The organism is Geomonas diazotrophica (genome assembly GCF_019063885.1).
In the GTDB taxonomy this organism is placed as follows: Bacteria; Desulfobacterota; Desulfuromonadia; order Geobacterales; family Geobacteraceae; genus Geomonas; species Geomonas diazotrophica.
Genome location: NZ_CP077684.1, coordinates 3,748,906 through 3,972,987 on the forward strand (window position 1 = coordinate 3,748,906; position 224,082 = coordinate 3,972,987).

228 protein-coding genes, 2 tRNA genes and 4 riboswitches (1 of these 234 only partly in view) are annotated in these 224,082 nt (G+C 61.7%); of the genes, 82 read left to right on the forward strand and 148 right to left on the reverse strand.

Annotated features, from left to right (window positions below):
- Window positions 1–310: 310 nt before the first annotated feature.
- The 13 genes from KP003_RS16430 to alr form a co-directional block, all read right to left on the reverse strand.
- On the reverse strand, window positions 311–1,492 hold the full coding sequence (locus tag KP003_RS16430) for a glycosyltransferase family 4 protein (protein WP_216497649.1): 1,182 nt from the start codon (window positions 1,490–1,492) through the stop codon (window positions 311–313).
- The gene (locus tag KP003_RS16435; RefSeq protein WP_216789229.1) at window positions 1,485–2,429 is read right to left on the reverse strand and encodes a glycosyltransferase family 2 protein; all 945 of its coding nucleotides are present in this window, start codon (window positions 2,427–2,429) and stop codon (window positions 1,485–1,487) included. Before KP003_RS16435 ends, KP003_RS16430 begins: the two co-directional genes overlap by 8 nt.
- A 196-nt stretch (window positions 2,430–2,625) precedes the next feature.
- Window positions 2,626–3,624, reverse strand: coding sequence for a glycosyltransferase family 2 protein (locus tag KP003_RS16440; RefSeq protein WP_217299916.1), 999 nt, complete (start codon window positions 3,622–3,624; stop codon window positions 2,626–2,628).
- Window positions 3,625–3,691: 67 nt separating this feature from the next.
- Complete coding sequence (locus KP003_RS16445; RefSeq protein WP_216497646.1) at window positions 3,692–4,660, reverse strand: cytochrome c3 family protein; 969 nt, start codon at window positions 4,658–4,660, stop codon at window positions 3,692–3,694.
- 50 nt (window positions 4,661–4,710) lie between these two features.
- A complete protein-coding gene (gene ccsB / locus KP003_RS16450; protein WP_216497645.1) occupies window positions 4,711–5,559 on the reverse strand; it encodes a c-type cytochrome biogenesis protein CcsB in 849 nt (282 codons plus the stop codon).
- A gap of 68 nt (window positions 5,560–5,627) precedes the next feature.
- Window positions 5,628–6,989 carry a cytochrome c biogenesis protein ResB gene (resB, locus tag KP003_RS16455; RefSeq protein WP_216789233.1) on the reverse strand — a complete coding sequence of 454 codons (1,362 nt, stop codon included), beginning with the start codon at window positions 6,987–6,989 and terminating at the stop codon, window positions 5,628–5,630.
- A gap of 167 nt (window positions 6,990–7,156) precedes the next feature.
- A complete protein-coding gene (locus KP003_RS16460; RefSeq protein ID WP_216497643.1) occupies window positions 7,157–7,426 on the reverse strand; it encodes a cytochrome c3 family protein in 270 nt (89 codons plus the stop codon).
- Window positions 7,427–7,518: 92 nt separating this feature from the next.
- Window positions 7,519–8,025: a 5-(carboxyamino)imidazole ribonucleotide mutase gene (gene purE / locus KP003_RS16465; RefSeq protein ID WP_216497642.1), complete on the reverse strand. Its 507-nt coding sequence runs from the start codon at window positions 8,023–8,025 to the stop codon at window positions 7,519–7,521.
- A 26-nt stretch (window positions 8,026–8,051) separates the two neighbouring features.
- Entirely contained in the window at window positions 8,052–9,323 is a 1,272-nt protein-coding gene (purD, locus tag KP003_RS16470) for a phosphoribosylamine--glycine ligase (protein WP_217299917.1), read from the reverse strand.
- Window positions 9,324–9,439: 116 nt separating this feature from the next.
- Window positions 9,440–11,002: a bifunctional phosphoribosylaminoimidazolecarboxamide formyltransferase/IMP cyclohydrolase gene (gene purH, locus KP003_RS16475; RefSeq protein WP_217299918.1), complete on the reverse strand. Its 1,563-nt coding sequence runs from the start codon at window positions 11,000–11,002 to the stop codon at window positions 9,440–9,442.
- A gap of 122 nt (window positions 11,003–11,124) precedes the next feature.
- A complete protein-coding gene (locus KP003_RS16480; RefSeq protein ID WP_216497639.1) occupies window positions 11,125–12,378 on the reverse strand; it encodes an ASKHA domain-containing protein in 1,254 nt (417 codons plus the stop codon).
- Complete coding sequence (selD, locus tag KP003_RS16485; RefSeq protein ID WP_216497638.1) at window positions 12,365–13,396, reverse strand: selenide, water dikinase SelD; 1,032 nt, start codon at window positions 13,394–13,396, stop codon at window positions 12,365–12,367. The genes KP003_RS16480 and selD overlap by 14 nt, the downstream gene beginning before the upstream one ends.
- 135 nt (window positions 13,397–13,531) lie before the next feature.
- Window positions 13,532–14,671: an alanine racemase gene (alr, locus tag KP003_RS16490; RefSeq protein WP_217299919.1), complete on the reverse strand. Its 1,140-nt coding sequence runs from the start codon at window positions 14,669–14,671 to the stop codon at window positions 13,532–13,534.
- A 151-nt stretch (window positions 14,672–14,822) separates the two neighbouring features.
- Window positions 14,823–14,924, forward strand: a riboswitch (TPP riboswitch).
- Window positions 14,925–15,113: 189 nt separating this feature from the next.
- Between alr and thiD the strand changes: the two genes are divergently transcribed.
- Window positions 15,114–16,568 carry a bifunctional hydroxymethylpyrimidine kinase/phosphomethylpyrimidine kinase gene (gene thiD, locus KP003_RS16495; protein ID WP_216789237.1) on the forward strand — a complete coding sequence of 485 codons (1,455 nt, stop codon included), beginning with the start codon at window positions 15,114–15,116 and terminating at the stop codon, window positions 16,566–16,568.
- A gap of 135 nt (window positions 16,569–16,703) precedes the next feature.
- On the forward strand, window positions 16,704–18,014 hold the full coding sequence (thiC, locus tag KP003_RS16500; protein WP_199390632.1) for a phosphomethylpyrimidine synthase ThiC: 1,311 nt from the start codon (window positions 16,704–16,706) through the stop codon (window positions 18,012–18,014).
- A 30-nt stretch (window positions 18,015–18,044) separates the two neighbouring features.
- Here the strand turns inward: thiC and KP003_RS16505 are convergent, their stop codons facing one another.
- The 4 genes from KP003_RS16505 to KP003_RS16520 all read right to left on the reverse strand — a co-directional run bounded on the left by KP003_RS16505 (window position 18,045) and on the right by KP003_RS16520 (window position 19,865).
- The gene (locus tag KP003_RS16505) at window positions 18,045–18,332 is read right to left on the reverse strand and encodes a hypothetical protein (protein WP_217299920.1); all 288 of its coding nucleotides are present in this window, start codon (window positions 18,330–18,332) and stop codon (window positions 18,045–18,047) included.
- The gene (locus KP003_RS16510) at window positions 18,322–18,753 is read right to left on the reverse strand and encodes a response regulator (RefSeq protein ID WP_217299921.1); all 432 of its coding nucleotides are present in this window, start codon (window positions 18,751–18,753) and stop codon (window positions 18,322–18,324) included. Before KP003_RS16510 ends, KP003_RS16505 begins: the two co-directional genes overlap by 11 nt.
- A 186-nt stretch (window positions 18,754–18,939) precedes the next feature.
- Entirely contained in the window at window positions 18,940–19,329 is a 390-nt protein-coding gene (locus tag KP003_RS16515) for a PDZ domain-containing protein (protein WP_216497634.1), read from the reverse strand.
- A 5-nt stretch (window positions 19,330–19,334) separates the two neighbouring features.
- Entirely contained in the window at window positions 19,335–19,865 is a 531-nt protein-coding gene (locus KP003_RS16520) for a Spy/CpxP family protein refolding chaperone (protein WP_216789241.1), read from the reverse strand.
- A 334-nt stretch (window positions 19,866–20,199) separates the two neighbouring features.
- Here KP003_RS16520 and KP003_RS16525 point away from each other — a divergent pair, with 334 nt between their 5' ends.
- Window positions 20,200–20,913, forward strand: a complete 714-nt coding sequence (locus KP003_RS16525) for a response regulator (protein ID WP_216497632.1) — start codon at window positions 20,200–20,202, stop codon at window positions 20,911–20,913.
- A 102-nt stretch (window positions 20,914–21,015) separates the two neighbouring features.
- Window positions 21,016–22,386: an ATP-binding protein gene (locus KP003_RS16530; protein ID WP_217299922.1), complete on the forward strand. Its 1,371-nt coding sequence runs from the start codon at window positions 21,016–21,018 to the stop codon at window positions 22,384–22,386.
- A 193-nt stretch (window positions 22,387–22,579) separates the two neighbouring features.
- On the opposite strand, the gene KP003_RS16535 is transcribed toward KP003_RS16530, so the two are convergent.
- A complete protein-coding gene (locus KP003_RS16535) occupies window positions 22,580–23,980 on the reverse strand; it encodes a heavy metal sensor histidine kinase (RefSeq protein ID WP_239027565.1) in 1,401 nt (466 codons plus the stop codon).
- Between the two features lie 46 nt (window positions 23,981–24,026).
- Window positions 24,027–24,704, reverse strand: a complete 678-nt coding sequence (locus KP003_RS16540; RefSeq protein WP_217299924.1) for a response regulator — start codon at window positions 24,702–24,704, stop codon at window positions 24,027–24,029.
- A gap of 321 nt (window positions 24,705–25,025) precedes the next feature.
- Here KP003_RS16540 and KP003_RS16545 point away from each other — a divergent pair.
- A tRNA-Thr gene (locus KP003_RS16545) sits at window positions 25,026–25,101 on the forward strand.
- A 69-nt stretch (window positions 25,102–25,170) separates the two neighbouring features.
- On the opposite strand, the gene KP003_RS16550 is transcribed toward KP003_RS16545, so the two are convergent.
- The 60 genes from KP003_RS16550 to KP003_RS16840 form a co-directional block, all read right to left on the reverse strand.
- A complete protein-coding gene (locus KP003_RS16550; protein ID WP_217299925.1) occupies window positions 25,171–25,341 on the reverse strand; it encodes a hypothetical protein in 171 nt (56 codons plus the stop codon).
- Window positions 25,326–25,727, reverse strand: a complete 402-nt coding sequence (locus KP003_RS16555; protein ID WP_217299926.1) for a hypothetical protein — start codon at window positions 25,725–25,727, stop codon at window positions 25,326–25,328. Before KP003_RS16555 ends, KP003_RS16550 begins: the two co-directional genes overlap by 16 nt.
- A 305-nt stretch (window positions 25,728–26,032) precedes the next feature.
- Window positions 26,033–26,752, reverse strand: a complete 720-nt coding sequence (locus tag KP003_RS16560) for a glycosyl hydrolase 108 family protein (RefSeq protein ID WP_217299927.1) — start codon at window positions 26,750–26,752, stop codon at window positions 26,033–26,035.
- On the reverse strand, window positions 26,749–26,883 hold the full coding sequence (locus KP003_RS21525) for a hypothetical protein (RefSeq protein ID WP_275423210.1): 135 nt from the start codon (window positions 26,881–26,883) through the stop codon (window positions 26,749–26,751). Before KP003_RS21525 ends, KP003_RS16560 begins: the two co-directional genes overlap by 4 nt.
- The gene (locus tag KP003_RS16565) at window positions 26,883–27,191 is read right to left on the reverse strand and encodes a phage fiber-tail adaptor protein (RefSeq protein WP_217299928.1); all 309 of its coding nucleotides are present in this window, start codon (window positions 27,189–27,191) and stop codon (window positions 26,883–26,885) included. The genes KP003_RS21525 and KP003_RS16565 overlap by 1 nt, the downstream gene beginning before the upstream one ends.
- Window positions 27,188–28,216 (reverse strand): hypothetical protein, encoded by a 1,029-nt coding sequence (locus tag KP003_RS16570; RefSeq protein ID WP_217299929.1) that lies wholly within the window; start codon window positions 28,214–28,216, stop codon window positions 27,188–27,190. The genes KP003_RS16565 and KP003_RS16570 overlap by 4 nt, the downstream gene beginning before the upstream one ends.
- Window positions 28,213–29,301 (reverse strand): hypothetical protein, encoded by a 1,089-nt coding sequence (locus KP003_RS16575; RefSeq protein ID WP_217299930.1) that lies wholly within the window; start codon window positions 29,299–29,301, stop codon window positions 28,213–28,215. Before KP003_RS16575 ends, KP003_RS16570 begins: the two co-directional genes overlap by 4 nt.
- Complete coding sequence (locus KP003_RS16580) at window positions 29,274–30,362, reverse strand: LamG-like jellyroll fold domain-containing protein (RefSeq protein ID WP_217299931.1); 1,089 nt, start codon at window positions 30,360–30,362, stop codon at window positions 29,274–29,276. The genes KP003_RS16575 and KP003_RS16580 overlap by 28 nt, the downstream gene beginning before the upstream one ends.
- Window positions 30,359–31,696, reverse strand: coding sequence for a chitobiase/beta-hexosaminidase C-terminal domain-containing protein (locus KP003_RS16585; RefSeq protein WP_217299932.1), 1,338 nt, complete (start codon window positions 31,694–31,696; stop codon window positions 30,359–30,361). The genes KP003_RS16580 and KP003_RS16585 overlap by 4 nt, the downstream gene beginning before the upstream one ends.
- Window positions 31,696–33,384 (reverse strand): hypothetical protein, encoded by a 1,689-nt coding sequence (locus tag KP003_RS16590; RefSeq protein ID WP_217299933.1) that lies wholly within the window; start codon window positions 33,382–33,384, stop codon window positions 31,696–31,698. Before KP003_RS16590 ends, KP003_RS16585 begins: the two co-directional genes overlap by 1 nt.
- Window positions 33,385–33,456: 72 nt before the next feature.
- Window positions 33,457–33,675 (reverse strand): hypothetical protein, encoded by a 219-nt coding sequence (locus tag KP003_RS16595; RefSeq protein WP_217299934.1) that lies wholly within the window; start codon window positions 33,673–33,675, stop codon window positions 33,457–33,459.
- Between the two features lie 34 nt (window positions 33,676–33,709).
- Window positions 33,710–34,372 carry a hypothetical protein gene (locus tag KP003_RS16600; RefSeq protein WP_217299935.1) on the reverse strand — a complete coding sequence of 221 codons (663 nt, stop codon included), beginning with the start codon at window positions 34,370–34,372 and terminating at the stop codon, window positions 33,710–33,712.
- A 107-nt stretch (window positions 34,373–34,479) separates the two neighbouring features.
- Complete coding sequence (locus KP003_RS16605) at window positions 34,480–36,390, reverse strand: right-handed parallel beta-helix repeat-containing protein (RefSeq protein WP_217299936.1); 1,911 nt, start codon at window positions 36,388–36,390, stop codon at window positions 34,480–34,482.
- 15 nt (window positions 36,391–36,405) lie between these two features.
- A complete protein-coding gene (locus tag KP003_RS16610; protein WP_217299937.1) occupies window positions 36,406–39,090 on the reverse strand; it encodes a host specificity factor TipJ family phage tail protein in 2,685 nt (894 codons plus the stop codon).
- Window positions 39,083–39,469 (reverse strand): hypothetical protein, encoded by a 387-nt coding sequence (locus tag KP003_RS16615; protein ID WP_217299938.1) that lies wholly within the window; start codon window positions 39,467–39,469, stop codon window positions 39,083–39,085. Before KP003_RS16615 ends, KP003_RS16610 begins: the two co-directional genes overlap by 8 nt.
- Window positions 39,466–39,948, reverse strand: a complete 483-nt coding sequence (locus KP003_RS16620) for a DUF1833 family protein (RefSeq protein WP_217299939.1) — start codon at window positions 39,946–39,948, stop codon at window positions 39,466–39,468. Before KP003_RS16620 ends, KP003_RS16615 begins: the two co-directional genes overlap by 4 nt.
- Complete coding sequence (locus tag KP003_RS16625) at window positions 39,945–40,382, reverse strand: hypothetical protein (RefSeq protein ID WP_217299940.1); 438 nt, start codon at window positions 40,380–40,382, stop codon at window positions 39,945–39,947. Before KP003_RS16625 ends, KP003_RS16620 begins: the two co-directional genes overlap by 4 nt.
- Window positions 40,382–42,463 (reverse strand): phage tail tape measure protein, encoded by a 2,082-nt coding sequence (locus KP003_RS16630; RefSeq protein ID WP_217299941.1) that lies wholly within the window; start codon window positions 42,461–42,463, stop codon window positions 40,382–40,384. The genes KP003_RS16625 and KP003_RS16630 overlap by 1 nt, the downstream gene beginning before the upstream one ends.
- Window positions 42,460–42,903, reverse strand: a complete 444-nt coding sequence (locus tag KP003_RS16635; RefSeq protein WP_217299942.1) for an HK97-gp10 family putative phage morphogenesis protein — start codon at window positions 42,901–42,903, stop codon at window positions 42,460–42,462. Before KP003_RS16635 ends, KP003_RS16630 begins: the two co-directional genes overlap by 4 nt.
- Window positions 42,896–43,132: a phage tail assembly protein T gene (locus KP003_RS16640; RefSeq protein WP_217299943.1), complete on the reverse strand. Its 237-nt coding sequence runs from the start codon at window positions 43,130–43,132 to the stop codon at window positions 42,896–42,898. The genes KP003_RS16635 and KP003_RS16640 overlap by 8 nt, the downstream gene beginning before the upstream one ends.
- Before the next feature lie 59 nt (window positions 43,133–43,191).
- Window positions 43,192–43,557 (reverse strand): phage tail assembly chaperone, encoded by a 366-nt coding sequence (locus tag KP003_RS16645; protein WP_217299944.1) that lies wholly within the window; start codon window positions 43,555–43,557, stop codon window positions 43,192–43,194.
- Window positions 43,558–43,608: 51 nt separating this feature from the next.
- Window positions 43,609–44,259 carry a phage tail tube protein gene (locus KP003_RS16650; protein ID WP_217299945.1) on the reverse strand — a complete coding sequence of 217 codons (651 nt, stop codon included), beginning with the start codon at window positions 44,257–44,259 and terminating at the stop codon, window positions 43,609–43,611.
- Window positions 44,260–44,307: 48 nt separating this feature from the next.
- Entirely contained in the window at window positions 44,308–44,691 is a 384-nt protein-coding gene (locus KP003_RS16655; protein ID WP_217299946.1) for a hypothetical protein, read from the reverse strand.
- Window positions 44,688–45,014, reverse strand: a complete 327-nt coding sequence (locus KP003_RS16660) for a phage head closure protein (RefSeq protein WP_217299947.1) — start codon at window positions 45,012–45,014, stop codon at window positions 44,688–44,690. Before KP003_RS16660 ends, KP003_RS16655 begins: the two co-directional genes overlap by 4 nt.
- A gap of 2 nt (window positions 45,015–45,016) precedes the next feature.
- Window positions 45,017–45,631: a head-tail connector protein gene (locus tag KP003_RS16665; RefSeq protein ID WP_217299948.1), complete on the reverse strand. Its 615-nt coding sequence runs from the start codon at window positions 45,629–45,631 to the stop codon at window positions 45,017–45,019.
- Window positions 45,631–45,900, reverse strand: a complete 270-nt coding sequence (locus tag KP003_RS16670; RefSeq protein WP_217299949.1) for a spike base protein, RCAP_Rcc01079 family — start codon at window positions 45,898–45,900, stop codon at window positions 45,631–45,633. Before KP003_RS16670 ends, KP003_RS16665 begins: the two co-directional genes overlap by 1 nt.
- Before the next feature lie 10 nt (window positions 45,901–45,910).
- Window positions 45,911–46,096 carry a hypothetical protein gene (locus tag KP003_RS16675; protein WP_217299950.1) on the reverse strand — a complete coding sequence of 62 codons (186 nt, stop codon included), beginning with the start codon at window positions 46,094–46,096 and terminating at the stop codon, window positions 45,911–45,913.
- A gap of 47 nt (window positions 46,097–46,143) precedes the next feature.
- Entirely contained in the window at window positions 46,144–46,590 is a 447-nt protein-coding gene (locus tag KP003_RS16680) for a hypothetical protein (RefSeq protein ID WP_217299951.1), read from the reverse strand.
- Between the two features lie 47 nt (window positions 46,591–46,637).
- Entirely contained in the window at window positions 46,638–47,849 is a 1,212-nt protein-coding gene (locus KP003_RS16685) for a phage major capsid protein (protein ID WP_217299952.1), read from the reverse strand.
- Between the two features lie 53 nt (window positions 47,850–47,902).
- Entirely contained in the window at window positions 47,903–48,517 is a 615-nt protein-coding gene (locus KP003_RS16690) for an HK97 family phage prohead protease (protein ID WP_217299953.1), read from the reverse strand.
- A 9-nt stretch (window positions 48,518–48,526) separates the two neighbouring features.
- The gene (locus KP003_RS16695) at window positions 48,527–48,991 is read right to left on the reverse strand and encodes a ferritin-like domain-containing protein (RefSeq protein ID WP_217299954.1); all 465 of its coding nucleotides are present in this window, start codon (window positions 48,989–48,991) and stop codon (window positions 48,527–48,529) included.
- Window positions 48,988–49,242 (reverse strand): hypothetical protein, encoded by a 255-nt coding sequence (locus KP003_RS16700; protein ID WP_217299955.1) that lies wholly within the window; start codon window positions 49,240–49,242, stop codon window positions 48,988–48,990. Before KP003_RS16700 ends, KP003_RS16695 begins: the two co-directional genes overlap by 4 nt.
- Window positions 49,235–50,557, reverse strand: a complete 1,323-nt coding sequence (locus KP003_RS16705; RefSeq protein ID WP_217299956.1) for a phage portal protein — start codon at window positions 50,555–50,557, stop codon at window positions 49,235–49,237. The genes KP003_RS16700 and KP003_RS16705 overlap by 8 nt, the downstream gene beginning before the upstream one ends.
- A 236-nt stretch (window positions 50,558–50,793) precedes the next feature.
- Window positions 50,794–51,015, reverse strand: a complete 222-nt coding sequence (locus tag KP003_RS16710) for a hypothetical protein (RefSeq protein WP_217299957.1) — start codon at window positions 51,013–51,015, stop codon at window positions 50,794–50,796.
- 11 nt (window positions 51,016–51,026) lie between these two features.
- Window positions 51,027–52,802, reverse strand: a complete 1,776-nt coding sequence (locus tag KP003_RS16715) for a terminase large subunit (protein ID WP_217299958.1) — start codon at window positions 52,800–52,802, stop codon at window positions 51,027–51,029.
- Window positions 52,803–52,958: 156 nt separating this feature from the next.
- Window positions 52,959–53,414, reverse strand: a complete 456-nt coding sequence (locus KP003_RS16720) for a phage terminase small subunit P27 family (RefSeq protein WP_217299959.1) — start codon at window positions 53,412–53,414, stop codon at window positions 52,959–52,961.
- Window positions 53,415–53,521: 107 nt separating this feature from the next.
- Window positions 53,522–53,764, reverse strand: coding sequence for a hypothetical protein (locus KP003_RS16725; RefSeq protein ID WP_217299960.1), 243 nt, complete (start codon window positions 53,762–53,764; stop codon window positions 53,522–53,524).
- Window positions 53,764–54,108, reverse strand: coding sequence for an HNH endonuclease (locus tag KP003_RS21640; RefSeq protein ID WP_217299961.1), 345 nt, complete (start codon window positions 54,106–54,108; stop codon window positions 53,764–53,766). The genes KP003_RS16725 and KP003_RS21640 overlap by 1 nt, the downstream gene beginning before the upstream one ends.
- Window positions 54,109–54,196: 88 nt before the next feature.
- Window positions 54,197–54,691, reverse strand: a complete 495-nt coding sequence (locus KP003_RS16735) for a hypothetical protein (protein WP_217299962.1) — start codon at window positions 54,689–54,691, stop codon at window positions 54,197–54,199.
- A complete protein-coding gene (locus KP003_RS16740; protein WP_217299963.1) occupies window positions 54,688–55,428 on the reverse strand; it encodes a hypothetical protein in 741 nt (246 codons plus the stop codon). The genes KP003_RS16735 and KP003_RS16740 overlap by 4 nt, the downstream gene beginning before the upstream one ends.
- Window positions 55,429–55,469: 41 nt before the next feature.
- The gene (locus tag KP003_RS16745; RefSeq protein WP_217299964.1) at window positions 55,470–55,784 is read right to left on the reverse strand and encodes a hypothetical protein; all 315 of its coding nucleotides are present in this window, start codon (window positions 55,782–55,784) and stop codon (window positions 55,470–55,472) included.
- Between the two features lie 276 nt (window positions 55,785–56,060).
- A complete protein-coding gene (locus KP003_RS16750; RefSeq protein ID WP_217299965.1) occupies window positions 56,061–56,258 on the reverse strand; it encodes a hypothetical protein in 198 nt (65 codons plus the stop codon).
- 30 nt (window positions 56,259–56,288) lie between these two features.
- Complete coding sequence (locus KP003_RS16755; RefSeq protein WP_217299966.1) at window positions 56,289–56,663, reverse strand: hypothetical protein; 375 nt, start codon at window positions 56,661–56,663, stop codon at window positions 56,289–56,291.
- A 180-nt stretch (window positions 56,664–56,843) separates the two neighbouring features.
- Window positions 56,844–57,398 (reverse strand): hypothetical protein, encoded by a 555-nt coding sequence (locus tag KP003_RS16760; protein ID WP_217299967.1) that lies wholly within the window; start codon window positions 57,396–57,398, stop codon window positions 56,844–56,846.
- A 345-nt stretch (window positions 57,399–57,743) separates the two neighbouring features.
- Entirely contained in the window at window positions 57,744–58,448 is a 705-nt protein-coding gene (locus tag KP003_RS16765; RefSeq protein ID WP_217299968.1) for a hypothetical protein, read from the reverse strand.
- A gap of 27 nt (window positions 58,449–58,475) precedes the next feature.
- Complete coding sequence (locus KP003_RS16770) at window positions 58,476–58,880, reverse strand: hypothetical protein (protein WP_217299969.1); 405 nt, start codon at window positions 58,878–58,880, stop codon at window positions 58,476–58,478.
- Complete coding sequence (locus KP003_RS16775) at window positions 58,877–59,596, reverse strand: DNA cytosine methyltransferase (RefSeq protein WP_217299970.1); 720 nt, start codon at window positions 59,594–59,596, stop codon at window positions 58,877–58,879. Before KP003_RS16775 ends, KP003_RS16770 begins: the two co-directional genes overlap by 4 nt.
- Entirely contained in the window at window positions 59,593–59,913 is a 321-nt protein-coding gene (locus KP003_RS16780; RefSeq protein ID WP_217299971.1) for a hypothetical protein, read from the reverse strand. Before KP003_RS16780 ends, KP003_RS16775 begins: the two co-directional genes overlap by 4 nt.
- 22 nt (window positions 59,914–59,935) lie before the next feature.
- Window positions 59,936–60,082 (reverse strand): hypothetical protein, encoded by a 147-nt coding sequence (locus tag KP003_RS16785; protein WP_217299972.1) that lies wholly within the window; start codon window positions 60,080–60,082, stop codon window positions 59,936–59,938.
- A complete protein-coding gene (locus tag KP003_RS16790; RefSeq protein WP_217299973.1) occupies window positions 60,082–60,369 on the reverse strand; it encodes a hypothetical protein in 288 nt (95 codons plus the stop codon). Before KP003_RS16790 ends, KP003_RS16785 begins: the two co-directional genes overlap by 1 nt.
- Entirely contained in the window at window positions 60,366–60,842 is a 477-nt protein-coding gene (locus KP003_RS16795) for a RuvC family protein (protein ID WP_217299974.1), read from the reverse strand. Before KP003_RS16795 ends, KP003_RS16790 begins: the two co-directional genes overlap by 4 nt.
- An 84-nt stretch (window positions 60,843–60,926) precedes the next feature.
- A complete protein-coding gene (locus KP003_RS16800; protein WP_217299975.1) occupies window positions 60,927–61,502 on the reverse strand; it encodes a hypothetical protein in 576 nt (191 codons plus the stop codon).
- Window positions 61,499–62,191, reverse strand: coding sequence for a YqaJ viral recombinase family protein (locus KP003_RS16805; RefSeq protein WP_217299976.1), 693 nt, complete (start codon window positions 62,189–62,191; stop codon window positions 61,499–61,501). Before KP003_RS16805 ends, KP003_RS16800 begins: the two co-directional genes overlap by 4 nt.
- On the reverse strand, window positions 62,188–62,418 hold the full coding sequence (locus KP003_RS16810; protein ID WP_217299977.1) for an SIR2 family NAD-dependent protein deacylase: 231 nt from the start codon (window positions 62,416–62,418) through the stop codon (window positions 62,188–62,190). Before KP003_RS16810 ends, KP003_RS16805 begins: the two co-directional genes overlap by 4 nt.
- A gap of 24 nt (window positions 62,419–62,442) precedes the next feature.
- Window positions 62,443–62,730, reverse strand: coding sequence for a hypothetical protein (locus KP003_RS16815; RefSeq protein ID WP_217299978.1), 288 nt, complete (start codon window positions 62,728–62,730; stop codon window positions 62,443–62,445).
- A gap of 181 nt (window positions 62,731–62,911) precedes the next feature.
- The gene (locus KP003_RS16820; RefSeq protein WP_217299979.1) at window positions 62,912–63,088 is read right to left on the reverse strand and encodes a hypothetical protein; all 177 of its coding nucleotides are present in this window, start codon (window positions 63,086–63,088) and stop codon (window positions 62,912–62,914) included.
- Window positions 63,085–63,297 carry a hypothetical protein gene (locus tag KP003_RS16825; RefSeq protein ID WP_217299980.1) on the reverse strand — a complete coding sequence of 71 codons (213 nt, stop codon included), beginning with the start codon at window positions 63,295–63,297 and terminating at the stop codon, window positions 63,085–63,087. The genes KP003_RS16820 and KP003_RS16825 overlap by 4 nt, the downstream gene beginning before the upstream one ends.
- Window positions 63,298–63,448: 151 nt before the next feature.
- Window positions 63,449–63,727: a hypothetical protein gene (locus tag KP003_RS16830; RefSeq protein ID WP_217299981.1), complete on the reverse strand. Its 279-nt coding sequence runs from the start codon at window positions 63,725–63,727 to the stop codon at window positions 63,449–63,451.
- Window positions 63,727–63,897 (reverse strand): hypothetical protein, encoded by a 171-nt coding sequence (locus KP003_RS16835; RefSeq protein WP_217299982.1) that lies wholly within the window; start codon window positions 63,895–63,897, stop codon window positions 63,727–63,729. Before KP003_RS16835 ends, KP003_RS16830 begins: the two co-directional genes overlap by 1 nt.
- A 9-nt stretch (window positions 63,898–63,906) precedes the next feature.
- On the reverse strand, window positions 63,907–64,062 hold the full coding sequence (locus KP003_RS16840) for a hypothetical protein (RefSeq protein WP_217299983.1): 156 nt from the start codon (window positions 64,060–64,062) through the stop codon (window positions 63,907–63,909).
- Between the two features lie 171 nt (window positions 64,063–64,233).
- Between KP003_RS16840 and KP003_RS16845 the strand changes: the two genes are divergently transcribed.
- Window positions 64,234–64,569, forward strand: coding sequence for a helix-turn-helix domain-containing protein (locus KP003_RS16845; protein ID WP_217299984.1), 336 nt, complete (start codon window positions 64,234–64,236; stop codon window positions 64,567–64,569).
- A 3-nt stretch (window positions 64,570–64,572) separates the two neighbouring features.
- Here KP003_RS16845 and KP003_RS16850 read toward each other — a convergent pair whose 3' ends face one another.
- Complete coding sequence (locus tag KP003_RS16850) at window positions 64,573–64,752, reverse strand: hypothetical protein (protein WP_217299985.1); 180 nt, start codon at window positions 64,750–64,752, stop codon at window positions 64,573–64,575.
- Window positions 64,753–64,971: 219 nt separating this feature from the next.
- Window positions 64,972–65,121 carry a plasmid mobilization protein gene (locus KP003_RS21705; RefSeq protein WP_437178053.1) on the reverse strand — a complete coding sequence of 50 codons (150 nt, stop codon included), beginning with the start codon at window positions 65,119–65,121 and terminating at the stop codon, window positions 64,972–64,974.
- Between the two features lie 61 nt (window positions 65,122–65,182).
- On the opposite strand from KP003_RS21705, the gene KP003_RS16855 reads away from it, so the two are divergent.
- The 3 genes from KP003_RS16855 to KP003_RS16865 all read left to right on the forward strand — a co-directional run bounded on the left by KP003_RS16855 (window position 65,183) and on the right by KP003_RS16865 (window position 68,186).
- On the forward strand, window positions 65,183–65,464 hold the full coding sequence (locus tag KP003_RS16855) for a zinc ribbon domain-containing protein (RefSeq protein WP_217299986.1): 282 nt from the start codon (window positions 65,183–65,185) through the stop codon (window positions 65,462–65,464).
- Window positions 65,465–65,468: 4 nt separating this feature from the next.
- Window positions 65,469–66,518, forward strand: coding sequence for a tyrosine-type recombinase/integrase (locus KP003_RS16860; RefSeq protein WP_217299987.1), 1,050 nt, complete (start codon window positions 65,469–65,471; stop codon window positions 66,516–66,518).
- A gap of 441 nt (window positions 66,519–66,959) precedes the next feature.
- Window positions 66,960–68,186 carry a cytochrome C gene (locus KP003_RS16865; RefSeq protein WP_216497628.1) on the forward strand — a complete coding sequence of 409 codons (1,227 nt, stop codon included), beginning with the start codon at window positions 66,960–66,962 and terminating at the stop codon, window positions 68,184–68,186.
- A 401-nt stretch (window positions 68,187–68,587) separates the two neighbouring features.
- Here KP003_RS16865 and KP003_RS16870 read toward each other — a convergent pair whose 3' ends face one another.
- Window positions 68,588–69,121: a DUF3332 domain-containing protein gene (locus KP003_RS16870; RefSeq protein ID WP_216497627.1), complete on the reverse strand. Its 534-nt coding sequence runs from the start codon at window positions 69,119–69,121 to the stop codon at window positions 68,588–68,590.
- 549 nt (window positions 69,122–69,670) lie between these two features.
- Between KP003_RS16870 and KP003_RS16875 the strand changes: the two genes are divergently transcribed.
- Both KP003_RS16875 and gpmA read left to right on the forward strand, forming a co-directional pair.
- Complete coding sequence (locus KP003_RS16875; protein ID WP_216789257.1) at window positions 69,671–70,993, forward strand: M23 family metallopeptidase; 1,323 nt, start codon at window positions 69,671–69,673, stop codon at window positions 70,991–70,993.
- Window positions 70,994–71,023: 30 nt separating this feature from the next.
- Window positions 71,024–71,731 (forward strand): 2,3-diphosphoglycerate-dependent phosphoglycerate mutase, encoded by a 708-nt coding sequence (gpmA, locus tag KP003_RS16880; RefSeq protein WP_216497625.1) that lies wholly within the window; start codon window positions 71,024–71,026, stop codon window positions 71,729–71,731.
- Here gpmA and KP003_RS16885 read toward each other — a convergent pair.
- The 7 genes from KP003_RS16885 to hemW form a co-directional block, all read right to left on the reverse strand.
- Complete coding sequence (locus KP003_RS16885) at window positions 71,728–73,812, reverse strand: penicillin-binding protein 1A (protein WP_217299988.1); 2,085 nt, start codon at window positions 73,810–73,812, stop codon at window positions 71,728–71,730. The two genes, gpmA and KP003_RS16885, sit on opposite strands and share 4 nt — an antisense overlap.
- 253 nt (window positions 73,813–74,065) lie before the next feature.
- Window positions 74,066–74,599: a phospholipase D-like domain-containing protein gene (locus KP003_RS16890; RefSeq protein WP_216497623.1), complete on the reverse strand. Its 534-nt coding sequence runs from the start codon at window positions 74,597–74,599 to the stop codon at window positions 74,066–74,068.
- Window positions 74,596–75,717 (reverse strand): molecular chaperone DnaJ, encoded by a 1,122-nt coding sequence (gene dnaJ, locus KP003_RS16895; protein WP_216497622.1) that lies wholly within the window; start codon window positions 75,715–75,717, stop codon window positions 74,596–74,598. Before dnaJ ends, KP003_RS16890 begins: the two co-directional genes overlap by 4 nt.
- Before the next feature lie 120 nt (window positions 75,718–75,837).
- A complete protein-coding gene (gene dnaK, locus KP003_RS16900) occupies window positions 75,838–77,757 on the reverse strand; it encodes a molecular chaperone DnaK (RefSeq protein WP_216497621.1) in 1,920 nt (639 codons plus the stop codon).
- A 149-nt stretch (window positions 77,758–77,906) separates the two neighbouring features.
- Window positions 77,907–78,473, reverse strand: a complete 567-nt coding sequence (gene grpE / locus KP003_RS16905) for a nucleotide exchange factor GrpE (RefSeq protein WP_216497620.1) — start codon at window positions 78,471–78,473, stop codon at window positions 77,907–77,909.
- Between the two features lie 25 nt (window positions 78,474–78,498).
- Window positions 78,499–79,533, reverse strand: coding sequence for a heat-inducible transcriptional repressor HrcA (hrcA, locus tag KP003_RS16910; RefSeq protein WP_216497619.1), 1,035 nt, complete (start codon window positions 79,531–79,533; stop codon window positions 78,499–78,501).
- 114 nt (window positions 79,534–79,647) lie between these two features.
- Window positions 79,648–80,793 (reverse strand): radical SAM family heme chaperone HemW, encoded by a 1,146-nt coding sequence (gene hemW / locus KP003_RS16915; protein ID WP_217299989.1) that lies wholly within the window; start codon window positions 80,791–80,793, stop codon window positions 79,648–79,650.
- A 367-nt stretch (window positions 80,794–81,160) separates the two neighbouring features.
- Here hemW and KP003_RS16920 point away from each other — a divergent pair, with 367 nt between their 5' ends.
- From KP003_RS16920 to KP003_RS16955, 8 genes are all read left to right on the forward strand, one after another.
- Entirely contained in the window at window positions 81,161–81,940 is a 780-nt protein-coding gene (locus KP003_RS16920) for a carbon-nitrogen family hydrolase (RefSeq protein ID WP_216497617.1), read from the forward strand.
- 78 nt (window positions 81,941–82,018) lie between these two features.
- A complete protein-coding gene (gene tolQ, locus KP003_RS16925; RefSeq protein ID WP_216497616.1) occupies window positions 82,019–82,693 on the forward strand; it encodes a protein TolQ in 675 nt (224 codons plus the stop codon).
- A gap of 3 nt (window positions 82,694–82,696) precedes the next feature.
- Window positions 82,697–83,116 (forward strand): protein TolR, encoded by a 420-nt coding sequence (tolR, locus tag KP003_RS16930; protein WP_216497615.1) that lies wholly within the window; start codon window positions 82,697–82,699, stop codon window positions 83,114–83,116.
- Entirely contained in the window at window positions 83,113–83,868 is a 756-nt protein-coding gene (locus KP003_RS16935; RefSeq protein WP_216497614.1) for an energy transducer TonB, read from the forward strand. Before tolR ends, KP003_RS16935 begins: the two co-directional genes overlap by 4 nt.
- Window positions 83,869–85,089, forward strand: coding sequence for a Tol-Pal system beta propeller repeat protein TolB (gene tolB / locus KP003_RS16940; RefSeq protein ID WP_216497613.1), 1,221 nt, complete (start codon window positions 83,869–83,871; stop codon window positions 85,087–85,089). It begins immediately after the preceding gene.
- Between the two features lie 115 nt (window positions 85,090–85,204).
- A complete protein-coding gene (pal, locus tag KP003_RS16945; protein ID WP_216497612.1) occupies window positions 85,205–85,795 on the forward strand; it encodes a peptidoglycan-associated lipoprotein Pal in 591 nt (196 codons plus the stop codon).
- A gap of 71 nt (window positions 85,796–85,866) precedes the next feature.
- A complete protein-coding gene (gene ybgF / locus KP003_RS16950) occupies window positions 85,867–86,718 on the forward strand; it encodes a tol-pal system protein YbgF (protein ID WP_216497611.1) in 852 nt (283 codons plus the stop codon).
- 95 nt (window positions 86,719–86,813) lie between these two features.
- Window positions 86,814–87,002 (forward strand): hypothetical protein, encoded by a 189-nt coding sequence (locus KP003_RS16955; protein ID WP_199396022.1) that lies wholly within the window; start codon window positions 86,814–86,816, stop codon window positions 87,000–87,002.
- Between the two features lie 68 nt (window positions 87,003–87,070).
- Here KP003_RS16955 and KP003_RS16960 read toward each other — a convergent pair whose 3' ends face one another.
- Window positions 87,071–87,490, reverse strand: coding sequence for a hypothetical protein (locus tag KP003_RS16960; protein ID WP_216497610.1), 420 nt, complete (start codon window positions 87,488–87,490; stop codon window positions 87,071–87,073).
- A gap of 107 nt (window positions 87,491–87,597) precedes the next feature.
- Window positions 87,598–87,930: a Sec-independent protein translocase protein TatB gene (gene tatB, locus KP003_RS16965; RefSeq protein ID WP_216497609.1), complete on the reverse strand. Its 333-nt coding sequence runs from the start codon at window positions 87,928–87,930 to the stop codon at window positions 87,598–87,600.
- 198 nt (window positions 87,931–88,128) lie between these two features.
- Here tatB and nadA point away from each other — a divergent pair, with 198 nt between their 5' ends.
- From nadA to KP003_RS16985, 4 genes are all read left to right on the forward strand, one after another.
- A complete protein-coding gene (nadA, locus tag KP003_RS16970) occupies window positions 88,129–89,043 on the forward strand; it encodes a quinolinate synthase NadA (protein ID WP_216497608.1) in 915 nt (304 codons plus the stop codon).
- Window positions 89,044–89,224: 181 nt separating this feature from the next.
- Window positions 89,225–89,788, forward strand: coding sequence for a gamma carbonic anhydrase family protein (locus KP003_RS16975; RefSeq protein WP_216497607.1), 564 nt, complete (start codon window positions 89,225–89,227; stop codon window positions 89,786–89,788).
- A 77-nt stretch (window positions 89,789–89,865) separates the two neighbouring features.
- A complete protein-coding gene (locus KP003_RS16980) occupies window positions 89,866–90,483 on the forward strand; it encodes an endonuclease III domain-containing protein (RefSeq protein ID WP_216497708.1) in 618 nt (205 codons plus the stop codon).
- A 12-nt stretch (window positions 90,484–90,495) separates the two neighbouring features.
- Complete coding sequence (locus KP003_RS16985) at window positions 90,496–91,701, forward strand: TraB/GumN family protein (protein ID WP_216497606.1); 1,206 nt, start codon at window positions 90,496–90,498, stop codon at window positions 91,699–91,701.
- Here KP003_RS16985 and KP003_RS16990 read toward each other — a convergent pair.
- The 3 genes from KP003_RS16990 to rsmB all read right to left on the reverse strand — a co-directional run bounded on the left by KP003_RS16990 (window position 91,698) and on the right by rsmB (window position 94,350).
- Window positions 91,698–92,237 (reverse strand): NUDIX hydrolase, encoded by a 540-nt coding sequence (locus KP003_RS16990; RefSeq protein WP_216497605.1) that lies wholly within the window; start codon window positions 92,235–92,237, stop codon window positions 91,698–91,700. The two genes, KP003_RS16985 and KP003_RS16990, sit on opposite strands and share 4 nt — an antisense overlap.
- A gap of 89 nt (window positions 92,238–92,326) precedes the next feature.
- A complete protein-coding gene (rpe, locus tag KP003_RS16995) occupies window positions 92,327–92,992 on the reverse strand; it encodes a ribulose-phosphate 3-epimerase (protein WP_216497604.1) in 666 nt (221 codons plus the stop codon).
- A gap of 8 nt (window positions 92,993–93,000) precedes the next feature.
- The gene (gene rsmB / locus KP003_RS17000) at window positions 93,001–94,350 is read right to left on the reverse strand and encodes a 16S rRNA (cytosine(967)-C(5))-methyltransferase RsmB (protein ID WP_216497603.1); all 1,350 of its coding nucleotides are present in this window, start codon (window positions 94,348–94,350) and stop codon (window positions 93,001–93,003) included.
- A gap of 151 nt (window positions 94,351–94,501) precedes the next feature.
- On the opposite strand from rsmB, the gene KP003_RS17005 reads away from it, so the two are divergent.
- Both KP003_RS17005 and cls read left to right on the forward strand, forming a co-directional pair.
- Entirely contained in the window at window positions 94,502–95,062 is a 561-nt protein-coding gene (locus tag KP003_RS17005) for a thioredoxin fold domain-containing protein (RefSeq protein ID WP_216497602.1), read from the forward strand.
- Window positions 95,063–95,178: 116 nt separating this feature from the next.
- Complete coding sequence (gene cls / locus KP003_RS17010; protein ID WP_217299990.1) at window positions 95,179–96,606, forward strand: cardiolipin synthase; 1,428 nt, start codon at window positions 95,179–95,181, stop codon at window positions 96,604–96,606.
- On the opposite strand, the gene KP003_RS17015 is transcribed toward cls, so the two are convergent.
- The 5 genes from KP003_RS17015 to KP003_RS17035 form a co-directional block, all read right to left on the reverse strand.
- Window positions 96,511–97,671, reverse strand: coding sequence for a GGDEF domain-containing protein (locus KP003_RS17015; protein ID WP_217299991.1), 1,161 nt, complete (start codon window positions 97,669–97,671; stop codon window positions 96,511–96,513). The genes cls and KP003_RS17015 overlap by 96 nt on opposite strands.
- Before the next feature lie 101 nt (window positions 97,672–97,772).
- Entirely contained in the window at window positions 97,773–98,597 is an 825-nt protein-coding gene (locus KP003_RS17020) for a metal ABC transporter permease (protein WP_216497599.1), read from the reverse strand.
- A 443-nt stretch (window positions 98,598–99,040) separates the two neighbouring features.
- Window positions 99,041–99,793, reverse strand: coding sequence for a metal ABC transporter ATP-binding protein (locus KP003_RS17025; protein WP_216497598.1), 753 nt, complete (start codon window positions 99,791–99,793; stop codon window positions 99,041–99,043).
- Complete coding sequence (locus KP003_RS17030) at window positions 99,790–100,716, reverse strand: metal ABC transporter substrate-binding protein (protein ID WP_216497597.1); 927 nt, start codon at window positions 100,714–100,716, stop codon at window positions 99,790–99,792. The genes KP003_RS17025 and KP003_RS17030 overlap by 4 nt, the downstream gene beginning before the upstream one ends.
- Window positions 100,713–101,147, reverse strand: coding sequence for a Fur family transcriptional regulator (locus KP003_RS17035; RefSeq protein WP_216497596.1), 435 nt, complete (start codon window positions 101,145–101,147; stop codon window positions 100,713–100,715). Before KP003_RS17035 ends, KP003_RS17030 begins: the two co-directional genes overlap by 4 nt.
- 300 nt (window positions 101,148–101,447) lie before the next feature.
- Here KP003_RS17035 and KP003_RS17040 point away from each other — a divergent pair, with 300 nt between their 5' ends.
- Window positions 101,448–102,179: a PilZ-like domain-containing protein gene (locus tag KP003_RS17040; RefSeq protein WP_216497595.1), complete on the forward strand. Its 732-nt coding sequence runs from the start codon at window positions 101,448–101,450 to the stop codon at window positions 102,177–102,179.
- A 217-nt stretch (window positions 102,180–102,396) separates the two neighbouring features.
- On the opposite strand, the gene cobD is transcribed toward KP003_RS17040, so the two are convergent.
- From cobD to KP003_RS17100, 12 genes are all read right to left on the reverse strand, one after another.
- On the reverse strand, window positions 102,397–103,476 hold the full coding sequence (cobD, locus tag KP003_RS17045; RefSeq protein WP_217299992.1) for a threonine-phosphate decarboxylase CobD: 1,080 nt from the start codon (window positions 103,474–103,476) through the stop codon (window positions 102,397–102,399).
- Window positions 103,477–103,704: 228 nt separating this feature from the next.
- Window positions 103,705–104,664, reverse strand: coding sequence for an adenosylcobinamide-phosphate synthase CbiB (gene cbiB / locus KP003_RS17050; protein WP_216792001.1), 960 nt, complete (start codon window positions 104,662–104,664; stop codon window positions 103,705–103,707).
- Window positions 104,664–107,120 carry a cobyric acid synthase gene (locus KP003_RS17055; RefSeq protein ID WP_217299993.1) on the reverse strand — a complete coding sequence of 819 codons (2,457 nt, stop codon included), beginning with the start codon at window positions 107,118–107,120 and terminating at the stop codon, window positions 104,664–104,666. Before KP003_RS17055 ends, cbiB begins: the two co-directional genes overlap by 1 nt.
- Window positions 107,121–107,226: 106 nt before the next feature.
- Window positions 107,227–108,279: a cobalt-precorrin 5A hydrolase gene (locus KP003_RS17060; protein ID WP_217299994.1), complete on the reverse strand. Its 1,053-nt coding sequence runs from the start codon at window positions 108,277–108,279 to the stop codon at window positions 107,227–107,229.
- A gap of 354 nt (window positions 108,280–108,633) precedes the next feature.
- Window positions 108,634–109,419, reverse strand: a complete 786-nt coding sequence (gene cobM / locus KP003_RS17065; protein WP_216497591.1) for a precorrin-4 C(11)-methyltransferase — start codon at window positions 109,417–109,419, stop codon at window positions 108,634–108,636.
- 163 nt (window positions 109,420–109,582) lie between these two features.
- Complete coding sequence (gene cobI / locus KP003_RS17070) at window positions 109,583–110,293, reverse strand: precorrin-2 C(20)-methyltransferase (RefSeq protein WP_216789289.1); 711 nt, start codon at window positions 110,291–110,293, stop codon at window positions 109,583–109,585.
- The gene (gene cbiE / locus KP003_RS17075) at window positions 110,293–111,510 is read right to left on the reverse strand and encodes a precorrin-6y C5,15-methyltransferase (decarboxylating) subunit CbiE (protein WP_217299995.1); all 1,218 of its coding nucleotides are present in this window, start codon (window positions 111,508–111,510) and stop codon (window positions 110,293–110,295) included. Before cbiE ends, cobI begins: the two co-directional genes overlap by 1 nt.
- 187 nt (window positions 111,511–111,697) lie before the next feature.
- Complete coding sequence (locus KP003_RS17080; protein WP_216789291.1) at window positions 111,698–112,768, reverse strand: cobalt-precorrin-5B (C(1))-methyltransferase; 1,071 nt, start codon at window positions 112,766–112,768, stop codon at window positions 111,698–111,700.
- Between the two features lie 80 nt (window positions 112,769–112,848).
- Complete coding sequence (locus KP003_RS17085; protein ID WP_216789293.1) at window positions 112,849–113,502, reverse strand: precorrin-8X methylmutase; 654 nt, start codon at window positions 113,500–113,502, stop codon at window positions 112,849–112,851.
- Window positions 113,502–113,885: a sirohydrochlorin chelatase gene (locus KP003_RS17090; RefSeq protein WP_216789295.1), complete on the reverse strand. Its 384-nt coding sequence runs from the start codon at window positions 113,883–113,885 to the stop codon at window positions 113,502–113,504. Before KP003_RS17090 ends, KP003_RS17085 begins: the two co-directional genes overlap by 1 nt.
- Window positions 113,886–114,029: 144 nt before the next feature.
- On the reverse strand, window positions 114,030–115,328 hold the full coding sequence (locus KP003_RS17095) for a M16 family metallopeptidase (protein WP_216497585.1): 1,299 nt from the start codon (window positions 115,326–115,328) through the stop codon (window positions 114,030–114,032).
- 14 nt (window positions 115,329–115,342) lie between these two features.
- Window positions 115,343–115,792 carry a YqaA family protein gene (locus KP003_RS17100; RefSeq protein ID WP_216789297.1) on the reverse strand — a complete coding sequence of 150 codons (450 nt, stop codon included), beginning with the start codon at window positions 115,790–115,792 and terminating at the stop codon, window positions 115,343–115,345.
- 398 nt (window positions 115,793–116,190) lie between these two features.
- Here KP003_RS17100 and aroF point away from each other — a divergent pair, with 398 nt between their 5' ends.
- The 6 genes from aroF to KP003_RS17130 all read left to right on the forward strand — a co-directional run bounded on the left by aroF (window position 116,191) and on the right by KP003_RS17130 (window position 123,042).
- Complete coding sequence (gene aroF / locus KP003_RS17105) at window positions 116,191–117,210, forward strand: 3-deoxy-7-phosphoheptulonate synthase (RefSeq protein ID WP_216497583.1); 1,020 nt, start codon at window positions 116,191–116,193, stop codon at window positions 117,208–117,210.
- A gap of 398 nt (window positions 117,211–117,608) precedes the next feature.
- Window positions 117,609–118,103 carry a hypothetical protein gene (locus KP003_RS17110; RefSeq protein ID WP_216789298.1) on the forward strand — a complete coding sequence of 165 codons (495 nt, stop codon included), beginning with the start codon at window positions 117,609–117,611 and terminating at the stop codon, window positions 118,101–118,103.
- A gap of 168 nt (window positions 118,104–118,271) precedes the next feature.
- Window positions 118,272–120,650 carry a peptidase U32 family protein gene (locus KP003_RS17115; RefSeq protein ID WP_216789300.1) on the forward strand — a complete coding sequence of 793 codons (2,379 nt, stop codon included), beginning with the start codon at window positions 118,272–118,274 and terminating at the stop codon, window positions 120,648–120,650.
- Window positions 120,651–120,653: 3 nt separating this feature from the next.
- Complete coding sequence (locus KP003_RS17120; protein ID WP_217299996.1) at window positions 120,654–121,211, forward strand: hypothetical protein; 558 nt, start codon at window positions 120,654–120,656, stop codon at window positions 121,209–121,211.
- On the forward strand, window positions 121,208–122,098 hold the full coding sequence (gene hslO, locus KP003_RS17125) for an Hsp33 family molecular chaperone HslO (protein WP_216497579.1): 891 nt from the start codon (window positions 121,208–121,210) through the stop codon (window positions 122,096–122,098). Before KP003_RS17120 ends, hslO begins: the two co-directional genes overlap by 4 nt.
- A 263-nt stretch (window positions 122,099–122,361) precedes the next feature.
- The gene (locus KP003_RS17130; protein WP_217299997.1) at window positions 122,362–123,042 is read left to right on the forward strand and encodes a cyclase family protein; all 681 of its coding nucleotides are present in this window, start codon (window positions 122,362–122,364) and stop codon (window positions 123,040–123,042) included.
- 79 nt (window positions 123,043–123,121) lie between these two features.
- Here the strand turns inward: KP003_RS17130 and KP003_RS17135 are convergent, their stop codons facing one another.
- From KP003_RS17135 to KP003_RS17145, 3 genes are all read right to left on the reverse strand, one after another.
- Window positions 123,122–123,568: a hypothetical protein gene (locus KP003_RS17135; protein WP_217299998.1), complete on the reverse strand. Its 447-nt coding sequence runs from the start codon at window positions 123,566–123,568 to the stop codon at window positions 123,122–123,124.
- 187 nt (window positions 123,569–123,755) lie between these two features.
- Window positions 123,756–124,655 (reverse strand): RluA family pseudouridine synthase, encoded by a 900-nt coding sequence (locus KP003_RS17140; protein WP_217299999.1) that lies wholly within the window; start codon window positions 124,653–124,655, stop codon window positions 123,756–123,758.
- Entirely contained in the window at window positions 124,652–125,173 is a 522-nt protein-coding gene (locus tag KP003_RS17145; RefSeq protein WP_217300000.1) for an NUDIX hydrolase, read from the reverse strand. Before KP003_RS17145 ends, KP003_RS17140 begins: the two co-directional genes overlap by 4 nt.
- 195 nt (window positions 125,174–125,368) lie before the next feature.
- Here KP003_RS17145 and KP003_RS17150 point away from each other — a divergent pair, with 195 nt between their 5' ends.
- A complete protein-coding gene (locus KP003_RS17150) occupies window positions 125,369–125,821 on the forward strand; it encodes an FKBP-type peptidyl-prolyl cis-trans isomerase (RefSeq protein WP_216789311.1) in 453 nt (150 codons plus the stop codon).
- A gap of 96 nt (window positions 125,822–125,917) precedes the next feature.
- Here the strand turns inward: KP003_RS17150 and KP003_RS17155 are convergent, their stop codons facing one another.
- Entirely contained in the window at window positions 125,918–126,394 is a 477-nt protein-coding gene (locus KP003_RS17155; protein WP_216497573.1) for a ferritin family protein, read from the reverse strand.
- A 183-nt stretch (window positions 126,395–126,577) separates the two neighbouring features.
- Here KP003_RS17155 and KP003_RS17160 point away from each other — a divergent pair, with 183 nt between their 5' ends.
- From KP003_RS17160 to KP003_RS17180, 5 genes are all read left to right on the forward strand, one after another.
- On the forward strand, window positions 126,578–127,462 hold the full coding sequence (locus KP003_RS17160; RefSeq protein ID WP_217300001.1) for a complex I NDUFA9 subunit family protein: 885 nt from the start codon (window positions 126,578–126,580) through the stop codon (window positions 127,460–127,462).
- A gap of 208 nt (window positions 127,463–127,670) precedes the next feature.
- Complete coding sequence (gene nikR / locus KP003_RS17165; RefSeq protein WP_012531991.1) at window positions 127,671–128,090, forward strand: nickel-responsive transcriptional regulator NikR; 420 nt, start codon at window positions 127,671–127,673, stop codon at window positions 128,088–128,090.
- 164 nt (window positions 128,091–128,254) lie between these two features.
- Complete coding sequence (tadA, locus tag KP003_RS17170; protein ID WP_216497571.1) at window positions 128,255–128,743, forward strand: tRNA adenosine(34) deaminase TadA; 489 nt, start codon at window positions 128,255–128,257, stop codon at window positions 128,741–128,743.
- 91 nt (window positions 128,744–128,834) lie between these two features.
- Window positions 128,835–129,095 carry a hypothetical protein gene (locus tag KP003_RS17175; RefSeq protein WP_216497570.1) on the forward strand — a complete coding sequence of 87 codons (261 nt, stop codon included), beginning with the start codon at window positions 128,835–128,837 and terminating at the stop codon, window positions 129,093–129,095.
- A 93-nt stretch (window positions 129,096–129,188) separates the two neighbouring features.
- A tRNA-Ser gene (locus KP003_RS17180) sits at window positions 129,189–129,276 on the forward strand.
- Window positions 129,277–129,610: 334 nt separating this feature from the next.
- Here the strand turns inward: KP003_RS17180 and KP003_RS17185 are convergent.
- The 6 genes from KP003_RS17185 to KP003_RS17210 all read right to left on the reverse strand — a co-directional run bounded on the left by KP003_RS17185 (window position 129,611) and on the right by KP003_RS17210 (window position 132,194).
- Window positions 129,611–129,880, reverse strand: coding sequence for a hypothetical protein (locus KP003_RS17185; protein WP_217300002.1), 270 nt, complete (start codon window positions 129,878–129,880; stop codon window positions 129,611–129,613).
- Between the two features lie 73 nt (window positions 129,881–129,953).
- A complete protein-coding gene (locus KP003_RS17190) occupies window positions 129,954–130,376 on the reverse strand; it encodes a hypothetical protein (protein WP_217300003.1) in 423 nt (140 codons plus the stop codon).
- Window positions 130,377–130,485: 109 nt separating this feature from the next.
- The gene (locus KP003_RS17195; protein WP_217300004.1) at window positions 130,486–130,902 is read right to left on the reverse strand and encodes a hypothetical protein; all 417 of its coding nucleotides are present in this window, start codon (window positions 130,900–130,902) and stop codon (window positions 130,486–130,488) included.
- 9 nt (window positions 130,903–130,911) lie between these two features.
- Window positions 130,912–131,295 carry a hypothetical protein gene (locus tag KP003_RS17200; RefSeq protein ID WP_217300005.1) on the reverse strand — a complete coding sequence of 128 codons (384 nt, stop codon included), beginning with the start codon at window positions 131,293–131,295 and terminating at the stop codon, window positions 130,912–130,914.
- A 73-nt stretch (window positions 131,296–131,368) separates the two neighbouring features.
- The gene (locus tag KP003_RS17205; protein WP_217300006.1) at window positions 131,369–131,689 is read right to left on the reverse strand and encodes a hypothetical protein; all 321 of its coding nucleotides are present in this window, start codon (window positions 131,687–131,689) and stop codon (window positions 131,369–131,371) included.
- A 160-nt stretch (window positions 131,690–131,849) separates the two neighbouring features.
- Entirely contained in the window at window positions 131,850–132,194 is a 345-nt protein-coding gene (locus tag KP003_RS17210) for a hypothetical protein (RefSeq protein WP_217300007.1), read from the reverse strand.
- A gap of 171 nt (window positions 132,195–132,365) precedes the next feature.
- Here KP003_RS17210 and mobF point away from each other — a divergent pair, with 171 nt between their 5' ends.
- The 3 genes from mobF (at window position 132,366) to KP003_RS17225 (ending at window position 136,747) form a co-directional block, all read left to right on the forward strand.
- On the forward strand, window positions 132,366–135,560 hold the full coding sequence (gene mobF / locus KP003_RS17215; RefSeq protein ID WP_217300008.1) for a MobF family relaxase: 3,195 nt from the start codon (window positions 132,366–132,368) through the stop codon (window positions 135,558–135,560).
- A gap of 270 nt (window positions 135,561–135,830) precedes the next feature.
- Window positions 135,831–136,184, forward strand: a complete 354-nt coding sequence (locus KP003_RS17220; protein ID WP_217300009.1) for a hypothetical protein — start codon at window positions 135,831–135,833, stop codon at window positions 136,182–136,184.
- Between the two features lie 2 nt (window positions 136,185–136,186).
- Window positions 136,187–136,747: a hypothetical protein gene (locus tag KP003_RS17225; RefSeq protein ID WP_217300010.1), complete on the forward strand. Its 561-nt coding sequence runs from the start codon at window positions 136,187–136,189 to the stop codon at window positions 136,745–136,747.
- Window positions 136,748–136,783: 36 nt separating this feature from the next.
- On the opposite strand, the gene yjjJ is transcribed toward KP003_RS17225, so the two are convergent.
- The 3 genes from yjjJ to ftsH form a co-directional block, all read right to left on the reverse strand.
- Window positions 136,784–138,142 carry a type II toxin-antitoxin system HipA family toxin YjjJ gene (gene yjjJ / locus KP003_RS17230; protein ID WP_217300011.1) on the reverse strand — a complete coding sequence of 453 codons (1,359 nt, stop codon included), beginning with the start codon at window positions 138,140–138,142 and terminating at the stop codon, window positions 136,784–136,786.
- A gap of 138 nt (window positions 138,143–138,280) precedes the next feature.
- Window positions 138,281–139,522 carry a tyrosine-type recombinase/integrase gene (locus KP003_RS17235; RefSeq protein WP_217300012.1) on the reverse strand — a complete coding sequence of 414 codons (1,242 nt, stop codon included), beginning with the start codon at window positions 139,520–139,522 and terminating at the stop codon, window positions 138,281–138,283.
- Window positions 139,523–139,959: 437 nt separating this feature from the next.
- Window positions 139,960–141,825 carry an ATP-dependent zinc metalloprotease FtsH gene (gene ftsH, locus KP003_RS17240; protein ID WP_216789315.1) on the reverse strand — a complete coding sequence of 622 codons (1,866 nt, stop codon included), beginning with the start codon at window positions 141,823–141,825 and terminating at the stop codon, window positions 139,960–139,962.
- A 177-nt stretch (window positions 141,826–142,002) separates the two neighbouring features.
- Here ftsH and KP003_RS17245 point away from each other — a divergent pair, with 177 nt between their 5' ends.
- From KP003_RS17245 to KP003_RS17260, 4 genes are all read left to right on the forward strand, one after another.
- Window positions 142,003–142,461 carry a hypothetical protein gene (locus KP003_RS17245; protein ID WP_216497553.1) on the forward strand — a complete coding sequence of 153 codons (459 nt, stop codon included), beginning with the start codon at window positions 142,003–142,005 and terminating at the stop codon, window positions 142,459–142,461.
- 20 nt (window positions 142,462–142,481) lie between these two features.
- Window positions 142,482–142,727, forward strand: coding sequence for a YMGG-like glycine zipper-containing protein (locus tag KP003_RS17250; RefSeq protein ID WP_216497552.1), 246 nt, complete (start codon window positions 142,482–142,484; stop codon window positions 142,725–142,727).
- A gap of 404 nt (window positions 142,728–143,131) precedes the next feature.
- A complete protein-coding gene (locus KP003_RS17255; protein WP_216497551.1) occupies window positions 143,132–143,509 on the forward strand; it encodes a hypothetical protein in 378 nt (125 codons plus the stop codon).
- Between the two features lie 829 nt (window positions 143,510–144,338).
- Window positions 144,339–144,476 carry an entericidin A/B family lipoprotein gene (locus KP003_RS17260; RefSeq protein WP_216497550.1) on the forward strand — a complete coding sequence of 46 codons (138 nt, stop codon included), beginning with the start codon at window positions 144,339–144,341 and terminating at the stop codon, window positions 144,474–144,476.
- 78 nt (window positions 144,477–144,554) lie between these two features.
- On the opposite strand, the gene KP003_RS17265 is transcribed toward KP003_RS17260, so the two are convergent.
- Window positions 144,555–144,950, reverse strand: a complete 396-nt coding sequence (locus tag KP003_RS17265; RefSeq protein WP_217300013.1) for a hypothetical protein — start codon at window positions 144,948–144,950, stop codon at window positions 144,555–144,557.
- Window positions 144,951–145,619: 669 nt separating this feature from the next.
- Here KP003_RS17265 and pstS point away from each other — a divergent pair.
- The 4 genes from pstS (at window position 145,620) to arsB (ending at window position 148,984) form a co-directional block, all read left to right on the forward strand.
- Window positions 145,620–146,672 carry a phosphate ABC transporter substrate-binding protein PstS gene (gene pstS / locus KP003_RS17270; protein WP_217300014.1) on the forward strand — a complete coding sequence of 351 codons (1,053 nt, stop codon included), beginning with the start codon at window positions 145,620–145,622 and terminating at the stop codon, window positions 146,670–146,672.
- Window positions 146,673–146,748: 76 nt separating this feature from the next.
- Window positions 146,749–147,435 (forward strand): response regulator transcription factor, encoded by a 687-nt coding sequence (locus tag KP003_RS17275; RefSeq protein WP_216497547.1) that lies wholly within the window; start codon window positions 146,749–146,751, stop codon window positions 147,433–147,435.
- Between the two features lie 89 nt (window positions 147,436–147,524).
- Window positions 147,525–147,944, forward strand: a complete 420-nt coding sequence (locus KP003_RS17280; RefSeq protein WP_216497546.1) for an arsenate reductase ArsC — start codon at window positions 147,525–147,527, stop codon at window positions 147,942–147,944.
- A complete protein-coding gene (arsB, locus tag KP003_RS17285) occupies window positions 147,941–148,984 on the forward strand; it encodes an ACR3 family arsenite efflux transporter (protein WP_216497545.1) in 1,044 nt (347 codons plus the stop codon). Before KP003_RS17280 ends, arsB begins: the two co-directional genes overlap by 4 nt.
- A gap of 166 nt (window positions 148,985–149,150) precedes the next feature.
- Here arsB and KP003_RS17290 read toward each other — a convergent pair whose 3' ends face one another.
- The 20 genes from KP003_RS17290 to KP003_RS17385 all read right to left on the reverse strand — a co-directional run bounded on the left by KP003_RS17290 (window position 149,151) and on the right by KP003_RS17385 (window position 177,937).
- The gene (locus tag KP003_RS17290; RefSeq protein ID WP_216497544.1) at window positions 149,151–149,333 is read right to left on the reverse strand and encodes a hypothetical protein; all 183 of its coding nucleotides are present in this window, start codon (window positions 149,331–149,333) and stop codon (window positions 149,151–149,153) included.
- Window positions 149,334–149,392: 59 nt separating this feature from the next.
- A complete protein-coding gene (locus tag KP003_RS17295) occupies window positions 149,393–149,857 on the reverse strand; it encodes a hypothetical protein (protein ID WP_216497543.1) in 465 nt (154 codons plus the stop codon).
- 32 nt (window positions 149,858–149,889) lie between these two features.
- Window positions 149,890–150,504 (reverse strand): porin family protein, encoded by a 615-nt coding sequence (locus KP003_RS17300; protein WP_216789321.1) that lies wholly within the window; start codon window positions 150,502–150,504, stop codon window positions 149,890–149,892.
- Window positions 150,501–150,764, reverse strand: a complete 264-nt coding sequence (locus tag KP003_RS17305) for a hypothetical protein (RefSeq protein ID WP_216789324.1) — start codon at window positions 150,762–150,764, stop codon at window positions 150,501–150,503. The genes KP003_RS17300 and KP003_RS17305 overlap by 4 nt, the downstream gene beginning before the upstream one ends.
- 117 nt (window positions 150,765–150,881) lie before the next feature.
- Window positions 150,882–151,163: a hypothetical protein gene (locus KP003_RS17310; protein ID WP_216789325.1), complete on the reverse strand. Its 282-nt coding sequence runs from the start codon at window positions 151,161–151,163 to the stop codon at window positions 150,882–150,884.
- 41 nt (window positions 151,164–151,204) lie between these two features.
- Complete coding sequence (locus KP003_RS17315; protein ID WP_239027566.1) at window positions 151,205–152,695, reverse strand: AgmX/PglI C-terminal domain-containing protein; 1,491 nt, start codon at window positions 152,693–152,695, stop codon at window positions 151,205–151,207.
- A gap of 10 nt (window positions 152,696–152,705) precedes the next feature.
- Entirely contained in the window at window positions 152,706–153,200 is a 495-nt protein-coding gene (locus tag KP003_RS17320) for an ExbD/TolR family protein (RefSeq protein WP_216789329.1), read from the reverse strand.
- Window positions 153,197–153,697 (reverse strand): ExbD/TolR family protein, encoded by a 501-nt coding sequence (locus KP003_RS17325; RefSeq protein ID WP_216497537.1) that lies wholly within the window; start codon window positions 153,695–153,697, stop codon window positions 153,197–153,199. Before KP003_RS17325 ends, KP003_RS17320 begins: the two co-directional genes overlap by 4 nt.
- 34 nt (window positions 153,698–153,731) lie before the next feature.
- Window positions 153,732–154,367, reverse strand: a complete 636-nt coding sequence (locus KP003_RS17330; RefSeq protein WP_216789331.1) for a MotA/TolQ/ExbB proton channel family protein — start codon at window positions 154,365–154,367, stop codon at window positions 153,732–153,734.
- Window positions 154,368–154,431: 64 nt separating this feature from the next.
- The gene (locus KP003_RS17335; protein WP_216789332.1) at window positions 154,432–154,806 is read right to left on the reverse strand and encodes a hypothetical protein; all 375 of its coding nucleotides are present in this window, start codon (window positions 154,804–154,806) and stop codon (window positions 154,432–154,434) included.
- Window positions 154,807–154,893: 87 nt separating this feature from the next.
- Window positions 154,894–155,607, reverse strand: coding sequence for a tetratricopeptide repeat protein (locus tag KP003_RS17340; protein ID WP_216789337.1), 714 nt, complete (start codon window positions 155,605–155,607; stop codon window positions 154,894–154,896).
- Entirely contained in the window at window positions 155,604–158,867 is a 3,264-nt protein-coding gene (locus tag KP003_RS17345) for a tetratricopeptide repeat protein (protein WP_217300016.1), read from the reverse strand. The genes KP003_RS17340 and KP003_RS17345 overlap by 4 nt, the downstream gene beginning before the upstream one ends.
- On the reverse strand, window positions 158,864–160,768 hold the full coding sequence (locus tag KP003_RS17350; protein ID WP_216789340.1) for a tetratricopeptide repeat protein: 1,905 nt from the start codon (window positions 160,766–160,768) through the stop codon (window positions 158,864–158,866). Before KP003_RS17350 ends, KP003_RS17345 begins: the two co-directional genes overlap by 4 nt.
- A 3-nt stretch (window positions 160,769–160,771) precedes the next feature.
- Window positions 160,772–161,506 carry a hypothetical protein gene (locus KP003_RS17355; protein ID WP_217300017.1) on the reverse strand — a complete coding sequence of 245 codons (735 nt, stop codon included), beginning with the start codon at window positions 161,504–161,506 and terminating at the stop codon, window positions 160,772–160,774.
- Between the two features lie 27 nt (window positions 161,507–161,533).
- The gene (locus KP003_RS21530) at window positions 161,534–166,651 is read right to left on the reverse strand and encodes an OmpA family protein (RefSeq protein ID WP_217300018.1); all 5,118 of its coding nucleotides are present in this window, start codon (window positions 166,649–166,651) and stop codon (window positions 161,534–161,536) included.
- A 161-nt stretch (window positions 166,652–166,812) separates the two neighbouring features.
- Window positions 166,813–175,416, reverse strand: a complete 8,604-nt coding sequence (locus KP003_RS17365; protein ID WP_239027567.1) for an isopeptide-forming domain-containing fimbrial protein — start codon at window positions 175,414–175,416, stop codon at window positions 166,813–166,815.
- A 212-nt stretch (window positions 175,417–175,628) separates the two neighbouring features.
- Entirely contained in the window at window positions 175,629–175,790 is a 162-nt protein-coding gene (locus tag KP003_RS17370) for a hypothetical protein (RefSeq protein ID WP_216789348.1), read from the reverse strand.
- A 113-nt stretch (window positions 175,791–175,903) separates the two neighbouring features.
- Window positions 175,904–175,979, reverse strand: a riboswitch (cyclic di-GMP riboswitch).
- Between the two features lie 124 nt (window positions 175,980–176,103).
- Window positions 176,104–176,180: riboswitch (cyclic di-GMP riboswitch) on the reverse strand.
- Window positions 176,181–176,329: 149 nt separating this feature from the next.
- Window positions 176,330–176,749 carry a bacteriohemerythrin gene (locus KP003_RS17375; protein WP_217300020.1) on the reverse strand — a complete coding sequence of 140 codons (420 nt, stop codon included), beginning with the start codon at window positions 176,747–176,749 and terminating at the stop codon, window positions 176,330–176,332.
- 138 nt (window positions 176,750–176,887) lie between these two features.
- A riboswitch (cyclic di-GMP riboswitch) is annotated at window positions 176,888–176,964 on the reverse strand.
- 349 nt (window positions 176,965–177,313) lie between these two features.
- Window positions 177,314–177,592, reverse strand: coding sequence for a hypothetical protein (locus tag KP003_RS17380; protein WP_216789352.1), 279 nt, complete (start codon window positions 177,590–177,592; stop codon window positions 177,314–177,316).
- 57 nt (window positions 177,593–177,649) lie between these two features.
- Entirely contained in the window at window positions 177,650–177,937 is a 288-nt protein-coding gene (locus KP003_RS17385; protein ID WP_216497525.1) for a hypothetical protein, read from the reverse strand.
- A 518-nt stretch (window positions 177,938–178,455) separates the two neighbouring features.
- Here KP003_RS17385 and KP003_RS17390 point away from each other — a divergent pair.
- Both KP003_RS17390 and KP003_RS17395 read left to right on the forward strand, forming a co-directional pair.
- Window positions 178,456–178,689: a hypothetical protein gene (locus tag KP003_RS17390; RefSeq protein WP_216497524.1), complete on the forward strand. Its 234-nt coding sequence runs from the start codon at window positions 178,456–178,458 to the stop codon at window positions 178,687–178,689.
- Between the two features lie 115 nt (window positions 178,690–178,804).
- Window positions 178,805–179,134 (forward strand): DUF4118 domain-containing protein, encoded by a 330-nt coding sequence (locus KP003_RS17395; protein ID WP_216789354.1) that lies wholly within the window; start codon window positions 178,805–178,807, stop codon window positions 179,132–179,134.
- On the opposite strand, the gene KP003_RS17400 is transcribed toward KP003_RS17395, so the two are convergent.
- The gene (locus tag KP003_RS17400) at window positions 179,135–180,397 is read right to left on the reverse strand and encodes a glycerate kinase type-2 family protein (RefSeq protein WP_217300021.1); all 1,263 of its coding nucleotides are present in this window, start codon (window positions 180,395–180,397) and stop codon (window positions 179,135–179,137) included.
- 140 nt (window positions 180,398–180,537) lie between these two features.
- Window positions 180,538–180,936, reverse strand: a complete 399-nt coding sequence (locus KP003_RS17405) for a hypothetical protein (protein ID WP_216789357.1) — start codon at window positions 180,934–180,936, stop codon at window positions 180,538–180,540.
- A gap of 272 nt (window positions 180,937–181,208) precedes the next feature.
- Here KP003_RS17405 and KP003_RS17410 point away from each other — a divergent pair, with 272 nt between their 5' ends.
- The 8 genes from KP003_RS17410 (at window position 181,209) to KP003_RS17445 (ending at window position 193,505) form a co-directional block, all read left to right on the forward strand.
- Window positions 181,209–182,831, forward strand: a complete 1,623-nt coding sequence (locus tag KP003_RS17410; RefSeq protein ID WP_216789359.1) for a methyl-accepting chemotaxis protein — start codon at window positions 181,209–181,211, stop codon at window positions 182,829–182,831.
- A gap of 216 nt (window positions 182,832–183,047) precedes the next feature.
- Window positions 183,048–183,812 carry a substrate-binding domain-containing protein gene (locus tag KP003_RS17415; protein ID WP_216789363.1) on the forward strand — a complete coding sequence of 255 codons (765 nt, stop codon included), beginning with the start codon at window positions 183,048–183,050 and terminating at the stop codon, window positions 183,810–183,812.
- Window positions 183,813–183,879: 67 nt separating this feature from the next.
- Window positions 183,880–184,638 carry a substrate-binding domain-containing protein gene (locus tag KP003_RS17420; protein WP_216789364.1) on the forward strand — a complete coding sequence of 253 codons (759 nt, stop codon included), beginning with the start codon at window positions 183,880–183,882 and terminating at the stop codon, window positions 184,636–184,638.
- 43 nt (window positions 184,639–184,681) lie between these two features.
- A complete protein-coding gene (locus KP003_RS17425; RefSeq protein WP_216497517.1) occupies window positions 184,682–187,132 on the forward strand; it encodes a methyl-accepting chemotaxis protein in 2,451 nt (816 codons plus the stop codon).
- 75 nt (window positions 187,133–187,207) lie between these two features.
- On the forward strand, window positions 187,208–187,882 hold the full coding sequence (locus tag KP003_RS17430; RefSeq protein ID WP_216497516.1) for a heavy metal response regulator transcription factor: 675 nt from the start codon (window positions 187,208–187,210) through the stop codon (window positions 187,880–187,882).
- Entirely contained in the window at window positions 187,860–189,299 is a 1,440-nt protein-coding gene (locus KP003_RS17435; RefSeq protein WP_217300022.1) for a heavy metal sensor histidine kinase, read from the forward strand. The genes KP003_RS17430 and KP003_RS17435 overlap by 23 nt, the downstream gene beginning before the upstream one ends.
- Window positions 189,286–191,505 (forward strand): hybrid sensor histidine kinase/response regulator, encoded by a 2,220-nt coding sequence (locus KP003_RS17440; RefSeq protein ID WP_239027568.1) that lies wholly within the window; start codon window positions 189,286–189,288, stop codon window positions 191,503–191,505. The genes KP003_RS17435 and KP003_RS17440 overlap by 14 nt, the downstream gene beginning before the upstream one ends.
- 98 nt (window positions 191,506–191,603) lie before the next feature.
- Window positions 191,604–193,505, forward strand: coding sequence for an LTA synthase family protein (locus KP003_RS17445; RefSeq protein WP_217300023.1), 1,902 nt, complete (start codon window positions 191,604–191,606; stop codon window positions 193,503–193,505).
- 178 nt (window positions 193,506–193,683) lie between these two features.
- Here the strand turns inward: KP003_RS17445 and KP003_RS17450 are convergent, their stop codons facing one another.
- Window positions 193,684–194,433 carry an SDR family oxidoreductase gene (locus tag KP003_RS17450; protein ID WP_217300024.1) on the reverse strand — a complete coding sequence of 250 codons (750 nt, stop codon included), beginning with the start codon at window positions 194,431–194,433 and terminating at the stop codon, window positions 193,684–193,686.
- Between the two features lie 382 nt (window positions 194,434–194,815).
- On the opposite strand from KP003_RS17450, the gene larB reads away from it, so the two are divergent.
- The 23 genes from larB to glnE form a co-directional block, all read left to right on the forward strand.
- Complete coding sequence (gene larB, locus KP003_RS17455) at window positions 194,816–195,571, forward strand: nickel pincer cofactor biosynthesis protein LarB (RefSeq protein WP_216789371.1); 756 nt, start codon at window positions 194,816–194,818, stop codon at window positions 195,569–195,571.
- Window positions 195,568–196,725, forward strand: coding sequence for a nickel pincer cofactor biosynthesis protein LarC (gene larC / locus KP003_RS17460; RefSeq protein ID WP_217300025.1), 1,158 nt, complete (start codon window positions 195,568–195,570; stop codon window positions 196,723–196,725). The genes larB and larC overlap by 4 nt, the downstream gene beginning before the upstream one ends.
- Window positions 196,722–197,171 carry a phosphatidylglycerophosphatase A family protein gene (locus KP003_RS17465; RefSeq protein WP_216789373.1) on the forward strand — a complete coding sequence of 150 codons (450 nt, stop codon included), beginning with the start codon at window positions 196,722–196,724 and terminating at the stop codon, window positions 197,169–197,171. Before larC ends, KP003_RS17465 begins: the two co-directional genes overlap by 4 nt.
- A complete protein-coding gene (locus KP003_RS17470) occupies window positions 197,168–198,412 on the forward strand; it encodes a competence/damage-inducible protein A (protein WP_217300026.1) in 1,245 nt (414 codons plus the stop codon). The genes KP003_RS17465 and KP003_RS17470 overlap by 4 nt, the downstream gene beginning before the upstream one ends.
- 35 nt (window positions 198,413–198,447) lie before the next feature.
- Complete coding sequence (locus KP003_RS17475) at window positions 198,448–200,418, forward strand: sensor histidine kinase (RefSeq protein ID WP_216497509.1); 1,971 nt, start codon at window positions 198,448–198,450, stop codon at window positions 200,416–200,418.
- Window positions 200,419–200,686: 268 nt separating this feature from the next.
- Window positions 200,687–201,703 (forward strand): recombinase RecA, encoded by a 1,017-nt coding sequence (gene recA, locus KP003_RS17480; RefSeq protein ID WP_216497508.1) that lies wholly within the window; start codon window positions 200,687–200,689, stop codon window positions 201,701–201,703.
- A 3-nt stretch (window positions 201,704–201,706) separates the two neighbouring features.
- Window positions 201,707–202,867 (forward strand): type IV pilus twitching motility protein PilT, encoded by a 1,161-nt coding sequence (locus KP003_RS17485; RefSeq protein WP_216789376.1) that lies wholly within the window; start codon window positions 201,707–201,709, stop codon window positions 202,865–202,867.
- Window positions 202,868–203,329, forward strand: a complete 462-nt coding sequence (locus KP003_RS17490; RefSeq protein WP_217300027.1) for a regulatory protein RecX — start codon at window positions 202,868–202,870, stop codon at window positions 203,327–203,329. It abuts the gene before it with no gap.
- 201 nt (window positions 203,330–203,530) lie between these two features.
- Entirely contained in the window at window positions 203,531–206,158 is a 2,628-nt protein-coding gene (alaS, locus tag KP003_RS17495) for an alanine--tRNA ligase (protein WP_216497505.1), read from the forward strand.
- Window positions 206,159–206,303: 145 nt separating this feature from the next.
- On the forward strand, window positions 206,304–207,443 hold the full coding sequence (locus KP003_RS17500) for a hybrid sensor histidine kinase/response regulator (RefSeq protein ID WP_217300028.1): 1,140 nt from the start codon (window positions 206,304–206,306) through the stop codon (window positions 207,441–207,443).
- Window positions 207,444–207,540: 97 nt separating this feature from the next.
- Window positions 207,541–208,419 carry an acetylglutamate kinase gene (gene argB, locus KP003_RS17505; protein ID WP_216497503.1) on the forward strand — a complete coding sequence of 293 codons (879 nt, stop codon included), beginning with the start codon at window positions 207,541–207,543 and terminating at the stop codon, window positions 208,417–208,419.
- A gap of 154 nt (window positions 208,420–208,573) precedes the next feature.
- Window positions 208,574–209,767 (forward strand): acetylornithine transaminase, encoded by a 1,194-nt coding sequence (locus KP003_RS17510; RefSeq protein ID WP_216789388.1) that lies wholly within the window; start codon window positions 208,574–208,576, stop codon window positions 209,765–209,767.
- A 144-nt stretch (window positions 209,768–209,911) separates the two neighbouring features.
- Window positions 209,912–210,823, forward strand: a complete 912-nt coding sequence (gene argF / locus KP003_RS17515; protein ID WP_216497501.1) for an ornithine carbamoyltransferase — start codon at window positions 209,912–209,914, stop codon at window positions 210,821–210,823.
- A gap of 54 nt (window positions 210,824–210,877) precedes the next feature.
- A complete protein-coding gene (locus KP003_RS17520; RefSeq protein WP_216497500.1) occupies window positions 210,878–212,098 on the forward strand; it encodes an argininosuccinate synthase in 1,221 nt (406 codons plus the stop codon).
- Window positions 212,099–212,159: 61 nt separating this feature from the next.
- Window positions 212,160–212,618, forward strand: coding sequence for an NUDIX domain-containing protein (locus tag KP003_RS17525; protein WP_217300717.1), 459 nt, complete (start codon window positions 212,160–212,162; stop codon window positions 212,616–212,618).
- Between the two features lie 169 nt (window positions 212,619–212,787).
- Complete coding sequence (locus KP003_RS17530) at window positions 212,788–213,927, forward strand: hypothetical protein (protein WP_216789390.1); 1,140 nt, start codon at window positions 212,788–212,790, stop codon at window positions 213,925–213,927.
- 157 nt (window positions 213,928–214,084) lie between these two features.
- Window positions 214,085–215,461 (forward strand): argininosuccinate lyase, encoded by a 1,377-nt coding sequence (argH, locus tag KP003_RS17535; RefSeq protein ID WP_216497498.1) that lies wholly within the window; start codon window positions 214,085–214,087, stop codon window positions 215,459–215,461.
- A gap of 3 nt (window positions 215,462–215,464) precedes the next feature.
- Entirely contained in the window at window positions 215,465–216,235 is a 771-nt protein-coding gene (locus tag KP003_RS17540) for a fibronectin type III domain-containing protein (protein ID WP_216789393.1), read from the forward strand.
- An 89-nt stretch (window positions 216,236–216,324) separates the two neighbouring features.
- Window positions 216,325–216,612 (forward strand): Asp-tRNA(Asn)/Glu-tRNA(Gln) amidotransferase subunit GatC, encoded by a 288-nt coding sequence (gene gatC / locus KP003_RS17545; RefSeq protein WP_216497496.1) that lies wholly within the window; start codon window positions 216,325–216,327, stop codon window positions 216,610–216,612.
- Window positions 216,613–216,676: 64 nt separating this feature from the next.
- Window positions 216,677–218,134, forward strand: coding sequence for an Asp-tRNA(Asn)/Glu-tRNA(Gln) amidotransferase subunit GatA (gene gatA, locus KP003_RS17550; protein ID WP_216789395.1), 1,458 nt, complete (start codon window positions 216,677–216,679; stop codon window positions 218,132–218,134).
- Window positions 218,135–218,306: 172 nt separating this feature from the next.
- Window positions 218,307–219,746, forward strand: a complete 1,440-nt coding sequence (gatB, locus tag KP003_RS17555; protein ID WP_216789397.1) for an Asp-tRNA(Asn)/Glu-tRNA(Gln) amidotransferase subunit GatB — start codon at window positions 218,307–218,309, stop codon at window positions 219,744–219,746.
- Window positions 219,747–219,872: 126 nt separating this feature from the next.
- Entirely contained in the window at window positions 219,873–220,913 is a 1,041-nt protein-coding gene (mtnA, locus tag KP003_RS17560; RefSeq protein ID WP_216789399.1) for an S-methyl-5-thioribose-1-phosphate isomerase, read from the forward strand.
- On the forward strand, window positions 220,910–224,082 hold the 5' portion of the coding sequence (gene glnE / locus KP003_RS17565) for a bifunctional [glutamate--ammonia ligase]-adenylyl-L-tyrosine phosphorylase/[glutamate--ammonia-ligase] adenylyltransferase (protein WP_239027569.1). The gene runs 43 nt beyond the window's last position; 3,173 of the gene's 3,216 nt are visible here — the first part of the coding sequence; its start codon is at window positions 220,910–220,912; its stop codon lies off the right edge, out of view. The genes mtnA and glnE overlap by 4 nt, the downstream gene beginning before the upstream one ends.

Genomic DNA, 224,082 nt, shown 5'->3' on the forward strand with positions numbered 1-224,082 from the left:
AACCTGGGCAGGATTCGTCGAATCTGAAATCGAATCGTCAAATCTCGGCGAGATTCGTCGAATCTGAAATCAAATCGTCGAATTTCAGCGAGATTTGTCGAATTAGAAATCAAATCGTCGAATTCCAGCGAGATTCGTCGAATTAGAAATCAAATCGTCGAATTCTAGCGAGATTCGTCGAATCTGGAACCAAATCGTCGAATCTCAGCGGGATTCGTCGAATTAGAAATCAAATCGTCGAATCTCAGCGGGATTCGTCGATTAGAAATCAAATCGTCGAATCTCAGTCGAGTCCCAAACCGCATCTTCCTTACTTGATATGGGATTTCAGCATCTGGTAGATGCCGGCAAGCTCTTTACCCCGCGCCTGCCAGGAGTGCAACTGGACCGCCCGCTCGCGGCCTTCAGCTCCGAGGTCTTCACGAAGTTCGTGGTCACCGGCCAGTCGGCCGATTGCTCCGGCGAAGTCTACGGCATCGCCGAATTTAACGTAGAGGGCGCAGTCTCCAAGGATCTCACGGTTGACGGGTGTGTCGAACACGACGGTGGGGAGGCCACAGGCAATGTAGTTGAAAAGTTTGCCGTTGGCTTCGGTGAGGGAGACTTTCGGGGAGACGGCAAGGTCGCCTGCACTCAAATATAGCGGCGCTTCGTCGTACGGGATCCTGCCGGTAAAGGTGATGATGTCGGAAATACCCATCGCCTCGGCCTTGTCACGATACGGCGCATCGGGAAAGCCCATAATGAGGTAGTGGATCTTCGCCCCCTGCCCTTTCAAATACGCGGCCGCTTCCAACAGCAGGTCCACTCCCTGGTAGCTGTTCATAAGGCCGAGGTAAGCAACAACGGGACGCTTCTCGGGAAGCCCCAGACGCGCGCGGATCTCTTCTTTGGGCTGCGGAGCGAACACGCCGGTATCGACGCCGTCGATCAAGGCCCGGACCCTGTCCCTCGGCACGCCATCCTTCAGCAGCAGTTCGACGGTAGGACTGGCGCTGGTGACGATGAAGTCGGAACTGCGGCTGATCCAGCGCTCCAACGTGGCGAAGAAGCGCTGCAATAGGGAACCGGGTTTGACGAAGCCGTGGTCGGTAATCTCGGCGGTGAGACTCCCCTGGCAATCGAAGAGCATGGGAACGCGGATCAGCATCTTCAGGAAGGCACCGAAGAAGGCCCCCTCGTGGAGATGCGCGTGAATGACGTGCGGCTTGAACTCGCGCGCCACCTGGTAGGCCTTAAGCAGAAGCTGCAGATCGAGAAAAGGCTTCACCCAGGAAGGACCGGCTTCGAGCTTCTTATACCAGGAAAAGCCGGCGATCCTTTCGGTAGGGACTCCGGGGACGTCGCGCCCGATGTGGTAGGTTACCAGCCGAACATCCACACCGCACGCCATGGCGGCCCTCGCTTCCTCGAGGATGCGGACGTGGCAGCCGCGGTCCGCAAAGAACGGGGTCGGCGCCAGCACCAGTACGCGCAGGGGAGTTTCAGCCAAAGTTGATCTTTTCCTTGATGTTGTAGATCGGTTTCCCCTGCGCCTCATAATAGGTGCGGGCGCTCAGTTCCGCCAGGAGACCGAGCACGATGAACTGGACCCCCATGAAGAGCAGGAACGCGGTCAGGATCAGAAGCGGGTTGCGGTTCATGCTGGTGTTCTCGAAGAACTTCATGTACACGGTGACGGCACCGCTCAGCGTGCCCGCGCACAGGGTGTAGATCCCCCAGCGGCCAAAGAGCTGGATCGGCTTGGTCGAGTAGCTCAGCAGGAACTTCACGGTCATCAGATCGAGGATCACCTTCATGGTGCGGGAGATGCCGTACTTGCTCTTGCCGTGCAGCCGCTCGTGGTGGCGGACCGGCATCTCGGTGACCCGGGCGCCGACCTGGTGCGCGAGCGCCGGAACGAAACGGTGCATCTCGCCGTACAGGTTCACGTCGTCGAGCACCTCGCGCCGGTAGGCCTTCAGGGTGCAGCCGTAGTCGTGCAGGTACACGCCGGTCATCCTGGAGATGATGCTGTTGGCCAGGATGGACGGGAGCTTCCGGTTTACGAAGGTGTCCTTGCGGTCCTTGCGCCAGCCGGACACAACGTCGTACCCCTCGTCGATCCTGTTCAAAAGCAGCGGGATGTCGAGCGGATCGTTCTGCATGTCGCCGTCCATCGGAACCACCACCCGGCCCGTTGCGGAATCGAAGCCGGCGGCCATGGCGGCGGTCTGGCCGAAGTTGCGGCGCAGGCGAATCACCTTGACGCGGTCGTCCTTGGAGGATAGGCGCTTGAGCGCTGCGTAGGAGTTGTCCGAGGAGCCGTCGTCTACCAGGATCAGCTCGTACTCAAGCCCCGTGTCAAACAGCGCCTCGCTGAGGCGTTCATGCAGGATGGGGATGTTATCTTCTTCGTTGTATATGGGAACTACGATGCTCAGATCCACACTGGTCTCCCCTTAAAAGCCGTTCAACGTACAACGTTCAACGCTTTAAAACATCACATGTCCTGGTTTCTTTGCCACCAGCAGCTACAGAAGCTGAATTCGACGCTGATTGATCTGTCGCCTGCACTTCAAGTGCGGCAACTGCAAGGTACGCTGATCGGGTTTGCCCGTTAGCGTCCCGCCGGACTGCCCTCGACTAATCCGGACGGACGCCGTTAGCGTCGGACGTCGAACCTTGAACGTCTTTCTCGAACGCCTTAACCCGCCGGACCTCAACTTCCCAGTGGGTCTGTCTCCCGCCACGGTAACGAGGGCTGATCAAGCCGCGAATGACCCCTGCGCCGTAGACGAGATGCAGCGTCGGGTAAACAATGAGAAGCCTCGGGAAAAGCGCGGCATCCTTTCCAGCCAAAGTCCCCTGCAACGATGCCAGCAGTACGATGACGAGGTACGCCCAAAGCGGCAGGGCTAGAAGCGGGACGCCAGCAAACGGCGTCAGCAGTGCGTACAGCAAAAAGAGCGAAGGCGCCAGCGAAACGGGCTTCAGCTTTCCGGATATGAGAGTCTGCTCGCCCCGTCCGCGCCCATAGCCGTACATCTGCCGGACGTAGGCGCGGTAGGTGCGACGCTGGCTGCGCTCCACGGCAAGTTCCGGATCGTGCACCAACTGGAGCCCTTCGCACTGCAGCCGGTCCATCAGTTCGTTTTCCTCGTTCGGATAGAGCCGCTCGTCCAGACCTTCGTGCGCCAGGAACATCTCGCGCCTGAAGCTCAGATTGCACAGGATCAGCTCATTATCGCTGCTGTAGCGTGCTGCACCGAACTTCCGGTACCGGTTCCGGACGCCGCCGCCACCGACCGCTGAGGCAAAGGCTATGCCGATGGCCCGCTGCAGGGGTGAATCGGACGCTGGAGTGAGCGATGGCCCACCGACTGCAGCGACACGCTCGTCCCGATAGTGACAGGCTGCCCTGTGGAGAAAGTCGGGCGCCACGACCGAGTCGTCGTCCAGAAAGTACAGGACATCACCCCGTGCCTCTCGCGCCGCCGCGTTCCTCTGCACACTCGGCTGGCAACCGTAGGCAATGAGGACCTCGAAAAGGTGTTCGGGGTACGTCGTATCGGCGAGCCCTGCAAGGGCGTGCACTTCTCCCCCCGGTTTTATCGGTATTATGACGGAGAATTTAGGTAGCATCAGGGGGGCTGTTGATGGCTGGCAGAGGAGACTACACCCCGGGTGGCGAGGCGCCGGAGACTTACTGTTACTGTTCAACAGGCTTCACTCTGTCGTAGCGCAAGGTTTTGTGACAGCCGACGGTGCACCCCCCACCGGAGGGGGTTGACTCGTAGCGGATTGGTATTTCCCAGGCACCGAACCCGGGAGCTTTGGGATAGATGAGGTGCTCCTGCTGTTCGGCATGTGGGTTGTGGCATATCCTGCAGGATCGCCCTTTTGCCGCCTTCTTCACGTGAACCGCATGCAGGTTGCGCTCGCCGTTTCTGAACTTGGTGAACCTGTCGGTGGTCTCCGCCGCAACAAGGTTGGGATCGTGGCAGCGGAAGCAGAGCGGGAAAGCCTCGGGACTGAAGGGCTTGTAAAGAAGGGTCGGGTAATCGTCCTTCAGGAGCTTTCTGTAGGGGCCGCCGTGGATCTGGTGGCAGTTGATGCAGTCGCCGTTGCGAACCGGTTGGTGCACGGATTTGCCTGTGGCCAGCTTGCGGTCGTGGCACATGAAACAGAGCTCTGAGCCAGGCTTGCGCAGAAGGGACTTGCTGTCCGACTGGTGCGCGTCGTGACAGGCGAGGCAATCACCGTCGGCAACGGGTCTGTGGGTGAACGACCCGGTGAAGTGCTCCTTGGGATGACAGCGGAAACAGAGGGTGGGACTGGGATCCTGCAAAAGCGATTTGACTTCGGCGCTGTGCGCCATGTGGCAGAGAGTACACTGGCCGAGGCCAACTGGCTTGTGCAGGACGGCCTTCTGCACGAGCTGCCCATGGCAGGAGGCACACAGCTTCTCCTTCTGGACCTTGAACCCCATGCTCCCCTTATCGATGGGGTGGTTATCGTTGAACTGCTGGTGGCAGTCCAGACACCTCCCCGCTGCAACCGGCTTGTGCGGCACGCTCCCGCGGACCAGATCCCTGTGGCAGATACTGCAGTCAAACGCGTCCGCGAGGGCGTCACCCGGAGAAAGGGTGACGCCGACGCAGATCAGAGACAGGACCAACGCGAAAAGATATGCATGGAGAAAATGTCGCACCGGATTCCCTTGGGGACCTACTTTCCGTAGCTGTGCAGACCGGAAAGGAAGAGGTTGACCCCCAGGTAGCAGAAGATGGTGGCTGCGAAGCCGATCACGGAGAGGATGGCCGCCCTGCGCCCGACCCAGCCGCGGGTGATGCGGGCATGGAGGAACGCCGCGTAGACGAACCATACGATCAGGGACCAGGTCTCCTTGGGGTCCCAGCTCCAGTAGGTGCCCCAGGCGTAGTTGGCCCAGGCGGCGCCGGTAATGATGCCGAGCGAAAGGAGCGGGAAGCCGATCATGATCGCCTTGTAGTTCAGGTCGTCCAAGGCCCTGATGGACGGGAACATAGAGAGGAGCCCGCCGGCCTGTACGTCGGCGCCCCCTTTTTCCATGGATTCCCTGATCAGGTACATGATCGAGATGCCGCAGGCGACCGCGAAGGCCGCGTAGCCCAAAAAGCAGGTGATGACGTGGTACATGAGCCAGTTGCTCTGCAGCGCCGGGACCAGCGGCTCGATGCCGGTGTCCAGGCCAAGCTGTGCCCAGGCCATGCCGAAAAGGGCGAACGGCATGACGAAGAAGCCGATGGCGCGGTACTTGTACTTGAAGTCGATGAACAAGAAGATCAGCACGATGGTCCAGGAGAAGAAGACCACCGATTCGAACAGGTTGGACAGCGGCGCGTGGCCGTGCCCCTGGTCATAGGACTCCTTCCAGCGCAGGCCGATGGCCGCGCCCTGGACCAGGAAACCAAAGAGGGCCGCGTAGGTACCGGCAAGCCCGACGGACTTGTTGCGCGAGGCAAGGAAAGCAAAGAATATGCAGGTGGAGACCATGTAAAGTACCATGGTCACATTGAAAAGCATGGAACTGGACATCGATATTACCCTCCGGTCGTTCAGTTAGAGCGGCGATGGGGGCTAGCCCCAGTTATGGTTGTTATCCTTTAAGCCTTGCCGATTTTCTCGACCAGGTCATCGAAACAGATCTCAAAGCCTGCCGGGTTCTTGCTGGCGGAACCGCCCAGGGTGACCCCCGAATCGGTGACGCGCGCCCACACCCGCTTGTGGGACATGAAGAACGCCATGCAGATACCTAACACCATCAGGAAGCAGCCGAACCATACCACCCAGACGCCCGGGTCGTGCGCCACCTGCAGGCCGGTGTAGAACTTCTGGTCCATACCGTCGAAGGTGATCAGCAGGTCGCCGCCGTGCTGGGCGTTGAAGGACTCGTACTTGTCGGAGAGGATCACGAACGGCTGCGGGTTGCCGCCGGCCGGGGTGAACTCGACCTGTGCGCCCGGACCGTCGAAGCCCCTCATGAAGGGACGGACGTCCATGGTCGCTTCCATGACGGAGAGGAAGGCGCCGCCCGGAAGTGCGACGCGCTCGCCCTGACGGGCGTTCAGCTTGACCGGTGCGCCCCCCTTGCGGTCACGCACGGTGAGGTGGTAGAGCGACCCCTCGTCGGACTGCCCGTAGCTGGACTGGTAGAAGGTGATTCCCTTGTAGGTGAGCGGGTCGTTGACGATGATGGGGCGGTTCTGGAAGCCCGGCACGGGCTGCCCGTTCTCCAACACGGTCAGCACGCTCCTGAACTCCTTCGGGGCACCGGTGTCGTAGAAGGAAACGGAGAACTTCTCGCAGCGCACGTCGAAGCCCAGCGGGATCATCTTGCCGCTCTGGGTCTGCACCTGGGAGATGGCGCCACCCTCGGGGATGTTGGTGTAGGCCTTGTAACCGAAGAAGGAGCCGATCAGGGCGCCGACGAAGATGACGATGATGGAGAGGTGCACCACGTAGACGCCGAGGCGGCACCAGGGGCTCTTCTGGGCGAAGAGGTGGTACTCACCGTCCTTCTCGGTGATCACCGGGGCGGCGAACTCGGCGCGCAGGAACGCCTCCATGCGCGACTTGAGCTCTTCCTTGGATCCCTTGAGCTTCAGGTCCTTCACGTTGACAAGAGACTTCTCGAAGCCGTCGTCCATGACCAGTACCGGCTCGGAAACCACCTTCCAGACGCGCGGCAGCCTCTTGATGGAGCAGCAGATCAGGTTAAGGGTGAGCAGGTAGAGCAGGAGGATGAACCACCAGGAGTGGTACATATCGAAGAAGCCAAGGGCGCTGTACAGACGGATCTTGGTCTCGCTCAGTGTCGCCAGGTACTCACGCTGCGGCCCCTGCTGGATGACGGTGCCGATGATCGATACCAGCGCCAGGCCAATCAGCAGGAAAATGGAAAGTTTCAAGGAACAGAAAAAATCCCAAACCTCTTGTGCAAATCCTCGTTTGTTCGTCGTAGTCAAGGCCGTCTCCCGGTAAGGTTATGTACAGCTGTCATAGCAGGTTTGCCATTATAGACAAATTGTCAATAAGCGCAAAACAAAAATTACGAATACAGTAGGGAACAAAAAAAAGGGTAACAGGCGAACCTGTTACCCCTAACACTGCAATTTGATTCCCCTAAGGGAGATTACTTCTTGTGGCAGTCACCACACTTGGTCGGGCCGCCCTTGGCAGCGTGGCACTCTTTGCAGGCTTTGCCGTGTGCCGCGTCCTTGTTGATAGCGATCTTGGCCGGAGCGCCGTCGCCGTGGCAGACTTTGCACTCGTTCTTGCCCTGGTGGGCCTTGTGGTTGAAGGTGACGTTACCGTTTTTAGCCGGATAAACGACGCTGTCTGCGGCCATTGCGGAAACAGCAAAGGCGAGAGTCAGAGCTACTGCAGCAAAAATCTTCTTCATGAGTCTTCCCTCCATTTTTTTAGGATCTGAAAACGGCCCGAAGGTATACAACCCAGGGCTCATTGTCAAGCAAAATCAATCGCAAATGGGCATCAGCCCTGCCTTGCGGCCTGCAGCGCCTGGTCCTTCTGCTCGACCTCTTCCGCCATCTGCGCCTTGTAGGCGACGAACTTGGCGCGCAATTCCGGGGCGGAGAGGGAGAGCATCTGCACCGCGAGGAGCCCGGCATTCTTGGCCCCAGCCTTGCCGATGGCCATGGTTGCGACCGGCATGCCGCCCGGCATCTGCACCATGGCATAGAGGGCGTCGACGCCGTTGAGCGCGCCGCCCGGCATGGGGACGGCGATAACCGGCAGCGGCGTCTCGGCGGCGACGACGCCGGCCAGGTGCGCTGCCATGCCGGCAGCGGCGATGATCACCTGGATGCCGCGCCCTTCAGCCTCGCGGGTGAGCTTCGAGGTTTTGGCGGGTGAGCGGTGAGCCGAGGAAACGTGCATCTCGTAGGGGACGCCGAACGCGGTCAGAACCCTGGCCGTCTCCTCCATGGTGGTCAGGTCGGAATCGCTTCCCATCAGAATCAAAACGGTCGGATTGGACATAAAAACTCCTTGAACAAAGATAGGGTTTACCGGTTCATGGCCTTGGCGCCGATGTCTTTTCTGTGGTGCATGCCGGGCCAGGTGATGAGCTTCACGCCGCTGTAGGCGCGGTCGATGGCTTCCTTCACGGTGGCGCCGAGCGCCGTGACCCCGAGGACGCGGCCGCCGTTGGTAACGATGGCGTCGCCGCTAGCCTTGGTCCCGGCGTGGAACACGACCAGATCCTCTACCCTGCCGGCCTCCGCGAGCCCCTCGATGACGTCCCCCTTGCGGTAGTCGGCGGGGTAGCCTTCCGCCGCCAGTACCACGCAGACCGCGGCCTTGTCGTGCCACTCGATCTCGACCCCTTCCAGGCTGCCGGAGGCGACCGCAAGGAGGATGGGAACGATATCGGACTTCATGCGCATCAAAAGCGGCTGGCACTCGGGATCGCCGAAACGTGCGTTAAACTCCAGGGTCTTGACGGAATCGCCGTCGATCATGAGACCTGCGTAGAGAACCCCCTGGTACCTGCGCCCTTCCGCCTTCATGCCGTCCACGGTGCGGCGCATGACTTCCGCCATGGCCTTCTCGTGGATGGGGGGGGTGACCACCGGAGCCGGGGAGTAGGCGCCCATGCCGCCGGTGTTGGGCCCCTTGTCGCCGTCGTAGACCGCCTTGTGATCCTGGGCGGAAGCAAGCGGGATGATGCGCTCGCCGTCGGTGAAGGCGAGGAAGGACGCCTCCTCCCCTTTGAGGAACTCCTCGATGACGACGCGGGAACCTGCTGCGCCGAAGGCGTTGCCGGAGAGCATGTCGGTGACGGCGGCCACCGCCTCGTCGCGGGTCTGGGCGATGATGACCCCTTTGCCTGCGGCAAGGCCGTCGGCCTTGATCACGATGGGGATCCCGGTCCTGTCGATGAACTCGATGGCGCCCGGCACCTCGGTGAAGACGCCGTAAGCCGCGGTGGGGACGTCGTACTTCTGCATCAGGTCCTTGGAGAACGCCTTGGACGCCTCGATGATGGCGGCGTTTTTGCGGGCGCCGAAAGCCTTCAGCCCGTTCTCCTCGAAGAGGTCGACCAGTCCCAAAGAGAGCGGCAGTTCCGGCCCGACCACGGTCAGTTCCACCCCTTCCTTCTTGGCGAAATCGAGCAGACCCTGGAGGTTGTCCACCGCGATATCCACGTTTTCAGCCAGCCCCGCCGTACCCGGGTTCCCCGGTGCGCAGAACACCTTGGTCACCAGCGGGGATTGGGCGATCTTCCAGACCAGCGCGTGCTCGCGCCCGCCGGAGCCTACAACCAATACTTTCATATGGATTTCCCTCATATCTCCTCCCCCTTGGAGGGGGGAGGGGATGGTCCTCAAACGACAATGGACAAAGACGACGTAGCGTTGTCAATTGTCCATTGTCAGTTGTCCGTTGATGTTTAGTGCCTGAAGTGCCTCATGCCGGTGAAGACCATGGCGATGTTGTGCTCGTCTGCGGCGGCGATGACCTCGGCGTCGCGCATGGAGCCGCCCGGCTGGATCACGGCGGTGACGCCGACGCTGGCGGCGTTGTCCAGGCCGTCACGGAACGGGAAGAAGGCGTCGGAGGCCATGACGGCACCCTGGACCGGGATCCCGGCGTGCTCGGCCTTGATGGCGGCGATGCGGGCGGAGTTGACGCGGCTCATCTGGCCGGCGCCCACGCCGACGGTGGCGTTGCTGCGACCGTAGACGATGGCGTTGGATTTGACGAACTTGGCCACCCGCCAGGTGAAGAGGAGGTCCTCCATCTCCTGGTCGGTCGGGGCGCGCTTGGTCACCACCTTGAGCTCGCTGAAGAGATCGAGGTCGGCGTCCTGCACCAGCATGCCGCCGTTCACGCGTTTGAAGTCGCAACGGGGAGCGGGCTGCTCGGGCCAGAAACCGCACTCCATGAGGCGGACGTTTTTCTTGGCGGCCACGATCTCGCTGGCGGCCTCGGTGACCTTGGGAGCGATGATCACCTCGACGAACTGGCGCTCCACGATGGCGCGCGCGGTGGTCTCGTCCAGCTCGCGGTTGAAGGCGATGATGCCGCCGAAGGCGGACTCGGGGTCGGTCTTGTAGGCGAGGTCGTAGGCTTCCATGATGTTGCCGGCGACGGCGACGCCGCAGGGGTTGGCGTGCTTCACGATGACGCAGGCGGGCTGGTCGAACTGCTTCACGCACTCGAGCGCCGCGTCGGTGTCGCCGATGTTGTTGTAGGAAAGCTCCTTGCCCTGGATCTGGCGCGCGGTGGAGATGGAGGCCTCCTTCCCCCCCTTCTCGACGTAGAAGGCGCCGGACTGGTGCGGGTTCTCGCCGTAGCGCATCCCCTGGGCCAGCTGGTACTGCAGGGTCAGGGTGTCCGGGTACTTGGCCACACCTTCGCCGGTGCGGGCACCGAGCCAGTTGGAGATGGCGCCGTCGTAGGCGGCGGTGTGCTGGTACACCTTGACGGCGAGGCGGAAGTTGGTCTCACGGGAGACGCTGCCGGCGCTGGCTTTCATCTCGTCGAGAACGAGCTGGTAGTCGGCGTGGTCGACGATGACGGTGACGTCGCGGTTGTTCTTGGCAGCGGAGCGGAGCATGGTCGGGCCGCCGATGTCGATGTTCTCGATGGCGTCTTCCATGGTGCAGTCTTCCTTGGCCACGGTCGCCTCGAAGGGGTAGAGGTTGACCACCACCATGTCGATCGGCTCGATGCCGTGCTCCTGCATCTTGGCCACGTGCGCCGGGTTCTCGCGCATGCCGAGGATCCCGCCGTGCACCTTCGGGTGCAGCGTCTTGACCCTGCCGTCCAGCATCTCGGGGAAACCGGTGAACTCGGAGACGTCCTTCACCGGGATGCCTGCCTCACGCAGCAGCTTTGCAGTGCCGCCGGTGGAGAGGATCTCCACGCCGTAGCCGGCCAACGCCCGGGAAAATTCCACCACTCCAGTCTTCTCCGACACGCTTACCAGCGCGCGCCCAATCTTTGCCATGATTCGCTCCTTTTTTTTAGAACCAAAATTGCCACGGAGAAAAGCGGAGGAAGTCCGAGTAAACCTTCAGAAATGGTTCAGGCTTGCTCAGATGTCCTCAGATTTTCTCCGTGGCTAAAGTTTTAAGGTTTCGGGAAATCTATATTTGCCAGGAAGTGCTTTTCGAAGAGCGGTGTGCCGGAAAGGGGAATGACGCGGACCCTTTGCGCCAGGTCCTCCATCTGTTCGCGGCCGCCCGCGGCGAGCAAAACGCGCTCCACCCCGGCCAGTGCCCCCTCCTTGATAAATCCGGTGATTCTTACCATTTTTTCGTTGAAAATTCCAACCTTTTTTAGCACATGCGGAGAGAGCACGGCGCCGAAGGAACCGGTCAACACCACTTGCGAAACCTCGTCCATGGAGAGGTTCGCCTTGCCCAGGAGGATCTCCATGCCGCCGCGCATCGCCCCCTTGGCGAGTTGCAGGGCCCGGATATCCTCCTGGTCGAGGTAGACGAGGCTTTTCGCGTCACGATGCAGCACGAAGGCGGGAACGCCGTTCACCTCCTGCACCCGGGTCCCCAGGTTGGAATCGATCTCGGCAGCGGGAAGGAGGCGGCCGGTCGGCGCGACGATCCCCTCTTCCAGGAGGGCGGCCACGGTCTCCAGCACACCGGTGCCGCAGATGCCGCGTGGCGGAGCACCGGCAATGGTGTTGATCTTCAACCGGTCCCCTTCGATGCGCACGCCGCTCACCGCGCCGGGAAGGGCCGCCATGCCGCACTTCAGGTTGCCCCCCTCGAAGGCGGGACCGGCGGCGGCCGAGGTGGCGAGGTAGCGTTCGCCGTCGTAAAGGGCGATCTCGGCGTTGGTCCCGACGTCGAGAAAGAGGGTCCCGGGCTTTGGTGCTGCCGCCATGCCGAAGAGGAAGGCGAGCAGGTCGCCGCCGACGAAACCGCCGGGAAGCGGCAGCAGGTAGCACGGGTAATCGCGGCTCCAGCCGAGGTCGAGGGTCGCAACGGATTTTCCGGTGGAAAAAAGGGGACGGAAGGGGGGATGGGCCAGCGACTCTACCGGCAAGGCCAGGGCGATGGTTTCCATGGAGGGGTTGCCGGCGACGGCCACCTGGACGAGATCGGCGGGCGACGCCCCGGCCTGGTCCAGCAACTCGCCGGTCATGCGTTCCATCTCGGCGGCCAGCGCGGCCTGCATGGCGCGCAGGGTTTCGGGGTCGCCCCCGGCGGTGAGGCGGGCCAGGACGTCCGCACCCCAGCGGCGCTGGGGGTTCATGGCCCCGGTGACGGCCAGGCGCGCTCCGCTTGCCGGATCGACGAGCGACGCGGCTATGGTGGTGGTGCCGAGGTCGAAAGCGGCGGAGAGCCCCTTAGACGAAGACAATGGCGCTCCCCCCGGCGGGCTCGACCTCACCGATCGCTGCGGCGAAGAGGCCGGACTGCCCGGCGCGGGCGAGGAATTCACGGGCGTCGTCGGGGGCGAGGGAGATGAGGAGTCCCCCGGAGGTTTGCGGGTCGAAGAGCGGCAGCAGCGCGTCGCCGCCGGAGCCGGTTACGTGGGATTCGTAATGCTGGCGGTTTCGATAGCAGCCGGCGGGAACCATGCCGTCGCCGATGAGCGCCGGGACGCCGGACATGACCGGAACGCGGGAGAGTTCGATGCGGAAGGTTACCTGAGCGCCGAGCGCCATCTCGCAGGCGTGCCCGATGAAACCGAAACCGGTCACGTCGGTGGCGGCGGTAGCGTTGCAGTCGACCATAAGCTCGCACGCCTTGGCGTTGAGCGCGGTCATCCAGCCGATGGCCTCCGTTGCCAGGGCGTCGTCGATCATCTCCGCCTTGATGGCGGTCGACACGATGCCGGTCCCGAGCGGCTTGGTGAGGACGAGGAGGTCGCCGGGGCGCGCGGTGCAGTTTCTCACGATGCGGGAGGGGTCGATGAGGCCGGTGACGGCAAGGCCGAACTTCAGTTCGTCATCCTCGACGGTATGGCCACCGACCAGGCAGGCGCCCGCCTCCTTGAGCGCGTCGGCGCCGCCGGCGAGTATGGAGGCCAAAACCGAGGTGGGGAGCGAGCAGGCCGGGAAGAAGGCGAGGTTCATCGCCGTCACCGGTTTTCCCCCCATGGCGTAGACGTCGGAGAGGGCGTTGGCCGCGGCGATGCGGCCGAAGGTGAAGGGATCGTCCACGAGCGGCGTGATGATGTCGGTGGTCTCCACCAGGGCGAGGCTCTCCCCTATGCGGTAGATCCCCGCATCCTCGGCCCCCTCAACCCCCACGATGAGGTTGGGATCGTCCGAGCGGGTTATGTCGCGGATGGCATCTTCCAGGCCCGCCGGGCCCAGTTTGGCGGCTCAACCCGCCGCCTGCACCATCGTTGTGAGCCGTACCTTGTCAGTCATGACCTCTCCTGAAGAAAATCGGGGCTAGGCACTAGGGGCTGGGGGGCTAGCAAAACCAGCATTCGCTCCCCCTGCTAATCCGGTGTGGTCCCTGTTTTGTCTTTGCTGGTCCCTTGTTTTTTGCCAGTCACTGCCCTACCCGATGTACACCCTGCGCACGCGGCGGGTGGCGATGCCGCACATGATCTCGTAGGGGATGGTGCCGGCCTTCTCGGCCAACTCCTCGGCGCTGATGCGGTCGCCCATCGGGTCCGGTCCCAGGAGGGTCACGTCGTCCCCAACGGCAACCCCCTCGATATCGGTCACGTCCAGCATGATCCAGTCCATGCAGACGGTGCCGGCGACCCGCGCCCGCTTGCCGCGGATCAGGGCCTCCCCCTTGTTGGTGAGACTGCGGCAATAACCGTCGGCGTACCCCACGGGAACGCTGGCGATGAGGGCCCGCTTGTCGGCAACGTAGCGCCTGCCGTAGCTGATGCTGGTCCCGGGTTCCACCCACTTGAGCATCGCCACCCGGCTCTTCAGCTTCATGACGGGCAGGGAAGCCTGCTCGGCCGCGAAATCCCGGGAAGGGGCGGCGCCGTAGAGGATGATCCCCGGTCGCACCAGGTTGCAGAAGGGAAGCTCGGCCGCGAGGATGGCGGCGCTGTTGGCGACGTGGATGTAGCGGGGATCGAATCCCTGGCGATGGGCCTCGACCACGGCGGCGTTGAAGCGCTCGGCCTGCAGTTTGGTGAAGGCGAGGCCGTCCTGGTCGAGCTCGTCGGCGCTCGCGAAGTGGGAGAAGATCCCCTCCATCTCCAGGTTCTTGAACTGCTTCAGCTGCTCAAGGAATTCGGGCACCTTGTCCCAGGGAACCCCGAGACGCCCCATTCCGGTATCGACCTTCAGGTGGATCTTCGCCTTGCGGTAGCACTTGATCTCCAGGGCCGCCTGGTCGAGCGCCGCCGCCTGCTCCAACGAATAGAGCGCGGTGGAGATGTTCAACCCGATGCAGCGCCTCTCCTCGCCTGGATAAACCCCGCCGAGGATCAGCACCGGCCGGTAGATGCCGCTCATGCGCAGTTGCACCCCTTCCGCGAGGAAGGCAACGGCGAAGGCGTCTACCCCGAGCTTTTCCAGCTCCTCGGAGACGTACTGGAAACCGTGGCCGTAGGCATCGGCCTTGACCACGGCAAGTATGCCGCACCCCTTGGGCACCTTCCTCTTTACCAACCCGAAGTTGTGCCTGAGTGCGGCGAGATCTATCTCGACCACCGTAGGACGACTGTCCATCGCGAAATCCCGTATCGGTATATCTGAATGAAATCAGGCCGGGACGGTCCCGGCCAGAGAATTTTCTACCACTTTAGCCCCTGACTGTAAAGGCAAAAACCCGAAAGCGATTGACTTTGCAAGAGGATTCCATTATGTTTACGGCCTCAGCAAAGCCAGCTAGGGGAGTTCGCCAGAACTGAGACAGGTCGTTCCTGAACCCTTTGAACCTGATCCGGGTAGTACCGGCGTAGGGAAGCGGCGCGTACTCCGACCTTTTTATCCAGGAGCCGTGACCCCCGTCGCGGCTTTTTTGTTTTCGTATCCAAAAAGCCTCAACGCGAAGACGCGAAGGCGCAGAGACGCCAAGAAAGGCTTACCAGGGGAACGACCCGGTTCTCCCGCTTTGCCTCTGCGTCTTCGCGGCTCTGCGTCTTTGCGTTAAATCTTTTAGAGGTGTCCCTTGTTAAGACTCGTGGTTGACCATAGCGGGAAGGAGCGGCGTGTGGCGGGACTGTACCTCATCACGGACCAGGGTGAACGCCTGGTGCCGCGGGTACGGGAGGCGCTCGGAAGTGGCGGGGTCGCCCTGCTGCAGTACCGCGACAAGGTGCGCAGCTACGAGGAGCGCCTCGCTTTGGGAAGCGACCTGAAACACCTGTGCGCCGAGTTCCAGGCGCAGTTCATCGTGAACGACGACCTTGAGCTTGCCCTGGCTCTCGACGCCGACGGACTGCACCTGGGCCAGGAGGACGGAGACCCGGCCGCGGCCCGCGCCGCCCTGGGACCGAAGAAGCTGATCGGCATCTCCACCCACTCGGTCGAAGAGGCGCTGGCCGCCCAGGAGGCGGGTGCCGACTACATCGGCTTCGGCTCCCTCTACCCCACCGAGACCAAGGATGTCGAGCATCTCCAAAGCCCGGAAGCGCTGGCCCACCTGAGGCAACAGGTGCAGATCCCCATCGTCGCCATCGGCGGCATCTCCAGGGACAACGCCTGCCCGGTGATCGATGCCGGCGCGGACGCCATAGCGGTCATTTCCGCCGTACTTTCCTCCCGCTCTCCCGGCCTGGCCGCGACAGAGCTGTCGCTTTTGTTCAACCGTACCCAACCGCAACCGCGCGGCGGGGTGCTCACCATCGCCGGCAGCGATTCCGGCGGCGGTGCCGGCATCCAGGCGGACCTGAAGACCATCACCCTCCTCGGGAGCTACGGCGCCTCGGCCATCACGGCCCTCACCGCCCAGAACACCCGTGGCGTCACCGGCATCCATCCCTCCCCCCCGGCCTTCCTGGCGGAACAGATCGACGCGGTGCTGTCGGACATCCCCATCGACGTGGTGAAGATCGGCATGCTCTGCTCGCCGGAGAACGCCGAGATCGTCGCCGACAAGCTGACGGCCTACGAGATGAGAATTGTGGTGCTCGACCCGGTGATGAGCGCCAAGGGGGGGGTGGCACTCCTCGAGGACGAGGCGCTCTCGGTGCTGAAGAAAAGGCTCGTGCCGGCCAGCTACCTGGTCACCCCCAACATCCCGGAGGCGGAGGCCCTCACCGGCCTCACCATCACCGACAGCGCCGGGATGGAACTGGCCGCCCGCGCGCTGCACCTCATGGGGGCCAGGCACGTGCTGGTCAAGGGGGGACACCTGACCGAAGGGGTGGTGACCGACATCCTCTTCGACGGCAGCGGCTTCACCCGCTTCAGCGCGCCCCGCGTGCTCACCCGCAACACCCACGGCACCGGCTGCACCCTGGCCTCCGCCATCGCGAGCTACCTGGCACAGGGGGAACCGCTTCCGAGCGCCATATTGAGGGCGAAGCTGTTCGTCACTCGCGCCATCAAGTATTCCCAACCGCTTGGGAAGGGGCACGGCCCTGTGAACCATTTCCTGGCGGCACGAGACCAGGGGGAGTAGGATAGGCGCCTTTGGGTGCCATTGTCAGGAAGGCGGGCGAATGATTTTTCGCCGGTTCGTTTGTAGGGGCAAATAATTATTTGCCCTCGATTCAAATATTTCATCGCGCAGGAACCAGCCATAAAAGGAGTAGCCATGACCCAGCTGGAGTACGCCCGCAAGGGGATCATCACCGACAAGATGAAGACGGCAGCCCTCGCCGAGGGGGTCGACGCCGAGTTCATCCGCGCCGGGATCGCCGCCGGGAACATCATCATCTGCCATAACAACAAGCACGTAAACGGCACACCGCTCGCGGTGGGCAAGGGGTTGAGGACCAAGGTCAACGCCAACATCGGCAGTTCGGCGGACGATCTCAATTTCGAGAAGGAGCTGGAGAAGGTACGCGTGGCGGTAGCCAGCGGCGCCGACGCCATCATGGACCTCTCCACCGGCGGCCCGGTTGACGAGATTCGCCGCGCCGTCATCGCCGAGACTTCCGCCTGCATCGGCACCGTGCCGCTGTACCAGGCCGCGCTCGACGCGGTGAGAAAGCACAAGAAGGCGATCGTCGAGATGACCGTGGAGGACATCTTCCAGGGTGTCATCAAGCACGCCGAGGACGGCGTCGACTTCATCACGGTGCACTGCGGCGTGACCCGCTCCACCGTCGAGCGCATGCGCAAGGAAGGGCGCATCATGGACGTCGTTTCCCGCGGCGGCGCCTTCACCATCGAGTGGATGGCGCACAACAACGCGGAGAACCCGCTCTACGAGCACTTCGACCGCTTGCTCGAGATCACCAAGGCCTACGACATGACCCTGTCGCTGGGAGACGGCTTCCGCCCGGGCTGCCTTGCCGACGCCACCGACCGCGCCCAGATCCACGAGCTGATCATCCTGGGCGAGCTCACCCAGCGCGCCCAGGAATACGGCGTGCAGGTGATGATCGAAGGCCCCGGACACATGCCGCTGAACCAGATCGAGGCCAATATCCTCTTGCAGAAAAGGCTGTGCCACGGCGCCCCCTTCTATGTGCTGGGTCCGCTGGTCACCGACATCGCCCCTGGCTACGACCACATCACCTCCGCCATCGGCGGGACCATCGCCGCCGCGGCCGGCGCCGACTTCCTCTGCTACGTGACCCCGTCCGAGCACCTGAAGCTTCCCAGCGTCGAGGACGTGCGTGAAGGGGTGATGGCGTCCCGCATCGCCGCCCACGCCGCCGACATCGTCAAGGGCGTGAAGGGCGCCATCGAGAAGGACAACCAGATGGCGCGCTGCAGGAAGAAGCTCGACTGGGAAGGGCAGTTTGCGCTGGCCATCGACCCGGTGAAGGCGCGTCGCCTGCGCGAGGAGTCCGGCGTTGCGGACCACGGCGCCTGCACCATGTGCGGCGAGTTCTGCGCCTACAAGGTGATGGACGACGCCACCGAGCGCGAGCGCGCCAACGCCGCTTGCGCCTAGCCGTCCCGCAAAACCTGTAGGGGCGAATAATCATTCGCCCCCCTTTGCTCCACTAAAAAAGCCGCTGCCCCCTCGAAGGGACAGCGGCTTTTCTTTTTGAAAAACAGTACGGCAAAAACATCGAGACCAATTTTTTAACGCAAAGGCGCAAAGGCGCAAAGACGCAAAGGCGCAGAGGTAAAGATCAATAACGGGAACTGCAAAAGCATTACGGTGTAAAAACGTTCCTGCTTTCTCTTTGAGCCTTTGCGGCTCCGCTTCTTTACCACAACGGCCGGCAGCCATGCGCAAATGATTTAACCGGCGGTCAACGCCCAAGCGCCATCCGCGTGGTCACCCGGGACTCACTCCCCCCTGCCGCCGTCGAGGGAGGCAGAATCTCCCCCCGCACCACCGCCAGGATGTCCTCGATCCGACACGGCTTGGCCAGTACCGTCCTAATCCCGATGCTGGATGCCTCCCCCAGCACCTCCGGCGAAACCGCGCCGGTGGCGAGGACTATTTCCATCCCCGGGTCCAACCGCTTCGCCAAGGCGGCGAGTTCCAGGCCGTCCAGCCCCGGCATCTGCAGGTCGGTCACCATCAGGCTGAAACGCTTGCCCCTCAGAATGACCAGTGCCTCCTCGGCGCTGCCGGCCTGGCAGATCTCGAAGCCCGAATCGGCCACGATGCTGGTCAGCAACCGGCGATACTTCTGATCGTCGTCGACAAAAAGGATCGATCGCGTTCCAGTTTCCATGGTTTCCCCTTTGTTCAAAAGTGGAGGGCGGCAGGTTACCGGACCTGCCGCCCGCCGAAAGGGACGCCCCGAAGAGGAGGTAAGAGACGTCCCTGCAACTAGTTGCCCGCTGGTGTCGGTGCGGGTGGAGAAAGCGCGCCGATGGTACTGCCAGAATGAGGAACAAATGTGGAAGTGCGCATCCCCCTACGGCAGCGAAGTGATGAAAGAGAGGTTGACGAAGCGCCACCCCGTGCCGTCCCACAGGAACATGAAGATAGGCTCGTGCGGGTCTTGCTCGCTCAGCACCCTTCTGACGTCCTGCAACCTGGTGATCCTGGTGCTGTTGACTTCGGCGACAAGGTCCCCGTTCCTCACGCCTGCCAGATAGGCATCACGATCGCGGTCGGCCAGCAGCACTACCACCCCCTGCTTAGAGCCCAGCTTTTTGCTCCGCTCCTCGTCCAGCGTCACCTCGGTGAGGGTCATACCCAAGAGGTTCAGCGTCGTCTTGTGGGCGTCGTAGTGGACCCTGCCATCCAGCCGTCCCTGCCCGTCACCGCGCCCGTCTTGCTGAATCCCCACTGAGAGCTTCATGCCGGTCACCTCCCGTCCTGGAAGGTTGCGGGGCCGTGATCGCCCCTTTGTTCCGGCCCGCAGCCGCAAGGAGGAGGCGGGGGAAGCTCTCCCTTTCTTGGGTGCAGCTTCTCGGCCAGGGCGCGCTGTTGCGGCGTCAGCACCGCGTTGATCCGGGCCTGGGTTTTCGCACGCGCCACCAGACGTTCCGCCTCCAGGGTGCCCAGGGCTGTGGCGACTCCCCGCACAGCCTGTTCGTTGAACTCCGCATCGACCTCCAAACTGTGCAACTGCTCGCGCAGCTGAAACTCCTTGTCCATCTGCGCCCACCCCTTACCCCGCTGCTCGTCCAGGATGGAGCGGATCCGCTTCTGCTGGACGTCGCTCAAATCCAGCGTCCGAGCCAGGTGCTCCGGCAACGGCAACAGATCGTGACGGTCGGAAGCCCCTCGCTCCGGCGGTAGCGGCGCGTCCGTTCCGTACGGCATCGCCTGGCAGGCGAAAGCCGCACCGAAGAGCGTGGCCGCAGCCGCGAGGCCAATCATGTTTTTTCTCATCACCTTTCTCCTTTCTGATTGAATGACGGACCGCCAGTGGCAGCGCCCCGTCGCCCGCCGCACATAGCACCTCGCCCCTGCCCCTCTGACGGAACGTCGCGGAGAGGCAATCCTCCCCTCGCCCACCGGGAGAGGGGAGCCCCGGCAAACAGGAACCGTTGATCGTCCATTGCCTCTGAATGCTACGCCAGCTCGGCGTTAAGTTGGGTCAAGAGATGTGCGGATTTGTCAGAAGAGGTTTTTCGAAAGGAGGCGGATCTTTACATTTCTTAACAGCATACGCGCGGCGTTTTCCGTTATACTTGCGCTCAAAACTGGAGCGCAGATCGAGAAGATGACTAAGAGAATACTTATCATAGATGATGACACGGGGCTGTGCGAACTCCTGGCAAGCTATCTGGCCAGCGAGGGTTACTCGGTCGATGCGGTCCATGACGGTGCCGAGGGTGCGGACAAGGCGCTCTGCCGGGAGTACGCCTTCGTGGTGTTGGACGTGATGCTGCCGACCTTGAACGGATTCGACGTGCTGCGCCGTATCCGGCAGAGTTCGCAGGTCCCGGTGCTGATGCTGACCGCGCGCGGCGACGAGATCGACCGCATCGTGGGGCTGGAGATGGGAGCGGACGACTACCTCCCCAAGCCCTTCAACCCTCGGGAGTTGGTGGCGCGGCTGCGTGCCATCCAGCGTCGCAACGACACCTTCCCCGCCGGAACCGAACCGAGGCCCGACCTTTTACAGGTGGGCGACGTGAGCCTCGACCTCGGCGCGAGAACCGTGAGTTGCGCCGGGTCCCCCGTGGAGCTCACCTCCCTGGAGTTCTCGGTGCTGGAGGCGCTGGTGCGCCAGGCAGGCAACGTGATGAGCCGGGACGAGCTGACCAGGCAGGCCCTTGGTCGGGAATTCAGCAGCTTCGACCGGAGCATCGATGTCCATGTCAGCAGCCTCAGGAAGAAACTCGGACCCGCGGCAGGGGGCGAAGAGCGCATCAAGTCCGTGCGCGGCGTGGGCTACATCTACGCCTTCTCCTCCGCCAACCGCGCCCGCTGACCCATTAACAGGACGGATCCCGTCGTCACCGGCCTCCCGGAACCGGGCGGCCTTTCACCGCCAATTGTCAATTCAAGCATTGTCAATTGCCTCAAGGTTTCCATGCGCACCATCTTCATCAAGCTTTTCATGTGGTTCTGGCTCTCCACCATACTCTCCGGTGCGGTGTTCTTCCTGATCGCCTTCAACCTGCGGCTCTCCCCCCTGCGCGACGAGCACCGGCGGCACATGGAGCTGCAGCAGCAGGAGGTCCTGGGGCAGGCGCTCGCAATCTACGGGAGCACCGCTGCCGCCCTCAGCGAAAAGCAAGGGAGCACGGCCGCCGTCGATGCCCGCCAGCAAAGCGAGCGGGGGGCGCGACCTTACCTGTTTGCCGCCGACGGCACGCCCATCTCTCCAGGCGTCCCTCCCCTGCTTGTCGCCGCCGTCCGCAGCCAGCTCGCCGGCGCCGGCACGCCCCCCGGAGAGCTCCGCGCGGTACTGGTCCGCGTGCAGGGGCCGTCCGGCAGGGAGTACCTCGCCGCAGCCGAACCGCACCACGCCCCCCCCCTTCCGGGAGCCCCTCCCTTCCGTCTCCCGCCGCATTTCTGGCTGCAGTTGTTGATCACCCTGGTGATCAGCGCTGCCGCCTGCTACGGCCTTTCCTGGCGCCTCACCGCCCCCGTGCGCCGCCTGCGTGCCGCGGCACAGGGGCTTGCGGCCGGCGATCTTGGGAGCCGGGTCCAGGTGAGTCCGAGGGAGACGGGGTACGAGTTGAACGACCTGGGGCGGGATTTCAACCTGATGGCGGGGCGCATCGAGAAACTGGTGCTGGCCCACAAGCAGCTGGTGCGGGACGCTTCGCACGAGCTGCGCTCCCCGCTGGCGCGGCTGAACGTCGCGCTCGGGATCGCCCGGAAGGAGACACCCCATTCCGCCGCGGGCGCCCTGGACCGGATCGAGTACGAGAGCGACCGGCTGAACCTTTTGATCACCGAACTGCTCACCCTGAGTAAGCTGGAGGAGGGGGGAGAAATCGAGAAAGGGGAGCTCGACCTGGTGCGGCTGGTGGAGGAGGTGGCGCGGGACGCCGACTTCGAGGCCTGCGCGGGGAACCGCCACGTCCGTTTCACCTCCACCGTGCAGGTGACGCTGATGGCGAACCGGGAACTTTTAAGCCGCGCCCTCGAAAACGTGGTGAGAAACGCGGTGAAGTACACGGCGGAAGAAACTGCGGTCGAGATTACGCTGGAGAGGGAGCGGGAGGAAGCGCTGATCATGGTGCGGGATTGCGGCCCGGGGGTTCCGGAAGGTCAGCTCGGCGACATCTTCCGCCCCTTCTACCGGGTTGCCGAGGCCCGCGACCGTAAAAGCGGCGGCACCGGGATCGGGCTCGCCATCGCCGAGAAGACCGTTGCCCTGCATGGCGGCGCCATAGCCGCGCACAACCTTGCCGAGGGAGGGCTGGAGGTGGAGATCCGCCTGCCGCTCTAGTCGGGCGCCTCTTTCATTGCCGCGCCCGTGGACGCAGAGCGTCGCGCCTTTCAAGTAATTAACAAAAACAAACCGTATCGTTACTGCATCGTTACCATATTTATGGTATTTGGCCGAATATTGCCGCCATCCCACGTTTTTGGCAAAAAAAGACCGGCTGCGGCGCTCCGCTGCCGGTGCATTAGTCCGTAGGTCAGCCCCTCTCCTCGGCCGTCACCTTCAAAGATGGATGTTGCGGAAAGTGCAGAGTTACGGTGGTCCCGTGCCCGGGGCGGCTCAAGGCGGAGACGTCGCCGTTGTGCATCTCCATGATCGCCTTGACTATGGCGAGCCCGAGGCCGGTGCCGCTGTGCTGCGAACCGGACTTGACCCGGTAGAACCGGTCGAAAAGAAAAGGGAGGTGCTCGGAGTAGATGCCGCAGCCGGTGTCGGCCACGTTAATCTCGACCCCTCCGTTACTCCCGTTGGACGAGGAAATGGTCACCTCCCCTCCGGCAGGCGTGTAGGCCAGGGCGTTGCTGATAAGGTTGCTGAGGGCCCGGCGGAACAGGGTCCGGTCCCCCCAAAAGGAAGCGTCGACGCGGGACTCCAGGGAAACTCCGGCAGCGCTGGCCTCGTCGGAGAAGTAGTCCACCACCTCCTCGACCTCGGCCCCGGCATCCAGTTTCTCGAACAGCAGGTCGTTTTTCTCGTTGTCGGCGCGGGCCAGAAAGAGCAGCTTGTCGATCACCGCCGCCAGGCGCTCGTATTCGGTCAGGCTGGAGGAGATGATCTCCTGGTACAGCTGCGCGCTTCTCTCCTGAGAGAGGGCGATCTCCGCCTCCAGCATCAGGTTGTTGATCGGCGTGCGCAGCTCGTGGGCGAGGTCCCCCGAATAGTGCGAAAGCCTCTGGAAAGAGCTCTCCAGCCGGGCCATCATCGCGTTTACCGACTCGACCACGGGATGCATCTCGCTCGGGAAGCGCGCCGCCTCGAGCCTGGTATTGAGGCGGCTGCCGGTTATGGTCTTGATCGAGCTGCTGAGTTCGTTCAGAGGCCTCAGCCCGCGTTTCACCACGATGTAGGAACTGGGGATACCGAAGAGAAACGCGCCGAAACCGAAAAGAACGAGGTAGATCCGGTAGGTTCGGACCAGGTGATCATGCTCGGTCAGATCCATCGCTATCTGCAGGCGCCATCCCTGGGCCTCGGACAGGGGATCGCTGAGCCGCGCGCTCCTCAGCAGGTAGTTGCCGCCGTCGGCCTTGTATCTTTTCGACCTGGTGTCTCCCGGCGGCGGGAAGGCGGTGGCCGGTATGACTCCCCTCATGTTGGGGCAGTCCACGACAACGCTCCCGTCCCCGTCCACGATGCGCATCAGGATGCAGGTGCTGGCGGCATCCTCCCCCCGCGTTTCCGCCTGCATGACCTGCTTGATGGCGTTGAGGCCGGAGGGGGTTCCGACCAGAGCGCGCACGGAGGTGATCTCTGTCTGCAGTTGTTCTGTTGCGGAATCGTTGAGGTGCTGAACCAGCTTCAAGTACAGGAGGGAGGCGCACAACGCGAAGCCTACCAGGATGGAGACGATGTACAAAACGGCCAGGTTGTGCGCCATGGACCGAACCTGCCGTCTGGCGTTGCCTTCCTGGGAAGGGGGGGCATCACACATCGCGGTCCTCGAGCACGTAACCGACCCCGCGCACGGTGTGGATCAGCTTCTTGTCGAAGGGGCCGTCCACCTTGGCCCGCAGCCCCGCCAGCTTCACGTCCACGATCTTCAGGTTGGCGTCGAAGCCGAGGTTCCAGACCGCCTCGGCGATACGCAGGCGCGACTGCACCTCGCCGGCCCGGCGTATCAGCATGGAGAGGAGCGCGAACTCCTTGGGGGTCAGCTCCAGGTGCTTCCCGGAGCGGGTCGCCTTGCGCGCGAAGAAGTTGACAGTGAGGTCCGCCACCTGCACCTCGTCCTGCTGCAGCACCTGGCCGCGGCGCAACAGCGCCTGGATCCGGGCGCAGAGTTCGCCGAAGGAGAACGGCTTGACCAGGTAGTCGTCCGCCCCGGCCTGCAAACCGCAGATCCGGTCGTGCACCTCGTCGCGCGCGGTCAGCATGATCACCGGGGTGCTCTTCCCCGCCTGGCGCAGCCGCTTCACCACCTCGAAACCGTCGATGCCGGGGAGCATGAGGTCGAGGATGATCAACTCGTACTCCTTCTCCTTCGCCATGGCGAGCCCCTTCACCCCGTCGGCGGCAACGTCGGCGTTGATGCTGACTTCGGCAAGTCCTTTTTTCAGCTGTTCCGCTGTCTTCACATAGTCTTCTACGATCAAGAAATTCATAACAGGACCCTTTTACGCTTGTGCCCTAAGCACAACTCTCTTTGTTGCCAAGAACACGGACCTTCTTCTCCTGAAGTCCATGGCACTACTCCACACTTGATGAAAATATGACAAAACTACAAAGAAATTTGAATCGTAAAAACCAATTATGTCAACTTTTAATGCAACTGTTACCGAATCGTGACCTGGCAGATAGGCGAACATTTCCGGTTCGATGGAGCAACCGGGGCTGGCGACGGTTCAGAAGGGGATTGACTGGGGAAGGAATTTACGGTAAAAGTTCATACTCCGTGCAAAAAGGCGGAAGACACCATTAAACAGGCCATCTTAGCTCAGTTGGTAGAGCAATTGATTCGTAATCAATAGGTCGTCGGTTCGATTCCGATAGATGGCTCCATGAAAACAAGCGGTTAGGCCAATATAGCCCAACCGCTATTTTTATGAGTTGTCCACTGTTGTCCACATGCTACGGCAACGCGCTCAGGGGCACCTGGTTGCCATCCGCCGAAAGCGTTGGCGAGGTCGCCACAGTCTTGGGCTGCTCAATGGTGAGCCGGTTGCTGTCGCCGTACAGGTTGACAGTAATGGTGTTGCAGCCGGAGAGGATCAGTGTAATCAGGATCAGGGCGCGGTACATAACTCGGCCTCCATTTTGAGCGGCTTCTTGTTGGCCCAGAAGGCATCATCACCAAAGAGCCGTACCGCCTGGTAGTATTCTTCGACGCGCAATCGGCGATGGTAGCGTAGCACGACCGCCCAAAATCCCCGCGCGTTGTTCACCATCGCGAGGCAGTTACGCTTGAATCGCTGGTCGGCGGCGTGCTTATCGGCATCTGTCAACCCGACGGTGTAGTCCCAGTCGTGGATGTTGCAGGCCTCCTTGATGGAGAGCCCGAGCACCGTATCCGGAATGATGTCGAATTTCCACCCGCCCGGGCCGCAGCCGTTGACTACCTGCGCGACCACTTCAGGCAGTGCATCGCGGTACGCCTGGGACGCGTCAAGACCTGCTGTGACTTTCATTGTCTAACTCCTTCTCCTTGCGGTACTTCTCCCGCAGCGCATGACAATAGGACAACACGGGTTTGGTTGGGCATGTCTTGGTGTTGTTGAACTCGCACTTACCGCCGCAGAAGTTGCAATGTGTCGGTTCCATTATGGCCTCCGAGTATCAAACTTGAACTCTACGCCAGCCTGCCAAGTGGTGACGCCTTGGGTAAAAAGGTCGGACACCGAGCGCCCCACCTGCCCGCGGTAGGTCGTGCTAGAAAGCTGTTGGTTGGTACAGCCGACGAGAAAAGACAATAGCGTGAATATGACTAGCCTTATCATCGCCCAAGTTTCTTATCTGCTTTTGCTGCCGCACTTTTGACGGCATCAGATGCATCTAGCTCCAGTGCTTCCCAGTTGATAGTCCGCTGTTCTTTCTTGACCTCATACTCATGCACCGAGCGCTGCACGTTCGACTTGATCCGGATCGCCCAGGTGTCGAGGAATTGCATCTTGCCGGGGTTGGCGTCGACGATCTGCACGTATCGGTTATGCCCCAGCCCGACCAGGTGCACAAAGAGCAGGGTTTGGTCGACATCGTTGAGCCGGCGTACCGTACCCGGCCCAATCTCCCCGTCCACGGCAATCGGCTTACGCGGCCACCCGGCGTAGTTGGCGGCCCGCTGGATGATCCTCGCGGCGGTCCCTTGCCCCATGTTCACAGCAAAATCAAAGTAGAGGTTGGCGATGATCTGTGACTTCCACTCATTGCAGCGGGAGACGCCCCAGAAGTCCCGGGAGTAGATGAAGCCGGCGCGGTCAAGGGTGAGGTTGCGGATATCTTCGCGGGGGTAGGATGCAGCGGCAATACCGTACTTGGTGCCTTTGAGGATACCGGCGCCCACCTTGCCGCCGGTCCAGTTGCCGGAGTCGGCGCGGCTGCACTGGTAGCCGCCTTCATGGCCAAAGGTATGCTGCAACGCGGGGCGAATGTCGGCGGCGCGGGCAGCAACAGCGCAAAACAGAATAACGCAGCAAATTGCAGCAATTTTCTTCATTTCCCCTCCAATCGCCGCAGCCCTGCCTCGGCCAGCTGCGTGTTCCATGTATGCAGCTTGCCCATGGCGCGAACCAGCAGCACGTTGATTTGCTGCAAGATAACGATTCCGAGTACGGTGGCTGTTCTCATCACATCACCTTGACCAGCAGATATCCGGCCAGATCCTGTTGGTTACTCGTGGTTGCCTGGATCTCAAGTAGATAGGTCTTACCACGCTCGCCGCCGGCAAGACGGTACTTTACCTTGGTCTGCGCGTAAGGGCCCGTCTGGCTGATCATGGATTCGGTCACATCCTCGCCGGTTTTGTAGTCTGAGGTCTTGACGGTGGCGGCGGTGATCGTCTCGTCCGCGTTGAGTTGCCCGCGCCCATCGGGCCGACGGAACTCGTAGACGCGGAACTCTTTATTAAAAGCGGGCTTTTCAATCTGCTCTATCACGCTATCCCCCTTGGGCTGCAGTAGTTGGTATAATTACGCGGCGGGGCCATGTCGCTAAAGCTGCGCGGCGGGCAAGTGTTGAGGAACAGATACCGCCCGATAAACAGCCCCAAAAGGGTGTCTGTGACCGAAGCTCCAACCGTCGCCGCCGTGGTAGCCTGGTCGACATATGCCGCTATCTCGTCAGTTCCCGCCCCGCTCACCGCCATCACGGTCACGTTGTCCACCAGGAGCTGGAGGTCGGTCACTTCAGCAATAGCGTCGGCAGCGAAAAGCAGACTGTCAGCTACCCCGCTGAGCTTTACATCGGCGACCTCCGTGACCGCCTGAGCCGTGCTGGTGATCGCCTCCACCTGGGCCAGCAGATCCGCTACGGAAGGGACCGCCTCCACGGTGGTGAGCAGGTTGTCCACCTTGGCCAGCAGTTCAGCCACCTGGATAGAGACATCGGCGGTGCTCGTCACATCATCAAAGCCGGTGTCGTAGGTCGAGTAGGCAATCACCCCACCATCAGCAGTGCTGGAGACAAGCGCCGGCTGCGCAGACCATGCAAAGGGTGCCGTGATGCCGCTTGCTAAGGTCAACAGGTCGGAGACTGTCGGGAACGCATCGATCTCGGCAAGCGCGGCCTCAACGGATTGCAGCGTGTCGGTAATCACGGCTGCGGACTCAGCGGCTACGGTCAGCGCCTCAGTCATGAGGTTTACGTTCGTAGCCGATACGCCCGCGGTGATGAGGGCAGCAGAAGCATCGCGCAGTGTTGCCACGTCGGTGACCGTAGCTGAACCTGCCGCGATTATCACGGCATCTTCAGCCAGCGGGTCTACGGTGCCATATGAGATGATTCCACCATCATCCGTTGGTGCGGACAGTGACGGCTGGGAGGTAAAATACAGCGATGGCGTCATCACGTACGCAACCGTCTGCACAGCCCCGATGTTGCCGGAAGAGTCAATAGCAACGGCACGGAGTGTCGACGACTGCCCTACGATAAACGGCGCAGTGTAGATGTAGGTTGTTGTCATTTAAGACCCGCCCTGAAGGTTGCACGCGTGCCGGTGGTGGAGGTCGGCGGGGAAACGGCTGTAGCGCCAAAGGTGAATGACTTACCGCTGCTCACGGCTCCGCTTGCATCAACTGCGAATAGATACGCGGCAGAGCCATCTGCAAAACTCCCCTGGTTGACGGTCGCCGTGATCGAGGTGTCGGTCCAGGAGGTAACAGGCTGGAGTTCACAATGGGTTCGGTCAATATTGCATATCTCTACCCGCTGCCAGGTCTTGCTGAGATACGCATCGTCTATCCACTTTTCCCACGTAAGCCCGGTTGCTCCCATATCCCAGTTGGTCATGCCACCGAAGAAGTCGGCTTCGATCCAGCGGTCGCTGCTGCTGGCCCGGGTCACGATGTTGGTGAGGTTGATCTGCGTCACCCCATCCATGACGATTTTGATAGAGCCGTCTGCCACCCCACCGGTAGAAGACTGCTTGTAGATGCCCTCCACTTTGTGCCAAACGTTTTGAGTCGGCAGCGCCCCGGTGAAGTTGGACGAATGAACCGTGTCTGCCGAGTCACTGCGGTACTGGGTAGCCCACCAATCGTTACCCAGGTCGCCGGTTTTGACGTAGGGCATGTCAGGAGAACTTGTAGGAAGCGACCCGAACATCCGTATTAACTTGGTTTCGCCGTGAGTTCCTAGCGGCTGCGGCGTGTTGTACCGAAACCAAAAGGAATGGTAGTAGGTCAGCGAATCCGGTATCGGGGTGGCGTAAGACCCTACAGTGAAGTGGCTCCAGTGGTTGTTGTTGGAGTGCAGGGCATAGGCTGATTTTGTCCCGCTGTGCGCCTGGTTGGTCCTGTACTTGGCCGTGGGCAGATTGTTAAGCGCCCACGGGACGCTGCCCGCTAGCTGGGTGACGAGGTTGGTGTTGTCAGCCCCACCTTCGAAGTTATCCCAAAAGATCGGGGTAGAGGCTCCGCTGTTGGCCCCAAACCCACTTCCGATGATGGTTATGGAAGTCGGGTTGGCGCTGGCCGAGTCGATAACCGGAGCAGAAAACGCTATGCTGGGCGCTAGGAAAATCAGCGCGGCGAAGATGCAGATGCGCATAGCCCGGCCCCCCCGCCGTAGAAGTCTCTGGTCGTGCTGTTGGAAATCATGATGTTATCGACGAACTCGTTGGGCGCTGAAGACCCCGCAGACTCTCCAATCTGTATCTGCCCTGTGGTGCCCAATGTCGTGATGCCGGTCAAATCCTGAGTCGCCACCTGGGCCCCGTTGATGTAGACGTGTAAAGCGTTCCCGTTCACGTCCCACGACGCTTCCGCAAAGTACCAGGTGTCGGCCACCAACTTAGTCGCTAAGGTGCTTGACGCACTCTTGGTGGTGGTGTTGTCTTTGTATGTGAACCCGATGTCTCCACCCGCAACGCCCGTGATGTACATATAGTGAGTGGTGTCCACGTAGTACCTGAACAGCGTTCTCGCCTGGTAGGTTGAGTTGTACTTAAACCAGAACCCCACCCTACCTACGGTCGGGTTTATCAGGTCGCCCGCCGTCACAGCCTTGTAGTAGTAGGCGTAAGGCGCGACCGATGACACGCCGTAACTCCCCACGTTGGTCGCGCCGGATGTGATGGTAGCCGAGGCGTTGTTTGCAGTTAAACTGCCGCTTGCCGGGTAATCGCCTGTTGCCAGGGTCGCGCTTTCAGCTCGCCACCAAAATAGGATGTCGGAGTAAGACCCGCCCCCACCTCCAGCCGGGGTCCATGTCGCCGGGGTATAGGTAGCGGTGCCTCCGCTGGTGACAATCGTGAGCACCCCGCTACCGTCCACCGAGGAGCTTACCGCCCCGGTGATCCCTCCTGCGCTGGGCGTTTGACTTCCTACCCGCTTGCAGTTGTTGTCAGTCTCACAGTAGTTGATGGTAGAGATGTTATGGAAGATGACACCCTTAGTCCGCGGCCCGGTGTAGGCTACTCCGTTGCCAATGTCCGCCATGTGCGACCCATCGGCTGCGGTGGACGTGATCTGTTGGACCGATAGTGTAGCGGTGGACATGCTGCTGAACTTGGCGGGGTAGCCCTTTTTTAAGCTGCCGCGGAACTCCTCGGCCCCAAACGCTGGGAGCGATAAAACCGCCGCTATGATGACCAGCCAGATATATCTCATTGCACCGTACCTCCGTCAAACACGAGTTGCCCGTTGTCAAATACCGCTCTGCCGTTGTCGGTGCTCAGATGCTCGGTCGGGTCGGAACCGTCGAGGGTATAGAGAATGAAGCCGCCGCTGAAATTAGCCGGCGCGATCGTCACCGTCTGCGGCGAGGTGTAGATGCCTGCGGCGGGGGAGATGGTGACAGATGGTAAAGGTGTCACTACAGTGGCAGTCTCACCTGCGTCCGAGGTGATAACTACCGTACTTCCCGCAGGTACCGCCGAACTGGGAAGCAGGAAGGTTGATGCGTCAGGGTAAGTAACTCCGTCGACCAAACTACCATCTGCCGAAATAGACACGCTTTGCCCCGCGCCGATGTTACCGCTAATTGCCCCTGTCTGGTCTAAGGCTGCAGAGAGTGGAGCGTCGTTCAACAATATCAGAGTGCCAAATGGTCCTGCCGTTGTTGAAACAACTCCATCGCTGGTAACACAGCGCAACGCCCACGTGCAAGGCGGTATTACATCACTCGGCAACGGACTGGTAAGAATCGCCACCCCTGTTGCGTGGCTAAATTCGCGCCCCTCTGCGCTGCGGTGAAACGATGGATAATTAGCATTATCGGTTAGCCAAGACGTTCCAAAGTATAGGGTTTCGTAGGTCACCTGCCCGTCAAAGTTGCCCCATGTAAGGGGGCGAAGATTGTTTAAAATTTCCTGCGCGCCGTTCCACTCACATGCAAAAATCCAGAGGCCGCGCTTTCCTGCTGCTCCCGGGACAGTAACCCCGAGGGGAAATGTGCAGGGGTAGTACTGCAACCCGCTCGGCAGGGTAGTTTTCGCCCCATAAGAGTTATTGAGACGAGCGCCCCAAGCAAGAGGGTGCACGTTGTCGACACCCCGTAAAGCTCCACAAACCCATAAACCTGCGTAGCCATAGTACGGAGTTGAAGTGTTATTTGGGTACTGGGGATACCAGCCCCTTATTTCTTTGCGTTCACACGGACGCGACGAGGGGGTTTCAAGACCGCTGTAAATTTTAAAGGGGTGCCAAAACGCCCCATACCCGTTCATCCAGTCGGCAGGATTTACGCCGTTCGCCATATCTAGCGTTGGCGTAGGTGGATACGTCCATTTATTATTTGCCGGGTTGTTGGGCCAAGGATCAGGGCCGGGCACCGTGTCGTATGGATTCCACCCATCCCTAGTGACAGCATAGCCACCAAGAAACTCAGCGGCAAAAAGCACGTCCTTTGGTTTAACTCCAGTCGGGAACGTGAGCGGGCCAACCCCACCTGTGGTTGGTTCGAGGGGGGTAAGGACTTCAGATTGGCCAACAACACTAATCATTAGTGGCTACCCCCGAATTGCCAAGCCGCACTGATGTTGCCTGGAGTGCTTCTTGTAGCCCAATTAATGGCGTCCGTGGACGTATAGTAAGAAGAAGTTGCTGACGGTACAGACAGGGCGAATGTAGACCCTATCGCTGTTATCCAATCAGCGTTGGCAACTGGCGCAGCGGTGCTCGACCATGTAGTACCGTCAGATGAGTAGTAAACCAAGGAACTATAAGCTGATCCACACCACACCGACCCATTCCACGCCATGCTGTTAATTGTTGCGGTTGCCCCTAGTGCCCTTGATGTCCAGTTGGCACCGTCGGGTGACGTCCATACGTGATCCTGGTTTGAACCTACTACCACTAGTAAAGACCCGTTACTGGTTATATCCCGCCAGGCGCCCCCAGCATTTAGTGGGGTAATCCTGCTCCAAGTAACACCGTTATCATCCGAATACGCCACGGAAGATGAAGAAGTGGCAATCATGACAAGTCTGGAGCCAATAGAGGCTATGCTGTACCAGTAATCTGTTGCCCCCGCAATCGTTTGCTGCGTCCAAGTAACGCCGTCTGGAGACGTAGCGCAGACATTCCCCTTAGATGTATTGTACGCAACCGCGCAGAAAACCGCCCCGTTCCAAGCAATTGCCTGCCACCTTTGGGAAGACGGCATTGTGGCGTGGTAAGTCCATCCCCTTCCATCGGTGGACGTGTAAACAACCGCACCAGCGCTATTACCATTAGCCAGCATGACAAAAACGCCGTTGCCATAAGCTATGGCTTTATTTGTGGCAAAACTGGGCGAAACCAGCAATGTGGCGTTAACTGTCCAGCTTACAACGTCGGAAGAATAGTAGTTTTTGTTATTGCCGGAGGTCACTGCCACTGCGGTCAGTGCAGCACCAGGCACCCCACTCACCACCGCACTCGGCCCTGATTCTCCCGCTGCGTTGACCGCCGTCTGCACATATTGGTAGGTGGTGCCGTTGGTGAGGCCGGAGTGGGTGTACGGGTCGCTGGCTCCGGTGATTTTGGTGCCGCTGGCAACGATGTTTGCCGCAACCGTCTCAGTCGTGGACCAGTAGAGGTTGTAGCTGGTCGCACCGCTGGACGTGCCGAGGTCGATAACGTTCTGAGTGTTTCCGGGGGTAACGCTGGTTATGGTGGGGGCGGCAGGGATGGAAGCCGCAGGGGTGTAGGTATCAGCCGCCGTCGCCGTCGCGCTGATCGCCGCCGAAACCTGCTCCAGCATGGTCTGCACGGTGGCAACGGTAGCAACAGATTCACCTGCGGCCGTTATCGTGTCGGCAACCCCGGTGATGACACTGCCAGACTCGCTCGCGGTCGAAAGCAGCGTCTCGTTCATCACCTGGACGTCGCCAGCACTCACGGTCACACCCGCAGCGGCCAGAAGGGCATCGCGACGCTGGATCACGTCGGCAACTGTCACCACGGATTCATTGATCGACACCACCGGCTCGGAGATGCCAGGAACGCCAACCTGCATGACCAGCTCGTTGCTGACAATCGGTGTGGTGTCTCCGGACAGTGGGACCATGCGGAGCTTTACGGCGTAGGTGCCGACGGACAGGCCGCCGATGGTGAGCTGCTTGCCCGCTCCCGGTGTCTCGTCCAGTCGACCGGACAGCCACGGGCCGCCGTTGACGTTGTATTCGAGGTTGTAGTGACGTGCTGGCATAGATCCTCCCGATAAGGCGTTCAGAAGAGGGGCCCAGGACGAACCTGGACCCGACTACTTTACGTCCTACCGCTACTCAGCTTCGGTGAAGTCGATGTAGAACTTCTGCCCCGGCTTGATCTTACCTACCAGGTCGGGGTTGGTGATCTGGAGCTCAAAGCTCCCGCTCGGGCTCCACCGGGCGTAGGTGTTGTCCTCGCTCTCGCCGTCTTTGCCGAACTGGCCGCAGACCGGGTACATCTTGACGATCTCGGAACCCTGGTATGCTTCAGTGACTGCTGCAACTTGCATTTTTGCTCTCATCAGCGGCATGGTATTTCTCCTTTTATTGAAGTCTGATCTTGTAGGTGATCTGAAGGCTATCGCCGCTGGCCAGTGTACGGGTGGCAGCGAGCGCGGCGTAGGCAACGAGCTTCCCGGTATTGTCGCTGGAGGTTGCAAGGGCGGCGTAGGTCACGGGGCCGACAGTGCCGGTCGCGGTGATGGTAACCGTCTTGCTGGTGATCTCGTAGTGGCTAGAGACAAGCTGCGGCACCAGGGGCCAGCCGGTAGAGTCCCTGGTAATGCCCTGCGATGCCGGGGCGTACCCGTTGGTGGCAGACGGCTCGGACGCGGAAAGCGAGGACAGCGTGCTGGTCAAGGTCGGCGTGGTGTTGTAGAGACGCAGGAAGTAGCCGGTCGGCGCGGCATTGCCACGGAAGATGACATCCTCGATCATGTACTCGCCTTCGTTGGCGAGGGCGTTGGGGACGTCGTGTTCTTCCCACTTCACGGCACCGGAAGCGTCATGCGCTACGAGGTCGAAGTAGCCGTGTTCCTGCACGAAGGCGGCGAGTTTCACCGGGGTATTGTTGGCCTGCAGCGTGTCGTGCACAGCGGCGAATGCTGCGGGGTTGGCGAGGCCGGCGGTGACGGTCTCCTTGGTGGTGGTGCAAGCCGTGAGACAGGCCAGCATGATGATGAGGACGAGCGAGTACAGATGTTTCATGGTAGTTCCTCCGGCGGGTGTTCGCCCGCAAAGTAGGGTTGTGCTCCGGCCGGTGTTCTCCGGCAAAGAGCGGGTTAGCAGTTGAATGCCGAGTTGGTAGTGATGCACTAATACCAAGGTACCTGCGCACCGACCTGGACGTAGTATGTACCGTCACAGATGAAGGAAACGGATGACTTCTTATTTGCCGTATTGCCGGCATCGCTCCAACTCACCTTGAAGGCACTACCCCATGCGACTGTTCGACCGCCCGTTGCGTCCTGGGTGATTAAAAAAGTGATCTTGTCGCCTTTCTGTACATAGGCCGGCCCGTTGAAGGTTGTATTTTGGCTTAACGTGATGCTTGCCAGTTCCCCGATTCTAGGATCCACGACAACAGTCGCAGCGTCGGTCAGTGTTTGGGTGTTCCTGTTGACTGGGTTTACGGTGTTACTGCCCCCGTCATAGATGTCATTGAAGGTCGCGCCTGAGTTTATTTTATTGTTCGACGCCACGTTGCCGTAGGTGTTGGTGTCAAATGCGATGCTATACCGTACCGGATTGGTCGGCGCCAAAATATTCAAACCAGATATCACGTTGTCGTGTCCAATAATTGCCCCGTTGCTGGCAACGACTATGTCATTCACGGTTACATTGCCCACGTTGCCACCGGAAACGGTACCGCCTAGGATCTGGTTGCCAAACCCACCGACTATCTGGATGCTGGAACTTCCAGCATTAATTATGTTATTCCCGATAAAGGTATTATAAGAAGGATACCAAGTACCTCCCACTTCAAGGTAAATACCGCCGTCTCCCGGACCGTATATCTTATTGCCAACAAACGTATTTCTATAGACATTGCCGGACAAATAGATTCCGTGGTGGTAGGCGTTATAAGTACCAGGGCCATAAAGCGCGTTGTTGCTTATGATATTCCCGGTTATGTCATCCCCGGCCGAGTTCATGTAGATACTGATTTGAGCGCGGTCAGAATAGATGGTGTTTTCGGTTATGACCGACCCGCGCGTCCCCGCCGAAACATAAACGCCGTGGCGCCCAATTGGGCCTATCATCTGGTTGTTTATGACGTGGGTCTCTTTAGCGTGGGTCAAAAGTACGCCGTACCCGCCGTTGCCAGTTTGCCATTCAACCATTGTCAGTATCCGGTTTTTATCGACCCGATTGTTTGTCGGGTTCGTGGCGTTTCCGGTGGTTCCGACCTCGTCTCGGAGATAAACGGCGACGTGAAGTGCATCAAAGGTGTTGTCGTGGATGTAGTTATTGCTGCTCTGGTAGCCGTCCACGCCATAGACGCCCACAGTGTAAGAGCCGGTGTTGGCCGCGCCCACGAACTTAAGGCCGGAAATGTCCCAACCGGAGTTAGTGCTATCGAGGTATATTTGGCTGAAGTCGCTAGCAGCGGTAGTTTTGAGGGTAGCACCGTTGCCAATCAGCGTCCTGCCGGTTGTGCCAGATGCCGCTATCTGCGAAGACTGAAAATAAATCACACCGGGTTTGAAAGAAACTTTCTTGGCCGCTTTGATGGCCTTGATTATCGCCGAACACATATCGGTAGTCCCGGGCACCGCGTTGGCAGCAAACCAATCGGGCATCGATTCGGCCAAACCGGTGACATCTCCAGTCCCGTTGAATACCTGGGCAGACGGCCATCTCTTGGTGCTGCCAGCGTAGCTGATGGTATACGCGCCGTGATTAATGACTGCGCCATTCAGTGGCATCAGCTCAACCCCCGCGGGGATAGTCTTGTTGGATGTGAACGTTTGGCTGGTGGTATACTGGATGGTCGCAGGACCAGCTCCGAGAGCGGTAAGCGCGGCCTCAAGTGAACCGTATGTTGATGCATCATAAGCCGGCCCAGCGTATGACGCTATGGAGTTCCACGTCGGCCTTGCATTCCCTAGCCTATCAGTCCAGACGTTGCCCGAACCATTAACGGCCACGTCAAGGTTTTCCGCGTTGTCGGAGAGGTCGCGGGCGTCGGTGCTGCCTATCGGGTTGCCGGTGTTGTAGCTCATGGTTATGTTTACTCCTTAGCCTGGGGCGTTGTCATCGTCGGCGTAGACACGCTCGTCGTAGTTCACAGCTTCAACAGACACCGTGTTGTCACCTCCGTGGTTGATAGAGGCAACTAAAACCGGGTAACTCCATCTGGTAGTGGTTCCAAACAAGAGGTGTGGCGGCTCGGTCTGCCACGAGGTGTCTGGTTCAAAGTCAATGGCCGGTACTTCCGCTATTGTTTCGGATATGCGGGTTGCTGGATACGGCCCGGAAAGTGTCCCGTCCTGACGCCGGATGGCAATGACGTGGCTCTGGCCGTCAACCCATCTTAGCGGCTCAGAAGACACCAAAGCCACCGTATTTCCAACCAGATATTCCAGCAGAATTGCAGACTGGCCATAACCCGGAACGTCATCACCGAGGGCGCAGAATGAAAAATACCGGCTGTTGAGTGCATCAAGTTCGGTACTGAATCCATACGTCCATCTGCGGTAGCGGTGCATTCGCCGGCGCCTCATCCCTATGCGCCAGGCGCGGGTCCGGTCGGTCACACCTTCCATGGCAATCTTTTCGACCTTCATACCAAGGTCGCCCGGCAGTCGGCACTCAACAGTTTCTTTGGCCCAGGTGGTACTGTCCACGTACTCAACGTCCACGCCGTCGAAATCGTCGGGCCTCAACATAGCAAAGGACCGCTGCAGCGGCTCGACCATGTTTTGCGGAGAGTACATATGCTCGTAAACCGTGTGTATCTGGTCACGCACCGGCCTGATCTTGCCCCGGTCAAGGGTCATCTCGGCAAAGCCTGCGCGGAATGCGTTGGCAAGTTCGCCTTTGACGGTGCTTTGAGATTCAACCGAGAAATCGTAGAAGTCGCCACGGAAAGCGCAAACTGCCGCCAAGGCGTCCATTGATACCAGGTCAATGTCGGCATCCGTGTACCCCATGCTTTTCAGCACATAGCACGCCCAAGCCTCAATGCTGCGGGTGGCAACCGGCTCGGTCCATGCCCCCCTGATGCGGGCGGGGAGCCTGCGCGTGGCCTTCACGCTGATCTGCTTGTCTGCCTGGGCCGCCAAGCGGTCACCGCCTCGGATCTTAACGGCTATTGTGGTCACGCCAGCGTATGAGGATGGCGCCGACAGCTTGCATTTGAGCCCGTACCATTGCACCACGTCCCTTGCTCCGAGATTGGTGGATTTGGCACCAACGCGCCGCATTCTGATTTCCGGTCGGATGGAGGCGGGCAATGAAAGCGTTTCGGTGTAGGCTATCTGGTCGACAGTCTTGCCCGTGTAGGTCTTTTGCACAGATGTCCAACTAACGCCATTGATGTCCCGCCATTGAAGTTCCAACTTGACCGAGATTTGTTGTAGGACGCCACTGGAATTGACCAGGCAAAGCCCTTGAGGAAACATCACGTCATATTCAACGGTGTCGGTCACTTCACCATACGGACAGGCGGGGAAAGGGCCAGCCCATCCCCCCTCGATACCGGAACCGTCAAGCTTCACGACAGCGTCGTTCGTGATGGCAAAGGTGAAGCCACCCCACGTCAAATCCACCTCGTCAGCGTCGGTCAACCTGTTCACTTCAACCGCAGTGATTTTGCCGTTTGTGTCCGTCTGCACGTAGGTAATCTCGTACTTGCTCCCGCGATAAGCGATGGACATGCGTTGGCTCCCCGTAAGGAGCCCGTTCACTTGGGAGTTGTCATCATAACTGAGGGTCATGGTACCAGCGACGGAATCGTATGTGGCGATCACGTACTCGCCAGCATTATCCCCGGCAATCTCAATTTTCATACCGACAAATGGCTGCAAGGTGGTGAAGTCGCCTTTAATGACGTCGGGGTCCGCCCACCCCTCAATCACGTCAAAGGTCTGCTTTTCATACACCATCAGGATCATGCCTGCGGTCCAGCCGGCGGGAAAAAAGCCAGCACCGGCCGGGATGGATATGGTATTGCCGTCGAATTGGTACGACGATGCTGTAGCCGCCGAGTCCCCAGTGAATTCGGCGTTGAGTTCAAGACCAGCCCTCCCGGCAGAAGTGAGACCAACTTCCGACGCGGTATGCCACCACTGAGCCATGGTCACGCCTGAAAGATCCGCACCTGGGGGAAAAATCTGGTAATCAGCATCGACACCAAGCGCGGAAAAGCGCGTATTGCCCACCAGCACTGTTTCCGCCGGGATGTCATATTCGCCCTTACCCACACACAGCAGCATTTCACTCCACTGGTATTTCTTGTTGGTGAAGTAAAGATGCGGGGGGAGCAGGTAATCAGGGTAAACCTTGAACGTACCGGCGATTTCACGGATGACAGAGTTTAGCTTCACCGCGTTGGCCTTTGCTGTCGATTCAATGACGCTATCGCCGCTACGCTGCTTTTTGCCCTGGCTGATAGTCGGCATGGTGATGAGACTAGACATCACCGCGTTCGCCGCCTTGTATGTCAGATAGGTGATGGTTATCGGGTCCATGCCTTTAGGCTCAACGCAGATCGTGACATCGTCATACGGATAAAGCGTAAATTCGTCCCACAACTCTGGATCCACAATGCAACCGTGGACTTCCACCGAAACGGGCGGGGACTTCCGAACCTGGTAGGAAGGGGCTTTTGACCGGAGCCATGATTCAACGGTCATCGGGCCGTGAAGATCATGCGTTTCGACGGGCACACCGTCTATTTTGGAGGCATAGATCCTAATCACGGTAATACTCCACCCTCAGATGCTGGCGCTCAAAATCGGGTATTCTGAGCCACTGACAGTTGACGCCAGGGTTGATCTCCATCACAGCCAGATCACCGTCAATTTCAACCACTACCGCGACATGCACACAGACATGGCCGCGAAACACAGCCGCGACTGCCCCGGTCTCTGGCTCGCAACGGGTTAAACCGCTGGACACCTCGAGGCACGCTTTAGTGAACTCCTTGGGCATCGTGTGACGCACATGGCCAAAGGAAGAAAGCAGCGGCAGTCCGTAAACTTCGTGCCGGATGGCGCGGACAAGCCCCCAGCAGTCGAACCGCTCCGGGCCCCTTGCGCCGTCCTCGTATTGCTTGCCGATAAAGTCGTTCAGCATCATAGGTATTTGAGCCCCGGTGCAAAGTTCGTCGTGTACTTGTCGCGCGGCCAGGCAGTGTTGAGCATGTCAAAAAATCCCGCCTGAATCTGCAACATCGCCCCTTGTGTGGAACCCGACAGCACCGTCATGCGGTACGGGGGGTCTGCCGGCGTCGATTTGTCGGAAGCGAGAAATGGGCGATACGTCAGAGCGACCCGCTCACCCGATTCAATGGCCGCGTCGATCCGCGCTTGTGCCTCTCCGGTCACATTGTCGATTGCGAAGGCAAGCGACTGATCACCACTGTTGTCCTTCTTGGGCAGCGAGACGGTAATGCCCGATGCTGTGAAAGTGAGACTGCGCCCGTTTTCGTCGGTGCAGGTATGATCCTCGAAACCATTGCAAAGAAGGATAGGCGCGTCCCATGCGGGGCATGAAAGCTCCAGTGTCTCGATGATCACATCGCCGCCGGAAGCATATACCGTCTCAAGAATGCTCATTCGGGCCACTCCTGGTTGAGCGCGACATCAACAATATTCTGCTTCACCACCAGATCCGGCGTGAGCCCATAAGACTTGTCAAGCATCGGACGCTCTCTTACCTCCACCTGTGCTTTATACCCCCAGAGGTCTTGCCCGACGAGTTCAGGGCCAACGGGTGTTTCCGTGAACCGGCAAGCCATCTCGTAAAAACCTACCGGTGCTTTGAGCCGCATACTGAACCAGCCGCCGCCCACCTGGGCTGCGAACGCCTCAAATATCTCAGCTTGGACCTGGTCGAAGATCCACGATAACGGGGCATAGGTCGGAACCGAGGTATACGCCACCCTTTGCCGAGCGCGGCCCGACACCATCTGTGTGCGGATGATGTTGTTCTCCGGTTTGAACCCATACCCGGACCTAAGCGGAGATGGCAAAGCATCAGGGAATTTCATTATGCCCCCACCGGCTGCATCCCGAACTTGCGGGACATTGCTTTCTGCACGCGGCCATCGCCCATAAGGTCGGCAATAAAGATGTCGATGACATTCCTACCGTCCTGCTGCCGATGCTCGACCTTGCCCGCCTTGCTCTTGTCTTCGTAGAGATTCACGACCGGAGCCGCCGCCGCTTGCTCCTGTTGGCGCGGGACATACGGCATGATGGTCCCGCTCTGTCCCGGCACGAACAGTTCGGGGCGTTTCTCTCCAACGATGTACGGGGTGCCAGCACTCACGTTGCCGCCAGTTTCACGGCCCTGCATTTGCGCTGCCTCAACCAGGCCGGACACTCCAGTCATAGCCGCCGACGCGTACCCCATGGCGCGGATGGTCGCGGAAAGCGGCACGCCAGCAATCGGGCCTAAGCCAATCGGCGGCGGTGCCAGCGCGGCCATTGCTGCCACTTCGGTTTGAATGAGGATCTGCGCAATGGCAATACCCTTCTGGAAAGCCAGTGCGGCCAGAGCAAAAGCCTTGTTGTCGCCTGCCATTTGAGCCATGAGGTTTGCTGACTGGTTTGCCAGGTTGAACTTCATGCCCAGAATGTCCTTGTTGTAGCCTTCCTCGATCTTGAGTAGTTCTTCCTTTTCTTTGCGAGCGTTGGCTGCCGCATCAGGATGATTGAGGCTCATCCCGCCAAAGCCCATAGACTCTGCAGGACCAGTGAGGCTGTAATGTGACTTCGGCGGCGCGGCTTCGTCGGACAGCAGGTTAAACGCGGACCTGGGCGTCTTCGGCTCGGTGAGGAACGGGACATCAAGGGTCGACTTGAGGATATCCCACCCCTTGACCGCATCCTCGGTGGCTTTCACCTGGTTGCGCGCCCACTCGTCCGTTTTCTTGTTGATGTCATCCAACCACTTCTTTTCCTCTTCTAGCGCGGCCTGCTCGCGCTTCCAGTTCATGAAGCCGGGGTCGTTGGTGGTGTAGTTGAGCTTTTCGGCTACGGAGCTGCCACTGCCACTGCCGCCACCCAGTCGCCCAGTCGCCCCGGGCTTCTTGTCGGCCTTTAGCGGGTTGCCTGCAGCATCAAGACCCACCTCGGAGTTGGCGAGTTCCTGCAGCCGCTTGTCACCCTCCGCATAGCGTTGAGCGAACATCTTGTTTTGCTCGGCCCACCACTTCCCCGTGTCGGTAAACTTGCCGCCCGTAACCGCCCACATGAGGGTGGTGACACTACCGCCAGCCTTATCGGCCAGCATTGCCATCCTTGTGATTTCAGCTTCGACAGAGTGCAATCCGCTGATGAAGGTAGGGATGCCCTTGGCTGCGGTATCCCCAAACGCAACCGCCAAGTTGGTCAATTCAGGGATTAGCGCCACTCCAAGCTGCACCTTCAGCGACTCGGCGACATCATCGATGTCCTTCATGGCCGACTTGTACTTCTTGACCGCCTGCACTTTGTCATCGCCAAAGATGAGGTGCAACTCCTTGGCGCGGTCCTCGGCTTCCTTCATCCCCTCAGAGGTGAGGCGCAGGATCCCGGAGAGCTCGCGCCAGCCTTTACCGTAAAGGGCCATTGCGGCGGTGTCACGGTCCTTGCCTTCCTTCAGGGTCTTGAGGTAGTCATTGACCTCCATCATGACGGTCATGGAATCCTTGAGGTTCCCATTGCTGTCGCGGATGTCGATCCCGGCTTTTTGGAAAGCTTCGCCGTTTTTGAGGGCTTGACGGGTGAGTCGGTCGGACGCGCCAACGGCATCATCGACGGTGAGGAAGGCATCATCAAGGGCAACACGCATGACAGACGCTTGAGAAGCAGAAACGCCGAACACCTTGGAGAGTTTGACAACTTCGCCGGAAACTTCCTTGGTGGTGTTGACCATGTCCTTGAACATGGCACCACCAGCAAGCACGGCAGTCACGGTAGCGGCGGCGGCGCCAATCTTGTTGAACATGGCGGGGATGGCGTCGAAGCTGGCGCTGATCTGCTTGGCCGAATCCTGCGCGGTGCGGGTCGCCTTGCCCATATCCTCGCGGAAACGGGCAATATCAGCCTGGAGGCTTATGACGAGTTCGCCGAGTTGACCGCTCATTTGCTGAGCTCCTTATCGATGTTGGCCGCCAGAGATTCGCGCACTTTCTCTATCGCTTCCTGCCTCTTTGCCTCAAATGCTGGCCTCATAAACGGTTTGGCCGCCATCTTCGCCGTGCCAAACTCCACAAAGCGCCAGTAGAAGGAGTCGCGGTCCACGTTCCTTTTTTTGCCGGCCATCCGTGACTTCTTGCCGGATCTGACATAGACCTGGTATTCAAGCCCGTTGCCCTTGCGCGGCTTCTTAAGCATGATGTCGCGGGCCATTTCGCCAGTGTCCTTGGGGGCGATCCGCTTGGCCTCGTCCCTGAAGACTGCGGCGCCAGCACGAAGGGCGCGGGTGAGGACGTTCTTGGCGAGCTTGTCAGGGAGAGCCTGTAGCCGCTTCTCTAACTCAGCCAGCCCTTTTATCTCAATTGTCCCCGTCTTGATGTCAGCCAAGCCCAAACACCTCTTTGTCGATCCGCGCCAGACGTTCCACTTCCGTTTCTTCCGGCTCGGGCTGTTTGGTGAAGTTCATGAAGTCAACCGGCAGCAAATCGCCGTCGTTCTTGAAATTGGCCAGGTGGAACAGGTGCATCATTTGCCCGTGCCTGAGTTCTTCGCGGTACTCCCCACAGGGGTCGATGCTGTCGTATGCCAGCATTTCCCCCACTTCGCTGCTGGTCATCTGCTCCAACATCATGCGCGGATGAGGGTAACCGCAATGCCGTGCCAGCCGAAAAAGGGTTAGCCTTCCTGGCTGGCTTCGGAGTTTTTTACCTCTTCACCGAGTGCGGCACCGACAATGTTCAACCTGGAACCAACGGAGAAGAGACGTTCAAGCACCGCCTGTTTCTTCTTGGCCAAGAAGTCCACATCCTCAACCGAGAATACCCGCTCTCCGTCTTCGTTGATCAGCATGAACACCAGCGCCAGAGCGACCCACGGCTTGTTCTTGTTCTCTTCAGCTTCGGCGGCGGCGCTGTACTCCATCCGCTGCAGTGCCGACATTTCGCCAACGATGACCTGTGCGCCCTCGCCCCACTCGGGAACGTCGACCACTTCGCGCTTGAGGTCTTGTGCTGCCAAGATTGATGCCTTGTCGAGTACCATTTAAGCCCTTTCTTTGTGGAAATAAGGGGCCGGGTTTACGGCCCCGATTGGTTAGGAGGCAACAGCCGCACCGGAGCGGCGCAGTTCGATGGAGCCGGTCAACACGCCGTCGACGGATGCTTTGGCGAGGTCAGGGTACTTGCGCACGGAGGCGTCGAAAGTCCGAACCGGAGTTGCGCCAGAGGGGTAGGTCATCTTGAAGGACTTGACCACCTGGGAGTTGTGCGCGGCGAGCATGGCGGCCTGCCCAGTGTCGGCGTCGAGGGAGTTCATCTCCAGCGTGATGGTGCCGGGGTCGCCCAAGCCGATGCGGAACTCTTTCTTGGTGCTGTCGAGGTCGGTGACGTCGATGTCGGAGGAGGTGGAACCGGAGGGGTCGATACTCTTCACCTCGCCCACCTTGGTCCAAGAGAGCGGGGTGGCGGTCCCGGCCGCCGTCAGGGTTTTGCCGGTGCTGTCGATCTGGATGGCGAAGGTGTTGGTGGTCTTGTTGGTCACCACCCAGTTAAGGCCGTTGACCAGGGCGGCGTCGGCGCCGGTTACGCCGGCAACACTCACAACGTCACCATTGGAAAGGCCGTGAGCCGCGGAAGTGATGATGGTCGGGTTGCCAGCCGTGATGCCGGTTATGCTCTTGGCCGCACCGCCGGTCCCGGCGATATGCAGGGTGGTTCCCTGCGCGAGGATTGCGCTTTTCGACATGATGGTGCTCCTTTATGGCGGGTGTTTTCCCGCAATGGAGGTTGAGGTTTAGTTGTCTTCTTGCCAGCAGTAAAAATCCATGTGCGAGTAGTAGCGCCGCGTCTCCTGCTCGAACCCGTCGACCGGGACCGATGCGGAGTAGTTCTTGAGCGTTCCGGCATCGCTTGCCGCCTTCATTGCCGAGTTGACGGCCGCCACCTTGGCAATGAGGTCTTGGGCGTCCACCGAGTAGATACTGACCTGCACCCTCGGCTGCGAGACGTCGGTGTCTCCTTCAAGGATCTGGAAGCTTGCCCCGCCTACAATGGTGAACACGCCGAACGTCTTGACCACATCGTCAGCGTTTGCCGCATCGGGCGCCTGGATGTAGTAAAGTTCCCCGGCAAATACCGATTGGTCGAGGATGTCGGCAAGGATCGATTGCAGGCTCATTGCGCTTTCACCCCGCTCTGACAAGTCAGGATCAACTCACGGTTGCGACCGTCAACGTTGTTTGGCTGCCCCAGTATCGAATAGATCATCTCGCCGTGAACGATCCGCATATCGGGTCGCAGCCACGGAACCCAGCGCATGGTGATTGTCACGTCAGCCCCGGGCATGGTGGTCTGCGCGGCGGCTTTGTCGTAACTCTTCATCACCTCAATGGAGGCGCGGCAGGTCTGGTAATCCATCCATGTGGTAGCCACGGTGCCCGCCTGTTTCTCTCTTGAGGGCTGCTGGATGGTGACCAGGTGCCTGAGTGCGCCGGACCTCATGGCTACCACCCGTAGACGCGCAGATCAGCCAAAAGGCTGTCCGCAAGCGTGGAAAGGTCAACCATCGTCAACTTCCCGTTGGCGACGGTTTCGCTCTCTCTGTTTTCGTAAAGGTTCGCCACGTTGATCAGCATCCACTGCTTGATCGCCTCGGGAACCGCATCAACCGTGCCGTACCCTGCCGTGAAGCGAACCCGCACCACACCCACATCGTCCAGTGTGGCCGGCCATTGCTGCCCGTAGGCTGGGAGGATTTGCCCCGGCTGACAGTTGGGCGCAGAGTCGGACTCTACGCGGTAGAGCGATGCGTCGAGCGTTTGCGCTGCGCCGGTAGTGTCCACGTAGGTAATCGACTCCACCGATTGCAGCGGCGGCAGGGGAACCTCCAGCGGATCACGCCCGCGCGGGAACCCGTCGAGCACCAGTTCCCATACCTGAGTCACCAGCGCCCGCCGCGTGACGGCTTCGGCCTTCTGGCGAACGGCTGAGATGAATAACCCAACCGGTCCGGTCTCCCCGAGGAAGTCGATGTCACCAAGCTGAAGCCTCATCTGCGCTTCAACCTGGGTGACATTGATCGGCTCGGCAGCCGGAGGGGTGATCAGGTTGAGGCGCATCAGTAGATCCCCACCAGGTTGGTAGCCGTAGACGCGGTGGTGATGATCTTGGCGCGAATCGGCAGAAGGGTGCCAAGAGGCACAGCCTTGAAGGTTACAACCGCACCGTCATCGGCCAGTTGAGCGACCACATCACCAGCGCCGCCCACGTAGACGTAACGGGTCACGGCGGCGAACTCGTTGGTGTCGTGCGGAGTGATGGCAAATGCCGACCGCGCCGGGGAGTTCAGGCCGCTTGCGTTGCTTCCGAATTTGTCAGTAGCCGCCACGGGTCACCCCCTACCCTGCCGAAACGGTGATGGTGCCGGAGTTGTTCCAGAGAGCCCCAGCGACGTGAGGGTCTGCGGTCGGAAGAATGAAGGCGCCAGAGACGTTAACGGTCGCCCCGGCTTCTACGGTCAGAGTCCCGCTGACAACCCACTCATCGCCGCCTTGCTTTTCATAGTTCTTGGTTTCGTATCCCATCTTCTATCCTCCAGAGGGGAGGCCGGAGCCTCCCCGCAGGTCAAGGGTTAAGCCGCTGCCGGGGAAACCAGTTGAGCGGAGGCCAGCAGGCCAGCAACGGAGTCGGGACGGACGCGGCCGCTGTAGCGAATGGCGGTGATGCCGAGGACCACGGCATTAGCCACGGCCGGGGTGATCGATGCCTGAAGGAACTGGTGTAGCTTCGGGTCGGGGCGGAACACGTCGACCACGATGGCGCTCTTGGTGGCGGCGGTGGCGGCGGTGATGGTGACAGTCGGGCAGCCAGCGAGTTCGGCCATGCCGCTGGTGGAGTTGGTGGCGTTACCTTCCACCATTGCCTTGACGGTGCCGGTATCGAGGGTGGTGCCGAGTTCAAAGACGAACATCACGCCCTCGTACCCGGCCATGTCGATGATGTCGCTGGTCCTCTTGGTGGTGCCGGCTGCGTAGTAGCCGAGCACCTGGTCAACTTTCACGTTCTTCATCAGGTTCATATCGTGCTCCTTGCGGCCCCGCCGGAGCGGGGCTAGAGAGTGGTTGTTTACGCGGTCTTGATGCGGGCGAAGGCTTCGCTCAGTACCGGCATGCCGTCGACTTCCATGTCGAAGATGAATCCGACTTCGGAGGTTGCGGCGAATAGCTCGTTGAGTCGCTTCACGCGGAGGCCCAGGCTGGTGGCGATGTAGTACCAGGAGAAGTCACCGAACATGCCGACGTATTTGCCGGTGGTGAAGGTGTTGGGCGCGTACTCGGACATCGCCAGCGGGCGACCCATGAGGGTGTCGATCGCGCCGAGGGCTTCAGCCATCTCGAAGATGTACTGACCGTTGCCATCCTTCAGTTTGGCGATCTTGGCGACCGCATCGCGGTGGAACAGCCAGGAGGCTTTGGTCATGTACTGGGCCTTGAGGCTGTACTTGACGGCCTTCAGCGCGTCGGCGGTGAAATCGGTCTGCTTCATATCGGTGCTGATGTCGCGGTCGGTGTTGATGCCGAGGGCGGAAGCGGTGAACAGGCCCAGCGGCTGCTGGTTGCCGGTGCCGGAGAGGAAGGCTTTCTCTTCGGTGATCCCGAACTTGTAGCCGGCGCGGTCCATGACTATGGCTTCCGGGTCGATGCCGTCGGCGCGAAGCAGCTTGTCGGAGATCTTGACCAGCTTTTTGAGCGGATGCGGTTTGAGTTCACGCTTTCCGAACCCGAGCTTGGTGTCCTCGGTGGCCAGCTTGATCTCAGTCGACCACTCGGTATCGTCCAGGTCGTTTTCCAAGGTCGGGAAGCCCAGACCGCTGGCGTTGGTGGTGGAGAAGTTGGTCGCAGCGGCACGCAGGAATACCTGGTCTTTCACCTTGGCGATGAGCTGCTTGACGAACTCCTGCGGGGTGATGAGGAAGCCGGCAGCGGTGTCGTTGCCCGCGGTGAGGGTACGGTATTCCTCGGCGGTCAGCCTTTCGCCGTTGCCGACGTCCAGGGTGAGCAGTTTACGAAAGGCTTTGCTGCGGGCTTCTTCTGCCGGCGGCTTGTCGGTCTGCTGATCCAGCTTGATGCCGAGTTCGCGCTTTTCCTCATCGATCAGCTTCTGCTCGCGGTCGATGTTCTCGCGCAGGGTCGTGGCTTCGTCCAGGTGGGCATCGTACTGGCGCTGTTCGTCCTCGTTGAGACTCCTTTTCTCAGAGTCGGCTTTGTCTACCATGGCACGCGCCGCAGTTACGGCAACGTTCCGCTTCTCCAGCATTTCACGCAGTTTCACACTCATTGTTTTCTCCTGGCGCGTGTTATCGCGCAAAGGTGTTGGCCCCGGAGGGCTTTCTAAAGCACTGCTTCCAATTCCAATCTGCGGCGGTTGATCTCAGTTCTGTAATCGATCTGCGGCACTTCCTGCCCTTTTGCTTTGTCCAAAGACCTCACCGCACAGTCGGTCTCGGGATATGCCGGATAGGTCACAGGGGAGACATCGTAAAGGCGCTCCACCTTGCTGATGGTGCGGGTCCAGTTGCCGGTGCCGTCCGGGTCGCGGGTCCACTCGTCACCGTCTTCTGCGATGGTGAACCCAAAGGACATCTGGTTGACGTCGCCGCGCTTCATGCTGATCTGCAGATCGCGGCCACAGGTGGTATCCGGCGGGTCGATCTCGATGGCCAGCCCGGTTTCATCTTCCTTGAGCCGAAGGGTGCCGGCAGCGGTGCGCCCCAGAATCATGTTCGGGTCGTGGTTGAAGAGGGCCCTGACGTCCGAGGTTGCCAGTGCGTCGGTGAAGGCTCCGGGCAGGATGATTTCGCGGAAGCACCCGCAAAGGAGTTCCGAGGGGGAGTTGAACAGAGCGGCATGCCCCCGGATCATCGGGGCCGCTGCACTGCCGCCCGCCCGGAGTTCCAGTGTGACGGCGCGGCGTTCTTCGTTGGGTAGCAAAACAGGTTTGCTCATGGTAATCTCCTAAACCTGCGCAGACAGGTAGTTCTGAATCGTCATCGCCGGGATCTTCGCCAGTTCGGCTTCGAGGTCGCGGGCGTGATCGCGCTCGTCCTTCAGGATGCCGGTGAGCAGATCGCGGGTCACGAAATCACCCTCCGACTCGCACAGGGCGATGGTTTCGGTGTACTTGGCCATGGCATCCTCTTCAGCAAGGAGGCTGACACCGAACATATCGCGGACATCAGCGCCGCCGACATCAACCGGGTTGAGGCCGCCCGCCGGCATCGCTTCCAGTTCGCGCAGACGATAGAGGATCGACTCGTAATGCCCCTGCTCATCCTCGCGGTGTTCTTTCACCATGGCGGCCAATTTTGGATAGCCGGCCACAGTGAATACCGACTCCTGAACCCAGTATTGCTGGATGGCAGTTTGCTCTTCGATGGCTCGCTGAATGAGGGCGGCTATAATCTGTGGGTTGCCTTTCATCTCTTGGGTGCTCCTACGTGGTCGCCTAGTTGCTGTTCAACCACTGAAAGCCGCTTGTCGATGTTGGAAACGTAGACCGCGAAGGTGATACAGAGTGGGATCAGCATCACAAGCGCGGCACCAGTGAACCCCATCCACCAAGTACCGGCTTTCTTGATCCACTCCACGTTGGTGGCTACCTTTTCAAAGTTGCTAGCCAATTCGTGAATGGCTTTCACTTCCTGTTCATGGACTTGGCAGACATCAGGCATTGGCATCCTCTCCGGTGGCTGAAGGTTCAGCGGGTGTTTTTGTAGGGTTCTGTCCCGCCTTGTCCAGAGGGACCATATTGCTCATGATGTAGAGGCTGTCGGCGCCTTCTTCCGTCACGGGGTTCTCACCCTCGTAAACCCGGATGCCGTTGGGCGTGATACTGGCAGTGCCGAAGCGGTTCTTCAGGTACTCGGAACGGCTCTTTGCATCGGCCCTCATCATGGAGTCCATGTCCATGTCGATTTCGATGTCCACCTCGCCCGGGTAAAGAAGTGCGCACTCCATCGCCTCTTCCCACCGCTCCACTTCCGGCTGGACGGTATGGGCCTTGAAGGACATGAAGAACTGCTCGGCGGAAGCGTAGGTTGGTGCCTTATCGCCATGACCGATCAACACCAGCGGCATGTTGTAGAAGCGGGCCAACTCTTCAACGCTCAGCTTTCGGGTTTCAAGGAACTGAACCTGCTCCGATGTCATAGACAGGTTTTCAACCTTCATCCCCTCTTCAAGGATCATGGTTTTATGTGCGTTGGCACTGCCGGCAAAGTTCCCACTTACCTGCTCTTTCATGCGGTCATAAGTGACTTGGGCAAGCTTGCCGGGTGCGGTCAACACCTTGGCGATCTGTGCACCATTGCGAAAGAGGGTAGAACCGTGCTCTTCGGTAGCCATCGCAAGGCCAATTGCGTTGTACATGGCGCGGGAAATCGGATCGATGCCAACGATGCCATTCATGGAGAAGCCGCGAACGTGCAGGACTTCCTCGGCGGTCAACACAACAGACTGGGCATTGAGCGGGAAATACTGGTAGAAAAGCACAGACCCTGGCGGCGGCGGCGGGCTGTTGTCGTAGAGGTAGTAAATCGTTCCCTCTTGTGTCTTAACAAACGGCCACATGCGCGAAGGGTCAAGTGGGACAAGCTCATTCTGCTGGCGCCCAGGATTGAACACAATTTGAGCGTAGGCATTGCCCTTCATCCAGCGGCAAGCCTGCATGTATTCAAAGAACTCGAAGGAGGTCTGCCAGCGGTTGGGCTTGCGGCGGAGGAGTTTGTCCAGCCGGTGTGTTGCGAGTACATCCTTGCCGCCATCCTCGCGGAGTTTCACCACACGCTTGGGAAGCATGGCAAGAATCTGAGCGTGCATCGTGACACACGCCCACACAGTGCTGACAGTAAGAGCTGTGGAGGAGTTGACTACTTGACCGGAGGCGGATTGACGGCCACCGCCCCACAAATCAGCAAGAGCGGGATCTTTGGGGGAATACACGGGCGAGGCGCTGCGGGATTCTTTTGCGCCACTAAGCCACGCCATCAATCACCCCCTGGCGCGGTGCAGACAGCCACGCAAGACCGACGAAAACCGCGCCAAGGAGGAGAAAAGCAGCCGGCGGTGACAGGAGGTAGGCGCCAATAAACAGGCATTCCACCCCCACGCAGAGCAAAACGTCACTTTCTTCCGGCTGAAATTTTCGCAGACCCTTTATCATGGCCGCTATGAAAGCATAAAAAAAGGGGGGCAGTTAGCCCCCATAACCACCCATAGCCCAGTTAAGTCACTTCGCCGGGTGGGATGTATCCGTTTTTCTCAGCCTCAAGGACACTGGGAACGTCAGCCCGTAGTCCCTTGCTCTTACTGCGACCTTCCGGATGCCAGAGTTTGATGATTCCCTTACTGGCCAAGTCTTTCAGGTAGTCGATGGAACAATCCCACCGTGCCGCCAGCGTCCCCAGGTAGCAAAACCTCTTCTCTTCAAAAGCAATTTTTTGCATTTCACCCCCTCTCATAGCATCCTGATCACATCTTCACCGCGTGCTGCGCGGTCGTTATAGCCACTTTGCTCCACCGTTTCGATGATCCCGGCCGCCATCACTGAGGCCACTATGCCGTCGATGCGCCCGGTAGACCTGCTCTTGTCCAGCTTCTTATTCTCAGCCGGATCCTCAACCGCCACGGCGTTGGCCGCGCACCAGGTGAGCACCGGGTTGCCGTCGTGTTTCAATTGGCCGTCAAGAAGAACCTCGAACTGCTTAACGGCGGGTCCCATCGACTGGAAGCCCTGTCCAAACTCTTCAAGTTCTGGGAGTGTTGCCCCGACGCGCTCCAGTTCCTTCCTGAAGTTGCCAATATTCCAGCGGTCGAAGGCAATCTTCTGCACGTCACAGTCGGCGCAAATCTGCACCAAGTCCTTGATGACAAACTCGTATTCGATGGTCGCGCGGTCCAGGGTCGTGATATGCCCGCCGTCGCGCCAGGCGATGTACGGCACCCGATCCTGATTGGCCTTCTGCGTGAGATTCCGCCCCGGCATCCAGAACCAGACCCGCAGGCGCCAGGAGGGATCGTCAGCCGATGGCTCAAAGAGCAGCGCAAAGGCGGTCAAGTCGCGCACCGCCGACAGGTCGAGCCCCCCCCAGCACCGCCGACCAGTGAGGTCTACATCAGAAAAACCCTTGTCCTCGGCGCCGAACCATGCCTCACTTGAAATCCATGGGTTGTCCGCTTCCACCCACTGGCAGAAGCACAGTCGTTTGACGGTGGCCATTTTCGACGGCATCCCCATAGCCTCGGTTACTTGGCCGCGAATGTAGGAGTAGCCGGGGATGCCCTCGTCGAGTTCGCCCGCAGCGTTGAGGTTCCCCTTTGGTTTCAGCGACGGGTTAACCTTCATCCACAGTGTTTCGTCGGTCATATAACGGTCCCCTTCCAGATCCTCCTGGTCGAGAGCGCAGATGTAGGCAAAGAACTCGTCATTTTCGATCTGTCCGGCACAGACCTTCGCGCCCATGTCGTGGTACTCCCAGCAGACGGACGTCTTATCGTGGCCCGAGTTGGTGATCATCACGCTGAGCGGTTGCCGGCGGAACTTGAAGCCGGCGCGCAGCATCTCGATCACGGTACCGTCGCGGTGCTCGTGGATCTCGTCCAGGAGGGCCATGTGTGGGCGCGGGCCCGACTGCCCTTTCTTGTCCGAGCTGATGACGCGAAAGAAGGACCCCTTATCGAGATAGGCTAGGTTCCAACGGTTGGCGCCGGTCCCCGATGCCACCAACCGCTTCTGCAGCTCGGGCGACTGATCGAAGAAGGCGAGCGCATCGCGGAAGAGCACCATGGCCTGATCGCGGAAGGTCGCGGCGGCATAAATCTCGGCGCGGGGCTCGCCATCGGCCACCAGCCCCTTAAGCCCGATCCCGGCGCAAAGGGGCGACTTGCCGGAACCCTTTGGCGTTTCGATGTAGGCAACACGGAAACGACGCGTACCGTCGGCGCGCTTCCAGCCGAAGAGCATCCCGACGATGAACGCCTGCCAGCCGTTGAGGATGAACGGCACACCCTCGAACTGGCCACCGTTGAGGCACAGGCACTCTTCAAAGAAGGCGATGTCCTCGGTGGCGGCTGTCGCGTCATAGTGTAGGCCGCGCTCGTGGCCATTCTCCAGGTCGCGGAGATGCCGCTTACAGGCGTCTCGAACGTGGGGGCCCGCCGCTATCTCGTCGGCGGTGACGGCAAGGGCGTATGCTGTGGCGCGGTCGGTGTTTTTAGCAGTAGTCTGTGCCATCCTCTTCACCATCCTCGAAAGGTCTGAATTGCTCTGAAGTCAAGCCTGTTCTTTTTATCCAAACGAAACGCTGTCCATCACTACACCTAACAAAAACACCCATAGGTGACATAATTCCGTAGCTATTGGGCGAGGATAAATGCTCCTTGACATAGGTCATTTGAAAAATCGCTCCTTCCCTTCAGGCTTATCAGGCTGTCTCGGCACCGCGTTAACCTTACTGCGGTCTGCCGGAGTCATGCCAAAAGTGGCCAGCAACTTGCGGGCGATTTCCATGGAGTGGTTGCTGATACCGACAAGCGGCGATTGAATGGTGTTGCCGTTTGAGGTGGTGTCGAGCAAGCCGGTCTCCAGGATCTTCCGCTCTGCCTCGATGTGCCGCCCGTACGCCTGGCAGTACATTGCCAGCGCGGAGAGGTCGAGGTCACTGATGATGCCCATCTCATCAAGGAGTGGTGTGATACGCTCCCATTCGGCTTTGGCATCTTCGGAAAGGTGCGCCGGCATCTCGGGTATCTTGACTTCCGGCTGCGGCTCGCTCGGGTTGCTGCGGTCTTTTCGATCTGTTCCGCCTACCACCTTCAAAGGCGTTGGTTTTCTAGTTCGGCCCATATTGACCCCCTTTTGTTTTTTCGTCATTGCGTAAGCGTGGGCTCACACGCGGTTTCTAATGAAAACACCTGAGAGATTTAGCCCACCCCCACCCTTTTACGATTGGGTTACAGACATATTTCATTGATCAATACGGGACCAGCAGCGCCAAACTTCTTGATCCTCAGCGTAACAGCATAGTCTCCGGTCTCTTTATGAAGGCAAAGTCCAGCTGACACCCCGTCCGCTATGAGACACGGTTCATAATGATCACAGAAGGTCACCTCAACTATGTCTATGCGCTCCTCAGCCAATGCATTTGCCAACCGTCTCAACCTCTCAACCATGTGAGTTCTATCTTTCTCGTTCATCACTTCCTCCAATGATGCCCACCATCCACAGGCACACCGTCTATCCCACAGTCCGCCCTCACCTTCCCCTTACCCTTCTTATTCCCGAACGATCCATCCTCGAAGGCCGTCTTGCGAGAGTGGCAGGAGTGGCACAGCGATTGGTGGTTGGCCGGTTCCCAAAAGAGCGGATCACTCGGCCCACTCACAGCCTGGATGTGGTCGACATGCCCGCCGTGCTCCACGCTTGTCAGCACTCCACGTGCCAGACAATCAACGCACAATGGGTTCTCCTTGCGATACTGCCTTGAGTACGCCGCCCACCTTGCCCCATACCCTCGCTGTGCTGCTGTCCCTCTGTTCACTCAAAGCCTCCAAATTTGCTTTACAAGCCCTATCATTTGCTTTACTGCGGTCCTACTATTCGCCATGGTGCGTTCTGCCTTTCCTGCCCTATCCTGCTTTATCCTCACCCCAAACCCGCTGTAGTTCAATACCCGCTTTGCCGTATCCGACACCCGGGTAACTCGTCTCCATCGCTCTAAGGCAGTCCAGCTTCACGCTTTCGGGTTGGTCGGTGAGCATCAGTTTCAGTGCCTGGATAGCGTGCTTGCCGTGCATATCCGACATTTCGCGGGAGAAGATGTTCGGCTGCTTGTCCAACTCAGTCCTATTACTGCCACCCTTTTGCTTGTTCCACTCGTCCTCTCGCTGTTTGGCCTGCTCGTTGGCGATCTTCTTTGCTTCCTGCTTTACTCGCTCAAGCAACCTATCAGGCGGGGGAAGGTAAGACATAGTGAGACAGATTCCGTCAACTGCCGCCTCAATCGCCTTATCTGGCTGTGCTATCAACTCAGGCCAGATGTCCCGCATCCCTTTCTCGGTGAACTGCTTCTTGAATTGGGCCGTGAGCGTCTTGACTGCGTGCTTTGCAACCTCTGCACTCATGCGTTGTCTCCTGTCGGCAAATCATCCAGCCATGCCATGTCGTCCCTTTTCCCTTTGCCGTCAAGCACCGCCTTGATGTAGCTGAAAGAACCGGCGCCATTCTCGCCCCCGATCCGGAAAGCTTCGCGTATCTGCTCGGCGGGATACTTCTGACAGCACTCGTTGCTATCGTTGTTGAGGATGCCAGGCATCAGTTTGCCAAAGGCTTGGAAGTAAAGATCGGCGAATTCTTTTCTCGTCATCTTCGACCCCTCGGTGATAGGGGAAGGGGAATCAGGAATCAGGAATCCGGAATCAGGAATCAGCCCGGCTAGCATAAGGCAAGCACGGTGCTTGCACGATGCTGGTATAGTGCTGGCACCAGACTCTTTATTTTCCAAGCAGTTAATGGTACATTGCGCCACAGTTGGGATAGTTGACGGCGCTTCCTTTTTATGCGGGTTCTGGTGCTTGTTGAAGTTCAGAATCTGAATGTATCGGTTGTTTCCGTCCGAGTACCGGACTATGAAGTTGCCAGCACTGTGCTCTAACTGTGCTAGCATGGTGCTAACACCGTGCTCGCCTGGTGCATCGTAGGCAAAGTATTCTGCGGCCAGTCTCCTGGGGCGTTCTTCAAGCCTCCCCTCGCGATCTGCTTCACACCACAGCGCCATGAATAAGAGGCGAGTGAGCGGCGGCAATTCGGAAAGATGCTCGTTTTTGAAAAAGCCCGGTTTGATATTTCTGCTTCTTGCCACCCTCTCACCCCCTATCCATCACAAATTGCGGTGCTGCTGACTTACTGCTCCTCCGGTATGGCTTCGATGGCGGCAATAAGCCTACTGCATGCGGTTATCGGTATCGGCAAGGATGCCCACGCACTGGCAAGCGCGTTGATATGCCCAATTGCCTCCTCCTTCATCTCCCTCCTGCCAAGGGCGCGGCCGGCGGTGAAAGCGGATTGCACGACTTCCGCTAGCCTGTCGCGCCACAATAGTTCTTGGTCGCCAGCCGGTTCTTCGTGCTCAATAAACATGGTGAGCGGAGTACCTTCACCGGCCTCGTTCATACTGCAAGCCACGTCATATTCTGGTAGTTCAAACTCCTTGCTCATTGGGCCTCCTCCCACGGTTTGGATTCAATTGAATTGGTATCGGGCAGCGGTAGCCAATGAGTGCAAATGCGGCTCCCCATGTGGCGGCTAGTTTGAATAGTCGGATACAAAGAATATGGCCCTTTCCCGCCCCTAAGAGGTGCCATGCCTTGGAAAAAGAAAACTGCATCCTTTGGCTTTTTCTTCAATTTGTCGTAAGTTTCAATTGGTTGCCATTCCACCACTTCCCCCTCCCCGCGCCCCTTGCGCGGATAGTCATTTCGCGGCGGTGGGCCGCTAGTATTCTGTCTTGGAAGTTTTCATGCTGCCAATCATTGCCGCATATCCGATGCCTTTGGGAGTCATTTTCCAGAATTCCAAAGTGCCGTCAAACTGTTCTACACCCACCTTGATGCCTCTTGGCAACGCTTTGACCGCCGCTTTCACCGCTTCCATTGCGGCCTTCTCTTTTTCGGTGCATTCGTGGTATTTCATCCCCTACTCCCCCTCGCCGCGCTCGGACGGCTACCAATTGTGCTTTACAGCCATTTCGTTGCAGTACCGGATGGCATCTGCGGTTGCTTCCTTCTCCGCCTCAATCAGCCTTAAAAGTGCCTGCTCTACTGCTTGGTTGATGGTGGGTTGCCAGCCGCTCCAATGACGTACCGGTGTGTAAATCTGAAGACGATGTTTATGGGGTTCGTCAACCTGGTTATCCAAGGTGTACCCGTACCCCTTCTCCACCAGCCTGTTCAGCGCCTCGATGCACTCGGCTTTAGAGAAAAATGGCTTATATACCGGATGCGCTATACCTTCCGGCTTAAGCCAAAGTTCTCCATCTTCATTCTTCTCCCACCCCATCCAAAATGCCAAAGGCTCAAACTCTTGCGGTGTGTTCATGGGTTCTCCTTTACCAGCGTGAAAGTTCCTCTAGGGTTTCAGCCTCAGAAAAGAAGTGATCCTCACCATATGCGGGACTATCACCTCTCAATTTTCTAGCCGCGTTCTCCGCCTTCATAGCTTCGATTCGGGCCATGCACGCAAACGCCCTCATCAAACGGCAAGCAGTTCCATCGTCCATCATTTCCCCTCCTTGATCGGCAGGGCGCGAAGCACCGTCTGCACATCCTGGCACGGCCAAACTGTCCCGCATTTCGCACACAAGTCCGGCAACGGTTTCATCTCTATCAAATGCTTGCGGTCCATGATGAAAGAGCGGTGGCCTGATACGTGGCGATGCGGACCCTCATGCCCCGCTTTCAAGTCGCACCATACAGGCGGGTTGCGCGGACCACTGACTCGCTGTTCGGTTTCCTTGTATCTTGCTTGGCAGCGAGTGTTCGGCACCCGCACGTGGCCAAGAGTGGTTAAGGTGTCCTCCTGCCCCTGTGCGTAGGTGGGAGGGGTGGAGGCGGAATTACTGAAGATCGAAACTATCGTTTTGACTTGTTGAGGCGTAAGGTCAGGGAAGCAACTCAGTAGCAACCCTACTTTCCCTGATATTTCTGCACACGCAAAGTCGGAGGATGCTTGGCTTACACGCTGGTTTAGCATAACTTTCTCCCTGAAATCTTTTCTTGATAGGTCGCTTAGTTCGTTCGCGCTGTCCAAAAATTTCTCATATTTCTCGCTCACTTGCTGGCCTCCTTCTCTTTCAATTCTGCGTACCTAAAAAACGTTTCAGCCGCTTTTTGGTCGCCCAGTTGCTCGGCTTTTATCGCTCTTTGTAGTGCTTGGCTGGGTTTGAGAGCAAAACCTCTTCGCAGGTACATGCCCCGTCATGGTAGCCTTGACATTCGCAGGTGTGGGCGTAGGTGGGAGGGGTGGAGTCAGAAGACAACTCAGCAAACAGTTCTTTTGCTTGGCAAGCTCTGCAAAATTTAGGTCTATGCTGCTCAAATTCTTGGTGCCCTGTGTTATCACACTCCCAGTTTACGGAACAGTCCCTAATAAACTCTTTGATCTTTTCGCTTAAGGCGCTCATTCTCCCCTCTCCTTGGCGGCTTCGCGGATGGCGGCCTTGATCTTATTCAGCGTAAATTTGAAGTCGGAAACCCGCATGATGAATTTGCCGTCTAGAAGATCCTCTAGGCCGACAAGTGTTGCATCTATCAAATCGTGGCCCTTCATGCAGCCCGCCCCAAACTGCTCCTTGGCGGATTGCTGGGCGGCGGTCCTGAGTTCAATTTCACGCTCAAGGGCGTTCGAGTAAGAACTGATTCTGCCGTCGCGCTCTTTAAGGTTGGCAGCTTGTGCATCCACTATCTTAGCCAGCCGCTCGTTCTCGGCGCGGAGTTCGTCGCGCTCCGTGGTGAGCCGCATCACGTCCCCTGCTTCGATGCTGATCTGAATGTCTGCCGCTTCCCACCCCGCTTTCGCTTCGTCCCGCTCCTTTTCAGCCTCATGCAGTTTCGCCAGCAGATTGTCGGCGTGCTTCTGAGTCGATACGTTCAAGTGGAACATCCGCTCGACTTCCTGCTCTGCTGCGGCGAGGCGGGTGCGGAGGTCGGTAACATCGGGCAGGTCCTCACCAATAAAAGCCAACAGGTTTTCAGCACAGCGGCGGATTTCGGGCTTGAAATCGTCAATGTCATCCCGGCCCGACAGCCAGCCATGGCCGATGCTCAACGCACGCTCACCGTTCAAATGGACCTCTACGGCCCACGTTTCAATCTCTTTACGCATCTCTCGCTCCTTTGCCGTGTGGCTAGGCTAATAACTGCAAATCGCCCTTCTCATCATCCGCTCAGCCAGCAAGTCCTGATTCAGCCCTTCCCGCACCTTGAGCAGCCGCCGCCATTCCGCCTGGTTCTCCCTTTCCACCTGTGCCGCCGTTTTGACGATCTTGACCGGCTGGCGTTTCTTCGGCTTGGCTACTTCGATCTGCGGGTAAGCCTTGGTGATGCGCTCTTTCGACCCTCGCTGGCACTCTAGGCCGCGTTCGTGTTTGCACTCGGCACAGTAGACGTTGAGACCATAGACGATGGTGTCACAGCCAACCGTCGCGCACTTGTGCGGCTTCTTCTCGCGGCATTTGGCGCAGTAGCCGGAGTCTTGCGGTGCCAGGTCGGAGCAATCGGGGTTCAGGCAGCGGATGAGGATGGTTTGAGTTGTCATGCTAAAATCCTCCATGCCAGCGCCGCCACCGCTGGAATTTGACCATTGCCAATGGCTTTAAGTCGGTCCACCCTAGCGGCCACCCCATTAGCCACTCTACCCACGTCGGGTTCAACGTCCCACCACTGAACTCTGATAGGCTTTGCCCCGCTGCGCGACCCCTCTCTTTTTGTGTTTTGCCCTTCCCGCTCCTGTAATCCCTGGAACATGGAGTTGGAAACATCGCCTTTGGCAACAATCCAAATCCGTTCACGTTTATGAGGCGCTCCAGAATTGACAGCTCCCAGCACTCCCCATTTTGCATCAAACCCCAGCGCGGCCAGGTCTCCAAGAACTCTTCCAAGCCCCCTTGAAGTAAGTATTGGTGAGTTTTCCACGAGGACGTAACTGGGTCGAACTTCGCTAATGATTCGCCGCATTTCTGACCAGAGTCCGCTCCGCTCTCCGTTAAGCCCTGCGCCTTTTCCTGCAACGCTGATGTCTTGGCAGGGAAACCCTCCAGAAACCACGTCAACACGTCCTCGCCAAGGTCTGCCGTCAAAGGTGCGAATGTCATCCCAGACAGGGAACGGGTCGAGAATGCCGTCATTCTGTCGCTGCATAAGTACGCTAGCGGCGTAGGGTTCGATTTCGACGGCGCAGACGGTTTTCCATCCAAGGAGTTTGCCACCGAGTATGCCTCCACCAGCGCCCGCGAAAAGTGCCAGCTCATTCACTTCGCCTCCTTATGTTCCGGCCACCGCCCCTTAACCTGCTCCATCTCCGCGAGGTCTGCCGGCGTCAGCTCGTCAAAGAATCCGTCCATAGCGTTTTGAGCTCGGCAGAGGTAGCGATCGCACTTGGCGATCATGCTGTCCTCAACTCTGCCCGGGAAGCTGTCATGTAGCCGCACCAGACTCTTCATCAGCGATTCGGCCACCTGCTGCTGATAGGTGGTGAGTTCAAGTCCGGTGACGTGGTTCATGACGGCTTCAATCAGCGACAGCCCGGCCACCACCGCGACGTGCTCGCGCGGTAACATCACTTCGACCATTGCGGCTCTTGCTCTGGCGGCTTTACCCATGGGAAACCTTCCCTTCCGCCGCCGCCACAAATAGCTCCCGCACCTCATCCAGGCTCAGCTTGTCAACCGCGGCTGATTCCTTGTCGTTGAGGCGGATGCTGAAGACGTGGCAGCGCGGGTTTTCTTTCATCTTGCCCATTATTTGGCCCTCCGATGGTGCAAACACTGCCCGTTTGCCAGCCGTAGCCCGCCGCCGCATTTCTTATCGTCGAGGCAGGTGGCACAGGATTCGACAGTGGCATTGCAGCGGCGCAAGAGTTCGGCAAGTTCCGGCGTCTGCACGTCCTGCTGCTCATGCTTGGCGCCGTGGACGTGACTGGTGACGTAGTGAAAGCGGCTCGCGTCCAGCATCATCTTGAGCATCATTTCCATCATCGGGCCGACATAGCCGTCCCAGTGCGCTTCGGCGCGTTCTTTCGGTGTCATTTGGTGGCCCTCCTTCCGTACTCCGCAATCAGCAGGGCATCAGCGCGGCCAATGTCTTTTTTGCGCTTTAACCAGTCGGTAACTTCGGGGTGAAGCTGCTGCGCCCTTCCCCTCGCCGCATCCTTGTCGCCAATCCCCTGCATGAGCATCTTTTTCCACGCCTGCGGTGTGACGAGGGTATAAGGGATTTGAAGCGCGGCGAGGATGCCCAACCAGAGGCCAAAGCCTTTGCCGAAGTTGAACATGGAGGTAACGCCCTGCCCGGGCATTGCGCCGACTTTTTCGATGAAACAGTGAACACCGGGCTTGTTGTGTATCCGAAGAATCTCAGCCATTTCAGACGGCAAGTATTCCGTTTTGCTGCCCTTGCCTTTTTTGACTTGCTCGGTGGGAGTGTCAAAAACATTTACACACACGCCGTTTATGAGGATTGCAACCGCTCCAGTTTGGCCGGGGTCTATGCCGATAATCATGTAAATCTCCCTTGAGATAGATTGAGAAAAAAGACCGCGCAAGACAGGAGGATGTGCGAGCGCGGCCATGCCCAGTGGGCGCAATTATTCGGGGGGTCGGGCGGCTTTCTGTTCGTCCACCCACTTCAGCACCTCGGCAAACTTGTCGGCCGGGATCTCGCTGGTTGACTTGACCTTGAAGTGCGCCAGGAGTTCGGCAGGCTGCACGGCGTCGCCCATTGCCGCGACTATTTCCTTGCGCTGGTCGGTGGTGAGTGTGGCTGCTTGCACAACCAACGGCTTCACGGTGAACGGTTTGCGGCTCGCCCTGGTTGCGGTGAGTGCCATAGTAAACGGCGCGTCGATGTGGCTCATGTGGCTAATGCGGATGCCGCCGACGGCGGCACCTCCGAAAGCCACGGTAGGGTCGCCGTAGAGGATCAAGCTGCGGCCCACGTACTCGTTGCCGTCCCTGCCCCATACGTTGACGAGGACGCGGCGCATCGACTTGCACGGCTTCCACGGCTTGCCGTTGTCGTTCTCGTAGTGGACGGCAATGGGTTGGTCACCGTTAACCGCCGTGACCTTGGTGATCTTGATGGTCATAGGCTGTCCGCCCACGAAGTCATCAAAGTTCAGTTGGTCGCTCTTGGGTGTTGTTGTCTTGGAAATGTCGATCACAGCATTATCTCCTGTTCAATATGGCGCTCGGTAGGTATCAGCCACTCGCTTTTGCTGGTGATGTCGCGGTAGGCGTCGATCACCTCTTGCACCTTCTTTTCAAAGGCAGTCGCAGCGGCGATGATGGCTTCCTGAATCTTCGGGTCCGGATACACGCGCACCGTCACCATTTCCAGCCCGCCGCTGTAGCTGATGAAGTCGATCCACTCGCGCTCGCTGACGAGTAGCCCGGTCTGGTGCTGAATCACGTAATCGGCGGGAATGGTGTCTGCCGGCACGTTTTCCACGATGGTCTGAATCTGGAACTTCTGCCGGCGGCTCTTGCACTCTATGGCGCCGTCATCGCCCACCAGCCCATCCGGTGAATACCCGATGGTGAAGCCCCATTTGTCGTTCGTGATGAAGCCCATCTCTTTGACGGGTGCAAATCTATCGTTGTAGAGGTTGCGGGCGCGAATCTCGTCATCAAAGCCGCGCATCATGTCATCGCTGATGTAGCAGGGCTCGACGTGGCCGGTAATGCGTTGCGCAGCTATTTCGTAGACGTGGGCGCGGGTCTTGTCGTTGTCGGCGACCTTGAGCGCAGACGTGATGATCAGCTTCATCTCGGAAGCCGTGAGGATGCCGCGACGGAGTGCGAGCCATTCATCCGAGCCCTGGATGATGTCGGAGTGGTACTTGATGGTCACGCCGCCACCTCCCGCTTGTTTGCCGCCTGCACCGCGTCCAGTGCCTTGGTCAGATTCTCCACCGCCACGTCAGGGTCGATGTCCCGCGTCATGGGAAAATGACAGTACGGGCAGAGCGGCGACAGGTCGCGGAAACCTGGCTTGTAGAGGGTGACAATTACGATTTCCGCGCCGCACTCCTCGCAATCCGCCTTGATACTCTTGATTTCGCCCAGATCTTTAGGCATACTTCCTCCGTTCGTGTTTTGAGACTAGGCCGCGCCAACGGCCTTTTCTTTTGCTTTATCCGCCACCATCGCCGCGAACGCGCTCACGTCTGCAGCCTCTTCCTCAACTCTCTGCGCCATACCCTTGCCCGTTTCCCACTCCCACAGAGCAACTGCGAGTTCTTCAACCTCAGCCTTGAGCAGATGCAGCAGATGGAAGTGGTCCTGCTGCCGCCAATCACCCTTGGCCGCGTTCTTCGGCAGGTTGAGGGTGTGCCAGAGGGCTAAGGCGTGGCGGATGACTAGGATGATGCGCCTGATTCTATTCACCATGCCCCGCGCCTCCTGTCGTTGTACTCGTCAATCCGCGCCTCATCCCTCGCTGCTTTCCTGCGTGCCGAGCGGCAAGATGTGCAGTCGCAGAAGTGGATCGTCTCTCCCGTTTCTTCGTCCTCGTACTCGGCGTCGTTATAGGGCGCGTTGTGATCTGCCGCACTTGGTTCCCATCCAACCATCAGAACACCCTCCCGCAGGCCACGCGCTCTATCAGCATCGGCTTCGTGATCAGCGGTGTCTGTCCGGTAATCGGCTGAATCTTGCCGCAGCCGGTGCACTTGATGACTACCCGCTGCTTGCCGTCGATTTCGGCCACAGTGCAGTACTGCCAGCCTCCGCAGGTTTCGCAGGTCACGGCCTCACCTCCAGCGCATCCTGCAACCGCTGCAACGCCCGGGGTGAGGCCGCCAGTTTCTCCAGGTTGCTCGGCAGCGGCTTAGTTGCCTCGCAAGCGGCAACGGCGGCGATGATGATGGCAACAGTGATCCAACCCATGAACTGCAGACTGCGCTCCTGGTGCATGGTCGATTTCCTACGTGGTTGCTTCAGGTATCCGGCTCTCACAGTGACCTCCCATTGACTCTGAATTCGTTCCAGTCGGGCCAACTGCTTGCCCGGGTCGGGACCGGCGGCCGCTTGAGAACGGCCTGGCAGGGTTTGCAGTAGCACTTCTCGCTAGTGTGTTTTTGGCAGCGAGGGCATTTATGTCTGGTCTTCATGCTGCCCTCCTTGTCGCGTCGATGATCTGCAAAACACGCAACGCCGATTCCTGCTGTGAGGCGTCGAGCTGGTAGGTGTAGTGGCCCTTGGCAATGGCAGTGCAGGCGATATTCCAGCCGTTGGCCTTGAGTTCAGATTTGCAACTGTTGACCGCCATCACGTCAGCCCCGCGTACAATGTCCCGCGTGGTGTGCGGCTTGCCATCGGCGAGGAAGAGAAGAACCTTTTGCAGGCGCGGCGAGTTTTCAAGCTTTGCTGCTCTGATGCGGCCCATTACTGCCCTCCTTTTGCCCTTTTAAGTTCGCGCATCTTGGCACGTTGAACCTTTGCCATCTGGTCAAAATCAAGCGTCGTATCGTAAGCTGCCAGTTCCTGGCGGCGTTGCTCGACCACCACTTCTCGGGCAATCTCACGCGCTAGCTCTTTGATTTCTGCCGGTGTCATGTTGCCGCCCTATGCTGCTTTGCTTGGATTCTGGTCTTGGACGTATTGCCTCACGGCTGTACGGATCACCAGGGCAATCGGCCATCCCTTAGTCTTTGCAAATAGAGCCAGGTCATCAAACAATTCCTTTTCAAATATTACGCTCACACCCTTCTTGTCTCCCAATTGCATCACCTCCTCTATCATTTGCGTTACCATGTGACGTTGTTGTAAATCATTTGGTTTACAGTTGCAACCAAAAAAATCAATTTAATGCAAAAAAAACCAAAAAAGATTTGCACCGTTGATTTTACGTGCTAAATTTGATTTACACCGAAACAGGAGGAGGATGCCAAAATGTCCAAAGTGGGCGAGAATATTAAACGTTTGAGGGAAAACGCACGCTGGACACAGTCCGACCTGGCAAATATCACCAAGATATCAAAGCAGTATATTTCTGCCGTGGAAAGAGGGGAGAGGAACCCAAAGCCCGAAACTATCTCTAAGTTTGCCGAGGCTTTCGCGGTAGATGAGGCCGTGTTGGTAAAGGATATTGATGCGGATTTAAAGGTGTTACAGGATGAGGTCGAGCGTTTGTTTACCAAAGCTAAGGCAACCAGCCCATTAGATAAGCATCATTTTATGGCTGAATTGTTGGAAAAATTGAGGGCGATCGAAAACGAGCGCCCTTAGAGGTCAAATCTGCTTTGCCATTTCAGCAAGGGTGTCCTCCACGCTTTCAGGATCCAGGGCCATCATAACCGCAAACAAGAGATTCAGGGGCGGGAGATTCATATGGATCAACTTCCGAGCCTCTACAGCCCGTTCAGCATCCGACATTTTGCGGTAACGTTCGATGAGTTGTGGGTCCGGCATAGGGCCCTCCTTTTGGGTGCATTGCATTTTTTTGTACTCCGCTTGGTAGGTGATTTGCGAATTAGTGTTTACGCTTTCACCTACCAATATCAGCATATTCTTTAATGAACAAGGGGTCAATTAGCCCCACACTGACACATTCTGTCGCATTTCATGTCATGACAAATGGCATTACATAATGATTACTAGCGTGTATAGGGATTTCCTGCATCAAAAAAATTATTTCAGCTTGGAAAATTCTCTGTCAATGAGGATCCGCAGGTATTCGGAAATGTTCATATCGCTTTCTTTTGCCAGAGTTTTAAGCTGTTCTTTTGATGCAGGCGTGAGACGGACTTGAACAACCTCTGTCTTAAGCCTGGCAACCATCGGGGCTGGTATACGCGAATCGCGCCTAACTTGCAAGGATTATTGTACAAAAGGGGATACTATGAGAACGCTACTTCGAATCGTAGGTGTTGTATGGACAATCCTAGGCATCATGAATATCACCGAGTCACCCTCTATGCAGGCGGGCGCCAAAAGTCTGATCGGGCCGGAATTCGTAATACTTTTCAATGTCGTGCTGTTTATCATCCCCGGCCTCGTTTTAGCGGGGCTGGGCTCGCTGATTAAGAGGAAATCTGCGGAAAAGAAATGTCCTGAGTGCGCCGAGCTGATAAAGCGCGAGGCAAAGATATGCCGCTTCTGCAAGGCAGAGGTTGCGGAGTAACGCCATGAAGGTCAACATCGTCAAGCATCCAACAATAGAAGGCGGTTATTGGTGCGAGTTTCGGCCCGATGGTGTCAAAGGGAAGCGCCGGAGAATACCGTTCCCCAGCTACGAGGATGCGTTTGCCTACAAGTCCCAGCTCGAGGCGAAAGTTGACGGAGTTGGCGCCAAGAAGATGCGCCCAACCATCGAAATGGTATATGAGCAGTATTTGGAGTGGGTAAAGTCGAACCAGTCACCGTCGACCTATGGCGACAAGGTCCGGGTATTTAAGAGCGCAATCATTCCCCACTTTGGGAAATACCAGCCAGGCGAGTTGACGCAGACGGTCTATGATGCGTTTCAGGCAAAGCTTGCAGGGAAACGCCGCGCCATCATCATGTACCAGGACTTTCTGAGCGCACTGATAAAGTGGATGGCCGAGCGGAATATGGCCGAATTGCTCACTTTCAAACCTTCCAAGCCCAAGTATCACGCGCCTAAGCCGCTGATCCCCTCCATGGCCGATATACAGTCGGTTATTGATTATGTGGCGGATCCCACCAAGAAGCAGCTTCTCATCACCATGCTATGGACCGGTCTGCGTTGGAACGAGGCGCGGCTTTTGCGTTGGGAGGACGTGTACCTGCGGCAAGGGTTCATTCGCGTGAGGGAAAGCGACCAAGAGGAAGAGGTCCACATTCCGATCTACCCCGAGATGCAGCCTTGGCTGGAGACGAACAAGAAAAAGAGCGGGTGGCTGTTTTCAAACCCCATGGCGAACAAGCGAACAAAGCAACTTGAACCTTACACGTCATTCAAGACGATTTTGGAAACTGCGAGCTTGAGGCTTGGCATTGAGATAGGTCATCATGATTTCCGCCGGCGGTCGGCTCAGAACGTGTATGAGGCATCGGGCTTTGACATCTTCGCAGCCCAGCGCCACCTACGCCACAAGGACATCAAGACCACTATGCGATATTTAGGGGTGGATGATCAGCGGCGGGCACAGATTATGGACAATGTGCTGATTCATGTTGAGAACTTGCGGAAGGGTGGACAAGTGGACAGCTAACAAAATAGGATTTATCGTTTAAATACAGCGGCTTGTGGCTACTGGTCAAATTGATTCGTAATCAATAGGTCGTCGGTTCGATTCCGATAGATGGCTCCATACACACAGGGGGTTGCAGTTTGCACTGTAACCCTTCGTTTTTTTTGCGCCCCAAAGGCACCCTCTCAGCCATATCCTTGCAAGCAAGCGCCCCGCTTGACTATCCCGCGCCCTCCAGCCCCTTGATCTGAAAACAGTCAGATGCCACCCGCCCCCAACGCAAAGACAAGACCACTGTGCTTGACAGGTTGAAGTGTAATGGGAAAATAATCGAAAACAGTGGAACGGCGGCGGAACAAAACCATACCAGTTAGTGAATATCTCGCCTCAGGTAGCAAGATTCGTAGGTACAGGAATTCTGAGACAGTCCTCGCACCGGAATCACCGCAATCAGGAGATGCAATGAGAATTCCCAGGTCATGCGCGTTTGTCCTGTTGGTTTTTTGTTCCCACGTTGTGGCAAGCACCGCCAGTGATGAAGTGTTCCACAACGGCGGTACCGGCAACTGCACAGGATGCCATACCACACCACCGCAACTGCGCGGCTCGGATGCGGGGTCGACCTGCCTCATCTGCCATCAGGCCCCCCTCGGCGTGGCCCTTCCCTCCAAGTACTTCATCGCAACCGACGTGGGCTCCTTTTCCATCTGTGTCCAACTCCCCCCAGCCGGAGATTTTTGCTGGCTCAAGAAAACGTACAAGTGGTCGACATCGCGCGGCGCAACGGAGTTCAGCCGCGGCGAGCGGCACGGACACAACATCGTTGCGATCGACTTCGGGTACGAGGCGGACAGCACCCATAGCTTCTCGCCGGGCGGCAATTATCCGAGTTCAAGCCTCACCTGCATCAGCTGCCATGACCCTCACGGCAACTACCGGCGGCGCGCCGATGGCTCAATTGGCACCTCCGGCCCCCCGGTCGTGGCTTCGGGGTCTTACCCTGACAGCCCCGACCCGACGGCCTCTGCCTCGGTAGGTACGTACCGGCTGCTCTGTGGCAGGGGATATCAGCCAAACAGCCTCCCCGGCACCCCCCCCATGGCCTCCGATCCACCCGCAGCCATAGCCCCCCGTGTTTTCAACCGGTCAGAAAACGCCTACGCTACCCGGGTCGCCTACGGGAGCGGCATGTCCGAATGGTGCAGCAACTGCCACGCCCAACTTAACAGCAGTCACAGCCATCCCTCTGGGGCCAGCGCCGTCTTGTCGGAGGGTATTGCCAGTAACTACAACTCGTACGTGCGTTCGGGAGACCTGTCCGGGCAGCGCGAGAGATCCTACAACTCGATGGTCCCTTACGAGTTGAACACGAGGGATTACGCAGTGCTGAAGTCAATTGCCGCATCTGCCGATCTTAAACAAAGCGGCCCTGCCGGAAAAGAAAACGTGATGTGCCTGTCCTGCCACAGGGCCCACGCCAGCGGGTGGGACGCAAGTACCAGATGGAACATGCAGTCCACCTACCTCGTGTATGAGGGTACGTACCCGGGAACCGACAACGGCGCACCCGTCGAATACTCCCTGGGCCGCCTCTCCTCTGAAATTCAACAGACATTTTATGACCGGCGTGCAACCGACTTTGCCACCTTCCAGCGAAGCCTCTGTAACAAGTGTCACCTGAGAGACTGATGCAGCCTTTGCAGGACAGGTAGGCGAGATTTTAGCGGGAGAGTCCGCACTCCAAGGCTGGGTTCCACAACGTGAAAAGGCCCGCCGTTACGGCGGGCCTCACTTGATGCCTTACATGGGTACCCTTTTCAAGGGTGGTTGCCAGTGCCCGTAGGCACAGGGAGGTTACAGCTTCAGGTTGTGAGATTCCGAATCGGTGGAGTTTCTTTGATGCTGATTACCTCCTTTTTTCCGAGATCCCTCTTTGCTAGCTAGCTGAGTCAAACATAGCACCGGCGATGCGAAAGAAACAGTCTGTCGAAATTTTTTTTTTCCGGGTATACTGCTTCAGTTGCCTCCTCATCGAGTTTGAACTCGCTAACGTTGTCATCTCTCTTCCTGCCGCTGAGTATCCCCCCCTCCTACTGGTACAGAGCCGTCATTTGCGCGCCCCCGTTCAAAGCAGCAGGAGCCGAGCTCGTTACCTTCACGCCGCCCTTGCCGCGCATCGCCTGGAACTGGGTCACGTTGTCCCCCTCGCGCAGCGCCGCTACAGAGTTACCGGTCTTCACGTTCCAGTCGATGGTAAGGGTGTCAAGGTAGGTATCACCATGGTAGCGGTTGAAGGTGTAGCGAAGGGTTTCGCCGCTCTTCTGGGCGTGTACCTTGAAAGTGTCGCCGTTTTCGCTGTACTGGAAATCCTTCTCGCCCTGGGCCACGGGGTTGTGTCCGCTCCAGAACTCGATGGTGTTGAACAGTACGAAGTCGACCAGTGCCGCAATTCCGTACACCGGAACGATGATGAATACCCAGGTCACCAGGCTGCGCAGGTACTTGTCGCCTACCTCGCCGTTCACCTGGTACACCTTGCGGGTGAGCGCCATCTTGCCGTAGCAACCTTGCAGGGAGACCATGGCCATCACCATGGCAAGTAGTGCCGCTGTAATCCTCTTCATAGCTATTCCTCCTTTGGTATGTGATGTACTTATGGGACAACCTCTATCCCGATTCTCCCAATATAACAGAATTGCAGTTCTTGCAGCTCATATACTTCAGCTGTACCTGTAACACAATCACCCGCAACAGTCATAATAGAAAAGAGGCCCGCTACTGATACGCAAGGCCTCTTTTTTTTACTCGATCCCCTCGTTACAGGGGTCATCCCGACGCTTTCAACGTCGGAGCTGGTACAGCTGTTTCGTAATTAGAATCCTCTTCAGTGGAAGCTACCTCGATGCAGCTACCTCCTTTTCCGAGACATTCAGTTACAGCTAGCTAGCTGAAAGAAATATACCACCTGTCTGAAATTTTTACAGAGCGCTACAATATTTTTTAGCGGCCTTCGCCGCCCCGGCTTCCACCCCGGTGCGCCGCCCTGGCTGGACTTCGAGGGGGCGGGTGCTAAAATCCGAGGGTGCTTAGCCTGGATTAATCTTTTTCGACGGCAACGGGCGGCCGAGCGCGCAAAAGCGCTTGTGCCGGACCAGTTGCCGGGGGGGAGAGCCATGAAAACGACAGCCGTGACAATGATGCTGATCCTGCTGCTCCTTCTCGGGTTGGGCGTGTATTATTTTCTGGACACTGCAGGCCCCGCCTTCGCCCTTTCCCGGCAAAGCGGCCCCATCTCCTCGAAGCTCGATGTCACGCTGAGACTGCGGGACCGTTCGGGGCTCAAGTCGCTGAACGTGAACCTGGTGCAGGGACAGAAGAACTTTCCCATCCTCACCAGGGAGTACCCCTCCGGGATCAAGGAGGGGGCGGAGACCTTCAGGCTCCCGGCCCAGCCGGGACTCAAGGAAGGGCCGGTCAGGCTGGAGGTCCGCGCGGTGGATCGCTCCATCTTCGGCTTCGGCTCCGGCAACCGCAGCGAGCAGACCTTCAACTTCGACTACCTGAACAAGCCCCCGGCAGTCGCCGTCCTCAGCACCGCCCACAACGTCTCCCGCGGCGGCGCCGGGCTGGTGGTGTACACGGTGAACCGGGAGGTCGCCAAGACCGGCGTGCTCTTCGCCGACCGCTTCTACCCCGCCTACCGCCAGCCGGGCGGCTACTACGCCTGCCTATTCCCCTTCCCCAGCGATCTGCTGCAGGAACGCTTCATCCCCAAGGTACTGGCCGTGGACCGCGCGGGGAACGAGAGGCTGACCGGCATCTACTACCACGTGCTGGAGAAATCATTCCCCAGAGACCGGATCGAGCTTACCGACTCTTTCCTGGAGAAGGTCTCGGGCGAATTCAAGGATCGCTTCCCGCAGGCCGCGACCCCGCTGGAGCTCTTCCTCAAGGTGAACCGGGAGGTGAGGCAGGCTGACCGAAAGACCCTGTACCAGGCAGGGTTGAAGACCTCCCCCACCCCGCTGTGGCAAGGGGGGTTCCTGCGCCTCCCCAACTCCGCCCCGCGCGGCACCTTCAGCCAGTTGCGCAGCTACTTCTACAAGGGAAAACAGGTGGATGAGCAGTACCACCTGGGGATCGACCTGGCCTCCCTGGCGCACTCGAAGGTCCCGGCCGCGAACGCAGGGCGGGTGGTCTGGGCCGACGATCTCGGCATCTACGGTCAATGCGTCATCATCGACCACGGCTTGGGGCTGCAGTCGCTCTACGGCCATCTGAGCCGGATCGCCGTGAAGGAAGGGGACCAGGTGAAAAAGGGGGACATCATCGGCGATACCGGGGATACCGGCCTTGCCGGCGGCGACCACCTCCATTTCGGCGTGGTGGTCTCCGGGCAGGAGGTGAATCCGATCGAGTGGTGGGACCCGTCCTGGATAAAGAACAACATAACTGACAAGCTCGAAGAGGCGAAGCAGGCGGGAGGCGCCAGGTAGCGCGAGGGGAAGCGGACAGGAGGTGAGCTCATGCAGCAACTGGTGCTGGTCCGACATGGCGAGAGCGTCTGGAACAAGGAAAACCTGTTCACCGGCTGGACCGACGTGGAACTCTCCCCGCAGGGCGAGGAGGAAAGCAGGAACGCGGGACGGCTTTTGAAGGAGAAGGGATTCGTCTTCGACGTCGCCTTCACCTCGGTGCTGCGACGGGCCATCGGGACGCTCTGGCTCATCCTGCGCGAGATGGACCTGATGTGGATCGAGGAATGCAAGGACTGGCGCCTCAACGAGAGGCACTACGGCGCGCTGCAGGGACTGAACAAGGCGCAGACCGCCGAGAAGTACGGGGAGGAGCAGGTGAAGCTCTGGCGGCGCAGTTACCATGTGCGCCCCCCCGCGCTCGGCGAGGGCGACCAGCGCTACCCCGGCCGCGACCCGCGTTACGCCTCACTCCCGCCGCACCTGGTTCCGAGGACAGAGTGCCTGCAGGACACCGTGGAGCGGGTGCTTCCCTGCTGGCAGCAGGTGATCGTCCCGGCCCTGCGGGAAAGCCGCCGCCCGCTCATCGTAGCTCACGGCAACAGCCTGCGCGGCCTCATCAAGTACCTGGACCGGGTTTCGGACTCGGACATCATCAACCTGGAGATCCCTACCGGCACGCCGCTGGTGTACGAACTGGACAACGACCTGAAGCCGATCCGGCACTACTACGCCTCCGAGATCGCCCCCCCCGCCTAACGCATCAATTCTCCCGCAGCGCCATCGGTCCCCTCGCCCCCCTCGGCAGGTTCCTTGGCAGGCGCCTCGTTGCCGGGGCCGGAGGCACCCGGCTGAGTCGGCTGAGTCGGCTGAGTCGGCTGAGCCGGCTGAGCCGGCGCGGCCGGCGGCATCGCGTCGCCGCCGTGCTTGGAGCAGTAGCTGGTCGGCTCTGTCCCGGCGATGAAGTCCTCTTCCTTTGTGGTCGGGCATTCGGGGGTGGCCAACTGGCCGGTGGAGGGATCGATGCTGACCGTGACCACACCTTCGGGCCTGGTGAAGTCCAGCGCGGGCTTACCGGCGCTGGCGCTACGCATGAACTTCTCCCAGATCGGCGCTGAGACCACGCCGCCGGTAAAACCCCTTCCCCCCGGCTTCGGCTTGTCGTACCCCACCCAGACCCCGGTGATCAGCTGCGGCGTGTACCCAACGAACCACGCATCGCGGTAGTCGTCGGTGGTGCCGGTCTTTCCGGCGGCGGGGCGCTGGCGGCTGAAGTTCTTCAGCCCCTTGGCGGTCCCGTAGGTCAGGACGTCCTTCATCATGGTGGTGGTGACAAACGCGGTGGCAGGAGAGAGCACCGGGGTCACCTGCGACGGATTCTCGTTCCAGCTCTTGCGGTTGCGGTCGTAGACCCGGATGATGGTGCGCCCCTCGCTGCGCATGCCCCCGTTGGCGAGAGGGGAGTAGGCGGAGACCAGGTCGTTCAGGGTGACCTCGTCGGTACCCAGGGCGAGGGAGAGGTCGTTGGGGGTGCGCAGGGAAAGTCCCAGGCGCCCGGCGAAGGTGACGAAGTTGTTCACCCCGAGCGATTCCAGCAGCTTCACGGTGATCACGTTGTTGGAGTGGGCCAGCGCCTGCCTAAGCGACAGCTCGCCGAAGCTCTTCTTCTCGTAGTTGTGCGGCCGCCAGGTCTGGCCGTTCCCCTTGTTGTAGGCTACCGGGGTGTCGTCCAGGAGGCTCGCCGGGGTGTACCCCTGCTCCAGGGCCGCGGCGAAGATGAGCGGCTTGATGGCGGAGCCGGGCTGGCGCTTGGCCGAGAAGGCCCGGTTGAAGCCCCCCTTGGCGTTGTCCACGCCCCCCACCGCGGCCAGGATGTCACCCGTCTTCAGATCCATGCAGATGAGCGCACCCTGCAGGTTCGGGTTCACCTTCTTCACGCCGTCGCGCAGCACCTGCTCCGCCTGCTTTTGCAGGTTCACGTCCATGGCCGAGATCACGTCCAGCCCACCCTGCTCCACGATGTGCGCCCCGTAGCGCTCCACGAGCTGTCTGCGCACCAGGTCGAGGTACCCCTGCGCCTGCCCCGGCTTGATCACCGTGGCGGGATGGGCCTCGATGGCCCGTTTCTGCTGCGGCGTGATCATCTTCACCGCGACCATGCGGGCCAGAACGACGCTGCGGCGCGCGCTCACCCTGGCCTGGTCCCCAAGCGGGTTGTAGCGCCCCGGGTTCTTGGGCACCCCCGCCAAGAGCGAGCACTCCGCCTCGGTCAGCTCTTCCGGGTTCTTGTCGAAGTACTGCCGCGCCGCCTGCGCGATCCCCCAGGCGCCGTTGCCGAAGTAGATCTCGTTGAAGTACATCTCCAGGATCTGGTCCTTGGTGTACTTCTTCTCGAAGTCCATGGCGAGCTGCACTTCCTTCACCTTGCGGTCGATCGACTTCTCGCCGCTCAGGAACTTGTTCTTGATCAGCTGCTGGGTGATGGTGGAGCCCCCCTCGGCGAGCCGGCCCTTCACCACGTCCTTCACCAGGGCCCGGGCGATGCCCCGCACGTCGATCCCCCCGTGCTCGTAGAAACGGGCGTCCTCGGTGGCAACCAGTGCCTTGCGCAGAAAGAGCGGGATCCGGTCGATGGAGACCCAGTAGCGCTGGGTGGGGAGGATGCGCCCGACGTAGCGCTGCTGTCCGTCGAAGACCCGGATGGAGGTGTAGCCAGTCGGGAGTTCCGGATAGGTCGCGATGGAGGCGTGGGCGGAAACGGCGCAGCCGAGTGCCAGGAGAAGAACGAGGAGAACGGGGGAGAAGAGCTTCTTCAGTGAAACGTGCCGACGGTTACGCAAGGTTGCTACTCCTTGTAAGGAGGTGGACGACGGTGATGCTGCGGCTTTCGTGATGGCAACGAACGTATAGGAGGCGAGAGCGCTGGGCGAGTGGTTATTCGCCCCTACAGTGATGGAGCCCTCCACTGGGGATGATCACAAGGGCTCAGGATGCTTGGAAAAGAGGTGCTGCCGTGATCCGGGCGACCTGTAGGGGCGAATAATCATTCGCCCGCCTTTGTCCCCATATCGGACCCGATCCGACTCGTCCGCCCTACCTGATCCCCTCGAGGTACCGCGTCACCTGCGCTGCCAGTTCCGGCGCGTCCAGGAGCACCGAGAGCTCACGGTTTCTGGTCAGCGCGGCGTGGGAGAGATTGTGGCTCCCGATTATGACGAAACGGTCGTCGATGACCACGGCCTTGGCATGCGTGGTGCGCCGGTCGCGCGTGAACCGCACCCGCACCCCTTTGCGTGCCAGGTACCCGGCGGCGGCGCGGTTGTCGCGCCCCACAGAATCCTCGCCCTCCAGGATCACGGTGACCTCCACCCCGCGTGCCCTGGCCTGCGCCAGGTCCTGCGCGATCGCGGCGGGGAGGTTCCCCCTGCGGTCGGTGGCCTTGAAAAGGTAAAAGGCGCAGATGATGCGCCTTTGGGCCCCGCGAATCCGCTCCTTGAGCGCCCCCGAGTAGGAGGCATCGGCAAGCAGCGTCGCCTGGGCCGGGGAGCTCAGGGCCGGCGCGGGACGGGCGACCAGGAAAACAATGGCCGAAAGTACCGCCGCGCACCGGTTGAGCTTTCTTATCAAGTGAATATGTCCATCACCTTGGAGAAGAAGTTCTTGCGCATCGGGTTCACGTCCTCACCGCTGATGCGCGCCAGCTCCTCCAGGAGTTCGCGCTGCTGCTTGTTCAGGTTGATCGGGGTCTCTACCTTGGCGATGACCAGGTGGTCGCCGCGCCCATACCCCTGCAGCGCCGGGACCCCCTTGCCGCGCATCCTGAAGACGGCGCCGGACTGGGTACCCTCGGGAATCTTCATGTTCACCTTGCCGTCCAGCGTGGGCACCTCGATCTCGCAGCCAAGGGCCGCCTGGGTGAAGCTGATCGGGATCTCGCACAGGACGTCGTTGTCCTCGCGCCGGAAGAGGGAATGCTCGCGCACCGTGAGCGCCACGTAGAGGTCGCCGTTGGCGCCCCCCTTGATCCCCTGCCCCCCTTCGCCGGAGAGCTTGAGACGGATGCCGGTCTCGACCCCTGCGGGGACCTTTACCGAGATGGTCTTCTTGTCGCGGACCGTACCGGTGCCGCGGCAGCTCGGGCAGGGATGCTCAACCACGCGCCCCTCGCCGTTGCAGTGCGAGCAGGTCTTGGAAACGCTGAAGAAGCCCTGCTGGAACCGCATCTGGCCCGCCCCCTGGCAGGTGGGGCAGGTCTTCGGCTGGGTGCCGGCCTTGGCGCCGGAACCGCCGCACGTCTCGCAGCGTTTGGCGTAGGGAATGTCGATCTTCTTCTCGACCCCGAAAGCGGCCTCCTCGAAGTTGATCTCCAGGTTGTACTGCAGGTCGTCGCCCCGCTTGCCGCGCGAGGTCTTCTGGCGTCCGCCGAACACCTCCCCGAAGATGTCGCCGAAGATGTCCCCGAAGGGGGAACCGCCGAAACCGCCGAAGGGGGAACCGTTGAAGCCGCCGCCCCCCATGCCGGCGTGCCCGAACTGGTCGTAGCGCGCACGTTTCTCGGGGTCGGAGAGCACCTCGTAGGCCTCGGAGACCTCCTTGAACTTGTCCTCGGCGCTCTTGTCACCCGGGTTCTTGTCCGGGTGGTACTTGATGGCCAGGCGCCGATACGCCTTCTTGATCTCCGTCTCGGAGGCGTTTTTGTTCACCTCGAGCAGTTCGTAGTAATCCTGTTTTTCACCGTTTGCCAAAGTATGCCCTCGTAACACAAAGAGCAGCGCCCCATCTCATGAGACGCTGCCCGTTGCGGTTGTCATTTTCTACATGCAGCGCCATCTTCTACCAAAGAGGCCCCGCTTTGCAACCCTTTCTTACTTCTTGTCATCCTTCACTTCCTCGAAGTCGGCGTCGACCACCTTCTCGCCCTTGGCGGCTCCGCCCGCTTCCGGCTCGGCCTGCGGCTCGGCACCCTCGGCGCCCGCGGCCTGCGCCTTGGCATAGACCGCCTCGGCCAGCTTGTGGGAGGCCTGCATCAGGGTCTCGCTCGCCTTCTTGATCTCGTCGGCGTCGCTTCCTTCCAGCGCCTTTTTGAGGGCCGCGATCCCTTCCTCGATCTTCTGCTTCTCGGAGGCGTCGATCTTGTCGCCGAATTCCTTCAGGGACTTCTCGGTGGAGTAAACCAGGTTGTCCCCCTGGTTCTTCGCCTCGATCAGCTCGCGCTTCTTCTTGTCGTCGGCGGCATGCGCCTCGGCGTCGCGCACCATCTTCTCCACTTCCTCCTTGGAGAGGCCGGAGGAGGCGGTGATGCGGATGGACTGCTCCTTGCCGGTGCCGAGGTCTTTCGCGGAGACGTGGACGATGCCGTTGGCGTCGATGTCGAAGGTCACCTCGATCTGGGGCACGCCACGCGGCGCGGCCGGGATCCCGGAGAGCTCGAAGTTGCCCAGTGTCTTGTTGTCCGCCGCCATCTCGCGCTCGCCCTGCAGGACGTGGATGGAAACCGCCGGCTGGTTGTCGGCAGCGGTGGAGAACACCTGGGACTTGCGGCACGGGATGGTGGAGTTCTTGTCGATCAGCTTGGTCATCACGCCGCCCAGGGTCTCGATGCCCAGGGAGAGCGGGGTGACGTCGAGGAGAAGCACGTCCTTCACGTCGCCGCGCAGAACGCCGCCCTGGATGGCTGCGCCGATGGCGACCACCTCGTCCGGGTTGACGCCGCGGTTGGGGACCTTGCCGAAGATGTCCTGCACCTTCTTCTGCACGATCGGCATGCGGGTCATGCCCCCAACGAGGATGACCTCGTCGATGTCGGAGGCGGAGAGGCCGGCGTCCCTGAGGGCCGTGCGGCAGGGGCCTTCGAGTTTCGCGATCAGGTCGGCGCAGATGGACTCGAGCTTGGCGCGGGTCAGCTTCATGGTCAGGTGCTTCGGACCGGAAGCGTCGGCGGTGATGAACGGGAGGTTGATGTCGGTCTCAAGCGAGGTGGAGAGCTCGCATTTCGCCTTCTCGCCCGCCTCTTTCAGCCTCTGCAGCGCCATCTTGTCGCCCCTGAGGTCGATCCCCTGGTCCTTCTTGAACTCGTCGGCGATGTAGTCGATGATCTTCTGGTCGAAGTCCTCGCCCCCCAGGAAGGTGTCGCCGTTGGTGGACTTCACCTCGAAGACCCCTTCGCCCAGTTCCAGGATGGAGACGTCGAAGGTGCCGCCGCCCAGGTCGAACACGGCGATCTTCTCGTCCTTCTTCTTGTCCAGGCCGTAGGCGAGTGCCGCCGCGGTCGGCTCGTTGATGATGCGCAGGACGTTCAGACCGGCGATCTTGCCGGCGTCCTTGGTGGCCTGGCGCTGGGAGTCGTCGAAGTAAGCCGGGACGGTGATGACCGCGTCGGTGACGGTCTCACCGAGGTAGTCCTCGGCGGTCTTCTTCATCTTCATCAGCACCATCGCCGAGATCTCGGGGGGAGAGTATTTCTGACCGCGCACCTCGACCCACGCGTCGGCGTTATCGGCCTTGACGATCTTGAACGGGGAGATGGCGATGTCCTTCTTGACCGCCTCGGTATCGTACTTGCGCCCGATGAGGCGCTTGATGGCGTACAGGGTGTTCTCGGGGTTGGTGACCGCCTGGCGCTTGGCCTGCTGGCCCACCAGCCGCTCGCCGTTCTCGGCGAAAGCGATCATGGAAGGGGTGGTACGGCTTCCCTCTGCGTTCGCTATGACAACCGGCTCCCCACCTTCCATCACTGCGACGCAGGAGTTGGTGGTCCCGAGGTCGATTCCTATTACTCTACTCATGTGTTTGCCTCCTCATATGGTAACTGTCACTCAGCAAGCTAGTCATGCCCCCAGCAAAAAACAAGGGGCGGGGTGAAAAAAAGATAAAGACAAAGATCAAGACTAAGTAAAAGCTCCCTCTAAATCTTGATCTTTATCTCAATCCGCCTCTAAGCCGCAGGCTTAACGGCGACGGTGACCATGGCCGGGCGCAGCAGCCGGTCGTTCAAGAGGTACCCCTTCTGGAACACGTTCACGATGGTGTTCGGCTCCTGCTCCTCGCTCGGCACCTGGGTCATCGCCTGGTGAAAGGCGGGGTCGAACGGGGTGCCCGGCGGAGTCTCCAGCGCCGTCACGCCGAACTTCTTCAGGGTGGAGACCAGCATGTTCAGGGTGAGCTTCACCCCCTCGACGATGGGATCATCCTCGCTGGCGTGGTCTATGGCACGCTCCAGGTTGTCTAGTGAGGGGAGAAGTTCCAGGACGATCTGCTCGTTGCCGTACTTCAGGATCTCTTCCTTCTCCTTTTGCACCCGCTTCCGGTAATTCTCCAGGTCGGCGCGCTCGCGCAGGTACTTGTCCCAGTTGCTCGCCGACTCCAGCCCCTTGGCGGCCAGGGCTTCTTCGAGTTCCTTGATCCGATCCGCATCGGACAGCGGCTGCGCGAGCTCCACGTGGTCCTGCGCCCCCTCCGCCTTCTTGTCGTGCTGGTGCGCATCGTGTTTTTTCTTGTCCATCCCTTTGTACTCTCCTTTTCTCGCGCTACTCGGTTTCGAGCAGGCGGCTGATCAGTTTGGCCGTATAATCGACGATCGGTATCACCCGGCCGTAGCCCATCCGGGTCGGGCCGATGACCCCCAGCACCCCGACCGTGTCCTTGCCGGTGAGGTAGGTGGAGGTGACCAGACTCATCCCCTCAACCTTGAGCAGGGGCGACTCGGAGCCGATGAAGATCTGCACCCCTTCGGCCTGCATGGAGCGGTCCAGCAGGTCCAAAAGGAGGCTCTTCTTCTCGAAGGCCCGGAAAATCTCACGCATCTTGGCGGCGTCGGCGAATTCGGGCTGGTCCAGGATGTTCGCCTGCCCCTCCAGGAAGATCTCGGTGCTGTCGGTCCTGATGGTCTGCTCGGAAAGCGCGATCGCCTTCGCCATCAGCGAATCGTAGCGGACCTTCTCGCTCTGCAACTCCGCCAAGAGCCGCTCCCGCACCTGGGCGATGGTCAGCCCCTGCAGCATCCCGTTCAGGTAGTTGGCCATGCGGACCAGGTCCTCCTGCGGGATCTCCTCCTCCGTTTCCAAAAGCCGGTTCTGTACCGTCCCGTTCTGCGATACCAGGATGGCCAGGATGCGGTGGCTGGACAGCTTCACGAATTCCATCTGGTGGAAGACGTTGGCCGCCATGCGCGGCGCCATCACCACCCCCATGTAGCTCGAGGTGGTGGAAAGGAGCCGGCTCGCCTCCTTGAGCACCTGGGCGGGATCCTTGCCCGCCATGCGGCAGTGCCTGCGGATCTCTTCGCGCTTGCCCGCGGTGAGGTTCTGCTTCGCCTCCAGGATCGAATTGACGTAGAGGCGGTAGGCCTTGTCGGTGGGGATGCGGCCGGCGGAGGTGTGCGGCGAGGTCAAAAGCCCCATCTCCTCCAGGTCGGACATGACGTTGCGCACGGTGGCCGGCGAAAGCGCCAGCGCGTGGCTGCGGGTAATGGTCCGGCTCCCCACTGGTTCGGCGGTCGTTATGTAATCCTCGATGACCGCCTCGAGGATGCGTTTGCCTCGTTCGGAAAGTTGCTCTTCCATAGCCTTGGTCCTCAAAAGCGTTTAGCACTCAAAAAGTTCGAGTGCTAAACGAGCTTCAAGTTAGCAACGCACCTTTGCTTTGTCAAGGGGTTCTCTGGCGATATAAAAGCGGTTTTACAGAAAGCGGGAGAAGATGCTGTTGGCGATGATTACCGAGCGGTCGGCGAGACGGATGCGCTCCCCGTCAGCGACCAGGAGCCCCGCCCGCAGCAGCTCGTCCACCTGCGCCAGCCGGCCGGCCAGCGCCTCTTCGCCGAAGGCGGCCTTGAGAGGGGAAAGTTCGAGCCCGGTCAGCACCCTAAGCCCCAGGAAGAAGCTCTCGGAGACGGCGTCCTCCAGGGAGAGCTCTACCGGCTCCCGCTCGGGGAGGAGGTGGGCGGTGATCGCAGCGCGGTAGTCGTCGAGGTCGGCGGCGTTGTTCCAGCGGCGCCCCAGGCCGTCGGGATTCCAGAAGGAATGCGCGCCGGAGCCGAATCCGAGGTAGCTTAACCGGCTCCAGTAGGACTGGTTGTGGCGGGAAAAGCGCCCGGGCCTGCCAAAGTTGGAGATCTCGTAATGGAGGTAGCCGGCGCCGGTGAGGAGCTCGGCGGTGGTCTCGAACATCCGGGCGGCCTCCTCCTCCCCCGGCAGGATCAGCTCTCCCCGGTCGTAGAGCCTTTCGAAGGGGGTGCCCTCCTCGACGGAGAGCGCGTAGGCGGAGACGTGCTCGGGGGCGAGCGCGATCCCCTGGCCGAGTGCGGCGCGCCAGTCGTCCAGGGATTGCCCGGGGAGGGAGTGCATCAGGTCGATGCTCACGTTGTCGAATCCCGCCCGGCGCGCCTGATCGAAGGCCGCGAGCGCCTGGGGCACGGTGTGCGCCCGCCCGAGCCTCTGCAGCAGGCGCTCCTCGAAGGACTGGATCCCCAGCGACAGGCGGTTCACCCCGGCGGCCCGGTAGCCGGAGAGCCGCTCCGGTGTCAGCGTACCCGGGTTCGCCTCCAGGGTCACCTCGGCGTCACCTTCGAGCCCGAAGCGGAGCGCCGCCTGCTCGATCAGTCGCCCCACCAGCACCGGCGCCATGAGCGACGGCGTACCGCCGCCGAAGTAGAGGGTGGGCGTCTGCACCGGCTCCGCCAGCGCCTCGTGGCGCAGCTCCATCTCGCGCAGCAACAGCTCCACGTACCCGGAAAGTTCGTCCCCCGACCAGGCGGTGGAGTTGAAGTCGCAGTACAGGCATTTTTTCAGGCAGAAGGGGAAGTGTATATATAGACCTGCTCTCATGGCTGCAGCGCTCCTTTACCCGCCAGCTAACGTTCTAGCAGATCCCGTCTCTTCTTGTCACGTAAAAGCGCCGCAACTGTACGAAGATGCTTGAAATTCCCCGGGATGAATATTACACTCCGAACTTCGTCAGCTTCCTTCCCTTCGCGGAGGGGTCAACCAGGGTGGCGCTAAGGGGAGATCGGACAGGGCGAATGATCATTCGCCCCTACGTGCAGATGGCCGTCCACCGCCGTAGGGGCAAATAAATATTTGCCCAGCCGTCGGCGCCTTGTCACTGACAATGGCAAAAAGGGACAAAGACGCAGCAGAGGGGGCGCATGATCAATCGCCCTAGAGCAGGCACCCAGTTCAATCAGGAGGGGACATGCAGAAGAGCATCAAGGCCGCCGCGCTGCAGTTCAACATAGCGCTGGGGGACATCGACAAGAACCTCGCGTACGTCACCGAGAAACTGCGCCGGCTCGCCGCAGATGGCGTGGAGCTCGCGGTACTGCCGGAGATGTGGAGCTGCGGCTTCGACTACCGTCAGTTGAACCAGCTGGCCCTGCAGACCCCGGCCCTCGTGGAGCGCATCCTGGCCCTTTCCGGAGAGTTCGCCATGACCGTCATCGGCAGCCTGCCGGAACCGCACGGCGAGAAGGTCTACAACACCGCCTACGTCGCCGACCGCGGCAAGCTCGCGGGAAGCTACCGAAAGATGCACCTCTTCGGCCTGATGCACGAGGACCGGCACCTCGACCGCGGCGATGCCGTCTGTCTGCTCGACACGAGCGTCGGCAAGATCGGGGTCATCATCTGCTACGACCTCCGCTTCCCCGAGCTTGCCCGCAGGCTCGCGGTGGACGGCGCCGAGATCATCGTGATCACCGGGGAATGGCCCAAGCCGCGCGAGGAGCATTGGCGCACCCTGATCCGTGCCCGCGCCATCGAAAACCAGCTCTTCGTGGTCGCCACCAACACCTGCGGGATGATCGGGAAGCTGGACTTCTTCGGCTCCTCCCTGATCGTCAACCCCAAGGGGGAACTCCTGGCCGAAGGGGGGTACGAAAACTGCGAACCGACCGCGCTCCTCGATCCCGCCGAGATCACCGCCTGGCGCCAGAGCATCAACTGCTTCCAGGACAGAAGGCCGGAGTGCTACTAAGACGTGTTTCCTGTTGACTTCCCCAAGGGTTCAGCATATTTTTCCAGTTTGATTTCCATCTAACCGCGGAGGTTGCACGTGGGCATGCTTGCTTCGACCGGCCTGGTCGTAAAACTGGTACTTTTACTGTTGCTCTATTTCTCGGTGGTCTCCTGGGGCATCATCTTCTACAAGCTGCTGCAGGTGTACCGCGCCAACGGCGCCTCCGAGCGCTTCCTCGAGTTCTTCTGGAAAGCCAAGCGCTTCGACGCCATCAACTCGCAACTGGACCGCTTCGAGCACTCCCCCCTCACGGTCCTGTTCCAGGAGGGGTACGGCGAGCTGCGGAAACTGCAGGAGAAGGTCGAGGAGAAGGCTGATCCCAACATCGTCAGCACCGACCTCGGCGGGGTCGACAACATCGCCCGCGCCCTGCGCCGTGCCACCACCATCGAAATCACCAGGCTGGAAAAATACCTCACCTTCCTGGCCACCACCGGCGCCACCGCACCGTTCGTCGGCCTCTTCGGCACCGTCTGGGGCATCATGACCGCCTTCGAGAAGATCGGCCAGAGCGGCTCCGCGTCCCTGGCGGTCGTCGCCCCGGGCATCGCCGAGGCGCTCATCGCCACCGCGATCGGCCTCGTCGCCGCCATCCCGGCCGTCATGGGGTACAACCACTTCCAGCACAAGATCAAGGTGCTCATCTCGGAGATGGACAGCTTCTCCACCGAATTCCTCAACATCGTACAGCGCAACTTCGCGGGGAGATAAACCATGGAGTTCGGCAACAGGGAAAACGGCGATCGCGGCACGATGTCGCAGATAAACGTCACACCTCTGGTCGACGTCATGCTGGTGCTCTTGATCATCTTCATGGTCACCGCGCCGATGATGCAGCAGGGGGTCCAGGTCAACCTCCCCAAGGCGGATACCAAGTCGCTGGCGCCCAAGGAGGACACCCTGGTGGTCTCCGTCGAGCAGTCCGGTAAAACCTTCATCAATTCCACCGAGGTCGCGGGCGACCAGTTGAAGGACAAGCTGAACACCATGCTGGCCGGCCGCGAGAAGCGCGAGGTGTTCCTCAAGGCTGACCAGGCGGTCCCCTACGGCGACGTGGTCCGGGTCATGGCCCAGATCAAGGGAGCCGGGGTGGAGCGCCTGGGCATGGTGACGGAGTCCCCGCAACGCCGATGAAGACCGCGTTAACGCGCAACTACCCGAAGCCGGGGGGGATGCTGGCGCTCTCCCTCGTCTGCCACCTGGTCGTGTTCCTGATCATCGCCAACTGGCACTTCCTCCCTGAGTTCCGTCGGGACGAATCTCCGGTCACCTACGTCGACATGGTGACGCTGCCGGTCGCTGCGCCGCAAAGCGGCATGCCGCAAGCCCCGGCGCCGGCCGAGGCCAAGGCACCCGCCGCGCCGGCCCCAGCCCCAGCGGCGCCCAAGCCGGCCATGGCCCTGCCGACCAAGCCCGCAGCGAAGACGCCGCCCGTCAAATCCCAGGCCAAAACCGAACAGCAGCAGAAAGAGGCCGAGGACCGGGCCTTCAACGAACGGATGGCCAAGCTGCAGCAAAAGGCTGAAGAGCGGCGCCAGGCCGCTGCGATCGACGCCCTCAGGAAGAAAGGGAGCGCCCGCACCGGGATGCCCGGGGCGACCGGGAACCAGGCGGGGAGCGACTATTCCTCGTACCTGCAGTCCCGGCTCAGGGACGCCCTCAAGCAGGTCATCGCCACGCAGACCAAGGCGCCGCAGGTGATCGCCACCATCACGGTCGCTCCCGACGGCAGCATCGACTACCGCGTCGAAAAGGGGTCGGGGGATCCCTTCTTCGACGAGGCCGTACAACGGGCAGTGGCGTTGGCAGGCAAGACACTGGTGCCCCCGCCCAACCGCTCGCAGTACAAACGCGTGTTCCGCTTCATGCCTGAAGGGGTGAAATAGATGATAAGAATCCTTCTGCTACTGTCGTTACTGCTTCTGGGCCCGCAGGGTTTCGCGGCGGAGAGTTACCTCGACGTCACCGCCCCGACCTCCGGGAAGATGAAGCTGGCCATTGCACCCACGACCGCGCTCTCCGGCTCCATTCCCGCCGACGTGGCGCGCGAGCTCCCCGAGCTCTTCGGGTTCGACCTCGGTATCGCTGGCCCCTTCGAGATCGCCCCGAACGAGGTCGGCAGCGCGCTGCTTCTGAAAAGCGCCTACGGCGTCCAAGGCGACACGGCCATCATCGAGTGCCGCCTGGTGGACCAGGTGCTGAACCGGGAGGTGGTCGCCAAGCGCTACAGCGGCCGGCTGAAGGACCTGCGCCGCATGGGGCACGCCTTCTCCGACGAGGTGCTGCGCGTGCTGACCGGCGCGAAGGGCCCCTTCACCGGGAAGATCGCCTACGTCTCCAAGGCCTCCGGCAACAAGGAGATCTTCATCATGGATTACGACGGGCATAACCCGCAGCGGCTCACCAACAACGGCTCGATCAACCTCTACCCCGACTTCGCCCCTTCGGGCAAGGAGCTCATCTACACCTCCTACAAGAAGGGGAACCCCGACCTGTACCGGCGTGAGCTCTTCACCGGGCAGGAGGCGCGCGTATCGTCCCGAAGCGGCCTGAACGCCATGGGGGTTTTCTCCCCCGACGGAAACAAGATCGCCCTGGTCCTCTCCAAGGACGGCAACTCCGAGATCTACCAGATGAGCCGGAACGGCAAGGACCTGGCGCGCCTCACCAACAACCACGCCATCGACGTTTCCCCCGCCTGGTCTCCCGACGGCTCCCGGATCGCCTTCGTCTCCGACCGGCTGGGCAAGCCGCAGCTCTTCGTGATGGACGCCAACGGCGGGAACCTCAGGCGTCTCACCAGCAACGGGGCCTACAACGTCACCCCGCGCTGGTCGCCCAAAGGGGACCGCATCGTCTACGCGCGCAAGGAAGGGGGCTTCCAGATCTACGCCATCAACCCAGACGGTTCCGGGGACACCCAGTTGACCAGCGCGGGGAGCAACGAGCATCCGCGCTACTCCCCAGACGGGCGCTTCATCGTCTTCAGCTCGACCCGGGACGGCGGCGAGGGGCTGTACCTGATGCGCGCCGACGGCAGCGGACAGACCAGGATATCCCCGGACCGGGCGCTGAACACCCACCCGACCTGGTCGGTGAACTGGTGACGGCGAGGCATTGCCGTTGCCTAACCTGGAAAAGGTGGGTATACTTCCATTCGTTTTTTCAAGGGACATCGGTAAGCCACGATATCCATATTCCATAGATCAAAAGGAGTGGGGAATGCGCAAGAGAATCGCCGGATGCCTCGTTGTTCTAAGTTTGGGAGCGCTGGTAGCGGGAGGGTGCGCCAAAAAGGACCTGGTGAAGGAAGAACCGCCTCCCCCGGTCACGGCCCCCGCCCCCGAAGCAGCCAAGCCGGCCCAGGAAGCCAGACCCGAAGCGCCCAAGGCGCCGGTCACCGAGCAGACCCCGGTGCGCGAGCCGGTGGTGGCGCAGGAGCCGGCCCGCGAGACGCCCAAGGCGTCGGGCGACCTGCAGGGCCTGTTGCAGAAGATCTACTTCAACTTCGATTCTTCCGACCTTTCCGAGGACTCGCGCAACCTCCTCACCAGGAACGCGGAGTACCTGAGCAAGCAGCCGTCGGTCAAGATCCGCATCGAGGGGAACTGCGACGAGCGCGGCTCGGACGACTACAACATGGCGCTGGGTGAGAGAAGGGCCAAGGCAGCCAAGGACTACCTGGTGAACCTGGGCATCTCCTCCGAGCGGATCAGCACCATCAGCTACGGCGAAGAGAAGCCGGTCGACGCCGGGCACGACGAGGCGGCCTGGGCCAAGAACAGAAGGGACGAATTCGTCGTCGTGAAGTGAGGTTTGCCACGCAGCCCAAAGGAGCCTACGGGCTCCTTTTTTTATCGACCGGCCTTAAAGGAGGTTTTGTCATGTGGTTTACGAGGGGGGCGCTGGGAGCGCTGGTTCTGCTGACCTTTTTCGGCTGTGCCAGCCAGAGCGATCTGGAGTCTGTGCGCCGCGACAACGATGAGATCAAGAACCGTCTCTTCACGCTCGACCGGGGACTGAACGAGGTCCGCGGCGAGGTGAAGGAAGGGGTGGAGAAGTCCCTGGCCGGGTACCGGCAGAGCCTGGAGGCGCTGCAGGCGGACATGGCGGGGTACCAAAAGGAGATGGCCTCCATCCGCAAGGGTGGGGCGGACCTGCAGGCGACCCTGGAGAGCGCCAGGGTGGACATGCAGCTTCTGACCGGCAAGGTCGACGACGTGCGGATCCTGGCGCAGAAACCGGCCGACGACATCGCCCTTTTGAAGGAAGACCTGAACAAGAGGCTGGCCGCGCTCGAGGCGCGCATGACCAAGCTGGAGAAGGGGATCGAGGAGCAGCAGGCGAAGGCGGCAGCGGCGCTCAAGTCCCCCGAGCAGCTCTACCAGCAGGGGCAGGATGCCCTGAAGGCCGGACAGGGGGCGAAGGCCCGCGAGTTCTTCGCCAGCTTCCTCGTGCAGTACCCCAAACACAGCCTGGCCGCCAACGCCCAGTACTGGATCGGCGAGAGCTACTACCAGGAGAAGAACTACGAGCAGGCGGTGCTGGAGTTCCAGGAGGTCATCAAGAACTACCCGGACAAGGAGAAGGCACCGGCCGCCATGCTGAAGCAGGGGATGGCCTTCAGGGAGCTGGGGGACAGCAAGAGCGCCGCCTACATCCTGAAGAAGCTGGTGGATGAGCACCCGAAATCGGAAGAGGCGAAGATCGCCAGAGACAAGTTCAAGATCAAGTAGCGAAAGCTAAGCACGGATTACCGAAAGGCCCTCCTGCCAAAGCGGGAGGGCCTTCCCGTTTGCGGCTGCGGCCGCCACGGAAAAAGGAGAGCACCATGTTCCTCGCCAGAGACAAGAACAACGACCTGTACCTTTTCGATAAGCTCCCGGTGAAGGGGAACGAATGCTGGTGGGCGGAAACGGGGGTGGACGGCACCTACCTCAAGCTGGACAAGTCCCTCTACCCGGAGATCACCTGGGAGAGCGAGCCGGTCCCGGCCGAGCTGGTGCTGGCTCAGAAATAGAGACATGGGCAGAAATCGGGGTTGACGTTGTCAGGGTGTAGGGCGAAGAATCATTCGCCCGCCTTTACCTACATGGGGCGGAAGTCGGGCTTGATGTTTTCCGGGGTGTAGTTCTGCGCCACGGCCCACCCCTTCCCCGGCACCAGTCTCGGTTCCAGGCGGCAAGCGATGTAGCCGATCAGGTTGGCGGGCTCGGGGAGGTCGGATGCGATGGTGACCACCCGGAAGCCGATGAACTCCCCCTCTTCCGGGTATCCTGGCGCACCCTTCAGGGTGCAGCTCCAAAGCTGCAACGGCCGCTCGGGGGCGGCCAGGCTGACCAGGAAGGTGCGCTCGCCGTCCCGGTTCAAGCCGCCCGACTCCTCGACCAGTGCCGGAACCAGGCCGCCGATGAGCGGCGTGTAGCCGATGGAGCAGGCGTGTGCGAAGGCGGCGGCGCTATCCGGGAACTGCAGCGCCTCTTTCTTCTTCCTGAACCAGTTGAACATGGCGTCACCTGTGCCCGCCCAAGGCGGGTGCTGGAGCATTCCGGCTTCGGGGTAAGAAAAAAGGCGGGTCACCCCGCCTTTTTCGCGTCCGGATGTCTGTGAGGCCCCTAGGCCTTCTTCTCCGCTTCCGCGGTGGCCGCGGCAGCCGGTGCCGGTTCGGCGGCAGCGGTCCCCTCGACCTTGGCCTTGAGCTCCTCGGCCTCGCGCACCTTCTCCTCCTCGGCCTTCTTCTTGGCCTCGGCCAGCTTGGCCAGGTGCTCCTTCTCCTCTTCGGTCCTGCTATCGGCCTCGATGGTCTGCTTGAAGTCATCGGTGGCTTTCTTGAACTCGGCCAACCCCTTCCCCAGCGACTTCGCCAGGTCCGGCAGCTTCTGCGGGCCGATGACGATGAGTGCTATGACCAAAATGATGACCAGTTCAGGCATCCCGATTCCGAACATACTATTTACCTCGCTTGGTATGCGTCAAACGCGCGTTTGTCATACAAAAAGTCCAAAAAATAATAGAGGTTTTACCGACGGGTGTCAAGCTTGCAAAGGTAGGACCTTAATTGGTTTGACATGATCCCGAACATTGTCTAAGATCGGTCCTGTTTACCATATATTTCAAATGAGAAAGACAGTTTGGTGGTGACAAACATGACGCAGGCATCTTTAAAGTCCGATATTAAATCGCTGCTCAAAGAACGCAAAGCCGTGCTCCTGGCGCACAACTACATGCGCGACGAAGTGCAGGAGATCGCTGACATAACGGGAGACTCGCTGGCCCTTTCCATGGAGGCCGCCAAGACTGACGCCGAGGTGATCGTCTTCTGCGGCGTGCATTTCATGGCCGAATCGGCCTCGATACTGGCACCGGAAAAGACCGTACTCCTCCCGCGCCTGGACGCGGGTTGCCCCATGGCCGACATGGTGTCGGCCGAGGAGCTGAAGAAACTGAAGGCCACGCTCCCCGGCGTGCCGGTGGTGACCTACGTGAATTCCTCCGCCGCGGTCAAGGCCGAGAGCGACATCTGCTGCACCTCCGCCAATGCCCTCAAGGTGGTCCAGTCCATGAGCGAAAAGGAGATCATCTTCGCCCCGGACAAGAACCTGGGGAGCTACGTGGCCCGCTTCACCGACAAGAAATTCCACCTCTGGGAAGGGTACTGCCCCACCCACGAGAGGCTTCGCCCCGAGGTGGTCAAGGAGCTGAAGGCGCAGAACCCCGGCGCGCCCTTCGTCTGTCACCCGGAGTGCAACCCGGCCGTCGTGGCGCTCGCCGACCACGTCTGCTCGACCACCGGCATGTACGACTACTGCAAGAAAAGCAGCGCCAAGCGCTTCATCATCGGCACCGAGGCCGGCATCCTGTGGCGGCTCAAGCGCGAGAACCCGGAGAAGGAGTTCATCCTCGCCTCGCCGGCTCTCATCTGTCCCAACATGAAGCTCACCTCGCTCGAAGACGTGCACGAGGCGCTGGTCAGCATGACCCCCGTGGTCAAGGTCCCGGAAGAGGTCCGCATCCCCGCCAAGCGCGCCCTGGACCGCATGCTGGCCATCCCGCGGGACTAACTTGCCCCCCTCGCCCGATGCTTCCCTCGCCCTCCGGGAGAGGGTTGGGGGTGAGGGCGACGCCCGGCCTCCAAGACGAAAACAGGAAACAGATCCCCTCACCCCGCCCCTCTCCAGAGGGAGAGGGAAAGTAGACGAAACACTCCCCCCGAGGGAAAGGGAGTGCACAGAGGAGAAGGATATGATCCGCCCTTTCAAAGGGATGCAGCCGAAGATAGACCCGTCCGCCTTCATCGCGGAGGGGGCCGTCGTTATCGGCGACGTCACTATCGGCAAGGAAGCGAGCATCTGGTACAACTGCGTGGTGCGCGGTGACGTGAACTCGATCAGCATCGGGGACCGCACCAACATCCAGGACCTCTCCATGCTGCACGTGACCCACAAAAAACACGCCGAGGACCCGGGCGCGCCGCTGGTCATCGGCAACGACGTCACCGTTGGGCACAGCGTCACCCTGCACGGCTGCACCATCGAGGATGGCGCCTTCATCGGCATGCAGGCCATGATCATGGACAAGGCGGTGGTCGGCAAGGGGGCCCTGGTCGGCGCCCGCGCCCTGGTCACCGAAGGGACCGTGATCCCCCCCGGCACCCTCTGGGTCGGGGCACCCGCGAAGTACAAGCGGGACCTCACCGAGAATGAGATCGCCTGGCTGGGACGCTCTGCCGGGAACTACGTCAGGTACTCCAGGGAATACCTGGAAGATGACGCAACCGAGGCGCAGGACCTCAGCAGCGCCCCCTAACGGCAGGCAGCAGCACCAGAGATACCACCGTGGCAGCGAGCGAAACACAGACCCGCCTTCTGTACATTTACGACGCGATGTACCGGCGCTACGGGGCCCTCAACTGGTGGCCCGCGGACACCCCCTTCGAGGTCTGCGTCGGTGCCATCCTCACCCAGAACACCAACTGGCTCAACGTAGAAAAGGCGATAGCGAACTTGAAACGGGAGGGGCTCCTCTCGGCGGAGGCGATCCGGGAGGTACACCGGGAGCGGCTCGCCGAGCTGGTTCGCCCCTCCGGCTTTTTCAACGTGAAGAGCGTGCGGCTGAAAGGGTTCGTGCAGTGGCTTTTCGAGCGGCACGGGAGCCTGGAGGCGATGTTCGCCGGTGACTGGCGGCAACTGCGCGACGAGCTGATCGGGGTACCCGGCATCGGCCCGGAGACCTGCGACTCCATCCTCCTCTACGCCGGAGGAAAGCCGTCCTTCGTCGTCGACGCCTACACCCGCCGCCTCTTTTCCAGGCTGGGAATCGTCAGCGACAGGGATGACTACCACCGGGTGCGCTCGCTCTTCATGGAGCACCTGCCCCACGAGGTCCCCCTGTTCAACGAGTACCACGCGCTGATCGTGGAACAGTGCAAGCGCCACTGCCGCAAGAAACCTTGCTGCGACGGCTGCCCGCTGGGACGGGCCTGCTGCCACGCCACACCATAACCCCGGGAAACCATGAGAAACTTCGCCAACCTCTTTCTGATCCTGTTCTTCGCCGACGGTTTCCTCTCGGTACTGGACGAGCTCTCCGCGCTGGTCGCCCCGGTGGCACCGCTCACCATGTTCAGGATGCAGGTCGCCAACTCGGTCCTGCTTCTCGCTATCCCCCTCTACTTCTCACTGGGGATCGACCGGCGCCTCCCCAAGAAGCTCTTTCTTCCGCTGATCGCGTTCCTGTTCGGCTGCCCGCTGGCCGCCTGGCTCTTCCCGGCGCTGGGAGACTCCAAGTTCTTCGCCATCGCCATGGCGGCGCTGCAGCTTGGCGTCCCGCCGCTTTTGATCTCGCGCTACCGCGACGGCAAGGCCCCGGGGCTTACGCTCCCCCCCTGGCGCTTCGAGGGCCCTTTCTTCGAGGCGAAGAACACGCTGGCCTTCACGGCCGTCAACCTGGTCCTTCTCCCCGTGCTGCTGGCGACGTTCACCCTGTTCCTCGCGGACGCCTGGGCGCTCAACAACACGGCGGGCTTCATCAGGGTGTCGCCGCGCGGGCTCTACCTGACCGAGCGGGTGTACCGCCGCGGCAGCAAGACGCTGCGGCTCACCGGAATGGTGCATGTCGGGGAAAAAGGGTACTACGAGGACGTGGCGCGGGTTGCGATGAAGGGGCGGACCGTGGTGCTGGCGGAAGGGGTGACCGACAGGAAACAGGTGCTGCGGAACCACTTCGATTACCGGGAGGTGGCGAGTTTTCTCGGGCTCGCCTCGCAGGAGAAGCTCCTCTTTGACGGAAACGTGATCGACGAGAAATCGCTGGATGCGCCCAAACGGGCGGCAAACCAGCCGGACGTGCTGGTCGCGGACACCGACCTGAGCACGTTCCGCCCCGAGACCCTGCTCTTTTTGGACCATGTCGGGAAAGAGCTGCGCAGGGCCCCCTCCATGGTCGACGCGGCCGCCAACCTGAACCGCTGGGCCGAGAAAAACGTCACCCCGGAGATGTACGCGGTGATCATGGACGACATCCTGACCCGCCGCAACCAGGTGCTGCTCGGCTACCTGGACCGGGTGCTGGAGCGCTACGATAGCGTCGTGGTGCCCTGGGGGGCGCTGCACATGAAAGGGATCGAGGAGGGGGTGCTCAAGCGGGGCTTCGTGCTGGATAAGGAGCGCACGCGCCTCGCCATCGACCTGAAGAGGATCCTGCTCGCCAAAGCCCGCTAGAACTGCTCCGACTCCTCACCCGCCTGCTCCACTCCCCACAACACGTCCAGGAAGTTCTTCAGTATGCGCGCGGTAAGCCCCCATATCTCGTCGTCGCCGTAGAGGTAGAAGTACATCGGGTAGTTCTTGAACCCCTTGTGGTCCCAGTATTCAACGCGGTAGACCCCGGACTTGGAGAAGTGCGCCAGCGGCACCTCGATGAGCCGCTCGATCTCCGCGTCGTTGACGGTGAGGGGGTAGTTTTCCGGGAAGATGCCGACCACGGGGGTGACCAGGTAGTTGTGGATGGAGTGGCAATCATCCAGTTCCCCGAGGATCTCGACATCGGCGGGGTCGATGCCGACCTCCTCCCAGGCCTCGCGGGTGGCGGTGTCGGCGCTGTCCCGGTCGCTTGGCTCGCAGCGTCCCCCCGGGAAGGAGATCTCGCCGCTGTGGTGGGTGAGGTGGGTGGTCCTCTTGGTGAAGAGGATGTGGTATTCCCCGTCCTTCAGGAACAGGGGGAGCAGGACGGCGGCGGGAACGGGTCCCGCCTCCATGGCGGCGCGCCGGCGTGCGGCAAGGGAGGCCTTCAGCCTTTCCCTGATCGCGGCCGGCGACCCCGGCCGTTCCTGCCCGTTCTCCGCTATCAGAGCACCGGCTCCTTGGCCCGCCTCTTCAGTTCGGAGATGGTGGCCGCGTAGTCCGGCGAGTTGAAGACGGCGCTGCCGGCCACGAAGACGTCGGCGCCGGCGTGTGCGATGCGGGCGATGTTGTCGGTCTTGACCCCGCCGTCCACCTCGAGCTCCGCCTCGATCCCCCTGCGGTCCATGGTGGCGCGCAGCGCCTGGATCTTCGGTATGCAGGCCTCGATGAAGGACTGGCCGCCGAAGCCGGGGTTCACCGTCATCAGGAGAATCAGGTCCAGCTCCTCCATGACGTAGTCGAGCACGTTCAGCGGGGTCGCGGGGTTGAGCGAGACCCCCGCCTTCTTGCCGAAGGACTTGATCAGCTGGATGGTGCGGTGCAGGTGGTTGGTCGCCTCCGCATGCACCACGATGATGTCGCTCCCCGCCTTGGCGAAATCGGGGATGTAGCGGTCCGGTTCGACGATCATCAGGTGCACGTCGAGCGGCAGCGTGGTCACCCGGCGCGCGGCCTCGACGATGAGCGGGCCGATGGTGATGTTGGGGACGAACTGGCCGTCCATCACGTCGATGTGGACGTAGTCGGCGCCTGCCGTCTCGATGGCCTTGATCTCCTCGCCCAGACGTGCGAAATCGGCGGAAAGTATGGATGGTGCGATCTTTTTCATAGGTTCTCCTACCTCGTTTTCTTGAGACGGGCGGCGAAGAAGCCGTCCATGCCGTCGCGGTGCGGCCAGCTCCTGAAGAAGCCGCGCTCGGTGAACAGCGGCGCGAACTCGGGGAAGAGCGTGCGCAGGTCCTCGGCGACGAACTCGGGGTGCTCGCGCAGGAAGGTATCGATCACGTACTCGTTCTCCTGGACGCTGGTGGAACAGGTGGCGTAGACGAGCGTCCCTTCCTTCTCCAGGTACTTGCAGAGGTTCTCCAGGATGGTGATCTGGGTGCGGGCCTGCGGCAGCAGGTCTTCCGGGGACTTGCTCCATTTCCCTTCGGGGTTGCGCCGGATCACCCCCAGCCCCGAGCAGGGGGCGTCCACCAGGATCCTCTGGAAGGTGACCTCCTTGATCGCGGGGGACGGCGCGGTGGCGTCCATGGTGAAGGTGCGCACCGACGTGATCCCCAGCCGGTCGCAGGTCTCCTTGATCAGCCTGAGCTTCTTGTGGTTGACGTCGCAGGCGTAGATCTCGCCGGTGTCCGCCATGAGCTGGGCGATCTGAGTGGTCTTGCCGCCGGGGGCCGCGCAGGCGTCCAGCACCCGGTCACCCTTTTCCGGCGCCAGGAACAGCGGCGCCAGTTGCGAGGACTCGTCCTGGACGGTGAAAAGCCCGTCCCGGAAGGAGGGTAGCCGCGAGATCAGCCCGGACTGGTTCAGCCTGATGCCGTCGGGCGACCATCGGGTCTCGCTGCAGTTGATCCCCTCCTCGGCCAGGCGGGCCATGAGCGCCTCGCGGGAGACGCGCAGGGTGTTGGTCCTGATGGTGAAGGGGGGGGGCTCCGACATGGCGGCGGCGAGTTCCTCGGCACCGTCCACGCCCAACTGGTCGCACCACTGCCCGGTGAGCCAGGCGGGATGGGAGTAGCGGACCGCCAGGTAGCCCACCGGGTTCTCGGCGCGGTCCGGATAGCGGATGTTGTCGCGGTTTCTGTCCGCGTTCCTCAGGATGGCGTTGATGAAACCCGAGGCCCGAGGCGCGAGTTCCTTGGCGAGCTTCACGGTCTCGTTCACCGCGGCCGACACCGGGACGCGGTCCAGGAAGAAGCTCTGGTACAGCCCCAGGCGCAAAAGCAGCAGCACGTAGAGCTCGAGCTTGTCGGTTCTTTGCTTGGAGAACTGCCCGATGATGTGATCCAGGGTTCCCTGCCGGCGCAGCACGCCGTACACCAGTTCGGTGAGAAGGCCGCGGTCGGCCCCCTTGATCATGTCCTTGGACAGTTCGTGGTCAATCAGGATGTCTGCGAAGGACTTCTCTTTTTCGATCCGAAGCAGTATATCGAAAGCGGCGCGGCGCGGGTTTTTGCTGGACAAAGTACTTCCTTTCAGGCGTGAGTGTCTGGGCGAGGCCGGATTCATTATATGCATTTCGCCCAAAACTGCAAGCGGTTAGGGGACTTGACACCGGAAATACAGGGGCTACCCTTTAGCGTGGGTTTAATGATAACCGGGAGGAGGGTTTACCATGATACCTTGGGAAACGGACATGGGCAAAGCGCTGGCTCGGGCCAAAGCAGAACAGAAGACCGTTCTGCTGGAATTCTTCAGCCCGCAATGTATCGGCTGCAAGCAGATGGAAGAGGTCACCTTCGCCGATGACGCGGTCGTGAACTTCATCGCGGACCACGTGGTCCCGGTCAGGATCCCGGTCTCCTCCAACACCCAGACCGGCGACTTCCGCATCTCCTGGACCCCGACGCTGATCACGCTCGACCTCTACGGGCGTGAACACCAGCGCACCGTGGGCTTTCTTCCCCCCGACGAGATGATCGGATCGGTGCTCTTGGGGATGGGGAAGGCGTGCTTGGACGACGGGCAGTTCAACGAGGCGGTGATCCAGTTCAGCACTCTCTTGAACGGCTGCCCCAAATGCGCGGCGGCACCGGAGGCGGTGTACCTGCGCGGCGTGGCGCGCTTCAGTTCGAGCCACGACCCCGCGGCGCTGAAGGAGATCTACCAGCAGCTCTCCAAAGAGTACCCGGACAGCGACTGGACCAAGAGGGCCAAGCCCTTCACGCTGCTTTGATCCCTGCATGCCGCAGCAGTTGCCAGATTCCACCGGGGGCGGCAGCCATGCCGCCCTCTTTTTGCATGATATGACGGCTTTGCGCCGGATGCTTTGCTGACGACAGGCTCATCCTTATGGCACACGTGCTGGACCACATCTTCACCACACTCCTTTTGGTCTCCTTGGTCTCGCTGGCCGTCCTCTCCGCCGGGCACGCGCTGATCAACAAGCGCGACCCCCGCTCGGCCCTGGGGTGGATCCTCACCTGCCTCGCCATCCCGTTCTTCGGCCCCATCTTCTACTGGGGCATGGGGGTGAACCGGATCTACAGCCGCGCCAAGCGCTGGCACATGGAAGCCGGCCCGGCCCCGATCCTCCCCCAGGCGGCGGACCGCCCCCCCACCAGGCTTCCCGGAGAACTGGCCTACCTCAGGGAATTGCGCAACCTTTCCGAGCGCGTGGTGAGCACGAGGCTGCTGCCGGGAAACCACCTGGTGCCGCTGGAAAACGGCGAGGAGGCGTATCCCGCCATGCTCGCCGCCATCGACGCGGCACAATCCTCGGTGCATCTTTCCACCTACATCTTCGACGGAGACGAGACCGGGAAGCGCTTCATCAGGTCCCTGACGCGCGCGGCGAACCGCGGGGTGGAGGTGCGGGTCATCGTGGACAGCCTGGGGGAGAAATACTCGGTTCCCACAGCATGGGAGCTCTTGAAGGGGTCAAAGGTGGAGTTCATGAGATTCCTCCCCCTGAGACCTGGGGGATACCTGAACCTGCGCAACCACCGCAAGATCATGGTGGTCGACGGCAGGACCGGCTTTACCGGCGGGATGAACATCGGCGGCAGGCACATGGTTGCCGGTCCCCCCCCCGTGGTGAAGGACCTGCATTTCCAGGTTACCGGTCCCGTGGTGGCCGACCTGCAGCGCACCTTCCTTGAGGACTGGCACTTCGCCAAGGGAAAACAGCTGACCGACGCGCGCTACTTCCCGGAGATCGCGGAAACGGGGACGGCCCTGGTGCGGGCAGTGAGCGACGGACCGGACAAGGACTTCAGGAAGCTGAACTGGATCATCCTGGGAGCGCTCTCCTGCGCCAGGCGCACGGTCACCATCGTGACCCCCTACTTCATACCGGACCGCCCGCTGATCTCGGCCCTGATCACCGCGGCCCTGCGCGGCGTCGAGATCACCCTGGTGCTCCCCGAGCTCAACAACCTCCCCTTCCTGCAGTGGGCCAGCAACTCGTACCTGTGGGAGCTCCTGCAGCAGGGGGTGCGCATCTACGCCCAGCCCGCCCCCTTCGCGCACACCAAGTTCATGGTGGTGGACCGGAGCTGGAGCCTGATCGGCAGCGCCAACCTCGACCCCAGAAGCCTCAGGCTCAACTTCGAGTTCAACCTCGAGGTGTACGACCTTGACTTCGCCGCCCGGCTCGAGGACCACTGCCATGCCACCCTCGCGCTATCGCGGGAGCTCACGCTTGCCGAGATGGACGCCCGTTCGCTCCCCGTCAAGCTGCGGGACGCGGCCGCGAAGCTTTTCTCCCCCTACCTGTAGTTTCTCCCGTTCCGCCCCCTGATCCCGCTCCGACTCCGCCAGTGACACCCGGTTCTTCCCTAGCCGCTTGCTGCGGTACATGGCCAGGTCCGCCTGCTTCACCACGCTCTTTAGGTCGTCCCCGTCCCAGGGGAAGGAGGCGATGCCGGCCGACAAGGTGCATTCGATCAGGTCGCCGTCGTAGCTGAAGGGGCAGGAACTCATGGCGCGGACGATCCGTTCCACCGCAGGGCGGATCTGCTCCTTGTCGTGGTCGGTGTACATGATGATGAACTCGTCCCCGCCAAAGCGTGCCGCGATGTCGCTCTCCCGGATGTTCGACCTGATCACCCGGGCGGTCCACTTGATCAGTTCCGTCCCCGCCAGGTGGCCGTAGCGGTCGTTGATCTGCTTCAGGTTGTCGGCGTCCAGCATGCAGATGGCGAAGGGGGCCTGGTACCGGCGCGCGACCTTCTCCTGCTGCAGGGCGAGGGCCTCGAAACTGCGCATGTTGTTGAGCTCGGTGAGGTCGTCGGTGAGCGAGAGGCGCTCCACCTCGGCGCGGGCGGCCTCGGTCTCTCCGGCAAGGATGGCACCCACATGGGCGATCAGGATGAAGGGGAAGACATGGATCAGGTAACCGGGTATCTGGCTCCAAAGCGGGGGGGACTCGCCCGTGGCGAGCAACGAATAGGAGGCGACGGCGAGCCCCGCCATGAGGTAGGTGATGCGCCTCCCCAGCGTGAGCGAGGTGGCCATCAGGACCAGGTAGATGGCCGACACGAACGGGCTGTCGGTCCTGCCGGTGAACCAGCAGACGGCGACCAGGTAGATCAAAAGGAGCACCAGTTCCAAAGACGCCTTGAGCTGGCCGTCGGGCAGCAGCAGCCGTGTGGGCAGGAGGAAGCCCCCAAGGGCCAAGGAGGCGAGCACGACGTACATCCCCCAGGGGGATTGCAGGGGAACCAGGTAGACGTCGAGCAGCACCAGCCCGACCAGGAGCGAGGCGATCACGCCCAGCACCCGGTTGTGGCCGGTGTACCTCTCCCCGACCTTAGCGGTTACCCATCCCTTTGCCTCTATCATCCCGGCCGCCTCGTTGCGTACTGGCGGAATGCCCGCCCATTGTGCTTATCGGCGGTGCTCCCGGAAAGTTAACCGGAACAATCAAAAAATTGGCGCAAGGTTCAGGGGTGACGCAGCAGGCTCCGGGCGGCGAAGGCGCAGAGAAAGACCGCGAAGTTGATCAGCACGATTGTTGCGCCGGTGGGGAGGTTCATTACGAAGGAGAGGGATATGCCGCAGACGACGGTAGCGACGCCGATTCCCGCCGCCGAAACGATGGCGGTCTTGAACCCCTTGGCGATCTGCAGGGCGGAAACCGCCGGCAGGATGAGGAGCGCCGAGATCAGCATGATGCCCACCACCTTCATGGCGAGCACCACGGTCAGGGCGGTGAGCAGCACCAGCACCGTGTTGATGCGGTCCGTGTTGAGCCCGGAACTCTTGGCCAGTTCCTCGTCGAAGGTGCTGGCGAAGAGCTCGTTGTAGAACATGACCACGCCGGCGATGACGATGCAGAACAGGACCGCTGCAATGCCCAGTTCGCTGGAGCTGATGGAAAGGATGTTGCCGAAGAGGTAGCTGAAAAGGTCGATGTTGAAGCCGCCGGCGACGCTGGCGAGCAGCACCCCCGTCGCGATGCCGATGGCGGAGACCATGCCGATGGCGGCGTCGCCGTAGATCCGCGCCTTCTGGGAGAGCTTCAGGATCCCCAGGGCCGAGGCGAGCACCACCGGGATGATGGAGAGGGTCATGTAGACCGAGTGCAGCCGGAAAAAGAGGGCCAGGGCGACGCTGCCGAAGGTTACGTGGGCGAGGCCGTCGCCGATCAGCGAGAGCCTGCGCAGCACGAGGAACACCCCGAGCACCGAGCAAAGGATGGCGATCAGCGACCCGCCGATGAGCGCCCTCTGCATGAAGCCGTAGCTGAGCATCTCGTTCAGATTCATTTCAAAACCTCAGAATCGGGGCGAATGATTATTCGCCCCTACAGGAAAGCCGTTTTTATGAAGCGGAGGCCCGCACGGCACGGGCGAATAACCATTCGCCCGACGGTACCGGCCAGGATGCCGCGATTCGTTATTGTGCCAAGGCAGCGTCCACATGTAGGGGCGAATAATCATTCGCCCAACGGTGCCGGCCAAAAAGCCGCGATTCGTTGTTGTACCAAGGCAGCGTCCACGCGTAGGGGCGAATAACCATTCGCCCAACGGTGCCGGCCAAAAAGCCGCGATTCGTTGTTGTGCCAAGGCAGCGTCCACGTGTAGGGGCGAATAATCATTCGCCCAACGGTGCCGGCCAGGATGCCGCGATTCGTTGTTGTACCAAGGCAGCGTCCACGCGTAGGGGCGAATAATCATTCGCCCAACGGTGCCGGCCAGGATGCCGCGACTCAATGCCGGTGGCAGACCAGGTGCTGGCCGTGCTCCCCGAAGAAACCGGTCATCTCGGGGGAACTGCAGAAATCGTCGAAACTGCCGTAGAAGATCACCTTCTTGTCCAGGTACAGCAGGTGCGAGGCGTACTTCCCTATGGTGGCCGTGTCGTGGGTGACCAGGAGCACGGTGCAGTTTCTCTCCCGGTTCATCTCGAAGATCAGCTTGTAGAAACTCTCCCTGGTCTCCGGGTCGAGCGCGGTGGTCGGCTCGTCCATCACCAGCAGTGCCGGTTCGTTCACCAGCGCACGGGCCAGGAGCACCCGCTGGCGCAGCCCCCCGGATAGTTCGCCGATCATGGCCCCCCTGATGTGGGAGATCCCCATCCATTCCATGGTCCGCTCAACGGCCAGGGCATCCTCCCGGGTGAAGCGCCTGGGGAACTTCTTGGCGGAGAGCCGCCCCAGGCGGACCACCTCGTCGACCGTGGCTGGAAAGTTCGGGTTGAAGAACTGCAGCCCCTGCGGCAGGTAACCGATCCGATGCCAGTCGTGGAAGGATGCCTGCGGGCTCCCCAGCAGGGACACCTCTCCCGAGGTCGGAGCCAGAAGCGACAGGATGATCTTGACCATGGTGCTCTTGCCCGAGCCGTTGGGGCCGCAGATCCCGACGTAGTCGCCGGCGTTCACGCTGAAGCTTATGTCCTGCAGCACCTCGGTGCCGTGGTAGCCGGCGCAGAGGTTGCGGACGCTGAGAGCCTTGTCTTTCATTGCAGTCCCGTCTTCAGGTTTTGGAGATTTTCTTCCATGAGGGAGATGAAGCTGACACCGCGCTGCAGTTCGTCCCTGGTGACGTTGTGCCCGGCCCGCAGCGGGAGCACCTTGGCGCCCGTCTCCCGGGCGATGGTCTCGGCAATGCGGGGGCTCAGCAGCTCCTCGGTATAGACGTAGTTCAGGTGCTCGCGGCGCATCACCTGCACCAGTTCGGCCAGCTTGGCCGGGGTGGGCTCGGCATCGGCGTTCACCGCCGAGGCGGAGATGTATTTGAGGCCGTAGCGCCTGGCGAGATACCCGAAGGCGTAGTGCCCGCCATGCAGCAGCACCTTCTTCGGGCATTGGGCCAGGGTCTCCTTGAAACGCTGGTCCAGTACGGCCAGTTGCCCGTCCAGCTTCGCCGCGTTCTGCTCGTAATAAGCCTTGTTGGCCGGATCGCGGGCGACGTAGGCTGTCAGGATGTTTTTGGCGATGGCGCGGGCGTTGTCGAAGTCCAGCCAGATGTGCGGGTCGCCCCCCTTCCCTTCATGGGCGTCGTGCTCCCCGCGATGCTGGTCCGAGACCGGCCCCTGCACCAGCGGTATCCCCTTCCCCCCCTCGACCACCTCCACCTTGCCCCGGTCGAGACCGGAGATGATGTTGGCGCCCCAGGGCTCCATGACCGCATTGGTATAGACGAAGAGGTCGGCGCGGTTCACCCGAACCACATCTTCAGGACGCGGCTCGAAGGAGTGCGGCTCGACGCCGGGAGGAAGCAGCAGGCTCACCCGAGCCTTATCGCCGCCGATGGTCCTGGCGAAGTCGTAGAGCGGGAACAGGGTGGTCACCACCTGGAGTTTGCCGTCCGTTTGCTGCTTTTCCCTGCTGCATCCCGGCACAGCCAGGAGCAGCGCCAGAAGTAAGGCCATCAGCCATTTCATCGTTTTTCCTCGTTGTCGGCACAACCGCCGCACAGTCCGTTCAACTGCAGGATGTGCGAGAGCACCTTCCCACCGTTGCGCTTGGACACCTCATGCTCCAGCGCCTCGATGCCACAGGAGGGGATATCCTCGACCTTGCGGCAGGAAAGGCAGACGAAGTGGTGATGGTGCTCGCGGTTGCTGCAGAAGTAATAGTAGAGCTGGCGGTTCGGATGGATGACCTTGGAGAGCACGCCGCTTTCGGAGAGTTCCTCAAGGTTGCGGTACACCGTCGGAAGGCCCAGCCGGTCGAAACGGTCCTTCAACCTCTTCCAGAGTTCCTCGGGGCTCGCGTATCCCGGCTCCGCCTCGAGCATCTCGAGAATTGCCAGCCTCTTGGGCGTCGCCTTCATGCCGGCGGCTTTCAAGGCTGTTGCGTGACGCTGGTCCATACCCGCCTCTAAATAGAAATGATTTCGTTTTAGGATAGCCAGCATGGCCTTGATGTCAAGAAAAATATTGTAATTAAAAGACACTTTGCGTTAATATTCCAACGCTTCCGGTGATATGGCCCAGCATTTCCGGCCTTTGGCGGACAGAACCCGCTGCATGATTAGAAGAGTCGAACACGTCAACTTCGCTAGATCAGTTAGTTGCCCGCACCGCCGGCACTCGGGGCACCGTTGGCGTTTGTATTGCAGGCTGTAAGCAGCTGTACCTTTGTTGTTATTTCATTTGGTGGGCGGCGTCACATGCAAAACGGAACCTACAACTATAAGGACTACTTCCAACCGGGCCAGAAGGCGCGGGTCGAAGTGGCATTATCGGGGGATACGGTTTTCAATGACGGCGCGGTAGTCACCGAGATAAACGATACCGAGGTGCGTCTGAGGCTGTCCCGTGAGAAACTCCCCGAGGGTGTGCTGCTGCGGCGCGAAGCACCGCTGGTGGTCCGGGTCGGCATGGGCGGCAACAGCTATCGCTGCAAAGGGGTGGTGCTGGACGACCACGGCGAGGAGGACCTTCGGGTGGCCTTCACCGACCGGGTGACCCCCGAGGACCAGAGGGAATACTTCCGCCTCGGAACCGACATCCCGGTGATCCTGTTCAACGTTACCGCCGGCACCGCTGAGGAAAGCGGCACCGCCGGTCTGCGGGTGGCCACACAGAGCAGCCTGCCGAGGATCGTCAACATCAGCGGCGGGGGGTTGCGCACCGAGACCGAGATGGCGATGACGCGGGACGACATCGTCTATGCCACCTTCCATCTGCCGCTGCCCGAGCCGAAAGTGGTGCCGGTGGTTGCCCAGGTTATGCACGTCGACAAGATCGCGAGCGGCAACGGGGTGATCCACAACGCGGGCCTGCGCTTCATGCACATCAACGAGAGGGATCGCGACGCCATAGTCCGCTACGTCTGCAACGAAGAGATCAAGCGTATCAGGCTGTGCCGCAAGGACTTCTACTCGCTCTCCAACAGCTAGTTGCGGCGACCGCAAGGCCGACGGAACAACATGGTGTAATGCAGGAACTGACAAGGCCAACCGGGCAACCGGCTGGCCTCTTTTTTTGTTCTTTCCGGAACTCCCGGGATCGTGTGCCAGGCCATCAGTAAACCCGATCAGCTATGATCTCCCGCTACTCCCCTCTCCCTCCGGGAGAGGGTGCCCGCAGGGCGGGTGAGGGAAGTTTTCTCGCCCCCTAGGCCAACTCCGTCGCCAATCCTCGGAGCAGCAGGTCATTTTCTTCCTCGAGCCGTACCGCGACCCTGAAGAAGCTGGCGTCCAGACCCTGGAAATTGCTGCAGTCCCTGATCATCATTCCCTTGGCAAGCAACGCCTCGCGCAACTGTCCCGCGCTCACCCCCGCCCGCAGTATCCGGACCAGCAGATAATTGGCCCGCCCCGGGAAGACTTTCAGACCGGGCACGTCCGCGAGGGCGGCGGCCAGTCGTGCACGCTCCTCATCGACGTAGCTCCTGGTGCGGCGGCAGTAATCCTGATCCGCCAGAGAGGCGATGCCGGCCACCTGGGCCGCCGTATTGACGCTCCAGGGATCCTGCTGGGCCGCGATTTCCGCAACCGTCTCGGCAGCGGCGATGGCGTAGCCCAGGCGCAAGCCGGGAATACCGAAGAACTTGGTCATGGAGCGGAGCAGGACCGCCCGCGGGTTCCGCACTACCAGATGCTTCGCCGACTCCTCCTCGCAGAAATCGATGAAGGCCTCGTCCAGCACCAGGAAGGTTCCGCTCTCCCGGCAGAGGTCGACGACCCCGGCGATTTCACGCAGCGGCTGCAGGTTTCCTGCGGGGTTGCCCGGGTTGCAAAGAAAGAGCATGTCGTAGCCGTCGGCAACTCTTTGCGCCAGGGCTGCCACATCGAGGGCGAAGTCGTCCGCGGGGGACAGGGTGAAATACTCGATCTGCCACCCGGCCCGCTCCAGGGCCAGGGCGTACTCCGCGAATGCGGGCGCCACGACCAAGGCCTTCTTCCCCTGGAAAGTGCGCGGCAGCAGGTGTATCAGCTCCGTGGAGCCGTTTGCTACGGCGATTTGGGACGGTTCGACACCGTGGTAGGCGGCCAGCGCCTGTTTCAGCTCGGCGGCTCCCTTGTCCGGGTAATGGAGCAGGCGGTCCAGGCTCGCCGTCAGCGCCTCGCGCACCCCCGGCGCCATCCCCAGCGGATTTATGCTGGCGGAGAAGTCGATGATCCGCTCCGGCGCCAGCCCGAGGTTCCTGGCCACGGCGAAGACGTTGCCTCCATGTTCGTGTGCGATTGCCATAGCTTACCTTTTCCGCCCGCAGGCGGCCCGGTGGGACACCTATAGATATCCAGATCTGTACTCAAGCAGGCTGATGCTACCCTCTCCCATCAAGAGAGGGGGTGCGAACACCGCCTGTAGGGGCCAATGATCATTTGCCCAACCGCGCCTGCCCTATTTGATGCCGCGGCAAGAGCGGCGAATGTCTTGCAGAAATCGGGGCGAATGATTATTCGCCCCGCCATGTTGTTAAATAACCCCCACCAGCGCCAGCGCCGCAAGCCATCCGGCCACCAGCAGCGCCTCGCTGCCGTACATGAGCCGCACCACCCCGGCGTAGCTCTCCCGGGAGAGCGGCAGCAGCGGGTCGCCGATGGTCGGCTTCTCGATGATCTTGCCGAAGTAGCGGTTCGCGCCGCCCAGCCTGACGCCGAGGGCACCGGCGGCCGCCGCCTCGGGGAAGCCGCTGTTGGGCGAGGAGTGGTTCCTGCCGTCTCTGCGCAGGATCCGCCAGGCGCCGCCGCCGTTCAAACCGCACAGCGGAGCCGCCAGCACCATGAGCAGTCCGGTCAGACGCGCAGGCACGTAGTTGGCCAGATCGTCGAAGCGCGCCGAGGCCCAGCCGAACTCGATAAAGCGTTCGTTCTTGTACCCCACCATGGAGTCCAGCGTGTTAACCGCCTTGTAGGCGATGGCCAGCGCGGGGCCGCCCAGCAGCAGGTAGAACAGCGGCGCGATGACTCCGTCGCCGGTGTTTTCCGCAACGGTCTCCACCGCTCCCCGGATGATCTCGGGCTCGTCCAGCTCCGCGGTCTCGCGCCCCACGATGTACGACAGCGCCAGTCTGGCGGCGGGGACGTCACTTTGCAGCGCCTGCACCACCTTGGCGGACTCCAGGTGCAGCGAACGAGCTGCCAGCGAAACCCAGGCGAGGTAGAGGGAGACGACGAAACCCGCGGCGGGAGCGAGCAGGTACGCCGCATAGACGAACGACGCGGCCAGCGCGTAACTGACGCCGACGGTGATAACCAGCAGCAGAACACCCGCCAGGCGGACGTTCGGGACCATGCGGCGCAGCGGCCCTTCGAGCGCGGAAATCAGCTCCCCGATACCGACCACCGGGTGAGGCAAAGCGCGCGGGTCGCCGAGAACCAGGTCCAGCAGCACGGCGCCGAGCACTACGGCGATATGGGCGTCAATGGACATCATCACGCGACAGTGGTTTCAGAGCCCCCGTCCCGACCCTCCGGGGGGAGGAGGTTCGGCTCCCGGTCATTCTCTTGAGCAGGCGACGCTGCATGGCTCCCTCTCCCGGGGGGGAAGGTTTGGGGAGGGTGAACCCGGAGGGGCGAGATGCCGCAGATCTGGAAGATCCGCTCCAGGTCGAGGTGCTTTTCCATGTGCGCCGCGAGTTCATCGAACGGGTCCGGTGCAAGCGCAGCTTCCGCTTGCTCCGGGATCCCCTTCCGACGCCTGAGGCGGTTCAGGAAGGCGGTGCGGAAGCCGTGGTTGTCGAAGATCCCGTGCAGGTAGGTGCCGAAAACCCTGCCGTCGGCGGAGACTGCGCCTTCCTCCAGGTCGGTGTCGCTCCCGGAACGGCTGCAGATCCGCGCGAAGGGGCTCGCGCCGCTGCCGAGCACGCTTTCGCCCATGTGTATCTCGTAACCTGCGATTGCGGGGCTGCATCCCGGCGCCACCCCCTCCCCTGCCGGCAGCAGCTCCCCTTGGGCCTGGTGCGTCTGCTTCTCCTTCAGCATCGTGGTCACCACGTCCAGCAGTCCCAGCCCTTGCGCGCTTTCCAGGCTGGTCTCGACCCGGTCCGGGTCGTTCACGGTAACACCGAGCATCTGGTAACCGCCACAGATGCCGACCACCGCCCCCTGGAAGCGGCTGAGGGCATCGGCAATCCCCTGCTCCCTAATCGAGACGAGGTCGGCGATGGTGGACTTGGTCCCCGGGATGATCACGAGGTCCATGGTCTCCACCAGCCAGGGCGAATGGATGTAGTACAGATCGACATCCGGCTCCGCCTCCAGCACCGCAAAGTCGGTGTAGTTGGAGATCCGCGGCAGGCGCACCACGCCCACGCGCAGCCTCTCTCCCGACTGGGGCTCCTTGGGCACGGCCGGTTTCTTCTGCAGGGCGACGCTGTCCTCTTCGGGGAGGGCGAGCCCCTTGAACCAGGGGAGCACCCCCAGGACCGGGACGCCGGTTCGGTTTTCCACGTACTCGATCCCGGAGGCGAGCAGGGAGGCGTCGCCGCGGAACTTGTTGATGATGACCCCCTTCACCAGCGCCTTCTCTTCCGGCGTGAGCAGTTCCAGGGTTCCCACTATCTGGGCGAAGACGCCGCCCCGGTCGATGTCTGCCACCAGGATCGCGGGAGCGCCCGCCATGGCAGCCACCTTCAGGTTGGCGATGTCGTGTTCGCGCAGGTTGATCTCGGCGATGCTCCCCGCCCCCTCCATGACGATGAAGGAGTAGCGCTCGCGCAGTCGCTGGAAACTCTCCTTTACCTTCAGGAAGGCCTCGGGCTTGAAGGCGTTGTACTCCTTCACCCCCATGTTGCGCACCACCTTGCCCTGCACGATCACCTGGCTGCCGGTGTCCGAGTTGGGCTTCAAAAGGATCGGGTTCATGTCGGTGTGGGGCGGGATGCCGCAAGCCTCGGCCTGCACGCCCTGGGCGCGCCCGATCTCGCCCCCCTCGGGGGTCACCGCCGAGTTGAGCGCCATGTTCTGGGACTTGAAGGGAGCGACCGAGAGGCCGTGGCGCTTGAGGATGCGGCAGAAACCGGCTGTCAGCACCGATTTCCCCACGTCGGACCCGGTGCCGCAGAACATCACCGCGTGCGGGTCCGCGCCCGGCGCAGCGGTGTCCATGCCGGCGCTCCGCTTCCTGCGGTTGGGGTTCTGACTTTCGCCGCGGGTAGCGTAGCCGCGCGGGGTGACGATCCTGCCGTCCTTGCAGAGACGGGTCGAGGCGTTGCCGATGATGACGATAGAGAACATGTCGATGGGGTGATTCAGCATCTCCCCCAGCGTGGTGATGATGCGCTCCTCGCCGTCCCGGCAGGCGTTGCGGACGATGCCGACCGGTACCTGCGAGCCGCGCGCCGCGATCAGGATGGCGGCCGCCTCCTCGATCTGGGTGGTGCGCCCCTTGCTGCGCGGGTTGTACAGCGCCACCACGAAATCCGCCTCGGCGGCAGCCCTGAGCCGTTGACGGATCTTCTCCAGCGGGGTCAGCAAATCGGAGAGGGATATGACGGCGAAGTCGTGCATGAGCGGCGCGCCGAGCACCGAGGCCGCGGCCTGCACCGCCGAGACACCGGGCACCACGACGACCTCGACACCGGAGGGCGCGTCCGGCTCGTCGGCCAGTTCCAGGGCAAGTCCGGCCATGCCGTAGATCCCTGCGTCGCCGCTGGAAACAAGTGCCACCGTCTTACCCGAGGCGGCGACGGCGAGGGCCTGGGAGCAGCGCTCCACCTCGCGCATCATCCCGGAAGAGTACAGGAGCTTGCCGGCAAGGAGCGGCTGTATGAAGTCAAGGTAGGCCTGGTAGCCGACGATGACGTCGGCATCCTCGATGGCCTGTCGCGCCTCGAAGGTCATGTGGTTCAGCCCGCCGGGGCCGATTCCTACTACGTAAAGCTTGGACATTAAACGTGGACCTCTATCTCTTGATTGCCGTTTCGGGCATTGCCTGCAGCGCATCACCCCGACCGTCTGCCGCCCCTCCGGGGAGAGGAGCGTGGGACGGAGCGTTTTACGTTACGGAAAGCTGTGCGACAGCCAAAGTTACGTTGCCGTCCTTCACCTTGTTGAGGAGCAGCCTCCCCCCGTTGGACGCCAGCAGCGCCGCCGGCTCGGCGACACCGCGGGCGCCGATGGCATGAAAGGCATGCTCGGAGGGGGGCGAAGGAACCGCGACGCCGTTCAGCTCGTCGCTGCTGAAGAAAACCAGCGGAACAGCCTTCCCGTCCGCGTAGGCGAGCAGCCCCACTTCATCACCCTTGGCCTGGGCACTCGCCAGGCACTTGATGCTCCGTTCGGAGAGGGAGAGTTGCGCCAGGTGCCGCGCCACCACCGCCTCGATCTCCTCGGCCGTGGTCCCCCGGTTGCAGCCGACGCCGAGGCAGAGGTCGACCGGGCGCAGCACCAGGGTCCGTTCGAGGTCGACTCCGGACGACAGCAGCCTGTTGGTCACCAGGACCACGCCGCTTGCGCCGCTTTGGGCCGCCTGCTCCAAATCTTCCAAGAAAAGGAGATTTCCCTTTCCGCCGCAGTACTCCGCCACCTTCCCGGTCGGATCGACGACCGCGATCGTCCTCCCCTCCAGGAGCAGCGCGTTCAGTACCTTGACCCGGGACAGGTCCTCGATGCGCCAGCCGTTGTCACGGGCCAGCATGTCGAAAGAAGGGAGGTCGTTGACGTCCGTCGCGGTGGTGATCACAGCCGTGGCGCCGGCAAGGTCGGCACATCGTGCGGCAAGCGCGTTGGCGCCGCCAAGATGGCCGGAAAGGAGGGAAATGGCGAAGCGCCCGGCATCGTCCACCACCACGACAGCAGGGTCCTGGTCTTTGCCCTGCAGCAGCGCTGCGATGGAGCGAACCACGATGCCGGTGGCCATGATGCAGACGAAGCCGTCGAAATCAGGCCACAGCCTGGCCATCAGCGCCGGCAGCCGTTCCGAGAACGGGACCGCGTCGGCCGCGGCGTGCTTCTCCAGGACAAAGAGCGTGCCCTGCTGCAGTCCGCGCTTGAGCGTCGCACCCAGCTTGGCGCCGTTAGCGGTTATGGCGATGATGGCAACACGCATAAAGTCTATTGTCGTCCCCGTCATGACGGTTGGGACGTCGCTTCCCGGACGGTGGGGATGCCGCTTCCCGGACGGTGGGGATGCCGCTTCCCGGACGGTGGGGATGCCGCTTCCCGACGGTGGGATGCCGCTTCCCGACGGTGGGATGTCGCCTCCCGACGGTGGGATGTCGCCTCCCGACGGTGGGGATGCCGGTGTAGGGGCGAATAAATATTCGCCCAGCCGCGGTCGCCGCCACCGATGCCGCTGCCCGCGATCTAAGGTTCCCGGGTGGCTACTTTGCAGGGCGAATGATTATTCGCCCCTACAGATGCGGACGGTTTCACGGGTTTAACGTAGAAACGTAGAACAGGTCTAAGCCAAGATCCCTTCCCGGCAGCCGTGGCTGAACCCCTTGTCGTAGAGCAGGGACTTCGCCTTCATCCCTTCGCTGCGCGCCCGCAGCACGTCCCCCACCACGATGAGCGCCTGTTTGCCGATGCCGGCGTCTCTTACCTTGGCAGCGATATCCGCCAGCGTCCCGGTAAGCACCTGCTCGTCGGCCCAGGAAGCCTTGGCCACCACGGCGACGGGGGTATCCTCCGTGTAGGCACCGGAGAGAAGTTCCTCCACCACCTTCTCGATCATGGAGATGGAAAGGTAGATCACCAGGGTGGCGCCGATCTGCGCGATGTTGCCCAACTGCTCCCGCTCGGGTACGGGGGTCCTCCCGGCCAGGCGCGTGATCACCACGGTCTGCGACACCTCGGGGAGGGTCAACTCCTGCTTGAGGGTGGCCGCGGCGGCGAAAGCGCTGGTGACGCCCGGCACGACCTCGTAACCGATGCCGAGTTTGTCCAGCTCTTCCATCTGCTCCTGAATGGCGCCGTAGACGGAAGGATCACCGGTGTGCAACCGCACCACCAGCTCCCCAGCCAGCACCGCCTCGGCCAGGACCTTGGTGGTCTGCTCGAGGTCCATCCCCGCCGAATCGTAGACGCGGGCATCGGGCGCGTAGGTGAGCACCAGTTCGCGATCGACGAGGCTGCCGGCATAGACGACAACATCCGCCTCGCCCAGAAGGCGCGCCCCCTTCACGGTGATCAGCTCGACGTCGCCGGGACCGGCGCCGACAAAATGGACTATGTTCTCATGGGACATGGAAACACCTTTAAAAAAAGCATTAACGCAAAGACGCCAAGCCGCGGAGACGCTAAGAAAAAACGGAAACGGGGAAAGGCAGGCACATCCCTCACGCTTTACCCTTGCACCTCTGTGCCTCCGCGCCTTTGCGTTGAAGGAATAAAACCAGAACGGCCTTTGGCTACAGCGGGTTCTTCCTGACGATCAGCATGGAGAGGTAATCGAGCTTCTGCCCCACCAGGGCCTCCAGGTCGTGATGCACCTCTTCTTCGGCGGAACCGACCCGGCGCACGAAGACGCCCCCCTTTTCCCGCCCCAGCTCCTTGAGCGCCGCATAGACGGAATCGAACACCCGGTTAACCTTCATGAGCACCACGGTGTCGAACTCCTCCAGGGTGCGTTTCAGCTCGTCCTTCTCATAGGTGGCGGGGAGGATCGCGATGCGCTCTGCCCCAAGGCCAAGCGGCAGACCGGAGATGGCCGAGGATGCCAGGATGCTGGAAATGCCGGGCACCACTTCTATCTTTATCTCGGGATACTTGGCGAGGAAGATCCTGTGGATGTAGAGGTAGGTCGAGTAGAGAAACGGGTCGCCGATGGTGACGAAGGCGACGTCCTTGCCGGCGGCAATCCGCTGCGCCACCTGGTCGGCGGCCTCCTCCCAGAACGGGTCCAGCCCCTGCTGGTCTTTCACCATGGGGAACAGTTGAACCAGCACCTCCTGGCGGCTGCGGTCGATGAACTCCTCGACGATGGAGAGGGCATAGCTTCCCCCCTCGGCCGCACCGGTGGGGGCGCAGATCACGTCCACGCTCCTCAAGATCCGCTCCGCCTTCCTGGTCAACAGCTCCGGGTCGCCCGGCCCCACACCTACCGCGTAGACAACCGCCACTACTCCTCCCCTTTCCAGGCGGAGATGACGTACACCGGGTTGTGAGCTGCAAACATCTTGTAGTCGGTGAGGCTGCGGGTCTTGGAGATGTTGACGCAGGTGACCTCGACGGTGTAGCCGTGATCCTCCAGGAATTCCACAGACTTGGTCAGGGTATCCAGGGTGACCGCGTTGAGGACGATGAAGCCGTCGGGTTTGAGGCGCTTGTCGACCGCCTCGATGATCTCCTCCAGCATGCCGCCGGAGCCGCCGATGAAGACGCGGTCGGGATCGGGCAGGTCTTCCAGCCCCTCGGGGGCGAAGGCCTCGATCACGGTGACGTTGCGGGCCACGAACTTCTTCAGGTTTTCCTTGAGGTAGGTGAGGTACTGCGGGTTCTTCTCCAGGGCGAGGATGCGCCCGTTGGGCATCAGGTTCCCCGCCTCGATGGAAACCGAGCCGCTGCCGGCGCCGATATCCCACATCACCAGGTCATCCTGCAGTTGCAGCTTGCCCAGGGTGATGGCGCGCACCTCTTCCTTGGTGATCAGCTTCTTCGCGGTGGCGAACTCGTCGTCGCGGATGCCGATTACCGGATAGTTCTCGAGGTTCGGCTCCCAGGTCTTGATCAGGATCAGGATGTTGAGCGGCGAGCACTTGAAGTCGACCAGGCCCCGGACATCGGTCTTGGTGAACTTCTCGGTGGGAAGCCCCAGGTCCTCGCAGACCCAGGCCTCGTACCCCTCGGCGCCGCGGTGGATGAGCTCCCTGGCCATGACCGCGGGGGTGTTCACGCTGTCGGTGAGGATGGCGATCTTCTCGGAGGCTACGATGCGGTCAAGGGCCGGCTTGATCCCCCTGCCGTGCACGGACACGAAGGTGGCGTCATCCCAGGGCTCCTTGATCCGGGCGAAGGCGTACTGCACGCTGGTGACGTTGGGAAAGATCTCGATGCGCTCTTTGGGGAGGTTCCTGATCAGGAACCGGGCGACACCGAAGAAGTTGGGGTCGCCGGAGCCGAGGACCACGGTTTTCTTCTCCGTGTTCTTCAGGTACTCCAGCATGATGGAGAGGTCTTCGAGGAGGCGCTTCTCCCCTTTGAAGTCGGGGAAGATGTCCAGCAGACGCTTGTGGCCGACCAGGACCTCGGCGCTGTCGATCACCTCGAGTGCCTGTTTGCCGAACCCCTCCCATCCCTCGATGCCGGCGCCGACCAAATAGATCTTTTGTTCCGCCATGCCCCCCTCCTTTCTCATCACAATGTCAAAAAGCCTTCGATCAGCTAATCTTCCGACTAAGAGGTCCATCTCCCCTCTCCCCCCGGGAGAGGGGCAGGGGTGAGGGCGCTGCGATAGGCGATGCCGAGATTACGGCCCCCCCTCACCCGCCCTTCGGGCACTCTCTCCCACAGGGAGAGGGAACCGGTTACCTGTCGAAGTAAAGCATCTCCCCCTGGTACCCGGCCAGGAACACCCGCACCTTCAGCCAGGGCGCCAGTTCGGCGCAGACCTCTGCCACCTTGCCGCAGACCAGCTTGATCAGCGCCTTGTCGAAGCCGGAAGCCTCCAAAAGGTGACGCGCCGTGTTCGCTTCCCGCGCCAGCTTTTCCAGCTGCGCGGTCCCCGGGTTCTCCCTGAGCCAGGAGGCCACCGTCACCATGTCCAGTTCGGAGGAAGTGACGTGGGTCTGCTCGTGGCCGCAGGCGATCTTCACCAGCTTGGCGAACTGCCCCGCCACGACCACCTCGGGGACACCTTTCCTGGCGCAGCTCTGCAGCGAGTACCCGAAATGGTCACCCATCATCACGAAGGATTCATCGGTCAGCTTGAGAACCCGCTGCACCGCCATCTCCGAACTGCGTCCCGTGGAGAGAACCACGGTGCGGGAGCCGCAGGCGAGCGCAACATCGATGGAGGTGTCCACGGTATCGGTCCATGCCCTGGTGGATATCGGCTTCACGATCCCGGAAGTCCCCAGGATGGAGAGCCCGCCGACGATCCCCAGCCGTTCGTTCAGCGTTTTCTTGGCCAGTTCCTCCCCGTTGGGGATGCTGATGGTGAAGGTGAGGGTGGCCGGTACGCAACGGAGGGCGAAGACTTCCTTCACCACCTCGAGGATCATGCTGCGCGGGACGGGGTTGATGGCCCACTCGCCCACCGGAACCGCCAGCCCCGGCTTGGTCACCTTGCCTATGCCGGCGCCTCCCTCGATCACGATGCGGTTCTTGGTGAACATGTCGACCCGCGCGGTGACGTGGATCTGCGCGCCGTTAGTCACGTCCGGATCGTCGCCGGCATCCTTGGTGACATAGCAGGAAGCAGTATTTTCGTGCAGTACGCCGCCCTCGATGCGGAACCGCGCCCCCTTGCCGCAAGGCAGCGTCAGCTGTACCTCGTCGACCAGGGTCTGGTCGCGCAGCATCTGGGAGGCGCCTTTAACGGCGGCAGCAGCACAGGCACCTGTGGTGAAGCCGTATCTGAGTTCTTTCCCGCTCATATTTCATCCCATCTGAAGACGAAAACATTGAAAGGTATTACATGAAAGCAGGCCGGGTAACGGGCCCCCGGCATCAAAAATCAGATTGCTGTCCCAGCCTCGACGGCCTGGATCAGTATGGCATTCATCACCGCGGCCGCAACGTTTGAGCCGCCCTTGCGCCCGATGTTGGTGACGAACTGCAGCTGCGGGTATTCCCGCGCCAGTTCCCGCAGGGCGTCCTTGCTTTCGGCGGCGCCGACGAAGCCGACCGGCAAGCCCACGATCAACCTGGGGCGCACCCCTTCCTCGCGGACGAGCCTGATCAGTTCGAAAAGGGCGGTAGGGGCGTTGCCGATGACGAATATGCCGTTGTTTGTGTCCCGGGCCGCTTTACGCATGGCGAGGATGGAGCGGGTCACCCCGAGCTCCTTGGCCTCCCTAGCCACCTGCGGGTCAGCGACGAAGCAGGAGAGCTGCGAACCGAACTTGCTGAGCCGCTCCTTGTTCATGCCGGAAATGATCATGGTGGTGTCGGTCACGACACCCAGCCCCGCCCGGAGCGCCTCGATGCCGGCGGCCACCGCCCGATCCGTGATCACCATGCTGCGGGCGTAATCGAAATCGGCGCTGGTGTGGATGGCGCGGCGCACCAGCGGCCACATCTGCGCATTCCAATCGTGCGGCCCCAGTTCCTCTTCGATGATGCGGAACGACTCCGCCTCGATCTCCTCGGGGCGCAGGTGCACCGACATCAGTGCCACCTCTGCTCGGTCAGGCTCTCCGCCACCCTTTCGACCACGACCTCGGCGAGCTTGTCGTGCACGCCCAGGTGTTTGCCGAGCACCATCTCCACGCCGGGATGGCGTTTCTTAGCCTCCGCCAGTTCCTCGGGGAGGTCCTCAAGGACATGTGCACCCATGTAAAGGAAGTAGGGAACCAGGAGTATGCGCTCAGCACCCTGCGCCACGCAGGCGTCCACCCCCTGCTGGATGTTGGGCTGGTGCTGTTCCCGGAAGGAGACCTCGACGATCTCGAACTGCGTCATCGTCTGCACCCGTTTAGCGATCTCGTGCACCGCGTTATTCGCCTCGGCGATCCTGCTGCCGTGAGCCATCAAAAGTAATGCCGTCTTCATGTTTGCTCCGTCTGAAAAACCAGAATCTAAATTCCTAACGCAAAGTCGCCAAGCCGCAGAGCCGCAAAGAAAATCTTGAAGGTATGACTTCTGCTCCCCTTTGCGTCTTAGCGCCTCTGCGCCTTCGCGTTAAAGCCTTTTTGTTTAAAAACCCGCCCACCCCTTCTGGTACTCTCGGATCAGCTTCTCCACCGCACGCCTGGCGGGCGCCTTCCAGGGGCCGACGGCGGCAACTACGAGGTTCTTCGGGGCAAACAGGGTACGCGCCGTGAGCTTGAGCTCTTCGGCGCCGACGGCGGCCGCCTCGGCCCGATCCTCGTCGATGGTCCTGATCAGCGACATCAGCTCACCCCAGCCGTAACGGACCTGCATCTCGTAGGTGGAATCGGCGCTGTACTCGAGATCGTAGAAGTACCCTTCTTTGACCCGCGCCAGCTCCGCCTCCCCGACTTCCTCGAAGGCAAGACTCTTCACCTCGCGCAGCACCTCCGAAACCGCCAGCACCAGGTTCTCCGGCGCGGTGGCGAGCTCGATGGCGAAGGCACCGGTCTCCTCGTAGGCCGACAAGGACGCGTCCACGGAGTAGACGATGCCGAGCTTCTCCCGCAGCGACAGGTGCAGCCGCGAACTGCCGCCGCCGGAGAGAATCCGCCTGATCAGCCTGAGCCCCATGAGGCGCTTGTCCTGCCGGGCAAAGCCGCGGAAGGCGATCTGCAGGTTCACCTGGCTGTCCGAGTCCTTGACGAACACCGAACACGGCTCCTGCTGCACCTGGTTGGCCGGGATCGGCGGTATCGCGCTGCCGCCGCTCCAGCCGGCAAAGAACTGCTCGCAGGCGGCGAAGAACTGCGCGGAGTCATGCCTTCCCGCCGCGACGATGAGCGCGTTGCCGGGAACGTAGTGGTCGGCGAGATAGCGGCGCAGGTCCTCTTCGGTGATCCCCTTGATGCTCTCCAGGTAACCGATGGTGGGAGTGCCGAGCGGGTGGTCGGGCCACAACAGCCTGCTGCAGAGGTTGCTGGTGTTGGTCTCCTCGCCGCGCTCGTTGATGTCCTCCAGCGCCTCCTCGGTGATGATCCGCTTCTCTATTTCCAGCCCTTCCAGGGTCGGGGTCAAAAGCATCGAGGAGAAAAGGCGTATCCCCTCGGCGATCTGGTCCGGATGAACGCGGGAGAAGTAGCAGGTGGTCTCCTCGTCGGTCGCCGCGTTGACGCTGCCGCCGATGGCCTCGAAGGCGATTTCAAGTTCCAGGTTGGAAGCGAACTCGCTGGAGCCGCGGAAGAGCATGTGCTCCAGGAAATGGGAGATACCGGCCTTGCCGGTGGTGTCGTTGCGGCCTCCCGCTTTTATGTAGATGGCAATCTCCGCGCTGTGCAGGTGCGGCATCTCGACCGAAACGAGGCGCAATCCGTTGGGGAGAACCTTCTTGGTACAGCTGAGCATCAAACCTCCGTACTTCAGAGTGCCGCCCCCTCCAGGGTGAGCCAGGCGACCGCCGCGTAACGTGCCAGCTTGCCGGTCAGGACCAGGAAGGAAAAGCGGATGAAACCGACCTGCAGCACCCCCCCGACCAGGCAGAGCGGGTCGCCGATCACCGGCAGGAAGCTTAACAGAAGCGACCACGAGCCGAAGCGTTCATAGAACCGCTCCGCCTTCAGCGTGGTCTCCTCGTCCATGCGCAGCACCCGGCGCCTCAAGAAGTCGCCGCCGTAGAGGCCGATCCAGTAGGTGCTGAGCGCTCCGAGGTAGTTGCCGGCGGTGGCGACCAGGACCACGGCAACAGGATTTTGCCGCCCGATCAACAGTGCCACGACCAGCCACTCGGAGCCGAGCGGCAGCAGGGTGGCGGCCAGGAAACTCAGCAGAAACAGGGAATAAAACCCGTAATTGACCAGCCACTCGTGCATTCCGGTCAAATTAGCGGAAAGGGTGCTGATTGTCAAACAACATTGAATTAATTCAGGGCAAGCAAATGCCGGTGAAAAGCGGGTCTGAGGCGGGGTGAGCGAGGTGCAACTTTTTTTGTTGACATTAGAGCCTTCGAGTGGCATTAACGCTGTCATGATCAACACCGGCTACTTTACCTTTACTAACTTTTACTTTTGGTACGGCTTTTATTTTAGGCCGTCGCCCCGGGTAGAGGTGTAATTTAGGTAGCAGGTACTAAATTCCGAACCGAAGCCGGGGTGGCAGGATTCTCCTCCCCCTTACGGTTCGGATAGCAGGTTACCAGAACATCATACTAAGGGCCGGGGGAGCAATCCTCCGGCCCTTTCGCTTTGGGGGAACCAAAAGGAGAGCGAGTATGATCGTGGTAATGAAGGCAGGAGCGGCAAAGAAGGAGCGGGATGCTGTCACCAAGAGGATCAAGGAACTCGGCTACACCCCGCACATCATCCGCGGCACCACCCGCGACGTGATCGGCGCGGTCGGCGACGAGCGTGGCAAGAGCGTGCTGCAGACGCTTGAATCGATGCAGGGGGTCGAAAGCGTGGTCCCCATCCTGCAGCCGTACAAGCTGGCCTCCAAGGAAGTGAAGAAAGAGCCGAGTGTCGTGCGCATCTCCGACACCCTCGCCATCGGCGGCAAGGAACTGATCGTCATGGCCGGTCCCTGTTCGGTTGAGAACGAGGAGCAGATCATCGAATCGGCCAAGGCCGTAAAGGCGGCAGGCGCCCAGATGCTCAGGGGCGGCGCCTTCAAACCCCGCACATCCCCCTACTCCTTCCAGGGGCTCGAAGAAGAAGGGCTCAAACTCCTCGCCAAGGCCCGCGACCTCACCGGCCTCCCCTTCGTAACCGAGGTCATCGATCCCGAGTCCGTCGACCTGGTTGCCTCCTACTCCGACATGCTCCAGATCGGCGCGCGCAACGCCCAGAACTTCGCCCTCCTGAAGAAAGTGGGCCAGATCAACAAGCCGATCCTGTTGAAGCGCGGCATGTCCATGACCATCCAGGAATTCCTGATGAGCGCCGAGTACATCATGAGCGAGGGGAACCAGTCCGTCATCCTGTGCGAGCGCGGCATCAGGACCTTCGAGACCGCCACCAGGAACACCCTCGACCTCTCCGCGATCCCGGTCCTTAAGAACAAGACGCATCTCCCGGTCGTGATCGATCCTTCCCACGGCACCGGCAACTACCACTACATCGCGCCGATGTCGTACGCCGCGGTTGCCGCCGGTGCCGACGGGCTGATCATCGAAGTGCATCCCGATCCCGAGAAGGCATCTTCCGACGGGCCGCAGTCTTTGAAGCCGAAGAAGTTCCAGGCCCTGATGGACCGGCTGAAGCTGTTCGCGGAAGCGGCAGAGAAGACGCTGTAAAGGCAGGGGCTGGGGACCAGGGGCCAGGGGGGGAAGGTTTTAGCGTTCCCCTCCCGGCCGCCCCTTCTCCCCAAGTGTCAGCACCCGGCGATGACACTGTAGGGGCGAATAATTATTCGCCCAGCGCCGCTGCTTGAAGGACACGCTACCTCTGTACAAGATGAAGGATCAGGGCGAATGATTATTCGCCCCTACGGATGGGCGGATGGGCGGATGGGCGGATGGACGGATGGACGGATGGACGGATGGACGGATGGACGGATGGACGGATGGACGGATGGACGGATTGACGGATTGACGGGTGAACGGGTGGCGGAGAGGTGGGGCTAGCGCCCTTACTGGCGCCGCATCCATTTTACGGTATGCTCTCCGGGTACTTGCACCGGAGGAGGTGACCCATGTCCGTCCTGCGCCCCTTGCTGATCCTGATGCTTGTCGTTGTCGCTGCCGCGCCCTCCGAGGGTGCCCGGCGCGGCGCCCCCGCCCACGACACCTCGTCCGCCAGCACACAGGAGGTGCTGAAGGACTTCGAAACCATCCTCGACCTCTGGCGCGACGGCAGGTATGACGAACTCTACCAGCGCACCAACGGCGGCAAGGACGGCAGGGAAAAGTTCGCCAACCGGCTCGCCTCCGCACCGCGCAAGCCCGCCTGCTGCTGGGAGAAGATCCAGGAGGCAAGGGTCTCACTGAAAAGCGCCAAGAGCGCCGTCGTGCAGGCGCGACTCGGTTTCGAGGGCAGCACCCCCGGCACCGAATTCGTCACCAAGGCCGTCCATCTCAAGAAAGAGGCTTCCGGCTGGAGCATCGCCCAGTCCGAACTCTACTCTTTAGCCGACCTCTCCAGCAAAAGGCGCAGGTATAAGTACCTTCCCATCCAGCCCAAGAAGTAGCCCTCAACCCCACCCCCTATCAGCTCGCCTCTATATAAATAGCGACGTGTGCTCCTACGCCCCTCCCCCTGGGGGGGTGGGAGCGGGGATTCTTTCCCTGAGTCAGACGTTTAAGTGGGATCGACCTTGCCGCTTGACCCGTGTCACCCCTTCCGGTACTCTAGGCAGATGTCATTAAAACCGAACGTCGTCCCTACCAATAAACCCGAATTGCTCTCACCCGCGGGCTCGCTGGAAGCCTTTTTCGCCGCCATGGAGAACGGCGCCGACGCGGTCTACGCCGGTTTGCGCGATTTCTCCGCGCGCGCCAAGGCGAAGAACTTCACCCTCCCCCAGATGGAGCGCATGACCACCTACGCCCATGCCCACGGCAGGAAGGTCTACGTCACCCTCAACACCCTCGTCAAGGAAAACGAACTGCCGCTGCTCGTCGATAACCTGGCCGCCCTGGAGGCGATGCGGGTGGACGGGGTGATCCTGCAGGACATGGCGGTGGCACGCCTGGCGCGGGAATTCTTCCCGGGCATCCCGCTGCACGCCTCGACGCAGATGACCATCCACAACTCGCTGGGTGTGCGCCAGCTCGAGGAGCTCGGGTTCGAACGCGTAGTGCTGGCCCGCGAGCTGCACATCGACGAGATAAAGTCGATCGTTGCGGCGAGCCGTGCCGAAATCGAGTGCTTCATCCACGGCGCCCTCTGCTTCTCCATCTCCGGCCAATGCTTCTTTTCCTCCTTTCTGGGCGGGCACAGCGGCAACCGCGGGCGCTGCGCGCAGCCCTGCCGCCGCCAGTACAAGCACAAGGGTAAGGAAGGATACTACCTCTCCACCAACGACTTCTCCAGCATCGAGATGATCCCGCAGCTCATCGAGGCGGGTGTCCATTCCTTGAAAATCGAGGGGAGGATGAAGTCGGCCGAGTACGTTGCCAGCGTCATCGGCGCCTACCGCATGGTGCTCGACGCCGCGCCGGGTGAGCATGCGGCCAAGGTTGCCCAGGCCAAGGAGCTCCTGAAACTTTCCTTCGGGCGGGTACCGACCAAAGGCTTCCTCGCCTCGCAAAACCCGACCGACATCTCCACCCCCTCCATCAAGGGAGCCACCGGGCGCTACCTGGGCGACATCAGGGAGATCCGCGGCAACCGGATCAGCTTCGACACCCGGGACGCGCTGCACGTCGGCGACCGCATCCGCGTCCAGCCCAAGAGCGACATGGCCGGTCGCGCCTTCACCATCAAGGAGCTTTACATCGGGGGCAAGAAGGTGATGAACGCCAGGGAAAACACCCTGGTATCCACCCCTTCGCCCTTCCCGTTCAAGCTGGGCGACTCGGTGTTCAAGGTCTCCTCCGAGACCGCCTTCACCATGAGCGAGAACGCCTGCCTCAGGCGACTGGAAGGGGTGAAGGGGGGGAGCATCCCCTGCCGGCTCACCCTCTCGTACCAGGACCAGAAGCTGAAGATCGACGCCAAGGTGCTCGGCAGCGACCTCCAGACCGAGTTCGAACTGGGTGAGTTGGAACCCTCGCGCACCAGCGACATGGAAGGGGTGCTGCGCGCGCAATTCTCCAAGAGCGGCGACACCCAGTTCACCCTGACCTCGCTGTCGGCCCCGGACTTCCCGGCGCTGATGATCCCCCCACCCGTCCTCAAGGACATCCGGCGCCGCTTCTACGCCTGGCTCTCCGAGCAGTCGCTGGGCGCGCTCAAGGACAGGAGCGCGCAGAACCGTGAGAAGGCGCTCGCCGCCCTCGTCGGCAAGCGTCCCGCCCCGTTTCGCGGCAAGGAAGAGCTGGCGGTCAAGATCGAGCAGGTCAAGGAGTGGCACGAGCTGCACCGCGACCTGGTCGACACGGTGGTGCTGCCGGTCTCCAAGGCAAACCTGCACCAGTTCGGCCCGTTCGCCCGCAAGCTCAAGGGGAGCGAGCACAAGGTGGTTTGGCAGCTCCCCTTCATCATCTTCGAGGCGGAGCTCCCGTTCTACCGCGACGCGGTGCTGGGCATCCTGCAAGCCGGCTTCAAGCGCTTCGAGCTCACCAACCTGTCCCATTTCCAGTTCTTCAAGGGGACCGACGCGGAGCTTAACACCGACTACCGGCTCTTCTCGCTGAACAGCCAGGCGCTGCTGTCCTGGCAGGAGCTCGGGGTGTCCCGCGCCACCCTCTACATCGAGGACGACCGGGCCAACATGGCGCAGCTTCTCTCCAGCGACCTGAAAATCGAGCGCGGGGTGCTCCTGTACGCACCGGTTCCGGTGATCACCTCGAAGATCGCCATCAAGGACATGAAGGGCGACGCGCCGCTCACCTCTGACCGGGGCGACCTGTACTCGGTGAAGGTGAAGGATCACCTTACCGTGGTCAGCGCACAGACGCCGTTCGCCCTGACCCAGTACCGAAACGACCTGCGCGGGCTCGGCTGTGGCAGGTTCCTGCTCGACCTCTCCGGACTGCAGCAGCAGGAACGCGATCGGGTGCTGGAATCATTCCGCAAGGGGATTGCCGTCCCGGGCGCCTCGGAGTTCAACTTCAGTACCGGGCTGGTGTAAGACATGGGCATCATCGACAAGATCAAGGACCGCATCCAGGACCGGCTCAACGATCCCGCCTTCATGGGGCTGGTTCAGGAGCAGAGCCTCAAGGACCTCCTGCTGCGACGAGAATTCCGGATCACCCAGGAGTACCTGCAGCGCGAGTTCCTGGACAAGGCGCTCGACGATGAGCTGGTGGAATTCAAGCTCGTCATTGAGAACGGTTACTGCGACGTTTCCGGCCGACTCAAGAAACGGCTGGTCCCGTTCGCCATCCCCTTTTCCGCCAGCTTCACCCTGGAAGGCATCGAATTCAGCACCGCGCGCAAGTGCGTATTCCTCAGGCTCGGCCCGGTTGCGCCGCTCGACCTCGACTGGCTGACCCGGAAGGTTGTGCAGAGGATACCGTCATTGAGCATGATGGGGGAGCTGCTGGTATGCGACCTGGGCAAGGTGCCGCGCCTGGCCGAGCTGTTCGCCCACAGGGTGAAGGGGATCAGCATCTGGGATCACATTACATTGAAAGAGCTCTGGTTTAGACAGGGTGAAATAGGAGGAAGGGTGGGGGTGGTTCTATGAGTGATTATTTGGTGCGCGCCATTGCCAAGTCCGGGAGCGTCAGGGCCCTTACCTGCGTCACCACCAGCACGGCTAGCGAAGTCTGCCGGCGCCACGGCACGCTTCCGACAGCTACCGCCGCACTGGCGCGCTCCCTTACCGCGGGGGCGCTCATGGGAGCCATGCTGAAGACCGGCCAGCGGGTGGCCATGCGTTTCGAGGGTAACGGCCCCCTGAAGAAGATCGTGATCGAGGCTGACAGCGACGGCAGCGTGCGCGGCTACGTCGGCGACACCCAGGTGCACCTGCTTCGTCCCGACGGCGCCCTCGACGTCCCCAACGCCCTGGGGCGCGCGGGCTTTCTCACCGTCGCCAAGGACCTCGGGCTCAAGGAGCCCTACCGCGGCACCGTTCAGCTTTACACAAGCGGCATCGCCGAGGACCTCGCCCTGTACCTGGTGGAATCAGAGCAGATTCCGTCGGCCGTGGGCATCGCCGAGTTCATCGAACAGGACGGCGAAGTGACCGCATGCGGCGGTTTCCTGATCCAGGCCATACCGCCGGTAGATCCCCTGGTGGTGGAGGAGTTGATGAACCATATCGAGCAGCTCCCCCCCTTGAGCGAGCTGCTGCACGGGGGGAAGACGCCGGAAGAGATCATGGAGCTGCTCCTGTCCGGCATGGAGTACGACATCCTGGAGAAGCGCGCCATCGGGTTTGCCTGCAGCTGCAGCAGGGAGCGCATCGAGCGGGTGCTGATCTCGATGGGGAAGAAGGAACTCAGTTCCATGCTCAAAGAGCAGCACGGCGCCGAAGTAACCTGCGAATTCTGCGGCGAGCGCTACCGCTTCAGCGAAGCCGACCTCGAGCGGCTCATCGCCGAGGTAGACGCCACTAAAACCGAATAAGACGGATCACGCCAGGCCGCTAAGACGCAAAGAAAGCAAAGAACGCAAAGAAAGCAAAGAAAGCAAAGAAAGCAAAAGATACAGTGATGAAGGGGATGAAAGGGATAAAAACCGAGAAAGGTTTTATCCCCTTCATCCCCTTCATCCCTGTTTGTTTAAGAGGTTTTCTTTTGCGCCTTTCCGGCTTTGCGTGAGCGCTTCAGAGATTTGCGTTATACTTTCACCCGTGCCGCTTCACATTAAGCTGTTCCGGGAGGTGCCCCATGAGAATCCACGACATCAGCGTAGCGCTGTCACCCGATCTCCCGACCTACCCGGGGGACCCCGCCGTTAGCGTGGAGCCCTGGCAACGCATCGCCAAGGGGGACGAAGCCAACGTTTCCCGCATCACGCTGGGCAGCCACTCCGGCACCCATATCGATCCTCCCCGCCATTTCAACGACGCCGGGATCACGGTTGATGAGATCCCGCTCGACCTGCTCATCGGCCAGGCGCGGGTCGTGGAAATCCCCGGCGCCAAACAGATCGGGCGCACCGAACTTGAACCGCTGCAGTTGAAGGGAGTGGAAAGGCTGCTGATCAAGACCGGCAACTCGGAATTCTGGAAAGACAAGGAGTTTCGCAGCGACTTCGCGGCGCTGACGGTGGAAGGGGCGCACTACCTGCACCACATGAAGGTGAAGCTGGTAGCGGTCGATTATCTCTCGGTGGAACCGATGGACGGGGACGGCGAGGTGCACCGGATACTTCTGAACGGAGGCATCCCTGTGATCGAAGGGGTTAACCTCGCCGACGTCCCGCCGGGAGAGTACCAATTGATCTGCCTGCCGTTGAAACTAAAGGATGGGGATGGAGCGCCGGTTCGGGCGCTCCTGGTGGATAATCCTGATGCTGCGGCGCAGGGGACTTTCGACCCGCACACTAGCAGGTGGCCTCTTTCGTGAGAGGCGCAGCGTAAAAAAGGGGACTGGTTCCGTAGAGCCAGCCCCCTTCTAGTCAAGTCCCACAGGCCGAGACCGCTCTTTACAGAGCCTTCTTCTTGCAGCATTCCTTCTGGACCGGCTGGTCCGCAGGCTGCTGGTCCTGCTGCAGCTTGGCACACTTGGGGCAACCCGCTGCGGGAGCAGCCTCGGCACCCTTCAGCTTCTGGCACTTGTCGCAAGCAGGCTGCGCGGCGGCACCCTTCGCGCACTTGTCGCAACCAGGCTGCGCGGCGGCACCCTGTTTCGGGCAGTTGGCACAAGGGGCACCCTGGTCGGCAGCAGCCGCTTTCGGGCAGTTCGCGCATGGAGCGGCACCCTTTTCGATGGCAGCTGCTTTGGGGCAGTTGGCGCACGGCGCCTGCTGCTGCATCTTCGCGCAGTTGCCGCAGCCCGGCTGAACCGTTTTCTGCTCATCCCCCCATACCGCCAGGGCTCCCGCCATAAGCAATACCACCGGGAACAGCACCAGTAACAACTTCTTCTTCATAATTACCCTCCGTTTTATCCCTCAAGTCGGGGCTGTGATTATTCCTGTAGGGGCGAATAATCATTCGCCCTCCTCTGTCGTCCCTTGTCCTTTCATGCCATCCAGAGCGGTTGGGGCACCGGCAGCTGGGCAAATGATTATTTGCCCCTACAGCACGTGCCCCTACGCCCCCGGCAAAACTGACGCGTTATTCCGTCGGCTGCCCCTGCTGCTCGAACACCCCTTCCGGCGCGGCCTCCAGGAAATCCGCGTCGGGCGACGCCACCGCCTCGATGATCTTGCCGCGTGGGCCGGTGAAGCGCATGGCCCGGCAGTGCAACATCATCCTGCTGGCGGGAATCCCCCCGTAGCTCTCGTCGCCTATGATGGGAAAGCCGGAGTGGGCCAAGTGCACGCGGATCTGGTGAGTGCGTCCGGTAAGCGGCTTCGCCTCGATGGCGGTCACCCCGCGCCCTTCACCCAAGACGTTGAACACGGTGCGCGCAGGCTTCCCCCTGTGCGACACGCCATAACGGAACTTGCTGACCCGGTCCAGCGGCGCATCCACCTTCCAGCTCTGCTGGTCCGGCGAACCCGACACCAACGCCCAGTAGGTCTTCTGCACCTTCCCTTCCTTGAGAAGGTTCGAGATCAGCGTCGCCGCCTGCTTGTGCTTGGGGAAGAACATCACGCCGCTGGTGCCGCGATCCAGGCGGTGCACTACGCGGGACGGGTCTCGCAGACCGATGCTCTTCATGTAGCACTCGACCGCGTACTCCACCGTCCCCTTCAACTGGTACGGCGTGCGCTGGCTGTTCACCCCGACCGCCTTGTACACGGCCAGGAAATCCTTATCCTCGTACAGGAGTTCGTGCTTCTGGTACACCAGGTCGATGCAGCGCTCGCCCTCCATCAGCCCCAGGGCGACCTCGTCCCCCTCCTTAACCTGACGGGAGGCAACCCGGACCAGCACCTGGTTGATGTAGCAGCCGCCCCAGTCAATCACCCGGCGGATCTCCCCCTTGGAGAGCTGGGGGAAGAGCGCCTTGGCGGCATCGTCCAGCCTGAGACCCGACTGCTCCGCGTCTATCCGTGCGGTCAGTATCATGACAGGTGCCTCCGGGCGCGCAGCAGGGCCACGATGGTCTTGCCGTCGGTGATGCTGCCGTCGACCGCCATGGACAGGGCTTGGTCAAACGGTATCTTCTGACAGGAAATCTCTTCGTACGCTTCCGGTGCGGCCTCTCCCTGGGAAAGGCCGGTGGCGAGATAGAGATGCACCACCTCGTCGAAGACGCCGGGCGAAGGATGGACGACGCCAAGGGATACGATATTCTGCGCCACGAGCCCCGTCTCCTCCATCAATTCGCGCGCGGCGCACAGTTGCGGGTTCTCTCCGGGGGCGAGCCTCCCGGCCGGGATCTCCAGCAGGAAGTCATCCACCGCGGGACGCAGTTGCCGGATGAGCGTAACGCCGCCGTCGTCGTGCAGCGCGAGCACGCCGGCACCGCCGGGATGACGGACCACTTGGTAGGTGTGCCACCCCTGGTCGCCGATGAGCACGTCCATCTGCTCGATGCCGACCACGAGGCCGTTGAAAAGCGTTGCCCTGTTCTTCGTCTCCATGAATCCCCCGAGTGTAGATACATACCATTTCCATGATGGATTTGACAAAAGATAAATTCCGAGGAAAGAAAGGCAACCGAAACGGCAAGGCGGGCGAGCGCTCGAGAGACGGCTGGAGCAATTAAACGGTGGATTATATTGCGGTCATCTGGTAATCTCTGAAGCTTATGTTCAAAATAATGCGAGGTGAACAATATGGCACAAGCTAAAGACGGGGACCGCGTAAAGGTTCATTATACTGGGAGACTGGACGACGGAACCGTGTTCGACTCCTCCGAGTGCGGCGAGGACGATTGCGGCTGCGGCCACGGTCCGCTGGAATTCATCATCGGCTCCGGCCAGGTCATTCCGGGTTTTGATGCGGGGGTGAAAGGGCTTATCGTCGGCGAATCCAAAACCATCCACATCCCCGTGGACGAAGCGTATGGCGACAGGATGGAAGAGATGGTGGCGGTGGTTCCGCGCGGCGACCTCCCCCCGGAGATGAACCCGGAAGTCGGGCAGCAGTTGGAAGTAACCCAGGAGGACGGCCAGGTCTTCAACGTACTGGTGACCGAGGTGACCAACGAAACCATCACCATCGACGCAAACCATCCGCTCGCAGGCCAGGCGCTCAACTTTGATCTGAAGCTTGTCGAGATCCTCTAAAAAAGGTTCCGACGCTGACAATTGAGACAACAAAAAATCCCCTCCCGGAAAGGAGGGGATTTTTTTGTATCCCGGTGCGGCGCGGAAAGACCCGACCTAGTTCTCGGTCATGAAGTGCTGCTCGTACAGGTCTTCCAGTTCCTGGAGATGGCGGGACTCGTCCGCCAGCATTTTCTTGAAAAGGACTGCCATGGGAGCGCCCTCGCAGCCGCGTGACATCCGGTCGTAGAAGTCGATAGAACCCTTCTCGAGGTGGATGGCGTAGGCCATGGCGTCACGTGCGGTCGAATCGGGGCGGAGCTCCTTTTTCGGCAGGACGTAGTCGAGGTTCATGGTGGGAACGGGCCGGTGCAGACCCTCTCCCCCTTTCATCTCACCTTCGACCAGCGCCTTCTCCAACTGGTGCTTGTGCTCCAGCTCGTCGAACGCGGCTTCCTTGATGATCTGGCGGGCCGCCTTGTCCTTCACGATGCGGAGGGCGGCAAGATAAGCGCGGAATCCCTCGTTCTCCATCTGGGCGGCCATTTCGATCGCTGCTTCAAATGTGTAACAGACATCACCTTGCTCAGCCATGGCGGGTCTCCTCTAGTCTTTGTTGTGAAAGGCTTTTTAACACAAGAAGGCCCTGAACACAAGATTTTGTATACACTTCGTTCGCTAAATGGAGATTCGAGTAACACCTGCTACACTATCGGCTGTTGTTACTATTTCGAGACCGGGGTTGAAGGCTGGGAAATAGATGCGTTGGAGGCGCGTATGTTGATCTTTTTGGCAGGCGGCACGGGGTTCGTGGGAGGGCATGTAAGAGAGGCACTTTTGGCCCGCGGGCATAGCTTGAGGCTGTTGGTGCACCGCAGAAGCCTGGGGAGCGTCGAACCCGACGTCGAGGAAATCGTGGGTGACGTCACCCGGCCGGAAACCTTCGAAGAAGCGGTGGCCGGCTGCGATGCCACCATCAACCTGGTCGGGATCATCAGGGAGTTTTCCGGCCGCGGGGTCACCTTTCAGCGCCTGCACGTGGAGGCGACCGGGAACATCCTGGCCGCCGCGAAAAAAGGCAAAGTCCGGCGCCACCTGCAGATGTCCGCGCTGGGCACCAGTGCCGACAGCACCGCTCGCTACTTCAAAAGCAAGTACCAGGCGGAGGAACAGGTGCGCCGGTCAGGGCTCGACTACACCATCTTCCGTCCCTCCATCATCTTCGGCCCCAAGGATGACTTCATCAACATGCTGGCCGGCTACATGCGCACCTTCCCCGCCATGCCGGTGATCGGCGATGGAGAGTACCAACTACAGCCCATCTCCGCCGACGACGTGGCCCGCTGCTTTGCCGACTCGCTCGAAAAGCCGGAGACCATTGGGCAGGAGTACGACCTCTGCGGGCCCGACCGTTACACCTACAACGCGCTTCTCGACATCATCGGCCGGGTCCTGGGGAAAAGCCACGTCGCCAAGATCAGGAATCCGCTGTCGCTCATGCGGCTGGTCGTCCCCTTCTTCGAGGGTTTTTCCTTCTTCCCCATCACCTCCGATCAGATCGCCATGCTGGTGGAGGGCAGCACCTGTGACGGAAGTTGGCGCAGGACCTTCCATTTCGAGCCCGTCAACTTCGAGGCCGGCATCCGCAGTTACCTCAAATAGTCAAAGACCAATTGCACGCAAAGCCGCCAAGGCGCAGAGAAAGAGACAAATCCGATGTCTTACCATCTCTGCGCCTTTCCGTTTTGCGCCTCCGGGAGTTGCGCCTTTGGGTGGGCTTGCCCACCGAAGCGCGCAGCGCGAAGGTGGGTTTTGACTCTCCTTTGTCTTTCACGTATAGTAAGGCACTTTTTCTCGAGGAGAGCCATGCATGGGAGAGACAGTAAGATTCGGCATTTCCATGGACGACCAGTTGCTGGAGAGCTTCGACCGGCTCATCGAACAGAAGGGGTACGCCAACCGCTCCGAAGCGATCCGCGACCTGATCAGGGCGGCCCAGGTTGAGCTCGATTGGGAAGAAGGTGAAAAAGAAGGGGTCGGCACCGTCACGCTGGTCTACAATCACCATGTGCGCGACCTTTCCGACAAGCTGACCGAGCACCAGCACGCCCACCACGACCAGATCATCTCCGCGCTGCACGTCCACCTGGACGCCCACAACTGCCTCGAAGTCCTGGTGGTGCGCGGCAAGGCCCGCGACGTACGCCGCATCGCCGACGAACTTATCGGCGTGAAGGGGGTCAAGCACGGCAAACTCGTCATGACCACCACCGGCGAGGGACTGCATTAACGGCCAAGGCGTTCTACGTTCAAAACCGGCGCCGGCCTTCACCCTTTTCTCCATGCCAGCATCACCGCCCCCGCCTGTAGGCCGAGGCCATTCAGTGGGCGCAGCAGAACTGGAGGGGGGGAGCAGGGAAGGCGAGTGCCGTTGGATCTATTAAAGAAGGAACGATGAAGAAAGACGACCACTACTGGATGGGAAAAGCGATCGACCAGGCAAGAAAAGCCGAATCGATCGGCGAGGTGCCGATCGGTGCCGTGATAGTGAAAGACGACGTGGTGATCGCGCGGGGGCACAACCTGCGCGAAAGCAAGCAGGACCCCTCCGCACACGCCGAGATGATCGCCATACGCAAGGCCGCCAGGAAGCTTGCCAGTTGGCGACTCACCGGCGCCACCCTTTACGTTACCCTCGAGCCCTGCACCATGTGCATGGGAGCCATAATCCTCTCGCGCCTGGACCGCGTCGTCTTCGGAAGCTACGACCCCAAAGGGGGAGCGGCGGGGTCATTGTTTGACTTCTCCGATGACAAGCGGCTGAACCACAGCGTCGTCCTCACCCCCGGCGTGCGCGGCGAGGAAACCTCCAGCATGCTTTCCAGTTTTTTCGCAAACTTACGGGCACAGAAAAAGCAGGAGAGAAAGCCCCTCAACAGCTGAGAAAAAAAGAGGAAAAAAGCCCTAAACCTTTTCCGAGCTTAAGCCGAAATTTAGGACAACCAATCTTTTTCAACGGCTTTGAGAGGGGCCTATGCAAATTGAAGAAATAACCCCCAACGCCATCATGGCGACGCACCACGAGATCACCCGGCTGGCCGCCTATACCGAGGAGCTGCTGCAGGGGACCATAGCATCGGAAGATCATTCGCGCCACAAGCTCACCGCCGTGCTCAGGGTGTACAGCGAGCTCGGCCTCATTTGGCGCATCCTGTCAGAGATAGACACCAGGGGCGTCCTGACCAAGACACAGCGGCAATTTCTGCAGGATTTCTATGCGGGCCTTACCTACTGACCTCGGGGAGCCACAACAGGGTTGAATTTATCTTTCGAATAAGGTATATCTTTCTGCTCCGAGGAGCGCCGCTCCTTTGACAACAGCATATCCGGAGAGATGTCCGAGTGGTCGATGGTGCCTGACTCGAAATCAGGTGTACCGAAAGGTACCTAGGGTTCGAATCCCTATCTCTCCGCCATAATAACAAGGGGTTACAACGACGACGTTGTAACCCCTTGTTGCATTTTTTGTTTAGTATGGTCTCTAGTATGGTCTCTGTTCCCCTTGCTGGGGGAGGTGGACGAGCGAAAGATTTAAGGGGATGGTCAGGTTGCTCCCGTCATATCAACGGGCTGCTGGTGAGCGGCGGAGCGAATCAACTCTTGCAGGCTGTTGCCAACTTTCGCCTACTGCGGAGTCCGGCTCCACCAGTTGTGGTTGGGACATGCGTTCGCTTCGGAAGCCGCGAGCGCCATCTCATTTATCAGACTGCGGCCAACCCTCGATGCCCAGATGTGCCGTCAAATTTTCTTTTATTCTTCTGTCTCTGCCACCAATTCCAGCGCGTCAAAACCTTTAGGGAACTTCCCCCAATGATCAAAGTCTTCATCACTCATAGATGCGTATCTTTCCGTGGGGATATTACGGATGTTCCATGCAAAGTTGAGATGATGGTAAGCGTGCTCGAGCATGAGAAACAATTCGGGCTCTTCGGGAGGATCTGCCGAGTCGATCTCCTTTTCAATCCTCTCCAGTTCCTGCCGGGCCTCAGAGATATTGCTTTTAATGATTTGCCAATTCATTCTGGCCTCTTTATATCTCAGCCAACGGTGTCGAGGCGCACCAGCGCGTCGGCGCCTGCGTGCCGCCGAGTGGTTAGGCTAATCCTTTATAATCGCCGCGTAACTCTGCCCACTCGTCATCCCATTTGCCGGGTGCCAAGTTGGCATGGATTTTCTTGTCTATGAGTTTCTTCTCGACTAGTCGTGTCTTTAAGGTTTTCTCGCCTTTTGTCTTCATCTTTTTAGCAGTTTCATGGAATGCCTGGAAAAAGGCCCACGCCCCGACGTTGCCCCAATGGTCGTTCTCAAAGTCAATTGAGTTTTCGATTTGGTTTTTTATTCTGCTGAGCGTAGGGAACATGTAACCGTTTTCCCCTGATGGAAAACCGTCGGAAATGTCAACTTCCTCGGGCCATAGCTCAATGATGCGATTGTATAGCTCTTCAAATTTCATTTGTTCCTGCCTAACGCCTTCAGGGTGAGCACCGGAGCGAATCCAGCTATTTTCAGCTTTCATCCACTTTCGTTAACTGCGAAGTGTGTCTCTACCCGTCTTGTTGGCAATCATTATTTCTATCGCTGTCACCAGCCTTCACCATTTTTTGGCCACGTCAGGTTCTCTAGGTTCAGAGTTTCCCACCGAGTTCAAGATGCACACTCCCGACGGCAATGAAGCAGAAGATGAACCATCCAATAGCGATGATCCCTCCATAAAGTCCAGCTTGTCGTATGGGTCTTTTTCGTTTGTAAGCTATTAGGATATTGGTAGCGCTGAACACTGCCAAAGCCATTAGGATGTAGGCATAATCGAAAGGCTCATAGCATAAGACATCGAAACCTTTGCCTGGTACATTGCCCGGTTCAGCCGTTAGATATTCAGCTAGGAGAGGCGGTGCGGACAAAACTACGAATAATAAGGAATTTATGATTACTCCTGTATTTTTCATCATTTTTGAATTCCATCCGTTGCCAACGGGGGCGGCCATGACCCGCCCGCCCATGCTTTTCGGGCGGTCGGCGTCCATGGACGTGGTTATGCGCATTTTCCGTGCTTATTGTGACTCGGCCCACTTCAGGTAGTACAGATAGACGTAAATGCCAACAAGTAATAAGAGCCCGACGGGTAGCGATTTGAGAACACTCCCCACTACTAGCGACAGCGCGATAATCGTGAGTAGAATTATTGCTTTTGTTGCTGTTCCTATTGCTGTTATCAATGTTTTCGAAATTTCTGATCCGACCATGCCTCCAAAGACCGCTCCCATAATTGTGAAAGCGATAGCACCTCTAACGCCCCCTGCACTATAGCCCCAACTACCGAATCCAATTCCTCCAGCAAATCCAGTAACGGCGGCTACGAAAAAAGTTCGCTCTTCCAACTTACTAGCCAAGTGGACGATCAATGCTTCATATGCAGTTGGTTTTTTGACATTCATTTTTTCTCGCATAACGGGTTAACGCTTGACCTAACGGGCGGTTTTATCGCCCGGTCATGGTCTGAGCGCCTTGTTATGCCTTGTCTCCTGGCTCCTCAGTATCAATCCATTTATTCATAAGACCTTGGTAGGAACGTTCCACTCTTGCTTTCGCCTCCTCAACAGTACGGAATCCTCCTTGTACGCCCAATGAATTCCATTCACTGTCACAATGCTCGACCAATATTTCTGTTTCATCCGGGAGTTTGCAGATTGCAAGCCGTGGGACTGGTCCGAGCAACTTACCGTTAACAAAAAAACAACCACGTTCAACATACTCGATTGAATCGTCGACTTCGGCATATGCAAGGACACTTGCGCCGTACAAAACTCGGGGTGGATTAGTTTGATCCATCTTTAATTCCCATCTCGTTTCCGTTTAGATTCTCTGGCATAACTAGTTATTAGGCAGTTAGACAAAGCATCTCATTTAGGATGTCGGCATCTCATATGCGATACAAGTATCCTGGTGAGGATGCATTATTTGCATCTTATTCAGGATGCTACCTGTGGAGCTATCTGGTTTCGTCGAAGATCCTGCACTCCAAATCCGTGCCGCGAATAGAGCCGTAGCGAACCAGCCAAACCTTATCCTCCGCGTTCCATCTTCCGCCTGCGGTTTTTAGCTTGGCGCGAAGGTCCTGCTCGGAATAGCCGACCATTACCTGCACCAGGTCCTCCTCGCGAAAGCGAGAACGGGGACGCCATGGTTTCTCCTCCACGATGATCTCCACCGTCTTAAGCCTGACGCCGCGCTCCTCGTCGTAACGATACCGGACGTAGAGCAGCGCAGCGCCGTACTTCTCCACCAGATGTTTCGTCCCTCTCTGCCCGGGCTTGAGGTTCAGGCGCGATTTCATGTCTCCCCCTGGCGGGCGCAGCATAGCACGCAAGGTTAATGAATAACAATAATAATCTACCCCTGCGGCGCCCATTGGAATACCCTCGTTGTTTGTTAAAGTTTGCCAATGCCGTATAGGGCTTTGGAGTACACTCTATCAGCTTTTGGAACGGTGGATGGAGATCCAGCGATGATGTCGGTATCACCGGGGATGGCTGCAGGGCAGGCGGGCGGGTACTTCTCCAGGGAGGATTACTACCTGCGGGGCATCGATAACGAGGGGGCGAGCCTCTGGTACGGCCGTGGGGCGCAGGCCCTGGGACTCGACGGCCCGGTCGGGGAAGAGGAGTTCCGGGCCCTGTGCCGTGGGGAGGACTTGCAGGGAAACCGCATCGTCGCCCCCAAGCTGACCCGGGACCGGGAGAGCGGTTTGCCCGTCGAGACGCACCGGGCAGGCAACGACTGCACCTTCTCCGCTCCCAAGTCGGTCTCCATCGCCTATGCCGCAGGGGTGAACGGCGTCAGGGAGGCACACGACGCGGCGGTGCTCTCGGTTCTGTCACACATGGAGGAACATTACTCCCATTACCGCAGCCCCGAGGGGATCAGATGCGGCGGCATGGTGGCGGCCAAGTTCGACCACGCCACCTCCCGTAACGTCGACCCGCAGCTCCACTCCCACGTCTTCGTGGTGAACGCGGTGCACACCGGGGACGGGATCTTCAGGGCAAACGAGCCCAAGGCCATCTTCCAGGACCAGAAGTCCCTGGGGCTCTTGTACCGGCAGGAACTCACCCGCGAACTTTCCGAGCGGGGCTTCGGGGTGGAGGTGCGGGACCGCGCGCAGATGTTCATCGAGTTGAAGGGGATCTCCCCGCAGCTCGTCGAGCACTTCTCCTCCCGGCGTCTCGCCATCGAGGAGCAGGTGGAGCGCTGGAGGACCGAGGGGAGGTTTGCAGAGGTGCCCCACGCACGGCTCTACGAGATGGCGGCGCTGGAGAGCCGGGACCCCAAGCGCAGCATCACCAGTGAGGAAGTGACCCGGATCTTCGAGCGGGGTTTCGAGGAGTGCGGCACCTCTTTTGCCCAGGTGAAGCGGGAGCTGGAACGAGGCCGGGAGCTTGCCATCTCCCGTACCGCTCCCGAAGCCTCGCGCGTGGTGGAGCTGGCGGTCCGGGATCTCACCGAGCGCGAGGCGGTTCTGGACCGGGCGCGCCTTCTGGACCAGGCGGTCCTGATCTCCGGGGGGGAGCACTCCGTTGCCGAGCTGAACCTCGCCATCGACGGCGGGATTCCCGAAGTGCGGCGGCTCGGGCGCGACGCGCGGGGGCGGGAGCTCTACACCACGCGGGAGATGCTGCAGCTGGAGGCGCGGAATCTGGAGAGGATCAGGGAATTCCCTCCCTTCGTGAGTGTCGCGCGCGTCCCGGAGGTTGAGGCGTACCTGGAGCTTTGGCAGGAGGAAAGGGGCGTCCGGCTGACGGCCGGACAGAAAGCCGAGGTTCTCCTGGAACTGACCGGGAGCCGCGGCGTCGCCCTCACCATCGGGGATCCGGGGACCGCCAAGACTTCGACCCTGGAGATCGTCGAGCGCTTCAACGAGGAGGTATTGCGCCCCGAGGGGAGGGAGCATCTCTCCGTCAACCTCTCCTACACCGGAAAGGCGGCCCGGGAGTTATCCCTCGCCACCGGGAGGCCCTCCCTCACCATCGACAGTTTCGAAAATGGGAATCCGGCTTCCAAATTTGCCCTGCAGAGGCAAAACGGGGAGCCCCCCATGCTGGACATCTTGGGTGAAAAAATTCTCATCCCTGAAGGGCGGGAGGCACAGGTGGTGCTCCGGGTGGACGAGGCGGGCTTTCTGGGCGCGAGGCAGGCGGAGCGTCTGCTGGACGTGGCGGATGAGCTGCGGCAAAGGGGCCTCAAGGTGAAGCTCCACCTCCTCGGGGACCCGAAGCAGATGCAGGGGATCCAGGCCGGGGACCTGCTCGACCAGGTGCGGGAGCTGGGGCTCAATCGGGAGGTCGACTACGCGCACCTGACCGAGATCCTGAGGCAGCGCGACCCGGGGCTTCTGGAGATCGCCAGGGGACTGAACCGGGAGGACCGCGAGCTTGCCGTGAACGCGAGGGAGGCGCTCCGCTCCCTGGAAAAACGACAGGACGTACTGGAGATCGCCGACCCCTTGGAGCTGCGCCGGGCCGCCGTGGAGCACTACCTGGAGGAGAGCCGGAAGCTCTCGCGCATACCCGAGCGTGCGGCGGCGGGAGAGACGCAGCAGGTGCTCCTCGTGACCACGACCAACGAGGCGCGCAGGGATCTGAACCGCGAGATCCGTCGGGCACGCGTCACGGGACGCGAGATCGAGGAGGGGAGGAGTTTCCCGGTACTGGCACCGGTGCGCCAGGGGCTCACCGTCGAGGGGTACCAGCTCGGGGACACGCTGCACTTTTCCGGCGAGCGGACCGAGGAGGGGCGGACGGTCGCCTGGGGTGCCAGGCTGCACGCCGAGGGAAAGGTGGTCGGGCTCGACCGGGAGCGTAACCGCGTGCAGGTCGACTTGTCCTTCGAGACCCTGGACCGGCAACGGCGCAAGGTGGTCCGCGAGGTGGTGAGGGAATTCTCGGCGGCGGAGCTGCCGGGACGGACCACCCTGTTACGGGAGGAGGAGCGGAGCTTCTCCCTTGGCGACCGTATCGTCACGCTGAAAAACGACCGGGGACTCGGGGTGCAAAACGGCGCGCTCGGGGTGGTCCGGGAGATCGACGACGCGGGGCGGATGCGGGTCGACCTGGAGGGGCGCGAGGTGACGCTCGACCTGGACAAGTACCGGCACCTCGATCACGCCTACGCGGTCACCATCCAGAAGAGCCAGGGGGCGACGGTGGAACACTCCATCCTGTACGCACCGGTACGTCCGAGAAAAGGGGTGGAGCTGGAGCCGGGAAACGAGCTCGGGGAATGCTACGGGCGCATGAGCTACAACGCGCTCAACGTCGCCGTCACCCGGGCACGATTCGCGACCCGCGTCTTCACCAACTCCATCGAGGATCTGGAGCGGTCGGTGGAGTTCGTCGACGGCAAGAGTTCGACGCTCGACAAAGCGAGGGAACCGGTGCAGGAGATCACGCGCGCTCAGCATAGGGGCATCGACGGACCGGAGCACGATCTGCACAGGAGCATCGGAGACCTGAAGCGGGTCATGCTGAACCGTGGGGACGGGGTGCGCAAGGCTCCCTCGCTCGAACATGTCGCTGCGCTCGTGCGTGCTCCGGGGCTGAGAATTCCAGAGCAGGTGCTGCAGGTCCGGCAGGTGCAGAAGGTGGTGGAGCGGCAGCTGGAGTTGAAGCTCCCGAAGCTTCCCGGCATGGGCTTTAAGATCTGAGTGCAGGGAGGTTCCGGGGAGCTGCGGTGCGCTTTACCTTCGTGCCGGCAGCGGTCAGGCGGGCCTCGCTTCGCTCGGCTGATTTTCCTTTCACACCTCACGCAGCCCTTCGGGCTGCGCCGGCCGTCCGTTTCGCGAAATCCTCTGTACTTTCGCGCCGGACGGCGTGTGACGCTCTGGTGCCAGAAACGGTGAAACCGCTTGTAAGCCGAGAGCTTGCGTGGCACCGCGGCGTCCGCCGCCGTCCGGCGCACAAAGAAGGAGCCCGCCATGGCCAAAACAAGCGTCCGGCTGCCGCCGGAAATCTGTAAAAAACTGGAGAGCGAGGTGCGCAAACTTGGTGAGATCGGAGGCGGGACGGTAACGGTTTCGGAGCTGATCCGGGCCTGCATCGTCGAGCATTTTCCCGAAATTTCCACCCGCGCCCGGAGGGAAAAAACCTCCCTGGCCGAGCTGCGGGACGAGATTTCCGAACTGAAGGATCGCCACGTTCTCCTGGCGCGGGATGTGGAAAATCTGGTGCAGACCCTTTCCGAGGTGCTGCCGCTTTTGGCCACGCGCGAGCAGATCGATTCGCTCACCGACGGCATAGCGGCCGTCATCCGGTCGGCCAAGGTGAGGTGAACATGGACGGGAAATCCCCCAAGGACAAGTTGCTCGATGCCTGCGGCGTGCACGATACCCGGGTCCCCTCGCCGCCGCCCAAGGATCAGGAGAGCAGGAAATATTACCAGGCCCTGCTGGACCGGGCGGAAAACGCCTCGGCCTGGGCACAACAGGCGCAGGATCAGACCGAGCGGTCCTACCGGAGACTGAACGACTATCTCCTCAAGGACCTGCCACCTCAACTGGTGCGGGCATTCGGAGAAGTGGCGCAAAAGGAGATCGCCTGCACCTTGCGCCCTCTCCAGGACAGCCTCGGCAAGGAAGCGGCGCGGATCGATTCCTGCGCGGAAGAACTGGCCCGGATGTCCTTGAACTGGCGCCTCATGCTGGTTGCGGTCGCGGTGGGAATAGCCACGGTTTCCCTCGGCGCGGTTATGGTGCGCTGCACCCTTTTGGACAGCCATTTCGAGGAGGAAAAGCGCTACGAGATCTGGGGGCGCGACGTGGCGGCCAGGCTGGAAAAGTCTTCGCCCAAGGAGCGGGAACGGATCCTCAAGTGGGTCCGTGGGGGGCCGCTTTGACCCTTTTTCCTAGGTGGTTCACCCCCTCCCGGAAGACTAAACCACCAGACGCGGCCCCGAAGCCAGGGCCTTAAGCTTCTCAAGGTTCGACCGGCAGAAGCCTCGGAACTCTTCCGAAATGCGAGGCTCCTCAACCGTCCGCTCCCAGAAAAGGAGGGCCCGGGCGAGCGCCGAGGCGTAGGCCTCGGGAGCACCGGAAGCGAAGCCGGGAGGGGTAAAAGTGCGGGCAAGCAGCACGCCGTCAAGTGGGCGGTAGAGCATCGGGAGCATGTCATAGGCCGGCGCCAGCCGGAAGCCCCCCTTCTCCACCGGGAACAGGGAGACGTTGCCGAAGTGCTGGTCGGTGTTCGCGATCAGGTCCCCGAAGACAGAGAGCCAGCGGAGATTGGCCGCGTCCCCTGCGGGGAGTTGACCATCCCCTTCCATCCTCCGGGCTGCCAGGACCCAGCTGTCCTGATGACCGTAGAACTCGTTGTCCACGGCCCTTAAGGAAACCATCGGCAGACGCCCGAACCTCCCGGTCCGGTCGAAGCGCTCCACTTCCAGAAACACCCGGTTATCCGCCTGCAAAAGGTGGGTGCGCGCCGCGGGAATCCCCGTTTCCGAAACGACCTCCAGCGCAAGATGCTCGCAGACGAGGAGGTCGGCCCAGCGTCTCCCCTCGAGCGAGTCCAGCGGGGGGGAGAACTTCACCAGGACATGCCGATCCGCTCCGTCGCGCTCGACAACGGCGGTGAACTTCGGGTGCTCGCCCCCCGCCGATGAGCCTGGCGGCTGTCCTTCCATGGCGAGGCGGGCCATGCCCGGGTAGGCATCCGGGAGCTCGTCGGGGCGAAGCGGCGCCTGAGGTTCCCGGACCGAGCGGAAGTAGCGCTCCAGGGACTCCTCGCCGATGACCAGGTCCCCCATGCAGTCCTCGCCGCGGCGTGCCAGGGCGATAAGCACGTGGTCGTCCTGCCAGTCGTTGCCGCGGGGGGGCAGTGCCAGTTCCTCGTGCAGCCTCATAACGAAGGAGCGTCCCACGAACCCCTCGGGGCGCAGATCAGAGAGGAACCAGGGGAGGCTTTTGTATTGTTCGGGGGGGGCTCCCTCCGGCCGCCACAGGTACTGATCCCTGGCTATGGCGTCGAGGACGCCGAAACGGCGGGCGTTTCCCTCGGCGTCGATCCGGTAGATGGGGAACTCGCCCCCCAGGCCGCGCAGGTCGCGCCGCGTGGTGTAGCGCCGTGAGCGCGCCTGACCGATGGCGACGACGCGGCTCCCCAGGCTCGCGATGAGGCGGGAGACGGTGGGCTGGCTTAGCTCCAGTCGCTTCTGGATCTCCTCCGAGCTGAAGACGCCGGAGGAGAGATAGAGCAGAAGGCGGTCGGTATAGTCTGATCTGGTGCGGGACATGGGTTGCCTGGCTTGGTGAATAGATTTGTGAATAGATTTATCTCACAGATATGACACAAATACAACAGGTTAAGTTGTAAATGTTCGGCTGGATGAATATTAAGAAGGAATTGGTGGCGAGATCGCGCCTCTAGCGGGTCATTCCTGCACCAACCGGGGCTTACGCACGATGGATAGCACCTTCGAGGTGTCGCGACCGGTCGTGATGCTGATCAGCTTGCGCGCCCACGCCTCCAGCGCCGCCTGTTTCTCCCGGTCGTAAGAGTAGCGGTTGTAGACATGCCCCACCCCCTGCTTTTGCCTGGTGATGTGGTTCTGCAGCCGGTCGATCAGCTCCCCCGAGAACCCCATCTCGGCCCAGCAGGTAGCGGCGCTGCGCCTCAGGTCGTGCGGGACGAAGTAGGCTACCTTGAGCCTGTCCTCCACCCTGCTCTCCGGGGTGTGGGGGAGGCACCCCTTGATCGCGCTGGTAAGTGTCCTTACTTCGAGGGATTTCCCCGGATTGGCCGGCGATGGGAAAACGTACCCTTCGCCCTCTCCGATCAGCTCCTTTGCCAGCGGGGTCAGGAATACCCGGTGCGCCTGCTTGTTCTTGGAGCGCTCCGTCGGAATGGTCCACCAGTCGTCGTTGATCTCCCTGGTGTGCATGCCGATCACCTCTCCCGGACGCTGTCCCGTCACCAGGATCAATTTCAGGCAGCGGCAGACGTTGTCGGACATGCCGGAGGTTTCCAGGTTTTTCCACAAGGTCCGGATCTCCTCCCAGGACAGGGCTCTCTCCCTCGACGTCTCCCGCTCCGGCCGGTCCATGCCCATGAACGGGTTCGTCTCGATCACGTCCCGCTTCACCGCATAGCTGAACATCTTCCGGGTATACGCGAGCACCCGGTTCGCCATGACCGGCGCCCCACGGTCGGCGATTTCGTCGAGGATCACCACCAGGTCGCGCCGCCTGATGTCACTGATCTTGCGCCTGTCCCACTGGGGCAGCAGGTTGACTTTGAGGGCCCGCTCGATCTCCTTCCACCCCCGGTTATGGAGTTTCGCGTGGCGCTCGATGTACTCTTTGATGAATTCGGCGACGAAGGGGGTGCGCCTGCGGTCGATGGCGTTTTGCATCCGTTCGCCCAGGGGGTCCTTCCCTTCATCCAGCTTCTTCCTCGCGGCGGTCAACCGTTTTCGCGCCTCGGAAAGGGACACCGTCGGATAATCGCCCAGGCGCATAAAGCGGCGCTTGCCGTCGAAACGGTACAAGTAGAAGAAGACCTTGGCCCCGGTGGCAAAGACCCGGATGCCGAAACCCTCGCCTTCACCTTCCCGGACATCTTCCAGGCGTTTCTCGGTTTTCAGGTTGCGGACATAGACATCGGTGAATTTCATGGCCTCTCTCATGCCGATTCGGTTGGTGATCCGCTTAATCCGACTTAGTATGGTCTCTAGTATGGTCTTTATGCAAGCAAAATATGCTGCGAATACCCGTCGTTGCTAGGTTTAGTATGGTCTCTAGTATGGTCTCTATTGGCCTCGCTGGAGCTGAAACGAGTTGAACTGAGCTGAAACGGCAGGCGCCTAAAAAATAGGCTAAATATTTGCAATCATTATTGTTTATGAGATATGATGAACCGAATTGAAACACCCTGAAATGGCTGAAAAGTGGCTAATTTCTGACTCGAAATCAGGTGTACCGAAAGGTACCTAGGGTTCGAATCCCTATCTCTCCGCCATTAAAACAAGGGGTTACGGCTTTTAGCCGCAACCCCTTTGTTGTTTCCAAGGCGTACGCATCCTCCCGTCTTTTCCTGGGAATCAGCCCCATTCTAGCTGTTATTACTGCCCATCCGTTGCAAAATCTCGTCAACCCGTGCCCCATCCAGCGTTTCTTCTTCCTGTAAAGCCGCCGCCAGGGCGTCCAGTCCTGGCCTGTTCTCAGACAAAACCCTGTCGGCAAGCTCTTCGCTATGACGGATGATCGCGGTGATCTCCTGGTCTATCTTCCAGGCCATCGCCTCCGAGAAGCCCTTCTCTTCTGCGAGCTTTCGTCCCAAAAAGGGATGCTCTTCGCCGCGGGTAAAGGTCACGGGCCCGATTTTCTCGCTCATCCCCCACTGGCAAACCATTTTTTCCGCAAGATCGGTCACCATCTTAAGGTCATTCTGCGCACCTGTGGAAACTTCACCGAAGACGAGTCGTTCGGCGGCTCTCCCCCCCAGAATCACGCAAATGCGGTTTTCCAGATAGCTTCGCGGGTAATAATAGCGGTCATCCTCCGGAAGCTGCTGGGTGACCCCCAAGGCGACCCCGTGAGGTATTATGGTGACCTTGTGAATTGGATCGGTCCCCGGAAGGAGCTTGGCAAGCAGAGTATGCCCCGACTCGTGGTAGGCTGTGATCCGTTTCTCATTTTCGGTTATCACCATCTTCCGTTCACCACCCATCAGGAGCTTGTCCTTGGCCTGCTCGAGATGCGCCATGGTCACGGCGGATGCCTTCTCCCGCGAGGCCAGGATCGCCGCTTCGTTCACCAGGTTTTCCAAATCTGCACCGGTCATCCCCGGGGTCCCCTTGGCGATGGCTGAGAAGTCGACCCCCTCGGCTATCGTGACCTTGCGCGCATGTACCTTGAGGATTTTTTCCCGGTCACGCCAGTCGGGGCGCTCAATCACCACGTGCCGATCGAAGCGGCCGGGGCGCAGCAGCGCAGGATCAAGCACGTCCGGACGGTTGGTGGCCGCCAGCACGATCACTTCCTCGTGCCGGTCAAAACCGTCCATCTCCGAGAGGAGCTGGTTCAGTGTCTGCTCCCGCTCGTCGTGTCCGCCCCCAAGGCCCGTGCCGCGGCTGCGACCCACGGCATCGATCTCGTCGATGAAGATGATGCTCGGCGCACCTTTCTTGGCGTTCGCGAACAGGTCCCTGACCCGGCTCGCGCCGACCCCGACAAACATCTCGATGAACTGGGAGGCTGAAATGGTGAAGAAATTGACCCCCGCCTCGCCGGCCACCGCCCGCGCCAGCAGAGTCTTGCCGGTACCGGGTGGGCCTACCAGCAGGATCCCTTTGGGTACCTTTCCGCCAATCTGGCGGAACTGCTCCGGATTTTTCAGGTAATCAACAACCTCCTTCAACTCGATCTTATTGTTTTCCATGCCAGCGACGTCGTCAAACGTGACATCGACCTTTTCCCCGACGCCGTACATCCGTGCCCCTGACTTGGCGAAGCCGCCGAACATCCCTCCCGTCCCCATTTGCTTGCTGACATTGCGGGAAAAATACACCCAGACCCCGATGATGAGTATCCAGGGCAGCATGGAGACGAGAAACGTAACGAGCAGCGAAGACTCAGTGGAAACGGCACTGATCTCCACGTTGTGGGAGGCAAGTTCGCCAAGCAGCGCCGGATCAGCTACAGCAGGCATCGTCGTCGTGAAAGTGCCCACCTCCCGAGCGACCTCTTTACCTTGCACCATTTCCACGACTTTGATCTTGCGGAGGAATTCCCCGCGCACGCCGGTCCCCTTGAAGCTTACCGTCTTCAGGTTATTGCCGGCCAGCTCGGCACGGAAGCGGCTGTAGCTGATCTGGGCTGTCTGTCCGGCTTCGCGCAGCATGTAGCTGTAAAAGATGTTAAACAGCATGAAAATTGAAATTATGTAGACAACCGTGCGCCAGGATGGTTGCTTCATGGGGCTTTCCTTTGGATGGAGGTCATTTCCGTATTTGAAAGTATATACCGCAACATGCAATAAAACAGGGCTTTGTGAGAGGAATAGCCGATTACCCGAGTTTATTTCCGTGATTACCAAAGTGCAGCTTTGATATAATGAACCCTTGGAACGCATCAACGAGAGTGGAGGTGGGACATGAACTTAGCTAAGACATTACTTCGTTTTTGCTGTGTCCTATCGGTCGTCGCAAGTCTTTCCGGCATGAGACCCGCGCTTGCGGCTGACGACAACCCAACGGGCGACCTCACCAAGGAGTTGAAGGAGATGCCTGTGCTCACCGGAGAAACGTGGCAAGCCCTTCAGCCTGACGCAAAGATCACCTTCATCTGGGGGATCGGACACGTGGTGACCATCGAGGAAAATGTTATACAACGCCACCCCGAGCTGAAAAGGCAGGGATTCGTAGCAAAGCTGGCCGAAGGACTTCGCGGAGTCCCGATGGAAACCATCATTCAGGACATCGACAGCTACTATCGCAACAATCCCGACGATCGTGACATCCCGGTCATGCGGGTGATCTGGACGCAGATCGTCAAACCGAAGTTGAAATTAGGCATCGCCGACCGGCCCTTCGCCGGTCCAGGCGGACCGTAGGCCTGGCAAGGAGGCAGCGCATGAGAGCTTTAAGATATCTGGCAGTCGTGCTGCTGGCAGCGCTAAGCTTTGGATGTGTGGGGATGTCGCGCCAGCAACAAAGCACGCTTAGCGGAGGCGCGATAGGCGCCGGCGGCGGGGCCTTGATCGGTGGACTTTCCGGCGGGAGCCCTGCAGTAGGAGCGATACTTGGGGGCGCGGCCGGCGCGCTGACCGGCTACATCCTTGGCGACCCCGGCGCCGGGCGTCATTACCAGCGTCGCTGAGGCGGCTGATGCGGCTCAAGCCATGTTGCCGCATGCATACAACAAAATAAAATAGATCCGTACCAAGCCGGGCCCGGGCATTGCGCAGATGCATTGCTTGGGCCCGGCTTTTTTTTGCTGCGCCGCTCCACAGCCCCCCTCACGGTGCGTTCAAGTTTTGAGCGCCTGTTCAAAATTAGCAACTACCAATATTTAAAGGCGGTTGCCGTGCATTCCGGTGGAGAGGTGTGCGGACGAAGTACAGGAGAGGGTGAAATCAGTTTTCAAGTGGAGCGGGGTAGAAAAACAAAATATGAGTTAGAGCGCGCACATGATAGTTCACTTTGCAAACTTGAACGACTTGGCACACTGGCTGAAAAGCCTCCGGGTTGAAGGGCAACAACACCAACATACGGAGGTAAGTCATGGACGAGCTCAAGTTCAAATCAAGCGGCCCCGATGCGGCGTACCTGGCGAACATCAACATCTTCTTCGCGGTCCTGTTCACCCTGGACATCTTCAAGAACGGCTGGCGGGAAGACAAGCTCGGCTCGCAGAGCACTCTGCAGAAATGCGCCGACTGGTTCAAGGAAATGTTCGAGGGGGGGCGCACCGGAAACCGGGTGCACATAGCGGCCCGGAAGTCCGCACGGCAGGACCTTGACGGGCGCATCCACAAAATAATGCGGTACCTGTCGGTGTTGGCCGACGAAAGCGATATGAAGCCGCTGTTAAATTCTGGCGTCGTCATCTATAAGACCAGGAAGAAAGCCCGCAGGACCCCGAAGGCGGTTCCGTCCTAAGAGGCAATCGGTTTCAGCGGTCGTCTCTTCCCTCACAACCTTTTCATCGCCCTTCAAACCTCAAAGTACCCCGGCGGATCGCCTCTCCTCATGAGCTTTGGCCTCCACCGGGGTTTCCCTATTGGTGGCTCGCCCCTCAGCTAAACAGGCCCACGCGTCTTCACCCTCTTCGCCCCCCCCTAAACAACACCAGAGCTGCATTTACTAATGGAAGGGTCGCTAGAAAATAAAGCGGGCATGCTTTTTCTAATGTAGGGGTGTATTTAAACAAAAGAAGGTCTGCAAAAACCAAAAGCGAGGGCTCACTCATGCCATGCACGCCTTTTTTTAAATCGAAGCCCCCCTCTTCCGCTTATTCACCCCCCATTTTTCCGCAAGCACGTCTTCACCTGGTCAAGTCCCACCCTTTTCAGGCCTGAAAAACGGAGCTGTAATTAATGAGCTGGTGCATTTCAATTAACTACGACCATGTTTAAATTAAACACGACCTGCTTTTTCTTAACAACGGTCTCACTTTTCTTAACTACGACCTCGTTTTTTTAAATGCAGCCTGCCATAAGTCCGGAAGGCGTCTCCAAGGAGCTTGACTGCCACCGCCTCGCACTTGACTGCCGTCTTCATGGGCTTAACTGGCACCTCTTAAAGATAACCGCGACTACGGCAAGCTAAGGTCTTGGGACCGCAAGGAAAAATGCGGCGGCGAGTTACGCGCTCGCGACATCCCGCGCCCGCTCCTTTGCTAAATCCTCCCGCATCGGGTATCATGCAACATTAACGGAAACCAGCAAACGTCCGAGATCGCTGGGCAACCCAAAAAAGGAGAATGACCATGAAACGCAAAATTGCTGCTGTTGCTTTCCTTGCTCTGACCTGCATCGGGATCCTCGCTGGCTGCCACACCGTCAAGGGGGTTGGCGAAGACCTGCAAAGCGGAGGAAGGGAGATCGAGAAGTCCTCGGGTAAATAATCTTGTCGCCGTCCCCAAATCAAAAAGGCCAGTCTCTACGACCGGCCTTTTTGTGTTTCCGTACTCCCCTCCTCTCGATCACTTCTGCACTACGCGCACCATGCGCCCACGGATGGCGAAGGCGAGCCTGGCCAGGCGACGGTGCGGGTAGCTCGGGTCGATGATCGGGATACCTTCCCTGCAGGTCACCAACCCCTCCGCCTGGGCCCTCTCGAAGCAGTCGTGCGCCGCGTTTCTCAGGGTGTCGAAGAAGAAGATGATTGAAATCATGGCGTTGTAACAGGTGACTCCCAGTACCTCGTGGGACATCAGGCCGCTGAGGTAACCTCCCAGTGCCACCAGGGCGACGTAGGGCGCACTAACCAGCGCGGTATAAAAGATGAGAGTCGCCCGCGCCCGGATCGCTACCTTTGAGAGTCGCACCCCTTCCCAGGGATCTTCTTCATCGTAATCGTAGTAGTCACGTTCGCGCATGGCATCCTCCCACTGCTCTGAAAACGTCCCCGTCCGCTTCGGCCGGTTTACGAATTATCCCCAAAGGGAAATTCCCTGTCAATCGTCAGGCGCGCTGCTTGGGTTATCCACGCGGGCCGCATTGTCACAATTTAAAACGGCCGATCCTTGCCCACCGCCGACAGTTCGCCCCCCTCTTCTCCTGCGGCTCATGATTCCAACCTGTTACAGGTCACGCCCCCCATCCGGGCGACGGTTGTCCCGAGGCAGTCATGTTACATCGCGGAAACGAATCCACAGTGCCGGCCGCTTTATCAACATGCGAAACAGCACCGGCAGAACACCCATTCTTCGTTTTCATTTCACCTGATTGCAACACGACTGCAACATGAGCGCGCTACCCTGGGCACCAAAAAAGAGAGAAAGAAAAGGAGATCAATGATGGAGCTCATGGCGGTAGGAGACAGCTATATCTGGTACTGCGACTGGTGCGACACCAAGAACGTGACCCCTTGGGTGAGAGCCAGGGAGAATGAAGTGTGCTGTGCCGCGTGTCACAAAAGCTTTGCGACGTACGGGCATGAGAGACCGACGAGGAGGGGCACACCACAAAGGCAGGCCGGGCTCGGCTGCTAACCATGATACTGAACAGGGTCGATATGACGCGAAACATCAAGGAGACAGCACAACATGTTGAAAAGAATGCTTGAGGGCATCCTCGTCGTTGCCCTGACCTTCTCGGCGCTATCCGGTTCCGCCCAGGCGGAAACGACGCTCACCGGTGCCGGCGCAACCTTCCCGCACCCCCTCTACAGCAAGTGGTTCAGGGACTACCAGGCCGAAGACCCGGGCGTCAGTTTCAGCTACGAGGCACAGGGGAGCGGCGAGGGGATCAGAAAGATCCTCGCCCGCGAGGTCGACTTCGGCGCCTCGGACAAGTTTCTCTCGGACCAGGAACTGAAGGATGCACCTGGCCAGTTGCTGCACATCCCAACTGTCATGGGCGCCGTTGCCGTCACCTACTACATCCCCGGCGTCGCCACCGGGCTCAAGCTGACGCCGCACGCCCTCGCGGGGATCTACCTGGGCAGGATCACCAGGTGGAACGACCCTCTTATCGCCAGGGAGAACCGACAGCTCAGGCTGCCAGGCAAAGAGATCATCGTGGTGCATCGCTCCGACGCAAGCGGGACCACCAGCATATTCTCCGACTACCTGAGCTCGGTGGACCCATCCTGGGCGAGCACGGTCGGCAGGGGAACGTCCGTCGTCTGGCCGGCGGGAACAGGGGCGAAAGGGAGCAGCGCGTTGGTCAAGAAGATCAGGGAGGTCCCGTACAGTATCGGCTACGTGGAGATCGCCTACGCGCTGGAAAACGACCTGGACACAGCCGCCCTCAGGAACAGGGCCGGCAGGTTCGTCAAGCCGACCATGCTTTCCACCAGGGCGGCCGCCGTGCAGGGGATGAAGGGCGTCAAGGTGAAGGTTGGCGCCGAACCGGACTACCGCCTGTCGCTGGTGAACCAGCCCGGCAAGGACGCCTATCCCATCGTCGGGCTCACCTGGCTTTTGGTGTACCGCGACCAGAAGGACCCGGTCAAAGGGAGGAAACTGGTCGAATTCCTCACCTGGCAGTTGAAAAAGGCCGAGAAAATGACCTCCACGCTGCACTACACCCCGCTCCCCGACACCTGGTCCAGCCAGGTCGAGAAGACCATCAAGAGCATCAACGTGGCACAGTAGACCACAAGATCGAGTGCTGACGGAGCGCCCTGCCTGAAGGTGGGGCGCTGCGGCTGCTGTGAACAGAGGAAGTGCCATGCAGAAGATACTGATCATCGAGGATGAGCGGGACCTCGCGGACCTGCTTGCCTTCAACCTGGAAAGAGAGGGTTTCAAGACCCAGGTGAGCTACGACGGCGCCGAGGGTCTCGCAAGTGCCATCCACTGCCAACCCGACCTCGTCCTGCTGGATCTGATGATACCCGGCATGCCAGGGACGGAGGTCTGCAAAAACATCAAGAGGTCGGAAAGAACCTGCGAGACTCCCGTCATCATGCTTACCGCCAAGGGAGAGGAGATCGACAAGGTGGTCGGGTTCGAGGTGGGAGCGGACGACTACGTCGTCAAACCGTTCTCTACGCGGGAGCTTATGCTGCGCGTAAAGGCGGTGATCAGGCGCAGCCGCAGGGAAACGGAGCCACGGTCAACGCTGAAGCTCGGACCGCTCAGCATCGACGTCGAGCGTCACCAGGTGACGGTCAATGGCCGGGAGGTCGCCTTCACCGGAACCGAGTTCAAACTCCTGCAGACGCTGGCGCGGCGGATCGGCAGGGTGCAGAGCCGGGAGTCGCTGTTACGCGACGTATGGGGCTACCACTTCGTCGACGACAGCAGAACGGTGGACACCCACATAACGCGCCTGCGCACCAAGATGGGAGCAGCCGGAGATCTGATAAAGACGGTGCGCGGCTTTGGATACAAGCTGGAAATACACCAGGATTAAAGGACTCTGCATCTGGTGTTGACTATATTCCGGTTTGGCGCTAAAAAAATGGCTTCACAGATACCTCAAAACCTGTTGGAAAGGCAACCATGGCCAAAAAAAAGATCCTTTTCCTCTGCACCCACAACTCCTGCCGATCCCAGATGGCAGAGGGGCTGGCGAACCACTGCCTCGGCGGCGGGTTCGAGGCCTACTCGGCCGGTACCGAGGCGACCCGCGTCAACCCCTTGGCGGTCAAGGTGCTTGCCGAGATAGGGATCGACATCTCCGGACACCGGTCCAAGACCCTCGACGAGTTCGACGGCGAGAGCTTCGACTACGTGGTGACCTTGTGCGGAGACGCCAACGAAAAATGTCCCCTTTACATCGGCGGCACCGAGCGCAGCCACCGCGGCTTTGACGATCCCTCGCGCTGCGTCGGCACTGAAGAGGAAGTCCTGCCGGAGTTCCGCCGCGTGCGCGACGAGATCAAATCCTGGATTATTGAGCACTTCGGAGGCTGCAAGTGAGCGAACATCTTTCCCGCAGACTTTCCTTCCTGGACCGCTGGCTTACCCTTTGGATCTTCGCTGCCATGGCGGCGGGCGTGGCCGTCGGCTACCTGGTCCCGGGGGTGGAGTCCTTCATCAACCGCTTCCAGGTCGGCACCACCAACATCCCGATCGCCTGCGGCCTCATCCTGATGATGTACCCGCCGTTCGCCAAGGTCCGCTACGAGGAGATGCCCGAGGTGTTCAGGAACAAGAAGGTGCTCGGCCTCTCCCTGGTACAGAACTGGGTGATCGGTCCGGTACTGATGTTCGCGCTCGCCGTCATCTTCCTCCCGGACAAGCCGGAGTACCTGGTGGGTCTCATCATGATCGGCCTGGCGCGCTGCATCGCCATGGTGATCGTTTGGAACGAGCTCGCCAAGGGGAACACGGAGTACGCGGCCGGACTGGTGGCGTTCAACAGCATCTTCCAGGTCCTCTTTTACAGCGTCTATGCCTGGTTTTTCATTACCGTCCTGCCACCCTACTTCGGTCTTGCCGGCAGCGCCGTCGAGGTCAGCATCAAACAGATCGCGGAGAGCGTCTTCATCTACCTGGGCATCCCCTGCATCGCCGGCGCCATCACCAGGCTGATCGGCGTGAAGGCGCTGGGGGTGGAGCGCTACCACCGCGAAGTCGTCCCCCGCATCGGCCCTATCACCCTGGTCGCGCTCCTTTTCACCATCGTGGTCATGTTCAGCCTGAAAGGAAGCCTCATCGTGCAGCTCCCTCTCGACGTGGTCAGGATCGCCATCCCCCTGCTGATCTACTTCGTGGTGATGTTCCTGGTCTCGTTCTACCTCGGGAAGAAGCTCGGTGCCGACTACGCCCAGACCACTACGCTTGCCTTCACGGCCGCCAGCAACAACTTCGAACTGGCCATCGCCGTCGCCGTGGCGGTGTTCGGCCTCAATTCCGGTGCGGCATTCGCCGCGGTGATCGGACCGTTGGTGGAAGTGCCGGTGATGATCGCTCTGGTGAACGTGGCGTTTTGGTTTCGGCGTCGCATGGTGGCTTGATACCCCGTCCCACCTGCCGCTCCTCGATAATAAAGTTGAAAGCGGGTGCGCCGGAAATCGCCGACACACCCGCTTCGCTCACCCTTGCAAGTACTCTATTCTCTTCACCACGTGCGCTCGGCTGCAGGTGCCGGACAGATATTGATGGCGGAGAGCTCCTCCCCCGTTACGGGCCCACCTTCTTGAGAAGCTCGTCCATGTGGTCCCCTGCTTTTCCCAGTTCCCCGGCGATCTTCTCCACCGCCTTGTCGACCTCCCTACCGGCGCGTTGCGTGGGCCCCTCCTTTTTGCAGCCGCAAATGCTGGCGAAACTGCCAACCACCACTACAGTCACGATACCTTTTTTCATTGCGTCTCCTTAAACGGGCCGACAGCAGCGGGGCTGAACGCCGCCACTTCTGGGCCGAATCAAGACTTGTTGTGCCCCCTGCCGTGCCCGCCGCGGTGACCGTTGCCGGGACCGTCGCCGCGCCCCCCTCCGCGTTCGGCGCTGCCTCCGGTGAAGTGCAGGTCCCCGTTCTTCAAGGCATGGAATTCGGGCGACCCGGGCTTGATGCCGAGTTCCTTGGCGATGGCTCCCCATCCCTTCTTCCTGTTGGGCTGGTAGATGGCCAGTACGGACTCCGGCCGCCGGTGTGACATCTGGCCGAGCTGCAGGACCATGAAAGCGTCCGCCGGTTCGGGTACGGACCTGATCACCGCCTGGACCTGGGTCACCGGCACCCCGAACTGGGTGCTGAGTCCCAGCGAAAAGCCGGGCAGATCGGCCCGGGCCTGGACGTTCACGTTGGAGAGGAAAACCTCCAGTCCGCCGGCAAAGGCGGCAGTCGGGATGAAAACGCAGAACGCCAGCAGGAAAATGATGCGTCTCATAGTGGTACCTCCGAAATGCTCTCAGTTGTCCGTCAATTGAAGAAATAACGCACGCCGATCGTCCCGGAAAAGCTGGAGGGATCGAAGTCGCCGGTGTGGAGCCCCTGGTAGGTGATGTCGGTATCGGGGGCAAGGACGAATTTGGCCTCGGCGGTAAGGGCCAGATCCCTGGTGACGAAGTAATCGACACCGCCCTTGACGTGGGCTCCCAAGCAGGTGTCGACATCGAGTGAGGCCCCATCGTAGGGATCGTAGTCGGTGATCAGGATATCGAGGCCCGCTCCGAGGTAGGGGACGACCTTACGGTCAGGGACCCTGAAACGGTACTGTGCGCCGAGCGAGATGTCGGAAACTCCGAAATCGCCGGTATCGGAGTCGAAGCTCGAGTGGCTGAGATCCACTTCCGCCGCCCAGTTGCCGTCTATGCCGTAAATGAGCCCGCCGCCTCCGACCAAGCCTGTGTCCGTTTTGTTGTTCCCCCAGCCGAACTCCGCTTCGTTGTCGGCGGGCACCTGAAATCCTATCCTGCCGCTGACGCCGACTCTTCCCTTGATGGTTTCCGCCATGGCCACGCCCGATGCGAGGGAAAGGGTCCCCGCAAGGATGGCGAGCGTGCTGATCTGCTTGAGTGCTCTCGTAATTGTCATGCCAGTCTTCTCCTCCTTATCCTTTCAAAAAATATTGTGTCGACTTTAACCCTGAAATAGAAGTTGTGAGACGACATCGCGATGCAGTTGTCCAGCAGGAAGTTGTAGTACGAGTTTTCATTGTCCACGTCGATGGTGATGCGGTATTGCTGGATCATGCTGTCACTGGGGCTCAACTTATCCAACTTGCAGTCGATGTACTTGTCGCGCACGAGCTTCAGCTCTTCCTGGTCCAAAATCAGTATATCCGTCAGCATCATCCCGTTACCTCCTGCCATGTCGGCTGCCGCATCTGTCGATGGTGATCGGCACAGTCGCCGACGGTTAATCGGTAAGGCATCCTTATCTCTCCTGTCGCCCTTGCTCGGGCTGTTGTTTTACTTTCTGCCGCAGTTGCCGGCAAAGCGCCCCCTCATCCTGTCTGCGAACGACTTGTCGCTTTTCATCCTGAAATAGAAGCGGTTCGAGGTCATGGCCATGCAGTTGTCCTGGAGGAAATCGAAGTAGCTCTGTTCATCCTCGTCCTTCAGGGCGACCCGATACCGTTGTATCGTGGAGTCCGCCGGCGTAAGTCTGTTGATCTCGCAACCAGGAAACGCTTTGGTCAAAATGGTCGGTTCGCCCAGCGCAATGATCAGCGTGTCGATGATTACGCCCATACCCTGCCCTCCTTGCGGTCGTGATGTAGGTGCCCGCCGTCTCAACGCGCGGGGAGGAAGTCGATTGGGTACAGGATCGTCGTTTTAGGCACGCCTTCCTTGGGTCCGAAGTTGAACTTTCTGACCCTGTCCACGATCTGGTCACAGAACGCTGCCGCGTTCATGTTGGTCGAATCTACCGAGCAGGCGGAAACGGCACCGCTGGGCTCGATGGCTATGCGCAGCACCATCTTCCCGCGCAGGGTCGGATCCTTGCGCAACTCGGTGTTGTAGATGCGGTAGAGCGCCGCCTTGTAGCGGTCGAACAGTATCTGGATCTCCTCGTCGGTGCGGGCCGCACGTGCGCCCGAACTGAGAGGCCGTCCCTCCTTGGCGCCTCCCGGGCCAGCGATGCCGCTTTTGACCTGCGCAAAGCCCGCGTCGCCGCGTCCCAGCCGGCCGCTTCCACCTCCGCCGATGCTGCGGCCCACCGCGGCAGACCCGATCCCGCCGCTGCCGCCGTTGCCGACGTTGCGGCTTACCGCGCCGTAGCCGCCACCGCTCGGGCCTCCGCCTCCCTGCATCGTGACCAGGGACCGGCTAGCCTGGGCATGTCCCGCCGCATAGTTGGCCGGGTTCGCCAGACGCGCTTCCGCACCGAGATTGGCCGTCGGTGTCTCGTCGATCAGGTCCTTCAGGCTTTCCTTGAAAGCCAGAACGCCGGTGTTCTGGGATTTCTTTGGCGCCGCGGCCTGCTCGACCGCCGCCGGCCTGGGGTGGTCCGGCGCCGGTTTATCCTGCGCCACCGACTGCTTCTTCTCCTCTTTTTTCCCTGCCGTTTCTTCCTTCTTCTCGTCCTTTTTCTCTTCCTTCTTCTCTTCCTTGGCTTTGCGGGGGGGCTCCGGCTTGTGGTACTCCTTGCGGACCATCATCGCCAACCGCTCCGGAACCTCTGCGATCACGGGACGGACCGGCGGCGGCAGGGTCACCGTGAGGACCACGATGGCCAGGAGCAGGGCAAGCAGCATCGAGCTGCACATGGTCCGGCGGTAGCGCCGCTCGACCACCTCGTCGTCGCTCCAGGGCATCACCAGCGTGTGCCCCGGGACCGGGGAGACTTCCCGCTCGACCAGGTACTCCTCGTCGCGCCGCTCGTCCCGGGCGTGCGCATCGTGGATCTCCTCATGCAGGAGGTCCAGTTCCTCCTGGCGCCGGTTCATCTGCGCCCGAAGCCCCGCCTTCCTCTCCAGCGAGCCGCGGATCTCGTCGTCGAACCTGGCGACGCAGCTTTTTATCCGGGACAGGCGCGGCTCCGGATCCTGGATCTCCGGCAGCACGCCCCAGAAGAGCTGTTTCACCTCCAGCGCCGCCAGACGTTCAAGGGCGTCGCAGGCGTCCCGCAAGGCGTCGAAACACGCCCGGTCCGCGGAAAACATGTCCAGTTCCGCTTCCGCCACCTGCATCTGCATCTCCAGGTCCGAGAGCGTCCCCCGTACCTCCTCGATGCGCGCGTTCAGCGGCGCCAATTCCTGTTCCAGTAACGATGTATTCACAGTGCACCCGCTAGGCATGCGAAGCCTTCTGGATGACGGCCAGCGAAATCTTGCCGTATCCGGAAGCCGTGCAGCTCGTCATTATTTTTTTAAGAACCTTGAACGGAATGGTTTTGTCGGCCAACAGCGTGACTTCCCTCGTCTCGTTCTCTGCGACGCCCCCCCCGGTGGCCTTCAGGCTGCTCTCGATCTGGTCCAGCCGGTCGGTGACTTCCCGGACCGTGCCGACGCGGTCGTCGTAGAGGTCCGCGGTGCGCGCCACGGCCTGCCCCTGCACCACCACAGCTTCCGGGGTGACCGAGACCACCACGGTCCCCCTGGGCTTGGTTTCCACCACGGAGGTGGGGAGCGCGAGCCGCTGCTCCGGCATGTCGCCGTTGAAGGAATGGAACAGCAGGAAGAACACCAGCACCGAGAGCACGTCCAGCATGGGGATCAGGTTCAGGAAGGCCTGGCGACGGCTGTTGTTGCGCTCCAGCCGCTTCAAGCGTCTGCTTTCTCTCATGGTGCGTCTCCTATCGATATCTTGGGAAATAGCGCGACCCTGGCCACCTCCTTGCTCCCGGGGGTGCGCACCTCGGCGCCCCGCACCGTGTCCATGACCTGGACCAGGTAATCGTATTCGACCTTGGGCTCCATAAGGACCGTGGCGTCCTCCTTCTGCGGGTACTGCGCCTTCAGGCTGCGCATGACCTCGGAGAGCTTCTCAAGGTCGTACTTGTCGTTTTTCTTCGGGATGGCGGCCTCTACGGACTTCCCGTTGGCGATCTCCAGCCCCGACTTGCGCACGATCACCTCGATGGCAAAGTTCGGCGGGGTGGCGGCGGATGCGCCGGCGCTGGTCGGGACGCTCAATTCCATGATGGTGATACTCGTAAAGACCGCCGTGATGAGCAAAAAGACGACCAAAACAGTGAAGACATCCATCATCGGAGTCAGGTTCAGGATCTCCATGATGTCTTCGTGCGGTTGTTCCTTCTGCCTTCTTCTACGTCTGGCCATAACCTGCTCCTGTCAATTGAGGGGTGAAGATCTCTCAGTACGCGCGCTTGCTGAAGGTGGAGATGGAGTTCAAGGCCTTCACCGACACCATCTCCAGGCTTCCCACGATCTCCCCGGTGGTCGAACTGAGGCGGGCGTGGATCAAAAGCAGCGGGATCGCCGACATGAGACCGAAGGCGGTGCAGTTCATCGCCTCCGAGATGCTGGCCGCGAGCAGCGCCGCTTTCTCGGCGGGGCTTGCGCTGGCCACGGCGGTGAAGGCGGTGATGAGGCCCATGATGGTCCCCAGCAGTCCGAACAGGGTGGCGATGTTGGAGAGGAGCGCCAGGTACGGGGTGCGCTTCTCCAACTGGGGGATGATCTCCATCAGGCTCTCCTCCATGGCGATCTCTATGTCCTCGCGGCGCCTGACCGCTCCCTGGCGCGCAAGCCCCATGGACAGCATCTGGGCGATGGCCGAGTTGTCCTCGTAGACCAGTTCCCTGGCCTTGTCAAAATCCCCCTGGGCCAGCACCGGGTGCACCTCTTCCCACATCTCGCGGTTTTCCTTCTTGACGCGGTTCAGATGGATCCAGCGCTCGACGGAAATGGCGATGCCGGCCGACAGCACCAGCAGAATTGGGAACATGAAGAACCCGCCCATCTGGAAAAACCTTACAATCGTGTGCATCACTTCCTCCTTGCCTGATTGACCTTCTCGGGTCAGTTGATCCGCAGCATGCGGTTGGTTACCTTCAGTTGGTGCGCGAGCCTGCCGCCTGTACCTTGTTCCCGGTGCTCACCTCGTAGAAGGCGACCTCCCGGAGGAAGACGTCCCGGTCCACCGGCACCTGCCGCTCGGTCAGGGTCCGGGCCAGGCTGGTCTCGGCGCCGAGTTCGGAGGTTTTCCAGGGCACGATGAAGAGTGACATGGGCGCCTCCTTGTTGCCCAGGATGGACATCCCGCCGACCATCTTGGCCTCGGGATCAGCGGCGCCGGCAGGCGCGGCCGCGGCCACGTCGACGTTGGGGTCGACGGTGACCGGCCCGGCCGGCTTGTCGTCCTGCGCCACAACCATGGCGACGGGGAAGACCACCAGAAAAAAGCAGAAAAACAGCTTCAACCACATACGCTCCTCCTTGAAACGACGGTGTTTCCCACAAAACGGGTTCTTGTAACGGTGATGAATCCATGGAAACGTTTTCCGCTTCATAACCTATTGCCCGCCCCCTTTACTCATGGCGACCTGTCCGGTGCGGGTCTGCAGGTCCGCGATCCACAGCTTCACCTGCTTGTCGTCGGGGGTGGCCCTGCTGTAGGCCTCGTAGTGCGCCTTGGCGCAGGCGAGGTCCTTCAGGTAGAGATCGCAGAGGATGGCCAGGTTCCTTTCCAGGGGGCGGTACTCGGGGAAGGCCGCCAGGGATTTCTCGTAGGCGGCGCGGGCCTCGACGAAGCGCCCGGCCTTGCGCAACAGCAGTCCGTACTCGTTCCCCGCGACCGGGTGCCCGGGGATCGCCTCCAGCGCGGCCTTCAGGTGCTGCTCGGCCTGTTCGGGCTTGCTCATGTGGCTGTAGGCGCTGGCCGCATTGATGCGGGGCGCGGTGAGGCCGGGCGCCTTGGCGATCACCTTCTCCATGAGTTCCGCGCTCTTTTGGTATTCGCCCGCCTTCAGGAGCTCGTTCGCCTTCTCGAAATCGGCGCGCGCCTGCCCGTCGAGGTTGGACGGCTCCATGATCAGGAAGCCTTCCTTGCCGTCGCCCAGACGCTTCACCGAGGGACCTGAAGGCTGCGGGACCGGTTTCCCGGCCACGGGGAGCGGGGGAGCAATGGGCTCTTTCTTCGCCTGGCCGCCAATCGCGCACCCTGCCAGAACCAGCAGCGAAAGGGCCGGGAGCAGGAAACCGGGACGGCTGATCGTCAATCGCTTCATTTTTTGCCTCCTTTTGCGCGCCGCTTCGCGGCCTGCTTCGATTTCTTCGCCTTGGCCGGTACCGCTTTCGGCGCGACTTCCTTCTTTTCAGCGGGTGCCGCGGCGGTGGCTGCATCGCCCTCCGCCGCGCCCCCCTCGACGGTCCCCTTGCCGGCGCTCTTTCCTTGCTCACCCTCGGCCGGTACCGCCGTCGTCCCCTCGGCGGCATTGCCGGCCGCGGCGGCAGGCTCCGTCGGTGCAGTGGCGTCGCTCAGGACGGGGTTCCCGGCCGCGGGCACGGGCGCCGCCGCCGGCTTCTCGATCTCATAGCTGTAGCTCTCCAGGGAGGCCATGAGTCCGCTGGGGAGTTCAGGCTTGTCGTAGCGCACCGGCAAAAGCTTGGCCAGCTTGCCCAGGCTCTTGTCGATCCAGTCGTTGTAGATGCCCAGGGAGATCAGCTCCATGTTCTTCTCGTGTACCGAGATCGCCTTTTCCTCGAACGGGAAGGCCTGCTCCTCCAGGGCCATCTCGTACTCCTGCATCTCCTGCGGGTTGAGGTCGTCCGGCCGCTCCGAGCCCGTCAGCGCCTTGCTGAAGTGCCCGTAGATCTCCGCCAGGTAGAAGGTCGCCGCCGCGGTCACCTCGCCCACCTCGTACTGCGGCAGCTTGTTGAAGGCCAGGGTGGTCGCCTTCATCAGCTCCTTCTTCTTGCGCAGGTTGGTCTCGAACGGCTTCACCAGGCGGACCTCGGTGAAGCGCTCGTAGGTCTGCTCGGCGAGCACCAGGGCGCCCTTCCCTGCCAGGTATTTCGTGCGCGGGGTGCGCGCCGGGCCGGCTGCTGCGTCGATGGCGACCATCTCCGTCAGTTCGTCGAGGTACGCCTTGCGGTCGTCCTCCTTCAGGATCTCGCAAACCTTGTTGCGCATCTCCAGGTTGACCTCGACCGGCTCAGGGAAGTAACCGACGTAGCGGCGGTACACGGCGAGTGCCTGCTTTTTGTTCCCGGTCTGCTGGTGCAGTTCCGCCGCCAGCATGAGGGATTCCCTTCTGACCTCCTCGTCCTTGAACTCCGTCTCCAGGCGCTCGTACTCGCCGGCGGCCTGGGCGAGCTGCCCGTCTTCCTTGTAGACGTGGGCGAGCTTCCGGGTGACCTCCGGCTGCAGCTCATGTCCCGGGAAGAGCTCCCGGAACCCGGTGAGGACCGCGGTAGCCGCTTTCCACTCCTTGAGCTGGATCAGTGCGACGGAGGCGTCGTATTCGGCGTTCACCCGGATCTTGGAGCCGGCGGCCATGCGCCCGACGCGCAGGAAGTGGTCCGCCGCGCCCCGGTAGTCCTTGGCGGCGTTGGCCTGTTCGCCCTGCTTGTAGATCGAGGCGGCCAGGTTGTCGTTGAAGCCTTCCCGGCTCTTGTCGTCGGCCGGGACCAGGGCCAGCACCTGGACGTAGGCAGCCTCGGCCTCGGGGTATTTCTTCAGTTCGTAACAGGAGTGACCCGCCACCACCCAGGCCGACTTGAGCACCTCCTTGTCGGCGGCCGGGAAAGTCGCGATGAGCTTGCGCCCGACCGTGAGCGCCTGCTCGTAGTCCTTAAGCTCGTAGAGGTCGTCCGCTGCAGCGCCGAGCACGATCGCCGCCTTCTCATGTTCCGGGAAGGCGTCGGCGAACCTGAGCGAGCTCCGCACCCCTTCGCGCTTGACCGTGTCCTTTTCTTCCTCGCGAGCGCCTTTGAGCTGCTCCCGGTAGGCGAAGACGGCCGCGTAGCCCGCGGCGGAAGACTTGTCGTAGCGCGGGTAGTCGTAGGCGGTCTTCTCGTATTCCCGCGCCGCCCGGGCGAAGGAGCGGTTCTCCATGAGCAGGTCGGCCATCTGGTAGTTGATCGCCGCCGACTCGCTCTCCTTGGGGAAGGAGACCAGGAACTCCTCGTACCAGTGCAGTGCCTCCTGGAAACTTGCCTCCTTCTCCCTGGCGTGGCCGGGGTCCTGGTACAGCGCGTGGTAGTGGTGGGCCAGGTCGGTGAAGTTGGTCTTCAGGAAGCCCAGCACCTCGGGGCGCTCGGCCGGTTCGAAATGCTTCCAGTACTCGGCCTTCAGCCCGTAGTTCTTGGCGAATTCCTTCTTCGCCTCGATCACCAGGGTCGGGAAGCCGCCGGCGATGTGGATCTCGATCACGCGCATATGGAACTGCGGCGACACGCGGTGGAAGGGGTTGCGCCCTACGAAGGCGTTGTAGGACGCCGCCGCGTCGCTGTAGCGGCGCTTTTCGTAGTAGAACTCACCCAGGTTGCTGTAGACGCGGTCCTCGTAGGCGCGCTTGCCGTTTTTCTCGAAGTACTCCACGGCCGAGGCGGCGCCGTGCAGGTAGGAGAAGCTCTGGCTGACCACCCGGAAGGTGTCGTCGACCCGCTTGCGCTCCAGGTCGTCCTTGGCCTCGGCGAAGTCATACCCCGTGGTGACCTTGTGGTCCAAAAGGGCGATGAACCGGTGCAGCCCCTCCTCGTAGAGCTCCTGCTTGTAGAAGGTCCAGCCCAGCTTGTACAGGGCCAGCTCGTAGTAGGAGGTGTCGGGACCGATGTCCACCAGCCCCTGGTAGACCGCTTCCGCCTCCAGGTACTGCCTGTGGGTGAAGAAGTACTCGGCCCGGCGGAACTGCACCTCGTTGATGTAGCGCGACTGCGGATAATCCTTCACCATGCGCTGCATGACCGCCATGGCCTGCTCGGTTTCGCCGAGCTCCTCGTAGGAGCGGGACATCTGGTACAGGACCTGGTCGTTCCCCTGGTAGTTGGGGTACTTCTCCAGGAGCTTCTGGTAGAGCGCGATCGCCTCACGCGTCCCGCTCCGCTCCAGTCCCTCGCTCCCCGCTTCGCGCACAGGTCCGGCCGTCTGCGCCCCCGCAAGCGCCCTCCTCTCGAAATCCGCCTCGGTCTCGCCTTGGGCGGGCTGCCCCCCCCCGGAGGAGACGGTGGGCTCCGGCTTGCTGAGCGCCGCTGCCGCGACCCCTCCGGCCGGTGCGCCCTGGGCGGCGGCGAGGTAGCCGTACTCCTTTTCGACCTTCAGGTCGGCGAGGCGGCGGATCGCCGCAGGAGTGAGCGCCGATTCCGGCGTCTGCTCCAGGAAGCGCTGGTACCCCTCCATGGCCTTGTCCAGCCCCCCTTCGATGGGCTCTTCCTTGATTTCGAGCCGCACGTCGCGCAGCTGAGCGAGTGTCTCCCTGCCGCCGCCCGATTGGCACCCGGCAAGAAGCGCGGGGAATGCCAGGAGTAGGAATGCGATTCGCTTCATGGTCCCACCCTCTTTTGAGCCTGCGCCTTGTTGGCGCGGTCGTAGCTGTCCGCGATGGCGAAACGCGCAGTGACCTGGAACTGTTCCAGCCTTGCCCGGCGCTTGGTCATTTCCTCCACGGCCATGGCTTCCAATATTTTCCCCTGGCGTGGCAGCAGGGCTGCCACCTTTTCCCGGGCCGAGGCGATCTGCTGACGCTGCTGCGCGATGGCCCCGTCGTACCCTTGGTAGCTTTGGGTCGCGGCCTGGCGGGTGCGCACGAAGGAGTCGTACTGCCGCTTGAGCAGCTCGGTTTCCCGGTTCAGCCGGTCCAGGTCCTCGAAGGTGTCGGTAAAGCGCTGGTGGTACTGGGTGGCGATGTTCCAGGAGATCACCCCCCGCAGCCGGGCCAGCCGCTGCTTCACGTCGTCGGGAAGCGCACCGCCGCCGGAACGCTCCAGCCGGGAGATCTCCTCCAGGGCGATCCTTTCCTGCGCGGTGGCCAGGTGGTCCGGGCGCGGCGCGGTCAGCATGGCGTGCAGCCGTTTCTCGATGCGGTCGCGCTGCTCCTCACGCAGACGGATCTGGGAGTCGAGCTGCTTGAATGCCTGGTCGATCCCGGGAAGAAGCGGCTCGTAGTAGTCCCGGCGCTTCCTGATCATCTCCTCGAAGGCGTTCAGGTCACCCTCCCAGGCGACGAGCTTGCCGCTCAACTCGTTCAGATCCAGGTAGTTTTTGAGAGACTCCTGGAAATCGTGCGAAGCCATCAAGTCGAGCAGGTAGTAGGTTTCCGGCGCCTCGGGCAGGCTGCGCAGCTTCACCACCCAGTCCGAGTCCTGCTTCAGCTCTTCCCGCGCCAGGGCCTTCAGGAACTTCCCCTCCCGCACCGAGGTGATGGAGGCACCCAGCTTGTCGATCTCTTTTCCGAAGGATTCCAGCGCCTGCCCGTACAAAAGCGCCGCCTTCCCGTAGACCTTCAGCTTCCCGTAGGCAAACGGCATGGCCAGGAGCGCCTCCTGCACCGCGGGGTCGGTCACCTCGCGCCTTGCCAGGATGCTCCAGGGGACCAGCGCCCTTTCGAATTCCCCCTGGTTGGCGTCCGCCCACCCGGAGCCGAGGAGGGCCCGGTTCGAGAAAGGGCCGGTCAGGCGCACCCGGTCCAGGACCAGCTTGGCGCCGGCGCCGTTGTTCTCGTCCAGGAGCTTGTAGCCGAGCACCAGGTTGGACTTGTCCCTGATCGCCTGGCTGGAGGGGTCGAGGCTCGCGAGTTGCCCCGCGCGATCCAGGTACTGCCGCCCGTCCTGCTCCTTTCCCTGCTCCATCAGCGAGATCCCCAGGTTGTAGCCGGTAAAGCCTTCCAGCCCCTTCGCCCCCTGCAGACCCTTCAAAACGCGGGAGGCGTCCTCGAAACGGCCGTTGGCCATGAGGACCTGCGCCCGCAGGAATTCGACGTCGTCGCGGATCCGCTCCGGCACCTCGCCGCGGATGCGTTCCAGGGCCTGCAGTGCCTCCCGCGGCTGATCCTTCCGGAAGTAGAGCCGGGCCAGTCGGTAGATGGCCGCGTTGCGCTGGGGCTCGTCCACCTTCCCCTCGATGACCGCGCGGATGGCGCGCCCGGCGCGCAGGTGCATCCGGTACCCCAGCTCGAAGTCGCCGACGTCGAATTCCGCCTGGTTCAGGTGGGGGTAGAGGGTGTCGAGCGCGGGCTCGTCGACCCGGCGGTGCTGCCCCAGTTCCGTGTCCAGCCGGGCCACCGATTCGAACCACTCCCCCTGGTAGGCGTGGTAGAGCGCCTCCCCGAAGTAGACGTCCTTGAGGTCGCCGGCGGGACGGGAGTCCGCACCGCTCTTCACGGGAGTGCCGGATGCCAGGGCGACGCTCGCGCAGAGCAGACAAACCAGTATGAGAATCAACCTGGACATGGCTTACCAATCCTTCACGGTAATGGTTTTGCCGCCGGCGAGTACCACCCCGACCAGTTTCGGGCCGATCCCCTTGGCGACCTTGAAGTTCTCCTCCCTCTGGAAATCCGCACCGCTCTCCGTCTTGCCGAGCACCGTGACGTGCAGCGGGTGCTCGCCGGTCATGACGTTACCGACGTGGATGCGCTGCACGCCCCCTTTCTTCAGCGCCTCGATCTCGTTGAAGGTGTAGAGGTGCTGGGCCACCTTCTTGCCGTCCAGCTCGATGGTCACGGCGTCGAGCCGGAACTTCTCGTTCCCCTCCAGGGAGACGAAGATGGCGACCTGGGTGTCCGAGGGGTAGAGGAGCTTCTCTTCGAGCCGGTTCAGCTCTGTGGCGATGGAGAGGACGTCCGCCTTGATCTCCTGCACCTGCTCGTCCAGCCCCTTGGTCTGTTCCTTGGCGGCGGCCCGCCTCGCCTCTGCCTTGGCACCCCCCTGTTCGGGCGGGCCTTGCTCGGGGTGGTGCCCCGGTGAACTCTCGCCCCCCTTCGCTGCGGTTCGCGCATCGACACCCTCGGCTGCCACCCGCACATCGATATCCTCGGGTACGGCCTGATCCTCGACGCTCTCCGGAAAAGCCTCTTCCTGCACGCTCCCCTGTCCGGGCTGTACCGGGGCGGTTTCCTGCGCATGGACAGGAAAGCTCAACAGAAGTACCGAGATCCCTGCGATGATTAACTTCCGAACTTTGTTCATGTTTGCCACCCTGTGGTTTGTTAGTTGCTAAATCATCCCTACTACGTTGACGAAGACACCCTGATGCCGGTAACTCATGTCGGTCAGGTCGTCGGAGAAGTCGCTGAAGTTGTAGCCGGCGCCGACCTTGAAGTTGTTGCCCAGATGGCGGTAGAGCCCCAAAAGCACGCCCCTGCGCCGGTCCTGCGCATCCGGCAGGTCGAGCAGGCGCCCTTCGGCGAGCGCGTCCCACTTGTGCAGGAAGTGCCAGTCGACCCGCGCCACGTAGAGGTGGGCGCTGCTGTCGAAGTATTCCGGGTTGACCCGGTCCATGCTGACCTGACCGAGCCGGTAGGCGTACTTCCCTCCGACGCTCCAGCGCTGCGTCAGGTCATAGGTGGCGTCGATGGAGGCGATGTGGCTGCGCTGCATGACCCCCGCGCTCGTGCCGGTGCCGTTTAGCTGCCCGGCCGCAGGCAGGTTGTAGAAGTAGGTGTACTTGACCAGGGCGTTGAGGCGGTCGTTGGCGACGGGACGGTAGGCGTAGCCCACTACCGCCTCCGTGTAGCTGCCGTTGTAGAAATCCCCCTGGGAGCTGGTGCTCTGCGAGTAGTTGAACTTGCCGATCAGCCGCCAGTCCGGGGTCAGCTGGTACTTGAGGCTGTTCTTGAACAGCCAGGTCGTCCGTTTCACACGGCTCAGGTCCGACTGCTCGGCGTCGTCCACCCGGTATTCGACGGCGCTGGAGAGCTTCACCTTCTCGAACCCGTACCCGGCGCTCACCCCAAGCGCCGTCCTCTTGAGGTCCGCTCCGGTGAGGTTGTCGCGCAGGGTGCCGAGCTCCCCCTTTACCCCGAAGTTCAGCCGGTCGGTGGGGGCGAGATCGACGCCGTAGGAGTGGAGCAGGCCGCTTGGGACGTCGCCGTGGCTGTAGCGCTCCTCGCCGTAGACGCTGGCGCTGTCCGAGTAGCGGGTGCGAAAGCCCGAGGTCAGCGACCCTTTCCTCGCCTGCACCCCGTTGTCGGAGCGCTCGTTCTCCAGGGCGTAGTTCAGGTAGAGCGTGGTACGGTCGCTGTAGAGGTACTCGCTGCCGAAGCGCCCCGCGGCGCCCTGGCTCCCACCCGAGACCTCGCCGTTCACCTTGAAGCGGTCGGTCACCCGGTAGGCGCCCCCCACGCCGCCCCGGCCGTTATCCTCGCGGTTGCCGGTGGTAAGGACCGACTGCTGGCCGAAGAGGTAGCCGCTCCAGCGCGCCTTGGTATCGTAGGCGACCTTTCCCACCAGGTCGGTGCGGTCCCCGGTCTCCTGGGTCAGGGGGACCACGGCCGACTTGTCCTTGCGGCTGTCCAGGCGTGCGCCCACACCGGCGCTCCAGTGCTCGTCCACCTGGTAGTTGGCGTTCACCTCGGCCGCAGTGGTCTCGAGCCCCTGGTCCACGCTGCGCCGGTCTGCCTTGAGGTTCACCTTCAGCCGCTCGTTCACCGGGACCTCGGCCGTCCCGCCGATCTGGGTGGTCTCCTTTTCCGCTGCCTGGCCCGGCGCCGAGTACCCCGCCTCCAGGAACTGGCTGTAGAGGGTGAAGCGTCCCCGCCAGTCCTTGTTGAAATCCTGCAGCCCGAGGCTCGCGTCGACCCGATAGGCGTTGGCGGCGGTCGCGGCATCGACGGGTGCCTGCACGGTGCCGTAGTTGAAGCCGCCGTCGAGCGAGGTGGAGGTGAAGAGCCCGGCGCCCTTGCTGCGGCCGGTCTCCACCTTGAGCCAGGTGGCCGCCGACTGGCGCAGGGTGAGGTCGGCGCCGGCGAGGCTCTCGTCGATGTCTCCCTCCTTGCCGCCGGTGCCGGTCAGGCCGAGCTTCACGTGATCGCCGAACCAGTAGTGGGCCCGGCCGCCGAAGGTCATGGTGTCCAGCTCCGCGACTCCCGGCGTGTACTCGTAGCGGGCCACCAGGAAGACCGGGTTGCCGCCGATGGTGTCGCTGTGCACGAGGAGGTTGTCCGCCGCCGTCGACTCCAGGGGCTGGGTCAGGACCAGGCGCCCCTGCAGGTAGTCGACGTCGTAGTCCTGCACCGGGGTCAGGTCCTTCACCGACAGCACGATGCCCGAATCTTTGTCCCGGATCTCGATGCGCACCCGCTCGGAACCCTGCAGGATATCCTGGCGGCGCAGGTAATAAAGGGAGCCGCCGGTGCCGCGGAATTCGTCGCGGCCGGCCACCGTCCCCGGCTCGGCGGCGAAACCGTCGACCATGAAGCGCTTCTCGCCGAAGCTGGTGACGCCGGGAACCTGGTAGTGGAGGTTCGCGCCGTAGAGCCCGCGGTCCACGTGGGCCAGGTCGTTATCCAGGTAGCCGACCCTGAAGTTGCCCCACAGGCCGTAGTTCTGGTCCTTTTTCAGCTTGGCGTAGAACTTCCCGCTGGTCGGTGCGTCCTCCAGCACCGTGCCGTCGTCGCCGTAGGTCGGGAGGTGGTAATCCTGGTCGATGCGCCTGAAGAGCGACTCGGGCGACTTGTCCAGGAAGTTGGTGAAGATCTCGTCCAGGGGACCTTCACGCGTGTCGGCGCTGGCGGTGAGCCCCCAGCCGTCGCCGAACTCCCCCTTGGTGTAGAAGGCGAGGCGCCCCTCGGCGTTGAAGTCGTGGCTGTACCGCGGCCGGTCCGGGGCGAGGAGCTGCGCCGGGCCGCTGGTCTTGTCGGCGGACAGGGTCAGGTCCGCGATCCCGACGGTGAACCAGTTGTTCTTGGGCATGGAGAGGTCGCGCAGGAAGAGCTCGCCGTTGCCGGACTTGTCGAGCACCGCCACCTCGACCGTGTGCATCCCCTTGGGGAGGATCTCCTCGACGATGAAGCGCCCCTTGGCGTCCACCGGTCCCGGGTATCCGGCCAGCCAGACCCGGTGCTCTGGCGGAATCGAGCTGCCGTAGGCCTGGACGGTGCCGCCGTTGACCGGGATGTTCCTCTGCGCGATGCGGCTGCCGCCGTAGCCGGCCAGAAGCTCCCTTTCCGGGTCGGACTGGGCGGCGCCCGGCTCGAGCTGTTCGACCACCCAAAGCGGCTGGGGCACAGTCTCGTCATAGTTCCCCTGCGTGTCGTAGACGCGGACCAGGTACTTGAGCTCGCGGGCGGGGGTGACCGGGTTGTCGAAGTTCGCGCTCCACTGCGCCGTACCCTCGCCGTCCATGGGGACCACTGCCAGCGGGAGATCGCGCACCGAACGGGCCTCCTCGAAGATCCTCACCTCGGCGCGCTTGATGAAGCTGTGGTAGTTGGCGTAGAGGCGGAAGCGGACCAGGTTCTCGGGGAACTCCGTCCCGGGGAGATCCTGGTAGCGGATGCTGCGCGGCCAGGCGGTCACGTTCAGCCGGGGCTCGCTCCTCAGGTCGTCGTACTTGAACTCGATCCTGGCGCGCTCCAGCGCCACGTCGGTGCAGCGCTGCAGGTCGGGGATGCTCTTGTTCAGGTCGTCGACCGGCTTTCCGTCCACGGAGATGCGCAGGAGGTTGAGCGCCAGGGGATCGGCCGTGTTCACCTCGCGGGTCATGCGGACGATGTCCACACCCTCGTAGTCGTTGATGGGGACCTGCTCGTCATAGACGACCTGCACCTCGACCCGCGACTCTCCCGTGCCGGTGAAGCCGGTGGCGACCACGTCCGCGGACTGCACGTAGCCCCGCCCCTCGAACTCCGCCTGCTTGACGGCAAGCCCCATCTTCTCGCTCGCGGCGGTCATGCTGCGGCGGGCGCGCGCCGTGGCCCAGCCGATGTCGTCGCCGTAGACGGCGGCGGTGCGCCGGTCCAGCCGCTCGTTGTTGATGTAGCCGGTGAAGCGCAGGCGTACGTTGCTTCGGTCCTTGATCTCGTCCATGAGCCGCCCCAGCCGCTCGGTGTACCCCTCGGGGAGCACCGGGTTGCCGTCCTGGAACAGGATCGGGGGAACAGCCCCGGAGGGAGGGTCGTAGACCCTGGTGACGGTCTCGGCGCCGGCGTCCTCCGGGCAGAGCTGCGGTTCGTCGGATAGTTCCTGCATGGCATCGTCGTGCCAGAACTCGACCGCGACGCGCCGGTTGCGCGCCCTTCCCTGCGGCGTGTCGTTTGAGGCCACCGGCTGGGTGGCCCCCTTCCCCTCGCTTTCAAAGGAGACGGGGGCTCCCTTCAGGGCGTCCTGCACGGCGAGGGCCACGCGCCGGGCGACCGCCTTGGAAAGCCCCAGCTGGTCGCCGTAGATCCGCTCGTCGCGGGCCTCAAGCGGCGTGGTGTCGCTGTAGGCGATGAACTTGACGGCGATGTTCTGCTTGCCGGTCAGGTTGTTCAGCGCCTGCCGGATCTGCTGCCGGAACTCCTCCGGCACGGTGACCAGGGCCGCGTCGTACTGCAGGGGGGCGACCAGGTTCCTGACGCGGACCCGATGGGCGAGCCCTTCCTTGTAGCGCATCTTGCAGACCGTCTCGGTGCGGCAGACCTTGACCCGGTTCACCTGCGCCGGGACGACCACCTCCTTTTCCACCATCTTCTCGCCGATCTCGTCGTACCAGACCTCGACCTCCACCCGCCGGTTCAGCGCCCTCCCCTCCTCGGTCGCGTTGGAGGCGACCGGCTTGGCGTCCCCCATCCCCTCGTAGGAGATCGCCTCCGGGGGAAGCCCCAGGGCGCGCTGGCAGTATTCGGCCGTGGTGCCGGCGCGCTCCCGGGACAGGCCGGTGTTGTCGCCGAACTTCGCCTGCAGCGCCCCGCTCAGCCTTTGCGTGTCGGCGTGCCCTACGAAGTGGAGCCGGACGTTGGCGCGGCCGCGCATCTTCTCCAGCACGCCGCGCAGAAGCTCCAGGTACTCCCGGGTGATCTCCGCCTCGCCGGTGCGAAACCGGATGGGGGGGACCAGGTCGGCCAGCTTGACCGTCTTCACTTCTTTCTCGGCGACCTGGCGCTTCTCGGTTCGGTCCCCCTGGTCCTGCGCGAAGACGGACGGGTCGAGGAGCCACGGGGTGTAGGTCGCATCCTTGGGGAGGTGCCCCTCGGTCGTTTCACCGCACCCGGCGGCCTCCCTGACTTTCGGGGCTGCCGTCGCGGTCGCCGCCTTGGTGGCCGCCGGCGCGCTCTCCGCACGGGCGGCGGTCTCGGCTCCGACCATCGAGGCCAGGATCATGAATGTAAGGGCGATACTTTGCTTCACCATTGGTCCCATCCATCTACCCAAACAGGTTGAGTTGCCTTGTTGAATGCCATTTTTATCTTCCCGCCGCATGCGTCCCCCTCCCTTGCGGGAGGGGGGTATGGGGGTGGGGGCCCCCTGGGAACAGGGGAGGGAGAGCCAGGTCCTCCCCTGGGAACGTCTCATCACGGCGGTGCGCCCCGGCGCCAGAAGGTCTCGGTCTCGATGGTGAGCGGGTAACCGTCACTCCACTTGCCGGAGATCTCCTTCTTGAGCGCCTTCAGACGCTCTTCCACCAGACCCTTGCTCTCGACTTCGGCGAGATAGGAGAGCCGCAGCACCGCCGGCGCCTTGCGGAGCTCCTTCAAAAGGAGGTCGACCCTCGGCTGCCACTGCCTGCGCAGCTTGGTCCCCTTGGGCTCGAAGGCGCCGTCCGCGACGTCCAGGGAGACCACGTGGTGGATCGCCGCGCCGAAGTTGAAGCGCAGCATCTTGCCCCGGGTCGCCCTCTCCACCTGCGGGTTCTCGCTGGTGACGCGGTATCCGGTGGGGAGGGTGCGCTCGTCGACCTTGAGGATGAAGTTGCTGCCGCGGTCTTCGTCCGGGACCACCGCGCAGGTGATGTGGAAGCGGCCGAACTCGTCGGTGGTGGCCACGAGCCCCCGGGCGGTCACGGCGCGCACGCCGGCGAGCCCCTTCTCTCCCTGGTCCGGGTAGCCGTTGGCGTTGGCGTCGTCGAAGACCTTGCCGATCACGTCGGTGCAGTCGAGATCCGCATCGGGGATGACGCGGACGGTCGCCGAGGCGACGCCGGAGGCGACGCTGTCGGTTGTGTTGTCCAGCACCTGGGCGCGGTTCACGTACTCTCCCTCGGAGACGCCGGAGCCGACGATCATCAGGAAGGTGATGCTGTGGCTGGTGCTGCTGGTGAGCTGCGAGACGTTCCAGGCCATCTGGCGCGTGTTGAGCGTCGGCTCGGCCTTGTGGCCGTCCAGGCGCGCCGACCCCGCCACGTACTTGAATCCGGGGGGGAAGATGTCCACCACGCTCAGGTTCCTGAGGGTCGCCCCCAGGGTGTTTTTGAGGGTGATGGTGTAGGGGACCAAAGCGCCGCGCGAGACGTTGGTCACCGCCGCGGTCTTGGTGATGGCGATCGCCGTGTTGAGCGTCGGGTCGACGGCGATGTGGTTGTTGTAAATCTGGCTGTAGCCTGGCTGCAGGTTGTCCAGGGTGAGCCGCAGGTAGTAGGCGGTGGCGGCGCCGGGGAGCACCGAGGTGCCCGGCGCCAGGTCGGACGCCTGCGCCTCGCAGTACCCTGCCGTGGTCGGCACCGCGTCCAGCGTGCTCCCCGGGCAGGCCGGGACGGAGAAGGCGGCGGTGCTGTCGCTGGAAGTGGGGGGCACCAGCTTGGAGACGCCGGCCGTGTAACCGGATGCCGGTGGCGTCACCTGGATCAGGTAATCCCCGCCGGAGGGGCAGGAAGGATCGCTGAAGTTGAGGTCGAATTTATAGAGGCCGCTGGCCGTGGTGACCTGCCCCTGCTGCACCGGGTCGTTGAAGCAGCCGCCGGAGAGGGGGAGCCGGTTCGCCGCCTGGACCATGGTCAGCGTCGCCCCCGCGACCGGGGTACGGATAACGGAGTTGTAGACCACGCCGTTTGGGGTGAGCGGCAGGTTCAACTCCTGCAGCAGCGCCCCTCCCCCTGCCACTATGTCGGAGATGCGCTGCATGCCGTTGGTGAAGGGGGAGCTGCACCACCCCAAGAGGGCGGTCGCCGCGCCGGCGCCCGGTGCGCGGAAGCGGAGCTCGTACCTGATCGCGGCGCCGGCGTTGGGCGTCAGTCCGCTGAAGCGGTAGGAGCCGTCGGCGGCGCTGTTCACCGTCCCCACTACGCGGCCGTCCTGGTACAGATCCACCGCCCAGCCGGCGGAGGGGATTTCGCCGCCGTCCAGCGCGTTGTCGTGGTTCGCGTCCTGCCACACCGAGCCGGCAAGGCTCGCGCTCCCGGGCATCCCGCCGACGGCGACCGAAGTCCCGGCGCTGGCGACCTGGGTGGGGGTATCCCAGCTCGCCTGGGCGAGGTTGTTGACCACGCTGCCGCTGGCCACCGTCGCGTTCAATTTCACCTGGAAGCGCAGCACGACGGAGGCGCCCGGCGCCAGGGCGCCGTAGCTCGTACCGTAGCCGGCGCTGATGACCGGGGCCGCGTAGCTCACCCCGTTGGAGGAACCGTTCATGACGCCGGATCCGGAGAGGTAGCTTCCCTGGGGCAGGAGCGGGGTCAGGTCGTCGGTCAGCACCACCCCCATGGCCGGCACTTGGCCGATGTTGGTGGCGCGCACGGTGTATTCCAGCACGCTCCCCGGGAGGGCGGCACCGCCGCCAACTACCACGGCGGACTTGGTGACCGTCAGCTGCTGGGCGTTGCCCACCGCGATCACGGTCGGCTGGTAGCCGTTGGTGGGGTTCGCGTCGGAGTCGGTGGCGAGCGGCGGCAGTTCCGCCGTTCCCACGCTCCCCTGGTTGCTGATCACGGTACCCGAGGCGACGCCCTGGTTCACCTGCACCTTAAAGGTAACGACACCGGTGCCGCCTGCCGCGAGGGTCCCGGTGCTAGCGGGGGGCGCAGGCGGGGCGAGTCCCGAGGAGACGACACCGATGCCGTTGGCGAGGGGGGATGCGCCGGCGCCGGCATCCGCGACGGACACGCCGTTCAGGCGCACGCTCCCCGCCACGTAGGTGGTGTTGGCGGGGATCGCGTCGGTCAGGATGACGCCGGTCGCGGGGATCGCCCCCGAGTTGGTCATGGTGATGGTGTACTCAAGCGCGTCGCCCGGATCGACCAGCCCGTTGCCGTTGACGTCGCCGGCAAGCTGGACCGTCTTCAGCGCGTAGACGAGCGGCAGGCTCCCGACCACCACCGTGGTGGGATCGTTGGGCGCCGGAGTCGCGGGGTTGTCGGAGCCCTCTTCGGGGAACGGGCCGCTCGCCGCGCCTGTCCCGGCCACGAAGGCCTGGTTGGAGATGAGCGTCCCGGCCACCATGCTCTTGCTGATCCGCACCTCGAAGGTGATGGTGGCCACGTTGCTGCTCGTTGCGGGCATGGCGCCCGGCACCGGATTCGCCGGCGAGTTGACCGGCATCCCATTTTGCAGCGGGCTCACACCGGCGCCGGCGTCCGCGACCGGCTTGCCGTTCAGGGTGGTGCTGTTGGCGACGTAGGCGGTGTTGGCCGGAACCTGGTCGCGCAGCGTCACTCCCGTCGCGTTCTCGGTGCCGTCGTTTTTGACGGTGATGGTGTAGCGCAGCGTGTCACCCGCCGTCACCGTGGCGCTCCCGGAGGTGACGTCCTGCACCGTCTTCTGGAACAGGAACCGGGGGGCGGACACGATCAGGGTCCGGGTCGGATCGGCACTCCCGGGGAGCGAGGGATCGTCGCTCGACTGCGACGGCAACAGGGGGGAGGCGACCTGCGCCTGGTTCTGCACCAGCGAGCCGTGATCAAGCACCGGCGCCAGGGTGGCCTGGAATTCGACCACCAGCGTGTCACCCGCCTGCCCCTGCGGGGCCACGGTCAGGTTGCCGACGCTCACCACTCCGGTCCCCTTGGCGCCGCCGTTGGCCGAGGTGGCGGCGACGTTCGCTCCGGCCGGCACGGTCAAGAGCTTCAGGGTCCCCGGCGCGAACATGGCCACGGTGTTCAGCTTGTCCAGCTCGTCGGTCAGGGTGAAGTTCGCGGCGCCCAGGGTGCCCACGTTGCGGATGGTGAGGGTGTACTTGAGGGTGTCGCCCGGCTTCGCGTTTGCGCCGGACTGCCCGGTGGTCGCGTTCAGCACCGTCTTGGAGAAGCTCAAAAGCGGCGCCTGGGTGGTCACGGTGAAGGCGTCCTGGATGTCCAGCACCCCGGGGGTGCCGTTGGTGAGTGCGCCGGTCGTGGTCTGTATGTCCCCCGCCGCGGCAACCGCCGGGTCGGCGCTCAGCCACCTGGTGGCGCCCGCCACGTTGGTGAGGGTGATCCCCCCCGCGGTGTAGGGGTCGAGTGCGGCGTTGTACGTCACCAGCAGGCGCTCCCCCGGCGCAATGGCCGCCGCGGCCGACTTCATGGCGACGGTCATGGTGCAGGCGGGCGACGGCGCGAAGCTCACGGTGAAATCGGTGCCGTTGACCAGGTTCGCCGAGACCGGCGTGACCCCGTCGGCCTGGTAGACGCGCGCCGTGACGTTGGTGGGGGCCGAGCCGCACATGCTCCCCGGTGCGGGGGTGGTGACGTTCGGGAGGATGTCGGTGAGGGTCGCCTGCCACGCGGTGCTGCCGCCGCTGTTCTGGACGTTCAGGGTGAAGACGCCCGGCGCGAGCGCGCTGATGGTGGCCGGCCCGCTTTTCTGCACGGTGAGCGCGGGGCCGACGATGGTGACCGCGGCGCTGGCGCCCGGCGCACCGTTGGCCTGGGTGGCGGGGGTGTTGTTCACGCCGTTGTAGGTGTAGGTCGCCGTGTTCTGGAACTGCTTGCCCAGGGTATTGGCGGAGGAATTGGTGAGCACCACCGTGACGTTGATCACGGCCTGCTGGCCTGCGGGAATGTCGATGCCGCTGCCGCTGTCCTGGATCACCAGGCTGGTGGCGCTGCCGGTGTTGACCGGGGTGAAGGCCGGGCCGGAGACCCGCTGGGCAGCGACAAAACGGAGGTCCACCCCGGTTGCCGTGGAACTCAAGTCGTCCAGGATGCGCACGTCGTACATGGCGGTGGGCTGCGGCACGGCGGGAACGGTGATGGTGTAGCTGAAGGGGCGGCCGATGGCGGCGCCGGTCACCTGGGCCTGCTTCGAGAGCGCCGTAGCCGCCGCCGTGGTGAGCTGCACCGTGGCCGCGGCGGTCGGGCCGTAGAGCTGCCGGTTGGCAAGGACGCTCGCCGTCGGGATGTCCTGGCTGTCGAAGGAGTAGTAGCTGGTGACCTGCGCCTGGTTGTTCAGGGTCACCCCGGCCCCCAGCCCCGCGTCCCCCTTCACCTGGTAGGTCACCTGCAGGGTCTGCCCCGGCGGGACCGCGTAGAGGGCCGCGGAACCAGCGACGTCGAAATTCCAGGTCGCAACACCGGTGGCCGTACTGTAGCTCGGGGCGAGCGTCGGCAAGGTGGCGCTGGTCGCGCCGGTGGCGCTGTCAACCAGGGTGACGCCGGTGGTGGTGACCCCGCCCTGGCGCAGGCCGACCGGCAGAACATCGGTGAGGACCGGGTCGTAGGCCGGGGCGGTGCCGCTGTTCGCCATCCTGACGGTGTAGGTGACCGCTTCGCCGGCGCTGATCACCGTGCCGCCGCCTGCCGTGGCCGCGCTCTTGGAGACGTTGAGAAGCGGCTGCCAGACGTTCAGGGTTGCGCCGGAATTCTTCGGCGTCGCCGCGACGCCGTTGATGGCGTAGTTGAGCGTGGCGCTGTTCACGAGCTGCTGCGCCGTCGGGGACTGCGCCAGCGCATTTCTGACCACGTGGGTGCGGTACTGGATCGTCAGGGTGTTGTTGGCGCCGTTGTTGTCGGCCGTGTTGACGACGTTGCCCAGGTTCCAGGTCAGGGTGCCGGTGGCGCCGGACGCCGGCTGAGATGAAACCGTGTAGCTGAAGTTGCCGCTCCCCGAGGCGGGGGCGATGCTCACCAGGCCGTCGAAGGCGAGCCCCGCCGGGAGCTGGTCGGTGAGCAGCACGTTCTGCGTGGTCCCTTCGCGCAGGGTGAGGGCGAGGTTGTAGACCACGGTGTCACCCACGCGCAGGGTCGAGTCGGTGCCGCTTGCCGGAGCGGCGCTCCAGGAGTCCGAAACCACGCTCTTGACAAGTGAAGTCGGGTCGAGCGAGGTGACGGTGGCGGAGACCGGACCGGAGCAGTAGTTGTTGGGAGCGGTGGCGTTGGGGCAGCCGGCGCCGGTGCGCTCGCCGGGGACCGAGCCGGAAAGCGAGGTCCAGTCGACGTAGACGTCGTTGGTGATGGGGGCGCCGCTGGTCTCCAGTACGGTCACCAGGTAACTGAGCACCAGGGTTCCGCCGGCCGGGATGTCCAGGCTCGCGTCGCCGTTCTGGCTCCCCCAGTCCACGGCGCCGTTGGCGAGAGCGGTCGGCGTGGGCATGAAGCCGGTCACCGATGCGCCGTTTATCTGCGCGGTGGCAGTCCCCGGTACCAGCGACACGTTGGAGGGGAGAAAGTCCAGGACGTCGGCGTCGTAGGCCCGGGAGCCGCCGTCGTTGGTGACGGTGACGGTGTAGCGCAGCACGTCTGCGGGAGCCGCGGCGGCGGACGCCGCTTTCCCGGCGGGTAAGGCATAGCTGACCGTCTTGGCGGCGGTCAGGTGCGGTTCGACCACCGTCATGTTGGCCGTGGTCGCCGCGCCTCCGGCCGACTGGGTCAGGCTGTCGCCGTTTAACTTGTTGTACGTGTAGGAAGCGGTGTTGCTGAAGGCGAGCCCCGCGCGGTTCACGCTGCCGTTTTGCAGTGCCGCCGTCACCTGGATGACCGCCTGCCCCCCCGCCGGAATGTCGATGCCGGTGGCGAGGTCCTGGAGGATGACGTTGGTGGCCGTGCCGGTGTTGGTCAGGTTCCAGTTGCCGCCGGAGATCACGTCGGCACTGACGAAGCTGATGCCTGCCGCGGAGAGCGCCATGTTGTCCAGTATCCTCACGTCGTAGAGCGGGACGTCGGCCGGGGTGGCCGGGACCTTGATCAGGTAGCTGAACTGCTGGCCGATGGTCGCCGTGGCCGATGCGGGGTTCGACTTGGAGAGTGCACCCGGCGCCTGGATGGTGACCCGGGTGGGGTCGCCGCCGGAGCCGAGCAGCACCGTCCCGTTCAGGTAGGGATCGTCGCTGGGGCCGGACCAGACCGTTGCCGGGGTGGTGCCGGTGTCGGTCCCGGTGACGTTGGCCTGGTTGGAGACCACGGCGCCGTTCGCGAGGGTCGCATCGAGGGTGGCGTCGAATTCGATCTGGATCTGCGAGTTGGCCGTGGCGCCTCCCGGCAGGCTGAGGCCGGAAACGGTTATGGATCCCGGGGTGCCGCCGCTCGGCTGGACGACGTTCACGGAGCCTCCCGCCGGGGTGACGGTGACGTTGGCGATGGAGCGCAGCCCAGCCGGGAGGGTATCGGTGATGGTGACGCCGTTCAGGGGGGGCCAGGTGAAGTTCTGCAGCAGCAGGGTGTAGCGCAGCCGGTCCCCGGGGAAGGCCGCCGTGGCCGGAGCGGCACCGGTGGTAAGGTCACGCACCGTCTTTTGGAAGTAGTAGCCGGCCAGCGCGGCCGTCACCGTGTAGGCGTCCTGGTAGTCCAGGGTGCCCGGGGTGCCGTCGGTGATGGTCCGGTCGTACTCGCGGCGTCCCGGGTAGCTGCTGTTGGCGCTGAACCACCTGGTGGCGCCGGCGATGTTGGTGAGCGTCGTCCCGGAGGCGACGCCGGTGCTGTCGACCTGCGCCCGGTAGGTGATGATGAGGCGCTGGGTGGGGGCGATCTTGACGGTGTCGAGCAGGGTCAGCGTGAACAGGCCCGGGGAACCGGAGCCGCCGCTCCAGGTGGTGGTGAAGTCGGCGCCGGCCACCAGGGGTGCCGATATCGGGGTGATGCCGTCGGAGGCGAAGATCTGGGCGGTGACGGTGCCCACCGGAGAGACGGTGCTCATGCCGGCCGGGATGTGGTCGGTGATGGTGGCGTTCCAGGCGTCGCTTCCCCCGGTGTTCTGGATGTTGAGCGTGTACCTTACCTGTGAATCGATGTTGACCGTTGCTGCCGAACCGCTCTTGGCGAGGGTGAGGTTCGGCTCGACCACCGTCATCGGCGGCGTGGTGCCGGGCCATGCCTGCAAGTCCACCATGCTGGCGGTGTTGATCGGCTTGTTGAACCACATCTTCGCGGTGTTGGAGAACTGGGTCCCCGCAAGGTTGACGTTGGCGGGGCTGTTGTCGAGGACAACGGTGACCTCGATCTCCAGGTTGTAGCCTGCCGGCAGCGACGCGAGGGGGGCGTTGTTCTCGTAGGAGAACACCAAGTGCTTCGTGCCGTCGGACAGGACGCCGGGGTGGTTGGTGAGCCAGCTGGCGCTCGCCCCCAGGGCCAGCGGCGCCCCCCCGTTCAGCGGCGTCTTTACGCCGGTGGCCGGGTTCACCAGGTATGCCGTGTTGGTGAGGTAAGTCAGGGCCGCCCCGGTTGCGGTGAGATCATCGGGGATGACCACGTTGGTGACCGTCGCGTCATCGGCGTTGGCGATGTACTGGAAGGAGCCTGAGGCGTCGAGTCTTCCCAGCAACGGAACGCTGATGGTGTAGGTGAAGGGAACGCCGACTGCCGCGCTGGTCTGTGCCGGCGGGTTCTTTTTGCTCACCGCGTCCACCGGCACCATGAAGGCCTGGCAGGCGGGGCTTATGTTGTTGTACCCGCCGGGGGCCCAGTAGATCCAGAAGTCCGACTGGGTCGGGTCGTTGCACGACATGTTTCCGTAGTAGAAGACGTCCAGAAAGGCGATGTAGTAGGACTGCTGCTGCGGGAAGTTGAAGTTTATGTTGGTGATCGGGAAGCCGCCGATCGAATCCGGGAAATTCTTGATGGTGCAGTTGGTGTCGACCCCGAACGTCGATGCCCCCCTGACAGCGGCGAGGGTGGCGGGGTTGTTGCCGTCGACCACACCGCCGAACTGGGAGCAGAAGATCCCCGCCGCCTGCGCAGTGCTCCCCGACCCTAGCAGCATGACCAAAAGGGCGGCGGTCGCAGCCAGGCGCTGAAGGAACGAAGCAGCGTCCAGCCTGGCGGCGGCCATCGATAACATCAGCATTGTCTGTGTAAGAATTCTCACTTCAGCCCTCGACGAAAATCGCACAACTGTTGTTGCGGCCCCTCAAGAGACCGACCTGCACGCACCACGAAAAAACCCGCGCCACAGCCGGTTGTTCGGCTGATGACGCGGGTTTCACTTGCCCCGTAGGGATGAGACTTACCGCTGTTTGATGCTGCTGTTGCTTGCTCCGGCCCGGGGCCGGGTCACTTCATTCTTTCATTCCTGACCGCGTCACAAACGCGGTAGTCGGCGATGTTCACCGTAACCTGAAGGTGCGGCGCGGAAAGAAGCCCTATCTCCTTCATGCACTCGGTCAGCTTTCGCTTCCACTCCGGGTCAAGGTTCCGTTTCGTCATCTGTTCCATCGCATGCCTCATGTACTCTGATGGTAGTAATAAAAAAAGGAGCGCTCCATCTTCCGAAGATGAGAGCGCTCCTAGATCGGGGTTTGCCGGATGCCAAGATGCTGACTCATCTCTTCGGCAACCCGGCTATCCTTCACAGGACCCGTGGCTTTGCGTCACCAGATCACTCTGGTTTTGCCCGTTCGGAGAACGTATTCTGTTTTAAATCGCCCAGACACCTCGCCGTGCCAATAAAAAAGGCGCTCACATCTGCCAAAGATGAGAGCGCCCCTTGATCGGTGATAGCCGGATGCCAAGATGGGTAACTCATCTCTTCGGCAACTCGGCTATCCTTATTCAGGACCCGTGGCTTTGCGTCACCAGATCACTCTGGTTTTGCCCGTTCGGAGAACTTTTTTAAAGTTTTGTAATCGACGGCCACCTTTTAACAGATGGCCTAACGGTTTGCAACATTTTTTTTCATAATGGTGATTTTTTTTACAAAGCAGCTGCCGACAGCCGGAAAGATCCCCTGCAAGGAAAGGGGAAACCGGCAGGCTTCAAGCGATTTTGCTCCTTCCCTGGGGCTCGGACAGGTCCCCCACGAAAGCCCCCAGCTTCGCATCGCACTCGCGGATGTGATGACTGACCCAATGGTCTAGGATAACCAGTTGGTCGATGCTCAGGCTGCTGCTTGCATTTCGAGGACTGCGGATGTCTATCATCCTCTGCCTGAAAATCTCGTGTTCATCCCTGTGCGCCAGAAAATCGGGATAGCAGGTGTCCATCATCAGCATCTGCTCGTAGTCGAAACACTGCGCCATGTACACCAGGATTTCATCGAAGATGTACCCTTCGGGAGGGGGGCCGGTCATGAAGCGGTCGTACGCTTCGTTTATCTTTTCGACCACGTACTTATGACACTGGTCGATGTCTTCGATACCAACCACCAGGTCTGAGGTCCATTTTGTGTTAAACATAAGCCCTCCCGCGGCATCATGCCAAGCACCCGAACGTTCACACTGGATATTCCCGTCGTATCGAAACCGGCCTATGCCGTTCAGGCCCTGCCGCGCCCGGACGCGAAAAAGCCGGGGCTTCGATATCTGGAGTGATATTTCGGCGACCCGGCTGTCTCGGTGAGACCCTGTAGGCTTTCCGTCCCATCCTCGCGGATGGTTTAGTATTTTCGTGTATCGGTCCTCGCTTTTGCGAACGCAACATATCGCACGAGCGCAGGCGTGTCAACAATATTTAATGTGCTTTACCCTAACTTGCCGGCGGGACAGCACCTTCTACCGCTTGATCCCACCAGCTCCGCCGGCATTTCCTTCTTTGAATCCCGCCGTACACTCGGCAGTGATCGGGCTTGTCCGGGGGGAAAACCCGCCGTCACACCGCACACGCGGGTAACGAAAAGCCCCTCGTGACCGCACGGGGGCTTTTCTGCTGCTGCGGGCTTGCTCCGGCCACGCGGTTTCTCGATCAACCTGCCAACCAACTGCCTGGGTGACCCGTTTCCCTGGGGGCGCCCGGACCGCCGGCTACTTCCCTCCGAGGGCGCTCTTCACCTTCTTCAGCGTGTCGATGTTCTTCTGCAGACCGCTCACGTTCTTCTCCATTTCGGTGATGGTGGTGCCCAGTTGGGCCACGCTGCCGATGATACCTCCGCTGCCGGCTGCCCTCTGCAACAGTTCGCTACCCAAGTCTCCCATCTGGGCATCGGCCCTGTGCTCGGTGATCGAGCCGCAGAGATATCCTGCCACAAACACCACGGCAAAGGCCGCGACCCGCAAGCTGTAGACGACGCTTTTCTGTTTCATGTCAGCTCCTCCCCAGTTCCCCGATCTCTTTCGCACCGTAACGTCCGGGTCATCTCCCTACTTTTTCTTTTCCTTCTTCTCCGGCTTCGCGGCGCCGTCCTTAGCCTCGATGCTGGCGGCCTTCATCGTGTACATGATGGTGACCTTGCTCCCCACCTTGACATCCCCGGTGACCTTGGTGTCCTTGTCCTTGGCGATCTGCCACTTCTCGCTCCCCTTCTGAACTACGATCATGTCGTCCTTCACTTCGAGTACCGGACCGGTCACCTGGTAGCTCTTGGGACCGGCATAGACGGTGGTGGCGGCAAGCAAAGTGATTCCTGTCAACGCTGCGATAAGTTTCATTCTTTTTCCTCCTTGAGTGTTGTTGGTGTGGAACGCTAAATTGATAGCAGCTTAACGGTGCAAGTCAAACCGCGGCACGGGATTGCTCCGAAAGCCGATCAACACAGTCATCAGCACGCGAATGGCGGCGCCTTTCGCAATGCCGACACCGGCGACCAGCTCGAAAATCGTTTTCCAGTTTACACTCAGAGCCCCCTTTTACAATCGCCTCTCGGGTGTTGATCGTGACGGTCAATGTGACGGCATAGATTCGTATGAGAGTGCCAACAGGCCTGTAGCAGCAACTAAAAGAAACGGGGCACCGCTCATGCAGTGCCCCGTCAAACTTTTTGACAGCGCCTCTCGATACCCCATTTGAGGTAACAGCTGAGCAAATAAGGTATGCTTCGCCGTCCCGGAGGGTGAATGGAAATTTAATTTCACCAGATATCAGGCAGTTATCTAGCATTACAAAACCTGGCACGGCTGATGCTATAGAAAGGACAGAAGTTCAAAATCACCCTTTAGGAGATTCTCAAATGAAAAAGATCGTGTCCTCCGTAGTTGCTGCTCTCGTTGCTGTTGCTTTCGCTGGTGTTGTTTTCGCTGCTGACGCTGCTCCGGCTCCGGCCGCTCCGGCTGCTGAAGTGAAGAAAGAAGAAAAAGCTCCGGTTAAGAAAGCTGCTAAGAAGAAAAAAGCAAAGAAAGCTGCTAAGAAAGCCGAGAAGAAAGAAGCTGCTCCGGCCGCTGAAGCTGCTCCGGCTGCGAAGTAATTCAGTTTTCACCTGTAGTAGAAAAGCCGCCCGGTGGTCGACATCGGGCGGCTTTTTTAGTATCAAGCCGTAGCAGCGATTCGCCCCCCGCGTCGGGGCAACTCAGGGGTGTCTCATGCGGAAGTTCCTCAGCGCCGGGTGCGGGTGGGTTACGACGGGATATTTGCTGGTCGTGGTGTTGGGTTATGTCGACTACCTGACCGGTGACTATTCCTTGCTGCTTTTTTACCTCGCCCCGGTATCCCTGGTGTCCTGGCGGGGAGGGCGGCGAGGAGCACTCCTTGTGTCACTGCTCGCCGGCCTGGCGCGCTACGTCTCCGACTACTACAGCCACTCCGCGCTCACCTTCAAGCCCTGGCAGCCCCTGGAAGACACGGCCCTCATCGTGGCGGTCGCCTTCCTGGTCCTCATCATGAAGAAACTGATGACCGAGAGCGTGGCCTGATCACCCGGCAATGAATATGGCCCTGAAATCGTTCACGTTGGTGAGCGTGGGGCCGGTCACCAACGTTTCACCCAACGCCTCGAAAAAGCCGTGCCCGTCGTTGTCGTCCAGGCTTAGCCTCGGGTTGATCCCCGCCTCCCAGGCCCGCTGCAACAGATCCGGGCTCACGAAGCCCCCCGCTATCTCTTCCTGGCCGTCCACCCCGTCGGTATCCCCCGCCACCGCAAAGATCCCCTTTTCACCCTCCAGGGCCAGCGCGAGCGCCAACAGGAATTCCACATTGGGTCCACCGCGTCCGCTGCCGCGCACCGTGACCGTGGTCTCCCCTCCCGACAGCAGGACGCAGGGGGCGCCGAAAGGGTGCCGGCGCCGTGCCACCTGCAGGGCTATCGCCGCGAGCGTCTTACCCACCTCTCTTGATTCCCCTTCGATCCGGTCGCTCAGTATGTGGGCGGCAATCCCCTGCCGGCGCGCGACCTGCGCCGCGGCTTCCAGTGCCGCCTGCGGCGTGGCGACCAGGCGGAACTGCGCGTTCCTCAGGCGCGGGTCGTCCGGCTTCACCGACTCCCCCCGCCCGGAGACGAGGCGCTCCCGCAAGGACCCGGGCAGCGGGATGCGGTAGCGGTCAACTATGGCAAGCGCATCGGCGCAGGTGGTCGCATCCCCGACGGTCGGGCCGGAGGCGATATCGGCAGGGTTGTCGCCGGGAACATCGGAGATGGCCAGGGTAAGCACACGGGCGGGATGGCAGGCCGCGGCAAGCCTCCCCCCCTTGATGGCGGAGAGGTGGCGTCGAACGCAGTTTATCTCGGAGATGGCGGCTCCACACCTCAGGAGTTCCCGGCTGAGTTCCTGCTTCTGTGCCAGGGTCACCCCCGGCAGAGGAAGCGGCAACAGCGCCGAGCCGCCGCCGGAAATCAGGCAGACGACCAGGTCGTCGCAGGTGAGTCCCCGCACCAGTTCGAGCATCCTTGCCGCCGCCGCGCCCCCGGCCTGATCCGGGACCGGATGCGATGCGCTCACCACCTCGATGCGGCGGCAGGGGACCTCGTAGCCGTAACGCGTCACCACGAGTCCCGCCGAGATCTCTCCATCCCACGCGTCTTCGAAGGCGCGAGCCATGGCCGCCGATGCCTTCCCCGCTCCGACGACCACCACCCTCCCTTTCGGGGGGGACGGCAGGTGGCGCGGCACGCAGTACTCGGGAAGCGCCGACCGAACGGCGGCTTCGAACATCTGCTGCAGCAGTTTACGCGGTTCCATGATTCCTCCCGGTACGGCGTCAGGTCCTCCGATAGATACAACATCGAGGCGGTGCCGCGCAACGGGGAATCCGCTTCCCGACGACAAAAGGCCCGCAGGGTATCCCGCGGGCCCTTGTGACACTATGGCGAATCCATCGGCTAATACCGCTCCCTCTTGATCCAGCCGTACTTTTCCCCCGCATAGAAGTGCCCGTGGCATGAATACGGCCCGCTGTTGTAGATGTCCACCACCAGCACCTCGCCGCATACCGGGCAGGGGGGGGTCGGCCGTTCCCTCTTCCTGGCCTCCTCCCGGAGGTCTTCGAGCTGGCTTTCCAGCATCTCGATCCGGGCGACCAGCTCTCGGTCCAGCAGGTGTTCCAGGCACCCCTGCACGCCGCATTTTTCCTCTTTGTCGTCCACCAGCACCGGGTGCTGGCACTCGGTGCAGCTACAGTCGACCTGAAAATTCCCGCACAAGGGGCAGCGGTTCTCTTTGATCTCCGGCAGTGCGAAGCACCCCGGAGGGTAAATGTAGCTCAGAATCGACCGGCTCATTGCAGTTCCTCCCATTCGGCTGTAAAGCCAGATACCTGCGCGTCCACAAGAAACGGGAAAGGCACAACGGTTAAAATCCTGCCATAAAAAATTTGCAATGCAAAGGCCATTCAACAACCGTCTCCGCCCCCGCCATGCCGGACCTCGAGGTACCGTCTCCAGGAAAATTGGGAGTAATCGAAGCCTCCCCGAACAAATGACCGATTTTGAAGTGGAAAACCAGGTCCGAAGAGAAGGGAAAAATACAACCCCAAGATCCTTGAGGAGGAAACATGTTGGCAAGCGTCAAAGTCGGGACCAAATTGCTTTCAGCATTTCTGCTGATTGCCGTCATAAGCGCGGTGGTCGGCGGTGTAGGGGTACTGAAGATCCGCCAGATTGACGACGCGGATACCCATCTCTACGAGTGGATCACGGCGCCGCTGGCAAACGTGGCCCAGATGTCCATCGACTTCCAGCGGGTCCGCATCAACCTGCGGGATTTCATGGAAGCCAAAGAGGAGAGCGAGAGGCAGGCTGCGCTGGCCATGGTGAACAAGCTGCGCAAGGAAATCGGTGAACGCTCTACCGTCTTCGAAAAAAACCTGGACAGCGCCGAGGAACGCAAGCTCTTCGCCGAGTTCAAGGAGTCCCGCAAGGTCTATGGCGACCACATCGACCGGATGACCGGGCTGGTGCAGGCGGGCAGGGTCGACGAGGCGATGGCTCTCATGCACGGAGAGGCCAAGAAGGCGGCGCTGCACGAGCAGGACCAGCTTAACAAGCTGATGGACGAGATGGAAAAGCAGGCAGAACTGACGTCGAAGGAAAACACGAGGATCGCCAACACCGCGACGCTGGTGATGGCCGTCCTGGTTGTCGCTGGCATGGTGATCGCCATAGTCTGCGGTGTCGTGATAACCGGGATGATCACCAAGCCTCTCCAGGCCGCCGTTGCCGCGGCCAGCGCCATCGGCGCCGGCGACCTCACGGCGCGTATCGAGTCGACCTCGCGCGACGAGACGGGGCAGCTCATGGCCGCGCTGCAAGCGATGGCGGAGAACCTGCGCTGCACCATCGGCAAGGTCGCCGACACCTCCGCCCAGGTTGCCTCCGCTTCCAACCAGTTGCATTCAACGTCGGAGCAGATCGCCACCGGCGCCGAGGAGGTCGCGGCCCAGGCCGGCACCGTGGCCACGGCCGGGGAGCAGATGTCGGCCACCTCCTCGGACATAGCGCGCAACTGCCAGATGGCGGCCGAGGGGGCGAAACGCGCCGCCCAAACCGCCCAAAACGGTGCGGAGGTGGTCCAAGGGACCGTGACGGTGATGGGACAGATCGCAGCTAAGGTGCAGGAAAGTTCCAGGACCGTCGAGAGTCTCGGCCAACGCAGCGACCAGATCGGAGCCATCATCGGCACCATCGAGGACATAGCGGACCAGACCAACCTCCTGGCCCTGAATGCGGCCATCGAGGCGGCGCGGGCCGGGGAGCAGGGACGGGGGTTCGCCGTCGTCGCCGACGAGGTGCGCGCCCTGGCAGAACGGACCACCAGGGCGACCAGGGAGATCGGCGAGATGATCAAGGCGATCCAGAGCGAGACGAGGGGTGCCGTGGTCGCCATGGAAGAAGGGGTGCACCAGGTCGAGACCGGCACGGCCGAAGCGGCCAAGTCGGGAAGCGCGCTGCAGGAGATCCTGGAGCAGATCAACGACGTGGCGATGCAGATCCACCAGGTGGCCACCGCCGCCGAAGAGCAGACGGCCACCACCAGCGAGATCTCCAGCAACATCGTGCAGATAACCCAGGTCGTGCAGCAGACCTCGCAGGGGGCGCAGGAGTCGGCGAGTGCCGCCGCCCAGTTGCACACCAACTCGGAAGAACTGCAGCAGCTGGTGCAGCAGTTCCGGCTTTAACCATCCAAACAGGAGCCGGGTGCGTTCCCGGCTCCTCCCCCCGTTAAACCACGACCACTCTGTAACAGCAGGAACATTTCTCTGTCACAACCCTTCCCCCGATCTCCGTCTTTTTAATTTTCAAGTTTTCGTTAGTGAGTGTCGAATAGGAGCTAGCGACTGTGAGTGACCGTCGTGGTCTCTCGGTCCCTTAATCAACAAGCAGGAGGAATAGCTATGAGAGTAATACGTGTTGCAGCAGCGCTTCTCGTGTCTTTGCTTGCAGTTCTCACCACCCAGGCGAGCGCCGACGAGCTGAAGATCGGAGCGGGGGGCGCGCCCACCGAGAACATCCTAAAGCCGATCCGTTCCGCGTTCGAGATGGCGACCGGCCTGAAGCTCTACATCGTCGCCTCCGGGCCGAAGAACGCCTTCGTGGACCTGCAGAAGGGGGATCTGGACGCAGCCGCGGCGGGGCTTAGCTACCAGGACTGGCTGGCACTGATGAAGAAGGAAGGGGCCGAGGTCGGCCAGCCCGGCGCCTTCACCCCGGTCGTGATCGGCAAGGACAAGGTCAAGGTGCTGGTGCACAAGGATAACAAGGTGAACCAGCTGAGCGCCGAGCAGTTGAAGGGGATCTTCTCCGGAGAAATCTCCTCGTGGAAGGAGGTCGGCGGAGAGGACGTGCCGATCCTCGTGGTGGTCGGCAAGCTGACTCCCGGCACCAACAGCATGTTCTTCAAGAAGTTCTTGGGCGACAAGGCCGTCGCCAAGGACGTGATCGACGCCACCACGGCCGAGGACGTCAGGTTGAACGTCGCCTCGAACCCCTCCGCCATCGGATTCGGTCCGCTCTCTCTGATCGACGACTCGGTCAAGGCGGTCCAGACGCCGGAGCTTGCGCGCGATATCACCCTGATCACCAAGGGGAAGCCCTCGGCCAAGGTGCAGAAACTACTCGACTTCATAAGCGGCGACGGCAAAAAGTACATCAAACAGTAACGGCGGCGATTGCGTCGACGCGTGACTTCTCTTAACAGAGATCCATCAAACCAGGAGGGGACGTAGAATGAAAAGAGGGATGTTTTGTCTGGCACTCGTTGCATCGATGGTCTTCGGAGGCACCGCCTTGGGTGAAGAGATCAAGGCGGGGGGGGGCGGCGCCCCCATCGACGGCTATCTGAAACCGGTGAAGGAAGCTTTCGAGAAGAGCACCGGCATCACCTTGCACCTCAATTTCAGCAGCGCCACCCTCGCCTTCAAGCAGCTGATCGCGGGAGAACTGGACCTCTCCACCGCCGGCCTCGCCTACCCCGACCTGGTGAAGACCGCCAGGAAGGAGAACATCGAGGTGGCGGACCCGTCCGCCTACGTAGCCACCGAGATCGGCGCCAGCAAGATCTACACGGTAGCCCATAAGGACAACCCGGTCCCCGCCCTCACCATGGATCAGTTGAAGGGGATCTTCACCGGCAAGATCACCAACTGGAAAGAGGTGGGGGGCAACGACGCCCCCATCCTGATCGTCCTCTCCGCGATCAACCCGGCGACCAACGCCGCGTTCAAGAAGCTCGCCATGGGGGACGCACCCTTCGTCACCGACGTGGTCGAGGCGGGGCGGTTCGAGGACGTGCGCGAAAAGGTGGCCGCCAACCCGGAAGCCATCGCCTTCGGCCCGGTGACCATGCTGGACGCCACCATCAAGACAGTGAAGACGCCGGACGTGGCGCGCCCGGTGATCGTGATCACCAAGGGGGCTCCCTCGGCCAAGGTGCAAAAGCTGATCTCCTTCATAAAGGGAGAGGGGCAAGGCTACATAAAGCAGTAACCCGACTACCGTTTCCCCAGCGCCTACAGACCGGAGCAAATGCATGACTATCAAGACCAAGCTGACCCTGAACGTTATCACCGTGATCCTGATCGTCGCCGGAGTCGCCGTCGCCAGCATCGTAGGCCTGCGCTTTGTCGACAGCAAGCTCCAGGACCTCACCCAGCGCAGCACCCCTTTCCAGATGAGGACGGTCGAGTTCCAACGCCAGATCCAGGAGGCGACGGCGGACCTGATCAAGGCGAGCGTCTCCCGAAACCGCGGCGAATTCGAGGCGGCCAAGACCGAGTCCGACAAATCGCTGGCCGTGGTGGAGACCGGCCAGGGGGCGTTGCAGGCGCTCTCCGGCGACGTGAAGTTGGAGGCGCATCAGGCCCTGACCGGCATAGCCGGCGAGATCTTCACGGTCACCCGGGGTAAGCTAAAGGCCGAGGAGGACGCGGCGGCGGCCAACAAGGCCATCACCGAGCGGATCCGGGAAGCGACCGCGCGCCTCAAGGAACTCGATGCCAAGATAAAGGGTCTGCAGTCGGCAAGCTCCAGCTCCTACAGCAGATCGGTGACCGAGACCAAGGGGGTCTCGGACCGGGTGCGCAACGTGGAGGCGCTCAAGCTGACGCTCAAGGACTTCCACCTGGGGCTCATGGAGGTGAGCAAGGCCCAGAGCAAGAAGGGGGTGCTGATCTCGCAGGCCAAGTGCAACTCCGCCATGAACAAGGCGCTGCAAAACGAGGTGGCCAGAAGCTCCGGCAGCATCTCCGGGGACCTAAAGTACCTGAACTCCAAGATCGCCCCCTTCGGCAAGGCGCAGGGTGCAGCGCTGGAACCGGGCGTCACCGACACCTCGGCGCGGGACCAGCTCTTCTCCGAGATCACCCAGAAGATGAACGCGGTGAACCTGGTCCTGGAACAGGAGGCCGCGATGGCCTCCGACACCCTCTCCTCGGAAAGCCGCAAGCAGTCGTCCTACTTCGGCAACTCGACCATCGCCACCGGGGTGATGGCCAGCAACTCCGAGCTCCTTTCCCTGGGGCTCAAGGTGGACGGGCTCGCCTCGCGTCTGTTCACCGCGGGAACCAGCAAGGATGTCGACGCCATCGAGGCCGAGCTGAACGGCATCTTCGTGCACATAGCACAGGTGGACGGCCAGCTCATAAAGGCACTCTCAAAGCTCAACGCCAGGGGAGAGATGGCACTGCTGCGCCAGGCCGAGGGGGCACTCTCCACCATCAAGGGGCTCCTCTTCGTAAAGGACGGCGTGCTCTCCAAGATCCGCAACAGGCTCGACATGGAGGCCAAGGCGGCAACCGCCATGGGCAAGCTGCGCGAGATCGTCAAGCAGCAAGCGGAGAGCGGGCAGAAAACGGTGAGCGTCGCCCAGGTGGACCAGGAAAAGGCGATCACGACCGTGAACAAGATGGTGCGCTTCTCCACGCTGCTCATCGCCGCCATCAGCCTCGGTGCCGTCATCTTCGGCATCATCTTCGGCATCTGGGTCTACCGCTCCATCTCCCGACCGCTGGCCCAGCTATTGGGGGTGTCGCAGGCGGTGGCCAAGGGGGACCTGGGGATCCGCATCGACAGCAACAACGCCGACGAGGTGGGCAAGGTCCAGGCGGCCATGGCGGAGATGGTGGACAACTTAAGGGGGATGGTGGGCAAGATCAAGGACGCCACCCAGAGCCTCGCCAGCAGTTCCGAAGAGCTCTCCGCCACGGCGGTGGCCCTGGAGAGTGGGGCAGAGGAGCAGACGGCGCGCATCGACCAGTCAGCGACCGCCATGACCGAGATGACCCAGACCACCATTGAGGTGGCCAGAAACTCCAGCGACACCTCGGACGCGGCCACCCACATGAAGGGGATCGCCGAGCGAGGCAAACAGGCGATGCAGGAAACGGCGCAGGAGCTGGACCGTTTCGCCGAGTCGGTGCAGCAGGCGGCCCAGAAGGTCGAGTCGCTGGGGAAACAGTCGGAGGAGATAAGCGACGTCGTCACCCTGATCAACGACATCGCCAACCAGACCAACCTGCTGGCCCTGAACGCGGCGATCGAGGCGGCGCGCGCCGGCGAGCAGGGACGCGGCTTCGCCGTGGTCGCCGACAACGTGCGGGAGCTGGCCGAACGGACCAGCACCGCGACCCAGGAGATCTCCCAGACCGTCAAGACCATGCAGAACAGCGTCAGGTCCTCGGTCGATTACATGCACGAGGAAAGGGAGTCGGTGCAAAAGGTCCAGGGACAGGTGCAGCAGACCCTGGGGGCCATCGGCGAGATCGTGAGCTACGTGGAGCAGGTGGCGGACATGGTGCAACGGATCGCCGTGGCCGCCGAGGAACAGTCTTCCACCAGCAGCGAGGTCTCCCAGAACATGGAGGGGGTGCACGAGATCGCCAAGGAGCTGAGAAGCTCCTTCACCGACATCCGGCACTCCTCGGGCAGCCTCTCGCAGCTCGCCACAGAACTGAACGGCATGGTGGGGTGGTTCAGGGTGTAGGCGCTCTTTTTTATTAAGTTATCGCGTCCGATGATATATACTCCTCCCGGTATTTGACGAGGAGTAGGGAACCGAATGCGCATCCTGATCATCGAAGACGAGCAAAAGGCCGCCAACTACCTGAAGAAGGGGCTCACCGAGAACGGCTTCAGCGCCGACATCGCCAACGACGGCGAGGACGGCCTGCACCTGGCCATGACCGAGCAGTACGACCTGGTCATCCTCGACGTGATGCTCCCCGTCAAGGGGGGGTGGGCCATCATCCAGGAGCTGCGAGCGGCCGGAAAGGATGTCCCCGTGATCTTCCTCTCCGCCCGCGACGCGGTGCACGACCGGGTGCACGGCCTGGAGCTTGGGGCCGACGACTACCTGGTGAAACCCTACGCCTTCTCGGAGCTTTTGGCCCGGATCAGGATCATCCTGCGCCGGCACCCCCTGCAGCAGACCGAACTGCTCAGGCTGGCGGACCTCGAACTCGACCTGGTCCGGCACAAGGCAAGGCGCGGCGGCCAGTCTCTCGACCTCACCGTGAAGGAATTCCAGCTCCTCGCGCTGATGCTGAGGCGGCGGGGGGAGGTGCTATCCCGCACCACCATCTCCGAGCAGGTGTGGGGCATCAACTTCGACAGCGACACCAACGTGGTGGACGTCGCCATCAGGAGGTTGAGAAAGAAGGTGGACGACCCGTTTCCCTTGAAACTCATCCAGACCATCAGGGGGGTCGGCTATGTCATCGACGAAGTGGCCTGACCGACCCCGCTCCAGCTCGATCACCGCCCGCCTGGTGGGTTTTTACCTGGTCGCTACCCTGCTGATCCTCCTTTGCACCAACTGGTTCCAATTCAAGGCCCTCCACAAAGACCTCGACTACGAGGACAACGATTTCCTGGTGGAGCGGATCGAGACGCTGCGGGACATCATCGCCCGCCACCCGGACGCGCTCAGGGACCAGATCCCCGCTAACAAGCCGGGGCAGCCGAGCCGGCACCTGGTGCGGGTCCAGGATGCCGAGGGGCGCACGCTCATGCAGTCGCCGGCGATGGCGGGGCTGGCGGTTGAGCTCTTCCCGCCGGCAGTGACCAGCGCCGAGAAGATCAGCCGCGGCCGCAAGTACCGTGCTCCGGACAAGAGGCACTACCTGCTCAACGCCGCCTGGGCGGGACGACGCGACAACCCTCACTACCGGCTGATCCAGGTCGCGCTGGACATCACCGACGAGGACGCGCTGATGTCCAAGTACCTGATCCGGACCGCCGCATCGGTGGCGACGGGGCTGCTCCTGGCGGCGGTTTTGGGGGTGACCATCACGCGCCGGGGATTGAGGCCCCTGCAGGAGATGGCGGAAAAGGTGGCGCAGATCACCGAGGCTGACCTGCACCAGCGCATCGGGACGGCGAACTGGCCGCGCGAACTGGACCAGCTCACCGTGGCGCTGGACGCCATGCTGGGGAGGCTGGAGGAATCCTTCGCCCGGCTCTCGGAGTTCTCGGCCAACCTGGCCCACGAGCTGCGCACCCCGATCAACAACCTGCGGGGGGAGGCCGAGGTGGCGCTCTCCCGGGCGCGCTCGGAGGAGGAGTACCGCCACATCATCGAGTCGGCCATCGAGGAGTACGAGCGGCTCTCGCGCATGGTGGGGGACATCCTGTTCCTGGCGCGGCCGGACCGGGGGCACCAGCCGGTCCTGATCGACGCGCGGATGGAGGTGGAACGGCTGGCGGAGTACTACGGCAACCTCGCCGACGAGCAGCATACCGCGATCGTGATCGAAGGGGACGGGGGGGTGAGCGTCGACCCGAACCTGTTCCAGCGCGCGGTGGGGAACCTCATCTCCAACGCCCTGCACTACGGCTCCGGTTTCGGCGAGATCAGGGTGAAGCTGCGGCCGACTGACGACGGCGGCCTGGAAATCGCCGTCGAGGACGACGGCATGGGGATGGACCCGGCGGAACTGCCACGGGTGTTCGACCGGTTCTACCGCTCGCCGCAGGCCCGCCAGATCTACAACCAGGGGAGCGGACTGGGGCTCGCCATCGTGCGCTCCATCATGAACCTTCACGGCGGCACCGCCTCGGTGGCCAGCCGTCCCGGCGCGGGGACCGTGGTCACCCTGCGCTTTCCGCCCCCCCCTCGGGGAGAGACAGGAGCGACCGTTGCAGAAACATGACCAGCAATCTTCGGGTACCGCGTCTTCCGGCCGCCGTCCCCCGATCCAGAACCAGACCGTGCGCATCGTCGGGATCTATGCCCTCTTCGGGCTGGCCTGGATCTACGGTTCCGACCACATCATCGACCTGCTCGTCGACGACAAGGGGACGCTCCTTAAGATCGCCGTCACCAAGGGGTTCGTCTTCATCCTCTGCACCGCAACCCTCCTCTACTTCCTGATCAACCGCTTCCTCCGCCAGCTGGCGACAGCGGACCGCGGGCGCCTGGAGAGCCTGGAGCGCCTGAGCCAGAAGAACGCGCAGCTGCGCCTGTTCTTCGAGGCGGCGCCCGCCTCACTGGCGATGTTCGACCGCGACATGCGCTACCTCGAGGTGAGCCGCCGCTGGCTCTCCATGTACGGCCTGGGGGAGCGCGACATCCTGGGGCTGTCGCACTACGAGGTCTTTCCCGAGATCCCCGAGTCCTGGAAGGAGTTTCACCGCCGCGGGCTGGCCGGCGAGACCCTCCGGGAGGAGGCGGACGAATTCCGGCGCGCCGACGGATCGCTGCAGTACATCAGATGGGAGATCCGCCCCTGGTATGAAGCGACCGGCGAGGTCGGCGGCATCGTGATCTTCACCGAGGACATCACCGAGAGAAAACGCTTCGAGACGGCGCTTCAGGCCAACGAGCGCTTCCTGCGCCTGTTGACCGACCACCTGCCGGGCCTGGTGGGGTACTGGAATGCGGACCTGACCTGCGGCTTCGCCAACAGCCCCTACCGCGAGTGGTTCGGCAGGAATTCTGACGAGATCATCGGCACCACCATGCGCGAACTCCTGGGAGAAGAGCTTTTCGCCCAGAACCAACCGCACGTTAGCGCCGTCCTTGCGGGAGAGCCGCAGCATTTCCAAAGGACGCTGGTGAAGCGCGACGGCGAGGTCGCCTACGTCTGGTCCCATTACATACCCGACCTGGTGGACGGCTCCGCCCGCGGATTCTACGTACTGGTATCCGACGTCACCGAGCTGAAACGGGCCGAGGAGCAAAGGCAGCGGCTGGAGCACCAGTTGCAGCAGGCCCAGAAGATGGAGTCGGTGGGGAGGCTCGCCGGAGGGGTGGCGCACGACTTCAACAACCTGCTCACGGTCATCATGGGGCTGGCCCAGCTGGGGATACGGGAGCTGGGGCCGGACCACCCGACGCTGGTGAGGCTGGAGGGGATCCGGCAGGCCGCGGAAAAGTCGGCGGCGCTCACCAGCCAGTTGCTCGGGTTTGCCCGCAAGCAGACCATCGCACCCAAGGTCTTGAACCTGAACGACGCCGTGGAAGAGATGCTGAAGATGCTCAAGCGCCTGGTGGGAGAGGACATCGACCTCGCCTGGAGCCCGGGCAAGGAACTCTGGAAGGTGCGCATCGACCCCTCGCAGCTGGACCAGGTCCTGGCCAACCTCTGCGTCAACGCGCGCGATGCCATCGCCGACATAGGCAAGATCACCATCGAGACCGGCAACGTCGCCTTCGACGCCGGTTACTGCAACGCGCACTTCGACTTCGTCCCCGGCGAGTACGTCCTGCTGGCGGTGAGCGACGACGGCTGCGGCATGGACCAGGAGACCCTGGCGCAGATCTTCGAACCTTTCTTCTCCACCAAGGAGGTGGGACGGGGCACGGGGCTGGGGCTCGCCACGGTGTACGGCATCGTCAAGCAGAACAACGGCTTCATCAACACCTACAGCGAGCCGGGGGAAGGGACCACCTTCAAGATTTACCTGCCGCGGCACAGCGAGGAGGGGGCGCGAACCGTGCCGGAAGCCATTCCGGCCCCGGCCCACGGCGGCAGCGAGACCATCCTGCTGGTCGAGGACGAGCCGAGCATCCTGAACGTCGCCGTATCGCTCCTGGCCCTGCAGGGTTACCAGGTGCTGCCGGCATCCAAACCGGCGGACGCCCTGGAAGTCGCGCGGCAGTACCGCGACCGGATCGACCTGGTGGTCACGGACGTGGTGATGCCGGAGATGAACGGCAGGGACCTGGTGCGCAGGCTGCTCCCCTTCTGTCCCAACGTCAAGAGTCTCTACATGTCGGGCTACACCGCCAACGTGATCGCCCATCACGGCGTGCTGGACCAGGGGGTGAACTTCATCTCCAAGCCCTTCACGATGAACGACCTCGCCGCGAAGGTACGTGCCGTCCTCGACGCGAAAGCCGAATACCCCACCTAGTTACATGACAGAAATGTCATCTCCCTGCAATGCATCGGCAAGGAGCGTTACCGTACTATAGGCCTATTTTGCCGTAAGAACATTCAAGAGGTTTCTCTATGCCGAAACACCGACTGGGGCTGGTCGCCTTCGTCTCCCTCACCTTCCTCGCAGTTTCCACTGCCATCCGCATCATGCTGGCGGCCGCCACCCCGAAAGGGGCCGGCCTCAAGCTCTCGCTGCTGCTCAAGTCGGCAGCTGCAGGTTTCTACTTCGACCTGGCGACGCTCGCCTATGCGATCGTGCCGCTGGCGCTCTACCTGATCCTGGTCCCGCGCCGGGCGGCGACGCACCGCCGGCACATGTGGCTGGTGCGCCTTTTCTTCGGCCTGTTCGTGGGTGTGCTCATCTTCGACGTCTGCGCCGAGTACATCTTCTTCGACGAGTTCGGCACCCGCTTCAACTTCATCGCCATCGATTACCTGGTCTACACCCAGGAGGTGGTCGGCAACATCCGGGAGTCCTACCCGCTGTCGGCGATCTTCTCCGGCATCGGCGCCGTGGCGGCGGCGGTCTGCTGGGTCCTCAGAAAGCCGCTTGCCCGCGGGGCGGAAGTGACCTTCAACGGCGCCTACCACCGCACCGGGTTCCTGCTCCTGCTCCCCGCCGTCCTCTCCTACGGCGTGGTCAACATCTCCCAGTCGACCATCTCCACGAACAACTACGCCAACGAGATCGCGGGCAACGGGGTCTACAACCTGTTTGCCGCCTTCATCAACAACGAGCTCCCCTTCACCAGGTTCTACCGCACGCTCCCGCAGAACCAGGTGAACGCACGGCTGAGGACCCTGGTCGCTGAGCGCAACAACAGCTTCGTCGATCCCAAGTCCGAGCGCTTCACCCGCACCATCCGCGCCGAGGGGCCGGAGAAGCGCCTGAACCTGGTGGTGGTGATCGAGGAGAGCCTGTCGGCCGATTACCTGGGGACTTTCGGCAACGACAAGGGGCTCACCCCGAACCTTGACCGCCTGGCCTCCCAGTCGCTTCTGTTCACGAACCTCTACGCCAACGGCACCCGCACCGTGCGCGGCCTTGAGGCGCTCACCCTCTCCGTCCCCCCCCTGCCGGGCACCTCGATCGTGAAACGTCCCAATAACGGCGGCTTCCGCTCCTGGGGCGAGATCATGAACGCCAAGGGGTACCAGTCGAAGTACATCTACGCCGGGCACGGCTACTTCGACAACATGAACGCCTTCTTCTCGGGTAACGGCTACTCCATCGTGGACCGCACCGACTTCGCCAAGGATGAGATCACCTTCGCCAACGTCTGGGGGGTGTGCGACGAGGACCTGTTCCGCAAGGTCATCAAGGAGGGGAGCAAGTCGTACGAGACGGGCAAGCCCTTCTTCTCCATGGTGATGACCACCTCCAACCACCGTCCCTTCACCTATCCGGCGGGGAGGATCGACATCCCGGCCAAGAAGGGGCGCAACGGCGGGGTGAAATACGCCGACTACGCCATCGGCAGGCTGATCGCGGAGGCGAGCAGCAAGCCCTGGTTCAAGGACACCATCTTCGTCATCGTCGCCGACCACTGCGCCGGCAGCGCCGGCAAGACCGACATCCCCATCAAGAAGTACGAGATCCCGCTGCTCATCTACTCCCCGGCACACATCAAGCCGGCCCGGGTGGAGAAGCTGATGAGCCAGATCGACGTCGCCCCCACCGTGCTCGGCCTGATGAACATGAGCTACCAGAGCGACTTCCTGGGACGCGACATCTTCAAGGAATCCGGCCAGCCGGGACGCGCGTTCATCTCGACCTACCAAAAGCTTGGGTACCTGACCGAGAACGAGCTCCTGGTCCTGGGGCCGCGCCAGTATGCGGCGCAGTACAAGGTGGACCGCAAAACCGGCGACGCCAAGGGCGAGCCGGTGAGCAACGGCATGCTGGCCGACATGCTCGCCTACTACCAGGGTGCGGACTACCTGTACCAGCACAGGCTGAACCGGATCCGCTAGGACCTGGACGGAACAAGCGGCGCCCAGCCGCTACCACGACAAACGGGATGCAGCCCGATGACCAGGGGCCGCATCCCGTTTTCTTTTGGAATTAGCAACTATGTTCCGCTGGTAAAGTCCCCTTTGCAAAAGGGGTTCACCTACAACGCTTCGTGGCAGCAGGTCCCCTCTCTCCCCCTTATTCCTCGTAGATCATCTTGCGCGTCATGCCGCCGTCCACCACGAAATTCTGGCCGGTGATGAAGCCGGCACGCGGCGACGCGAGATAAACCACCAGTTCGGCGATGTCCGCCGCGCGTCCCACCCGCCCCGCCGGATGCTGCCGGTGGTCGAGCGGCCGCAGTTCCGCCTCGTCGCCGTTATGGATCCACCCGGGACTCACGCAGTTCACCCGGATCTCCGGCCCAAGGCTCATGGCAAGCGCGTGGGTGAGCGCCAGCACCCCCCCCTTGCTGGCGGAATACGCCTCGGTGTCCGGCTCCGACTGGAGCGCACGGGTGGAGGAGATGTTGACGATGCTGCCGCGGCTCTCTTTGAGATGGGGGACCGCGTGTTTGCTGCAGAGAAAGACGCCGGTCAGGTTGGTGCCGATGACGCTGTTCCACTCCGCCAAGGTGAGTTCATGCACCGGCGCCGCGTGGGCCCGGGCCAGCGCCGCGTTGTTGACCAGGAGGTCCAGCCGTCCGAAGCGGGCCAGCGCCCGGGCGATCACCCCCTGCACGGACCGCTCGTCCGCGACGTCGGCCTCCACCGCCAGGACCGCGTCCGGTGCGCCGAGCGCGGCGGCCGCCTCGGCAACCGCCGCGCCGTCGATGTCCGCCAGCAGCACGGCGTACCCTCCCGCCACGAGCCTCTGTGCGATCCCCCTGCCGATCCCGCGCGCGGCTCCCGTCACGAGCGCCACCGTCCTTCGTTCCCCCTGTGCCATTATCGACCTCCGATCGTAGTCTCCGGTAACAGGCTCAAAACTTACAACAGCACCGGCGCTTTCGCAAACCAAGAAGGATGCGGGGGAATCACCAGGTCGACAGGGTCCCGCGATCGGTCATGGAGGCAGAGTGAAAGGAGGGGATCGACACCTCCTCCGGCAGAAAGAGATCCGGCTTTCCGCACTCCCTCTCACACCCCTCCCCTACGGAGAGGTTTTTACTTTGTACTCCGGCATGTTGCAGCGCAGTGACACAACCATCGCGGCAATCTCTCAGGAATTTATCCCCTCCTGCCAAAAATCGCATTTTTTAGCAGCGAATCCGCACTTTGTATGTTAGCCTTAACCCTATTTTTCAACCTGCGGAGGCAGCTTCATATTCATGCAAAACAAGGTAATTGAAAAGGTCCTCCAGGAGGTGAGCGAGGGGGCGCTCGACGTCGCGCAAGCCCTGCAGCGACTGAAGCATCTCCCCTTCGAAGACCTGGGCTGCGCCACGGTGGACCACCACCGCACCCTGCGCCAGGGCTTTCCCGAAGTCATCTTCGGACAGGGCAAGAGCATCTCCCAGATGCGCGCCATCATCACCGCGCTCATCGAGAAGGGTGGCAACGTCCTGGCCACCCGCGTCAACGGCGCCAAGGGCGCCAAGCTCAAGGAATTCTTCCCGCAGGCGGTCTACCATCCCGACGCCCGGGCGCTCACCATCGAGCAGCATCCGGTTGAACTGCGCGGCCGCGGCAAGGTCCTGGTGGTCTGTGCCGGCACCTCGGACATCCCGGTGGCGGCCGAGGCGGTCCTGACCGCCCAGCTTATGGGGAACGAGGTGGAGAAGGTCTACGACGTGGGCGTGGCCGGGCTGCACCGCCTGCTGGCACGGCGCGGCGCGCTCGCGGAGGCCGCGGTGATCATCGTGGTGGCCGGGATGGAGGGGGCGCTCCCCTCGGTGGTGGGAGGCCTGGTCGACAAGCCGGTGATCGCGGTCCCCACCTCGGTTGGATACGGCGCCTCCTTCGGCGGCGTGGCGGCCCTGCTCGGCATGCTCAACTCCTGCGCCGCCGGGGTCACGGTGGTGAACATAGACAACGGCTTCGGGGCCGCCTACGCGGCGAGCCTCATGAACAGGATTCACGGATGAAGGTACTCTATTTCGACTGTTTCGCGGGGATCGCGGGCGACATGACCGTGGCCGGCCTCATCGAGCTCGGGCTCCCGCTGGAGACGCTGCAACAGGAACTCTCTTCGCTGCCGCTTTGCGGCTACACGCTGGAGAGCCGCAAGGTCGAGCGTCACGGCGTCTCCGGCACCTCCTTCAAGGTCACCCTCGCCGAAGAGGACCAGCCGCACCGCCACTATTCCGGCATCGCCGCGATGATCGAGAAGTCGGACCTCAAACCCCGGGTCAAGAAGCTCTCCCAGCGCATCTTCCTGAAGCTGGCGCAGGCCGAGGCGAGCGTGCACGGAGTGCCTCTCGAGCGGGTGCACTTCCACGAGGTCGGTGCCGTCGACTCCATCGTCGACATCGTCGGCACCGCGATCGGGCTCGACTACCTGGGGATCGACAAGGTCTACGCATCGGGCCTTCCCTACGGGCGCGGCTTCGTCAAGACCGCGCACGGCCTGCTTCCGGTCCCGGCACCTGCCACCGCTAAGCTGATGGAGGGGATTCCGCTTTCCGCCGACATCGGTGAAGGCGAGCGGGTCACCCCGACCGGCGCGGCCATCGTGGCGGCGCTCGCCGAGAGCTTCGGCCCTCCCCCGGCCATGACCGTCAACGGGACCGGCTACGGCGCAGGGGAAAGGGACTTCCCGGAACTTCCCAACCTGCTCCGGCTGGTGCTCGGGGAGCGAGCCGAGCCGGGCGAGGCCCGTGAGGTGCTGGTCCTCGAGAGCCACATCGACGACATGCCCGGCGAGATTTTCGGTTTCCTCATGGAGCGGCTCATGGAAGAGGGGGCGCTCGACGTCTCCTTCTCGCCGCTGCAGATGAAGAAGAACCGGCCGGGAACCAGGCTCACCGTGATCGCGAAGCCGGGCGACCTGCAAAAACTCTCCGGCATCATCCTGGCGGAGTCGAGCGCCATCGGCCTGCGCTACTACCCGGCCGGCCGGATCACCCTCCCCCGCAGCTGCGGGACGCGGCAGACCTCGCTGGGCGAGGTGCGGGTGAAGCTTTTAGGCAACGGACGGGTCACGCCGGAATACGACTCCTGCCGGGAGATCGCGCTCGGGCAGGGGATGCCGCTCATAGAGGTGTACCGGACGGTGGAGAGGGAGTGCGGCGAAGAATGAGAAAATTCGTGATTGTTTCCGCCACCTGGTTCGGCACCGGCTTTTCCCCCTTTGCCTCCGGAACCGTCGGGACGCTCGGCGCGATCCCCTTCTTCCTGCTCCTCCGCGGTCTGCCGCTGTGGCTCTACCTCGTCACCACGGCCGCCTTCACGCTTTTCGCCTGCTGGAGCGCGGGCTTTGGCGAGGAGCTCTGGGGGGAGCACGACTCGGGGAAGATCGTCATCGACGAGGTGGCCGGCTACCTGGTGACCATGATAGCGGTCCCGGCAACCTGGCAGGGGATCCTGGTCGGCTTCCTGACCTTCCGCTTCTTCGACATCCTGAAGCCTCAGCCGGCGCGCTGGTTCGACCGGTCGCTGAAAAACGGCTACGGCGTGGTGCTGGACGACATCGTCGCCGGGTTATACGCCTGCGCCGCCACCCACCTGGTGCTGAGGCTTTTGTGAAAGTCGCCGTTCTTTCCATAGGGGACGAGCTCCTCACCGGCGAGGTGACCGACACCAACGCGAGCCATATCGCCGACCGGCTCTACGGTTGCGGCGCGCGGGTCTTCAGGCACCTCACCGTCCCCGACGACGATGAGGCGATCGTGCAGGCCCTTGTCGAGCTGGCCGGGGCAAGCGACGCCGTCATCGTGACCGGCGGACTCGGCCCCACCCCCGACGATTACACCGCTCAGGCCGCTGCACGGGCGGCGGGGGTCGAGCTGGAGCTGTCCCAGGAGGCGCTCGACCACCTGGCCGAGTTCGAGAAGAGGATAGAGAGGCCGCTGCACCCCGCCAACCGTCGCCAGGCGCTCGTCCCCGGCGGATGCCGGCTCATCCCGAACCCCTTGGGGACCGCCTGCGGCTTCGCGGTGAAGATCGGACGGGCGGAGCTCTTCTTCCTCCCCGGGGTCCCGTACGAGATGGAGCGGATGCTGGCGGAGACGGTGCTCCCGGAGTTGCAAAGGCGGCTCCCGCCCCCCTGGCGGCGGATCACCCTGAAGGTCTTCGGCATCCCGGAAGCGGCGATCTCGGAGCGGCTGGAAGGGGCCATCCCGGCAGGAGCGCCCCTGCAGCTCGCCTACTGCGTGAAGTACCCCGAGATCCACGTGATCCTCCGGGCGGCGACGGCAGACGCGGCGCAGCTCGAGGAGGCGGCCGCCGAGGTGCGCAAGCGGCTCTCCCGATACCTTTTCGCCGAGAACGACGAGACCATGGACCAGGTGCTGGCGCGCCTGTTCCGGGAGAGCGGCCTCACCCTGGCGCTGGCCGAGTCCTGCACCGGCGGCATGATCGCTGCCCGCATCACCGCCCTGGCCGGGAGCTCCGCCTACTTCCTGGAAGGAAACGTGACCTACAGCAACGCCGCCAAGAGCCGTATGCTGCGGGTGCCGCCCGAGCTGATCGAACGGCACGGAGCAGTGAGCGAGGAGGTCGCCCGTGCCATGGCCGAAGGGGCCCGCGAAGCTGCGGGGAGCGACCTGGCCCTCTCGGTGACCGGCATCGCCGGGCCGGACGGCGGCACACCGGAAAAGCCGGTGGGCACCGTGTACATCGCCCTGGCCGACGCCGAAACCTGCCGGGTTGAACGCTGCAACTTCCAGGGGGACCGCACCCGGGTCCGCTCCATCACCTGCTTTACCGCGCTCAACTGGCTGCGCCAATACCTCCTCTCCCGCCACGGAGCCGAGTCCCCGAACTAGGGGGGCGATAACAAGCTGGTCAAGGGGAAACCGCCTTGCACTTTGCGCCGCTGTTACTCATAGTCGCCTGCGAACTGCTGCTCCTTCTGATCGAGCAGTACACGCCGCTGCCCGGATGGCTGCACTTCGGCGTCTCCGTGTCGCTCGCGACGGTGCTCCTCTGTTTCGTGGCGCTCTTCAAGCAGCGCCAGGAGACCATGGTGGACGGCCTGCGCCGCGAGATCGGGGAGATGCAGCAGGAGGCGGCCAAGAGCGCGCGGCGCTACAAGAGCCTGCTGGAAGGCGCCGGCAACGCCATCTTCATCTTCAACGTGGAAACGGCTGAGCTCGAAGAGGAGAACCGGCTGGGGCGCGAGCTTTTCGGCTTCACCAAGGACGAGCTCGGCACCATGGTGGTGCGCGACCTGCTCGATCCCTGTGAGCACGAGCGCGTCCGGGGCTTTTTGTACCAGCTGGTGCGGCAGGGCGAGGCCGACTGGGACGAGGTGCGGCTGATACGAAAGGACGGCTCCTCCTTCCTGGGCGAAATCAACGCACGCCTGATCGACCTCGGTGACGAGCAGGTGGCGCACTGCCTGCTGCGCGACATAACGGAGAAGCGGCGCACCGAGCGGGAGATCTGGCAGAGAAACCGCGAGCTCTCCATCCTGAACAACATGCTGACCAGCATGAATCTCGGGACCGAACTGAAGGCGGTGCAGGAAGGGACCCTGCTCCAGTTGATGGAACTGTTCCGTGCCGAAGGCGGCACCCTGCACCTTTCCACCCCCGACACCCTCTCTCCCACCCTCTGCGCCTCGAAATTCGCCTCCCCGGACCTGGAAGAGGTGCTCGGGGAAACCCTGAGCAACCCCGAAGGCTTCCGGGAGGTTTGCATCGTGCCGCTCGGCACTGCCTGCCAAGGATGGGGGAGCCTCACCTCCATTCCCGTCAGTTCCCAGGAGCACCTGATCGGGGTGATACACCTGATCCACCGCGAACCCCACAGCTACGCCCCGGAAGAACTGCGTTTCCTGGAGACGGTCGGCAAGCAGATGGGGAGCATCATCGAGCAGATCAGGCTCTTCACCGAGCTCAAGTGGAAGAGCGAGGAGTTGCTCCGCTCGCACCGGCTCCTCGAGAAGAGCAGCCACAACCTCTCCGTTTCCGAAACCAAGCTGAAGCAGAACCTCGCGCTGGTGGAAAGGGCGCACCTGGAGCAGGTCCGGCTGGATCGCATGAAGAACCAGTTCCTGGGCATGGTCTCCCACGAGTTCAACACGCCGCTTACCAGCATCCTGTCGGGGGTCGACCACCTGCTGCAGCAGGGGTGGAGCTCGCAGGAGGACGCCTGCCGGGTGCTGGAGATGGTGCGCGACGGCGGGCTCAGGCTGAAGGCGCTGGTCGCGGACCTTTTGAAGCTGATCCGGCTGGAGTCGCGCCGGGAAGGGCTGGAGACCTCCGCCATCCACCTGAGGATGCTGCTGGAGACCCTCCTGGACCAGCTCCAGCCCCTGTTCGAGGAGCGCGGCCAGGTGGTTACGCTGCGCGACCTGGACCACCTCCCCTTCTTCCAGGGGGACTGCGGCTACCTGGAGCGGGTCTTCTACGAGCTCCTTTTGAACGCCATCCGCTTCAGCCCCGAAGGGGGCGAGATCGTGGTGAACGGCCGGGTGGTCCAACGGAAGGACCTGCACCAGCGCGCCCACACGCTTGCGCGCTTCAATCCCGACTTCCTCAGGCGCTGCGGCGACCGCTGCTATCTGGAAGTCGAGGTGCGCGACTGCGGCATCGGCATCCCGCTGCACGAGCAGCAGGGGATCTTCGAGATCTTCTACGAGGTGGGGGAGATCAGGCACCACTCAAGCGGCAGACGGCAGGGCAAAGGCGCCGGGTTGGGGCTGGCCATCGTCAAGGGTATGGTCGAGGCCCACGGCGGCATGGTCTGGGTGGAGAGCAACGACGGCAGCTCCTTCTTCCTGGTGCTCCCCCTGGAGCAGGAGCTGATCCAGCCGGCTCTGTTCTAAAACGTGTTCCAGGTTCTACGTTCTATGTTCAAGGTTCTAGGTCTACGTTCCATGTTCCAGGCCAACTGCTTTGGGCGGCGGCGCGGGAAAATCGGCTGTCGCGCCGGGGGGGGAAGTCGCTTTTCGAGGTTTTAACGTAGAACGCAGAACATAGAACGTAGAACGGTCGCCTTTGCATTTGCCTTTGCGGTTTTAGTTGTGTTATGTGTGATTGGTTCCGGAACCAGACCCAAAACAGCGCCTGACAAGGCTAAGGAGATATAAAACGATGCTCGACAAGGAAAAAGCGGAAAAAGCCCTCGACCTGGCCATGAGCCAGATCGAGAAACAGTTCGGCAAAGGGGCCATCATGAGGCTCGGCAACGAGGAGGCGCTACCGGACGTGGCGTCGATCCCGACCGGTTCCCTCTCCCTGGACCTGGCGCTGGGGGTTGGAGGCGTGCCCCGCGGCCGCGTCATCGAGATCTTCGGACCGGAATCCTCCGGCAAGACCACCCTCGCCCTCCACGTGATCGCCGAGGCCCAGAAACTGGGCGGCATCGCCGCATTCGTCGACGCGGAACACGCCCTCGACATCGGCTACGCCAGGAAACTGGGCGTCAAGACCGACGACCTCCTGGTCTCCCAGCCGGACACCGGCGAGCAGGCGCTGGAAATCGCGGAAACCCTGGTGCGTTCCGGCGCCATCGACGTCCTCGTCGTCGACTCCGTCGCCGCCCTGGTACCGAAAGCCGAGATCGAGGGTGACATGGGCGACTCGCACATGGGCCTGCAGGCGCGCCTGATGTCCCAGGCACTGAGGAAGCTCACCGGCATCATCTCCAAGTCCAACTGCTGCGTCATCTTCATCAACCAGATCAGGATGAAGATCGGCGTCATGTTCGGCAACCCGGAAACCACCACCGGCGGCAACGCGCTCAAGTTCTACGCCTCGGTGCGCATGGACATCAGGAAGATCGCGGCCCTCAAGCAGGGCAACGACATGATCGGATCCCGGACCCGCGTCAAGGTGGTGAAGAACAAGGTGGCCCCCCCCTTCAAGGAAGTGGAGTTCGACATCCTCTACGGCGAAGGTATCTCCAAGGAAGGGGACATCCTCGATCTCGCCGTGGAGCGCAACGTGGTGGAAAAGAGCGGCGCCTGGTTCTCCTACGGCAAGGAGCGCATCGGCCAAGGGCGCGAGAACTCCCGGATGTTCCTCAAGGAACACCCGGAGATCACCGAAGAGATCAGGGCAAAACTCACCGCTCCAGAACAAGACGCCCAAGCATCCGGCGCAGCCTAAACCATGCAACTTAACGAGATCCTCGGCATAGCCATGAAGGCGAAGGGGTCGGACATCCACCTGAAGGCGGGGCTTCCCCCCATCGTCAGGATCGACGGCTCCCTGCGTGCCATCCCCAACGCGGAGCGGCTCTCCAGCGAGGCGGTCAGGAACATGGCCTTCTCCATCATGAACGAGCGCCAGAAGCGGATCTTCGAGGAGAACTACGAAGTGGACCTCTCCTACGGGGTCCCGGGTCTCGGGCGCTTCCGCGTCAACGCCTTCGCCCAGCGCGGGACGGTGGCGATGGTGCTGCGCGCCATTCCGATCGCCATCCCCACCCTGGAGACGCTGAACCTGCCGCCGGTGCTGAAGAAACTCGCACTGGAGCAGCGCGGCCTGGTCCTGGTCACCGGCACCACCGGTTCCGGCAAGTCCACCACGCTCGCCTCCATCATCGACTACATCAACGAGCACCGGACCTGCAACATCATCACCATCGAGGACCCGGTCGAGTACCTGCACAAGGACAAGAAGAGCCTGATCAGCCAGCGCGAGGTCGGCTTCGACACGCTCACCTTCGGCAAGGCGCTCACCTCGGCCCTGCGCCAGGACCCCGACGTGATCCTGGTGGGCGAGATGCGCGACTACGAGACCATCGAGACCGCGCTGACCGCCGCAGAGACCGGGCACCTCGTGCTCTCCACCCTGCACACCCTGGACGCCGCCGAGACCATCAACAGGGTCATCTCGGTGTTCCCCCCCTTCCACCAGCGCCAGGTGAGGATGCAGCTGGCCGGCATCCTGAGGGGGGTCATCTCGCAGAGGCTGGTCCCCCGCATGGACGGCAAGGGGCGCGTCCCAGCCGTCGAGGTCATGATCGGCACCGCGCGCATCAGGGACTGCATCGACGACAAGGAAAAGACCAAGCAGATCCCGGACGCCATCGCCCAGGGGCACACGAGCTACGGGATGCAGACCTTCGACCAGTCGCTCATGCAGCTTTTGAGCAGGAAGCTGATCACCTACGAAGAGGCCATGCGCCAGTCCAGCAACCCCGACGACTTCGCCCTCAAGGTTTCCGGCATCTCCTCCACCTCGGACTCCAGCTGGGACAACTTCGCCGAAGAGCCGGAAGCGGCGGCCGAAGGCGGCGAAGGGGACCTGGTCATCGAGAAGTACTAGGTGCAGCGCGGTAGCGCCTTCGACTGCTCACTGCGCGTTCTCACCCTGCGCGACCACTCCGAGGGGGAGCTTAGGAAGAAGCTTTCCGGCAAGGGGTACGAAGAGGGAGAGATCGAGGCGAGCGTGGCCCGGATGAAGGAGCTCGGCTACCTGGACGACCTGCGCTTCGCCCGCAGCTTCGCCTCCTCGGCGCTGCGAAACGGCAAGGGGGTCGGGCCGAGGCTGAAGCTGGAGCTCTCCCGCCGCGGCGTGGCAGGGAACATCGTGAGCCAGGTGCTGGACGAGATGGCACTGGAGTACAGCGAGGCCGAGCTGTTGACGCAGTTGATGCAGCGCCGCTACCCCGGCTTCGACGCGGCCACCGCCTCCGACAAGGAGAAGCGGCGCATCGTAGGCTACCTGCAGAGGAAGGGTTTTTCCCTCTCGGCCATCTTCCGCGAGCTGAAGGCGCAGGAGGATTGAAGGCGGCCTCCACCCCCTCGCCCTCCGGGAGAGGGTGGCCGAAGGCCGGGTGAGGGTGATGCCACTGGGCGGCTCCGTCCCCCCTAGCAACGCACCCGACGCAACCGGCGCCCTCACCCCGCCCCTCTCCCGGCGGGAGAGGGAGAAGGAACGCACAACCGTTACAAGGTTTAGATATCCCATTTTATTTGAGGTTTTTTTATGACAGGCAAAGAGATCCGGGCGCAGTTCTTCAACTTCTTTCAGAGAAAGGGTCACACCCTGGTGGAGAGCTCGAACCTCATCCCGAAGAACGACCCCACCCTGCTCTTCACCAACGCGGGGATGAACCAGTTCAAGGACGTGTTCCTGGGCCTTGAGAAACGCGACTACATCCGCGCGGTCAGCTCGCAGAAATGCGTGCGCGCCGGCGGCAAGCACAACGACCTCGAGAACGTCGGCCGCACCGCGCGCCACCACACCTTCTTCGAGATGCTGGGCAACTTCTCCTTCGGCGACTACTTCAAGAAGGAAGCGATCGCCTACGCCTGGGAATTCCTCACCGTCGAACTCGGCCTCTCCAAGGACCGCCTCTACGTCACGGTCTACAACGACGACGACGAGGCCGCGGACATCTGGCACAACCAGGAAGGGGTGCCGCGCGAGCGCATCTACCGCTTCGGCGAGAAGGACAACTTCTGGGCCATGGGCGACACCGGCCCCTGCGGCCCCTGCTCCGAGATCTTCTGGGACAACGGCCCCGGCACCGGCTGCGGCTCGCCGGACTGCGCGGTCGGCTGCGACTGCGACCGCTACATGGAGATCTGGAACAACGTCTTCATGCAGTTCAACCGCGACAAGGACGGCACACTGACTCCGCTCCCCAAACCGTCCGTCGACACCGGCATGGGTCTCGAGCGCATCTCCGCCGTCATGCAGGGGGTCACCTCCAACTACGACACCGACCTGATCCAGGGGATCATCCGCCACATCGAGGGGATCTGCGGCAAGAAGTACCGCTCCGACGAGAAGGACGACGTCTCCATGCGCGTCATCGCCGACCACTCCCGCGCCACCACCTTCCTCATCTGCGACGGCGTGCTCCCCTCCAACGAGGGGCGCGGCTACGTGCTCCGGCGCATCATGCGCCGCGCCGCCCGCCACGCTAAGATGCTGGGGGTGTCCGAGCCGATGCTCTACCGCGTCGTCGACGCCGTCAACATGATGATGGGCGACGCCTACCCGGAACTGCTCGAGCGCGAGCACTACGTGAAGAAGGTGATCAAGGCGGAGGAGGAGCGCTTCATCGAGACCCTCGACCGCGGCCTGGCCATCCTCAACGAGGAGACCGCAGCGCTCAAGGCCAAGGGTGAGACGGTTCTGTCCGGCGAAGTGATCTTCAAGCTCTACGACACCTTCGGCTTCCCGGTCGACCTCACCGCCGACATCGTCGAGGCGGAAGGGCTCACCCTTGACGAGGACGGCTTCGCCCTGTGCATGGAGAAGCAGCGCGTCAAGGCGAGGGAGAACTGGAAGGGTTCCGGCGAGCAGGGGCTCGCGGCCATCTACAAGGAGCTGCACGGCTCCGGCATTAACAGCGAGTTCGTCGGCTACGCCGAGCAGACCGCCTACTCCACCGTGAGCGCCATCATCAAGGGTGGCGTCCTGGTCGAGGAGGCCAACGCCGGGGACGAGGTCGAAATCGTCACCGCCAGGACCCCCTTCTACGGCGAGTCCGGCGGGCAGGCGGGCGATAGCGGCACCATCTCCACCGGCGCCGCGCACATCGAGGTGGAGGGCACCACCCGCCCCTTCACCGACCTCATCGTGCACCGCGGCAAGGTCGTGTCCGGCAACGTCCGCAACGGCGAGGCGGTCGACCTGAAGGTCGCCTCGGCGAACCGCGCCGCGACCGCGAGAAACCACACCGCGACCCACCTCCTGCAGGCGGCGCTGCGCGAGGTGCTCGGCGACCACGTCAAGCAGGCCGGCTCCCTGGTCACCCCGGACCGTCTGCGCTTCGACTTCACCCACTTCAGCCCGATGACCGCCGAGGAGATCCGCAGGGTCGAGGTCCTGGTGAACGGCCACATCATGGCCAACGACGCCGTCGACGCACGCGAGATGCCGGCCGCCGAGGCCCTCGCCGCGGGCGCCACCGCGCTCTTCGGCGAGAAGTACGGCGACATCGTGCGCGTGGTGCGCGTAGGCGACGTCTCCTCGGAGCTGTGCGGCGGTACCCACGTGCACGGCGCCGGCGAGATCGGCTTCTTCAAGATCATCTCCGAGGCGGGCATCGCCGCGGGCGTCAGGCGCATCGAGGCCCAGACCGGGCACGGCGCCCTGGCAGTGGTGCACCAGATGGAAGACGAGCAGAGGAGCATCGCGACGCTTCTGAAGGCCGAGGGGGTCAGCACCCTGGATCGCGTGGAGAAGCTCCTGGCGGGCCAGCGCGAGCTGCAGAGGGAACTCGAGGCGCTGCAGGCGAAGGTGAACGCCTCCAAGTCGGCCGACCTGATCCAGCAGGTGCGCGAGCAAAACGGCGTCAAGGTCCTCGCCGTCAAGGTCGACGGCGACGCCAAGGGGCTGCGCGAGCTTTCCGACACCCTCAAGGAGCGCATCGGTTCCGGCATCATCGTCTTGGGCGCGGGCGACGCGGTCAAGGCGAACCTGCTGGTGGCGGTCACCTCCGATCTCACCTCGCGCTGGAAGGCCGGCGACATCATCAAGGCCATCGCCCCGATCGTGGGGGGCAACGGCGGCGGCAAGCCGGAACTGGCCCAGGCCGGCGGCTCCAAGCCGGAGAACCTCGCCGAGGCGCTCGAGGCGGTGTACCGCATCGTAGGGTAGAACGATCATCCGGCTCCCCTCCCCCTGGCGGGGGAGGGGGAGTTATTGGCACCCTCCTTGCCGGAAAGGAGAGGCAAACTCCAACGCAGTAAAGCCGTCGCCAGGTAAGACAGGCAGATAAATCCAGCACAACCGGGACATGCCGATGCTCGAACTGACCGCCCAGCACAGCCAGGAACTCCTGCACGACAGGGAAAAGCAGACCATCCTCATCGTCGACGATGAAGGGGTGATCCGCGACCTGTGCAAGCGGGTGCTCAACGACTACCACATCGTCGAGGCGGGGGACGGGCAGGAGGCGTACGAGATATTCCTGCGCGGCGGCATCGACGTCATTCTCACCGACGTCATGATGCCCCGGATGGACGGCATCGAGCTCCTGAAAAAGCTCAAGGAGCGGGAGCCGACCATGGTGGTCATCATCATGACCGGCTTTGCCGACAAGGACCTGATCCTGAAGGCCTTGAAGGCCGACGCGGACGACTTCATCACCAAGCCGCTCAACCTGCTGCAGCTGAAGAGCGCCATCAGCAAGGCACTGGTGAAAAAGTCCCTCAAGGAGGAGATCGCCAACCTCAGGAACCTGGACCGTTTCAAGACGGTGTTCCTGTCGCTCATCTCCCACAAATTCCGCACCCCCATCACCTCCATCTCGCTGTTCCTGCAGAACCTGGCGGCAGGGGTGATCGACCCGTCCGACGAGGGGGCCAAGGAACACATCAAGCTGATCTACAACGAGGCGTGCTACCTGGGAAACCTGGTCACCGACCTGCTCACCTTCTCCTCGGTCATGGACAGCGGCGTCGGGCTGAACCTGGAACCCTGCACCCTCAACCTGCTGCTCCCCAAGCTCTTGCAGGAAGCCCAGGAAATCGCCGACCGTCCCGGCGTCACCACCCATATCACCCTGGACAACGTCCCGGAGCTTATGCTGGACCGCGACAAGGTGAGCTTCGCCGTGCGCCAGGTGATCGACAACGCCATCAAGTTCTCCAAGGAAACCGGCGTGGTCTGCGTGACGCTGAGAAACCTGGAAGACCAGTGCGAGATCACGGTCCAGGACAACGGGATAGGCATCCCCACCGAGCAGCTCCCCAAGCTGTTCGAGAAGTTCTACCAGGTCGACGAGGAGCACACCGGCCAGGTGCGCGGCTTCGGACTCGGCCTTTTCTACGTGCGCGAGTTCATCCGGATGCACGGCGGTACCGTCAGCATCGACAGCGAGGAAAACGTCGGCACCCGCGTCGTCATCACCCTCCCCAGCAAAACCAGCCAAAGCCCCTGAAAAGCCTGAGGCTTCCCCCTGTTTGAAGTTGATTATTTCCCCCTATCTGCTATATTAACGACTTTCTGTGCACTAATTAACGCTAGAAGAGGCACTCATGCAGCATCTCATAGAGAAGGCGAGCACCCTCATGGAGGCTCTTCCCTATATCAGGCGTTTCTCGGGGAAGACCATCGTCATCAAGTACGGCGGGCACGCCATGGCAGAAGAGAAGCTGAGGAAGTCTTTTGCCCTTGACATCATCCTGCTCAAATACATCGGCATCAACACCGTGGTAGTACACGGCGGCGGCCCCCAGATCAACGAGACACTGAAGCGCTACGGGATAGTGTCGGAGTTCGTCAAGGGGATGCGCGTGACCGACGCGGAAACCATGGGCGTGGTGGAGATGGTTCTGACCGGGCAGGTGAACCGCGAGGTGGTCGGCTACATCAACCAGCACGGCGGCCGGGCGGCGGGCCTTTCCGGCAAGGACGGCAACCTCTTGCTGTGCGAGAAGCTGCTCCAGGAAATCCGACGAGAGGACGGCGGGGTCGAGATGGTCGACATCGGCTTCGTAGGCGACGTCGTCGAAGTGAATCCCGCCATTTTGCAGACATTGGAAAAGGGTGGCTTCATCCCGGTCATCGCGCCGGTGGGTGTGGGCCGCGACGGGCAGAGCTACAACATCAACGCAGACGTGGTGGCCGGCAAGGTCGCCGCGGCACTCGGGGCGGAAAAGCTGATCCTCCTGACCGACGTCTCCGGCGTCAAGAACAAGGAAGGGGAGCTTCTTTCCAGCATTCCGCTGGCTGACGTACCTGAGTTGATCGACAACGGCACCGTCACCGGCGGCATGATCCCGAAAGTGACCTGCTGCACCGACGCGCTCGCCGCGGGAGTCAAGAAGGCCCACATCGTGGACGGCCGGATCGAGCACGCCATCCTTTTGGAGATCTTCACCAACGTAGGCATCGGGACGGAGATACAGGCTTAACGGCTTAACTGCTGTTCTGCGTTCTACGTTCACGGCGCCAAGGCGCCGGCGGTGGAGATACTGTGACATTGATTCAGTGACGGCCGGTTCGGTTCCGTTCGGGTTCTAACGTAGAACCTGGAACGCAGAACATAGAACGGCTTCTGGAGGTTTTATGAATTCATCTGCCTGGATAGACAAGGCTGACAAATACATCATGAAGACGTACGGACGGTACCCGCTGGTGCCGGTTAAGGGCGAGGGATGCTACCTCTGGGACGCGGACGGCAAACGCTACCTCGACTTCCTGGCCGGGGTCGCCGTCAACAACCTCGGTCACTGCCACCCCAAGGTCACGGCGGCGCTCGCCAAGCAGGCGGCCGAGCTGATCCACTGCTCGAACTACTACCACATCCCGACCCAGATCGAGCTGGCTGAGCTTTTGTGCAACCTCTCCTTCGCCAACAAGGCCTTCTTCTGCAACTCGGGCGCCGAGGCGAACGAGGCGGCCATCAAGCTGGCCAGAAAGTACAGCCGTGAGAAGTTCGGGCTCGACCGCTACGAGATCATCACCGCCATATCCTCGTTCCACGGCCGCACCATGGCTACCGTTTCCGCCACCGGCCAGGAGAAGGTGCAGAAGTTCTTCGATCCGCTCCTGCATGGCTTCCGCCACATCCCCTTCAACGACGCCCAGGCGCTCAGGGAGGCCATCGGCCCCGGCACCTGCGCCGTCATGCTGGAGCCGATCCAGGGCGAGGGGGGCGTGGTGGTTCCCGACGCCGCCTATTTCCAGGAAGTGCGCAAGATCTGCGACGAGAACAACCTGATCCTCATCTTCGACGAGGTCCAGGTGGGGATGGGGCGCACCGGCAAGATGTTCGCCCACGAGCACTTCGGCATCACCCCGGACATCATGACGCTCGCCAAGGCGCTGGCCGGCGGGGCCCCGATCGGGACCATGCTCGCCACCGACAAGCTGGCGGAATCCTTCACCCCGGGCACCCACGGCTCCACCTTCGGCGGCAACCCGCTGGTGACCGCCGCCGCGGTGGCCACCGTGCGCGCCATCCAGGAGGAAGGGATCCTGAACCACACCGAGGAGATCGGCGAGTACCTGATGGGCGAACTGGAGGCGCTGGGCAGGAAGTTCCCCGGCCTGATCACCGAGGTGCGCGGCATCGGCCTCATGATCGGCGTGGAGCTCGCCATCCCGGGCGGCGACATCGTCAAGACCGCCCTCTCCCGCGGGCTCCTCTTGAACTGCGCCCAGGAGAAGGTGCTCCGCTTCGTCCCGCCGCTCATCGTCGGGAAGAAGGAGGTGGACGAGATGATCGCCACCTTGACGGAGATTTTGCAGGAACTGTAGGCGTTGTCCCCGCGCCGTCCACCCATCTCCCCCCGGAGGGGGGAGTGATGCTCCCCTCGCCCTCCGGGAGAGGGGGACTAGGGAACAAAGAGTAGCGATGCCGCACGCCGGCACTATCATACCGAGAAGCGAGAACAAGCGAATATGAAAAAAGACTTCCTTGCGCTGAGCCAGTTCACCAAAGCCGAACTGGACGCCATGTTTGCCCTGACCAAGGACCTCAAAGCAAAGACCAAGAGCGGCGTCGAGCACCACCTCCTCAAGGGGAAATCGCTGGCCATGATCTTCGAGAAGTCCTCGACACGCACCAGGATCTCGTTCGAGGTCGGCATGTACCAGCTGGGGGGGCACCCGCTCTTCATCTCCAGCAAGGACTCCCAGATGGGGCGCGGCGAGCCGATCAAGGACACCGCCCGCGTCATGGCCCGCTACTGCGACGGCGTCATGATCCGCACCTTCGCCCAGGCGACCGTCGAGGAGTTCGCGAAATACGCCTCCATCCCCGTCATCAACGGCCTGACCGACCTGCACCACCCCTGCCAGATCATGGCCGACGTGTTCACCGTGATCGAGCACAAGGGGAGCTACGACGGGCTCAAGTTCGCCTGGATCGGCGACGGCAACAACATGGCCAACTCCTGGATCGAGGCGGCCGCCATCTTCGGCTTCGACCTGACGCTGGCCTGCCCCGAAGGGTACGACCCGAACGCCGAGGTGCTCGCGTGGGCGCAGAAGAACGGCTCCTCCAAGATCGTGATCACCCGCGACCCCAAAGAGGCCGCCAAGGACGCCGACGTGCTCAACACCGACGTCTGGGCCAGCATGGGACAGGAAGAGGAGCAGAAGATCCGCGAAAAGGCCTTCGCCGGCTACCAGCTGAACGAGGAACTGCTCGATCTCGCCAAGGGGAACGCCATGGTGCTGCACTGCCTGCCGGCGCACCGCGGCGAGGAGATCAGCGACGAGGTTATCGAAGGTCCCCACTCCGCCGTCTGGGACGAAGCGGAGAACCGCCTGCACGTCCAGAAAGCCATCATGGCCACACTGATGAAATAATCCGACCGGCCGCCCTCAGGGTGGCCAGAGCGATCAACGACCAAAGGAGAACCCATGGCAAAAAAAGAAGTGAAAAAGATCGTCCTCGCCTACTCGGGCGGGCTTGACACCTCCATCATCCTCAAGTGGCTCAAGAACGAGTACGGCTGCGAGGTGGTGACGTTCTCCGCAGACCTGGGCCAGGGCGACGAGCTGGAGCCGGTGCGCGAGAAGGCATTCAAGACGGGCGCCGACAAGGTGTACATCGACGACCTGCGCGAGGAGTTCGTCAGCGACTTCGTGTACCCGATGTTCCGCGCCAACGCGATCTACGAGGGGTCCTACCTCTTGGGCACCTCCATCGCGCGTCCGCTGATCGCCAAGCGCCAGATGGAGATCGCCAAGATCGAGGGGTGCGACGCCGTCTCCCACGGCGCCACCGGCAAGGGGAACGACCAGGTCCGCTTCGAGCTGGCCTACTATCACTTCAACCCGGCCATCACCGTGGTGGCCCCGTGGAGGGAGTGGAAGCTCAACTCCCGCCAGGCGCTGATCAACTACGCCAAGAGAAACGACATCCCGATCCCGATCACCAAGAAGCGCCCCTGGTCTTCCGACCGCAACCTTTTGCACATCTCCTTCGAAGGGGGCATCCTGGAGGACACCTGGCTCGAGCCGCCCGAGAACATGTTCGTGCTCACCAAGGCACCGGAGAAGGCGCCCAACAAGCCGCAGTACATCGAGATCGAGTTCGAAAAGGGTAACGCGGTAGCCGTCGACGGCGTGCGCATGTCCCCGGCACAGCTTCTTGCCCACCTGAACACCATCGGCGGCGAGCACGGCATCGGCCGCGTCGACCTCCTCGAAAACCGTTCGGTCGGCATGAAGTCCCGCGGCGTGTACGAGACCCCGGGCGGCACCATCCTGCGCGAGGCCCACATGGCGGTCGAGCAGATCACCATGGACCGCGAGGTGATGCACCTGAGGGATTCCCTGATCCCGCGCTACGCCGAGATGATCTACAACGGCTACTGGTTCTCCCCGGAGCGCGAGATGATGCAGTGCCTGATCGACGACTCCCAGAAGACCGTGAACGGCGTCGCGCGCCTGAAGCTCTACAAAGGGCACGTGCGCACCGTGGGCAGGAAGTCCGAGTCCGACTCCCTGTTCAACCTCGACTTCGCCACCTTCGAGAAGGACCAGGTCTACAACCAGGCGGACGCCGAGGGCTTCATCAAGCTGAACTCGCTGAGGCTCAGGATCCGCTCCCTGATGCAGGCCAACAAGAACAAGTAGTTCCGACTGCAGTAAAGGAGGGTCATAGGGGCACGAGGCTTTCGTGCCCCTATCCGCTTATATGGAGCAAAACGGTTTCAAGGCCAGCCACATAGTCACCTCGGTGGTCGCCGTCATCATCGACACCGACGGCCGGGTGCTCCTCACCAAGAGGAACATCCCCCCCTTCCAGGGGGAGTGGGTGATGCCCGGCGGCAAGATCGACCTGGGCGAGCCTATCGTGGCGGCGCTCAAGCGCGAGGTCTGGGAAGAGGTGGGCCTCGAGGTGGAAGTGGGGAATCTCATCGACGTGTTCGAGCACGTGACGCCGGGGGAGGACAACTACCACTTCATCATCATCTACTACCGCTGCACGCCGCTTTTCTGCGACGTGAACCACAACCAGGACGAAGTGGCCGAGGCGCGCTGGGTCGAGCCGGACGAGCTGCCCGACTACAAGATCCCCGCCGGCGCCCGCTTCATCCTGACGAAGATCTTTGAAACAGACAAAGATAAAGACAAAGATAAAGATAAAGACTAAGGGGAATTGAAAAACGATCGAGATTGCCGGCTTCTCTATCTTAATCTCAGTCTTAATCTCTCATTGGATCTTTGAAACGGACAAAGATAAAGACTAAGGGGCTTGGAAAACGGTCGAGGTTGCCGGCCTTCTTTATCTTAATCTCAGTCTTAATCTATCATTGGTGTCTATGGTCAAGATCGTCGAGAAACACGTCCAGCTCGATTTCCCTCTGGGTCATCACCTGCACTGCCTCATCGCGCAGATCCCGAACCGGCTGCAGCGCCGCGAACACCTGTTTTCCCTGGTGAACGCGGAGGAGCAGTGGCACATGGTGCGGAGTGTTCTCGACCTGGTGGCCGACGGCGCCGGAAACCTGAAGCGGCTGCACTTCCTGATGTTCCCGGAGACGTCGGTCCCGCTTTCCCGCTTCGACGACCTGCTCGGCATGATCGGGGAGCGCTTCCGCAGCAACACGGTGACCATGTTCGGCATGGAGCAGGTCCGGCTGGAGCAGTACCGGGCGCTCTTGACCCGCTTCCAGGAAGACAACGCCGAGGCGCTGGACTGCGTGGAACGCGACATCGACTCCGGAGACATCCTCGGGATGCCGGTCAACTGGTGCTGCATCGCCATCAAGGAGACCAGCGGCCGCCTACGGGTCTTCCTGGAGGCCAAGACGCACCCCTTCCGCGGCGAGGAGTTCCTGGACAAGGACCACGACCTGTACCGCGGACGCCACTTCTACCTGTTCCGCGGCGAACCGGCCTGCTTCAACTTCATGGCGATCATCTGTCTTGATTACCTGTACCGGGACCTCTACTCGTCCAACATCAAGCAAATCATCGATCACGCCAACCGGCTCTTCTTCACCATGAGGCAGTCGCTGGACGCCCTCTTCGTGATCCAGTGCAACCCCAAGCCGGAGCACGGCGCTTACCGGGACGCACTGAGCGGCTTCTACGGCGAGTACCTGGAGGACACCCCGGGTGTGCGCGAGACGGTGACCGTCTTCGGCAACTGCTCCGACGAGAGCGAAATCGAAGGGGTGCGCTGCCAGAGCTGCTACGGGGTATCGTTCGTGGCCATCAGCGCGCGCCACAAGATGTCCCCCTTCCAGGACCGGGAGTTCGCCAGCGACGACTTCGACGGCGCACCGGTCTGCCGCTTGAGGTTCGGCACCGGCACCAGGCTTTACTACTTCAACCTGCCGCTCTCCCACGAGCTCGACCCGAGAAGCTCTCGGGTCCCCTTGAAGGTGCACACGGTGCTGCGCTGGACCGACGAGGGGTGGATCAAGGCAGGCGACGGCGAGGGGCAGGTTCTTTAAAGCATTCAACGCAAAGCCCCGGAGGAGCAGGGACGCCAAGTAAAAAACTGTACCGGGTAAAAAACCCAACTTTTCTCTTTGCGCCTTCGCGCCCTGGCGTCTTTGCATTAAAGAAGTTGCAGTTCTACAAAAAATCAGCAGCAGGAGACCGAAAAACATGTCCAAAGACAAACTGTGGGGTGGGCGTTTCACCCAGCCCACCGACAAGTTCGTAGAAGAGTTCACCGCCTCCATAAACTTCGACAAGCGCCTGTACCACCAGGACATCCGCGGCTCCATCGCCCACGCTACCATGCTGGGCAAGCAGGGGATCATCCCGGTAAAGGACGTCGAGGAGATCGTGCACGGTCTCAGGGAGATCCTGGATAAGATCGAGGCGGGGAACTTCGACTTCTCGGTCTCCCTGGAAGACATCCACATGAACATCGAGGCGCGCCTCTCCGAGAAGATCGGCGACGCGGGCAAGAGGCTGCATACCGGCCGCTCCCGCAACGACCAGGTGGCGCTGGACATCCGCCTCTACCTCAGGGACGAGCTGGTGGAGATCTCCGCCTACATCGACCTCTTGATCGACGCCCTCATCTACCAGGCGGAGCAGAACCTCGGCGTCATCATGCCGGGCTTCACCCACCTGCAGACCGCGCAGCCGATCCTCTTCTCGCACCACATGATGGCCTACCACGAGATGCTCAAGCGGGACAAGGGGCGCATGGAGGACTGCCTGAAGCGCACCAACGTGATGCCGCTTGGCGCCGGCGCACTGGCCGGGACCACCTTCCCCATCGACCGCGAGCACGTGGCGGAACTGCTCGACTTCCCCGAGGTGACCAGGAACTCCCTCGACTCGGTCTCGGACCGCGACTTCGCCATCGAGTTCTGCGCGGCCTCCTCGATCCTGATGATGCACCTCTCCCGTTTCGCGGAGGAGCTGATCCTTTGGTCCACCAGCGAGTTCAAGTTCGTCGACCTCTCCGACTCCTTCTGCACCGGCTCCTCCATCATGCCGCAGAAGAAGAACCCGGACGTCCCGGAACTGGTGCGCGGCAAGACCGGCCGGGTCTACGGCAACCTGATGTCGCTCCTCACCCTGATGAAGTCGCTGCCGCTGGCCTACAACAAGGACATGCAGGAGGACAAGGAGCCGCTGTTCGACACCATCGACACCGTCAAGGGATCGCTGAAGATCTTCGCGGACATGGTGCGCGAGATGAAGGTGAACGAGGCGCGCATGAAGACCGCCGCGGCCGCCGGGTTCTCCACCGCGACCGACGTGGCCGACTACCTGGTCAGGAAGGGTATCCCGTTCCGCGACGCCCACGAGATCGTCGGCAAGGCGGTGCGTTACTGCATCGAGAACGAGATGGACATCCCGGAGCTCTCTCTGGCCGAGTGGCAGATCTTCTCCGGGCGGATCGAGGACGACATCTTCGGCTCCATCACCCTGGAAGCCTCGGTCAACGCACGCAGGGCCACCGGCGGCACCGCGCTCGAGTGCGTCAAGGCCGAGATCGCACGCGCCAAGGAAGGGCGTTAAGCCGTGGCGACCGCACGCAGGTTCCTCCCCCCCCTGTTCCTGGCCGCCTCGCTCGCGCTTTTGCCGGGCTGCGGCAAGCGGGGCCAGCTCATCCCCCCCGAGGCGCTAGTCCCGGCGCCGATCGCAACGCTGGCCGCTGCCCAGAAGGGGGGCGAGCTCCAGGTGAGCTGGTCCGGCCCGGGCAAGCAGGAAAAGGGGGGCAAGCTGGAAGACCTTGCCGGCTTTTTGCTCTACCGGCGCGACGTGCTTCCTCCGGCGCAGGACTGCGAGGAGTGCCCGAACGCGTACAAACAGCTGGCGCTGGTCGATCTCGACCTTCCCCAAGGGGTGCGCCAGGTGGGGAGCCTCTGGATCTACGACGACTTCGACCTGAAAAAGGGGCAGACCTACCAGTACAAGGTGCGCTCCTTCACCAAAAGCGGCGCACAGAGCAAGGACTCCAACAAGGTGCGGCGCACTGCGGTCACCCCTCCCCTCCCCCCGGTGCTGGAGGCGGCGGGCTCCCCCAACGAGGTGACGCTGAGCTTCGTGGGACTCCCCCCGGAACAGGGAACCGCTGCCGGCTACAACGTGTACCGGGGCAAAAAGGGGGAGCCGATGCCGCTCGCCCCGCTCAACAAGGCGCCGCTGGCCGGCAACACCTACCAGGACAGGGAGGTTATCCTGGGGATCACCTACAGCTACGCCGTGACCAGCGTCGCCGCCATCGACAGCCAAAACGTCGAGAGCGCGCCGTCCAACGTCGTGGAGGCGGGGCTGGTACTCCCGGACTAGCTCCCGTTGCCTTTTTAGACCGTTCATGATAATAACCGGGAACACTTTTAACGTCAGGACGCCCCGTCAGGGGCGCATTTGGAGCAGGTATGAAGATCACGAGAAGTGAGGTGGAGCACGTAGCAAGGCTTGCCCGACTGGAGCTTTCCGACAGCGAGCTGGACACCTTCACCGGACAGATGGACGGCATCCTTGCCTACGTGGAAAAGCTGAACGCACTGGATACCGACGGCATCGTACCGACCTCGCACGCGGTGCCGATGGAAAACGCCTTCCGCCCCGACCAGCCCGCCGACTCGATCGGCGTGGAAGCCGCCCTCGCCAACGCGCCGCAGCGCGCGGAGAGCTTCTTCAGGGTGCCCAAGGTCATTGAATAGTCGGACGTCTGACTGGTCCGACTATTCTGACTGGTCTGACACTACAAGATCGGAGTGTTTTGCAATGGAAATTTTCGACCTTACCATACATGAGCTGCACGAGAAGCTTAAGGCGAAGGAGGTCTCCTCCGTCGAGGCGACCCGCGCCATGCTGGAGCGCATCGAGGCGGTGGACGGCCAGGTGAACGCCTACATCACGGTGACGCCGGAGCAGGCGCTCGTCGAGGCGGAAGCGGCCGACCAGCGCATCGCCGCCGGCGACGTGGCACCCCTTACCGGCATCCCCGTCGGCCTGAAGGACATCTTCATCACCAAGGGGATCCGCACCACCTGCGGCTCCCGCATCCTGGAGAACTTCGTCCCCCCCTACGACGGCACCGCGGTCGCCAAGCTTAAGGAACAGGGCGCGGTCATCGTGGGCAAGCTGAACCAGGACGAGTTCGCCATGGGGAGCTCCAACGAGTCCTCCTACTTCGGCCCGGTGAAGAACCCCTGGAACCTCGAGTGCACCCCGGGGGGCTCCTCCGGCGGTTCGGCCGCCGCCATCGCCGCGCGCACCGCGACGGCGACCCTCGGCACCGACACCGGCGGTTCCATCCGCCAGCCGGCCTCCCACTGCTCCTGCGTCGGGCTCAAGCCCACCTACGGCCGGGTTTCCCGCTACGGCGTGATCGCCTACGCCTCCTCCCTGGACCAGGTCGGGCCGCTCACCCGCGACGTCACCGACGCGGCGCTCCTCCTGGGGGCCGTTGCCGGCTACGACCCCAAGGACTCCACCTCGGTCAACACCCCGGTCCCCGATTACGTCGCCGGCCTCGCAACCGGCGTCAAGGGGTTGAAGATCGGTCTCCCCAAGCAGTACTTCATCGAGGGGCTGGACCCGGACGTGAAACGCGCCATGGACGAGGCCATCGCCCTGTATAAAAGCCTGGGCGCCGAGCTGCGCGAGGTGAGCCTGCCGCATACCGAGTACGCCGTGGCCACCTACTACCTGATCGCCACCGCCGAGGCGAGCTCCAACCTGGCGCGCTACGACGGGGTCCGCTTCGGGCACCGCGCCGAGGATGTCCGGGGCCTCAAGGAGATGTTCGCCAAAACCCGCGCCGAGGGGTTCGGCTCCGAGGTGAAGAGGAGGATCATGCTGGGGACCTACGCCCTCTCCTCCGGCTACTACGACGCCTACTACGTCAAGGCCCAGAAGGTCAGGACCCTGATCATGCAGGACTTCCTGAACGCATTCCAGGAGGTTGACGTGCTGCTCACCCCGATCGCGCCGACGCCTCCCTTCAAGATCGGGGAGAAGCTGGCCGACCCGCTTCAGATGTACCTCTCCGACATCTTCACCATTCCGGTGAACCTGGCCGGAACCTGCGGCATCAGCATCCCCGCCGGGTTCAGCGCCGCCGGTCTTCCCATCGGCCTGCAGCTGATCGGCAAGCCCTTCGGTGAAGCGACCATCCTCTCCACCGCCTACGCGTTCGAGAGGGAGACCCAGTGGCACCTGAAGAAGGCGCCGCTGTAAAACCTAAAACCATTGGCCACGGAGAAAATCTGAGAACTTCGGAGCAAACCGTGACCAAAAGACTTTGAAGGCTTTGGGGTAACCCCGAAAGCTTTGTGTTTGGTTTTCTCAGATTTCCTCAGATTTTCTCCGTGGCTAACGGTTTACAGCCTTTCGGTTTTTTGGAGCTCACATGAAATATCAGGTTGTCATCGGGCTTGAGGTACACACCCAGCTCACCACCAACACCAAGATCTTCTGCGGCTGCTCGACCCGCTTCGGCGCCGAGCCGAACTCCCAGACCTGCCCGGTTTGCCTCGGCTTCCCGGGCGCCCTGCCGGTGCTCAACAAGCAGGTGGTGGAAAACGCCATCCTCGCCGGACTCGCCACCAACTGCTCTATCACGCAGAGAAACGTGTTCGCCCGCAAGAACTACTTCTACCCCGACCTCCCCAAGGGGTACCAGATCAGCCAGTTCGACCTCCCCATCTGCCAGCACGGGCACCTGGACATCGAGGTAGATGGCGAAAGGAAGCGGATCGGCATCACCCGCATCCACATGGAGGAGGACGCCGGCAAGCTGGTGCACGCCGACATCCCCGGGGTTGACGATTCCTGCGTCGACCTGAACCGCGCCTGCACGCCGCTTCTGGAGATCGTCTCCGAGCCGGACATGCGCTCCCCCGACGAGGCGATCGCGTATCTCAAGAAGCTGCACCAGATCGTCATGTACCTGGGCATCTGCGACGGCAACCTGGAGGAAGGGAGCTTCCGTTGCGACGCCAACGTCTCGCTGATGCCGGTCGGCTCGACCGTCTTCGGCACCCGCGCCGAGCTGAAGAACATCAACTCCTTCAAGTTCATCAAGCAGGCCATCGAATACGAGATCGAGCGCCAGGCCGAGATCCTCGACGACGGCGGCAAGGTGATCCAGGAAACCCGCCTCTTCGACCCGAACACCGGCACCACCCGCTCCATGCGCGGCAAGGAAGAGGCGCACGACTACCGCTACTTCCCGGACCCGGACCTGGTTCCGGTCCTGATCCCGGACCAGTGGATCGAGGACGTGCGCGCCACCCTGCCGGAGCTCCCGGAGGCGAAGCGCGCCCGCTACGTCGCCGAGCTGGGCCTTCCCGAGTACGACGCCGAGGTGCTGGTGTCGAGCCGCGAACTGGCCGCCTACTACGAGGAGACCGTCGCCCTCTTCCCGCAGGCGAAGACGGTATCCAACTGGGTCATGGGCGAGGTCTCCCGCGCGCTCAACGAGGACAACAACCGCTCCATAACCGACTGCCCGGTCACCCCGGCGCTTTTGGCCGACCTCCTGAAGCTGATGGAGAAAGGGACCATCTCCGGCAAGATCGCCAAGACCGTCTTCGACGAGATGTACAAGACCGGCAAGGCGCCGGAGAAGATCGTCGAGGAGAAGGGGCTGGTGCAGGTTTCCGATACCGGCGCCATCGAGGCGATGGTTGACGAAGTGCTGAACAACAACCCGGCGCAGGTCGAACAGTACCGGGGCGGCAAGGAAACCGTCTTCGGCTTCTTCGTCGGCCAGGTAATGCGCGCCTCCAAAGGGAAGGCCAACCCCGCCGTGGTGAACGAGCTGCTCCTGAAAAAGCTCAACGGCTAAAGACAAAGGCGTTAAACAGGGATAACGGGGATAAAGGGGATAGACCAAAACATTTGCTTTTATCCCTTTCATCCCTTTTATCCCTGTTTGATGTTTTTGGTTTCAACGTAAACAAAAGAGGTAGACATGTCCTTCAGAACCATAGAGTGGCGCGACAACAAGGTGATCATGATAGACCAGACTCGGCTCCCCGCCGAGGAGGTCTACAACGAGTACACGGACTTCCAGGGGGTCGCGGAGGCGATCCGCGGCATGGTGGTCCGCGGCGCCCCGGCCATCGGCATCGCCGCCGCCATGGGGGTGGCGCTCGGCGCTCGCGAGATCATCGCGGACAGCTTCGACACCTTTTACCGCCAACTCGAGAACGTCTGCGACGTGCTGGGCCGCACCCGCCCCACGGCGGTCAACCTGTTCTGGGGGCTGGAGAGGATGAAACGGGTCGCGCTGCAGCACAAGGAACTCGACCTCAACTCCATCCGCGAGATCCTGAAGGCCGAGGCGATCAGCATCGAGGCGGAAGACCTCGCCATCTGCAAGGAGATCGGCCGCCACGGCGCCGCCCTGGTCAAGGAGGGAGCTGCCATCCTCACCCACTGCAACGCGGGAGGCCTGGCCACAGCCGGCTACGGCACCGCGCTCGGCGTGATCCGCGGCGCCCACGAGGCGGGCAAGAACATCCGCGTCTTTGCCGACGAGACCCGCCCCTGGCTCCAGGGCGCACGCCTCACCGCCTGGGAACTGATGAAGGACTCCATCCCGGTGACCCTCATCTCCGACAACATGGCCGGCTGGCTTATGAAGAGCGGACAGATCGACTTCTGCGTGGTCGGCGCCGACCGCATCGCCGCCAACGGCGACACCGCCAACAAGATCGGCACCTACAGCGTCGCCGTTCTCGCCAAGGAGAACCGGATCCCGTTCTACGTGGCCGCGCCGATATCCACCCTCGACCTGAAGCTCGCCAACGGCGACCTGATCCCCATCGAGGAGCGGAGTTCCGAGGAGGTCACCAAGGTGCAGGGGGTCACCATCGCACCCGAAGGCGTCAAGGTCAGAAACCCCGCCTTCGACGTCACCCCCGCCCGCTACATCACCGGCATCATCACCGAAAAAGGGGTGGTGCGCGGCGACTACGAGACGGAGCTGAAGGCACTGGTCGGGCTATGAGCCGCCTTTCCGACCTGGCCGCGCTGCTTCTGTCCGCGCTTTCGGAGCCGGACAAAGGGGACTTGTCCCACCAGTTGGAACAGGTCGGGTTCAGCTATGGCGCGCGGTCGGTGGAAAACCTGAGGCTCCTCTCCGAGGTGCTGCCCGGTGAGCGCCTGGTCGAACTGGCGCTCTCCGCACTCGCCACCCCGCTCCCCGACATGGCGCTGAACGGCTTCGAACGCATCAGCACCGTGGTGCCGCGCGAGGTCCTGCTGGAGATCTGCTCCCGCCGCGCGCTCACCGCCCAGTTGATGAACATCTGCGGCTCCTCCCCGTTTCTCACCAACATCATCTGCCGTGATCCTTCCTACCTGCAGCACCTCTTCATCGAGCGCGATATCATGCGGCGCCGCAGCGAGGACGAGATGCTGCAGGCCCTGCGCGAGCGCGTCCCGCAGGGAACCTGCTACGCCGACCTCTTCCCCCACCTGCGCCGCTTCAAGTACGCAGAGATGCTTCGCATCGCCGCACGCGACCTGAACGGCCTGGCCACGCTCGAGGAGGTGACCGGCGAACTGTCCTCGCTCGCTGCGGCCACGCTGCAGCTCGCCTACGAGGCCGCCTTCGCCCAACTGGTGCAGGAACACGGCACGCCGATGGAGGACAGCCCTGACGGACGGATCCCGGCGGAATTCACCATCATCGGCATGGGCAAGTTCGGCGGCAGGGAGCTCAACTTCTCCTCCGACATCGACCTGATCTACTTCTACTCCTCCGACAAGGGGGAGTGCGCGGGCATCCCCGACGGCCGGGGCGGGTTCAAGGGCAAGCTCTCGCTGCACACCTTCTTCGTCAAGCTGGCCGAAATGGTGAGCCGCGCGATCTCCCAGGTTACCGAGGACGGTTTCGTGTTCCGGGTCGACATGGGGCTTAGGCCCGACGGCAAGGCGGGGGACCTCGCCAGCTCCATGCGCTCCGCCGAGGTCTACTACGAGGCGTGGGGACAGTCCTGGGAGCGCGCCGCCATGATGAAGGCGCGCCCCGTCGCCGGCTCCATCGAGCTGGGGGAGAGGATCCTCACGGCGCTCACCCCGTTCATCTACCGCCGCTATCTCGATTACAACCTGATCGAGGACATGATGGCGATGAAGAAGAAGATCGACGCCTCCCTGGCCAGGAACCAGGAGGGGGAGGTCAACATCAAGCTCGGGCGGGGCGGCATCAGGGAGATCGAGTTCTTCATCCAGGCGCTGCAGCTGGTCTACGCCGGCAAGAACCCGCACCTGCGCGAGCGCAATTCCCTGAGGGCCCTGCAGACCCTCTACCAGGCGCGCATCATCAAGGAAGCCGACTGCACCGCCCTTTCCGACGCCTACCGCTTCCTGCGCACCGTCGAGCACCGGATCCAGGTGGTCCAGGAGCGGCAGACCCACGCCCTACCCCGAAAGGATGAGGAACTGCGCGCGCTGGCACGGCGCTGCGGCTACCTCAGGAAGGACGGGATGGACAGGTTCCGGGAAACCCTGGAGGGGCACCGGCGCGCCGTCTCCGCCATCTACGGGGATTTGTTCCTGTCGCGCGACGAGAAGATCAAGGAGGAGGTGCTCCCCGAGGTACACTTCTTCTTCGATCACAACGCCGACCCGGACCTCATCAAGGACATGCTCGAGGAGCGTCACTTCGAGCACCCCGACGCCGCCTACCAGAACCTCCTGGTGCTGCGCGACGGCCCCGCCAAGGCGAACCTGACCGAACAGGGAAGGCGCACCCTGGAGAAGATCGCCCCCCTGTTCCTGCAGGAGGTGTTCAGTTCCCCCGACCCGGACCTCGCGCTGGCCAACCTGGAGCGGTTCCTCTCCTCGCAGAGAACCCGCTCCTCCATCTACGCCCTCCTGGCCGAGAACCGGGACATCCTGAAGCTCCTCACCTCGATGTTCGGCATGTCCGAGTTCCTCTCCAAGATCTTCATCGGTCACCCTGAACTCTTGGACAGCATGACTACGCGCGGCTATGCCTACCTGCAGAAAGAGCGCGCCTCCATGGCCAAGGAACTGGACAACTTCATCACCCAGGCCGACTGCTTCGAAGAGCAGCTGGACGCGATGCGGAGCTACCGCCACGAGGAGTTCCTGCGCATCGGCATGAACGACATCTACGGCAAGATGAAGCAGCCCGAGGTGGCCCAGCAGTTGACCGATCTGGCCGACGTGACCCTCGCCGCGGCCTGCTGCATAGCGACGGGAGAGCTGGCCCGCTTCGGACGCCCCATGGTGGTCAACGAAGACGGCACCAGGCACGAGGCGGCCTTCGCCATCGTGGCCATGGGGAAACTGGGAGGCTTCGAGCTTAACTACCACTCCGACCTGGACGTCATCTACATCTACGACGGGCAGGGGTTCACCGACGGCGAGAAGAGCATCACCAACCGCGAGTATTTCGCCAAGCTCGGGCAGAAGATCATCCTGGTGCTGACCACCCAGACGCGCGAGGGGTACGCATACAAGATCGACACCAGGCTGCGTCCCTCGGGGAACGCCGGCCCCCTGGTCACCTCGCTGGAATCCTTCCAGAGCTACCACGCCACCGAGGCGCAGATCTGGGAGCGCCAGGCGCTCACCAAGGCGCGGGTCACCTACGGCGACCCCCGTCTGAAGGAAAAGGTGGAACAGGTCATCGAGCAGACGGTGTACGGCTCCAGCGCCGACGACTCGGTGCGCAAGGAGATCCACCGCCTCAGGATGCGCATGGAGAACGAGCTCGCCAAGGAGTCGACCGGGAGCTACAACATCAAGACCGGTCGCGGCGGCATGGTCGACGTCGAGTTCATCATCCAGTTCCTGCAGCTCAGGTACGGCTGCGAGCACCGCGAGATCCGCGGCTCCAACACCCTGGAAGCAATGGACGCCATGCGCATGCTCGGCCACATTTCCGAGCCCGATTTCCAGTCCTTGGCGGAAGGGTACCGCTTCCTGCGCCGCCTGGAGAACCGGCTGAGGATCATCCACGACTACTCGATGAACGACCTGGGGGGGCCGCTCAAGTACCTGAACAAGCTGGCGCGACGGCTCGGCTACGACCCGATGCTGAAGAACCCGGGGCAGGCGCTCATGGCGGATTACGAGCGGGTCACCGAGGCGGTGCGCGAGGTGTACGGCAGGATCCTGGGAGACGAGACGCAGGTGCAGGC

What these genes read in the sequence shown, in the direction of transcription:
- KP003_RS16440 (WP_217299916.1), bottom strand. Translation starts at nt 3,624, where the DNA reads ATGCTACCTAAATTCTCCGTCATAATACCGATAAAACCGGGGGGAGAA.
- ccsB (WP_216497645.1), bottom strand. Translation starts at nt 5,559, where the DNA reads ATGTCCAGTTCCATGCTTTTCAATGTGACCATGGTACTTTACATGGTC.
- KP003_RS16460 (WP_216497643.1), bottom strand. Translation starts at nt 7,426, where the DNA reads ATGAAGAAGATTTTTGCTGCAGTAGCTCTGACTCTCGCCTTTGCTGTT.
- purE (WP_216497642.1), bottom strand. Translation starts at nt 8,025, where the DNA reads ATGTCCAATCCGACCGTTTTGATTCTGATGGGAAGCGATTCCGACCTG.
- purD (WP_217299917.1), bottom strand. Translation starts at nt 9,323, where the DNA reads ATGAAAGTATTGGTTGTAGGCTCCGGCGGGCGCGAGCACGCGCTGGTC.
- purH (WP_217299918.1), bottom strand. Translation starts at nt 11,002, where the DNA reads ATGGCAAAGATTGGGCGCGCGCTGGTAAGCGTGTCGGAGAAGACTGGA.
- alr (WP_217299919.1), bottom strand. Translation starts at nt 14,671, where the DNA reads ATGGACAGTCGTCCTACGGTGGTCGAGATAGATCTCGCCGCACTCAGG.
- thiC (WP_199390632.1), top strand. Translation starts at nt 16,704, where the DNA reads ATGACCCAGCTGGAGTACGCCCGCAAGGGGATCATCACCGACAAGATG.
- KP003_RS16510 (WP_217299921.1), bottom strand. Translation starts at nt 18,753, where the DNA reads ATGGAAACTGGAACGCGATCGATCCTTTTTGTCGACGACGATCAGAAG.
- KP003_RS16515 (WP_216497634.1), bottom strand. Translation starts at nt 19,329, where the DNA reads ATGAAGCTCTCAGTGGGGATTCAGCAAGACGGGCGCGGTGACGGGCAG.
- KP003_RS16520 (WP_216789241.1), bottom strand. Translation starts at nt 19,865, where the DNA reads ATGAGAAAAAACATGATTGGCCTCGCGGCTGCGGCCACGCTCTTCGGT.
- KP003_RS16525 (WP_216497632.1), top strand. Translation starts at nt 20,200, where the DNA reads ATGACTAAGAGAATACTTATCATAGATGATGACACGGGGCTGTGCGAA.
- KP003_RS16530 (WP_217299922.1), top strand. Translation starts at nt 21,016, where the DNA reads ATGCGCACCATCTTCATCAAGCTTTTCATGTGGTTCTGGCTCTCCACC.
- KP003_RS16535 (WP_239027565.1), bottom strand. Translation starts at nt 23,980, where the DNA reads ATGGCGCACAACCTGGCCGTTTTGTACATCGTCTCCATCCTGGTAGGC.
- KP003_RS16540 (WP_217299924.1), bottom strand. Translation starts at nt 24,704, where the DNA reads ATGAATTTCTTGATCGTAGAAGACTATGTGAAGACAGCGGAACAGCTG.
- KP003_RS16550 (WP_217299925.1), bottom strand. Translation starts at nt 25,341, where the DNA reads ATGTACCGCGCCCTGATCCTGATTACACTGATCCTCTCCGGCTGCAAC.
- KP003_RS16555 (WP_217299926.1), bottom strand. Translation starts at nt 25,727, where the DNA reads ATGAAAGTCACAGCAGGTCTTGACGCGTCCCAGGCGTACCGCGATGCA.
- KP003_RS16560 (WP_217299927.1), bottom strand. Translation starts at nt 26,752, where the DNA reads ATGAAGAAAATTGCTGCAATTTGCTGCGTTATTCTGTTTTGCGCTGTT.
- KP003_RS21525 (WP_275423210.1), bottom strand. Translation starts at nt 26,883, where the DNA reads ATGAGAACAGCCACCGTACTCGGAATCGTTATCTTGCAGCAAATCAAC.
- KP003_RS16570 (WP_217299929.1), bottom strand. Translation starts at nt 28,216, where the DNA reads ATGACAACAACCTACATCTACACTGCGCCGTTTATCGTAGGGCAGTCG.
- KP003_RS16575 (WP_217299930.1), bottom strand. Translation starts at nt 29,301, where the DNA reads ATGCGCATCTGCATCTTCGCCGCGCTGATTTTCCTAGCGCCCAGCATA.
- KP003_RS16580 (WP_217299931.1), bottom strand. Translation starts at nt 30,362, where the DNA reads ATGAGATATATCTGGCTGGTCATCATAGCGGCGGTTTTATCGCTCCCA.
- KP003_RS16585 (WP_217299932.1), bottom strand. Translation starts at nt 31,696, where the DNA reads ATGATTAGTGTTGTTGGCCAATCTGAAGTCCTTACCCCCCTCGAACCA.
- KP003_RS16590 (WP_217299933.1), bottom strand. Translation starts at nt 33,384, where the DNA reads ATGCCAGCACGTCACTACAACCTCGAATACAACGTCAACGGCGGCCCG.
- KP003_RS16595 (WP_217299934.1), bottom strand. Translation starts at nt 33,675, where the DNA reads ATGCAAGTTGCAGCAGTCACTGAAGCATACCAGGGTTCCGAGATCGTC.
- KP003_RS16600 (WP_217299935.1), bottom strand. Translation starts at nt 34,372, where the DNA reads ATGAAACATCTGTACTCGCTCGTCCTCATCATCATGCTGGCCTGTCTC.
- KP003_RS16605 (WP_217299936.1), bottom strand. Translation starts at nt 36,390, where the DNA reads ATGAGCTACAACACCGGCAACCCGATAGGCAGCACCGACGCCCGCGAC.
- KP003_RS16615 (WP_217299938.1), bottom strand. Translation starts at nt 39,469, where the DNA reads ATGATGCTGAACGACTTTATCGGCAAGCAATACGAGGACGGCGCAAGG.
- KP003_RS16620 (WP_217299939.1), bottom strand. Translation starts at nt 39,948, where the DNA reads ATGAGCATTCTTGAGACGGTATATGCTTCCGGCGGCGATGTGATCATC.
- KP003_RS16625 (WP_217299940.1), bottom strand. Translation starts at nt 40,382, where the DNA reads ATGAAATTCCCTGATGCTTTGCCATCTCCGCTTAGGTCCGGGTATGGG.
- KP003_RS16630 (WP_217299941.1), bottom strand. Translation starts at nt 42,463, where the DNA reads ATGAGCGGTCAACTCGGCGAACTCGTCATAAGCCTCCAGGCTGATATT.
- KP003_RS16640 (WP_217299943.1), bottom strand. Translation starts at nt 43,132, where the DNA reads ATGACCAGCAGCGAAGTGGGGGAAATGCTGGCATACGACAGCATCGAC.
- KP003_RS16645 (WP_217299944.1), bottom strand. Translation starts at nt 43,557, where the DNA reads ATGGTACTCGACAAGGCATCAATCTTGGCAGCACAAGACCTCAAGCGC.
- KP003_RS16650 (WP_217299945.1), bottom strand. Translation starts at nt 44,259, where the DNA reads ATGTCGAAAAGCGCAATCCTCGCGCAGGGAACCACCCTGCATATCGCC.
- KP003_RS16655 (WP_217299946.1), bottom strand. Translation starts at nt 44,691, where the DNA reads ATGAGCCTGCAATCGATCCTTGCCGACATCCTCGACCAATCGGTATTT.
- KP003_RS16660 (WP_217299947.1), bottom strand. Translation starts at nt 45,014, where the DNA reads ATGAGGTCCGGCGCACTCAGGCACCTGGTCACCATCCAGCAGCCCTCA.
- KP003_RS16665 (WP_217299948.1), bottom strand. Translation starts at nt 45,631, where the DNA reads ATGCGCCTCAACCTGATCACCCCTCCGGCTGCCGAGCCGATCAATGTC.
- KP003_RS16675 (WP_217299950.1), bottom strand. Translation starts at nt 46,096, where the DNA reads ATGGGATACGAAACCAAGAACTATGAAAAGCAAGGCGGCGATGAGTGG.
- KP003_RS16680 (WP_217299951.1), bottom strand. Translation starts at nt 46,590, where the DNA reads ATGAACCTGATGAAGAACGTGAAAGTTGACCAGGTGCTCGGCTACTAC.
- KP003_RS16685 (WP_217299952.1), bottom strand. Translation starts at nt 47,849, where the DNA reads ATGAGTGTGAAACTGCGTGAAATGCTGGAGAAGCGGAACGTTGCCGTA.
- KP003_RS16690 (WP_217299953.1), bottom strand. Translation starts at nt 48,517, where the DNA reads ATGAGCAAACCTGTTTTGCTACCCAACGAAGAACGCCGCGCCGTCACA.
- KP003_RS16695 (WP_217299954.1), bottom strand. Translation starts at nt 48,991, where the DNA reads ATGAAAGGCAACCCACAGATTATAGCCGCCCTCATTCAGCGAGCCATC.
- KP003_RS16700 (WP_217299955.1), bottom strand. Translation starts at nt 49,242, where the DNA reads ATGCCTGATGTCTGCCAAGTCCATGAACAGGAAGTGAAAGCCATTCAC.
- KP003_RS16705 (WP_217299956.1), bottom strand. Translation starts at nt 50,557, where the DNA reads ATGGCGTGGCTTAGTGGCGCAAAAGAATCCCGCAGCGCCTCGCCCGTG.
- KP003_RS16710 (WP_217299957.1), bottom strand. Translation starts at nt 51,015, where the DNA reads ATGCAAAAAATTGCTTTTGAAGAGAAGAGGTTTTGCTACCTGGGGACG.
- KP003_RS16715 (WP_217299958.1), bottom strand. Translation starts at nt 52,802, where the DNA reads ATGGCACAGACTACTGCTAAAAACACCGACCGCGCCACAGCATACGCC.
- KP003_RS16720 (WP_217299959.1), bottom strand. Translation starts at nt 53,414, where the DNA reads ATGGGCCGAACTAGAAAACCAACGCCTTTGAAGGTGGTAGGCGGAACA.
- KP003_RS16725 (WP_217299960.1), bottom strand. Translation starts at nt 53,764, where the DNA reads ATGAACGAGAAAGATAGAACTCACATGGTTGAGAGGTTGAGACGGTTG.
- KP003_RS16735 (WP_217299962.1), bottom strand. Translation starts at nt 54,691, where the DNA reads ATGAGTGCAGAGGTTGCAAAGCACGCAGTCAAGACGCTCACGGCCCAA.
- KP003_RS16745 (WP_217299964.1), bottom strand. Translation starts at nt 55,784, where the DNA reads ATGAGCAAGGAGTTTGAACTACCAGAATATGACGTGGCTTGCAGTATG.
- KP003_RS16750 (WP_217299965.1), bottom strand. Translation starts at nt 56,258, where the DNA reads ATGAAATACCACGAATGCACCGAAAAAGAGAAGGCCGCAATGGAAGCG.
- KP003_RS16755 (WP_217299966.1), bottom strand. Translation starts at nt 56,663, where the DNA reads ATGAACACACCGCAAGAGTTTGAGCCTTTGGCATTTTGGATGGGGTGG.
- KP003_RS16765 (WP_217299968.1), bottom strand. Translation starts at nt 58,448, where the DNA reads ATGCGTAAAGAGATTGAAACGTGGGCCGTAGAGGTCCATTTGAACGGT.
- KP003_RS16770 (WP_217299969.1), bottom strand. Translation starts at nt 58,880, where the DNA reads ATGACAACTCAAACCATCCTCATCCGCTGCCTGAACCCCGATTGCTCC.
- KP003_RS16780 (WP_217299971.1), bottom strand. Translation starts at nt 59,913, where the DNA reads ATGGTCGAAGTGATGTTACCGCGCGAGCACGTCGCGGTGGTGGCCGGG.
- KP003_RS16785 (WP_217299972.1), bottom strand. Translation starts at nt 60,082, where the DNA reads ATGGGCAAGATGAAAGAAAACCCGCGCTGCCACGTCTTCAGCATCCGC.
- KP003_RS16790 (WP_217299973.1), bottom strand. Translation starts at nt 60,369, where the DNA reads ATGACACCGAAAGAACGCGCCGAAGCGCACTGGGACGGCTATGTCGGC.
- KP003_RS16795 (WP_217299974.1), bottom strand. Translation starts at nt 60,842, where the DNA reads ATGATTATCGGCATAGACCCCGGCCAAACTGGAGCGGTTGCAATCCTC.
- KP003_RS16810 (WP_217299977.1), bottom strand. Translation starts at nt 62,418, where the DNA reads ATGCCTAAAGATCTGGGCGAAATCAAGAGTATCAAGGCGGATTGCGAG.
- KP003_RS16815 (WP_217299978.1), bottom strand. Translation starts at nt 62,730, where the DNA reads ATGGTGAATAGAATCAGGCGCATCATCCTAGTCATCCGCCACGCCTTA.
- KP003_RS16830 (WP_217299981.1), bottom strand. Translation starts at nt 63,727, where the DNA reads ATGGGCCGCATCAGAGCAGCAAAGCTTGAAAACTCGCCGCGCCTGCAA.
- KP003_RS16835 (WP_217299982.1), bottom strand. Translation starts at nt 63,897, where the DNA reads ATGACACCGGCAGAAATCAAAGAGCTAGCGCGTGAGATTGCCCGAGAA.
- KP003_RS16845 (WP_217299984.1), top strand. Translation starts at nt 64,234, where the DNA reads ATGTCCAAAGTGGGCGAGAATATTAAACGTTTGAGGGAAAACGCACGC.
- KP003_RS16850 (WP_217299985.1), bottom strand. Translation starts at nt 64,752, where the DNA reads ATGCCGGACCCACAACTCATCGAACGTTACCGCAAAATGTCGGATGCT.
- KP003_RS21705 (WP_437178053.1), bottom strand. Translation starts at nt 65,121, where the DNA reads ATGGTTGCCAGGCTTAAGACAGAGGTTGTTCAAGTCCGTCTCACGCCT.
- KP003_RS16855 (WP_217299986.1), top strand. Translation starts at nt 65,183, where the DNA reads ATGAGAACGCTACTTCGAATCGTAGGTGTTGTATGGACAATCCTAGGC.
- KP003_RS16860 (WP_217299987.1), top strand. Translation starts at nt 65,469, where the DNA reads ATGAAGGTCAACATCGTCAAGCATCCAACAATAGAAGGCGGTTATTGG.
- KP003_RS16865 (WP_216497628.1), top strand. Translation starts at nt 66,960, where the DNA reads ATGAGAATTCCCAGGTCATGCGCGTTTGTCCTGTTGGTTTTTTGTTCC.
- KP003_RS16870 (WP_216497627.1), bottom strand. Translation starts at nt 69,121, where the DNA reads ATGAAGAGGATTACAGCGGCACTACTTGCCATGGTGATGGCCATGGTC.
- KP003_RS16875 (WP_216789257.1), top strand. Translation starts at nt 69,671, where the DNA reads ATGAAAACGACAGCCGTGACAATGATGCTGATCCTGCTGCTCCTTCTC.
- gpmA (WP_216497625.1), top strand. Translation starts at nt 71,024, where the DNA reads ATGCAGCAACTGGTGCTGGTCCGACATGGCGAGAGCGTCTGGAACAAG.
- dnaK (WP_216497621.1), bottom strand. Translation starts at nt 77,757, where the DNA reads ATGAGTAGAGTAATAGGAATCGACCTCGGGACCACCAACTCCTGCGTC.
- grpE (WP_216497620.1), bottom strand. Translation starts at nt 78,473, where the DNA reads ATGGACAAGAAAAAACACGATGCGCACCAGCACGACAAGAAGGCGGAG.
- hrcA (WP_216497619.1), bottom strand. Translation starts at nt 79,533, where the DNA reads ATGGAAGAGCAACTTTCCGAACGAGGCAAACGCATCCTCGAGGCGGTC.
- hemW (WP_217299989.1), bottom strand. Translation starts at nt 80,793, where the DNA reads ATGAGAGCAGGTCTATATATACACTTCCCCTTCTGCCTGAAAAAATGC.
- KP003_RS16920 (WP_216497617.1), top strand. Translation starts at nt 81,161, where the DNA reads ATGCAGAAGAGCATCAAGGCCGCCGCGCTGCAGTTCAACATAGCGCTG.
- tolR (WP_216497615.1), top strand. Translation starts at nt 82,697, where the DNA reads ATGGAGTTCGGCAACAGGGAAAACGGCGATCGCGGCACGATGTCGCAG.
- KP003_RS16935 (WP_216497614.1), top strand. Translation starts at nt 83,113, where the DNA reads ATGAAGACCGCGTTAACGCGCAACTACCCGAAGCCGGGGGGGATGCTG.
- tolB (WP_216497613.1), top strand. Translation starts at nt 83,869, where the DNA reads ATGATAAGAATCCTTCTGCTACTGTCGTTACTGCTTCTGGGCCCGCAG.
- pal (WP_216497612.1), top strand. Translation starts at nt 85,205, where the DNA reads ATGCGCAAGAGAATCGCCGGATGCCTCGTTGTTCTAAGTTTGGGAGCG.
- ybgF (WP_216497611.1), top strand. Translation starts at nt 85,867, where the DNA reads ATGTGGTTTACGAGGGGGGCGCTGGGAGCGCTGGTTCTGCTGACCTTT.
- KP003_RS16955 (WP_199396022.1), top strand. Translation starts at nt 86,814, where the DNA reads ATGTTCCTCGCCAGAGACAAGAACAACGACCTGTACCTTTTCGATAAG.
- KP003_RS16960 (WP_216497610.1), bottom strand. Translation starts at nt 87,490, where the DNA reads ATGTTCAACTGGTTCAGGAAGAAGAAAGAGGCGCTGCAGTTCCCGGAT.
- tatB (WP_216497609.1), bottom strand. Translation starts at nt 87,930, where the DNA reads ATGTTCGGAATCGGGATGCCTGAACTGGTCATCATTTTGGTCATAGCA.
- nadA (WP_216497608.1), top strand. Translation starts at nt 88,129, where the DNA reads ATGACGCAGGCATCTTTAAAGTCCGATATTAAATCGCTGCTCAAAGAA.
- KP003_RS16975 (WP_216497607.1), top strand. Translation starts at nt 89,225, where the DNA reads ATGATCCGCCCTTTCAAAGGGATGCAGCCGAAGATAGACCCGTCCGCC.
- KP003_RS16980 (WP_216497708.1), top strand. Translation starts at nt 89,866, where the DNA reads ATGTACCGGCGCTACGGGGCCCTCAACTGGTGGCCCGCGGACACCCCC.
- KP003_RS16985 (WP_216497606.1), top strand. Translation starts at nt 90,496, where the DNA reads ATGAGAAACTTCGCCAACCTCTTTCTGATCCTGTTCTTCGCCGACGGT.
- KP003_RS16990 (WP_216497605.1), bottom strand. Translation starts at nt 92,237, where the DNA reads ATGGAGGCGGGACCCGTTCCCGCCGCCGTCCTGCTCCCCCTGTTCCTG.
- rpe (WP_216497604.1), bottom strand. Translation starts at nt 92,992, where the DNA reads ATGAAAAAGATCGCACCATCCATACTTTCCGCCGATTTCGCACGTCTG.
- KP003_RS17005 (WP_216497602.1), top strand. Translation starts at nt 94,502, where the DNA reads ATGATACCTTGGGAAACGGACATGGGCAAAGCGCTGGCTCGGGCCAAA.
- cls (WP_217299990.1), top strand. Translation starts at nt 95,179, where the DNA reads ATGGCACACGTGCTGGACCACATCTTCACCACACTCCTTTTGGTCTCC.
- KP003_RS17015 (WP_217299991.1), bottom strand. Translation starts at nt 97,671, where the DNA reads ATGATAGAGGCAAAGGGATGGGTAACCGCTAAGGTCGGGGAGAGGTAC.
- KP003_RS17020 (WP_216497599.1), bottom strand. Translation starts at nt 98,597, where the DNA reads ATGAATCTGAACGAGATGCTCAGCTACGGCTTCATGCAGAGGGCGCTC.
- KP003_RS17025 (WP_216497598.1), bottom strand. Translation starts at nt 99,793, where the DNA reads ATGAAAGACAAGGCTCTCAGCGTCCGCAACCTCTGCGCCGGCTACCAC.
- KP003_RS17030 (WP_216497597.1), bottom strand. Translation starts at nt 100,716, where the DNA reads ATGAAATGGCTGATGGCCTTACTTCTGGCGCTGCTCCTGGCTGTGCCG.
- KP003_RS17035 (WP_216497596.1), bottom strand. Translation starts at nt 101,147, where the DNA reads ATGGACCAGCGTCACGCAACAGCCTTGAAAGCCGCCGGCATGAAGGCG.
- KP003_RS17040 (WP_216497595.1), top strand. Translation starts at nt 101,448, where the DNA reads ATGCAAAACGGAACCTACAACTATAAGGACTACTTCCAACCGGGCCAG.
- cobD (WP_217299992.1), bottom strand. Translation starts at nt 103,476, where the DNA reads ATGGCAATCGCACACGAACATGGAGGCAACGTCTTCGCCGTGGCCAGG.
- cbiB (WP_216792001.1), bottom strand. Translation starts at nt 104,664, where the DNA reads ATGATGTCCATTGACGCCCATATCGCCGTAGTGCTCGGCGCCGTGCTG.
- KP003_RS17055 (WP_217299993.1), bottom strand. Translation starts at nt 107,120, where the DNA reads ATGTCCAAGCTTTACGTAGTAGGAATCGGCCCCGGCGGGCTGAACCAC.
- KP003_RS17060 (WP_217299994.1), bottom strand. Translation starts at nt 108,279, where the DNA reads ATGCGTGTTGCCATCATCGCCATAACCGCTAACGGCGCCAAGCTGGGT.
- cobM (WP_216497591.1), bottom strand. Translation starts at nt 109,419, where the DNA reads ATGTCCCATGAGAACATAGTCCATTTTGTCGGCGCCGGTCCCGGCGAC.
- cbiE (WP_217299995.1), bottom strand. Translation starts at nt 111,510, where the DNA reads ATGGCGGAACAAAAGATCTATTTGGTCGGCGCCGGCATCGAGGGATGG.
- KP003_RS17080 (WP_216789291.1), bottom strand. Translation starts at nt 112,768, where the DNA reads ATGAGCGGGAAAGAACTCAGATACGGCTTCACCACAGGTGCCTGTGCT.
- KP003_RS17085 (WP_216789293.1), bottom strand. Translation starts at nt 113,502, where the DNA reads ATGTCGGTGCACCTGCGCCCCGAGGAGATCGAGGCGGAGTCGTTCCGC.
- KP003_RS17090 (WP_216789295.1), bottom strand. Translation starts at nt 113,885, where the DNA reads ATGAAGACGGCATTACTTTTGATGGCTCACGGCAGCAGGATCGCCGAG.
- KP003_RS17095 (WP_216497585.1), bottom strand. Translation starts at nt 115,328, where the DNA reads ATGCTCAGCTGTACCAAGAAGGTTCTCCCCAACGGATTGCGCCTCGTT.
- KP003_RS17100 (WP_216789297.1), bottom strand. Translation starts at nt 115,792, where the DNA reads ATGCACGAGTGGCTGGTCAATTACGGGTTTTATTCCCTGTTTCTGCTG.
- aroF (WP_216497583.1), top strand. Translation starts at nt 116,191, where the DNA reads ATGATCGTGGTAATGAAGGCAGGAGCGGCAAAGAAGGAGCGGGATGCT.
- KP003_RS17110 (WP_216789298.1), top strand. Translation starts at nt 117,609, where the DNA reads ATGTCCGTCCTGCGCCCCTTGCTGATCCTGATGCTTGTCGTTGTCGCT.
- KP003_RS17115 (WP_216789300.1), top strand. Translation starts at nt 118,272, where the DNA reads ATGTCATTAAAACCGAACGTCGTCCCTACCAATAAACCCGAATTGCTC.
- KP003_RS17120 (WP_217299996.1), top strand. Translation starts at nt 120,654, where the DNA reads ATGGGCATCATCGACAAGATCAAGGACCGCATCCAGGACCGGCTCAAC.
- hslO (WP_216497579.1), top strand. Translation starts at nt 121,208, where the DNA reads ATGAGTGATTATTTGGTGCGCGCCATTGCCAAGTCCGGGAGCGTCAGG.
- KP003_RS17130 (WP_217299997.1), top strand. Translation starts at nt 122,362, where the DNA reads ATGAGAATCCACGACATCAGCGTAGCGCTGTCACCCGATCTCCCGACC.
- KP003_RS17135 (WP_217299998.1), bottom strand. Translation starts at nt 123,568, where the DNA reads ATGAAGAAGAAGTTGTTACTGGTGCTGTTCCCGGTGGTATTGCTTATG.
- KP003_RS17140 (WP_217299999.1), bottom strand. Translation starts at nt 124,655, where the DNA reads ATGATACTGACCGCACGGATAGACGCGGAGCAGTCGGGTCTCAGGCTG.
- KP003_RS17145 (WP_217300000.1), bottom strand. Translation starts at nt 125,173, where the DNA reads ATGGAGACGAAGAACAGGGCAACGCTTTTCAACGGCCTCGTGGTCGGC.
- KP003_RS17150 (WP_216789311.1), top strand. Translation starts at nt 125,369, where the DNA reads ATGGCACAAGCTAAAGACGGGGACCGCGTAAAGGTTCATTATACTGGG.
- KP003_RS17155 (WP_216497573.1), bottom strand. Translation starts at nt 126,394, where the DNA reads ATGGCTGAGCAAGGTGATGTCTGTTACACATTTGAAGCAGCGATCGAA.
- KP003_RS17160 (WP_217300001.1), top strand. Translation starts at nt 126,578, where the DNA reads ATGTTGATCTTTTTGGCAGGCGGCACGGGGTTCGTGGGAGGGCATGTA.
- nikR (WP_012531991.1), top strand. Translation starts at nt 127,671, where the DNA reads ATGGGAGAGACAGTAAGATTCGGCATTTCCATGGACGACCAGTTGCTG.
- tadA (WP_216497571.1), top strand. Translation starts at nt 128,255, where the DNA reads ATGAAGAAAGACGACCACTACTGGATGGGAAAAGCGATCGACCAGGCA.
- KP003_RS17175 (WP_216497570.1), top strand. Translation starts at nt 128,835, where the DNA reads ATGCAAATTGAAGAAATAACCCCCAACGCCATCATGGCGACGCACCAC.
- KP003_RS17185 (WP_217300002.1), bottom strand. Translation starts at nt 129,880, where the DNA reads ATGAATTGGCAAATCATTAAAAGCAATATCTCTGAGGCCCGGCAGGAA.
- KP003_RS17190 (WP_217300003.1), bottom strand. Translation starts at nt 130,376, where the DNA reads ATGAAAGCTGAAAATAGCTGGATTCGCTCCGGTGCTCACCCTGAAGGC.
- KP003_RS17195 (WP_217300004.1), bottom strand. Translation starts at nt 130,902, where the DNA reads ATGCGCATAACCACGTCCATGGACGCCGACCGCCCGAAAAGCATGGGC.
- KP003_RS17200 (WP_217300005.1), bottom strand. Translation starts at nt 131,295, where the DNA reads ATGAATGTCAAAAAACCAACTGCATATGAAGCATTGATCGTCCACTTG.
- KP003_RS17205 (WP_217300006.1), bottom strand. Translation starts at nt 131,689, where the DNA reads ATGGATCAAACTAATCCACCCCGAGTTTTGTACGGCGCAAGTGTCCTT.
- KP003_RS17210 (WP_217300007.1), bottom strand. Translation starts at nt 132,194, where the DNA reads ATGAAATCGCGCCTGAACCTCAAGCCCGGGCAGAGAGGGACGAAACAT.
- mobF (WP_217300008.1), top strand. Translation starts at nt 132,366, where the DNA reads ATGATGTCGGTATCACCGGGGATGGCTGCAGGGCAGGCGGGCGGGTAC.
- KP003_RS17220 (WP_217300009.1), top strand. Translation starts at nt 135,831, where the DNA reads ATGGCCAAAACAAGCGTCCGGCTGCCGCCGGAAATCTGTAAAAAACTG.
- KP003_RS17225 (WP_217300010.1), top strand. Translation starts at nt 136,187, where the DNA reads ATGGACGGGAAATCCCCCAAGGACAAGTTGCTCGATGCCTGCGGCGTG.
- yjjJ (WP_217300011.1), bottom strand. Translation starts at nt 138,142, where the DNA reads ATGTCCCGCACCAGATCAGACTATACCGACCGCCTTCTGCTCTATCTC.
- KP003_RS17235 (WP_217300012.1), bottom strand. Translation starts at nt 139,522, where the DNA reads ATGAAATTCACCGATGTCTATGTCCGCAACCTGAAAACCGAGAAACGC.
- ftsH (WP_216789315.1), bottom strand. Translation starts at nt 141,825, where the DNA reads ATGAAGCAACCATCCTGGCGCACGGTTGTCTACATAATTTCAATTTTC.
- KP003_RS17245 (WP_216497553.1), top strand. Translation starts at nt 142,003, where the DNA reads ATGAACTTAGCTAAGACATTACTTCGTTTTTGCTGTGTCCTATCGGTC.
- KP003_RS17250 (WP_216497552.1), top strand. Translation starts at nt 142,482, where the DNA reads ATGAGAGCTTTAAGATATCTGGCAGTCGTGCTGCTGGCAGCGCTAAGC.
- KP003_RS17255 (WP_216497551.1), top strand. Translation starts at nt 143,132, where the DNA reads ATGGACGAGCTCAAGTTCAAATCAAGCGGCCCCGATGCGGCGTACCTG.
- KP003_RS17260 (WP_216497550.1), top strand. Translation starts at nt 144,339, where the DNA reads ATGAAACGCAAAATTGCTGCTGTTGCTTTCCTTGCTCTGACCTGCATC.
- KP003_RS17265 (WP_217300013.1), bottom strand. Translation starts at nt 144,950, where the DNA reads ATGCGCGAACGTGACTACTACGATTACGATGAAGAAGATCCCTGGGAA.
- pstS (WP_217300014.1), top strand. Translation starts at nt 145,620, where the DNA reads ATGTTGAAAAGAATGCTTGAGGGCATCCTCGTCGTTGCCCTGACCTTC.
- KP003_RS17275 (WP_216497547.1), top strand. Translation starts at nt 146,749, where the DNA reads ATGCAGAAGATACTGATCATCGAGGATGAGCGGGACCTCGCGGACCTG.
- KP003_RS17280 (WP_216497546.1), top strand. Translation starts at nt 147,525, where the DNA reads ATGGCCAAAAAAAAGATCCTTTTCCTCTGCACCCACAACTCCTGCCGA.
- KP003_RS17290 (WP_216497544.1), bottom strand. Translation starts at nt 149,333, where the DNA reads ATGAAAAAAGGTATCGTGACTGTAGTGGTGGTTGGCAGTTTCGCCAGC.
- KP003_RS17295 (WP_216497543.1), bottom strand. Translation starts at nt 149,857, where the DNA reads ATGAGACGCATCATTTTCCTGCTGGCGTTCTGCGTTTTCATCCCGACT.
- KP003_RS17300 (WP_216789321.1), bottom strand. Translation starts at nt 150,504, where the DNA reads ATGACAATTACGAGAGCACTCAAGCAGATCAGCACGCTCGCCATCCTT.
- KP003_RS17305 (WP_216789324.1), bottom strand. Translation starts at nt 150,764, where the DNA reads ATGATGCTGACGGATATACTGATTTTGGACCAGGAAGAGCTGAAGCTC.
- KP003_RS17310 (WP_216789325.1), bottom strand. Translation starts at nt 151,163, where the DNA reads ATGGGCGTAATCATCGACACGCTGATCATTGCGCTGGGCGAACCGACC.
- KP003_RS17320 (WP_216789329.1), bottom strand. Translation starts at nt 153,200, where the DNA reads ATGAGAGAAAGCAGACGCTTGAAGCGGCTGGAGCGCAACAACAGCCGT.
- KP003_RS17325 (WP_216497537.1), bottom strand. Translation starts at nt 153,697, where the DNA reads ATGGCCAGACGTAGAAGAAGGCAGAAGGAACAACCGCACGAAGACATC.
- KP003_RS17330 (WP_216789331.1), bottom strand. Translation starts at nt 154,367, where the DNA reads ATGCACACGATTGTAAGGTTTTTCCAGATGGGCGGGTTCTTCATGTTC.
- KP003_RS17335 (WP_216789332.1), bottom strand. Translation starts at nt 154,806, where the DNA reads ATGTGGTTGAAGCTGTTTTTCTGCTTTTTTCTGGTGGTCTTCCCCGTC.
- KP003_RS17340 (WP_216789337.1), bottom strand. Translation starts at nt 155,607, where the DNA reads ATGAAGCGATTGACGATCAGCCGTCCCGGTTTCCTGCTCCCGGCCCTT.
- KP003_RS17345 (WP_217300016.1), bottom strand. Translation starts at nt 158,867, where the DNA reads ATGAAGCGAATCGCATTCCTACTCCTGGCATTCCCCGCGCTTCTTGCC.
- KP003_RS17350 (WP_216789340.1), bottom strand. Translation starts at nt 160,768, where the DNA reads ATGTCCAGGTTGATTCTCATACTGGTTTGTCTGCTCTGCGCGAGCGTC.
- KP003_RS17355 (WP_217300017.1), bottom strand. Translation starts at nt 161,506, where the DNA reads ATGAACAAAGTTCGGAAGTTAATCATCGCAGGGATCTCGGTACTTCTG.
- KP003_RS21530 (WP_217300018.1), bottom strand. Translation starts at nt 166,651, where the DNA reads ATGGTGAAGCAAAGTATCGCCCTTACATTCATGATCCTGGCCTCGATG.
- KP003_RS17365 (WP_239027567.1), bottom strand. Translation starts at nt 175,416, where the DNA reads ATGTTATCGATGGCCGCCGCCAGGCTGGACGCTGCTTCGTTCCTTCAG.
- KP003_RS17370 (WP_216789348.1), bottom strand. Translation starts at nt 175,790, where the DNA reads ATGGAACAGATGACGAAACGGAACCTTGACCCGGAGTGGAAGCGAAAG.
- KP003_RS17375 (WP_217300020.1), bottom strand. Translation starts at nt 176,749, where the DNA reads ATGTTTAACACAAAATGGACCTCAGACCTGGTGGTTGGTATCGAAGAC.
- KP003_RS17380 (WP_216789352.1), bottom strand. Translation starts at nt 177,592, where the DNA reads ATGAAACAGAAAAGCGTCGTCTACAGCTTGCGGGTCGCGGCCTTTGCC.
- KP003_RS17385 (WP_216497525.1), bottom strand. Translation starts at nt 177,937, where the DNA reads ATGAAACTTATCGCAGCGTTGACAGGAATCACTTTGCTTGCCGCCACC.
- KP003_RS17390 (WP_216497524.1), top strand. Translation starts at nt 178,456, where the DNA reads ATGAAAAAGATCGTGTCCTCCGTAGTTGCTGCTCTCGTTGCTGTTGCT.
- KP003_RS17395 (WP_216789354.1), top strand. Translation starts at nt 178,805, where the DNA reads ATGCGGAAGTTCCTCAGCGCCGGGTGCGGGTGGGTTACGACGGGATAT.
- KP003_RS17400 (WP_217300021.1), bottom strand. Translation starts at nt 180,397, where the DNA reads ATGGAACCGCGTAAACTGCTGCAGCAGATGTTCGAAGCCGCCGTTCGG.
- KP003_RS17405 (WP_216789357.1), bottom strand. Translation starts at nt 180,936, where the DNA reads ATGAGCCGGTCGATTCTGAGCTACATTTACCCTCCGGGGTGCTTCGCA.
- KP003_RS17410 (WP_216789359.1), top strand. Translation starts at nt 181,209, where the DNA reads ATGTTGGCAAGCGTCAAAGTCGGGACCAAATTGCTTTCAGCATTTCTG.
- KP003_RS17415 (WP_216789363.1), top strand. Translation starts at nt 183,048, where the DNA reads ATGAGAGTAATACGTGTTGCAGCAGCGCTTCTCGTGTCTTTGCTTGCA.
- KP003_RS17420 (WP_216789364.1), top strand. Translation starts at nt 183,880, where the DNA reads ATGAAAAGAGGGATGTTTTGTCTGGCACTCGTTGCATCGATGGTCTTC.
- KP003_RS17425 (WP_216497517.1), top strand. Translation starts at nt 184,682, where the DNA reads ATGACTATCAAGACCAAGCTGACCCTGAACGTTATCACCGTGATCCTG.
- KP003_RS17430 (WP_216497516.1), top strand. Translation starts at nt 187,208, where the DNA reads ATGCGCATCCTGATCATCGAAGACGAGCAAAAGGCCGCCAACTACCTG.
- KP003_RS17435 (WP_217300022.1), top strand. Translation starts at nt 187,860, where the DNA reads ATGTCATCGACGAAGTGGCCTGACCGACCCCGCTCCAGCTCGATCACC.
- KP003_RS17445 (WP_217300023.1), top strand. Translation starts at nt 191,604, where the DNA reads ATGCCGAAACACCGACTGGGGCTGGTCGCCTTCGTCTCCCTCACCTTC.
- KP003_RS17450 (WP_217300024.1), bottom strand. Translation starts at nt 194,433, where the DNA reads ATGGCACAGGGGGAACGAAGGACGGTGGCGCTCGTGACGGGAGCCGCG.
- larB (WP_216789371.1), top strand. Translation starts at nt 194,816, where the DNA reads ATGCAAAACAAGGTAATTGAAAAGGTCCTCCAGGAGGTGAGCGAGGGG.
- larC (WP_217300025.1), top strand. Translation starts at nt 195,568, where the DNA reads ATGAAGGTACTCTATTTCGACTGTTTCGCGGGGATCGCGGGCGACATG.
- KP003_RS17465 (WP_216789373.1), top strand. Translation starts at nt 196,722, where the DNA reads ATGAGAAAATTCGTGATTGTTTCCGCCACCTGGTTCGGCACCGGCTTT.
- recA (WP_216497508.1), top strand. Translation starts at nt 200,687, where the DNA reads ATGCTCGACAAGGAAAAAGCGGAAAAAGCCCTCGACCTGGCCATGAGC.
- KP003_RS17485 (WP_216789376.1), top strand. Translation starts at nt 201,707, where the DNA reads ATGCAACTTAACGAGATCCTCGGCATAGCCATGAAGGCGAAGGGGTCG.
- alaS (WP_216497505.1), top strand. Translation starts at nt 203,531, where the DNA reads ATGACAGGCAAAGAGATCCGGGCGCAGTTCTTCAACTTCTTTCAGAGA.
- KP003_RS17500 (WP_217300028.1), top strand. Translation starts at nt 206,304, where the DNA reads ATGCTCGAACTGACCGCCCAGCACAGCCAGGAACTCCTGCACGACAGG.
- argB (WP_216497503.1), top strand. Translation starts at nt 207,541, where the DNA reads ATGCAGCATCTCATAGAGAAGGCGAGCACCCTCATGGAGGCTCTTCCC.
- KP003_RS17510 (WP_216789388.1), top strand. Translation starts at nt 208,574, where the DNA reads ATGAATTCATCTGCCTGGATAGACAAGGCTGACAAATACATCATGAAG.
- argF (WP_216497501.1), top strand. Translation starts at nt 209,912, where the DNA reads ATGAAAAAAGACTTCCTTGCGCTGAGCCAGTTCACCAAAGCCGAACTG.
- KP003_RS17520 (WP_216497500.1), top strand. Translation starts at nt 210,878, where the DNA reads ATGGCAAAAAAAGAAGTGAAAAAGATCGTCCTCGCCTACTCGGGCGGG.
- KP003_RS17525 (WP_217300717.1), top strand. Translation starts at nt 212,160, where the DNA reads ATGGAGCAAAACGGTTTCAAGGCCAGCCACATAGTCACCTCGGTGGTC.
- KP003_RS17530 (WP_216789390.1), top strand. Translation starts at nt 212,788, where the DNA reads ATGGTCAAGATCGTCGAGAAACACGTCCAGCTCGATTTCCCTCTGGGT.
- argH (WP_216497498.1), top strand. Translation starts at nt 214,085, where the DNA reads ATGTCCAAAGACAAACTGTGGGGTGGGCGTTTCACCCAGCCCACCGAC.
- gatC (WP_216497496.1), top strand. Translation starts at nt 216,325, where the DNA reads ATGAAGATCACGAGAAGTGAGGTGGAGCACGTAGCAAGGCTTGCCCGA.
- gatA (WP_216789395.1), top strand. Translation starts at nt 216,677, where the DNA reads ATGGAAATTTTCGACCTTACCATACATGAGCTGCACGAGAAGCTTAAG.
- gatB (WP_216789397.1), top strand. Translation starts at nt 218,307, where the DNA reads ATGAAATATCAGGTTGTCATCGGGCTTGAGGTACACACCCAGCTCACC.
- mtnA (WP_216789399.1), top strand. Translation starts at nt 219,873, where the DNA reads ATGTCCTTCAGAACCATAGAGTGGCGCGACAACAAGGTGATCATGATA.